The 225,551-nt window shown below is 60.4% G+C and carries 208 protein-coding genes, 4 tRNA genes, 3 rRNA genes, 2 pseudogenes and 1 CRISPR repeat array (2 of these 218 only partly in view); of the genes and pseudogenes, 100 read left to right on the top strand and 117 right to left on the bottom strand.

The genetic code is table 11. From position 1 onward, the window contains the following. The 3 genes in view from purU to cphA are tightly spaced (at most 12 nt apart) and all read right to left on the bottom strand, a layout consistent with a single transcriptional unit that may run on beyond the window. On the bottom strand, nucleotides 1–636 hold the 5' portion of the coding sequence (purU, locus tag GKIL_RS11775) for a formyltetrahydrofolate deformylase (RefSeq protein WP_023173842.1). It extends 228 nt beyond the left edge of the window; 636 of the gene's 864 nt are visible here — the first part of the coding sequence; its start codon is at nucleotides 634–636; its stop codon lies beyond the left edge, outside the window. A 6-nt stretch (nucleotides 637–642) separates the two neighbouring features. Then, entirely contained in the window at nucleotides 643–1,062 is a 420-nt protein-coding gene (locus tag GKIL_RS11780; protein WP_023173843.1) for a hypothetical protein, read from the bottom strand. A gap of 12 nt (nucleotides 1,063–1,074) precedes the next feature. Beyond that, on the bottom strand, nucleotides 1,075–3,714 hold the full coding sequence (gene cphA / locus GKIL_RS11785) for a cyanophycin synthetase (RefSeq protein ID WP_023173844.1): 2,640 nt from the start codon (nucleotides 3,712–3,714) through the stop codon (nucleotides 1,075–1,077). Nucleotides 3,715–3,881: 167 nt separating this feature from the next. On the opposite strand from cphA, the gene GKIL_RS11790 reads away from it, so the two are divergent. Both GKIL_RS11790 and GKIL_RS11795 read left to right on the top strand, forming a co-directional pair. Further along, nucleotides 3,882–4,490 carry a superoxide dismutase gene (locus GKIL_RS11790; protein ID WP_023173845.1) on the top strand — a complete coding sequence of 203 codons (609 nt, stop codon included), beginning with the start codon at nucleotides 3,882–3,884 and terminating at the stop codon, nucleotides 4,488–4,490. Nucleotides 4,491–4,583: 93 nt separating this feature from the next. Continuing rightward, nucleotides 4,584–5,237, top strand: coding sequence for a phosphoribosyltransferase (locus GKIL_RS11795; RefSeq protein ID WP_023173846.1), 654 nt, complete (start codon nucleotides 4,584–4,586; stop codon nucleotides 5,235–5,237). A 398-nt stretch (nucleotides 5,238–5,635) separates the two neighbouring features. On the opposite strand, the gene GKIL_RS11800 is transcribed toward GKIL_RS11795, so the two are convergent. From GKIL_RS11800 to GKIL_RS11835, 9 genes are all read right to left on the bottom strand, one after another. Beyond that, nucleotides 5,636–6,688, bottom strand: a complete 1,053-nt coding sequence (locus GKIL_RS11800; protein ID WP_023173847.1) for a branched-chain amino acid ABC transporter permease — start codon at nucleotides 6,686–6,688, stop codon at nucleotides 5,636–5,638. A 92-nt stretch (nucleotides 6,689–6,780) separates the two neighbouring features. Continuing rightward, nucleotides 6,781–8,088 carry a radical SAM/SPASM domain-containing protein gene (locus GKIL_RS11805; RefSeq protein ID WP_023173848.1) on the bottom strand — a complete coding sequence of 436 codons (1,308 nt, stop codon included), beginning with the start codon at nucleotides 8,086–8,088 and terminating at the stop codon, nucleotides 6,781–6,783. Nucleotides 8,089–8,274: 186 nt separating this feature from the next. Next, complete coding sequence (locus GKIL_RS24775) at nucleotides 8,275–8,607, bottom strand: hypothetical protein (RefSeq protein ID WP_144080379.1); 333 nt, start codon at nucleotides 8,605–8,607, stop codon at nucleotides 8,275–8,277. 266 nt (nucleotides 8,608–8,873) lie between these two features. Then, the gene (locus tag GKIL_RS24780; protein WP_144080380.1) at nucleotides 8,874–9,080 is read right to left on the bottom strand and encodes a hypothetical protein; all 207 of its coding nucleotides are present in this window, start codon (nucleotides 9,078–9,080) and stop codon (nucleotides 8,874–8,876) included. Nucleotides 9,081–9,092: 12 nt separating this feature from the next. After that, the gene (locus tag GKIL_RS11810; RefSeq protein ID WP_023173850.1) at nucleotides 9,093–14,216 is read right to left on the bottom strand and encodes an nSTAND1 domain-containing NTPase; all 5,124 of its coding nucleotides are present in this window, start codon (nucleotides 14,214–14,216) and stop codon (nucleotides 9,093–9,095) included. A 153-nt stretch (nucleotides 14,217–14,369) separates the two neighbouring features. Further along, on the bottom strand, nucleotides 14,370–15,827 hold the full coding sequence (cls, locus tag GKIL_RS11815; RefSeq protein ID WP_023173851.1) for a cardiolipin synthase: 1,458 nt from the start codon (nucleotides 15,825–15,827) through the stop codon (nucleotides 14,370–14,372). A 27-nt stretch (nucleotides 15,828–15,854) separates the two neighbouring features. Then, nucleotides 15,855–16,685: an endonuclease/exonuclease/phosphatase family protein gene (locus GKIL_RS11820; protein ID WP_023173852.1), complete on the bottom strand. Its 831-nt coding sequence runs from the start codon at nucleotides 16,683–16,685 to the stop codon at nucleotides 15,855–15,857. 15 nt (nucleotides 16,686–16,700) lie between these two features. Further along, nucleotides 16,701–17,240, bottom strand: a complete 540-nt coding sequence (locus GKIL_RS22680) for an ankyrin repeat domain-containing protein (RefSeq protein ID WP_023173853.1) — start codon at nucleotides 17,238–17,240, stop codon at nucleotides 16,701–16,703. 67 nt (nucleotides 17,241–17,307) lie between these two features. Beyond that, nucleotides 17,308–18,471, bottom strand: coding sequence for a Coenzyme F420 hydrogenase/dehydrogenase, beta subunit C-terminal domain (locus GKIL_RS11835; protein WP_023173854.1), 1,164 nt, complete (start codon nucleotides 18,469–18,471; stop codon nucleotides 17,308–17,310). A gap of 140 nt (nucleotides 18,472–18,611) precedes the next feature. On the opposite strand from GKIL_RS11835, the gene GKIL_RS23615 reads away from it, so the two are divergent. Then, nucleotides 18,612–19,985 carry an AAA family ATPase gene (locus tag GKIL_RS23615; RefSeq protein ID WP_023173855.1) on the top strand — a complete coding sequence of 458 codons (1,374 nt, stop codon included), beginning with the start codon at nucleotides 18,612–18,614 and terminating at the stop codon, nucleotides 19,983–19,985. Continuing rightward, the gene (locus tag GKIL_RS23620) at nucleotides 19,986–20,666 is read left to right on the top strand and encodes a DUF4276 family protein (protein WP_023173857.1); all 681 of its coding nucleotides are present in this window, start codon (nucleotides 19,986–19,988) and stop codon (nucleotides 20,664–20,666) included. A 12-nt stretch (nucleotides 20,667–20,678) separates the two neighbouring features. Here GKIL_RS23620 and GKIL_RS11845 read toward each other — a convergent pair whose 3' ends face one another. The 3 genes from GKIL_RS11845 to mnmG all read right to left on the bottom strand — a co-directional run bounded on the left by GKIL_RS11845 (nucleotide 20,679) and on the right by mnmG (nucleotide 24,784). Continuing rightward, nucleotides 20,679–22,208, bottom strand: coding sequence for a pyruvate carboxylase subunit B (locus GKIL_RS11845; RefSeq protein ID WP_023173858.1), 1,530 nt, complete (start codon nucleotides 22,206–22,208; stop codon nucleotides 20,679–20,681). Nucleotides 22,209–22,237: 29 nt separating this feature from the next. Continuing rightward, nucleotides 22,238–22,570: a thioredoxin gene (gene trxA, locus GKIL_RS11850; protein ID WP_023173859.1), complete on the bottom strand. Its 333-nt coding sequence runs from the start codon at nucleotides 22,568–22,570 to the stop codon at nucleotides 22,238–22,240. Between the two features lie 330 nt (nucleotides 22,571–22,900). Further along, a complete protein-coding gene (mnmG, locus tag GKIL_RS11855) occupies nucleotides 22,901–24,784 on the bottom strand; it encodes a tRNA uridine-5-carboxymethylaminomethyl(34) synthesis enzyme MnmG (RefSeq protein ID WP_023173860.1) in 1,884 nt (627 codons plus the stop codon). Nucleotides 24,785–24,842: 58 nt separating this feature from the next. On the opposite strand from mnmG, the gene GKIL_RS11860 reads away from it, so the two are divergent. Continuing rightward, the gene (locus tag GKIL_RS11860; protein WP_023173862.1) at nucleotides 24,843–25,160 is read left to right on the top strand and encodes an MgPME-cyclase complex family protein; all 318 of its coding nucleotides are present in this window, start codon (nucleotides 24,843–24,845) and stop codon (nucleotides 25,158–25,160) included. A 23-nt stretch (nucleotides 25,161–25,183) separates the two neighbouring features. Continuing rightward, nucleotides 25,184–25,723 carry a hypothetical protein gene (locus tag GKIL_RS11865; RefSeq protein ID WP_041243918.1) on the top strand — a complete coding sequence of 180 codons (540 nt, stop codon included), beginning with the start codon at nucleotides 25,184–25,186 and terminating at the stop codon, nucleotides 25,721–25,723. Here GKIL_RS11865 and GKIL_RS11870 read toward each other — a convergent pair. From GKIL_RS11870 to GKIL_RS11895, 6 genes are all read right to left on the bottom strand, one after another. Next, on the bottom strand, nucleotides 25,720–26,772 hold the full coding sequence (locus GKIL_RS11870) for an aldo/keto reductase (protein WP_023173864.1): 1,053 nt from the start codon (nucleotides 26,770–26,772) through the stop codon (nucleotides 25,720–25,722). The genes GKIL_RS11865 and GKIL_RS11870 overlap by 4 nt on opposite strands. 113 nt (nucleotides 26,773–26,885) lie before the next feature. Further along, the gene (mutY, locus tag GKIL_RS11875) at nucleotides 26,886–27,986 is read right to left on the bottom strand and encodes an A/G-specific adenine glycosylase (RefSeq protein WP_023173865.1); all 1,101 of its coding nucleotides are present in this window, start codon (nucleotides 27,984–27,986) and stop codon (nucleotides 26,886–26,888) included. 23 nt (nucleotides 27,987–28,009) lie between these two features. Continuing rightward, the gene (locus GKIL_RS11880; RefSeq protein WP_023173866.1) at nucleotides 28,010–28,342 is read right to left on the bottom strand and encodes a hypothetical protein; all 333 of its coding nucleotides are present in this window, start codon (nucleotides 28,340–28,342) and stop codon (nucleotides 28,010–28,012) included. A 29-nt stretch (nucleotides 28,343–28,371) separates the two neighbouring features. Then, on the bottom strand, nucleotides 28,372–29,469 hold the full coding sequence (locus GKIL_RS11885) for a glycosyltransferase family 4 protein (RefSeq protein WP_023173867.1): 1,098 nt from the start codon (nucleotides 29,467–29,469) through the stop codon (nucleotides 28,372–28,374). 13 nt (nucleotides 29,470–29,482) lie between these two features. Then, nucleotides 29,483–30,352 (bottom strand): aldose epimerase family protein, encoded by an 870-nt coding sequence (locus GKIL_RS11890; RefSeq protein WP_023173868.1) that lies wholly within the window; start codon nucleotides 30,350–30,352, stop codon nucleotides 29,483–29,485. A gap of 3 nt (nucleotides 30,353–30,355) precedes the next feature. Beyond that, a complete protein-coding gene (locus tag GKIL_RS11895) occupies nucleotides 30,356–30,940 on the bottom strand; it encodes a (2Fe-2S) ferredoxin domain-containing protein (protein ID WP_023173869.1) in 585 nt (194 codons plus the stop codon). A 113-nt stretch (nucleotides 30,941–31,053) separates the two neighbouring features. Here GKIL_RS11895 and dpsA point away from each other — a divergent pair, with 113 nt between their 5' ends. Then, on the top strand, nucleotides 31,054–31,617 hold the full coding sequence (dpsA, locus tag GKIL_RS11900; RefSeq protein ID WP_023173870.1) for a DNA starvation/stationary phase protection protein DpsA: 564 nt from the start codon (nucleotides 31,054–31,056) through the stop codon (nucleotides 31,615–31,617). Nucleotides 31,618–32,343: 726 nt separating this feature from the next. Here dpsA and GKIL_RS11905 read toward each other — a convergent pair. The 4 genes from GKIL_RS11905 to atpD form a co-directional block, all read right to left on the bottom strand. Continuing rightward, nucleotides 32,344–33,087, bottom strand: coding sequence for a DVUA0089 family protein (locus GKIL_RS11905; protein WP_023173871.1), 744 nt, complete (start codon nucleotides 33,085–33,087; stop codon nucleotides 32,344–32,346). Between the two features lie 256 nt (nucleotides 33,088–33,343). Beyond that, nucleotides 33,344–33,742, bottom strand: a complete 399-nt coding sequence (locus tag GKIL_RS11910) for a F0F1 ATP synthase subunit epsilon (RefSeq protein ID WP_023173872.1) — start codon at nucleotides 33,740–33,742, stop codon at nucleotides 33,344–33,346. Between the two features lie 19 nt (nucleotides 33,743–33,761). Further along, nucleotides 33,762–35,024 carry a dihydrolipoamide acetyltransferase family protein gene (locus tag GKIL_RS11915; protein WP_041243919.1) on the bottom strand — a complete coding sequence of 421 codons (1,263 nt, stop codon included), beginning with the start codon at nucleotides 35,022–35,024 and terminating at the stop codon, nucleotides 33,762–33,764. Nucleotides 35,025–35,126: 102 nt separating this feature from the next. Beyond that, on the bottom strand, nucleotides 35,127–36,563 hold the full coding sequence (gene atpD, locus GKIL_RS11920) for a F0F1 ATP synthase subunit beta (RefSeq protein ID WP_023173875.1): 1,437 nt from the start codon (nucleotides 36,561–36,563) through the stop codon (nucleotides 35,127–35,129). A gap of 116 nt (nucleotides 36,564–36,679) precedes the next feature. On the opposite strand from atpD, the gene GKIL_RS11925 reads away from it, so the two are divergent. The 9 genes from GKIL_RS11925 (at nucleotide 36,680) to GKIL_RS11970 (ending at nucleotide 45,772) form a co-directional block, all read left to right on the top strand. Next, nucleotides 36,680–37,597 (top strand): cation diffusion facilitator family transporter, encoded by a 918-nt coding sequence (locus GKIL_RS11925; RefSeq protein WP_023173876.1) that lies wholly within the window; start codon nucleotides 36,680–36,682, stop codon nucleotides 37,595–37,597. Between the two features lie 5 nt (nucleotides 37,598–37,602). Beyond that, on the top strand, nucleotides 37,603–38,157 hold the full coding sequence (locus GKIL_RS22685; RefSeq protein ID WP_023173877.1) for a DUF2808 domain-containing protein: 555 nt from the start codon (nucleotides 37,603–37,605) through the stop codon (nucleotides 38,155–38,157). 305 nt (nucleotides 38,158–38,462) lie between these two features. Continuing rightward, a complete protein-coding gene (rpoD, locus tag GKIL_RS11935) occupies nucleotides 38,463–39,674 on the top strand; it encodes an RNA polymerase sigma factor RpoD (protein WP_023173878.1) in 1,212 nt (403 codons plus the stop codon). Nucleotides 39,675–39,677: 3 nt separating this feature from the next. Next, nucleotides 39,678–42,008, top strand: a complete 2,331-nt coding sequence (locus tag GKIL_RS11940; RefSeq protein WP_023173879.1) for an O-antigen ligase family protein — start codon at nucleotides 39,678–39,680, stop codon at nucleotides 42,006–42,008. Continuing rightward, complete coding sequence (locus GKIL_RS11945; RefSeq protein ID WP_023173880.1) at nucleotides 42,005–42,994, top strand: helix-turn-helix transcriptional regulator; 990 nt, start codon at nucleotides 42,005–42,007, stop codon at nucleotides 42,992–42,994. The genes GKIL_RS11940 and GKIL_RS11945 overlap by 4 nt, the downstream gene beginning before the upstream one ends. Then, nucleotides 42,991–43,596, top strand: a complete 606-nt coding sequence (locus tag GKIL_RS11950) for a Uma2 family endonuclease (protein ID WP_023173881.1) — start codon at nucleotides 42,991–42,993, stop codon at nucleotides 43,594–43,596. The genes GKIL_RS11945 and GKIL_RS11950 overlap by 4 nt, the downstream gene beginning before the upstream one ends. A gap of 10 nt (nucleotides 43,597–43,606) precedes the next feature. Further along, nucleotides 43,607–44,176 carry a Uma2 family endonuclease gene (locus GKIL_RS11955; protein WP_023173882.1) on the top strand — a complete coding sequence of 190 codons (570 nt, stop codon included), beginning with the start codon at nucleotides 43,607–43,609 and terminating at the stop codon, nucleotides 44,174–44,176. A gap of 211 nt (nucleotides 44,177–44,387) precedes the next feature. Next, on the top strand, nucleotides 44,388–45,026 hold the full coding sequence (gene cas6, locus GKIL_RS11965) for a type I-MYXAN CRISPR-associated protein Cas6/Cmx6 (RefSeq protein WP_023173883.1): 639 nt from the start codon (nucleotides 44,388–44,390) through the stop codon (nucleotides 45,024–45,026). Then, nucleotides 45,023–45,772, top strand: a complete 750-nt coding sequence (locus GKIL_RS11970) for an HD domain-containing protein (protein WP_023173884.1) — start codon at nucleotides 45,023–45,025, stop codon at nucleotides 45,770–45,772. Before cas6 ends, GKIL_RS11970 begins: the two co-directional genes overlap by 4 nt. A 19-nt stretch (nucleotides 45,773–45,791) precedes the next feature. Here the strand turns inward: GKIL_RS11970 and GKIL_RS11975 are convergent. After that, nucleotides 45,792–46,921 (bottom strand): IS3 family transposase gene (locus GKIL_RS11975; protein WP_144080304.1). Its coding sequence is split into 2 segments (ribosomal slippage): nucleotides 45,792–46,669 and nucleotides 46,669–46,921, totalling 1,131 coding nucleotides; the frame shifts between segments, so codons are not numbered across the junction. A 528-nt stretch (nucleotides 46,922–47,449) separates the two neighbouring features. After that, a pseudogene (locus GKIL_RS22690) lies at nucleotides 47,450–48,302 on the bottom strand (IS5 family transposase). A 62-nt stretch (nucleotides 48,303–48,364) separates the two neighbouring features. Continuing rightward, a CRISPR array of direct repeats spans nucleotides 48,365–50,050; the repeat unit is 36 nt; unit sequence GCGATTCAATCAGTGACTCCTTTCGGAGTTGAGCAC. Between the two features lie 395 nt (nucleotides 50,051–50,445). Between GKIL_RS22690 and GKIL_RS11995 the strand changes: the two are divergent. Next, nucleotides 50,446–50,679, top strand: a complete 234-nt coding sequence (locus GKIL_RS11995) for a hypothetical protein (RefSeq protein ID WP_023173886.1) — start codon at nucleotides 50,446–50,448, stop codon at nucleotides 50,677–50,679. Nucleotides 50,680–50,819: 140 nt separating this feature from the next. Here GKIL_RS11995 and carB read toward each other — a convergent pair whose 3' ends face one another. Continuing rightward, nucleotides 50,820–54,089, bottom strand: coding sequence for a carbamoyl-phosphate synthase large subunit (gene carB, locus GKIL_RS12000; protein WP_023173887.1), 3,270 nt, complete (start codon nucleotides 54,087–54,089; stop codon nucleotides 50,820–50,822). 175 nt (nucleotides 54,090–54,264) lie between these two features. Between carB and GKIL_RS12005 the strand changes: the two genes are divergently transcribed. Together GKIL_RS12005 and nadA are read left to right on the top strand one after the other, a co-directional pair. Next, nucleotides 54,265–55,335, top strand: coding sequence for a 3-deoxy-7-phosphoheptulonate synthase (locus GKIL_RS12005; protein WP_023173888.1), 1,071 nt, complete (start codon nucleotides 54,265–54,267; stop codon nucleotides 55,333–55,335). 28 nt (nucleotides 55,336–55,363) lie between these two features. Beyond that, entirely contained in the window at nucleotides 55,364–56,344 is a 981-nt protein-coding gene (gene nadA, locus GKIL_RS12010; protein ID WP_023173889.1) for a quinolinate synthase NadA, read from the top strand. 8 nt (nucleotides 56,345–56,352) lie between these two features. On the opposite strand, the gene GKIL_RS12015 is transcribed toward nadA, so the two are convergent. After that, nucleotides 56,353–58,104 carry a DUF1565 domain-containing protein gene (locus GKIL_RS12015; RefSeq protein ID WP_023173890.1) on the bottom strand — a complete coding sequence of 584 codons (1,752 nt, stop codon included), beginning with the start codon at nucleotides 58,102–58,104 and terminating at the stop codon, nucleotides 56,353–56,355. A 253-nt stretch (nucleotides 58,105–58,357) separates the two neighbouring features. Here GKIL_RS12015 and GKIL_RS12020 point away from each other — a divergent pair, with 253 nt between their 5' ends. Genes GKIL_RS12020 through tilS form a run of 3 tightly spaced genes read left to right on the top strand, consistent with a single transcriptional unit; the run spans nucleotide 58,358 to nucleotide 60,522 of the window. Next, nucleotides 58,358–59,359: a thiamine phosphate synthase gene (locus GKIL_RS12020; RefSeq protein ID WP_245595842.1), complete on the top strand. Its 1,002-nt coding sequence runs from the start codon at nucleotides 58,358–58,360 to the stop codon at nucleotides 59,357–59,359. After that, nucleotides 59,349–59,561 carry a sulfur carrier protein ThiS gene (gene thiS / locus GKIL_RS25490; protein WP_023173892.1) on the top strand — a complete coding sequence of 71 codons (213 nt, stop codon included), beginning with the start codon at nucleotides 59,349–59,351 and terminating at the stop codon, nucleotides 59,559–59,561. The genes GKIL_RS12020 and thiS overlap by 11 nt, the downstream gene beginning before the upstream one ends. Before the next feature lie 4 nt (nucleotides 59,562–59,565). Continuing rightward, the gene (gene tilS, locus GKIL_RS12030; RefSeq protein WP_023173893.1) at nucleotides 59,566–60,522 is read left to right on the top strand and encodes a tRNA lysidine(34) synthetase TilS; all 957 of its coding nucleotides are present in this window, start codon (nucleotides 59,566–59,568) and stop codon (nucleotides 60,520–60,522) included. Between the two features lie 6 nt (nucleotides 60,523–60,528). Here the strand turns inward: tilS and GKIL_RS12035 are convergent, their stop codons facing one another. From GKIL_RS12035 to GKIL_RS12050, 4 genes are all read right to left on the bottom strand, one after another. Continuing rightward, a complete protein-coding gene (locus tag GKIL_RS12035; protein WP_023173894.1) occupies nucleotides 60,529–62,643 on the bottom strand; it encodes an IPT/TIG domain-containing protein in 2,115 nt (704 codons plus the stop codon). Nucleotides 62,644–62,700: 57 nt separating this feature from the next. Next, nucleotides 62,701–63,300: a hypothetical protein gene (locus GKIL_RS12040; protein WP_023173895.1), complete on the bottom strand. Its 600-nt coding sequence runs from the start codon at nucleotides 63,298–63,300 to the stop codon at nucleotides 62,701–62,703. 16 nt (nucleotides 63,301–63,316) lie between these two features. Continuing rightward, nucleotides 63,317–64,468 (bottom strand): N-acetylmuramoyl-L-alanine amidase, encoded by a 1,152-nt coding sequence (locus tag GKIL_RS12045; protein WP_023173896.1) that lies wholly within the window; start codon nucleotides 64,466–64,468, stop codon nucleotides 63,317–63,319. Nucleotides 64,469–64,574: 106 nt separating this feature from the next. Continuing rightward, complete coding sequence (locus GKIL_RS12050) at nucleotides 64,575–65,243, bottom strand: mechanosensitive ion channel family protein (protein WP_023173897.1); 669 nt, start codon at nucleotides 65,241–65,243, stop codon at nucleotides 64,575–64,577. 83 nt (nucleotides 65,244–65,326) lie between these two features. On the opposite strand from GKIL_RS12050, the gene gatB reads away from it, so the two are divergent. From gatB to psbV2, 6 genes are all read left to right on the top strand, one after another. Continuing rightward, on the top strand, nucleotides 65,327–66,928 hold the full coding sequence (gatB, locus tag GKIL_RS12055; protein ID WP_023173899.1) for an Asp-tRNA(Asn)/Glu-tRNA(Gln) amidotransferase subunit GatB: 1,602 nt from the start codon (nucleotides 65,327–65,329) through the stop codon (nucleotides 66,926–66,928). A 41-nt stretch (nucleotides 66,929–66,969) separates the two neighbouring features. Next, nucleotides 66,970–67,359 carry a plastocyanin gene (petE, locus tag GKIL_RS12060; RefSeq protein ID WP_023173900.1) on the top strand — a complete coding sequence of 130 codons (390 nt, stop codon included), beginning with the start codon at nucleotides 66,970–66,972 and terminating at the stop codon, nucleotides 67,357–67,359. 122 nt (nucleotides 67,360–67,481) lie between these two features. Continuing rightward, the gene (pyrH, locus tag GKIL_RS12065; protein ID WP_023173901.1) at nucleotides 67,482–68,195 is read left to right on the top strand and encodes a UMP kinase; all 714 of its coding nucleotides are present in this window, start codon (nucleotides 67,482–67,484) and stop codon (nucleotides 68,193–68,195) included. A 77-nt stretch (nucleotides 68,196–68,272) separates the two neighbouring features. Next, complete coding sequence (locus GKIL_RS12070) at nucleotides 68,273–68,473, top strand: hypothetical protein (protein ID WP_023173902.1); 201 nt, start codon at nucleotides 68,273–68,275, stop codon at nucleotides 68,471–68,473. A 51-nt stretch (nucleotides 68,474–68,524) separates the two neighbouring features. Beyond that, nucleotides 68,525–68,959, top strand: coding sequence for a c-type cytochrome (locus tag GKIL_RS12075; RefSeq protein WP_187293806.1), 435 nt, complete (start codon nucleotides 68,525–68,527; stop codon nucleotides 68,957–68,959). Nucleotides 68,960–68,975: 16 nt separating this feature from the next. Next, on the top strand, nucleotides 68,976–69,485 hold the full coding sequence (gene psbV2 / locus GKIL_RS12080) for a photosystem II cytochrome PsbV2 (protein WP_023173904.1): 510 nt from the start codon (nucleotides 68,976–68,978) through the stop codon (nucleotides 69,483–69,485). Here the strand turns inward: psbV2 and GKIL_RS12085 are convergent, their stop codons facing one another. Then, on the bottom strand, nucleotides 69,486–70,196 hold the full coding sequence (locus GKIL_RS12085) for an LmeA family phospholipid-binding protein (protein ID WP_187293807.1): 711 nt from the start codon (nucleotides 70,194–70,196) through the stop codon (nucleotides 69,486–69,488). Between the two features lie 287 nt (nucleotides 70,197–70,483). Here GKIL_RS12085 and GKIL_RS12090 point away from each other — a divergent pair, with 287 nt between their 5' ends. Continuing rightward, entirely contained in the window at nucleotides 70,484–71,683 is a 1,200-nt protein-coding gene (locus tag GKIL_RS12090; RefSeq protein WP_023173906.1) for a hypothetical protein, read from the top strand. A gap of 48 nt (nucleotides 71,684–71,731) precedes the next feature. Further along, nucleotides 71,732–72,598, top strand: a complete 867-nt coding sequence (locus GKIL_RS12095) for an alpha/beta fold hydrolase (protein WP_023173907.1) — start codon at nucleotides 71,732–71,734, stop codon at nucleotides 72,596–72,598. Nucleotides 72,599–72,603: 5 nt separating this feature from the next. Here the strand turns inward: GKIL_RS12095 and GKIL_RS12100 are convergent, their stop codons facing one another. The 3 genes from GKIL_RS12100 to GKIL_RS12110 form a co-directional block, all read right to left on the bottom strand. Continuing rightward, entirely contained in the window at nucleotides 72,604–73,383 is a 780-nt protein-coding gene (locus GKIL_RS12100) for an MBL fold metallo-hydrolase (RefSeq protein ID WP_023173908.1), read from the bottom strand. Between the two features lie 39 nt (nucleotides 73,384–73,422). Next, nucleotides 73,423–73,737, bottom strand: coding sequence for an FUN14 domain-containing protein (locus tag GKIL_RS12105; RefSeq protein WP_023173909.1), 315 nt, complete (start codon nucleotides 73,735–73,737; stop codon nucleotides 73,423–73,425). Between the two features lie 15 nt (nucleotides 73,738–73,752). Beyond that, nucleotides 73,753–73,824: transfer RNA gene (locus tag GKIL_RS12110), tRNA-Ile, on the bottom strand. Between the two features lie 140 nt (nucleotides 73,825–73,964). On the opposite strand from GKIL_RS12110, the gene GKIL_RS12115 reads away from it, so the two are divergent. The 3 genes from GKIL_RS12115 to GKIL_RS12125 all read left to right on the top strand — a co-directional run bounded on the left by GKIL_RS12115 (nucleotide 73,965) and on the right by GKIL_RS12125 (nucleotide 76,826). After that, nucleotides 73,965–74,195 carry a DUF6679 family protein gene (locus GKIL_RS12115; protein ID WP_245595843.1) on the top strand — a complete coding sequence of 77 codons (231 nt, stop codon included), beginning with the start codon at nucleotides 73,965–73,967 and terminating at the stop codon, nucleotides 74,193–74,195. A gap of 162 nt (nucleotides 74,196–74,357) precedes the next feature. After that, nucleotides 74,358–75,020, top strand: coding sequence for a M23 family metallopeptidase (locus GKIL_RS22695; RefSeq protein WP_187293808.1), 663 nt, complete (start codon nucleotides 74,358–74,360; stop codon nucleotides 75,018–75,020). A 51-nt stretch (nucleotides 75,021–75,071) separates the two neighbouring features. After that, nucleotides 75,072–76,826: an ABC transporter ATP-binding protein gene (locus tag GKIL_RS12125; protein WP_023173912.1), complete on the top strand. Its 1,755-nt coding sequence runs from the start codon at nucleotides 75,072–75,074 to the stop codon at nucleotides 76,824–76,826. Between the two features lie 111 nt (nucleotides 76,827–76,937). Here GKIL_RS12125 and GKIL_RS25745 read toward each other — a convergent pair whose 3' ends face one another. Then, nucleotides 76,938–77,066: a hypothetical protein gene (locus GKIL_RS25745; RefSeq protein ID WP_275450537.1), complete on the bottom strand. Its 129-nt coding sequence runs from the start codon at nucleotides 77,064–77,066 to the stop codon at nucleotides 76,938–76,940. Between the two features lie 146 nt (nucleotides 77,067–77,212). Between GKIL_RS25745 and GKIL_RS12135 the strand changes: the two genes are divergently transcribed. Continuing rightward, a tRNA-Lys gene (locus tag GKIL_RS12135) sits at nucleotides 77,213–77,284 on the top strand. A 661-nt stretch (nucleotides 77,285–77,945) separates the two neighbouring features. Here GKIL_RS12135 and psbC read toward each other — a convergent pair. The 4 genes from psbC to thyX form a co-directional block, all read right to left on the bottom strand. Further along, entirely contained in the window at nucleotides 77,946–79,370 is a 1,425-nt protein-coding gene (psbC, locus tag GKIL_RS12145) for a photosystem II reaction center protein CP43 (protein WP_023173914.1), read from the bottom strand. Next, on the bottom strand, nucleotides 79,354–80,415 hold the full coding sequence (gene psbD / locus GKIL_RS12150) for a photosystem II D2 protein (photosystem q(a) protein) (RefSeq protein ID WP_023173916.1): 1,062 nt from the start codon (nucleotides 80,413–80,415) through the stop codon (nucleotides 79,354–79,356). Before psbD ends, psbC begins: the two co-directional genes overlap by 17 nt. Before the next feature lie 119 nt (nucleotides 80,416–80,534). Next, a complete protein-coding gene (gene psbA / locus GKIL_RS12155; RefSeq protein ID WP_023172020.1) occupies nucleotides 80,535–81,617 on the bottom strand; it encodes a photosystem II q(b) protein in 1,083 nt (360 codons plus the stop codon). A gap of 227 nt (nucleotides 81,618–81,844) precedes the next feature. Continuing rightward, nucleotides 81,845–82,621, bottom strand: a complete 777-nt coding sequence (thyX, locus tag GKIL_RS12160; RefSeq protein WP_023173917.1) for an FAD-dependent thymidylate synthase — start codon at nucleotides 82,619–82,621, stop codon at nucleotides 81,845–81,847. A 164-nt stretch (nucleotides 82,622–82,785) separates the two neighbouring features. Between thyX and GKIL_RS12165 the strand changes: the two genes are divergently transcribed. Continuing rightward, nucleotides 82,786–83,943 (top strand): pyridoxal-phosphate-dependent aminotransferase family protein, encoded by a 1,158-nt coding sequence (locus tag GKIL_RS12165; protein ID WP_023173919.1) that lies wholly within the window; start codon nucleotides 82,786–82,788, stop codon nucleotides 83,941–83,943. An 8-nt stretch (nucleotides 83,944–83,951) separates the two neighbouring features. Here the strand turns inward: GKIL_RS12165 and GKIL_RS22700 are convergent, their stop codons facing one another. Genes GKIL_RS22700 through murC form a run of 3 tightly spaced genes read right to left on the bottom strand, consistent with a single transcriptional unit; the run spans nucleotide 83,952 to nucleotide 86,868 of the window. Beyond that, a complete protein-coding gene (locus tag GKIL_RS22700; RefSeq protein WP_187293809.1) occupies nucleotides 83,952–84,536 on the bottom strand; it encodes a GvpL/GvpF family gas vesicle protein in 585 nt (194 codons plus the stop codon). Nucleotides 84,537–84,574: 38 nt separating this feature from the next. Continuing rightward, complete coding sequence (gene murB, locus GKIL_RS12175) at nucleotides 84,575–85,492, bottom strand: UDP-N-acetylmuramate dehydrogenase (protein WP_023173922.1); 918 nt, start codon at nucleotides 85,490–85,492, stop codon at nucleotides 84,575–84,577. Further along, entirely contained in the window at nucleotides 85,489–86,868 is a 1,380-nt protein-coding gene (murC, locus tag GKIL_RS12180; protein WP_023173923.1) for a UDP-N-acetylmuramate--L-alanine ligase, read from the bottom strand. Before murC ends, murB begins: the two co-directional genes overlap by 4 nt. A gap of 266 nt (nucleotides 86,869–87,134) precedes the next feature. On the opposite strand from murC, the gene GKIL_RS12185 reads away from it, so the two are divergent. Continuing rightward, nucleotides 87,135–88,055: a ribokinase gene (locus GKIL_RS12185; RefSeq protein ID WP_023173924.1), complete on the top strand. Its 921-nt coding sequence runs from the start codon at nucleotides 87,135–87,137 to the stop codon at nucleotides 88,053–88,055. Here the strand turns inward: GKIL_RS12185 and purM are convergent. Then, complete coding sequence (gene purM, locus GKIL_RS12190) at nucleotides 88,043–89,062, bottom strand: phosphoribosylformylglycinamidine cyclo-ligase (RefSeq protein WP_023173925.1); 1,020 nt, start codon at nucleotides 89,060–89,062, stop codon at nucleotides 88,043–88,045. The genes GKIL_RS12185 and purM overlap by 13 nt on opposite strands. A 67-nt stretch (nucleotides 89,063–89,129) precedes the next feature. On the opposite strand from purM, the gene bioF reads away from it, so the two are divergent. Continuing rightward, nucleotides 89,130–90,296 (top strand): 8-amino-7-oxononanoate synthase, encoded by a 1,167-nt coding sequence (gene bioF, locus GKIL_RS12195; protein ID WP_023173926.1) that lies wholly within the window; start codon nucleotides 89,130–89,132, stop codon nucleotides 90,294–90,296. Between the two features lie 13 nt (nucleotides 90,297–90,309). Here bioF and GKIL_RS12200 read toward each other — a convergent pair whose 3' ends face one another. Continuing rightward, nucleotides 90,310–91,266, bottom strand: coding sequence for an NAD(P)/FAD-dependent oxidoreductase (locus GKIL_RS12200; RefSeq protein WP_023173927.1), 957 nt, complete (start codon nucleotides 91,264–91,266; stop codon nucleotides 90,310–90,312). A 225-nt stretch (nucleotides 91,267–91,491) separates the two neighbouring features. Here GKIL_RS12200 and efp point away from each other — a divergent pair, with 225 nt between their 5' ends. The 3 genes from efp (at nucleotide 91,492) to GKIL_RS12215 (ending at nucleotide 94,952) form a co-directional block, all read left to right on the top strand. Then, entirely contained in the window at nucleotides 91,492–92,055 is a 564-nt protein-coding gene (efp, locus tag GKIL_RS12205; protein WP_023173928.1) for an elongation factor P, read from the top strand. 5 nt (nucleotides 92,056–92,060) lie between these two features. Further along, nucleotides 92,061–92,537, top strand: coding sequence for an acetyl-CoA carboxylase biotin carboxyl carrier protein (accB, locus tag GKIL_RS12210; protein WP_023173929.1), 477 nt, complete (start codon nucleotides 92,061–92,063; stop codon nucleotides 92,535–92,537). 78 nt (nucleotides 92,538–92,615) lie between these two features. Beyond that, complete coding sequence (locus GKIL_RS12215; RefSeq protein WP_023173930.1) at nucleotides 92,616–94,952, top strand: glycoside hydrolase family 31 protein; 2,337 nt, start codon at nucleotides 92,616–92,618, stop codon at nucleotides 94,950–94,952. A gap of 96 nt (nucleotides 94,953–95,048) precedes the next feature. Here GKIL_RS12215 and GKIL_RS12220 read toward each other — a convergent pair whose 3' ends face one another. After that, nucleotides 95,049–95,438: an AbrB family transcriptional regulator gene (locus GKIL_RS12220; RefSeq protein WP_023173931.1), complete on the bottom strand. Its 390-nt coding sequence runs from the start codon at nucleotides 95,436–95,438 to the stop codon at nucleotides 95,049–95,051. A gap of 267 nt (nucleotides 95,439–95,705) precedes the next feature. On the opposite strand from GKIL_RS12220, the gene mtnA reads away from it, so the two are divergent. The 4 genes from mtnA (at nucleotide 95,706) to GKIL_RS12240 (ending at nucleotide 100,121) form a co-directional block, all read left to right on the top strand. Continuing rightward, nucleotides 95,706–96,740 (top strand): S-methyl-5-thioribose-1-phosphate isomerase, encoded by a 1,035-nt coding sequence (gene mtnA, locus GKIL_RS12225; protein WP_041244721.1) that lies wholly within the window; start codon nucleotides 95,706–95,708, stop codon nucleotides 96,738–96,740. A gap of 68 nt (nucleotides 96,741–96,808) precedes the next feature. Next, nucleotides 96,809–98,725 carry a 1-deoxy-D-xylulose-5-phosphate synthase gene (dxs, locus tag GKIL_RS12230; protein ID WP_023173935.1) on the top strand — a complete coding sequence of 639 codons (1,917 nt, stop codon included), beginning with the start codon at nucleotides 96,809–96,811 and terminating at the stop codon, nucleotides 98,723–98,725. A gap of 7 nt (nucleotides 98,726–98,732) precedes the next feature. Further along, nucleotides 98,733–99,164, top strand: a complete 432-nt coding sequence (locus tag GKIL_RS12235) for a hypothetical protein (RefSeq protein WP_023173936.1) — start codon at nucleotides 98,733–98,735, stop codon at nucleotides 99,162–99,164. Between the two features lie 90 nt (nucleotides 99,165–99,254). Further along, nucleotides 99,255–100,121, top strand: a complete 867-nt coding sequence (locus tag GKIL_RS12240; protein WP_023173938.1) for an ion transporter — start codon at nucleotides 99,255–99,257, stop codon at nucleotides 100,119–100,121. Nucleotides 100,122–100,127: 6 nt separating this feature from the next. Here GKIL_RS12240 and fabG read toward each other — a convergent pair whose 3' ends face one another. Both fabG and GKIL_RS24795 read right to left on the bottom strand, forming a co-directional pair. Then, on the bottom strand, nucleotides 100,128–100,874 hold the full coding sequence (gene fabG / locus GKIL_RS12245) for a 3-oxoacyl-[acyl-carrier-protein] reductase (protein ID WP_023173939.1): 747 nt from the start codon (nucleotides 100,872–100,874) through the stop codon (nucleotides 100,128–100,130). 44 nt (nucleotides 100,875–100,918) lie between these two features. Then, on the bottom strand, nucleotides 100,919–101,524 hold the full coding sequence (locus tag GKIL_RS24795; RefSeq protein WP_023173940.1) for a Crp/Fnr family transcriptional regulator: 606 nt from the start codon (nucleotides 101,522–101,524) through the stop codon (nucleotides 100,919–100,921). 33 nt (nucleotides 101,525–101,557) lie between these two features. Here GKIL_RS24795 and GKIL_RS12255 point away from each other — a divergent pair, with 33 nt between their 5' ends. Together GKIL_RS12255 and GKIL_RS12260 are read left to right on the top strand one after the other, a co-directional pair. After that, a complete protein-coding gene (locus GKIL_RS12255; RefSeq protein WP_245595844.1) occupies nucleotides 101,558–102,334 on the top strand; it encodes a sigma-70 family RNA polymerase sigma factor in 777 nt (258 codons plus the stop codon). Nucleotides 102,335–102,338: 4 nt separating this feature from the next. Next, nucleotides 102,339–103,046: an anti-sigma factor gene (locus tag GKIL_RS12260; RefSeq protein ID WP_023173942.1), complete on the top strand. Its 708-nt coding sequence runs from the start codon at nucleotides 102,339–102,341 to the stop codon at nucleotides 103,044–103,046. Here GKIL_RS12260 and hutH read toward each other — a convergent pair whose 3' ends face one another. After that, the gene (gene hutH / locus GKIL_RS12265) at nucleotides 103,047–104,579 is read right to left on the bottom strand and encodes a histidine ammonia-lyase (RefSeq protein ID WP_023173943.1); all 1,533 of its coding nucleotides are present in this window, start codon (nucleotides 104,577–104,579) and stop codon (nucleotides 103,047–103,049) included. A 280-nt stretch (nucleotides 104,580–104,859) separates the two neighbouring features. Between hutH and GKIL_RS12270 the strand changes: the two genes are divergently transcribed. After that, nucleotides 104,860–106,479, top strand: coding sequence for a S53 family peptidase (locus GKIL_RS12270; protein ID WP_023173944.1), 1,620 nt, complete (start codon nucleotides 104,860–104,862; stop codon nucleotides 106,477–106,479). A gap of 68 nt (nucleotides 106,480–106,547) precedes the next feature. Here the strand turns inward: GKIL_RS12270 and GKIL_RS12275 are convergent, their stop codons facing one another. The 3 genes from GKIL_RS12275 to rpmB all read right to left on the bottom strand — a co-directional run bounded on the left by GKIL_RS12275 (nucleotide 106,548) and on the right by rpmB (nucleotide 109,289). After that, on the bottom strand, nucleotides 106,548–107,621 hold the full coding sequence (locus GKIL_RS12275) for a histidinol-phosphate transaminase (RefSeq protein WP_023173945.1): 1,074 nt from the start codon (nucleotides 107,619–107,621) through the stop codon (nucleotides 106,548–106,550). Between the two features lie 3 nt (nucleotides 107,622–107,624). Then, the gene (gene hisD / locus GKIL_RS12280) at nucleotides 107,625–108,968 is read right to left on the bottom strand and encodes a histidinol dehydrogenase (RefSeq protein ID WP_023173946.1); all 1,344 of its coding nucleotides are present in this window, start codon (nucleotides 108,966–108,968) and stop codon (nucleotides 107,625–107,627) included. Nucleotides 108,969–109,043: 75 nt separating this feature from the next. Further along, nucleotides 109,044–109,289, bottom strand: a complete 246-nt coding sequence (gene rpmB, locus GKIL_RS12285) for a 50S ribosomal protein L28 (protein WP_023173947.1) — start codon at nucleotides 109,287–109,289, stop codon at nucleotides 109,044–109,046. 124 nt (nucleotides 109,290–109,413) lie between these two features. Here rpmB and mfd point away from each other — a divergent pair, with 124 nt between their 5' ends. The 3 genes from mfd to GKIL_RS12300 all read left to right on the top strand — a co-directional run bounded on the left by mfd (nucleotide 109,414) and on the right by GKIL_RS12300 (nucleotide 115,257). After that, nucleotides 109,414–112,878: a transcription-repair coupling factor gene (gene mfd, locus GKIL_RS12290; RefSeq protein ID WP_023173948.1), complete on the top strand. Its 3,465-nt coding sequence runs from the start codon at nucleotides 109,414–109,416 to the stop codon at nucleotides 112,876–112,878. 382 nt (nucleotides 112,879–113,260) lie between these two features. After that, nucleotides 113,261–114,517 (top strand): efflux RND transporter periplasmic adaptor subunit, encoded by a 1,257-nt coding sequence (locus tag GKIL_RS12295; protein WP_023173949.1) that lies wholly within the window; start codon nucleotides 113,261–113,263, stop codon nucleotides 114,515–114,517. Between the two features lie 14 nt (nucleotides 114,518–114,531). Further along, nucleotides 114,532–115,257, top strand: a complete 726-nt coding sequence (locus GKIL_RS12300) for an ABC transporter ATP-binding protein (protein WP_023173950.1) — start codon at nucleotides 114,532–114,534, stop codon at nucleotides 115,255–115,257. A 2-nt stretch (nucleotides 115,258–115,259) separates the two neighbouring features. Here GKIL_RS12300 and GKIL_RS12305 read toward each other — a convergent pair whose 3' ends face one another. Continuing rightward, the gene (locus tag GKIL_RS12305) at nucleotides 115,260–116,333 is read right to left on the bottom strand and encodes a hybrid sensor histidine kinase/response regulator (protein ID WP_023173951.1); all 1,074 of its coding nucleotides are present in this window, start codon (nucleotides 116,331–116,333) and stop codon (nucleotides 115,260–115,262) included. Between the two features lie 174 nt (nucleotides 116,334–116,507). Then, nucleotides 116,508–117,140 carry a ribonuclease D gene (locus tag GKIL_RS12310; protein WP_023173952.1) on the bottom strand — a complete coding sequence of 211 codons (633 nt, stop codon included), beginning with the start codon at nucleotides 117,138–117,140 and terminating at the stop codon, nucleotides 116,508–116,510. 42 nt (nucleotides 117,141–117,182) lie between these two features. On the opposite strand from GKIL_RS12310, the gene GKIL_RS12315 reads away from it, so the two are divergent. The 5 genes from GKIL_RS12315 (at nucleotide 117,183) to GKIL_RS12335 (ending at nucleotide 122,742) form a co-directional block, all read left to right on the top strand. Beyond that, complete coding sequence (locus GKIL_RS12315; RefSeq protein ID WP_023173953.1) at nucleotides 117,183–119,021, top strand: ABC1 kinase family protein; 1,839 nt, start codon at nucleotides 117,183–117,185, stop codon at nucleotides 119,019–119,021. Between the two features lie 86 nt (nucleotides 119,022–119,107). After that, nucleotides 119,108–120,499 carry a UDP-N-acetylglucosamine 1-carboxyvinyltransferase gene (gene murA, locus GKIL_RS12320; RefSeq protein ID WP_023173954.1) on the top strand — a complete coding sequence of 464 codons (1,392 nt, stop codon included), beginning with the start codon at nucleotides 119,108–119,110 and terminating at the stop codon, nucleotides 120,497–120,499. Further along, entirely contained in the window at nucleotides 120,444–121,106 is a 663-nt protein-coding gene (locus tag GKIL_RS12325) for a hypothetical protein (protein ID WP_023173955.1), read from the top strand. Before murA ends, GKIL_RS12325 begins: the two co-directional genes overlap by 56 nt. Before the next feature lie 69 nt (nucleotides 121,107–121,175). Continuing rightward, nucleotides 121,176–122,156: an aldo/keto reductase gene (locus GKIL_RS12330; RefSeq protein ID WP_023173956.1), complete on the top strand. Its 981-nt coding sequence runs from the start codon at nucleotides 121,176–121,178 to the stop codon at nucleotides 122,154–122,156. A 4-nt stretch (nucleotides 122,157–122,160) separates the two neighbouring features. Next, nucleotides 122,161–122,742 (top strand): TetR family transcriptional regulator, encoded by a 582-nt coding sequence (locus tag GKIL_RS12335; protein ID WP_023173957.1) that lies wholly within the window; start codon nucleotides 122,161–122,163, stop codon nucleotides 122,740–122,742. A gap of 4 nt (nucleotides 122,743–122,746) precedes the next feature. Here GKIL_RS12335 and GKIL_RS22705 read toward each other — a convergent pair whose 3' ends face one another. Further along, the gene (locus GKIL_RS22705) at nucleotides 122,747–123,799 is read right to left on the bottom strand and encodes a M23 family metallopeptidase (RefSeq protein ID WP_023173958.1); all 1,053 of its coding nucleotides are present in this window, start codon (nucleotides 123,797–123,799) and stop codon (nucleotides 122,747–122,749) included. 146 nt (nucleotides 123,800–123,945) lie between these two features. After that, nucleotides 123,946–124,770: a class I SAM-dependent methyltransferase gene (locus GKIL_RS12345; RefSeq protein ID WP_023173959.1), complete on the bottom strand. Its 825-nt coding sequence runs from the start codon at nucleotides 124,768–124,770 to the stop codon at nucleotides 123,946–123,948. Between GKIL_RS12345 and GKIL_RS12350 the strand changes: the two genes are divergently transcribed. Beyond that, nucleotides 124,769–125,755 carry a carbohydrate kinase family protein gene (locus GKIL_RS12350; protein ID WP_041243924.1) on the top strand — a complete coding sequence of 329 codons (987 nt, stop codon included), beginning with the start codon at nucleotides 124,769–124,771 and terminating at the stop codon, nucleotides 125,753–125,755. The genes GKIL_RS12345 and GKIL_RS12350 overlap by 2 nt on opposite strands. Here GKIL_RS12350 and GKIL_RS12355 read toward each other — a convergent pair. Continuing rightward, nucleotides 125,727–126,254, bottom strand: coding sequence for a GNAT family N-acetyltransferase (locus GKIL_RS12355; RefSeq protein ID WP_041244728.1), 528 nt, complete (start codon nucleotides 126,252–126,254; stop codon nucleotides 125,727–125,729). The genes GKIL_RS12350 and GKIL_RS12355 overlap by 29 nt on opposite strands. A 101-nt stretch (nucleotides 126,255–126,355) precedes the next feature. Between GKIL_RS12355 and GKIL_RS12360 the strand changes: the two genes are divergently transcribed. The 8 genes from GKIL_RS12360 (at nucleotide 126,356) to GKIL_RS12395 (ending at nucleotide 134,807) form a co-directional block, all read left to right on the top strand. Beyond that, the gene (locus GKIL_RS12360) at nucleotides 126,356–127,318 is read left to right on the top strand and encodes a glutathione S-transferase family protein (RefSeq protein WP_023173962.1); all 963 of its coding nucleotides are present in this window, start codon (nucleotides 126,356–126,358) and stop codon (nucleotides 127,316–127,318) included. Between the two features lie 239 nt (nucleotides 127,319–127,557). Next, nucleotides 127,558–128,265, top strand: coding sequence for a hypothetical protein (locus tag GKIL_RS12365; RefSeq protein ID WP_023173963.1), 708 nt, complete (start codon nucleotides 127,558–127,560; stop codon nucleotides 128,263–128,265). A gap of 27 nt (nucleotides 128,266–128,292) precedes the next feature. Next, the gene (locus tag GKIL_RS12370) at nucleotides 128,293–129,429 is read left to right on the top strand and encodes a TetR family transcriptional regulator (protein ID WP_023173964.1); all 1,137 of its coding nucleotides are present in this window, start codon (nucleotides 128,293–128,295) and stop codon (nucleotides 129,427–129,429) included. A 98-nt stretch (nucleotides 129,430–129,527) separates the two neighbouring features. Next, a complete protein-coding gene (locus GKIL_RS12375; RefSeq protein ID WP_023173965.1) occupies nucleotides 129,528–130,382 on the top strand; it encodes an acyl-CoA desaturase in 855 nt (284 codons plus the stop codon). A gap of 24 nt (nucleotides 130,383–130,406) precedes the next feature. Next, nucleotides 130,407–131,102 (top strand): Uma2 family endonuclease, encoded by a 696-nt coding sequence (locus GKIL_RS12380; protein WP_023173966.1) that lies wholly within the window; start codon nucleotides 130,407–130,409, stop codon nucleotides 131,100–131,102. Between the two features lie 100 nt (nucleotides 131,103–131,202). After that, the gene (locus GKIL_RS12385; RefSeq protein ID WP_023173967.1) at nucleotides 131,203–132,564 is read left to right on the top strand and encodes a selenium-binding family protein; all 1,362 of its coding nucleotides are present in this window, start codon (nucleotides 131,203–131,205) and stop codon (nucleotides 132,562–132,564) included. A 3-nt stretch (nucleotides 132,565–132,567) separates the two neighbouring features. Beyond that, nucleotides 132,568–132,879 carry a 2Fe-2S iron-sulfur cluster-binding protein gene (locus GKIL_RS12390; protein WP_023173968.1) on the top strand — a complete coding sequence of 104 codons (312 nt, stop codon included), beginning with the start codon at nucleotides 132,568–132,570 and terminating at the stop codon, nucleotides 132,877–132,879. A gap of 50 nt (nucleotides 132,880–132,929) precedes the next feature. Continuing rightward, nucleotides 132,930–134,807 carry a tetratricopeptide repeat-containing sulfotransferase family protein gene (locus GKIL_RS12395; protein WP_023173969.1) on the top strand — a complete coding sequence of 626 codons (1,878 nt, stop codon included), beginning with the start codon at nucleotides 132,930–132,932 and terminating at the stop codon, nucleotides 134,805–134,807. Nucleotides 134,808–135,032: 225 nt separating this feature from the next. Here the strand turns inward: GKIL_RS12395 and GKIL_RS12400 are convergent, their stop codons facing one another. Continuing rightward, on the bottom strand, nucleotides 135,033–136,331 hold the full coding sequence (locus tag GKIL_RS12400) for an amidohydrolase family protein (protein WP_023173970.1): 1,299 nt from the start codon (nucleotides 136,329–136,331) through the stop codon (nucleotides 135,033–135,035). Nucleotides 136,332–136,625: 294 nt separating this feature from the next. Beyond that, nucleotides 136,626–137,321: a manganese catalase family protein gene (locus GKIL_RS12405; RefSeq protein WP_023173971.1), complete on the bottom strand. Its 696-nt coding sequence runs from the start codon at nucleotides 137,319–137,321 to the stop codon at nucleotides 136,626–136,628. A 338-nt stretch (nucleotides 137,322–137,659) separates the two neighbouring features. Here GKIL_RS12405 and GKIL_RS12410 point away from each other — a divergent pair, with 338 nt between their 5' ends. Continuing rightward, complete coding sequence (locus tag GKIL_RS12410; protein ID WP_420841401.1) at nucleotides 137,660–139,087, top strand: phytase; 1,428 nt, start codon at nucleotides 137,660–137,662, stop codon at nucleotides 139,085–139,087. Here GKIL_RS12410 and GKIL_RS12415 read toward each other — a convergent pair. After that, the gene (locus GKIL_RS12415; RefSeq protein WP_023173974.1) at nucleotides 139,046–139,837 is read right to left on the bottom strand and encodes an ABC transporter permease; all 792 of its coding nucleotides are present in this window, start codon (nucleotides 139,835–139,837) and stop codon (nucleotides 139,046–139,048) included. The two genes, GKIL_RS12410 and GKIL_RS12415, sit on opposite strands and share 42 nt — an antisense overlap. Next, a complete protein-coding gene (locus GKIL_RS12420) occupies nucleotides 139,834–140,571 on the bottom strand; it encodes an ABC transporter ATP-binding protein (protein WP_023173976.1) in 738 nt (245 codons plus the stop codon). Before GKIL_RS12420 ends, GKIL_RS12415 begins: the two co-directional genes overlap by 4 nt. An 85-nt stretch (nucleotides 140,572–140,656) precedes the next feature. Between GKIL_RS12420 and GKIL_RS25290 the strand changes: the two genes are divergently transcribed. Then, complete coding sequence (locus tag GKIL_RS25290) at nucleotides 140,657–140,959, top strand: hypothetical protein (protein WP_023173977.1); 303 nt, start codon at nucleotides 140,657–140,659, stop codon at nucleotides 140,957–140,959. A 430-nt stretch (nucleotides 140,960–141,389) separates the two neighbouring features. On the opposite strand, the gene GKIL_RS12430 is transcribed toward GKIL_RS25290, so the two are convergent. The 7 genes from GKIL_RS12430 to GKIL_RS12460 all read right to left on the bottom strand — a co-directional run bounded on the left by GKIL_RS12430 (nucleotide 141,390) and on the right by GKIL_RS12460 (nucleotide 148,262). Continuing rightward, nucleotides 141,390–142,556 (bottom strand): zinc-dependent alcohol dehydrogenase, encoded by a 1,167-nt coding sequence (locus GKIL_RS12430; protein ID WP_023173978.1) that lies wholly within the window; start codon nucleotides 142,554–142,556, stop codon nucleotides 141,390–141,392. Between the two features lie 31 nt (nucleotides 142,557–142,587). Next, nucleotides 142,588–143,289, bottom strand: a complete 702-nt coding sequence (locus GKIL_RS12435; protein ID WP_023173979.1) for an SRPBCC family protein — start codon at nucleotides 143,287–143,289, stop codon at nucleotides 142,588–142,590. Nucleotides 143,290–143,883: 594 nt separating this feature from the next. Further along, nucleotides 143,884–144,747 (bottom strand): N-carbamoylputrescine amidase, encoded by an 864-nt coding sequence (gene aguB / locus GKIL_RS12440; protein WP_023173980.1) that lies wholly within the window; start codon nucleotides 144,745–144,747, stop codon nucleotides 143,884–143,886. A gap of 70 nt (nucleotides 144,748–144,817) precedes the next feature. Then, the gene (locus GKIL_RS12445) at nucleotides 144,818–145,324 is read right to left on the bottom strand and encodes a hypothetical protein (RefSeq protein ID WP_023173981.1); all 507 of its coding nucleotides are present in this window, start codon (nucleotides 145,322–145,324) and stop codon (nucleotides 144,818–144,820) included. A 1-nt stretch (nucleotide 145,325) separates the two neighbouring features. Beyond that, nucleotides 145,326–146,570 (bottom strand): AAA family ATPase, encoded by a 1,245-nt coding sequence (locus GKIL_RS12450; RefSeq protein WP_023173982.1) that lies wholly within the window; start codon nucleotides 146,568–146,570, stop codon nucleotides 145,326–145,328. Nucleotides 146,571–146,594: 24 nt separating this feature from the next. Then, nucleotides 146,595–147,635 carry an agmatine deiminase family protein gene (locus GKIL_RS12455; protein ID WP_023173983.1) on the bottom strand — a complete coding sequence of 347 codons (1,041 nt, stop codon included), beginning with the start codon at nucleotides 147,633–147,635 and terminating at the stop codon, nucleotides 146,595–146,597. Between the two features lie 42 nt (nucleotides 147,636–147,677). Further along, nucleotides 147,678–148,262, bottom strand: coding sequence for a DUF2239 family protein (locus GKIL_RS12460; RefSeq protein ID WP_023173984.1), 585 nt, complete (start codon nucleotides 148,260–148,262; stop codon nucleotides 147,678–147,680). Nucleotides 148,263–148,383: 121 nt separating this feature from the next. Between GKIL_RS12460 and GKIL_RS12465 the strand changes: the two genes are divergently transcribed. The 3 genes from GKIL_RS12465 to GKIL_RS23625 are packed head-to-tail and all read left to right on the top strand — an operon-like array spanning nucleotide 148,384 to nucleotide 151,021. Then, nucleotides 148,384–149,976, top strand: a complete 1,593-nt coding sequence (locus GKIL_RS12465; protein WP_245595846.1) for an Hsp70 family protein — start codon at nucleotides 148,384–148,386, stop codon at nucleotides 149,974–149,976. Nucleotides 149,977–149,997: 21 nt separating this feature from the next. After that, nucleotides 149,998–150,522 carry a GNAT family N-acetyltransferase gene (locus tag GKIL_RS12470; protein WP_023173986.1) on the top strand — a complete coding sequence of 175 codons (525 nt, stop codon included), beginning with the start codon at nucleotides 149,998–150,000 and terminating at the stop codon, nucleotides 150,520–150,522. A 16-nt stretch (nucleotides 150,523–150,538) separates the two neighbouring features. After that, complete coding sequence (locus GKIL_RS23625) at nucleotides 150,539–151,021, top strand: GNAT family N-acetyltransferase (RefSeq protein WP_187293810.1); 483 nt, start codon at nucleotides 150,539–150,541, stop codon at nucleotides 151,019–151,021. 206 nt (nucleotides 151,022–151,227) lie between these two features. On the opposite strand, the gene GKIL_RS12475 is transcribed toward GKIL_RS23625, so the two are convergent. Further along, nucleotides 151,228–152,250 (bottom strand): ferrochelatase, encoded by a 1,023-nt coding sequence (locus GKIL_RS12475; RefSeq protein WP_023173988.1) that lies wholly within the window; start codon nucleotides 152,248–152,250, stop codon nucleotides 151,228–151,230. Between the two features lie 70 nt (nucleotides 152,251–152,320). Between GKIL_RS12475 and GKIL_RS12480 the strand changes: the two genes are divergently transcribed. Together GKIL_RS12480 and GKIL_RS12485 are read left to right on the top strand one after the other, a co-directional pair. Next, nucleotides 152,321–152,860 carry a hypothetical protein gene (locus GKIL_RS12480; RefSeq protein WP_023173990.1) on the top strand — a complete coding sequence of 180 codons (540 nt, stop codon included), beginning with the start codon at nucleotides 152,321–152,323 and terminating at the stop codon, nucleotides 152,858–152,860. Between the two features lie 126 nt (nucleotides 152,861–152,986). Then, the gene (locus tag GKIL_RS12485) at nucleotides 152,987–153,391 is read left to right on the top strand and encodes a PRC-barrel domain-containing protein (protein ID WP_023173991.1); all 405 of its coding nucleotides are present in this window, start codon (nucleotides 152,987–152,989) and stop codon (nucleotides 153,389–153,391) included. 62 nt (nucleotides 153,392–153,453) lie between these two features. Here GKIL_RS12485 and GKIL_RS12490 read toward each other — a convergent pair whose 3' ends face one another. The 5 genes from GKIL_RS12490 to GKIL_RS12510 form a co-directional block, all read right to left on the bottom strand. Further along, nucleotides 153,454–154,500, bottom strand: a complete 1,047-nt coding sequence (locus GKIL_RS12490) for a class I SAM-dependent methyltransferase (protein WP_023173992.1) — start codon at nucleotides 154,498–154,500, stop codon at nucleotides 153,454–153,456. Between the two features lie 159 nt (nucleotides 154,501–154,659). Then, nucleotides 154,660–156,123, bottom strand: a complete 1,464-nt coding sequence (locus tag GKIL_RS12495; protein ID WP_023173993.1) for an FAD-dependent monooxygenase — start codon at nucleotides 156,121–156,123, stop codon at nucleotides 154,660–154,662. Nucleotides 156,124–156,170: 47 nt separating this feature from the next. After that, complete coding sequence (locus tag GKIL_RS12500; protein WP_023173995.1) at nucleotides 156,171–156,554, bottom strand: (2Fe-2S) ferredoxin domain-containing protein; 384 nt, start codon at nucleotides 156,552–156,554, stop codon at nucleotides 156,171–156,173. A 24-nt stretch (nucleotides 156,555–156,578) separates the two neighbouring features. After that, complete coding sequence (locus GKIL_RS12505) at nucleotides 156,579–157,013, bottom strand: hypothetical protein (protein ID WP_023173996.1); 435 nt, start codon at nucleotides 157,011–157,013, stop codon at nucleotides 156,579–156,581. Between the two features lie 107 nt (nucleotides 157,014–157,120). Beyond that, complete coding sequence (locus GKIL_RS12510) at nucleotides 157,121–158,293, bottom strand: hypothetical protein (protein ID WP_187293811.1); 1,173 nt, start codon at nucleotides 158,291–158,293, stop codon at nucleotides 157,121–157,123. On the opposite strand from GKIL_RS12510, the gene GKIL_RS12515 reads away from it, so the two are divergent. Continuing rightward, a complete protein-coding gene (locus tag GKIL_RS12515; RefSeq protein ID WP_023173998.1) occupies nucleotides 158,292–159,317 on the top strand; it encodes a CobW family GTP-binding protein in 1,026 nt (341 codons plus the stop codon). The genes GKIL_RS12510 and GKIL_RS12515 overlap by 2 nt on opposite strands. A gap of 43 nt (nucleotides 159,318–159,360) precedes the next feature. On the opposite strand, the gene GKIL_RS12520 is transcribed toward GKIL_RS12515, so the two are convergent. Then, nucleotides 159,361–159,573, bottom strand: coding sequence for a hypothetical protein (locus tag GKIL_RS12520; RefSeq protein WP_023173999.1), 213 nt, complete (start codon nucleotides 159,571–159,573; stop codon nucleotides 159,361–159,363). A gap of 259 nt (nucleotides 159,574–159,832) precedes the next feature. On the opposite strand from GKIL_RS12520, the gene GKIL_RS12525 reads away from it, so the two are divergent. Together GKIL_RS12525 and argF are read left to right on the top strand one after the other, a co-directional pair. Continuing rightward, on the top strand, nucleotides 159,833–161,179 hold the full coding sequence (locus GKIL_RS12525) for a S41 family peptidase (protein WP_023174000.1): 1,347 nt from the start codon (nucleotides 159,833–159,835) through the stop codon (nucleotides 161,177–161,179). Next, nucleotides 161,176–162,108 carry an ornithine carbamoyltransferase gene (gene argF, locus GKIL_RS12530; protein ID WP_023174001.1) on the top strand — a complete coding sequence of 311 codons (933 nt, stop codon included), beginning with the start codon at nucleotides 161,176–161,178 and terminating at the stop codon, nucleotides 162,106–162,108. The genes GKIL_RS12525 and argF overlap by 4 nt, the downstream gene beginning before the upstream one ends. Nucleotides 162,109–162,110: 2 nt before the next feature. Here argF and GKIL_RS12535 read toward each other — a convergent pair whose 3' ends face one another. Continuing rightward, on the bottom strand, nucleotides 162,111–165,212 hold the full coding sequence (locus GKIL_RS12535; protein WP_023174002.1) for an efflux RND transporter permease subunit: 3,102 nt from the start codon (nucleotides 165,210–165,212) through the stop codon (nucleotides 162,111–162,113). Nucleotides 165,213–165,699: 487 nt separating this feature from the next. Between GKIL_RS12535 and GKIL_RS12540 the strand changes: the two genes are divergently transcribed. Together GKIL_RS12540 and GKIL_RS12545 are read left to right on the top strand one after the other, a co-directional pair. Further along, nucleotides 165,700–166,500 carry a hypothetical protein gene (locus GKIL_RS12540; protein ID WP_023174003.1) on the top strand — a complete coding sequence of 267 codons (801 nt, stop codon included), beginning with the start codon at nucleotides 165,700–165,702 and terminating at the stop codon, nucleotides 166,498–166,500. After that, a complete protein-coding gene (locus GKIL_RS12545) occupies nucleotides 166,497–167,609 on the top strand; it encodes a hypothetical protein (protein WP_023174004.1) in 1,113 nt (370 codons plus the stop codon). Before GKIL_RS12540 ends, GKIL_RS12545 begins: the two co-directional genes overlap by 4 nt. A gap of 231 nt (nucleotides 167,610–167,840) precedes the next feature. Here GKIL_RS12545 and GKIL_RS12550 read toward each other — a convergent pair whose 3' ends face one another. From GKIL_RS12550 to GKIL_RS22710, 6 genes are all read right to left on the bottom strand, one after another. Further along, complete coding sequence (locus GKIL_RS12550) at nucleotides 167,841–168,563, bottom strand: hypothetical protein (RefSeq protein WP_023174005.1); 723 nt, start codon at nucleotides 168,561–168,563, stop codon at nucleotides 167,841–167,843. Nucleotides 168,564–168,726: 163 nt separating this feature from the next. Then, nucleotides 168,727–169,374 carry a hypothetical protein gene (locus tag GKIL_RS12555; protein ID WP_041243926.1) on the bottom strand — a complete coding sequence of 216 codons (648 nt, stop codon included), beginning with the start codon at nucleotides 169,372–169,374 and terminating at the stop codon, nucleotides 168,727–168,729. Between the two features lie 91 nt (nucleotides 169,375–169,465). Beyond that, nucleotides 169,466–171,112, bottom strand: a complete 1,647-nt coding sequence (locus GKIL_RS12560) for a CBS domain-containing protein (protein ID WP_051382801.1) — start codon at nucleotides 171,110–171,112, stop codon at nucleotides 169,466–169,468. A gap of 3 nt (nucleotides 171,113–171,115) precedes the next feature. Then, nucleotides 171,116–171,526, bottom strand: coding sequence for a universal stress protein (locus GKIL_RS12565; RefSeq protein ID WP_023174008.1), 411 nt, complete (start codon nucleotides 171,524–171,526; stop codon nucleotides 171,116–171,118). 31 nt (nucleotides 171,527–171,557) lie between these two features. Then, nucleotides 171,558–172,676, bottom strand: a complete 1,119-nt coding sequence (locus GKIL_RS12570) for an iron-containing alcohol dehydrogenase family protein (protein ID WP_023174009.1) — start codon at nucleotides 172,674–172,676, stop codon at nucleotides 171,558–171,560. Nucleotides 172,677–172,746: 70 nt separating this feature from the next. Continuing rightward, on the bottom strand, nucleotides 172,747–173,166 hold the full coding sequence (locus tag GKIL_RS22710; RefSeq protein ID WP_023174011.1) for an acyl-CoA thioesterase: 420 nt from the start codon (nucleotides 173,164–173,166) through the stop codon (nucleotides 172,747–172,749). Between the two features lie 73 nt (nucleotides 173,167–173,239). On the opposite strand from GKIL_RS22710, the gene GKIL_RS12580 reads away from it, so the two are divergent. The 3 genes from GKIL_RS12580 to GKIL_RS12590 are packed head-to-tail and all read left to right on the top strand — an operon-like array spanning nucleotide 173,240 to nucleotide 175,218. Beyond that, entirely contained in the window at nucleotides 173,240–173,962 is a 723-nt protein-coding gene (locus GKIL_RS12580; RefSeq protein WP_023174012.1) for a hypothetical protein, read from the top strand. A 29-nt stretch (nucleotides 173,963–173,991) separates the two neighbouring features. Further along, a complete protein-coding gene (locus GKIL_RS12585) occupies nucleotides 173,992–174,870 on the top strand; it encodes an SDR family oxidoreductase (protein WP_023174013.1) in 879 nt (292 codons plus the stop codon). Then, complete coding sequence (locus tag GKIL_RS12590) at nucleotides 174,871–175,218, top strand: MGMT family protein (protein WP_023174014.1); 348 nt, start codon at nucleotides 174,871–174,873, stop codon at nucleotides 175,216–175,218. It abuts the gene before it with no gap. On the opposite strand, the gene larB is transcribed toward GKIL_RS12590, so the two are convergent. The 8 genes from larB to queG form a co-directional block, all read right to left on the bottom strand. After that, nucleotides 175,139–175,942, bottom strand: a complete 804-nt coding sequence (gene larB / locus GKIL_RS12595) for a nickel pincer cofactor biosynthesis protein LarB (protein ID WP_023174016.1) — start codon at nucleotides 175,940–175,942, stop codon at nucleotides 175,139–175,141. The genes GKIL_RS12590 and larB overlap by 80 nt on opposite strands. Nucleotides 175,943–175,999: 57 nt before the next feature. Continuing rightward, nucleotides 176,000–176,115 (bottom strand): 5S ribosomal RNA (gene rrf, locus GKIL_RS12600). Between the two features lie 78 nt (nucleotides 176,116–176,193). Further along, nucleotides 176,194–178,972, bottom strand: a 23S ribosomal RNA gene (locus GKIL_RS12605). Between the two features lie 158 nt (nucleotides 178,973–179,130). Then, nucleotides 179,131–179,206: transfer RNA gene (locus GKIL_RS12610), tRNA-Ala, on the bottom strand. A 10-nt stretch (nucleotides 179,207–179,216) separates the two neighbouring features. Next, nucleotides 179,217–179,290, bottom strand: a tRNA-Ile gene (locus GKIL_RS12615). A gap of 139 nt (nucleotides 179,291–179,429) precedes the next feature. Beyond that, nucleotides 179,430–180,914: ribosomal RNA gene (locus tag GKIL_RS12620) — 16S ribosomal RNA — on the bottom strand. Together the 16S, 23S and 5S rRNA genes with 2 tRNA genes alongside form the textbook arrangement of a ribosomal RNA operon. Before the next feature lie 212 nt (nucleotides 180,915–181,126). Then, nucleotides 181,127–182,212 (bottom strand): threonine synthase, encoded by a 1,086-nt coding sequence (gene thrC, locus GKIL_RS12625; RefSeq protein ID WP_023174017.1) that lies wholly within the window; start codon nucleotides 182,210–182,212, stop codon nucleotides 181,127–181,129. Between the two features lie 73 nt (nucleotides 182,213–182,285). Continuing rightward, complete coding sequence (queG, locus tag GKIL_RS12630) at nucleotides 182,286–183,215, bottom strand: tRNA epoxyqueuosine(34) reductase QueG (protein ID WP_023174018.1); 930 nt, start codon at nucleotides 183,213–183,215, stop codon at nucleotides 182,286–182,288. Here queG and dut point away from each other — a divergent pair. From dut to GKIL_RS12640, 3 genes are all read left to right on the top strand, one after another. Continuing rightward, a complete protein-coding gene (gene dut / locus GKIL_RS12635; protein ID WP_245595847.1) occupies nucleotides 183,209–183,691 on the top strand; it encodes a dUTP diphosphatase in 483 nt (160 codons plus the stop codon). The genes queG and dut overlap by 7 nt on opposite strands. Nucleotides 183,692–183,777: 86 nt before the next feature. After that, a complete protein-coding gene (locus GKIL_RS24800) occupies nucleotides 183,778–183,999 on the top strand; it encodes a hypothetical protein (protein ID WP_023174021.1) in 222 nt (73 codons plus the stop codon). Nucleotides 184,000–184,124: 125 nt separating this feature from the next. Next, nucleotides 184,125–185,153: a rod shape-determining protein gene (locus GKIL_RS12640; protein WP_023174022.1), complete on the top strand. Its 1,029-nt coding sequence runs from the start codon at nucleotides 184,125–184,127 to the stop codon at nucleotides 185,151–185,153. Here the strand turns inward: GKIL_RS12640 and GKIL_RS22715 are convergent. After that, nucleotides 185,150–186,028, bottom strand: a complete 879-nt coding sequence (locus GKIL_RS22715) for an ion channel (RefSeq protein WP_023174023.1) — start codon at nucleotides 186,026–186,028, stop codon at nucleotides 185,150–185,152. The two genes, GKIL_RS12640 and GKIL_RS22715, sit on opposite strands and share 4 nt — an antisense overlap. Nucleotides 186,029–186,168: 140 nt before the next feature. On the opposite strand from GKIL_RS22715, the gene GKIL_RS12650 reads away from it, so the two are divergent. From GKIL_RS12650 to GKIL_RS12670, 5 genes are all read left to right on the top strand, one after another. After that, entirely contained in the window at nucleotides 186,169–187,215 is a 1,047-nt protein-coding gene (locus GKIL_RS12650) for an N-acetylmuramoyl-L-alanine amidase family protein (protein ID WP_023174024.1), read from the top strand. Nucleotides 187,216–187,344: 129 nt separating this feature from the next. After that, nucleotides 187,345–187,554, top strand: a complete 210-nt coding sequence (locus GKIL_RS12655; RefSeq protein WP_144080387.1) for a hypothetical protein — start codon at nucleotides 187,345–187,347, stop codon at nucleotides 187,552–187,554. Beyond that, nucleotides 187,551–187,736, top strand: coding sequence for a hypothetical protein (locus tag GKIL_RS12660; RefSeq protein ID WP_023174026.1), 186 nt, complete (start codon nucleotides 187,551–187,553; stop codon nucleotides 187,734–187,736). The genes GKIL_RS12655 and GKIL_RS12660 overlap by 4 nt, the downstream gene beginning before the upstream one ends. A 188-nt stretch (nucleotides 187,737–187,924) precedes the next feature. Next, nucleotides 187,925–189,289, top strand: coding sequence for an L-serine ammonia-lyase (locus tag GKIL_RS12665; RefSeq protein ID WP_023174027.1), 1,365 nt, complete (start codon nucleotides 187,925–187,927; stop codon nucleotides 189,287–189,289). 32 nt (nucleotides 189,290–189,321) lie between these two features. Beyond that, nucleotides 189,322–190,170: an aldo/keto reductase gene (locus GKIL_RS12670; RefSeq protein WP_023174028.1), complete on the top strand. Its 849-nt coding sequence runs from the start codon at nucleotides 189,322–189,324 to the stop codon at nucleotides 190,168–190,170. Nucleotides 190,171–190,187: 17 nt separating this feature from the next. Here the strand turns inward: GKIL_RS12670 and GKIL_RS12675 are convergent, their stop codons facing one another. Then, entirely contained in the window at nucleotides 190,188–192,020 is a 1,833-nt protein-coding gene (locus tag GKIL_RS12675) for a M61 family metallopeptidase (protein WP_023174029.1), read from the bottom strand. 210 nt (nucleotides 192,021–192,230) lie between these two features. Here GKIL_RS12675 and GKIL_RS12680 point away from each other — a divergent pair, with 210 nt between their 5' ends. Together GKIL_RS12680 and GKIL_RS12685 are read left to right on the top strand one after the other, a co-directional pair. Further along, nucleotides 192,231–193,718 carry a gamma-glutamyltransferase family protein gene (locus GKIL_RS12680; protein ID WP_041243929.1) on the top strand — a complete coding sequence of 496 codons (1,488 nt, stop codon included), beginning with the start codon at nucleotides 192,231–192,233 and terminating at the stop codon, nucleotides 193,716–193,718. A gap of 18 nt (nucleotides 193,719–193,736) precedes the next feature. Continuing rightward, on the top strand, nucleotides 193,737–194,333 hold the full coding sequence (locus tag GKIL_RS12685) for an L-threonylcarbamoyladenylate synthase (protein ID WP_023174031.1): 597 nt from the start codon (nucleotides 193,737–193,739) through the stop codon (nucleotides 194,331–194,333). Here the strand turns inward: GKIL_RS12685 and GKIL_RS25295 are convergent. Then, nucleotides 194,311–194,511, bottom strand: a complete 201-nt coding sequence (locus GKIL_RS25295; protein ID WP_023174032.1) for a hypothetical protein — start codon at nucleotides 194,509–194,511, stop codon at nucleotides 194,311–194,313. The two genes, GKIL_RS12685 and GKIL_RS25295, sit on opposite strands and share 23 nt — an antisense overlap. A 134-nt stretch (nucleotides 194,512–194,645) precedes the next feature. Here GKIL_RS25295 and GKIL_RS12690 point away from each other — a divergent pair, with 134 nt between their 5' ends. Both GKIL_RS12690 and GKIL_RS12695 read left to right on the top strand, forming a co-directional pair. Further along, on the top strand, nucleotides 194,646–196,700 hold the full coding sequence (locus GKIL_RS12690) for a single-stranded-DNA-specific exonuclease RecJ family protein (RefSeq protein WP_023174033.1): 2,055 nt from the start codon (nucleotides 194,646–194,648) through the stop codon (nucleotides 196,698–196,700). Continuing rightward, entirely contained in the window at nucleotides 196,693–198,657 is a 1,965-nt protein-coding gene (locus GKIL_RS12695; RefSeq protein ID WP_023174034.1) for a hypothetical protein, read from the top strand. The genes GKIL_RS12690 and GKIL_RS12695 overlap by 8 nt, the downstream gene beginning before the upstream one ends. A 3-nt stretch (nucleotides 198,658–198,660) precedes the next feature. Here GKIL_RS12695 and GKIL_RS12700 read toward each other — a convergent pair whose 3' ends face one another. After that, nucleotides 198,661–199,062: a DUF732 domain-containing protein gene (locus tag GKIL_RS12700; protein ID WP_023174035.1), complete on the bottom strand. Its 402-nt coding sequence runs from the start codon at nucleotides 199,060–199,062 to the stop codon at nucleotides 198,661–198,663. Between the two features lie 290 nt (nucleotides 199,063–199,352). Between GKIL_RS12700 and GKIL_RS12705 the strand changes: the two genes are divergently transcribed. After that, nucleotides 199,353–200,654 (top strand): IS701 family transposase, encoded by a 1,302-nt coding sequence (locus GKIL_RS12705; RefSeq protein ID WP_041244267.1) that lies wholly within the window; start codon nucleotides 199,353–199,355, stop codon nucleotides 200,652–200,654. Between the two features lie 529 nt (nucleotides 200,655–201,183). Here the strand turns inward: GKIL_RS12705 and GKIL_RS12710 are convergent. Together GKIL_RS12710 and GKIL_RS12715 are read right to left on the bottom strand one after the other, a co-directional pair. Next, complete coding sequence (locus GKIL_RS12710; RefSeq protein WP_041244738.1) at nucleotides 201,184–201,645, bottom strand: type I restriction enzyme HsdR N-terminal domain-containing protein; 462 nt, start codon at nucleotides 201,643–201,645, stop codon at nucleotides 201,184–201,186. Nucleotides 201,646–201,782: 137 nt separating this feature from the next. Beyond that, complete coding sequence (locus GKIL_RS12715) at nucleotides 201,783–202,769, bottom strand: quinone oxidoreductase family protein (RefSeq protein WP_023174039.1); 987 nt, start codon at nucleotides 202,767–202,769, stop codon at nucleotides 201,783–201,785. 87 nt (nucleotides 202,770–202,856) lie between these two features. On the opposite strand from GKIL_RS12715, the gene lipB reads away from it, so the two are divergent. Further along, entirely contained in the window at nucleotides 202,857–203,561 is a 705-nt protein-coding gene (gene lipB, locus GKIL_RS12720) for a lipoyl(octanoyl) transferase LipB (protein ID WP_023174040.1), read from the top strand. Here the strand turns inward: lipB and GKIL_RS12725 are convergent. Next, nucleotides 203,554–204,132 (bottom strand): hypothetical protein, encoded by a 579-nt coding sequence (locus GKIL_RS12725; RefSeq protein ID WP_041243930.1) that lies wholly within the window; start codon nucleotides 204,130–204,132, stop codon nucleotides 203,554–203,556. The two genes, lipB and GKIL_RS12725, sit on opposite strands and share 8 nt — an antisense overlap. 216 nt (nucleotides 204,133–204,348) lie before the next feature. Between GKIL_RS12725 and GKIL_RS12730 the strand changes: the two genes are divergently transcribed. Next, nucleotides 204,349–206,037 (top strand): ABC1 kinase family protein, encoded by a 1,689-nt coding sequence (locus GKIL_RS12730; protein ID WP_023174042.1) that lies wholly within the window; start codon nucleotides 204,349–204,351, stop codon nucleotides 206,035–206,037. Between the two features lie 206 nt (nucleotides 206,038–206,243). Then, a complete protein-coding gene (locus GKIL_RS12735) occupies nucleotides 206,244–206,882 on the top strand; it encodes a MarC family protein (RefSeq protein WP_051382805.1) in 639 nt (212 codons plus the stop codon). A gap of 26 nt (nucleotides 206,883–206,908) precedes the next feature. Here GKIL_RS12735 and GKIL_RS12740 read toward each other — a convergent pair whose 3' ends face one another. The 10 genes from GKIL_RS12740 to GKIL_RS12785 are packed head-to-tail and all read right to left on the bottom strand — an operon-like array spanning nucleotide 206,909 to nucleotide 216,435. Continuing rightward, complete coding sequence (locus tag GKIL_RS12740; protein WP_023174045.1) at nucleotides 206,909–207,418, bottom strand: pilus assembly FimT family protein; 510 nt, start codon at nucleotides 207,416–207,418, stop codon at nucleotides 206,909–206,911. Further along, complete coding sequence (locus GKIL_RS12745) at nucleotides 207,415–207,975, bottom strand: hypothetical protein (protein WP_187293812.1); 561 nt, start codon at nucleotides 207,973–207,975, stop codon at nucleotides 207,415–207,417. The genes GKIL_RS12740 and GKIL_RS12745 overlap by 4 nt, the downstream gene beginning before the upstream one ends. Beyond that, nucleotides 207,941–208,978: a hypothetical protein gene (locus GKIL_RS12750; protein WP_023174047.1), complete on the bottom strand. Its 1,038-nt coding sequence runs from the start codon at nucleotides 208,976–208,978 to the stop codon at nucleotides 207,941–207,943. Before GKIL_RS12750 ends, GKIL_RS12745 begins: the two co-directional genes overlap by 35 nt. Nucleotides 208,979–208,983: 5 nt before the next feature. Then, complete coding sequence (locus tag GKIL_RS12755; RefSeq protein WP_023174048.1) at nucleotides 208,984–209,487, bottom strand: type IV pilus modification PilV family protein; 504 nt, start codon at nucleotides 209,485–209,487, stop codon at nucleotides 208,984–208,986. Between the two features lie 21 nt (nucleotides 209,488–209,508). Continuing rightward, nucleotides 209,509–210,603 (bottom strand): type II secretion system F family protein, encoded by a 1,095-nt coding sequence (locus GKIL_RS12760; RefSeq protein ID WP_023174050.1) that lies wholly within the window; start codon nucleotides 210,601–210,603, stop codon nucleotides 209,509–209,511. Then, nucleotides 210,600–212,456, bottom strand: coding sequence for an ATPase, T2SS/T4P/T4SS family (locus tag GKIL_RS12765; protein ID WP_023174051.1), 1,857 nt, complete (start codon nucleotides 212,454–212,456; stop codon nucleotides 210,600–210,602). Before GKIL_RS12765 ends, GKIL_RS12760 begins: the two co-directional genes overlap by 4 nt. A gap of 7 nt (nucleotides 212,457–212,463) precedes the next feature. Next, nucleotides 212,464–213,966, bottom strand: coding sequence for a type II and III secretion system protein (locus GKIL_RS12770; RefSeq protein ID WP_023174052.1), 1,503 nt, complete (start codon nucleotides 213,964–213,966; stop codon nucleotides 212,464–212,466). 10 nt (nucleotides 213,967–213,976) lie between these two features. Continuing rightward, the gene (locus GKIL_RS12775; protein WP_023174053.1) at nucleotides 213,977–214,840 is read right to left on the bottom strand and encodes a hypothetical protein; all 864 of its coding nucleotides are present in this window, start codon (nucleotides 214,838–214,840) and stop codon (nucleotides 213,977–213,979) included. Nucleotides 214,841–214,847: 7 nt separating this feature from the next. Next, nucleotides 214,848–215,465, bottom strand: coding sequence for a hypothetical protein (locus tag GKIL_RS12780; protein WP_023174055.1), 618 nt, complete (start codon nucleotides 215,463–215,465; stop codon nucleotides 214,848–214,850). A 10-nt stretch (nucleotides 215,466–215,475) separates the two neighbouring features. Continuing rightward, a complete protein-coding gene (locus tag GKIL_RS12785; RefSeq protein ID WP_023174056.1) occupies nucleotides 215,476–216,435 on the bottom strand; it encodes a hypothetical protein in 960 nt (319 codons plus the stop codon). Between the two features lie 180 nt (nucleotides 216,436–216,615). Here GKIL_RS12785 and GKIL_RS24815 point away from each other — a divergent pair, with 180 nt between their 5' ends. The 3 genes from GKIL_RS24815 to GKIL_RS12800 all read left to right on the top strand — a co-directional run bounded on the left by GKIL_RS24815 (nucleotide 216,616) and on the right by GKIL_RS12800 (nucleotide 218,779). After that, nucleotides 216,616–217,398, top strand: coding sequence for a hypothetical protein (locus tag GKIL_RS24815; protein WP_023174057.1), 783 nt, complete (start codon nucleotides 216,616–216,618; stop codon nucleotides 217,396–217,398). After that, nucleotides 217,395–218,012: a hypothetical protein gene (locus GKIL_RS12795; protein WP_023174058.1), complete on the top strand. Its 618-nt coding sequence runs from the start codon at nucleotides 217,395–217,397 to the stop codon at nucleotides 218,010–218,012. Before GKIL_RS24815 ends, GKIL_RS12795 begins: the two co-directional genes overlap by 4 nt. 65 nt (nucleotides 218,013–218,077) lie before the next feature. After that, nucleotides 218,078–218,779 (top strand): Uma2 family endonuclease, encoded by a 702-nt coding sequence (locus GKIL_RS12800; RefSeq protein ID WP_041243932.1) that lies wholly within the window; start codon nucleotides 218,078–218,080, stop codon nucleotides 218,777–218,779. A gap of 257 nt (nucleotides 218,780–219,036) precedes the next feature. Here GKIL_RS12800 and GKIL_RS12805 read toward each other — a convergent pair whose 3' ends face one another. From GKIL_RS12805 to GKIL_RS25750, 3 genes and pseudogenes are all read right to left on the bottom strand, one after another. Beyond that, nucleotides 219,037–219,348: a type II toxin-antitoxin system RelE/ParE family toxin gene (locus tag GKIL_RS12805; RefSeq protein ID WP_023174060.1), complete on the bottom strand. Its 312-nt coding sequence runs from the start codon at nucleotides 219,346–219,348 to the stop codon at nucleotides 219,037–219,039. Beyond that, a complete protein-coding gene (locus GKIL_RS12810) occupies nucleotides 219,345–219,620 on the bottom strand; it encodes a ribbon-helix-helix domain-containing protein (RefSeq protein WP_023174061.1) in 276 nt (91 codons plus the stop codon). The genes GKIL_RS12805 and GKIL_RS12810 overlap by 4 nt, the downstream gene beginning before the upstream one ends. Nucleotides 219,621–219,869: 249 nt before the next feature. After that, nucleotides 219,870–220,333 (bottom strand): annotated as a pseudogene (locus GKIL_RS25750) (recombinase family protein). Nucleotides 220,334–220,507: 174 nt separating this feature from the next. On the opposite strand from GKIL_RS25750, the gene GKIL_RS23635 reads away from it, so the two are divergent. Then, the gene (locus GKIL_RS23635) at nucleotides 220,508–221,971 is read left to right on the top strand and encodes a hypothetical protein (protein ID WP_023174064.1); all 1,464 of its coding nucleotides are present in this window, start codon (nucleotides 220,508–220,510) and stop codon (nucleotides 221,969–221,971) included. Nucleotides 221,972–222,165: 194 nt separating this feature from the next. Here GKIL_RS23635 and GKIL_RS12820 read toward each other — a convergent pair whose 3' ends face one another. Continuing rightward, nucleotides 222,166–222,738 carry a hypothetical protein gene (locus GKIL_RS12820; RefSeq protein ID WP_023174065.1) on the bottom strand — a complete coding sequence of 191 codons (573 nt, stop codon included), beginning with the start codon at nucleotides 222,736–222,738 and terminating at the stop codon, nucleotides 222,166–222,168. Nucleotides 222,739–223,070: 332 nt separating this feature from the next. Between GKIL_RS12820 and GKIL_RS12825 the strand changes: the two genes are divergently transcribed. Next, nucleotides 223,071–223,784: an SDR family NAD(P)-dependent oxidoreductase gene (locus GKIL_RS12825; RefSeq protein WP_023174066.1), complete on the top strand. Its 714-nt coding sequence runs from the start codon at nucleotides 223,071–223,073 to the stop codon at nucleotides 223,782–223,784. A gap of 8 nt (nucleotides 223,785–223,792) precedes the next feature. Here the strand turns inward: GKIL_RS12825 and rplO are convergent, their stop codons facing one another. The 4 genes in view from rplO to rplF are tightly spaced (at most 17 nt apart) and all read right to left on the bottom strand, a layout consistent with a single transcriptional unit that may run on beyond the window. Continuing rightward, complete coding sequence (rplO, locus tag GKIL_RS12830; protein WP_023174067.1) at nucleotides 223,793–224,248, bottom strand: 50S ribosomal protein L15; 456 nt, start codon at nucleotides 224,246–224,248, stop codon at nucleotides 223,793–223,795. A gap of 2 nt (nucleotides 224,249–224,250) precedes the next feature. Next, entirely contained in the window at nucleotides 224,251–224,904 is a 654-nt protein-coding gene (gene rpsE, locus GKIL_RS12835; RefSeq protein ID WP_023174069.1) for a 30S ribosomal protein S5, read from the bottom strand. Nucleotides 224,905–224,921: 17 nt separating this feature from the next. Beyond that, nucleotides 224,922–225,284 (bottom strand): 50S ribosomal protein L18, encoded by a 363-nt coding sequence (gene rplR, locus GKIL_RS12840; RefSeq protein ID WP_023174070.1) that lies wholly within the window; start codon nucleotides 225,282–225,284, stop codon nucleotides 224,922–224,924. 5 nt (nucleotides 225,285–225,289) lie between these two features. Further along, nucleotides 225,290–225,551, bottom strand: the 3' end of a protein-coding gene (gene rplF / locus GKIL_RS12845; protein WP_023174072.1) for a 50S ribosomal protein L6. Its footprint extends 314 nt past the window's final position; the window shows 262 of its 576 coding nt (coding positions 315–576); its start codon lies beyond the right edge, outside the window; it ends in the stop codon at nucleotides 225,290–225,292.

Here is a 225,551-nt window from a genome sequence, read left to right on the forward strand (position 1 = left end):
GTAGGCCCGCTCGTAGGGCGAAGCGCCGATAAAAGCAGGCAAAAAGCTGTGGTGGATGTTGATGATCTGCCCGCAGTAGCGCTCGACGAAGCGGGGGCCGAGGATGCGCATGTAGCGGGCAAGAACCAGAAAATCGGCCTGGCCCTCCAGCAGCGCCAGCATCCGCTCCTCCTGGCCAGCCTGATTGTCCCGGTCGATGGCAAACAGATAAAAGGGCAGGCCGTACCCGGCGGCCACCGCCTCAAGGTCGGGGTGGTTGCTGATTATCAGGGGAATTTTGACCGCCAGTTCCCCGGAGCGCCAGCGCCACAGCAGGTCGATAAGACAGTGATCGAGGCGCGAGACAAAGAGCGCCATGCGCTTGGGTTGGTCCGAGCGGACCAGCCGCCAGTCCATCTCGTAGTGGGCCGCGACCGGGGCGAAGCGGCTGGTGAAGTCTGCGTCGCCCTGCTCCGGCTCCAGGTAGAGAAATTCCAGCCGCATAAAGAAGACGCCCCCCAGCAAGTCGGTGCTGTGCTGGTCGGAGCGGACGATGTTGCCCCCCGCCTCCAGCACGCAGAGCGAGACAGCCGCGACGATCCCCTGGCGATCCGGGCAGGAGATGAGCAGGACGCGGGTGGGGGGAGCAGGGGGCATGGACGGCTACGCGGAGGAGAGCGTCTTTGAAATCTGGCTATGGGCCATCGCTACGTTCGGATCGCGCTGAACGGCGGCGTCGTAGAGATCTTCTGAGTTGGCTCCGATCTCGGGCTTAAGGAGGTGGGCGACCCGCTCGATAAAGGCGGCGGTATCTTCTACCGTCACCGGTTCTTTGGCGTCCAGCCGCTCGTCGATCTCGACGATCAGCTCCGAGAAGGGCCGGAGCCAGGCAAACCAGCGGTGCTCGGTCAGCAGTTGGAGCATCTCGCCGCTACTGTTGACCCGACCGTAGGTGCGCTCGTAGGCGATGCGTTCTGAATCGATCAAGGTCTTGTGCAGCCGGAGCAGGCCCTGGCGCAACTCGCTCAGGCGGCGGCGCGGCAGGTCCGAGGCCGGGCCGCTCGATGTTGAGGTGTGTGTCATAATTTATCCTTTTTAACGCAAGCGCACCGGCTCGGAAGCTTCTTTGAAGCGGCTGATGATCTCGATGGTGCGCTGGACATCGGCTGGAAAGATAACGATCAGCTCTCCGGGGGCGGCTTTGCCCAGGGTCGTCTCGATCGCCTCGGTCTCAGCCAGGATGCGCTGGTAGGGCAGGTCGGGGTTGGCCTGCTCGATGCCCTCGATGATCAGGTCCGCCGTCTCGCCGCTGGCGCGGCCCCGCCGGTCGTCGTCTTCTTTGACGACCACCGCATCGAACATCCCCGCCGCCAAAAAGCCGAGCTTGCGCAGGTCGTTGTCGCGCCGGTCCCCGGCACCGCCGATCACCCCGATCTTGCGCGGGTGGTCCATGCGCTCGAGCACCCGCTGGATCGCCTCGTAGCCTGCGGGGTTGTGGGCATAATCGACCATCACCTCGTAGTTGCCCACCGTAAAGAGGTTCAACCGGCCCGGCGTCTGGGCGGCGGAGGGCACAAAGCTGCCGAGTCCAGCCCGGATGTCGTCGATTTTGACCCCGTGCAAGAAGGTGGCGAGGGTCGCCGCCAGGGCGTTCTGGATCATAAAGACCGCCCGCCCGGAGAGAGTGACAGGAATATTGACCACCCGCTCGATTCTGAGCTTCCAGGCTCCCTTGAGAATCGAGATATAGCCGTCCTCGAAGACGGCGGCGGTGCCGCCCCGCTCGGCGTGCTCGATTAAAATCGGGTTTTTAGGATCGAGGCTGAAGTAGGCCACGGTGGCCTTGGCGTCGTGGGCCATATCCGCCACCAGCGCGTCGTCGGCGTTGAGGATGGCGTAGCCGCCGCTATGGACCGACTCGGGCACCACCGACTTGACGCGGGCCAGATCTTCGAGGGTCTCGATGTCTTTGAGCCCCAGGTGATCCTCGGTGACGTTGAGCACGACGGCGATGTCGCACTCCGGAAAACCCAGACCTTCGCGCAGGATGCCGCCGCGAGCCGTCTCCAGCACGGCGCACTCGACGGTCGGGTCTTTGAGCACCAGTTGGGCGCTAAAAGGACCGGTCATATCGCCCGTCATCACCTTCTGGTTCTGGATGTAGACGCCGTCGGTGGTCGTGTAGCCCACCCGCACCCCCACTCCCCTGAGGATGTGGGCGATGAGGCGGGTGGTCGTCGTCTTGCCGTTGGTGCCGGTGATGGCGATGATCGGGATGCGGGTGCGGGAGCCGGGGGGAAAGAGCATATCGACCACCGGCTCCGCGACGTTGCGCGGCAGACCCTCGCTCGGGGCGACGTGCATCCGAAAGCCGGGGGCGGCGTTGACCTCGATCACCGCTCCGCCCACCTCGGAGATCGGTTGTGAAATATCCGGACAGATAAGGTCGATGCCGCAGATATCGAGGCCGATGTTGCGCGAGACGCGCTCGGCCAAAAAGGCGTTATCGGGATGGAGGACGTCGGTGCGGTCGATGGCGGTGCCGCCGGTGCTCAAGTTGGCGGTGGATTTGAGATAGCAGATTTCGCCTGCGGGCAGCACCGTCTCAAGGCTCAGGCCGCGCAGCTCCAGCAGGCGCTGGGTCATCTCGTCGGTGGCGATGAGGGTGAGCACGTTCTCGTGGCCGTAGCCCCGGCGCGGATCGCGGTTCACCCGCTCGATCAGCTCCTGGATCGTCGATTGGCCGTCGCCGGTGACGTGGGCTGGAACCCGCTCGGCCACCGCCACGACCCGATGGTTGATTACCAGAATGCGGTAGTCGCGGCCAGTGATGTACTGTTCGACGATCACTTCTTTGGCTTCGCGGGAGAATTCCTGTGCCGCCTCGTAGGCGGACTGGGCCGTTGCCAGATCGCGGATGTTGACGGTGATCCCCTTGCCGTGGTTGGCATCGAGGGGCTTGATCACGACCGGATAGCCGCCGATATCGGCGATTGCCTCTTCGAGTTCGCTGAGGCGGCGGACGGTGGTGCCCTTCGGTACCGGAATCCCCATCCCGCCTAGGAGTTTTTTGGTCGCTGTCTTGTCGGAGGCCAGTTCGGTGGCGATGATGCTGGTGTTGGTGGTCGTCGTCGCCTGGATGCGCTTTTGATGAATGCCGTAGCCCAACTGCACCAGCGACTTTTCGGAGAGGCGGATGTAGGGGATGCCGCGCGCGAGCGCCTCCTCGACGATCGAGGCGGTGCTCGGGCCAAAGCGCACCTCCTCGCGGATCTCGCGCAGTTCCTGGATGTCTTGATCGAGTTCGTCGTACACCTCCCCCGCCGCCAGCGCCCGGCAGATGCGCACCGCCGCCCGTCCGGCGTAGCGGCCCGCCGCCTCCTCGACGTAGGAAAAGACGACGTTGTAGACGCCGTAGTGGGCCGTCTGGCGGGTGCGGCCAAAGGCGACATCCATCCCGGCCAGCGTCTGCAACTCAAGGGCGACGTGCTCGATGACGTGGCCCATCCAGGTGCCTTCTGCGACGCGCTCCATAAAAGCGCCGTCGCGCCCTTCTGAGCAGCCGTGCTTCATCAGGCTGGGCAGCAGGGCGAGCAGGCGGTCATAAAATCCGGGGATGAGATTGGTCGGTTTTTCTTCGAGTTCTTCGAGATCCAGTTGCATCACAATCAGCTTGTGGCGTCGGATGCTCCAGTAGTTCGGCCCCTTCAAAGCCCGCGTCTGCAATATTCTCATAGCTGAAAGTCAGTCCCGGCAAATCTGCCCGTCATTTAACCGCCAGGAACCAGCATAACGTTCTATCAGCTTTGGGCGGTAGGCGCGGGCGGCTGTATCCCCGCTTGCTCACCAGAAGCCGGCGCGCGTGCTACTAGTGAAGAGAAGCTTACGGAAGAGAGGACCCAATGGCTTTTACCCTACCGCCTCTGCCCTACGACGAGAGTGCTCTGGCTCCCTATATCTCGGCTCAGACGCTCAGTTTTCACTACGGCAAGCACCACAAGGGATACGTAGACACCCTCAACAAGCTGGTGGCAGGCAGCGAGGCTGAAAACACGCCGCTGGAAGAACTGATCAAAAGTGTCCACGGCCAGCCCGACAAGGCGGCCATCTTCAACAACGCCGCCCAGATCTGGAACCACACTTTTTACTGGAACAGTCTGAAGCCGGGCGGTGGTGGCGAACCTACCGGCACGATCGCCGAACTCATCAAGGACGCCTTCGGCAGCTACGACGAGTTCAAAAAGCAGTTCATCACCGCCGGGACCACCCAGTTCGGCAGTGGCTACGCCTGGCTGGTCAAAGACAAAAATAGCGGCAAACTCTCGGTAATCAAGACGCCCAACGCCGAAACCCCCCTCACCGATCCGACCAAGGTGCCGGTACTCACCTTCGATGTCTGGGAGCACGCCTACTACCTCGACTACCAGAACCTCCGGCCCAAGTACGAGGAGGCGGTGGTCGATCACCTGCTCAACTGGGAATTCGCCGAAAAGAATCTGGCGAGCGCCTGAACTTTCCTGATCCACATTGTCCAGCGGGTAGTGGTTACCCGCTGGATGTTTTTTTGGCGAGGACTACCCTGGAGAAAACCGTCATGCCCCGATGTGACCAATCGGCCCTTTCCCGACCGCGCTGAAGCGGGCAAATTGCTGGCGGAGCGCCTGATGCACTGTGCGGGCAGGCAGGATGTGCTGGTGCTCGGTCTGGCTCGCGGCGGCCTGCCGGTTGCCTTCGAGATTGCCCGCGCCCTCGCTGCCCGGCTCGATGTCTTGGTCGTGCGCAAGATTGGCCTGCCGGGCCAGCCGGAACTGGCGATGGGGGCGATCGCCCCGGCGGGTGTGCGCGTTCTCAATACCGCCATCATCCGCTCCTACCAGATCAGCGATGCGACCGTGGACGCCGTAGCCCAGGCGGAATTGCAAGAACTGGAGCGGCGCGAGCAACTCTACCGCACCGGCAGGCCCGCCGCACCGATCCGCGATCAGCAGGTGATCGTCGTCGATGACGGTCTGGCCACCGGAGCGACCATGCGCGCTGCCCTGATGTACCTGCGCGAGCAGCAGCCTGCCCGATTGATTGTCGCGATTCCCGTCGCCGCCCCTGCCGTCTTCGCCGTATTGCGGATGATATGTGACGAGCGCGTCAGCCTGCTCACGCCTGACCCATTTCACTCCGTCGGGTTCTGGTACGAGGATTTTTCGCAGACCACCGACGCCCAGGTGCAACAGTTGTTGGAGCGCGCCGCCCCATGGCAGTGACTGCGTAATGCCAGTGATAAGTAATGGCAGTGAAAGTGAAAGTGAAAGTGAATAAGTAGACGAAGCAAAATAAGCGTCAGGTTTTGGGCTGGAGTGGGGAGCTGGTCGTTCTTTTGCTTTTTGGGTATTTGCTAAAACCGTCCCCCACCTCCCCATACCCCCCTGCCCCCCTCTCCCCTCCTTCCCCCGCCGGGGAAGGAGAGAAGAAGGGGGTTCACTGTAACTGGGCTGCCGACGGGCCGGGTGCAGTCAGTCTTAGATTTGTCTCACTCCCCTCTCCCCTTGTGGGAGAGGGGCTGGGGGTGAGGGGTGAAATGGGTTTCAGATTTGTCTTATTTTTCTTCTGCTGCAAGGGACGCAGTGCTGCTTTGATTCAACGTTTAATTATCTGCGGGTATCTAGACCCGCAGATTGCGCTGCTCTGCCTCGGTGGGCGTCTCGTCTTCTAAACCCGCCCCGGTGGGCCGGGGAGCGACCCCCTGCTTTTCGCCTAGAAGCCCCTCGGGCCGGATGAGCATTACCAGGATCATCGCCGCGCCAAAAAGAACGAGCCGGTACTCGGTAAAGCCCCTGAGCGCTTCGGGCAGAACGATCAAGATCAACGCCCCCAGCGCCACCCCCGGCACCGAGCCCATGCCGCCCAGGACCACCATCGAGAGCACCATCACCGACTCGATAAGAGTGAAACTGTCGGGGGAGACGTAGGTGAGCTGGCTGGCAAAGAGCACCCCGACCATACCGGCCAGCGCCGCCCCGGTGGCAAAGGCCAATAACTTCAGCCGCACCGTATCGATGCCCATCGCTGAGGCAGCGATCTCGTCCTCGCGGATCGCCACCCAGGCGCGACCGATGCGCGAACGCTTCAGGCGGCTGGTCATCCAGTAGATGCAACCTACAAAGGCGAGCGCAATAAAATACAGCTGCAGCGGCTGATAGAGCGTGATCCAGCCAAAGCCCCCTGCGCTGAACCAGGGAATGGTCGGCCCCGGCACGTTGCTGATCCCGGCTGGCCCCTTGGTGAGCCAGTCGAGGTTGTTGAGCGAGATGCGGATGATTTCACCGAACCCGAGGGTGACGATTGCCAGATAATCGCCTCGCAGGCGCAGCGTCGGAGCCCCCAGCACCACCCCGAAAGCAGCTGCCAATAGAGCTGCCGCTGGTAGGGCCAGCCAGAAATTGAGGCCGTGGGAAAAGCCGATGGCGTAGGTGTAAGCGCCGACCGCAAAAAAGGCGATGTAGCCCAGATCCAATAGCCCCGCCATGCCGACGACGATGTTGAGCCCCATCGCGAGCACCATGTAGACCCCAACCGTCACCGCCACATTCGCCAGGTAACTCGGCTGCGAGGTAAGTTGCATCAATACCGGAATAATCAACCCCACTCCCAGAAGACCGTAGCGCCTGAGCGGTTGGGGTAGAGCTTCAATCCATCTTTGAATCCGTTGCTGCACAAGTGGGCTCAACGCACAGGTCGGCAGGATTCTAGCATCGCTGGGGCTTCCCCCCTGCCAACAGCGCAAGAAATTGCAAAGCAGATCAGCCCCTACGCACCCTGGCTTGCTTCCTGTGCCTCTATGTAAGCGAGAATCCGCTCTTTGTAGTTGTGCCGGAAACTGTCACAGCGATTGTCATGCAATACCGGATCCATCGCATGATGGGCACAACCACCCATACACACCGGCAGGGCGATACAGTTCGTGCATTCAGGATCGGTGAATGGATCGTAGTTGAGCCACTTGTGTAATCGAGTGTTGCAGTTTTTGTAGTCGCTGATATGGCCAATCACCTCTTGTGGATTGCCGACGGAATACGGGCACTTGTACAGTTCACCCTTGCTACCTACAATGAGTTCTTGAGAACGAACTGCCGTACAGGGCGTACCAACAGGTTTGGGCAACGAGGGCTTATCAAAACCGTAGCATTGAGCCAATTTCATAAACTCAAGCTTTATCTTCGCAAGCTCGATGTTGCTCAAGCAGCAGGAAGAGTAGCTAGCCGACGGTGCGGACGCTCCATCGTTGACGGCAACGATCTGTCCAGGATAGATGTGCAGCTTATCGCTCAGCCCCTCAGCCTGCAGAATCTGGAGAAGTTTCTCGACGTGACTCGTATTCTCCTGGCTGAGGTTGACTCGAATAGAAACGGACAGGTAATTGACTGCATGATGAATGTTTGCAAGGATTTTCTTGAACGTGCCTTTGCCATTGACAAGAGGACGCATCAAATCATGGACTTCAGGCGGTCCATCAAGCGTGATTTGAGCTGTGGCTACCCGACGCTTACGTAAAAGGTCACAGGTTTGTTCATCCAGCAAATAGCCATTGGTAATTATGTCGGCAACATAGGTGACGCCTGCTCGATCACAGCGTTCAATAAATTGATCGGATAGAGCGAGCAGTTGCTCCTTGCCAAGTAAAGGCTCGCCGCCAAACCAGCAGACCTCAAATCGCTGAAGCTTTTCTATTTTTTCATCAAGGAACTGTAAAAGTGCCATCTGTACTTCGGATTGAAGTATCGAACCATGCTTGTCTTCAAAGCAGTAGGGACAGCTAAAGTTGCAACCTAGACTTGTAACGATAGTAAGACCAAGCCTTGGAGTATGGTGGCGAGTAGAGTGATATCTACTCGCCACCCACTTCACCTCATCAGCATTTTCAGGAATTATGACACGATTCTCGACAAGCTTTAGAAGCAGCTGCGGTGAAATACAGGCATCTTGAGAACTAGCGATAAAGCTCTGAAGTGCCTCGAACTCTGGGTGAGAAAGCCGGAAAAAACCTGAGGTGGATGTGTTGAATACATAGCTGAAATGTACACGATGGATCCATATGTTGTACTTTGATTCCTGCATCTCTCGCCTTTTATTGCTATCGAGCTGGTCAGTAGAGCTGAGAAAACGTCAGATTTCATGCTAGGCTAAGCAATCCCTGAGCTATGACTCGAAGATCGGAGCTTTGATATTTACTCAGCTCCTATTATAGTAAGCAGTAACACGGGTATTACTGTTTCAAAGTTGCAATAGTTTCGTTGGTATGGCTTACTTTGGTGGCCTTATACCCCCATTACAAACTTGGGGCTGTATACCCCCACCACACATACTCAGAAAATGATCGAATGATGAGCCGCCCGCTTCCTGAATTTTTTTCGCAAGGGTTTCAATATCGACCGGTACTGATTTTTGGAGTGCTTGTAGCTCTGCACTACTCGGATCAGTGAGATTGATTTTGCCCAGGCTGAGTTGGCTGGCGCTTTCGTCAGTAGGAGCAGTAGTGGTAGCTTCCGATGGTATAGCAGTAGCCGCGATCATGGCCGCGATCATACTGGCAGCCGCCAATAATGTAAGCAGATCTAACTTGGGATTCTTACGCATGTTGAGTGCTCCCTTGTGAGTACTTGACTTGAGGTTTAAACTTTAATGATTTGCAGACTCGAAGTACAGCTCTGTAAGCTGTACTAGCAAGACAATACTCTACTGCTCTGGAGAATTCAATAGGCATATGTAAAGAGCATTGTAAAGTTTTGTTTTTCTTGAGCCTTGTTTGTAAATCACAACATTACTCAGCCCCGACTGAAAAGCATATTTGGTAAATATGCTGTAAAAGTTGGCAATTTCGCCTAGACGACAATGCATATCTCTTATCGGCTCCTTAGGGCAGGATCACACCTTTCGTTATATTGCATTTTATTATCAGGTTTAGCACCTTGTTGCTGAAGCCTATCAGCAATTTCGATGATTGCCCTGCGCACAGCATCAGGAAGATTATCCGCGTCATCAACACTGAGAGTGACTATTGCCTGATTGGCATTTGACAGTTCGCTGGACTTTGCAGTTGGATCAGTCATTGATTCTTCCTCCTAAGTATGGGGTTGTTGAGTAGAAAACTTTGAATCACAAAGACTTCGTTCTTTGCTCCTCAGATTTGCATTTAGTTGAAGATAGTCATATATCCATCTACAGGCTTTACTCGATAAGTCCTTCGTTGCAGATTGCCAGTTCCATAGTATTACTTTGCCATCGCCATCAGCAGAAACAATTTGTGAGCTATTGAGATTGAAGTCAGCAGTTCTTACTGCACTGTTTGAGTTCTGCAGTGTGGCGATCAAGAAACCTTCTGCATTCCAGATTTTAATGCTACCATCTCTGGAGCTTGAAACGATAGTGTGTCCATCTTTGCTAAAGTTAATATCGGTAACTTCTCTGTTGTGACCCTGAAGGTTTGCAATAAGCTTGCTGTCGTGGATTCTCCAGAGCTTAGCTGTTTGATCTTCGCTACTGGAAGCAAGAATAGCTCCATCAGGGCTAAAAGCGAGGCTTGTAACTACACCCGTGTGTCCTTTTAAGGTTTTTTTCGTTGAACCGTTCATATCTAATAAGATTACTGAGTTATTTTGGTTTGTTACTGCAATTAGTTTGCCATCAGGACTAAGAGCAATGGCAGGACCGGCTGCACAATCTCGAAAAGTTCTGATAAGAGTTCCGTCTTTGCGCCACAGCTTCACAGTTCCATCGGTACTGGCAGTAACGATTAAGCTTCCACTTGCTCCGTAGGCAACTGTGGAGACGGCACGTGTAAAGCCATTCAAGGTATGCAAAAGTTTTCCATCGGTTAAGCGCCAGATCCTAACTTTCAAGTTCTCGTAGGCTGCAGCAATCGTTAAGTTATCTGGGCTAAAACTGAGGGATGTTACTGTACCATCGGCCAGACTGCCGGTAGTTTTAAGCATTTTGATCAGTTTGCCATCCAGGTTCGTCAAGCGAATGATCTGATCAGTTCCTCCAGAGGCAACCAGTTTACCATCGGGACTAAAACTAGCGACAGCATGGCCGCTATCATGGGTTTGGAGTCGGCGAACAAGTCCGTTGTCCATACTCCAAAGACGCATCGTACCATCTTCGCCAATGGAAACCAGTGATTTTCCACTGCGGTTAAACTTCAACTGGTGGATGCCACCTTGATGACCACGAATCGTTTCAACCAGATTGCCGCCCTCGGTATTCCAGATTTTGATTGAGCTATCGTCACTTCCCGAGGCGAGCGAGCGGTTATCAGGGCTGAAAGCGATCGACCAGACGGCGTCCGTGTGCTCCTGCAAGGTTTTTAGAAGCAGGGTGTCACTGCTCTTCCATAGTTTTACAGTCTTATCCCAACTTGCTGATGCGATGAGCTTTCCATCGGGTGAGTAGCGAACTTTAAAGACAGTGTCTGTGTGACCTTTGAGCGTGTGCATCAAGCTGCCGTTCGCTAGATTCCAGAGCTTGATCTGCTTATCCGCACCTGAAGAAGCGAGAACGTGTCCATCTGGCCTGAAGCTGACGCTTGTCGCTCCGCCTTTGTGGGCGTTGAAAGTTTTAAGTAAGGTTCCGTTGTGAACGTTCCACAGTCTGACAGTGCCATCCCAACTCGCAGAAGCAAGGGTCTTGCTATCGGGGCTGAAGGCAATTTCCATCACACCGTCGGTGTGCCCGCGTAAAATCCGCAGCGGCTCCCCGCTAGCACTCCAGAGTCTGATCGTGCCGTCCCGGCTGGAGGAGGCGAAGATGTTGCCCTGGGGGCTGTATTCGACGCAGTACACCCAATTCTCGTGGCCAGGCAGGGTCTTGAGTAGCTTGCCTTCAGGGCTCCAGAGTTTGAGCTGCCTTCCGGCGGTAGCGATGGTCTTTTCATCGTGACTGAAGCTGACGCCGCTGAGCCAGGCACCGTCCACCTGGATGCGATTCATCTCCTGGGCGAGGTAGAGGATCTTGTTCAGCGTGTCCCTGGTGCTGGTCTTCAGGTCGTCCGGCACGCCAGCCGTGCGCTGCAAAAGCTGATTGGCCTTGATGCTCGCGATCAATGCTTCCAGTTGTTGGGAGGAAGCGAAGTAGCCGCCTGCCGAGGCGTTGAGCGCTTCGATCTCGCTGCGACGCGCACTCTGGGTCTGCCCGTAGAAAAGAATGCCAAAGCCTAGAGCGGCTACGGCCAGAAGGACCATCAATCCGGCAATTCCCTGGGTGTAGCGCAGTTGTCTATTGGCGCGGCGCTGTTGGGCGCGCTTTTCGGCGAGGCAGGCTTCGATGAACTGGCAAACTTCGGCGGAGAGTTCGTCGCTGTGGCGGGTATAGATTTCTTCGGCCTCAGCGAGGCGCACGCCGCGCAACAGAAAGTCCGGCTGAAAGGCACGCTGTCGCCAGAGCTGGGCCGCCTGCTCGATCTGCCGCTGGGCGCGCAGGCGGGTGCGGTTTTCATCGAGCCACCAGCGCAGGGTAGACCAGTAGCGAATCAGGATTTCGTGGGCGACTTCGACTGTGATTTCTTGCTTGAAGGCATCAAAGCTGTCGGCCTCGGCTATACCCCGGCTACGCCCGGCACTCTCGCTTGCTTCCGCCCCGACGACGACGAGCTTGGCCGCCGTCAGTGCCTGCAGCGTCTCCTCCACCAGGGGTGCAGGATAGCGCTCGACGCTTAATTCCGAGCGCGGGATGCGCCGTCGGGTGTCCTCGGTGCCCTCGCCCAACTGGGTGAGCGACAAAAAGATCCACCGGGCACACGCCTGGGACTCGGGGCTCAGGGCACTGTAGACCGCCTGGGCTTTGTTTTCGAGCGCTCCCCTCAAGCCCCCGATCTGCTGCTGGTAGCTCTGGAGGGTGAGGCCGCCGTCGGTGCGCTTCTCCCAGAGCTGTTCGAGGACGAATTCTAATAGAGGCAACTCGCCTGGTGACTGGGTCAACTCCTGCAGCAACACCTCTACCAGTTCCGGCTCGACGCCCAGGTTGACTTTTTGGGCGGGGCCGAGGATGACCTGGCGGTACTCCTGCTCGTTCAAGCAGGAGGGCACTAGTTCGTGGGAGCTGTTGAGGTAGGCGGCGAGGGCCGGAATTTCGAGGCAAGGAGCGATAAAGTCGGTTCTAAGTGTGACGACAAGCTTGAAGCGGTCGGCGGCGCAGAAGAGGGCACCGAGCAGCAAGTCGAGGAAGAGTTGGCGATCGGTAGGGGAGGCGAGGGTAAAGATCTCCTCGAACTGGTCGATGACCAGAACGACCATCGGCTCGGGGCGCGTGCGCAGCCACTGCACAAAGCCTTCCGTTCCCAGGTGGAGCAGTCCCTCGATCCGCTCTTGATCGAGCGCACGTTCTCTGGGGGTGCCGCTGTCGGCCAGCCGTTGACTGAGGGCAGACAGGGGCTGCGCGCCCGGTTTGAAACTTTGAATCCACCAGTCCTGGGAGCCGGGCAGGTGCCGCCCCTGGCGCAGCTGGGCAATCAATCCCGCCTGGACGACGGAGGACTTGCCGCTGCCGGAAGCGCCGACCACTGCCAGAAAGGGAGCCTGGGCGATGTGCTGCAACAGCTGGCGGGTGAGCGCCTCGCGCCCAAAAAAATACGGGGCGTTCTGCTCGCCGAAGGCCCGCAGGCCCATGTAGGGGCAGATATTGAGGGCGGTGGTCCGAGCCTGCTGGGCAGTAGCAGCAAAATGGACCGGCAACACCTCGATCACGCTGGGCGGGCCGGACAGCTCGATGTGCAGGGCAAGATCGCCCAGCGCCTGCAGCTGAAAGGCCCAGTTGGCTGCTGAAAGTCCCGCAGACGGTTCAGCCGCCTTGAGGGTGGCAAGCAGTGCCTGGGCAAAATGGTCGCCCGGACTGCTGGAGGCGATCAGGCACTGGCTGCGCCGGGCTCCGTTTCGCAACTGCTCGACCCATTCTTCGAGGGCAGAAGCTCCCGGACAGTCGAGAATAACCAGTTGCTGACCATTGCTGCAGCTGCGCAGTTCGCGATTCAACCACAGCAGGTGAATGCGCACGCCGTCTCCCAGTCTGAGCCAGCTATTTCCCTCCTCGTCGGTTTCAAGCTGCCCGCGCAGGTAGAGCACAACCGTTTCGCCCGTTGCGGCGGACGGGGAAAGATTGCCCGGACGCAAGATGGCCTGGATTGCCTCGCGCACCTGCCGCCAGTCGCTACTGGGTCGCGGCCAAAAATCCAGCTCGTCGAAGTTGCCCTTCTGGCGAAGCATGCGTCCCAGGGCCAGGGTGGTCTCCGCCTCATCTGCTAAAGCATCGATCACCAGGGCCCGGCGCGGTCGGGCCGCCTGCAGGCTGCTCGGGCGGGTGCCGATTACCAGTTCGCCGACAAATTCGACGATCTTTTTCGGAGTCTGGAGCGAGTAAAGGGCGTGCTGCTCGCCGACGCCCCGCCGGGCGCGCTGGCTATTTTCGAGGCGCAGTTGCTGGTTGACGTTGTCGATGTAGCGCAGGGTGCCGTGATAGACGTACTTGTAGAGGCCGTCCATCTCGATGAGCCCCTCGGCATTGGCCGCCTCGCCGCGCAGTCCGCGCATCAAAAAGTAGGTGAACACACCGTGGCCAAGGCCCGGAAACTCCCAGGACTGCTGATCCCGGTCGCAGGAGAGCATCGCGTAAAAGCCCCGGCTCTGGGCAGCGTACTCCCGCAGAGGTTCGACGAGGCCGGCGGTCGGATCGCTGCTGCTTGTTTCTGCGGAGGCGCTGCCTTGCAAGCGCAGGCTGCCGCTGTGGCAGGCGTCGAGCCAGACCAGTTGCTGCCGGGCCCGGCAATTGCCGAAGCGCAAAAGCAACTGCCGCAGACCCAGGCCGGTGTCGGTGAGGGCGTCGAAGCGGGTGTCCGCCAGGCAGAGTATTGTCTGAGCGCTCGCCGGATCGAGAACGCCGTGGCCACAAAAATAAACGAGCAGCGTGTCCTGGGGCATAGCCTCGGCGACGATCCGATCGAGGCTGGCGGCGATAGCCCTGTGGGTGGGCGGACTCTTGGCAAAGTCGTGGTGGATCAGCAGTTCTTTATTAGGAAATGGTGCCGTCGCCTCCAGCAGCGCCTCGGCAATTCCCTCACAATCGGCAGCACAATAGCCGAGGGGGGCCAGCGGCGATTCTTGATACTGGTTGACGCCGATGAGCAACAGCCACAACTTCGCCTCACCACTGGTGAGGACGCGGGCGCTGCGGCTGCTACCGACGACACGAGGAGGCATAATTTCGGACCAGCAGTACTACCCGATAGTGGAGCGTCCTTCTTTTTATGCAGGCAATTTTTCTATTTATGAACAGTTAATGAGAGAATTTTTCTCCATTCAGGAGTTTTTGTAGTTCTTGCTACACCGTCGTAAGCTGCCGGGAAAGTCTGGTCACAACACTGGCGTGAGCAGGCGCGTGACTCGAACGGCGAGCTTGAACCAGAAGGGCTTCTTGCCGTAGTCGCTTAAATCGACGGCGCGGGCGCGCTCAAAGTCTGCCTCCAGCATCTGCTCGACAGCGGCGATGAAATCCGGGTGGGCGACAAAGTTCATCACCTCGAAGTTGAGCAAAAAGGAGCGGTTGTCGAGGTTGACCGTGCCGACACCGGCCAGTTGCTCGTCGATCAAGACCACTTTTTGGTGCATAAAGCCGGGTTCGTAGCGGAAGACGTCGATGCCTGCCAGGGCCAGCTCGTCGTAGTACGAAAAAGAACACAGGTACGGGCTGATGTGATCGGGGTGGCCCGGCAGCAGCAGCCGCACATCGACGCCGCGCAGCGCCGCGAGCTTCAAAGCAGCCAGAATCGAATCGTCCGGCACGAAGTACGGGGTAGCGATCCAGAGCCGTTTTTGGGCGCGGCTAATCACATCGAGATAAAAGAGGGTACAGGCGGGCTGCCGGTCCGCCGGTCCGGTAGGTAGAACGAACACGGCGGCGTCGGTCTTGAGGTCGGCTTTGACCGCAAAACTGACATCGGGCAACTCGCGGGTGGCCCAGTACCAGTCCTGCAAAAAGCAGTACTGCAGACACTGCACCGACGGTCCACTGAGCTGGATATGGGTGTCGCGCCAGGGGCAGAGGCGCGGATTCTTGCTCCGGCCCAGGTACTCGTCGCCAATATTGAGGCCACCGACGTAAGCCTGCTCGCCATCGACCACCAGGATCTTGCGGTGGTTGCGAAAGTTGATCTGAAAGCGGTTGCGCCAGCCGCCGCGCGTGGTGCCAAAAGCTTTGACCTGGACGTTCTCCTTGCCCAGGGCATCGATGTAGTGGCGGGGCAACTTCTGGGAGCCAATCTCGTCGTAGAGAAAACAGACGCAGACGCCCTCCCTTGCGCGGGCAATCAGCGCGTCGCGAAAAAATCGACCAGTGTCGTCGTCCTCGACGATATAAGACTGGAGCAGGATATAGCGCTTTGCTGAGGCAATTGCTGCCAGCATCGCATCGAAGGTTTGCTTGCCATCGATTAACAATTTGACCGCGTTGCCCGAAGTAAACGGGATCAAAGAAAGGGCAGAAGCCAGCGATTGAAACTCGGTGAGCCTCTCTGCAGGGACAATTTTGAACTCCTGGATTTCTTCGAGTCCTTCGCGAATCAATTCCTGGTGCTCACGGTAGGCTTCGCGCACCACCGCGTTGTAGCCCAAAAATTTGTTTCTGCCCAGGATCCAGTACAGCGGAATGGCAAGCCACGGGAAGGTGATCAAAGAAATGCTCCAGGCCACCGCTCCTTTGGAGGAGCGCACGTTCAATACAGCGTGGGCCGCGTTGAGAATGCCGGTGCTGTGGACGATGAAGACGATGGCACCGACAATATGGGGGAGGTAGCGACTCTCGATTCCAAACATGCCGGCAGCCTCGTCGTCGGGTGGCTTCTAGAGAGCTTCCGCCAGCCGGAAGCTTGCGAGCAGGGGCTTGTGGTCGGAGGAAGTGACCGCATCGAGCACCGTTGCGGCACTATTCTCCCGCAGGCCGCTGGCGAAAATATAATCGAGCGGCGGTGAATTCAAAAATCGCTTGATCTTCTGCCTTTCAACGGACGAGAACGCGGCAGAGTGCAGGTTGAACTGCCGGCAAAACCGCTCAAGACAGGCAGCCCTGGAACGGCTCCAGGTATTAAAATCTCCCGATAAGATGACGGGTCCCCGGTGGCTCTGGATAATCGTCTGCAGGCTCGCCAGCTGGGCTTTGAACTTGCTTAAGTTGCTGAAATTGATCAGGTGGCAGTTGATGGTGAGCAGAGCCTGCTGGGTATCGTTGATCGCGTGGGTCGTCGCGAGCGAAATCTTCGGTGTCCTGGCAATCGGCTCAAAGTGTTCGGTCACGATCGACTCGGTAGCGAGGGTCTGGGCTCTGGCAGCGGTGAGAATACCGGAGTAGGCCCGGTGGTGGGCGTCGATAAAATTGGGTGCAAAGTGCCAGTGCATTCCAGCCAGTTCAAGCGCCTGCTCCGCCTGGATCTCGAAGCGCACTTCCTGCAGCAAAATCAGATCGGGATTGTACTGCGCAACGATGGCGGCAAAATCCTCTGCCCAGCTTTGTTTGTAATTGTTCTTGGCGACATTCCAGCTCAGCACGCGAATGCGCGTGCGTTCAAGGCCCGTTGCCCGCACCGGCTTTCCGGCAATCGTCTTTTGCTGCGCCCGCACAAAGCGCCGCGCCGGTAAAAACCGTCTCAGCCACGGTTCGATCGGATGTTCTGCCATCCTTCCCTGTCAGTTTCAAGGCAGCGCTGCACCATCGCGCAGCAACTTCAGGATATCGTCTGGAGCCCTGCCTCCGGCATCGATCAACATCTGTAAGATGGGGCCGCGAATGCGGATGAGGGAGGAAACGTCGTTTTGCAGGACCGTGTCGGGCCGCGCCCCGTGGGCCAATAGCAGGCGGACCAGATTCTCCTGGCCGTCGTAGGCGGCGCGCTGGAGGGGGCTTGCCATTTGAGCGTTAGTTTTGAAGTTGACATCGGCTCCCCACTCCAGCAAAAGCCGGACCGCCTCATCGTCGTCTAGCTGCACGGCGGCGGCGAGGGGCGTCGTGCCAGTGCGCGTAAAAGCGTTCGGGTCTGCCCCCAATTCCAGCAACAGGGCGGCGATCGGCAGGTGGTGCGAACGGATCGCCTCGATGAGCGGTGTACTCTGGGGCAGCAACCACGGGGTAAGCCGATCGCGCTCGCCTTCGAGGCTGGCTCCCGCAGCCAGAAGACGCTGCACCAGCGGAAGGTTGCCTGCCTGGATCGCTCGATAGAAAGGGCTGGTGCTCATCGCTCCATCTCTGCTGCTGGAAGATGGTCGAACTCGTAGTAGGCTTTCATTTCAGGTGCCCTAGAGACTATTCCGGCGGCAGCGCGTACTGGGCGACGATCTTTTTAGCGTATCTGGGGACGTGCCGCTCCAGCTTGCCGGGGTGGCGGCGGCGGACATAAAGGTAGTTGCGGGCAAAGTGCGAGTCGATCGAAAAGCGGGCGTACTCCAGTCCACGGGGGCCGATCTTCTCGATCACCAGCCCCATCAGCTTCGCTATCCACATCGGCAGCGTCACCGCCTGATCGTAGGCGGCGATGCCCTGCTGCACGGCAGCGAAGCGGTTGCCCGATTCGACGATCCGGCCAAATTCCAGCTCGTCGCGCACGAGATCCAGAAGCACCCGGCCCTGGGCGTTGCGCTCGACGATCCACTGCCAGCCAAATTCTGCGCCCATATAGCCCACCACCAGATCCGCGAGGCCGTTGACGTAATCGAAACAGCTGAGGCAGGAAGGAGCGAATACCTCCTTGAGCGCCTTCGTGTTCAGACCAAAGAAAGGCACTTTTTCAACCGAGCCGTCGGCGTGTTTGAAGTGGACTCGAAAATCCTGCATGAATTCGTAGTGGACGACCGTTGCGGGCGAGCGGCTGGTCGTGTCGAGAAATTGCTGCAGGCCCTGGCGGGAGACGTTATCGACGCAGGGGGTGCCCAGAACGTAGAGCGCTTCGAGGCCCAGCCTGTCTTGAACGGTGCGCAGCGCCTGGATCTGACAGCCCACACCGATCGCAAGAAGCCGCCTTGTGCCGATTTTGGGAATCTCGTCTAAGACCGAGAGGTTGGGGCTGAGGGTGGGCTTGTTGACGCGGGCGGCGAGCACCTCGGCGGGCGTGCGGGCGAGCACGGGCCGGGGAGTGAAGCGGTCCTCGCTATCGGCGGCGACACAGAGCACCGTGTCCACCAGTCCGGTTTCGAGGGCGCGCATCCCGATCGTGCTTACGATGCCACTCCACTGCGCCCCGCTAACGGGCTGCCGCTTGCGGGCGGCGTACATCTGGCGATGCACCCCAAAGTACAGCTCGCGCTCGTCTTCGAGATCGCGCTCGCGCCCGTGGCTTTTGACCTCCAGTTCATCGACGTGCTGGGTGATAAAGGCGCAGGCCCACTTGGCATAGCGCAGGTAGCTGGTATCGCACAGACCGCATTCGCTGCACAGCTCAAGGGCGGGACGATTTTTAGGCTTTGGATGCACGCGCCTACCTGGAACGAAACGTCTGCAGTCTAGCGCAATCTGACTTTACTTGAGTTGGAGAACAGTCGGACAAACAGAGCAACCACCAAACTGCCCGATAAGTTATGCTATCCAGTGGTTGATTGGGGACAGATATCTCGATGCTTACCCGGATCGAAATCGATGGATTCAAAACCTTCGAGGATTTTGGGATCGATATCGGTCCTCTGCTGGTAGTTCTAGGCCCAAACGCGACTGGCAAATCAAACCTCTTCGATGCCATCCGCTTTCTATCAAACCTTGCTTCCAAAGATTTGCGTTCGGCAGTCAAAGGTTTGCGGGGAGAACCTCACGAACTTTTCCGTATTCAACCCGATGGCCAACCCGGTACAAAAATGTCCTTTGCTGTGGAGTTGCTGCTTGAATCTAAAGCCACTGATCCGTGGGGGACACAAGTCCAAATTACTCATAATCGAGTCCGCTACGAAGTTGATATTGAACGGCGAATGGATGAAAAAGGTACGGAGCGACTGGTAGTTGTTAAGGAGGAAGCTATTCCTATCAATGCAAAAGATGATAGGCTCTTCGGCTCCTCTTTTCATGCGCCATCTAAACAATTTAGGGACACATTCATGCGATACAGCAGGAAAACCCCGTGGTTGACTACCGAACTTGAGGGTGTAAATGGTAAGCCGAGTTTCAAGATCTTTCAGGATGGAAGAGCAGGCAGGTTCCTGCTGGCTGAGGCAGCAGAAGCAACTGTTCTTTCCAGCATAACAACCACTGAATACAGGCATCTCTACGCCATCCGCGAAGAAATGAATTCATGGAAATTCTTGCAACTTGACCCTGCTGTCATGAGATTACCCAGTTCAAAATTAGATGATGAGACCCTTAAATCTGATGGTTCAAATTTAGCCACTGTCCTGGCTCGAATTCAGATGGAGACTGCCAGTTCAACGCAACCGCAGGGTGTGTTAAAAGACATCGCAGCCGATCTTTCATCGTTAATTTCTGGCATCATTAGCTTACAAGTGCGAGACGATAGAGTGAATAAAAGATACGAAGTAAACCTGTCTGTTCGAGAAGGCTATGCTTTAAGCTCCCGAATTGTATCCGATGGAACTTTACGGATACTTGCCTTGCTTACACTACTGCATGATCCGCGCCAGCGAGGGCTCATATGTTTTGAAGAACCTGAAAATGGAATTCACCCTTACCGACTTAAGACACTGATAAATCGCCTACGAGAGTTAGTTACTAAGCCCTGGAACACTGATATTTCGTTCGAGGAGCCGTTTTCTCAAATTCTTATGAATAGTCATTCACCCGTCGTGCTTTCAAGCTTAGAAGAAGGTGAGAAGATGTTCTCTGATATGGTCAGCACTGTATCGCCCACAGAGCAGGAAGTAGCTCGCAAAACACGCCTCAGACCTGTCAGGGACCAGGGTGAGCTTTTACCAGGTGAGAAACAAAATTACGTCAGTGCTTTTGAAGTTAAAAATTACCTGGACAGTGTAGATAGAGCCGGATAGATGCGTTATCTAGGTTTAGCATTGTACGCCGAAGGCAAAACAGACTATAGCTTCCTTCCGCCGCTTCTACGTAGACTATCAGAGTCAATCTGCCTGGCGTCCGCCAACACTATAATTGATATTGGTGATGTACACCCACTTACCTTCAATCAGAGTCAAGTTATTCATCCAGAACGAGATCACACCACTCGCGTAATCGAGCTTATTTGTAAAGCTCAAGGAGTTTTCAATATCCTCTTTTACCATACAGATGGAGCCGGCGATTACGATGCTGCTTTTGAACAGCGATTTAGGCCAATCACTCTAGCTTACTGCGAACGTACTGACTCCCTGGACGAGAGGCTGGTTGCTGTCATTCCAATTCGAGAAATGGAGGCGTGGACGCTCGTCGATGGCGATGCGATTCGTTCAGTGTTCGGTACTACCATGAGCAATAAAGAGCTGCAAGTTCCAGAGCCCTGTCACCTCGTAGAAAGCATTCCTGACCCCAAGCGTCATCTAGAGCAAATGTACACTCTCATCGTCGGAAGTGCAGTTCGAGCAAGGCGAGCGAAAGTTAGCTCATTTCTCAGTTCGCTGGGAGAATCCGTATCGCTGGAGGTACTACGATTGCTTCCAGCATTCAAAAAAATGGAAGAAGACCTGACTCAGGCTCTCTGCCAGCTTGGATATTTAAGTTAATCGGTCACAGCATTAGCGGGTCAGATAGATGCGCGTGCCGCCCAGCTCACAGGCGAAACTATCGAGGGTGGAAGCCTGAGCAAAGGCCCGCACCAAGTCGTTGATCGACTTGAGGTCGATCGGAAATTTTTTGACAGCTGGAGCCGGAGGCTGCCCGTCTCGGGCCTGAAAGTACTTTTTGGCCACCTGGGGAAACAGGGCGTAGGTGAGGGCGTCTTCTTCGCAGCGCGCCCATTGGGCACTCTCCTCGACGGCGCGCTCCCAGCCAGGTTCGAGGTCGTCGGCGGGGCGATGGGCGATAGGCTCGTGGCCGTCGGCGGTGACGCGGGCGTAGAGAGAATCGGCGATCGGGTAGGGCGGGCGGCCATAGCGGCCCAGCAGATAGTCGCGCACCTCAGCCGGGATGATCTTGTAGCGTTCGCCGGTAAGGACGTTGAGCACGGCCTGGGTACCGACGATCTGGCTGGTGGGTGTGACCAGGGGCGGATAGCCCAGATCGGCCCGCACCTTCGGCAGTTCCTTGAGCACTTCTTGAAGGCGGTGGGAGGCGCGCTGCTCGTCGAGCTGGGCAATGAGGTTGGTGATCATCCCACCGGGCACCTGATGGGAGAGCACGCGGGTGTCGATGATCGTCTGACGAATCGGAGCGTTACCGGCGTCGCGGAAGATGCGCTCGAAGTATTCGGCCACGTCGATGAGGGCATCGATGTCGAGTCCGGTGTCAAAGGGCGTATCGCGCAGAACGACCACCATCGTCTCGGTGGCCGGTTGGCTGGAGCCCAGCGCCAGGGGCGAGATCGCCGTATCGACGATGTTGGCTCCCTTTTGAATCGCCTCCCAGTAGGCCATCGAGGCCATCCCCGAGAGGGAGTGGGCGTGCATCTGAATCGGCAGGGTGCCCACCACCGGGCGCAGAGCTTCGATGAGCCGACCCGCCGTGTCGGGCTTGAGCAGACCGGCCATGTCTTTGATGCACAGCGAATCGACGCCCAGACCAACCAGTTCGCGGGCGACGCCGGTGTAGTGCTCAAGGTCGTGTACGGGACTTACGGTATAGACCAGCGTTCCCTGGACATGGGCTCCGCACTCCTTGCCGGTCTCGATTGTCCGCTGCAGGTTGCGCACGTCGTTGAGGGCGTCGAAGGTGCGGATGATGTTGATGCCGTTGGCCACCGAGCGCCGGATAAAGCGCTCGACGATGTCGTCGGGATAGTGGCGGTAGCCCAGGAGGTTCTGGCCGCGCACCAGCATCTGCAGCTGGGTGTCGGGCATCTCGCGGCGCAACACCTTGAGCCGCTCCCAGGGATCTTCGCCCAAAAAGCGGATGCAGGCGTCGAAGGTTGCCCCGCCCCAGACTTCCATCGAATGGAAACCGATGCGGTTCATGCGGGCTGCTACCGGCAGCATCTGGGCTGTCGTCATCCGGGTCGCCAGAAGCGACTGGTGCGCATCGCGGAAGGTCGTGTCGGTAACGCCGACTCGGGAGGGAACAGCGGAGCGCAGATCCCTCGCGCTATCGGAATCGACGGCGAGCGAACTCATAGGACAACCCTCCAGGGCAGATGGACGGTTTATTTGGAGTCGATGTGCTTTTCGAGGGTGGTGGCGAGCGTAGTCTTGGGCACTGCGCCGACGACCATGTCAACTTTGGAGCCACCCTTGAAGACCATCAGCGTCGGAATGCTGCGAATCCCGTACTGGGTTGCAATCTGAGGATTTTCGTCAGTATTGACTTTTACGACCTTGAGCTTGCCGCTATACTGCTGGGCGATCTCATCGACCACCGGTGCCACCATCCGGCAGGGGCCGCACCAGGGAGCCCAGAAATCTACCAGCACAGGCAAATCACTCTCAAGAACCTCAGTCTTAAAGGTCGAATCATGAACCGGCACTGCAGCTGACATACTTATGGTGCTCCTGATACACGATGCTTTCTCTCAGTTTATCACAGAGGGATCCAGGCCATAGCCGGGCCTGAGCAGCACAAAGAAGTTGAAAAGAAACCGCCCGGAGCGACCGGGCGGATCATGGTGTGAGGAGTGAACGGAAACATGCGTCTCCGCTACCTTCATTCTATGCGATGCCGCAGCGTACTCAAAATCTTCCAATAAAGAAGGGCGCTTGGACTGTCCGCGTTTCGTCCCAGCGCCCTTCTTCCATTCACCCCTCACTAATCTTGAAGTATAGGACCACCGGGCTGGCCTGTAAACCCTAAGATAGATTTTTTCATCATTTTAGGGGGAGGTTGGAGCCAGGGAGCGGCTCTGGTGAAGCTGCAGGTAGACGAGCAGGGCGTTGATGTCGGCGGGATTGACGCCACCGATGCGGCTTGCCTGGCCGATCGTGAGCGGACGGATGCGGGTGAGTTTTTCGCGGCTTTCTTGGGAGAGGCTGGTGAGCTTTTGATAGTCGAGGTTGTCCGGGATAGGCCGGTTCAACTCGCGGCTGGTCCGCTCGATTTGCTCGTTCTGGCGGTCGATGTAGCCGCTGTATTTGATCTCGATCTCGACATTATCGCGCACGGCAGAATCTAGATCCGGGCTGCCCTGGCCCAGAGCCTCAAGGTCGCAGGTGTGGACCCCCGGTCGCCGCAACAGTTCGGCGAGGGTGAGGGAACTGCCTTTGCCCACTGCCAGGTGGGCGGGCAGGTCGCGGGTGAGAATGCGCGTCCCCTCCAGGCGGCGCTGCTCGGTTTCGATCGCCTGGACTTTGCTTTGAAAAAGCGTCCAGCGCTCGTCGTCGATGAGGCCCAGCTGTCGGCCCAGGGGAGTCAGCCGCCGGTCGGCGTTGTCGGACCTGAGCACCAGGCGGTATTCGGAGCGGCTGGTGAGCATCCGGTACGGTTCGCGGATTTCTTTGGTGACCAGATCGTCGATCAACGTGCCGATGTAGGAGCCCTCGCGGGACAGCACGACCGGTTCTTCGCCTCTGACAAAACGGGCGGCGTTGATCCCGGCGACGATGCCCTGGGCGGCGGCTTCCTCGTAGCCGGTCGTACCGTTGATCTGCCCGGCACAAAAAAGCCCCGGCACCCGCTTGCTCATCAGCGTCGCAAAGCACTGCACGGCGGGCAGGTAGTCGTACTCAACGGCGTAGGCGGGCCGTAGCAGCGTGCAATTTTCTAATCCCGGCAGTGTGCGCAGCATCTGGATCTGCACCGGCTCCGGCAGCGAAGTCGAAAAGCCCTGGACGTACAGTTCGGGAGTGTCGCGGCCCTCGGGCTCGATGAAGATCTGATGGCTCTGTTTGTCGGCGAAGCGGACGATTTTATCCTCGATGCTCGGGCAGTAGCGCGGCCCTTTGGCATCGATGTCGCCGCTGTACATGGGCGAAAGGTGCAGGTGCTCGCGGATGATCCGGTGGGTGTGCTCGGTGGTCCGCGTCAGGTAACAGTTTTCTTGAGGGCGCTCGATCCAGGCGCGGGGGTCAAAAGAAAACCAGCGCTGCTCAGGGTCCGGCGGCTGGATTTCCATCCTGCCAAAATCGACCGTGCGCCGATCGACCCGAGCCGGGGTGCCTGTCTTGAGCCGCCCGGTCTCGAAGCCCAGCGACCGGAGCGTCTGGGTCAAGCCTTCGGCGGCAAATTCACCCGCCCGCCCGGCACTCGTTGACTTGCGGCCAATCCAGATGCGCCCGCCCAAAAAAGTACCGGTAGCGAGGATCACCGCCCGGCAGGCAAAATGCACCTCAAAGAAGGTGCTCACGCCGCAGATGTCGTCGTTGCTGTCCAGGTGAATGTCGGTGATCTGGCCCTGGCGCAGGGTCAGGTTGGCGGTGTTTTCGAGCACCTGCTTTAGCTGGCGGGCGTACTCGCGCTTGTCAGTCTGAGCCCGCAGCGCCCAGACCGCCGGTCCTCGGGAATTGTTGAGCAGGCGCTTCTGGAGGTAGGTGCGGTCTGTAATCTTGCCAATCTCGCCTCCGAGGGCATCGACCTCGTGGACGAGCTGGGATTTGGCCGGACCCCCCACCGCCGGGTTGCAGGGCTGCCAGCCGATCGTATCGAGGTTCATCGTCACAAGCAGCGTCCGGCAACCGAGCCGGGCCGCCGCCAGGGCCGCTTCGGCCCCGGCATGGCCTGCGCCGACGACGACGACATCGAAGCGATCGAGATATTGCACAGCCCGAGCCTAAAAAACGCTACCCTATTTTATCGTCGGGCATCGTACGGGGTAGCCTGTGGCACAGACGTATCATTATCTGGCGGCGAGCGAGCGCTTTTTGCACGAGCACATCGTCGAAGAAGTGCTCGAAGAGCGCCGCCGCGACTACCTGGCGCGGAATAAGCCCATCGACTTCTGGCTGGTGCGCGCCCCCGCTTTTCTAGAAGCACTGGGCGAGCACCGCTGCCCGCTCCCGGCGGCGGCAATCGTCTCGACGGACGGAGCCTTTATTCTCTGGTTGAAGCACCGGCTGCAGTACGTGCTGATGGGCAGCTTCGAGGCACCGAGTCCCGCCATCCCCGACCCGCTCGCCACCAGCGCCACCGTAAGATGAGACGCCGCCGGTATCTGGATCGTATGGTCCTGGCGCTTTTGGCTCTGGCAGTTTCCTCTGGCACCTGCCAGGCCGCCCAACCTTACCGGGACTTGATCTTGGGCTTTCAGTTCGTACCGCCGCCGGGCTGGGAGTTGGGCGAAGTGCGGGGCAAATTGGGCGAGGTGGCGCTCGTCTATCCGGCGGTGCGCGGCGCGGTGATTTTGCTGACCGTCAGGGCGAACGCCCGCCAGAAAGACGACGGCAAACCGGCCACCCCAGCCCAGCTCGTCGAGATTGGCCGCCTCTATCAGCAGCGCCTTGAGCGGGGCCAGTTGGGCAATACCTATAGAACGTTTCGTCTGCTTGACAGCGCCCCCGGCTACATGGGCAACTTCAACACCGCCGAGCTATTGTTTCGGGCCCAGCCGGCCCGCCGTTCCCTTACGGAGGGCCGCATCTTCGTCACCGTCGGAGGCGACATGGGCCGGTTGGTGACGATTTTGCTGGTCACTCCCGAACCCCTGTTCGCCCGGCTCAAGCCCGCCGTGGACGCAATTGCCCGCTCGTTCGCGCTGCTTTAACGCCGGTACTCGTCGCCGCAGTCGCCGATGATCCGAAACAGATCCTGCGAGCGCTGGAGGACGACGGCGATGCGCGTGCGATCGCCGCTGTCGAGGCTGAAACCGGCGGTGCGGGCATTGTCCTGCCAGTGATCGGCGAGGCCCAGGCGTGCTCCGACGATCACCCCGGCCACCGCCGGGCGGTCAAGGATATAGCGCGTCGCCACGTTCGCGATCTGAACTTTGTGTTTGTCGGCGATAAATTTGAGCACCCGCAACAGTTCTTGAAACAATCGCCAGCCGCCCCACAGATCGACCATCTGCTTGTACTTGCGCAAACTCGCGGTCGTGAGCTGGTCAGCCCTGGGTTCCGGCTGCTCAAGGTACTTTTCGCTGAGCAACCCTCCGAGCAAGGTGCCGTAGGCGAGCAACCTGACGCCGTTCGCCTCGCACAGCCGCACCATCTCGACTTCGGGCCGCCGGTCGATAAGCGAGTACTGCACCTGATTGGAGACGATCCGCACACCGGTCTTGAGGATAATTTCCAGCCGCCGGGTGTCGAAGTTGGTGAGGGCGAGGTGGCGGATCCGGCCTTCTCGCTGCAACTCGGCCAGGTGAGCGAGGGCTTCGAGATAGCTCAAATCGGCGTAGTCCCACCAGTGAAACTGCAACAGATCGAGAACCGGTGTGTCCATGCGCCTGAGGGAGACACCGATGGCCTGCTCCACGAGAGAGCGCGGCATCGGCCCTGGCCTTGGCACCCACTTGGTGAGGGCTTGAAGATTGGCGAGGGCTTCCGGGCCGCGCTCGGCTTTCAGGCGGCGGCGAAATTCGCCGATAAAATCTTCAGCCGGGCCGTAGTGATCCGCCAGATCGAAGGTTGTAAAGCCCGCGTCAAAGTACCGGCCCATCGACTCAAGCGCTGCCTGGGGCCGAATCGGGCCGTGGGCACCGCTCACCTGCCACAGGCCGGTCAAAATCCGGCAGATATTCAATCCGGGGGCAAGCTCCAGCCGCTCCGGTCCAGGTGGGTTCTCGGAAGCTGGAGGCGGCGCTTTTGCCTGGCTCACGGGCACTCTTCTCGCAACGAATACAGGCATTTTATCGCGCCCCCCTGCCCCGGCAAAGTAAGCCAGATCCGGCTGGGCTTCTCGCCAAAACCAGCTAAAAACAGGGTTCTGAGCTACTGGAGCAACCTACAAATTTTGCGGACGTATCCGGGCATCGGGTAGGAGGGCCACTGCTCCGGCAAGGCCCAGATCTGGGGACGATGGGCGAACATCTCCGGCAATGTTGGAGGGTCAATCCAGCGCGCCCGCAGGACAAGGGCGTTCAAGATCCGGTGGGTAAATTCGTGTTCTACCCGTCCGGGAGAATCGAGCAGTTGCAGTCGCTCACCAAAGATGGACCGGATCAAGGCTTCGGGTTCTGCGCCTGCGGGCCAGTCTAGAAGCGGAAATTCCCAGAGCCCGGCAAGCAGCCCCCCCTCGGGCCGCTGCAGAAGCCAGTACTGGCCCTGATGCTCGATCGGAACGCTTATTGTGCGCAGGATTCGTCGCTCGGTGCGGGTAGCCCTCACAGGAAGGCGGGCCGGATCGCCCGTGTGCCGTCCGGCACAATCGGCCTGCCAGGGACAGAGCAGGCATCGGGGCGTGCGCGGCAGGCAGACGGTAGCCCCCAGATCCATCAGCGCCTGGTTGAAGTCGCGGGGAAAATCGGGGTCGATGAGGGTGGCAGAAAAGTGCCAGAGTTTTGCCTCCGCCTGCCGATGAGGGTCGGCGACAGCAAAAAGCCGGCTCAGGACGCGGCGGACGTTGGCATCGAGGATGGCCTCGCACTGATCGAAGGCGCTGCTTAAGATCGCGGCGGCAGTGGAGCGACCGATGCCGGGCAATGCCTGCACCTGGGCAAGGGTGCGCGGAAAGGAACCGCCGTGCTGGGCTTGAATCTGCTGCGCCGCTTTTTGCAGGTTGTGCGCCCGCGCATAGTAACCCAGGCCCTCCCAGAGCTTGAGCACTGCGCCCGGCTCGGCTCGGGCAAGGCTTGCGATCGTGGGTAGGGTAGTGAGCCAGCGTTCGTAGTAGGGCAGAACGGTTTTTACCTGGGTCTGCTGGAGCATGATCTCAGACACCCAGATTGCATAGGGATCGCGGGTTTTGCGCCAGGGCAAATCGCGCCCGGACTGCCCGTACCAGGCTAGAAGTTGACGGCGCAACCGGCGCATCTGCTCGTCGAGGAGGACCACCGAAAAATCGTTTCTCCAGACTTTTGACTGCTCCATCATCGAACGAACGCCGCCGAATGTTTTCAGGCGGTCGTGCGGCGGGCGGTCGTGAGCGGCAGGGCGTACAGTTCGGCGGCGCGCACCCGCCACAGTTCGTCTGAGATCAACCGCTCGCGGCCCGTGGCCACCAGCACCATCAACTGGGCCACCTCGTTGTCGAGGGCGTAGCCGCGCCGGACGGTCGCAGCAAAGTCGGCGACCGGTGGCCACTGCCTCGCCCCAGGCAGGTTGTAGCCTTCGGCGCGCAACAGCGAGAGCTTGAGCCGACAGGCCAGCAGCGTCGCCTGCTCCTCCAGACGCAGCGCCTGACGAACAGCGACGGGAGAGCGACCGGAAAGCTTGCGAGAAGGAGCCATGACAGATAAATTATGGTCGTTTGTCCATATTATAGGGTCAAATGGGACGTTTGTCCAGTGCGCGAGCGGGCACAGGCAAAAAACCATTCTTCAAAGCGACCGCCGAGGGCGGAAAGGGAGTAGTGGGCTTCGACGTGGGCGCGGCAGCGGGCGCGGTCGATCGCGGGCAGGCGGGCAATCGCGGCGACGAGAGCTTGCACGTCGTCGGGGGGGACGAGGTAGCCGGTGAGGCCATCTATGACCGTTTCCGCCGGGCCGCCGCGCTCGTAGGCGATTACCGGCACACCGCAGGCCATCGCCTCGATGGCGACGTTGCCAAAAGCTTCGATCCACTTGGGAGTAAAGAGCATCCCGCTCGCCGTGCGCAGGATGCGCTGCATGGCGTCGGTATCAAAAAAGCCCCGGTAGTGGACCTCAGCTTGCGGGTAGCGGGAGCGGACCTGCTCGAAGTAGGCGCTATCCTGCATTCGGCCCAGAAGGTGCAGCGGCAGACCACTTACCGCCGCTGCCGCCACTGCGTCTTCCAATCCTTTTTCGGGGGCGATCCGGCCCACCCAGGCAAGCCAGGGCTCGGGCTCGGCGCAAAATTCGTACTCCGCCGGGTCGAGACCAAAGGGCAGGATGGTGAGCTTAGAAGCGAGCGGTCCGAAAGTTTGGGCCTGGCTTTTTGTGTAGACGGCGATCGTGCCGGGAAAGGCGGCGAGCACCCGAGCCATCTCCTCGTCGATGCTGTCGAGCAGCGAGCCCATCGTGATCATGTGGGCCAAGGGAGTCCGAAAAAAAGGAGTCAGATAAAGGGGCAGCCAGTCGTAGCACCAGTTGAAGATCAAGTCATAGTCGTCCTGGCGGGCGCGGGCGGCCTCGAAGAGGTTGGCCAGCGTCGAAGGCTGGGGTAAGACGACCGGGCTGGTGCGACCCGTGTGCTGGGCGGAGCCAGGGGGCAGACCGGCAGGAGCGGCTACCAGGGGGATCTCGCCGGTGCGGCTCCCTTCGGGGGCGATAAGATGCACCAGATGGCCGCGACGGGTGAGTTCGCGGGCGAGGGTGAGGACGTTGAACTCGACACCCCCGGCGGTGCCTGTGCCGAGGGGGCCGAGGGCGGAGGAGACGAACAACAGGCGCAGCATGGGCAGGGGATCTCTAAAGAAGTTCTCCCAGAATTGAAATCTGGGCGCTCAGCCGCTCGCCAGGTGGAACGTGCTGGAGATGATCGCCGGTATTGAGGGCGTTGCGGGGAGCCATCCAGGGTTCCAGGCAGAAAAAGGGCTTGCCCTGGAGCGTCCAGAAGACCAAGTAGGCGAACAGCGGATCGTACTCCAGAGTGAGCCGGTAGCCGTCGGCGGGACTGGTGACGGTCGCCCGCTGGCCGTTCACGTCCGTAAAGATCCAATCGACGGCGGGCGCGTCCAATGGAAAAACGCCCTGCCAGCGATCGGCATTGCCGCTCACCTGATCGACGTAGTGCCGGGCGGGTAGGGCAAACTGCAACTTTGATTTGTCACTGCAGGCAAAGTACGGATGGAACCCGGCGTACATCGGCATCGGGTAGTCCGAGAGGTTGGCGTACTCCTGGCGGATAGTAAGTTCGTTGCCGCGCAACAGATAGTGAAAGCGCAGCTCGAAGGGGAAGGGATAGTGCTCAAGCGTCGCTTCGGAACTGGTGAGCACCAGGGTGAGCCCGGCAGCGCCCACGGTCGATTCTTCGATCACCTGCCACTCCAGCAATCGGGCCAGACCGTGCTGTTTGAGGGTGTAAGTTCGGCCCAGCGCCGTGTAGCTGTCGCCCGCCAGGTTGGCACAGATTGGAAAAAGTACCGGGATACCGCCGCGCACCGAGCGGGCCGGATCGCTAAACGTCTCGTAATCGAGGTAGAGCAGATCGTGCCCCGCCAGCCGAAAGCCCGTCACCATCCCGCCCCGGCCAGGGGCAATCTCGACAGCTGCGTGCGTTTCGGTATCGACGAGGCGGCAGCTCGCAAAAGGACCGATCTCGCGCTCGATATGAAACATTGTCTACTCCAGCTTTGGTAGCAGCTCGCGCAGCAAAATCTCCGACGCTTCGGCGGGATCGACGCAGGTGTGCCGGGCCTTGGAAGGCATAATCACCAGATTCGGCCCCTGCTTGCAGCGCTTCATGCAGCCGGTGGTCTCGACGGTGACTTTATCTTGCAACTCGTAGCGCTCGACGGTTTCTTTGAGCTGAGCAATTAACTGGCGGGCTCCCCGCTTGCAACAATCAGAACTCTTGCAGACCAGGACGCGGGTGGTGGGTGAAGCGGGGCCGCTCTGCGGCTGTACGGGTTCCAGTTCCGGTAGAGTCGGCGGAAGCGATTGTGCTCCTGCCAGAGCCGCTGCCTTCAGATGCAGAATCACCGTCGCCTTGAGGTAATAGTCGCCGTCGTCGTCTATCTTGAGCTTGCCGCGCACCTGGACGCGATCGCCGGGGGCGATGGTGCGGGTGAGCCGGTAGGACCACTCTTTGGGAAATTTGACAGTGAGCGCCCCCTCGGGTGTCGCCAGTCGGCAGCGGTTGATGAGCCCGTGTTTGCCCGCCACAAAAGCGAGCACCTCCCCCTCCAGTGTCCGGACTTCGCCCATGCGCTTCTTCCTCTGGTTCCTCTTCAAAGTAACATTGCGATCCAATCGCTGGTCGGGGGGCAGCCTGCCGGTACAATAGGAGGCTAGTGAACCCACTATCGAGATTCGCTCCTATGGTCGCGCTTCGCCATCAACTGCGTCAGGCTTTCGGTCAGCTCCAGGACAACCCCGTCGGCCTTGAGCGCAGCATCACAGAACCCGTCACCGAGGGACTCAATCACCTGCTGGCGAGCTTCTACACGCTCTATCACCAGTATCAAAAGCACCACTGGGTCGTCGAGGGCACCGAGTTTGGCGAGCTGCACCAGACTTTCGACGACTACGCCGGTGACACTCGCGGTTACGCCGAGGAGTTGGGCGAGCGCATCGACGGCCTGGGAGCGGTGCCGGTGAGCCGTCCGGCCCGCCTGCAGGAGATGTCCTGCTTCCAGCCCGAAGATGACGGCGTCTTCGACTGCCGGACGATGCTCGTCAACGACCTCGCAGCGGAGCAGTCGATCATCCGGCTGTTGCGCCAGCAGATCGCGACCGCCGGAAGCCTGGGCGACTATGCCACCGAGCACTACCTCAAGCAGGTGCTCCTGGGCACCGAGGAGCGGGCCTTTCACCTCTCCCACTACCTGGCCGACGACAGCCTGGTGCTCGATCTCGACTTACCAACCAACGGCAACCGCTGAGCTTCGCAGCCGCTTCATCTTCTCTTCAAGGGGCCTTCATAATCGCCCTTCTGCCCAGCGTTAGGCTGCGATCGGGAAAGAATGTGCTTTCCTGCCAGCGGCTTCCCCCCTCGTGCGCGTACTCCCGCACTGCTGGCACATTCGCTGTGTTTGCTTGCAGAGGCGGCGTTTCCCTCCGGTTGCCGCCTCTTTCGTTTCGGCACCACTGGACAGGAAGAGAACCTCCGTCGGGCTTTTTTGGGGTGTCGGGATGGGAGCTGCAACCGAAAATCAAAGGGTATTACTGCTATTCGCCCGGCAGCCATTTCAGGCGCTATCCAGTGATTAAAGTTCAGCAGCCGAGTACTCCGATTGTTGAGATTGGCCTAAAAAATTATCAAACATAGCCATCGTCAAAAGCAGGCAAGAATTGCCCCTGGCAGTACCCCAGACCTGCCCCAGATTCTGGATCGCCAAAAGGCGACGTGATACCCGGTTGCAGTTTATCTGCGCGAAAATAACCCTTCCTGCTCGCCCTCATCCCCTCCTCGCCCTTACCTATCCCGCCTGCAGCCCAGTTACAGTGAACCCCCCTCTTTTCTCCTCGCCCCGGCGGGGGCAGGAGAGAGGAGGGGGGCAGGGGGGTGGAGAGAGGTGGGGGAAAAGCCCCCTTAAACTCCCAGCTGTTTGCAGATCAACCGCGAACTCAAAACCACGAAAGTATTGATTGCATTGGTATGAGCCCATTTATTGGCGGACGCGAGACCTGGTAGCCATCTCTCGACGCCTCTGCCCGCCAAACCTTGCAACAAGCATCAAAATCGCCATGCTCACTGCACCACCACCGGCTATCGGCTCCGGGGTGGCTTGCACGCCACTCAGCGCAATCGTGTAGGGCAGTTCCACCAGCGGTTGTTGAGCCACAAGCTGTGGAGCATATCCTGCCAGTGGACCGGCATCCGGGTTCGCCTCGATGATGCCCGGATGGAACTCCGCAGGGGCTGGCGGCTGCGGGAAGATCAATGTACGGCTCGCATCAACTGGCAACACAGGAGGAGCCGAGACCGAGACACCCAGATAGTAAAGCCCCGCCGCCAGGTTGCTCGCACTGAGGGTGGACTGCTTCACGGTGCTATCTGCATCGTCGTTGAAGATGATGCCATTGCCCTGGGCATCGTAAAGATAGAGTTGGGTATCGAAGTTCGCTCCGCCAACGGTGGAAGCGCTGAACGCCCCGCCTGTCAGCTCTATCTCGAACAGATCTATCGAGTCTGTAAACTCATACGGCACGAACCCGCTCTCGACATTGCCACTGATGAACTGCAGCGGCGTACCGTCCATGGCCGTGTCACTGACCGCCTGGGCGCTGGTGGGTAGGCTCCCGGCATCGCCTGATTCGGCATAGGTAAAAGCATGTGCCTGACTGCCCACACCGAGCAAGGCAGTAACGAGCACCAAGGACCAGGATATACGCAGTATCGAACGGTTCATTGCCCACTGTAAAGTCTGTACGTTACTCTACCACATCCGTTGCCAACTTCAGGGCGGGTAAAAGCGAACAGTATATTGACGGCTGAGCCGGTCCGATTGCCAGAAGCGCAACCACTTGCAAAGCGTAGAAGTAAAGTTGATGGTGCAGAGGCACGAACTACCAGCAGCTATTGCCGGTTCTTACAGTTATCAAAGCCGCCTGATGAGGAGGTTTCAGGCTCTTCCAGCTAAGCGCGTTGCGCATCTGGTGGGCTTCTTAGAGCACACCGGCGGCGCGCAGGCGGGCGTTGGCCCGCTCCTGGGCGGTTTTTGCCTGCAACAGTTCGCTCTTGTCCTGGCTGGTGGCAAGGGTCTGCTCGGCGCGGGCGAGGGCGGTGCGGGCGCGCTCGACATCGATGTTGCTGCCCAGTTCGGCGGCGTTGACCAGGACGCTCACCTCGTTGTTATCGACTTCGGCGAAGCCCCCGAGTACGGCGATCGGGATGAACGTGCCCTGCTTGCGCACCCGCATCACCCCGTTGCCGAGGCCAGTCAAAAGCGGCGCGTGGTTGGTGAGGATGCCCAATTGCCCGGTCAGACTGGGCAGGATCACCTCGTCTACCTGCTCGTCGTAGACCACCTTGTCGGGGGCGACCACCTTGATACTGAGAACCATGACACTCCCTCTTCAATCGTTATAAAGTCAACTGCTGCGGCGACTGCTCGACAAGTCGGGCCAGATCTTGCAGGAACTTTGCCCCGTCCGCCCCGTAGAAGACGCGGTGATCGCCTGAGAGGTTGACCTGCATCTGCTTTTTAATCGCGATGTGCCCTTCGCCCGTGACGACCACCGTCGGCTTAGAAGCGCCGATGGCGAGAATCGCACTGGTGCCGGGGGGCACCACCGCATCGAAGCGATCGACGCCGAACATGCCCAGGTTGGAGAGGGTAAAGTTGCCTGTGGTGTATTCTTCGGGCTGCAACTTTTTGGTGCGGGCGCGCTCGACCAGCTCCTTCCACTCGCGCGAGAGGGTGTAGAGGTCCTTGCTCTCGGCGCTGCGCAGGACGGGGGTGATAAGCCCGCCTTCTTCCATCGCCACCGCCACTGCGACGTTGATCGCTGCATTTTTGCGCAGGCCCGCCTCCGTGTAGGTGGCGTTGACGAGCGGGTGCTTGAGGAGCGTCAGGGCAATCGCCTTGACCAGCAGCGTCGTCATCGTCACGCCCTTTGTCTTGACGCTCTTGTAGAGATCGTCGAGGGCGTCGGTGGCAATCGTGTAGCCGACTCTAAAAGTCGGGATGGCAAGGGACGCCTCCATGTTGCGGATCACCGCGCTCTGCAGGGCGCTGAAGGCGACCGGCCCGGCGGCAGTCGCCGGCGCTACTGGTGGAGTGACCGGAGGAGGGGGAGCCGCTCCGGCAACGGGCGGGGAGGCTGTCCGTCCGGCGGCAGCCCGCGTCACATCCTCGCCCACGATCCGGCCATTGGGACCACTGCCCGCAATGCCCGCCAGGTCGATGCCCAACTCCCCCGCCAGCCGGCGGGCGTTGGGAGAAGCGACGATCCGATTGCCGCCGTTGGGGGAGCTGCTCGTTACCTGCACTGCAATCGGGAGAGGGAGGGGAGGGGGAGCCGGTTCGCTTTTTGGCGCACTTACCGCCGGGGCCACCGCCGCCGCACTGCCGCCCGGAGAACGCTTTTTGGCTTCTGCCACCTCTGCTTCGGTCTCAGCAATCAGGGCGATCACCGTATGAACCGGGGCGCTCTCGCCGTCACCAACCAGGATGTTCGCCAGGATACCCGCGTCGAAGGACTCGACTTCCATCTCCGCTTTGTCCGACTCGACGATGAGCAAAATGTCGTCGCGCTCGATCGTCTCGCCTTCCCGCTTGCGCCAGGTAACGATCTTGCCCTCGGTCATCGTCGAGGAGAGCGCCGGCATGGTGACTTCTTTCATTGCTTATCTGCGTAACAAATCAGAACAAATACTATCACCCTCCGCAGATCCAGGCCGCCACTCCCGGCGGAGCAGCGGCCCAGGTGTACGGGAGCCCGTCGATCAAGACTGGCTTTCGGCCTTGATCTTCTTGGCCTTCTCGACCACTTCGTCGAGGTCGCCCACCAGGTAGAACGCCTGCTCGGGCAGATCGTCGAATTCGCCTTCGAGCACGCGCTTGAAGCCGCTGATCGTCTTGTCGAGGGTGACGTACTTGCCGGGGGAGCCGGTGAAGATTTCGGCGACGAAGAACGGCTGGGAGAGGAACTTTTGCAGTTTGCGGGCGCGGTTGACGACGGTCTTGTCCTCGGGGGAGAGTTCGTCGAGGCCAAGGATGGCGATGATGTCCTGCAGATCTTTATAGCGCTGCAGGGTGGCCTGCACGCCGCGCGCGACGTTGTAGTGCTCTTCTCCTACGATGTCGGGCTGCAGCATCGTCGAAGTCGATCCCAGGGGGTCCACCGCCGGGTAGATACCCAGGGAGGCGAGCTGGCGCGAGAGCACCGTCGTCGCGTCGAGGTGGGCGAAGGTGGTGGCCGGAGCCGGGTCGGTGAGGTCGTCCGCCGGGACGTAGACCGCCTGCACCGAGGTGATCGAGCCTTCGGTGGTCGAGGTGATCCGCTCCTGCAGATCGCCCATCTCGGTGGAGAGCGTCGGCTGGTAGCCTACCGCCGAGGGCATCCGGCCCAACAGCGCCGACACTTCGGAACCCGCCTGCACGAAGCGGAAGATGTTGTCGATAAACAGGAGCACGTCCTGCTTGCTCACGTCGCGGAAGTACTCCGCCATCGTGAGGGCAGTCAGGCCCACCCGCATCCGCGCTCCTGGCGGCTCGTTCATCTGGCCGTAGACCAGGGCGACCTGGCTGAGCACCTTCGATTCTTTAAATTCGTTGTACAGGTCGTTGCCCTCGCGGGTGCGCTCGCCCACCCCGCCAAAGACCGACACCCCGGAGTGCTGCTTGGCAATGTTGTTGATCAGCTCTTGAATGAGCACGGTCTTGCCCACCCCGGCTCCGCCAAATAGACCGATCTTGCCGCCCTTGCGGTAGGGAGCGAGCAGGTCGATGACCTTGATGCCCGTCTCGAAAATCTCGGGCTTGGTGGTGAGGTCGATGAACTTGGGCGAGGGGCGGTGGATCGGGAACTTTTCGGTGGTCTCGACTGCCGCTCCCTCATCGACCGGCTCACCCAGGACGTTGAAGATCCGGCCCAGGGTCGGCTTGCCCACCGGCACCGAAATTGGCGCTCCGGTGTCGATTACCTTCATGCCCCGCACCAGACCATCGGTCGTGCTCATCGACACCGCCCGTACTTTTTTGTCGCCCAGCAGTTGCTGCACCTCGCAGGTGAGGCGGATTTGCTGACCGGAGTCGGTTTTGCCGTCGATGAGAAGAGCGTTGTAGATGGCGGGCAGTTCGCCCTGCGGAAATTCTGCGTCAACTACCGGGCCGATGACCTGGGTGACGTAACCTTCGTTTACAGCCGTCGTTGTTACCATGGCGCGCCGTCAAGATACCTGGCAGTCAATTTAGCATAATTTGTAACAATCACCGCGCCAGACTCCCGGTAAGCCAAGCTAGATGTGTAGACGGCTCGATTTGCCTGAGTGCCGCCATGCCCTTTACTGCCACCGACACGACTGCCAAAAAAGTTCAGGCTGTGCTCTGGCTCACCCTGGTGGGCAACCTGCTGGTCCTGGTGATCAAAGCCGTACTGGGTTTTATGTCCGGTTCGCTGAGTCTGCTGTCTGACGCGCTCCATTCGCTTACCGACTCCGGCAGCAATCTGGTTGGCCTCTGGGCAATGGCCAACGCCTCGCCCACCCCCGATCGCGAGCATCCCTACGGCCACCAAAAATTCGAGACGATCGGTGCCCTCGCCATCGTCGCCTTTCTGGTCTTTGCCTGCATCGAGATTCTCAAAAATGCCGTCGAGCGCATCGGTTCCGGCACCTCCCCGGTGGCGGTGACCGGCTGGACGCTCGTCGGAATGATCGCCGTGCTGGCGGTCAATCTGGCGACGACGCTTTACGAGCGCCGCCAGGGCGAAATTTTAAATAGCGAGGTGCTGCGCGCCGACGCCGAGCACACCCTGAGCGATGTCTGGGTGAGTGTGCTGGTGCTGGTGGGGCTGGTGGGCACCTGGCTGGGCTGGCGCTGGCTCGACATGGTGCTGGCCTTTCCCGTCGCCGCTGTGGTGTTATTCAGCGCCTGGCGGGTACTGCGGCGCAACCTGCCCCTGCTCGTAGACGAGCGTGCCCTCGATGTCCAGGCGATCGTAGATGTTGCTTGTCGGGTGGCGGGGGTGGTGAGTTGCCACGACGTCGCCTCGCGGGGCGCACCGGGTCGGGGGCTTTTTATCGAGATGCACATGATCGTCGAACCGGAGACGATTGTCGAAGCCCACCGGATCACCGATGCGGTCGAGGCAGCCCTTGCCGAAGCTTTTGGCCCGGTGCGGGTGACGATTCACCTCGAACCGGCGGTGGTCTTGAACGATCCCGAGCACCACCGCCACCTACCGGAGAACTGAACGCGATGAAAGCTTTCTGGATCTGCTTGAGCCTGCTGCTGTCCGTTGCTCCGGCCACCGCCATCCAGCTCAGCGACGGCGAGAGCGCCTTCAATGGCCCCTTGCGCCTGCTGCGCGCCGCCGTCACCCAGAACACGGTCGAAAATTTTCCGGTCTACTACCAGTTTGCGATCGAGGCACCGGCAAAACTCGACGAACCCCTCGCCCGCATCGACATTGCCCTGCCCACCGAAGCCGGTCCTTACTTTGGTCTGTACCTGCCCAACCCGAATCAGGTGCGCGCCTTTATCCCAACGGACCCCTACGCCCAGAAGCCCCAGGAGGCCGCCCGGACACTGCCCATCGAGGCGACGGTCAACCAGAGCCTCATCAGCGTTCGCTTTCTTGAACCAGTCGCCCCCGGCAGCGTCGTCACCGTCGAGTGGGGGCCGGTGCGCAATCCCAGCCTCGACGGCAACTATCTGTTTTCGCTCACCGCCTTCCCGCCCGGCCCCGCGCCACGCGGCATGTATATCGGTATTGGGCGCATTGTCATCCGTTCCGGCGGCAAAGACGGTTAGTGTGTCATAAATCCCCCAAATCCGTTGCCCACAACCTCCCGGATCGAGAATCAGGCGCTACAATCGGGGAGGTTTAAAAGGGTTATCAATTCCTGGTCAGAATCGCGCACAAACTGACTGTTGGTGGAAGCCGTGGGCGTGTCAGGCTGGGCCTTGCTCTCCATGCGCTGGAAATAGGTACCCCCCTTGAGGTCGCATTTGACAGGTTCACTTCACCAAATGACCACCACACCGCTCTTCTTCAAAGGAGAGTATAACGAGTACTGTTTGTCCGTCCTGGAGCCCTTATCTATGAGGAGTGCAGCATGACGCAGGCCAATAACGTTCTGGACGCTCTCCAGCAACCGACAATCGAGCTGGAGGCTCTGGCTTTGATGGCCGAGGAGGATGATCCTTACGCAGGTCAGGCTCCTGACGCCGCCGATCTGGCCGACGCTGCCGCTGCCAGTCGGCCCTCGCGCAAGCGCAGCCGCGCCCAGCGCACCCATTACACCGAAGATTCCATCCGCGTCTATCTGCAAGAAATTGGCCGCATTCGTCTTTTGCGCGCCGACGAAGAAATCGAACTGGCTCGCCAGATCGCCGACTTATTGGGCCTTGAGCGGTTGCGCGCCCGGATGAGTGCGCCGGAGATGGCCGGCAGCGTCGAGGTGGTCGAACTGCTCACCGACGAGGAGTTGCTCGAAGAGAACCTGCTCGCTTCCAGTGACGTGACCGAGAGCGAACAGGAATTGCGCCGCTGGGCCGAAGTCGCCGATGTGCCTTACGAGCAGTTTCGCGAACGGGTAGCGATCGGACGGCGCGCCAAGGACAAGATGGTGCAGTCCAACCTGCGCCTGGTCGTCTCGATCGCCAAAAAATACATGAATCGCGGCCTGTCCTTTCAAGATCTGATTCAAGAAGGATCGCTGGGCCTGATTCGCGCCGCCGAAAAATTCGATCACGAAAAAGGCTACAAGTTCTCCACCTACGCGACCTGGTGGATCCGCCAGGCGATCACCCGCGCCATCGCCGATCAGTCGCGGACGATCCGCCTACCGGTGCATCTTTACGAGACGATTTCGCGCATCAAAAAGACGACCAAGCTCCTTTCGCAGGAGTTGGGCCGCAAGCCCTCCGAGGAGGAGATCGCCACCCGCATGGAGATGACGATCGAAAAGTTGCGCTTCATCGCCAAATCGGCCCAGCTGCCCATCTCCCTCGAAACGCCCATCGGCAAAGAAGAAGATTCGCGCCTGGGCGATTTTATCGAGGCCGACGGCGAGACCCCCGAGGACAAGGTGGCCAAGAACCTGTTGCGCGAGGATCTAGAGGCGGTGCTCAATACCCTCTCACCCCGCGAGCGCGACGTGTTGCGCCTGCGCTACGGCCTCGACGACGGTCGGATGAAGACCCTCGAAGAGATTGGCCAGCTTTTTAACGTCACCCGCGAGCGCATCCGCCAGATCGAAGCCAAGGCGCTGCGCAAGCTGCGCCATCCCAACCGCAACAGCGTCCTCAAGGAGTACATCCGCTAGGGCATGAGCGGCAAATGGCTCTGGGCCCATCTGGATCTGGGGCTACTGGCCGTCGCCTACGCGCTCTTGCTCGTTCTGCGCAACTCCTACACCGAGATTGCCGGTTGGCCCTGGTGCCTCGCTCTCCAGGGCTGCCTGCTCGTTGGGGCAATTATGGCCCTGCGCAGTGGCCGTCCCCTGGGCCAGCCCTTCGACGCCCTGGCAGGGGTGAGCATTGCCGCCGTCGCAGTGAGTGCCGCCCTCTCACCGGATCCGGAGCGCAGCTGGGGCTACGCGGCGATGGTGACGGGCTACTTTGCGGTCCTCTACGGTCTGGTAGGCCGCTGGCCCCGCGATCGAAGTCTTCTGCCCTGGCTCGGGGCAGCCGGGGCGCTCTTCAGCCTGGCCGGGCTCTACCAGTTCTGGCAGTGGATCTTTTTGCCCCAGTGGCAGGCGGGCAAGCCCCTCAACCGCCTCATCAACAACATCTATCCGCTCGGCCACCACAACTTCAATAGCGGCCTGCTGTCGCTGCTGTTGCCGGTGATTCTCGCCCTCGTCTTTGAGCGCCGGGGTCCGGAGCGCGGGTTCTGGTTCGTCTGCCTGCTCATCGGCCTTGCCATGCTCTTTTCGACCCAATCGCGGGGCGGCTGGCTCGGGGTGCTGGTGGGCTGTGTGCTCGTCTGCCTGTTGAGCGTCCGCCTCAGCCGCCGCAACGGGCTTTTGCTCGCCGTCGCCCTGCCCGTCGTTCTGCTGGTGGCGGTGTTCTCGACCACCTTCGCAAGCTTCAAGCCCAAATTCTTTTTTGAAGGGCGCGACATCAGCACCGAGCAGCGCCTGATCTTCTGGCAGACGGGCGTCCGCCTCTGGCAGGACCATCCGCTCTTTGGCGTCGGGCCGGGGGTGACAGGTTTTGTCTTTCCGGGCTACCGCACCGACACCGACCCCTGGATGGCGCGGACTGCCCAGCAGTTGCACAACACGCCGGTGCATCTATTGGCAGAGACGGGGCTGGCAGGACTCCTCGCCTACATGGGCTGGCTCGCAGGGTGCAGCTGGATGCTCTGGCGGTGCCTGGGCCAGGCACGCCCGATCGTCGCTGCCCTAGCCGGTGCCCTCGCCGGTTACGCCGTCTCCAGCCTCACCGACTTTCAACTTGAAAACCCGGCTATCAGCCTGACGCTCATCGCCCTGGTGGCTGAACTGGTCCGGCTCGCTCCCCCTCCCGCCTGGCAGCCTCCGTCCTGGTTGCGTCTTATCGGGGGAGGAGTGTTTCTTGTGTGGACAGCCTTCTGGCTTCGCAGCGACTGGGGCAGCTACCAGGCGGCCATCGCCTTTGCCCACCAGAACGATCCGGCAGCCTTCGAGGGGGCGATCACCCAGGCCCGGCGCATCGACCCGGATCAGCCCTACTATCCCCTCGTGCAGGCCCAGGTCTTACTCGACGCGGCGCGCAAGTTAAGTCCTCGCGATCCGCGCCGGGCAGGCTGGATACTTCAGGCATCCGAAGCTGCCGACCGGGCCGCCGCACTGCTTCCTACCGACCCTTACGCCCTCACCGTCGCCGGATGGTTGCACTACTACCGGGGCCAGTGGGCGTGGGCAAGCCGCCTTTTTGATCAGGCTCTCGCCCAGGATCCGACCACTACCGCCACGCTGCAACTGGGGGCCGGACTGGCCCTCCTTGCCCAGCACCGGACGGAAGCCGCCCTGCCCCATCTGGTGGCGGAGATCGTGCTCTTTCCTGACCAGTGGATCGACGAGCGCTGGCAGACCGGCCCCCTGGGCCGCCTCGCTCCCCGCGTTGCCCGTAACGCCCTCGCTCTTTATAACCAGTTACTCAGCCGCTATCCAGGCGAGCACGACGCGCTCTATCAGCAGGCGATGCTGCTGCTCTGGCTGAACCAGCCCCTCCAGGCACTGCGCAAACTTGATGCGATGCCTGTCCGTCAGGGCGTGGAACCGGGGAACGTGCCCGTCGCCCTGCGGCTCGCCTGGCGCGTTGCTCCCTACCAGGCGCTCGGCGTGCGCATTCAGGCGCTCTGGAAATTGAGCCGCTTTGAAGAGGCCAGGGAAGCGCTCAGCTCCCTCGATCGGCTCTCCCCCGCTTCTGCTGCCTGTTTGCGGGACGCTCTCATCGAAAACCAGTCCGTCGCCAAAGAGCGCTTTTATCTGGTGAACGGCCAGGATTATTTTTTGTTGCGCCGCATCGGCGGTCCTGTGCTCCAGTTTCCAGAACCTGTCCACTCTGAGACCTGGGCTTCGATGGATTGCGTCACCTTCGGCTACGACGGGCGCAACTGGCGGTTGCCCCAGGCCCAGAAGCTAATTTCTACACCTGTCTTGCAGCGATGAAGAAAAACCCTTCGCCCCGCCACTTTGAGCGCTTGTTAAAACTCGATGGCCTGATCCGCGAAGGACGGCCCTACACCGCTGCTCAACTGGCCGAAAAACTGGATGTAAGTGTCAGAACCGTTCAGAGTGACCTGGATTTTCTGCGTGACCGCTACGAAGCGCCCCTTGAAAATAGCCGCACCCAGGGCTTCTTCTACCGCGATCCCAAGTGGCGTCTGCCCCTGGTGCCCCTCAGCCAGGGCGAACTTTTTGCCCTGGTTCTCGGTAGCCGGATGCTCGAAGCGGCAGCAGGAGCTGCCTACTCCCAGGAATTGCAGTCGGCTATCGATCAGCTCACAAAACGCATGTCCGATCAAACCTGGGCGGACCTGCAGACGATCGTCGATGAGCGCTTCCAGTTCGGTGCGGGCGGCCTGCTCGACTTGAACCCGGAATTCTGGAAGCTCCTTGTGGAGGCGAGCAGCAAACAACAGCAAGTCGAGATGATGTATTACACCGCCAGTACAAACCAGCTCACCACCCGCAAGTTCGACCCGTACCTGATGTATGTCTACCGGGGCACCAACCCCTACACGATCGGTTTCTGCCACAACCGGCAGGGCATCCGCGTCTTTCGGGTGGACCGCATCCGCCAACTGCGCCTCTGCCCGGAACACTTCGAGCGCGAGACGGACTTTCAACCCCAGCGCTACCTCGATACGGTCTTTCAGATCGAGGCGGGTGGCCAGCCGCAGCCGATCGCCATTCACTTTTCTGCCAAAGTCGCTCCTTTTATCCGCGAGCGGCGCTGGCACCACACCCAGCAGATCGAAGCGCACTCCGACGGTTCACTCACCCTGCGCATGAGCGTGCCGGGGCTTTCTGAAGTAAAGCGCTGGGTGCTCGGTTACGGCGAAGATGCCGTAGTCGAGGGACCGCTGGAACTGGTGGAGATGATCCGCACTGCAGTCGCTAGGATGGCGGCAAGCTATCCGCCATCGCCATGAGCCCGCTCCTCGAAAGCCCTGCCCAGACACCCATTCGCTTCAAACTGCAACCGGTGCTCCGCCTGAACGACGATCAACTCTTCGACCTGTGCCAGCTCAACCGGGATTTGCGCATCGAACGTTCAGCCGAGGGAGAATTGCTGATCATGTCTCCGACAGGGAGTGAGGCAGGAGCCCGCAATTCCAGCCTTACTGGCCAGCTCTGGTTCTGGAACCGCACTCTGGGCCTGGGCCGCACCTTCGATTCCTCAGCAGGCTTTGTTCTTCCTGACGGAGCGATGCGCTCGCCTGACGCCGCCTGGATTCGCCGCGAGCGATGGGACGCTCTCAGTGCTGAGCAACGCCAGAAGTTCGCTCCCCTGCCGCCGGACTTTGTGGCCGAACTGCGCTCCCCCAGCGACCTGATTGCCGATCTCAAAGCCAAGATGCAGGCGTACATCGACAACGGTGTAACTCTCGGATGGCTCATCGACCCCCAGACCCGGCAAGTCTGGATCTATCGGCCTAACCTGCCGCCGGAATTGCTGCAATCGCCTCTTTCACTTTCGGACCCGTTACTTCCGGGTTTCGTGCTGGACTTGGGGGATATCTTTACCGAATAAGGAGGTACCGATGTCCACGGGCGAGATCCCGCAAGACCTCACCCCCCAGCAATTTCTGGAATGGGAAGAGCAGCAAAGCGAGCGCTACGAATACTTTGACGGCAAAATCTACCACAGGACCGGCATCACTGTGGCCCACAACACGGTCTGTCTCAACCTGGGCTGTGAGATCAACAGCTACCTGCGCGGTAAACCCGGCTGGGTTTTCATGTCGGCCATGAAACTGCAGGTGACAGAAGACGGTCCCTTCTTCTACCCGGATGTCGTCGTCACCTGTGACGAGCGCGACGAGGGGCGCGACATCCTTCAGTACCCCTGCCTGGTCGCCGAGGCACTCTGGCCGAACACCGAAGCCTTCGATCGCGGTGACAAGTTCGCACAGTACCGCCGCATCCCAACCCTGCAAGAATACGTTCTGATCGACTGCGGACAGCAGAGCGTCGAGAGCTTCCGGCGCGACAACAGTTCCCCGAACACCTGGATCTGCCATTTCTATAGGCCGGGCTCAGTCGTCACCTTCGACAGTATCGGCCTGCGGCTACCCATCGACACGATTTACGAGAAGGTCCGCTTTCAATAGGCAATCTCAGACAAGAGCCGCGAAGAATCTATACCGAACTTTATCGAATCTTGACCTGAGTCTGAAGACATTCAGGTTAATCTTTCTGAAATCTCCCGTGTAGAGGAAAAAGTCCTGCTTTCCGATCGACTCTGCAAAAAAGTTGCAGAGTTCGCTGATCCGAATTTGCAGATCCCGCCCGTCAGGATAGAGACATCTCAGGAAACCACCCATGACCGTTGTAGAACTGGACTTTGGCATTTCGGGCAGTAGTTTACCGGCAGACCACGGTTATCCACTTTTCAGTGCCCTCTCCGAGAGTGTGCCCGAGATCCACGAGGCGGACTGGCTCGGCATTCACACTCTTCCCGGCGTCAGAGATGGCCACGGCAGCATTACACTTCCTTCTTCATCGAAGCTGCGCCTGCGTCTGCCGATGGAGAAGATCCCGATTGTCTATCCTCTGGCCGGTAAGAAGATCTGCGTCGGCGATTACACGCTGCGCCTGGGCATTCCCCAGATTCGGCTGCTTGCACCGGCGCAAACGCTCTGGTCGCGGCTCGTCGTTCTCAAACTGGCCGATTCAAAAGGCCAGACCGCAGAGCCGGAATCGTTTCTCGCTGGAGTGCAGCGCCAGCTCGAAGCGCTGTCGATCGCGGGCAAACCCAGCCTGGAGAAGGCAACCCAGAAGCCGGGACTGGACGCTTTCGCCCGCCGCGTGCTGCGGATCAAGGGCGTCACGATCACGGGCTACGGCATCTACGTTTCCGGCCTGAGCGACGAGGATTCGCTCAAGTTGCAGATTGCGGGCATCGGCGGGCGGCGGCGGATGGGTTGTGGGTTGTTCGTGCCTGTTGGAGGACAGTCGTGAAGCGCCTGCTCGCCAAGTCGTTCCAGAAAGACAAGTTCCCATCTCCTCCGGACTATGCCTTGTTGCTCCAGCACAGCAGAGATGTTGCTCAAGCCGGCCGTACCCTTGCAAGAACTGTTGGCGCTCCGCTACTGGCTGCTTGTGGCTTGCCGCAGGAATTGCTTCCTGCACTCGAAACGACCTTGATCCTGTGTGGCTGGTTACAAGACCTCGGTAAGGCAAACAGTCATTTCCAGACGATGGTTAGCAGTGCCCCAGAGGTGATACAGCTGCTACGCCACGAAACGGTGTCTGGAATCCTTGCAAAACTGGTTCCTGAATTTCAAGACTGGTTGGCTCCCCTTGGCAATGAGACAGTGCATGTTGCCGTCTGGGGAGCAGTAGGTCATCACCGCAAATTTGACGAGGAAACGAGTCCCAAGCAAGCGCCGCAAGCCATGACGGTTCTGCTCAGCCATCCAGATTTCAATAGCATTCTTCAGGAGATGGCTCAGGATCTCGGTTTGGGACAGCCGCCTAGTTTTCAAAAGGACTTGGTCATCTCTCGCAGTCTCAAGGAAAAGGGCGATCTGGGAGCCCTAGAAGTCTGCCAGGAACTAACTACGCTCTTTGAAGATGAGGAAGAGGCGTTTGCCTCTGCAGCCCGGCGTCAGTTTGTTGCACTCGTAAAAGCCCTGGGTACAGCTGCTGATGTTGCAGCAAGTGCAATTGACTTGGCCCCGAATAATGATCCGCTGAGAATGTGAGTTTCCAGCTTGGTTTTCCTTATCGTACAGGTGGATGCCGTTGCGGCGACAGCGGAGCCGCGATGGCATTCACCTGTTGCAAAAACTCCATCGGCGTTGCTCCTGCCAGGGCACTGTGCGGACGGTAGTGATTGTAATCCAGCCGCCAAGCCTCGACGATTCGTCTGGCATCCGGCACGCTCAAGAAGTAGTGGGCATTAAGACATTCATCCCGAAATTTCCCATTAAAGCTCTCGATGTGCGGCTTGTCCGTTGGCTTGCCCGGACGAGTGAAGGCGATGAGCACCCCACGCCGCGTTGCCCACTCCGCCAGTGCTCGACAGACGAACTCCGGCCCATTATCAACCAGCAATCGTTCCGGCAACTGCCGCTGGGCCGCCAGGGTTTCCAGCACCCGCACCACCCGCGCTGAGGGCAGGGAGGTATCGACTTCAATTTGTGGGCACTCCCGGCTGTAGACATCGATGATCGTCAAGGTCCGCAGTTTGCGTCCGTCGGCCAGGGCATCCTCGACAAAGTCCAGGCTCCATAGCTGGTTAGGGCGTTCTAAAGCCGGTGCTTCCGGCCTCCCAGACGGTCGGAAGCGGGGTTTACGCTTTTTTGGGCGCACCAGCAATCCCTCCTTGGTGCACAGTCGGTAGATTTTCTTGGCGTTGACCAGCCTGCCTTCCCTTCTCAGCAGCAGTGTCAGCCGTCGATAGCCATAACGCGGACGTTCGGCAGCCAACTGCTTCAGCCGTGCTAGCAACACGGGATCTTCAGTGCGATGACCGACTAACCGGGCGGTGGAGCGGTGCAACCCCAGCAACCGACAGGCTCGCCTCTGGGAAACCTGCAGGTCGGCTTGCAGGTAGGCGGCAGCCTGGCGTTTGGCTGCTGGGGTTAGAATTTTTTTGACAGCACCGCCTTGAGGGCATGAAGGTCGAGAGCTTGGTCGGCGACGATCTGCTTGAGTTTGCGGTTTTCTGCTTCGAGATCCTTCAGGCGCTGAGCTTCAGAGATTTCCATTCCACCGTACTTGGCCTTCCAGCGATAGTAGGTCTGCTCGCTGATACCGTGTCTGCGGCATAGCTCTGCCACGTTAGCACCGGCCTGCCCCTCACCCAGGATGGCAATGATCTGTTCAGTCGTGAAACGGCTTTTCTTCATGGTCTTCCTCGTCAGTGGTGTCGGCTGGAAGACTCACATTCTACGCGGTTCACTTTAGCGGTTGCACGTCACAATCGCCCGCCAGGGTATGTCAGTAGAGAAGTACTCGCTGTTGCGTTTCATCGAGGGCGAGATTGCAGTCGGTGTTACAACTGCCGATTTAACTGGCCTGATTCACCGCTGGGCCTGGAGTAAAACCAAAGCGCCCAGAGAATCCTGGAACCTTGAACGGCTGCCAGAAGGCTTCGAGATTCGGCCATTCCAGGAGCAAGTGAGAGATTCTAACTCCTCACTCACACTTGCCAGAGCCGGATGTGGGTCTGGTAAGAGCCTGGCTGCATATCTGTGGGCACGGCGGTATTGCGAGAGTTACACAAAACAGGAGCGGCCCTTCCGACTGTTCTTCTGCCTTCCCACCACCGGCACGACCACTGAGCATTATCGCGACTACGCCCTTGAGTGCGGCTTCCCGGCAGCCCTGGCCCATTCACGCTCAAGCGTTGATCTACAAAAGACCTCTTGCATGAATCAGGCCAAGGCTGACAGGGACAGCTCGTAGTTGTAGATCCCTGCCAGCAAACTCAACCGCAGACCGAACCGGCGGCGACGATTGCGATACGGACCAGCCAAAATCCGAAACACCTTCAGACGCCGATTGACATGCTCCACCACTATCCGTTGACGCGCTACAGCCCGGTTCCCTCGCTTCTGCTCCACACTCAACTGCCCTCGTAGAGGCTTTTTGCTCGGGGTTTGGCTGTTGGCATGGACTTTCCTTAAACCCTGATAGCCCTTGTCTGCCAGACACTTCACCCAAGGAGCAAAACGGGTGCGACTGTTTTTGAACACCCGCAAATCGTGGAGGCGACCACGGCTGCAGACGGTGCTGAGGATGCGGCGGCTTTTGGGCTCTACGACCAGTTGCGCTTTGAGGGTGTGGCATTTTTGTTTGCCGCTGTAGTAGTGCCTCTGCTTTTTTTGGGCCGTTCTATTGGCACTTCTGTCACATCGACAACGACCACTTCCAGTTGTACGTTCGTTTGAGCGCTTTGACGCGAAGGCAGCCGAAAGCGTCCGGATTGCACCAGCAGTCGCTCGACTTTGTGGACGATACGACAGACGGTCGATTCGTGTAGAGCCCAGCTTTGAGCGATGTGAAAGTAGGTGCGGCCTGCCCCCCGGATGGGGGGTACTCCCGCGAGTACTGCAGGGCAAGCAGCAACTGGTCTTCGGTGGAGAGTTTGGCCTGTCCGCCACGCTTGCCGGTGCGCTCCAGAGCGGGTCGAAGGACATCGACCATTGCCTGGAAGGTTTCAACTCGCACACCGCAGAGGCGTTTGAAGTCGGTGGGCTTGAGATGTTGGATATCCTGATAGCTCATCATCAGGGCAGAAAAGCAGTAGTGACCCTACTACTTGTGACCCATCCCAGGCATTCATGCAAGAGGTCTAATCAGTGACTCCTTTCGGAGTTGAGCACGAGAGTCCGACGGATGATTTTGCTGCACCTTCTTCGCGATTCAATCAGTGACTCCTTTCGGAGTTGAGCACATTCACGCTCCTGCAAAGTATTGCCTGGGCCAACTGGCGATTCAATCAGTGACTCCTTTCGGAGTTGAGCACCGGCCACCATCGACGCCATCGGATCTGCGACGGTGAGCGATTCAATCAGTGACTCCTTTCGGAGTTGAGCACCAAACCAAGTACATGCTCAGACTCGGAAAACATGCTGCGATTCAATCAGTGACTCCTTTCGGAGTTGAGCACCTCAGTGAATTGCTCATGATCTATCGAGGTCATGACGCGATTCAATCAGTGACTCCTTTCGGAGTTGAGCACGCTTTTGCTGGAGTTTCGCACCTCGCTAACAATCCGAGCGATTCAATCAGTGACTCCTTTCGGAGTTGAGCACGTTTTATTCCCGACGATTTATTATCAGCAATTAATGGCGATTCAATCAGTGACTCCTTTCGGAGTTGAGCACAATTTGATCAAATCGCGGAATATCTGCAATACTTGATGCGATTCAATCAGTGACTCCTTTCGGAGTTGAGCACTAGTAGTCCCGTCCGAACTCGACCGGCCCAGAGTAGCGATTCAATCAGTGACTCCTTTCGGAGTTGAGCACACATTGGCCGCGCCGCTGTCCGCCGGCTCAGCGCTGCGATTCAATCAGTGACTCCTTTCGGAGTTGAGCACATCCGCTTGTCCTGCGCCTCGACGAGCGTAGTCAGCTGCGATTCAATCAGTGACTCCTTTCGGAGTTGAGCACTTTATTACAATCCGTATTCAAGTGCTACCGCTTAGGAGCGATTCAATCAGTGACTCCTTTCGGAGTTGAGCACAGAACCAATCCGGCGGGTCTGAGATTTCCGATCGCACGATTCAATCAGTGGCTCCTTTCGGAGTTGAGCACTTTGGAGAGTAGAGATGCGCATTCCGAACGACTCGCGATTCAATCAGTGACTCCTTTCGGAGTTGAGCACCAGATTGTTCTGCTCGAAACCGAGGAGCACCTTCGGGGCGATTCAATCAGTGACTCCTTTCGGAGTTGAGCACAGCCACTGCCCGATTTCCCAATCCGACCACTCGCGGCGATTCAATCAGTGACTCCTTTCGGAGTTGAGCACCCCAGACCGTGAGCATCTGGCGGGAGTACACGTTGGCGATTCAATCAGTGACTCCTTTCGGAGTTGAGCACGGGTGGAAGCGGGCGCAGTGGACAACCTGGGCAAAGCGATTCAATCAGTGACTCCTTTCGGAGTTGAGCACTTGCCAGTGTTGGTTTTTTCGGGCGTAAAGAGCACGTGCGATTCAATCAGTGACTCCTTTCGGAGTTGAGCACGTGATAATACGGCGCAGGTTACGCGGCTTCTACTCGCGATTCAATCAGTGACTCCTTTCGGAGTTGAGCACAGAACCAATCCGGCGGGTCTGAGATTTCCGATCGCACGATTCAATCAGTGGCTCCTTTCGGAGTTGAGCACTAGTGCTCTGGCGCGGAGTAGTCGAAAAGCGTGCGGCGATTCAATCAGTGACTCCTTTCGGAGTTGAGCACTGCTTCTTGCAGACATTCCGGGGTTAGGAGAAAATCGCGATTCAATCAGTGACTCCTTTCGGAGTTGAGCACCAGGAGACTGCAATCGCCGATCTTGATCGGGGGTGCGATTCAATCAGTGACTCTGATCAGGCAGGATGCCGTAGCGATTGAGTACCAGTAGCGCACAGGTGGCCATGCGCACGGGCAACTCCTCCCACGGCTCGCCTTTTTGGGTAAGCGTCTGAAACTCGCGCTACATCGAGAGTAGTTTGTAATTCAATCAGTAATTTTTCGGAGATTGAATACTTTGTGATGAGGGGAGCAGATTGATTCGATTTTCGCTCAGGATGCTGGTTTCACACAGGCGATGCTGATATTTTTCCCAGCTTGAAATATTTCTTTCAAGAGTATTCAGTCAAAAGATGGATGCTCTGGAGGTCAGCCTCAAGCAAGCTGTGGAGAATAGTTCTATTGGAGGCGCACAAATGGAAGGGACTGCAACGAAAAAGACGGTCAGCGATCTCGAATATGATTTGCTCACCGTGCTCAAAGAAAAAGCCTGTGCTGTGACGGCATACGACACATACATTCGCGACGCCCAGAAGGTAGGATCGCAGCCCTGTGTCGAGCTGTTTCAGAAACTGCAGCAGCAAGATAATCAGTGTGCTGAGGAGTTGCGCCAGCACCTCACCCAGGTTATGCAAAAAGGCCGGATGTAGATTCCGGACTCCCAAAGTCGTGTAAACCGCATCCGAGTAGCGAGGGTAGGCAGGGTGGTCGCTGTAGCCTTAGAATCAGCCCTCTTGTAACCGTCACTGCTTGCGGTTCTGTGGGGCGCTGACGATGCTTCTCGCCTCCCCTATCCCACCGGATCTCTTGCTGCGGTAGGGGAGGCGTCGGCGGCATGGTACTCCTGGAGGGATTTGACGGTGAGAGTGCCCTGCTGGAGCGAGGCGATGGCGGCGGCACAGGCCCGTGCTCCAGCAAGGGTGGTGATGACGGGGATTTTTTGGGCGAGGGCGGTGCGCCGGATCACCTGAGCGTCAGTCTGCGCTTCGCTGCCGGAGGGGGTGTTAAAGACCAGCTGGACCTGCTGGTTTTTGAGCAGGTCGCCGATGTGGGGCCGGCCCTCGTGGATCTTGAGCACCTGTTCGACGGCCAGACCCTGGGAGCAGAGGTAGCGCTGGGTGCCCTCGGTGGCAATGACCCGAAAGCCAAGCTCGATCATCTCGCGGACGATCGGCACGACGGCGGCCTTGTCGCGGTCGGTGACCGAGACGAAGAGGGTGCCACGCACAGGCAGGCGCTGACCGGCTCCGAGTTGGGCTTTGGCAAAGGCGCGGCCAAAGTCGGTGTCGATGCCCATCACCTCGCCGGTGGAGCGCATCTCGGGGCCGAGGATCGTGTCGGTGCCACCAAATTTTTCAAAGGGCAGCACCGCTTCTTTGACGGCGATGTGCCTGGGGATGACTTCGGCGGTGAAGCCCAGTTCGCTCAGGGTGCGGCCTGCCATGACGCGGGCGGCGATCTTTGCGAGAGGAACGCCCGTGGCCTTGGCGACAAAGGGCACGGTGCGAGAAGCGCGGGGATTGGCCTCCAGAACGTAGACCTCTTCTTCGCCGGTCACTGTGCGCTTGACGGCGTACTGAACGTTCATCAGACCGACGACTTTGAGGGCGCGGGCCAGGCGGGCAGTCCAGTCGCGGATCACGGCGAGCACTTCGAGGCTCAAGGTGCGCGTCGGCAGCACGCAGGCCGAATCGCCGGAGTGGATACCCGCCTGCTCGATGTGCTCCATGATGCCGCCGATGACCACCTGGCCCTCGCGGTCGCAGATGGCGTCCACATCGACTTCGATCGCATCTTCGAGAAATTTGTCGATGAGAATCGGGTGATCGGGCTCGACCTGGACGGCGTGGGTCATGTAGTGGGCCAGTTCGTCGTCCGTGTAGACGATCTCCATCGCCCGCCCCCCGAGCACGTAGCTGGGCCGGACCACCACCGGATAACCGATCCGCCCGGCGACGGCGGTGGCATCGCTGCCCGAGCGGGCCATGCCGTTCGCCGGCTGGCGGACGCCGAGGGCCTGACAGAGCTGCTCAAAGCGCTCACGGTCCTCGGCCATATCGATCGAATCGGGGCTGGTGCCCCAGATCGGCACCCCCGCTTTTTCGAGGGGCACGGCGAGGTTGAGGGGAGTCTGCCCCCCGAACTGGACGATAACGCCCACCGGCTGCTCGGTCTCGAAGATGTTGAGCACGTCCTCGCGGGTGAGCGGCTCGAAGTACAGCCGGTCACTGGTGTCGTAGTCGGTGGAGACAGTCTCGGGGTTGGAGTTGACCATGATCGTCTCAAAACCGTCCTCGGAGAGGGCAAAGCAGGCGTGGCAGCAACAGTAATCGAACTCGATACCCTGGCCGATGCGGTTGGGGCCGCCGCCTAAGATCATCACCTTCGGGCGGTCACTGGGGCCAATCTCATTTTCCTGGGCGTAGCTTGAGTAGTGGTAGGGCGTGAATGCCTCAAATTCTGCCGCGCAGGTATCGACCGTCTTGAAGACCGGCAGGATACCCAGCTCCTGGCGGATGGCCCGGACAGCTTGTTCGCTGGTGCCCGTCAAAAAAGCGAGCTGGGCATCGCTGTAGCCCAGGTGCTTGGCCTCGCGCAACTCGGCGGCGCTCACCTGCAAAAGATCCCGGTGCTGCCAGTTTTGCTCGAAGGCCACCAGTTCGGCGAGTTTGTCGAGAAACCAGGGATCGATGGCGGTGAGGTCGTGGATCTGCTCGACGCTGAAGCCGGCCACCAGCGCCTGCCGAATCTGGAAGATGCGATCGGGGGTGGCGGTGCGCAACTGGCTTTTCAGGGTCTCAGCGTCGGGATTCTCCTCGATGCGGTCCGCTCCAAAACCAGAGCGCTTGATCTCAAGCGAGCGCAGCGCCTTTTGCAGCGATTCATTAAAAGTACGGCCAATCGCCATCACCTCGCCCACCGAGCGCATCGCCGTGGTGAGCACCGGCTCGGTGCCGGGAAATTTTTCAAAGGCCCAGCGCGGAATCTTGGTCACCACGTAATCGATGGTGGGTTCAAAGCTGGCGGGCGTCTGGCGGGTGATCTCGTTGGTGATCTCATCGAGGGTATAGCCCACCGCCAGCTTGGCGGCGATCTTGGCGATCGGAAAACCGGTGGCCTTGGAGGCAAGAGCCGAAGAGCGCGAGACGCGGGGGTTCATCTCGATGACGATCACCCGCCCGTCTTCTGGGTGGACGGCAAACTGAATATTCGAGCCGCCGGTCTCGACGCCGATCTCGCGGATCACCTTGATCGAGGCGTCCCGCAGGCGCTGATACTCCTTGTCGGTGAGCGTCTGGGCTGGGGCAACCGTGATCGAATCACCGGTGTGTACGCCCATCGGGTCAAAATTTTCGATCGAACAGATGATCACGACGTTGTCGGCCAGATCGCGCATCACCTCAAGTTCGTATTCTTTCCAGCCCAGGGCCGACTCCTCGACGAGCACCTGCGAGATGGGTGAAGCGTCGAGGCCGACTTTGATCATCCGCTCGAATTCTTCGCGGTTGTAGGCGATGCCGCCGCCGGTGCCCCCGAGGGTAAAACTGGGCCGCAGAATCAGCGGAAAAGAACCGATCTCCTCGGCCACCGCCTGCGCCTCCTCGATCGAGTGGGCAAAGCCTGAGCGCGGGACCGCAAGGCCAAGCCTGCCCATCGCCTGCTTAAAAAGTTCGCGGTCCTCCGCCTTTTTAATCGCCTCCAGCTTGGCTCCGATCAGTTCTACACCGTAGCGCTCGAGCACCCCCGACTCCGCCAGCTCAACGGTGACATTGAGCGCGGTCTGCCCGCCCATCGTGGGCAAAAGCGCATCGGGCCGCTCGCGCTCGATGATGCGGGCGACAATTTCAGCGGTCACCGGCTCGATATAGGTGCGGTCCGCCGTCGCCGGGTCGGTCATGATCGTGGCTGGGTTGGAATTGACGAGAACAATCTCGTAGCCTTCCTCGCGCAGCGCCTTGCACGCCTGCGTGCCGGAGTAATCGAACTCACAGGCTTGACCGATGACGATCGGCCCGGCACCGATCAGAAGAATCTTGTGAATATCAGTACGGCGCGGCACGACGAACGACCTGCAACTGGACAAACAGTCCTATCTTAGCCGCCTATCGCTCAGCCCTATGCTGCCCATTCCCTGCCTGGTTGCGGCGCGCCAGGCTCCCCTGCACCGAAGAGCGGTCCTGTGTACGATATGGAACCGATTTGATAGGATTTGAGACGCCGCGCTGGCTTGAGGGATGAATTTTCATACAGATGATCTGCGCATTCGCTGGACCGAGGTGGTGGTCTCTCCCGCCCGGCTGCACGAGGAGTTGCCCCTCAGCGAGACAGCAGCCTGGACAGTCTACAGCAGCCGCAAAGATCTCAAGGAGATCCTCGACGGCAACGATGACCGGCTCCTGGTCGTCGTCGGTCCCTGCTCGATCCACGATCCTCAAGCCGCCCGCGAGTACGCCCACCGCCTCAAGGGCCTGCGGGAAACACTGGCCGAAGATCTGCTCATCGTCATGCGGGTGTACTTTGAAAAGCCGCGCACGACCGTAGGCTGGAAAGGACTGCTCAACGACCCCCACATCGACAGCAGCTTTCGGATCAACGAGGGCCTGCGCCTCGGACGGCACCTGCTGTTGGATCTGGCGGAGTTGGGGGTACCGGCGGGCACAGAATTTCTCGACTTGATGACGCCGCAGTATCTGAGCGATCTGGTGAGCTGGGGAGCGATCGGAGCGCGCACCACCGAGAGCCAGGCCCACCGCGAACTGGCCTCCGGTCTGTCCTGTCCGATTGGCTTTAAGAACGGTACCTCCGGCAATCTGCAGATCGCGGTCGATGCGGTCGTCTCCGCTACCCATCCCCACGTCTTTCTGGGCCACAGCAAGGAGGGCCAGTCCGCCATCTTCGCGACCGTCGGCAATCCTGACTGTCACATCATCCTCAGAGGCGGTCGAGGCACGACCAACTACAGCGCCGAACACGTCGAGCAGGCGAGTGGCCAACTGCTCAAGGTCGGTCTGCCGGCGCGGGTGATGATCGACTGCAGCCACGCCAACTCAGGCAAAGATTACACCCGCCAGCCCCTCGTCTGCCGCGACATTGCTTCACAGATCGCAGGCGGCGAGAAGCGGATCTTTGGCATCATGATCGAGAGCCATCTGCTTGCCGGACGCCAGGACATCTGCCCCGGTGAGCCGCTCACCCACGGCCAGAGCATCACTGACGCCTGCATCGGCTGGGAGGAGACCGAGCTGTTGCTTAAAGAACTGGCCCAGGCAGTGCGCGCCCGGCGGGCCCGCTGCTTAAAAAGTTAAACTGGAGGAACAGACTGCCGCCAGGACGATGATTGCCACCCTCCCTCCCCGCGCTCTGATCGACCCCAGCCTCGATCTGTTCGAGGAAATCGAGCGGCTCAAGCACAAGCTGAACGCGGTGATCCTGGCCCACTACTACCAGGAGCCCGACATTCAAGATGTCGCCGATTATATCGGTGATTCTCTCGGCCTCTCCCGTCAGGCGGCCCAGACCAATGCCGATGTGATCGTCTTTGCAGGCGTTCACTTTATGGCCGAGACCGCCAAGATCCTCAGTCCCCAAAAGCAGGTGCTCCTGCCGGATCTGGCGGCGGGCTGCTCCCTTGCCGACAACTGCCCGCCCGATCGCTTCGCAGAGTTTATCCAGGCCCATCCCGGCCATCTGGTCATCTCCTACGTCAACTGCTCAGCGGCGGTCAAAGCCCTGAGCGATATTATCTGCACTTCTGCCAACGCCGCCTCGATCGTCGAGCAGATCCCCGCCGATCAGCCGATCATCTTTGCGCCCGACCGCAACCTTGGCCGCTACGTCAGCCAGCAGACAGGCCGCGACATGGTGCTCTGGCAGGGCACCTGCATCGTGCATGAGACTTTTTCTGAGCGCAAGCTGATCGGCCTCAAAACCCGCCATCCGGGTGCCGAAGTCATCGCCCATCCCGAGTGCGAGCCCCAGGTTCTCCGCCACGCCGACTTTATCGGTTCGACAACGGCACTTCTCAACTATGCGGGCAAAAGTACCGGCGAGGCGTTTATCGTCGTCACCGAGGCGGGCATCCTGCACCAGATGCAGAAAGCCCATCCGCACAAGACCTTTATCCCCGCCCCGCCCCAAAATAACTGCGCGTGCAACGAGTGCCCGTTCATGCGGCTCAACACCCTCGAAAAACTCTACCTGTGTATGCGGGATCGGACCCCCGAGATTACCCTCGACGAGACTATTCGCCAGCGCGCCCTGCGGCCCATCGAGCGGATGCTTGAGATGAGTCCTCCTGTCCCAGGGGGCGGGTAATCCTGCTGTCAGGTCGCTCCTCCGGGCAGGCTGGAGGGCACCAGGATCGCTCGAAATCCCTTGTCTGAAAGCAACTGCACCAGGTGGTTGGCGTTGTCTTCGGAGGCAAAGACACCGACCTGGTAGGCAGGTTTGCCGTCGTGGGTCTGGGGCAGCACCTTTGAGACCAGTTCTTTGAGGCGCGGCAGATCGGCGTCGCTGCTGCCGGTAACCAGTACCCGGTAGGCGGTCGCCGATTTGGCCGTCGTAGCCGCCAGGGGTTCAGAGGTGGCCGATTGGAGCACAGATTTTGCCGGCTCCGCTGCTTTTGGTGCTTTAGCTGGAACCGGTGCCTCTGGTTTGGGCGCTGCTTTTGCCACCGGTTCTGAAGCTCTGGTCGTTGTCGGAGGGGCTACTACTTTTGTATCTGGTCCGGCTGTTTTGGCGACGGGCTTCGCCGCTCCGGTTGCAGCGATTGCAGCCACAGGTTCTGCTTTGGGTGCAACCGGCTTGTTGGCAGCGCTGGTCGTCACGTTCTTAGAAGCAGGTCTGGCCGCCGGCACGATAATCGCCTTGAAGCCCTTTTCGTTGAGTTGCTGAACCAGGCGGTCGGCGTTGTCCTGGGTCGTAAAGGTGCCCACCTGCAGGTAGGACTTGCCCTGGTAACTCTGGGATTTGGGTTTGAGGGCCAGCCCCTTGATGCTGCTGAGGCGGGAGGGCTTGCTCTCGTTGACCAGCACCCAGAAACTATCGGTCTGGGTCGGGAGGTTTTGGGCGGCGAGGGCGACGATCTCAGCCTCCGCTGTCACCTGGCCTGCCAGAAGCGGCTTGAGCCACTTGTTGCCGAGGGCCACGATCGGAATCGCCGGTTTGGTGACGTTGTTGACGTCGGCCTTGCCATTGTCGGCGAAGGTGTTGTTTCCCGCTTCGCTCTCGTTGCCCAGATCCGCGTTTGCGAGCAAGATCACGACCACGCCGCTGCGCTTGTTGTTGGCGATCGTGTTGTTGCGCAAGACAGGTTCGGCCCGGCCCTCGATCACGACGCCGTCCATATTGTTGCGCACGATGTTGCCGAGAATGCGCGGTCTGGACTTGCCGGTGACGTTGATTGCAAAGCCCGTATTCTCAAACACATTGTTCTCGATGGTCGGCGTCGAAAGATCGGCAGCCGTCAGTCCGTCGGCGATGTTTTGAGAGAACGTATTGTGGTTGATCTTGGCGCTGCTGGTGCCGCTGATAAAGATGCCGTCGTGGGCGCTGCCGATAAAGGAATTGTCAGAAATCACCGGGCTGACCGATTCGATCCAGAGGCCGTAGCCGCGATTGTTGGGATTGCTGATCGTTACACCCCGGATCGTCACGCCCTTGCCGATCACAATCGTCACATCCTGACTGGCAAAAGTCGGGCTGGTGTGTTTGCCGCCGCCGACAATCTTGATCCCCTCGCCCTTGGTCGATTCGTTGCCCACCAGTTCGAGCCCGTCGAGGCGCAGGGGAAATTGCTCGCCGCTCGCCTCTGAATATTCGCCCTCGGCTAACTGAAGAACGCCCCTGGCTGGAACTGCCTTTGCGGCGCGCGAAATTGTCTTGAAGGGATTTTGTTTGGTACCGTCGCCGGCGCTGTCATTGCCGTTGATCGGATCGACATGAACCGCCGATAACTCCTGACTCGATTCGGGTTCAGCCTGAACCATCCTGGTGATCGATGCGCCCGGACCGAGAAGCGATAGAGCAAGGGTCCAGCCGGTCAGGCTGCGGACCATTTTCGCTGAAAACTTCATTCCCACTCCTCAACGCCTTTGGTAAAAGCATAGGTCGGCGACACTACATTAGCATGTAAAAACCCAGTATTCGGGGGATGCTCCACAACATTTAGCGTCGATTTGTTCTGCCCATAATCACCAGGAACGATCCCAATTTATGTGCCAGCCGCTGAGTAAGAACTCCGACGAAGCAACCTGCCTGCGGGCAGCGGTGCGACAATAGGGCAGCAACCGATTCTTTCGATCCCCCGCCGTGGAGCAGCGCACCTTCTTGAAGATTCTTGACGCCAACCTCGATCGGGCTCGCGAGGGTCTGCGGGTGGTAGAGGAGTGGTTCCGTTTTGGTACAGGACAGGCTGCCCAGGTAGCCGAGTGCAAGGCCCTGCGCCAGCAATTGGCCCACTTTCACACAGAGGCGATGCGCAGCGCCCGCGACACGCCCCACGATCCGGGAACCGCCCTCGATCACCCCGACGAGCAGCGGCGAACCCACCCGCTCGATCTGCTGCGGGTCAACCTGGCCCGCATCCAGGAAGCGCTGCGGGTCATCGAAGAGTACGCGAAGCTGGTCGAGCCGGCGCTGGCCGAGGCCGCCAAGCAGTGGCGCTACCGGGTCTACGCCCTCGAAAGTGCCGCCACCGGCAGCGACCTGCGCCAGAAGCTGCAGAAGGCGCGGCTGTATCTGGTGACCTCGCCCCACCCGGACCTGTTGGGTATCGTGGGCGCTGCCCTGAAGGCGGGCCTGCCCCTGGTGCAGTTGCGCGACAAGGACGCCCCGACCCGTCCACTGCTCGATCTCGCCCTGCGCCTGCGGGATCTGACCAGTCGCTACGGCGCACTCTTTATTATCAACGACCGCGTCGATCTGGCCCTCGCCGCTGGTGCGGACGGCGTCCACCTCGGGCAGAGCGATCTGCCCCTCGCTGCCGCACGGGCATTGGTGGGACCGCGCCTGCTTATCGGCCAATCGACCCACGCCCCTGAGGAAGCCGAGCGGGCCGTCGTCGAAGGAGCAGACTACATCGGCGTCGGGCCGGTCTGGGCCACCCCCACCAAGCAGGGCCGCTCTGCGGTCGGCTTCGAGTACGTCCGCTACTGCCGGGGGCACATCCCCCTGCCGGGCTACGCGATCGGTGGCGTCGATGAGACCAACCTGCTCTCGCTCCTCGCCGCCGGGGCCGATCGCGTCGCCGTCGTGCGTGCGATCATGGCGGCAGAAGATCCGGCCAGAACGACGGCGTATTTTCTGGAGAAACTGGACAGTGGAAGCTGACAAGACGATTCGCCTCAACGGCGACGAGCGGGCGGTAGCAGCGGGAACGACGGTGCTCGCCATGCTCGAACAGTTCAAGCTCGAACCGCGACTGCTGGTCATCGAGCGCAACGGCGACATTTTGCACCGCCAGGACTGGCAGAAGACGATCGTTCAAAGCGGCGATCGCTTCGAGATCGTGACGGTGGTAGGCGGCGGCTAGAACTGTGCCAGCCGACGACGAGGCCGCCTATCGCTTTCGCGCCGCCCTGCCCCTGCTGCCACCGGGAGCGCGGCTGCTGGTGGCGGTTTCCGGCGGTCAAGATTCGCTGTGCCTGCTCAAGCTCCTGTTCGACGCCGCCCCCATTCAAAAATGGTCCCTGCACGTCGGCCACCTCGATCACCGCTGGCGTCCTGATTCTGAGCGCACCGCCCAGCAGGTGGGCCGGCTGTGCTGGAGTTGGGGCATCCCCTTTCACCTGGCCATCGCCAAAGAAGTGCCCCATAGCGAAGCGGCAGCCCGCGCCTGGCGCTACAGCTGGCTTGAACAGGTTGCTCTCGGTCTGGGTCTGGAGCGGGTACTCACCGCCCACACCTTGAGCGACCGGGCCGAGACTCTGCTTTTTAACCTGCTGCGGGGCAGCGGCGGCACGGGTCTTGCCAGCCTCGACTGGCAGCGTCCCCTGGGCCGATTGCAACTTATCCGTCCACTGCTGGATATCAGCCGCGCCCAGACCGCCGCCTTCTGTGAAAAGCACGATCTGCCCGTCTGCATCGATGCGAGCAACTTCGATCTTACCTACCGCCGCAACCGCATTCGCCTGGAACTGCTGCCCTACCTGCGCGAGCACTTCAACCCCCAGATCGAAGCGGCCCTGGTCCAGACCGCCGAGGTGCTGCGCGCCGAATCGGACTGTCTTGAGGCGCTCGCTGCACCCCTCTACGCCAGCTTGATCGACAACCAGCAACTCAACCGCCGCCAACTGGCCCTCCTGCCCCTCGCCCTCCAGCGCCGTGTGGCCCGCCACTGGCTTGCCACCGTCCTCCAGCGAGCGCCCAACTTCGATCAGACCCGCGCCGTCCTCGCCTGCCTTTCTGCCGTCAACCACACCCGCACCGCCCCCCTCGCCCAGGGACTTTTAATCGAAGTGCGCGGTGAGTGGTTGGCGCTCGTACCTTCTTAGAGCAACTTATCTTTCGACCGTAAAGTTCACCGTCGAGCGAAGCTTTCTCCCCGAGGGCAAGATAATTTCGATGGGCCCTGATCGCGCGTCCGGTGGAACATCGGCGGTCAGCTCGGTTCTGCGGACGATATTCACGCCCGTAGCCGCTTTGCCGTTAAAGAAAACCTGGGTACCGCGCCTCAGGTTCTCACCGGCAACGGTAATCGTGACGGAGGTCTCCCCAGCGACGCCGTGGGTGGGAACGATGCTCACGATCTGCGGCCCTTCTACGGGCACCGGTGGCGGGGGAACGATCGGCGGTCTGGTAGCCAGTACCTCGAAGCGGGTACTGGAAAATGTACTCGCTCCCGAAGGCAGGCGGACCTCGATCGGGCCGCTGCGCGCCCCGATTGGAATATCGGCGGTCAGTTGCGTCCGACGCACGATCGTCACTCTGGGGGCTGGAACACCGCCGAAGAAGACCTGCGTGCCCCGCACCAGCGCCGGGCCTGCCGTCGCGACCGTCACAAAACCCGCTCCCGGCGTCCCCTGGGCTGGAGTGAAGCTGACGATGCTCAAGGTGGGCGCACTGGGCCGGGGCGGATTGGTGGGAACGACGGGGATCGTTCCCCCGCCCGTTTGGGCAGCCGGTAGCAGCGTCAGCACCTGATCGCGGTTCTCGTCAGTCAGCTCGACGGGCTTTGCCGGAAGGCAATTTCTCGGGTTCGCCGGTTCGCAGAAGCGCACGCTGTAGGTGCCGGTGGGCTGCTCGGAGCGAAAGAAGATGTAACCGGCGCTATCGATGCTGGTCGAGACGGAAGCAGCACTCGATAGGGCGTTGATCTTGACCTCGCGCGCCGCCGGGTTCGGTTGCAACTGGGCAAGGAGGGCCGGGCCCGCCTTGAGAACGACCAATCGGGTGCCAGCAAGGAGCCTGGCGCTGGTGTAGAGCCCGGCAATCTGCTGGGGAGCGACGTCGATCTGCCTGGCGCTCTGGGCCGGATCGGGTTTGCCAAATAACAGCCGCGAAAGATCGACGCTGGCCGTTCCGGCGAAGCGCGTCCCCTCGCCCTGGGTTCCCGAAAAGAGGGCTCCCACCGAGAGCACGAGGATGTTGTTGCCCAGCGAGACGCTTGGACCGGCGTAAAGACTGGCATCGGACGGAGCGATCCCGGCGGCGATGCCGGGGTTGGCCACCGGATCGCTGCCGTCGCCCAGATAGACGTTGATGCCTGTGAGGTTGCGGCTGCCGGCACTGGAGACCAATAGGCCCGTGATCAGGCTGAGGCGCTCGCTGTTGAGTGGCCCCGTCGCGACCCGTTCGCTCAGTTGGGGAGCCAGCAGGTTGACCAGCACCAGCAGCGGATTGGCCTGACCGGCCCCGGCTGCTTCGGCGATCGCCTCGCTTCTGAGCTTTTGTCTGGAGGTGACGGTGCTGTCCTTGAGCCGAACCGGCGGCAAATTGGGATCAGCGAGCAGCGTCTCCGTCAACTTGAGGGTCTGCTCGGCACCGTTTTTGGGATCGAGGACGATGCCGATATTCTCAGCGACGATCCGCACCCCAAAGCGATAGTAGGTTTTGCCACCGGGCAGGCTGCCCTGGTAGGGCGTAAACTCCCAGACCAGGTTGGTGAGCACCGTCGGCTGCAGGCTGCCCACCTGAATCGTCAGTCTGGCTCCGCCGTAATCTTTGAGGATCTCCAGCACCCGCTGCCGGTCGAGGGCAACCGCCGCCGCCTCGCCCAGATCCGTCCCCATGCCGTTTTCGATCAAGAACTTTAAGTACCCGTCCTGCGAATCTGGATCCAGCTCCTCCGTCCCGTTCAACCAGCGATAGATCTGGGCCGCTCCGGTGTCGGACTTGATCAAGTCCGTGCTGAAGTCGCGGTTGGACTGAATAAACGCCTGGTTGGGAATGCGGATCGCATCGAGTTTGCGCAGGCGCAGCGAAAGATCCTCCTCCACCGGCAGGATGGGCCAGGTGACGGTGGCGACAGTGTTGAGGACGCGGGTGCGGGCGTCGCGGACAATCTGGCTGAAGAGTGCCTGAAGCGAAGTGTTCTGCAGGGCCAGTGCCTCGGCCTGGAAGCTGGCGATCGGTGCCTGGGCGGGCAATCTCACCGCCCCGAGCAGTAGCCCCACCAGAACGATTGCACTGCACCTGAACCATCTGCTCCCCAACTCATCACCCCCCTGGGATTAGAAAAAAAGCGAACTCGCTGTGACGCAGTGCGCCACCGGCCCGCTCCCGTAGACCAGCATCCCGACCAGGGCGTTGTTCTCATCCACCACCGGCGCTCCGGAATCTTGCTCCTCAAAGTCCGCGCCGTCGGTGGTCTCGATATCGAAACCCAGGACATCTGAGCCACCCAGAGCGGCGGAGACGGGCCGAAAAAGACTGCTCGCCCTGGCTACGATCGCCGTTCGGCCTGCACCAGCGCTCAGCAGCCGCACCGGCAACGCCTCCCGCACAGGGGCGAGATCCCCCAATTTCAAGATCGCACCGGTAGCGCTCCCCTCGACGAGCTTGATGAGCACCGCCGCTCCGGCAACCACCGTGGGACCGAGCAGCGTCTGAATCCGGTCGATCGTACCCAGTTGCCCGCCCGGATCGCCCGCCAAGACGACCTTTGCTCCTCGAAGGCGCTCAAAACCAGCCTGCACCTCCCGAAAGACCAGGCCCAGGGCAGAAGCGACCAGTACCGTCGAACCGTCCGGCGCAAAGCCACCAAGGGCACAGGCACTGGAAAGCCCACTCTCAGGGATCCCATCGAAGGCCAGCCGCCGGATCAAGACCATATCTGCCTCCCCCACCTCAGAGTGCATCGATGAGGGCTGTGGCAATGGCGAGGGCGAGATCCCTGCGCACCGCCGGTGCAGCCGGATTGCGGTTGAGCAGGTCGTCCACCTCCTTGACATCGATAAATTCGGTCTCGACCAGGCAGGCCCGGCACCGGGCGTCGCCCTCCGTGTTCCCCAGGTCCGGATCGTTTAAGACCCCCAGCCCGCCCGGCCCGGAGGTTGTATCCACCTTTACCCCCCGGTCCCTGGTGGCGGGGCGGTGGGTGCGCAGACTCCTCAAGACGGCACTTTGAACGCGGGTCGCAAACTGGAGATCCGCGTCGTAGTTGACGTTTCTGGGCCGGGAGCGAATAAAGGCTTCGGTGCCGCTACTTTGCCCATTAAAAGCGTTGAAGTGCAGGCTCAAAAACAGATCGGCATTTTTTGCCTTCGCCGTTCTGGCCCGCGCCTGGATGCCGATATTGACATCGGAGCTGCGGGTGAGAAACACCTTCAGATCGTGACCGCCGGCAGCGGCCAGATCGCCCAGCGCCTGTTGAACCCGGCGGGCCAGATCGAGGGTCATCTGCTTTTCGAGGATGCCGCTGAAGCTGGTGGCATTGTTGGCCGAGCTGCCGCCCACGTTTGCAGTGCCGCCGTGGCCCGGATCGAGAACGATCACACCGCTTTTGGCCGTTCCGGCAGGTGGAGATACGACGACCGGCCCATCGGACGCATCGTCGCCCAGAGGCGCATCGTCGAGCAATCCCGCCGCCTCAGAGAGCAGATTGAGCACCTTCTGGGCATAGCTGGGCGTCGAAGGAGCAGGCGCATAGATAGGACCGATAAATTCGATGAATTCTTGTCCGGTCGCGGTGTGGGAGCGCCAGCCCGCGTAAGGGGGCCGATCGATAAAAAACCAGTAGCCCCGGATAAAATCTTCGAGATTGCCAAAGTCGCAGTAGTCGCCCCTGCCGTCGGAGGCATCGTAGCTCACCTTGGTGGCATAGGGTTGCATCTCCTCGCGCCACTTGATGCCGCCAAAGTTGTAGTGATCTTGGGCAAGGGCAGAGGTCGCCCTGCCACTTTCCAGGAGCCATTGGGCCAGGGTCACCGCTTTTAGTTGCGGAAATTCAATCGTCAGGGCAGCGTAAAGATTGACCAGATCCCTCAGCAAGCTGTTCATCGGGTGGCACTCCAGCGAAACTCACCCCAGTTGAAGGGGAGTATTGCACAGGTTTGTGATCGAGATAGTAGTAATTAGTTGCTCAAGAGAGATTTTATGCGTTTATCTAGGGTTCGCGGGGCTTGCGCAGTTGCTCGATAATCTCGCGGGCGGCCTCCTTGCCCCCGAGGCCAAAGGCGATGCCGCCGCTAATCATTACCAGGCCGACGATGCCGCCAATCAAGATATAGATCACCACCCGCGAGATGCCCAGCTCCGCCAGCGCTGCCAGCAGCGCCAGACCGTAGATGAGCGCCTGCAGCGCCGTGGCAACGTAGCCGTAGGCAGCGGGCAGACTCGCAGCGATGATCCGGCGCAAAAGGGTGCCGAAGACAACTGCCAGCAGCACGATCGCAAGGGCAGAAAAAACCTGGGGAATATAAGTAAAAAGCCCGGCGATAAACTGCTCGACCTGCGGCAGATTGGCCGCATCGGCGGCGAGCAAGATCGAGGTGACAAACAAGAACCAGTAGGTGACCTGACCACTGAGGCGGGCCGCATCGATGCGCAGGTTGGTGTTCTCGAATAGCTGAAAACCAAAATTCTCACCGAGCAACTTCTGAAAATTGACCCGCTGCAGGATGCTGCGCACAATTCGACTGAGCAGCGCAGCGATGAACCAGCCCACCAAAAAGATGAGCAGCGCAGCAATCAAATTGGGCAGATAGCGAAACAGCAGATCGACAATGCTCTGCTGAAAGCGCTGCAAGACAACGGGCCAGCCACCTGTCTCCATAACTTCTCTTGTACCCGCCCAACCGGCAGGATGGCGCAACTGTGCCAAAATTGAGGACGAGAAGCCGTTCAAGACACTATTTTATGACCAGCGCTGCCCCAGCAAAAGTGCAATACGAAGCAGTGATCGGCCTGGAAGTCCACGTGCAGCTTTCCACGGCCACCAAGTTGTTCTGCCACTGCTCGACCCAGTTCGGCAATGTGCCCAACACCAACATCTGTCCCATCTGCACCGGTCAACCGGGCACCCTGCCGGTGCTGAACGCGCAGGCCCTCGACGACGCGGTGCTCGCCGCCACAGCCCTCAACTGCCAGATCCATCCCCAGGGGATCAGCAAGTTCGATCGCAAGCAATACTTCTATCCGGATCTGCCCAAGAACTATCAAATCTCCCAGTACGATCTGCCCCTTGCCGAGCACGGCTGGCTTGAAATTCAACTGGAAGGCCAGCCTGCCAGGCGCATCGGGATTACCCGCCTGCACATGGAAGAGGACGCCGGCAAGCTCGTCCACGCCGGAGCGGAGCGGCTGTCGGGTTCTACCCACTCACTGGTCGATTTCAACCGCTCCGGGGTACCGCTGTGCGAGATCGTCTCCGAGCCGGACATCCGCAGCGCCGCCGAAGCGGCTGCCTACGCCGAAGAGTTGCGCCGGATCGTGCGCTACCTGGGTGTGAGCGACGGCAACATGCAAGAAGGCTCGATGCGCTTCGATCTCAATATCTCGGTGCGGCCTGTGGGCCAGGACAAATTTGGCACCAAAGTCGAGGTCAAAAACCTCAACAGCTTCAACTCCCTGCAGCGGGCCGTCGAGTTCGAATTTGTCCGCCAGGTGGATTGCCTCGCATCGGGCGAGCGAATCGCCCAGGAGACGCGCCTCTGGGACGAAGCGTCGCAGCGCACGATCTCGATGCGCTCCAAAGAAGAAGCCAACGACTACCGCTATTTTCCCGAACCGGACCTGGTGCCGATCGCCTTCAGTGCCGAGCAACTCGAAAATTATCGCGCCCGGCTGCCGGAGTTGCCCGCTCAAAAGCGGCAGCGCTACCAGCAGGAACTGGGCCTGTCGGCCTACGACGCGCGCGTCCTCACCGACGAGCGGGAGAGCGCCGAGTACTTCGAGAAGGTGGTCGCCCTCGGTGCCCCAGCCAAGCAGGCGACCAACTTCGTCACCGGGGCCATCGCCGCTTACCTCAACGAGTCGCGCGAATCGATCGCCCAGCTTAAAGTGACGCCTGAGGGCCTGGCAGAATTGCTTGCGCTCATCAACCAGGGTAAAATTAGCAACCGGATAGCTAACGAGCTTCTACCCGACTTGTTCAAGGCAGGGGGCTCCCCCCGCGCCCTCGTCGAGGAGCGCGGCCTGGTGCAAATCAGCGACCGGGGACAGCTTGAGCAGATCGTGGACGAGGTGCTGGCAGGGGAACCCGACTCGGTGGCTGCCTACCACGGTGGCCGCACAAAAGTTTTCGGTTCCTTTGTCGGCAAGGTGATGAAAAAAACGGCTGGTCGCGCCAATCCCCAGGTGGTCAACGAGCTGTTGCTGAGCAAACTGGCCCAGCAACCGCCTGCCCCCTCCGAGGAACAGCAAACCCCTGCCGATGCCCAGACGGAGCCCCCCACACCCGGCGAGCCGCCTCAAGCACCCACCGGATCCGGGGAAGAGCCGCCAACGCCTGTTAGTTAGTCGCCAAGACACCCACGCATATGCATGGAGAACCTCCAAAAATGATGTCACTGTCAAAGCTTGCCGCTTCCTCGCTGGTTGCCCTGATCGCGGTGTCGGCCCTCGGTCTGGCCGCCCAGGCCAAGCAGATCGACGTCAAGATGGGCGCTGACACCGGTCAGCTCGTCTTCGTCCCCAACAAGATCGATGCGGCTCCCGGCGACACGATCAAGTGGACGCTCAACAAGGCCGGCCCCCACAACGTCGTCTTCGACGGTGCCAAGTCAGCCGATCCGACAGCGGCCAAGGCGATCAGCCAGACCAAGCTGCTCAGCAAGCCCGGCGATTCCTACACCTCGACGATCCCGGCATCCGCCAAGAAGGGTACCTATTCCTTCCACTGCGTACCGCACCTGAGCGCCGGGATGATCGGCACGCTGACCGTTAAATAAGTCCAGCGCCGTTCGTTCAATGTCCAATAAGCCAAAAACCGGCCCGCGGGCCGGTTTTTTTTGATGCTGTCCCTATCGGTAGCGGTGCTATTCTTTGACAGGACCATCCGCAGTCACCAGCGATGAGCATCAAGTATCGCCGCGTTCTACTGAAGTTGAGTGGAGAAGCCCTGATGGGCGATCGCGAATTTGGCATCGATCCGGAGGTGGTCAAGATGCTGGCCGACGAGATCGCGAGGGTGGTCGAGGCCGGGGTCGAACTGGCGGTGGTCGTGGGAGGCGGCAATATCTTCCGGGGCGTCAAGGCGAGTGCTTCCGGGATGGACCGGGCCACCGCCGACTACGTCGGGATGCTCGCCACGGTGATGAACGCCCTCACCCTCCAGGACGCCCTGGAGCAGCAACACCAGATCCAGACGCGGCTGCTGTCGGCGATCGAGATGAAGGAGGTGGCCGAACCTTTTATCCGCCGCCGCGCCATGCGCCACCTCGAAAAGGGACGGGTGGTGATCTTTGGTGCCGGTTCCGGCAATCCGTTTTTTACGACCGACACCACCGCTGCCCTGCGCGCCGCTGAGATCGACGCAGAGGTCATCTTCAAAGCCACCCGCGTCGATGGCATCTACGACGCGGACCCCAAGTTCAACCCGGACGCCCAACGTTACCAGACCATCAGTTTTCAACAGGTGCTCGTGCAGGATCTGCGCGTCATGGACTCGACGGCAATTGCTCTCTGCCGCGAAAACAATATCCCGATCATTGTTTTCAATGTCTTTGAGAAGGACAATATCTACCGGGCTGTTAGCGGCGAGGCGGTGGGCACCTATGTTTCGTAGGTTGCCGGCAGCAAATCTATGCGAGCGTGTCCGGATGATGCAAAATGGGGTGGAATTGAGCCTGATCGAGAACAGCCATGGGTTTTGCCGACGTTACGATTGCTGAGCTGGCCGAAGATTATGGTCTGAGCCAGGACCAGATCTTTGCCCTGTGCAGACAATTTGGCATTCCCTTCCGCGATGCGCAGAGCTTCCTCGCCCTCGAGGACGCCAAGCAGATCATCCTGGAAGTGCGCAACCATCCTGTGGCCTTCCCCGTCGAGCCGCCCCGCAGTTGAAAGAGGAGAACCGAGCACTCTATGTTCAGCAAGCAGTTTGGATGGTTATCGTTGATTGCACTCGTCCTGGCGGGCTGTTCCGGTGGTCAACCGGCAGCACAGGCTCCCGCAGATACAGCGGCGGCTGCCATTCCTGAGCTGGCGAGCTTCAGCCCCGCCGACCTCAAACAGGGCAAAAAGCTCTTTGCTGCCAACTGTGGGCGCTGCCACGTCGGCGGCCAGACCTACGGCACCTACGGCAGCACCGACGTCAACCTCTCCTTTGCCCGGTTGAGTGAATCGACACCGCCGCGCAATACGGTCGATGCCCTCATCGATTACATGAAAAAACCGACGAGCTTCGACGGCAAGACAGACCTCATTAAGACCGGTGAGCACGCCTCCTACGAAGGGCTGGGCGATGACAAATTGCGCTTGATCGCCGCCCACATCATCAAAGAAGGCAAGTCCAACCCAGGTTGGGGCAAAGGCAAAAATATTCGTTAGCGGGTGAGAAAAAAGCATGACGAAGCGGAGCTGGTATGCCCTGGGGCTGAGCAGCCTGCTGCTGGCTGCCTGCAGCACCAATGCGGGGGGCGTGCGCGACAAGTACGTCAACATCAACCTCGCAGTCCGGGGACCGGTCGATCTACCCGCCGACACCAAAGGCAACCTCCAGACTTTTACCCCCGAGGATATCTTCGCGGGCAAAAAACTCTTCGAGTCCAATTGCCAGAACTGCCACGTCGGCGGCGTAACCACCCCGAATCCCAAAGTTTCGCTGGCGCTCGCCAAACTGCAGGGGGCAACGCCGCCGCGCGACAACATTCAGGCCCTGGTGCAGTACATGCGCAATCCGATGAGCTACGACGGCAAAGAAGAAGTCCCCAACTGCCGCAAGGCGACCTATCTCAAAGACGACCAGCTGCAGAATCTGGCAGCTTTTGTTCTGCGGGCCGCTCAAAAGGCAAAAGGCTGGGGAACGGCGCGCCTGGAGAGCAACCAGGACTTGATGAGCACGCCGCCCAAATAATCAGCGGCGGGCCGCCACTGGCGTCGCCTGAATTAAATAGGTGCCCTCCAGATTCAACAGGCCGGGCTGGAGACTGATGCGGCGCAACTCCACCTCGGGACCGAGCTGGATCGGCAGATTTACCAGCGCCTCGATCGGGGCACTCTCACCGTTCTGACCCACCAGGCGCGGATCGACCAGGCGCAACTGGTGGGCGGAGGCGACGGCGATACCGCTGGCGAGCCTGAGGGCAGCCGGTTCACCGCTCGCCAGACGCACGGTCGCCGCCGCTTCCAGCCGATCGGCGAGCAGGCGCACGTGGGGATCGCGAATTTCCATCGGTATTTCTGTCTGTCCGTCGCCACCAAACTGGGCCGGCAACTTGATCGTCAGGCCCCGAATTTGATCTTGAAAAGTCTGGGATGCCAGGTAGGTATTCACATCCTGCTCAGAAAGGCTGAGGGCCAGATCTGCCCGCACGGGCCGCTCAAGCCTCAGACCACTGATCAATCCCGAGCGCACATTCAGCCGGATGTCAGAACCGCGCATCTGCAACGAGCGCGCCGGGATGCCCTGATAGACAATATCGCGTCCCGAAATCTCGATGCTGCGAATCTGGCCATTGACCATCTCAGCATCCGGACCATTGACAGCGACGCGCAGATCCTGCACCTGCTGGACCTGGGTACGAATCCATGCCTGCAATAGGGGGCTGAGCAGATTGCTGAACACCTGAGATTGAACGGGTAGAGAAAACACACTCAACAGCAACGCAGAGGCCGTTGCCAACACTACGGTGCGCAGGCGCATCTTGCAAGCCCTCGGACATTCTCTCCAGCATGGCATATGGCCAGGAAGCGGCTTATGTCCAAAGGGATGCATTGCACATCAAGAAAACCTGACCTTTGGGCCAGTCGGAGGCCGCTGGCCTCCGGGGGGAGCGCGCTATAGTGAGATCGCTTTGCAAGTGAATGTAAAGCTTGATACAACATCTCGCTTCACAAGAGAGTCAACAATCCATGCTTCCCAAAAAGTGGTTCGGCGGCTTTGCTGCAAGCAGCTCCTGGGGGCGCTACGTACTGCCCCTGGCGCTCGCTGCCCTTGTTCCCCCAGCCGTCTTTCATCTCACCCGGCCAGCCGCCGGCCAGACAACCCAGAGCGATGTTCAAGTATCGGATCCCGGATTGTGGGATATGGAATTTACCCACCTGCCCGGCGATAACCGCTTTGTCTGGGCGACCAACGGGGGCCAAGTCTGGATCGGCACCGTCGATCTCAATACTGGCAACTTCGTTCCGTCCTCGGGCAAAGTCACCAAAGTGACCAGCGGTGCCTATGCGCCGATTCCGGTGGGCAACGGCCCGGAGTGGGTCTTCTCCGCCGAGCACGGTCCAGAAGTGGCCTACACCGTCAAGGGTCCCAACGGTGTGCGCCAGCTCGGGCTCGCTTACCTCGACGGCAGCCAGTGGATCGCAAGCACCCTGGCCAACTCCGACAACGAAGCCGCCCCGATCGGTAGCCTCGATGTAGACGATGCCAATCCGCGCCTCGCCTACACCAAACAGATCCTCAATGGCTCAGCCATCAAGGAGTACTGGCGTTTTACCGACTCTTCTGCCGACGAGCAGATGCCCGGCGACGGCACCCAGGGCCTGCGCTGGGTACCAGGAATGCAGGCGATCGGGGTCAACAGCAAAGTCAACGGCCAGCGCCAGGCATTTTTGTACGACATCAACAGCAAACAGTTCAAGCAGCTCACAGCCGACTCCGGCTCAAAGACGAGTGTCTTTTTCTGGCAGGCTCCCGAATACAACAACGAGCTGCTGTTCATGACGCTCATCAACAACGCCAACGTCGGCATCTACCGCCAGATTGGCGGTCAGTGGCAGCGGATCTACACCATCCAGCCCCAGTCGTACCACTACATCGAATCGCCGGAGCCTTTTGTCTATAACGGCAAGTCCTACGTCTTCATGGTGACCAAGGACAATCCAGACACAACCAACCGTACCGACCCTTCCGACGTCTGGATCGCCGGCATCGACGCGAACACGCGCTTCTACAAGCAGTGCAGCGATTCGACCAAAAAGGTCCGCAAAGATCCGGAGTACTTTGTCACCAACAAGGGACTCTACATCTACTTTTCCGCCCCGACCAGCGACCCCAGTCAGCCCGCCGCTCAGTTCCGCTGCGATCCGGGCCTCGGAGCGCCCCAATAATACCGGGCCGGGTGCTGCTGGGCCAGGAACCGGATAAAATGTTAAGCAATGGAAACAATTTCGAGCCTTGCTGGACATTACCGAACCTGGCGCGGCTACCGGGTTTACTCTGTGCAGGCCGGTAGCGAGGCTGTCGGCCCGCCGATTTTGCTGGTACATGGATTTGGAGCCTCGACGGACCACTGGCGCAAGAACATCGGCCCGCTGAGTCATCGTCATCCTGTCTGGGCGATTGACCTGCTCGGTTTTGGCCGCTCCCAAAAACCGAATATCACCTACAGCGGCGAGCTGTGGCGCGATCAGCTGTGCGACTTTATCTGCGAGGTGATTGGTCGTCCGGTCGTGGTGGCGGGCAATTCCCTGGGCGGGTACGCAGCGCTGGTTCTTGCTGTCGATTGCCCCGAGTGGGTAAGGGGACTGGTCTTGATCAACGGGGCTGGACCCTTTTCTGACGCTGCCCAGCCCAACCTCCTTCAAAAGTTCAGCGCCGATCTGATCAAGGGCATCTTTTCTCAGAGCTGGGCCAGCTGGCTATTGTTTCAGTATTTTCGCCAGCGCTCGACCATCCGTCGGGTATTGTTGCAGGTCTACCGCGATTCGAGCGCTGTCACCGAGCAGCTGATCGATGACATTTATCGCCCCTCCTGCGACCCTGGCGCGGCAGAAGTCTTTGCTTCGGTCTTTCAGACGCCCCAGGGCCGCTACGTGGATACGCTACTGACCCAACTGCAGAAGCCGTTGCTGCTGCTCTGGGGCGAGGCCGACCCGTGGATGACAGTTGGGCGCGCCGAACGCTTCCGCCAGTTTTATCCGACTGCCCAGCTGCAGCTCATTCCTGCCGGTCACTGCCCCCACGACGAGCGGCCAGAACTGGTAAACGCTGCCCTCAGCGAATGGGCCTGCGTCCTCGACTGAAGCATTTATTGCCGGTGGGTAAAGGTCAGCTCAATCGTCTCGCCGGGCTTTGGGCAGAGCAGGCGGCTGGTAAGACCACTGGCTCGCAATCCCGCCTCAAATTCAGCGACGGTACCGATCGGTTGGAAAAGCGCACCTAAAAGGCCGCTGGAGCGCACCTCGCCCAGCGTCGTCGGCACGATCGCAGCTGGCTGCAGAACCTTTGCCATCGCAAGGGCGCTCTCAGGTCCATTGACCACCTCCCCCAGGAGGGGCAGACGCAGACCAACCACCGGCATCAACAGCACATCGATCGCTCCGCGCTCCGCCAGCTGTTTGAGGGTGAGCACCCTCGCCTGGTGGGGTTCGTAGTATATTTTCTCCCCACTGTCGCTATCTTCCAGCAGATAGCCGTTCTCCCGTTGAAATTGCACCTCTGCTCCCGGTACCGCCGTCACCACCAACTCCCCCAGCCTGAATTCGGCAAAATTATCCAGTACCTGCACCGAAAGAAAGCCCAGCTCCCTGAGAACTGGGGCAGCCGCCGCAGAAACGACTGCGGGTATCTGGCGATCGAGCCGTTCGAGGGTAGGGCGATGGCAGTGATCAGGTTGCCCCTGAGAAATCAGTAGTAGATCGATTGGCGGCAGCGTCTCAGGTGTATAGGCGAGGGGGGTAGCGTGGCGCAGTTCGATGAACCAGGCGTTGCCAAAGACCAGGGGATCGACCAGCCAGGGATCGACGAGCAACCGTTTTTCTGCAATCTCGATTATCCAGCTATTGAGGTCAACGCGGGTGAGTTTCATGCCCTGCTCACTGCCTACTTGATTCTTCGATTGTACGAATTAGCGCAACCGCCAACCGAGCAGCACACCACCGGCAAAACCAGCACCAGTGAGGCTAATCTGGTGTACGAGCCGACTGGTTGGTTCCTGCAGCGAATGGGCTGCCTGTTGCAACAGACCATCGAGGGCCGACCAGTTCACGGTTGCAATGCGCAGCTGCGTGAGGCCAAACACGAACAATAGACCAAAACCAACGATAAAAAGCACAAACAGTGCTATCTTGCGAAGGGTAAAGCCTACGGCGAGACCACTCAGGACACCGGCACCCAACTGCATCGCCCAGGGCAGCCAGAAGGCACTGCTCAGCTGTTCCATTAACAGAAGCTTATCTCGGCGGTACTGGACTCGAACCAGTATGTCACGAATTATGAGTTCGCCGCTTTACCAATCAGCCAACCGCCGTGGTTTCGTTTAACCAGTATACTGGGATAAATCCGGGTCTTGCCCCGCGATGCTCCTGTCGCCAGGCCAGTGGCCTGCTATGCCAGAGAATGCTACACCGAAAACTTTATCAAATTTGCCAGGACAAACTTGAAATCTGCTTGTTTTTGCGCGATCAGGGACGCTGGCTTGAGCAGGTACGCATTCTTGATATCGAAGGCGATGTAGTGACAGTGCGTTACACGACCGACGACGAAGACGAAATTGCCTCCTGGGAAGAAATCATTCGCATCGACAATATTGGCTCTGTAACCCGCAAACTCTCAACGCTCTCCAAGCGCCACGACAGTGCGATGCTGATTGCTGAAGATTGCCCGGAGTCCGAGCGCTAGCGCAGTTGGCACAGATTGCTCTTTGCGATAGACTTTTGCTCATTGTTGCTTCTCAAACCGCCTCCTATGCAGCAGCAGTCTTTTTGCGTCCTGCTAAGCGCGGCTTTGGTTCTCGCAGGCTTCCAGACGCCCCTTCTGGCTTCCCAGGAGGATGTAGCCGCCATGACAAGCCTTATCGATCCGGTCAGTGCCCTGGTTGCACCCGAAGTCGCGCTCACCTCCAGGGGACCACGACAACTGCTCGTGCCGGAGCGCCGCAGTCGGTTGCGCCGACCGCCCCGCCTGCCGCAGCTGAAACCATCGGTAGTTGGCTTTCAGCCGCCCGCACCGGACATTAGCTCTGCTGCTTTGCTCGACTCGCTCGTACCGATCGAGACAACGGCCTTCGAGGCAAACAAACCTTCTGCCCAGACTTTGGGCGAACTGCAATTTCCCCTGGCCACGGCTGCAGCGGCAATGATTCCTTTTGGTGCTCACAGCTCGCTACTGAGCGATCGGGCAAACTTTCATCGGGGCATCGACCTGCTGGCACCTGAAGGCACACCCGTGCTGGCAGCGGATTCTGGTCTGGTTTTGATGGCCGGCCCTCTGGGAAGTTTGGGCAATGCGGTTGTGCTTGGTCATGGAACAACTGGTCGTAGCCGTTACGGACATTTGCAACAGGTGCTCGTCCAGCCTGGGCAGTGGGTACAGCGGGGTACACCAATTGGCCGCGTCGGCACCAGTGGTCGAACCACCGTTGCCCAGCTCCATTTTGAATACTGGCGCAAATTGGCAACTGCCACCTGGCAGGTCCAGGATCCAGCACCCCTGCTGCTGCTGTAGTCTTGCTGTGCCGCAATCGTGTCACAATTTGAAATAGTGACTGATCGCCCTATGGCCTGGTTTTTGAAAAGCTATCACCGTCTGCTTCCTTTTCTGGCACCACACCGCCTCATCATCCTGGCAGCCCTCGGCTGTACAGCCGGTTTCGTAGCAACGACGCCGCTGCTCGCCTACATGGTAGGGCGATTGACAAAGTTTTTTGGCGATGGCGACCTGCGATCGATCACAGAACTTGCCTGGGAGACATTGGGCGTATTCATCGTGCGCGGTCTTTTCCAGTTCGGCCAGGACACGCTGATGGCCAAAGCGGCCCTGGATACCATCACCGACTTGCGTGCTCAAGTCTACGCTCATCTGCAAAAACTGGATCTCGCCTGCTTTGCCTCCCAGCGGACAGGCGATCTGACAATGCGGCTGACGGGCGACATCGATCGATTAGGAGAGATCGTCCGGCGCTTTTTTTACCAGTTCGTTCCCTGCGTGCTCACGATCGTAGCGGTCGTGAGCTACCTGATCTTCCTCAACTGGCAACTCACGCTCGTGACAATGATCATCGCGCCGGGAATCGGCTGGCTTTTTGGCTGGTTTGGTACGCGCCTTTCTGACCTTTCACGCACCAGTCAGGACCAGATTGCCGATCTCTCCTCGATGCTCTTTGAGATCTTCAGTGCCATCCGAATCATCCGCGCCTTCGCAGCGGAAGATTATGAAAAGGAGCGCTTTGTCAAACTGTCCGACGAAAACCGTCTCGCCCGCTTTCGCACCGAGCAGATCAAGGCCGTTCAGTACCCAATTATTGGCCTGTTACAGGCTTTGAGTGTGCTCCTGGTCTTTTGGGTCGGCACATGGCAGATTAGTCTGCACAACTTGAGCGCTGAGCAGTTTGCCTCCTTTGCCGCCGGCATCGGTCTGTTGCTTGATCCTGTGCGGATGATTACAGAAAACCTCAACGAATTGCGTCAGGCGGATGGCTCCGCTGACCGCGTCTTTGAACTCTTTGAACTCATGCCAACCGTGCTCGAATCCCCCAAGGCGCGCGTGCTCGCTCCGGTACAGGGACGCATCGAATTGCAGAACATCAACTTTGCCTACACCGATGGCCGCCAGGTCTTAAACGGAGTCAATCTGCAGATCGAGCCAGGCGAAGTCGTTGCCCTGGTCGGTCCTTCTGGCTCTGGTAAATCTTCGCTCGTCAACCTGCTGCCACGCTTCTACGACCCCTTGAGCGGCACTGTAAGCATCGATGGCATCGATGTCCGCAATGTCACCTTTGCCAGCTTGCGCCGACAAATCGGCATCGTTCCCCAAGAAACATTGCTTTTTTCTGGCACCGTCGCTCAGAACATCGCCTACGGCTGCAACCTCGGTCCTGAAGAACTGCCAGACGAAGTGATCGAGGCGGCCAAAATCGCCAACGCCCATGAGTTCATCATGGACCTGCCAAACGGCTACCGCACCCAGATGAGCGAGGGAGGCCGTGGCCTCTCCGGTGGTCAACGCCAGCGCATCGCCATTGCTCGTGCAGTCCTGCTCGATCCAAAGATCTTGATTCTCGACGAAGCCACCTCCGCCCTCGACAACGAATCGGAGGCTCTCGTGCAGGCGGCCCTTGACCGGCTGATGAAGATGAAGGGACGAACCGTCATCATTGTTGCCCACCGCCTCTCCACCATCCGCGACGCTGACCGCATTCTGGTACTCGATCGCGGTCAGATCATCGAAGAGGGAAACCACCTCAGCTTGCTTGCCGGTGGCAAGGTCTACGCTTCACTCTACAATCGCCAGTTCGAGCGCACTCCCGCTTGACCAATTGGCCTAGCAATCTTTGCGAGCAACGCACGCTCCTTAGACAAGAATGCTTGCTGCTAACTCATTTCGGCCCGCGCCACTGCAACAACAGGCTGCAAACCACTCTCGTTATGGCTTGAGCGCCCGATTGAAGTTGCGCCGAAACTGCGACGAGGTCAGTAGCAACACCGGCCACAAGGCTGCCAGCGTCCAAACTTGATCGTCGGAGTAGAAGCGTCGGGCACCACGCGTAAACATCCAGGCTCCCGCAGCATAAATAACCAGTGCAATGAAGAGGATCAAGCCCACAGCGAACTCTCGAACCACATCTGTTTCCAGATTAGCCCAGCACTCCTGAGCCTGCGAATGCGCCTGTTATACTGGGAAAGCGTGAAAACCTCCGTGGGTCGGTAGCTCAGCGGTAGAGCATCCGGCTTTTAACCGGTGTTGCGTGGGTTCGATCCCCACCCGACCCATTTTTCCCACGAGTATCAATTTAGTGAAATAAACGGGTACTGTAGAGAGTAGGGCAGTACTTTCCTGATGTTGCTGTAGTAGAGCTAGAGCAGCAGGCGAGGAAATTGCTGCTGATTCTCCCCTGTTTACTGAAACATGCATGAAAAAATCTGTTCAAAGTGCAATCTGAGCAAACCCCTTGGTGAGTTCAACAAGAACAAAACCAAGCCAGATGGCTATCAGTCATACTGTCGTCTGTGCAGCAAGGCATCAAACAATTATCATTACTATTTAAACAAAAAGACGCGCCAGCGAATCTATGATCGAAACCGTCGCTGGCGTCAGGAGGCAGCTCAGCGGGTTTTTCATTATCTACTTGATCATCCGTGCGTTGATTGTGGCGAGGCCAACCCGGTTCTACTCCAGTTCGATCACCAGGGTCACAAAGTAGCGGACCTATCTAGAATGGTGGGCCAAGCATGGAGCTGGGAAAAGATCGCTGAAGAGATCGTCAAGTGTGAAGTTCGTTGTGCAAACTGTCATACATTGAGAACAGCCAAGCAATTCAACTGGCTGTCCTACAGGTTGGCTCGCAACGCTGGCTTTGATATGTAGAGAGGACACAAAAAGACCCTGCCAACAGACAGGGTCTTTTCGCTTGTGAGAGTGATGTACTCGAACCTAGACGCCTTCGAGGCTGCGGGAGATGCCTTTCTCGAAGCCGGCGTTTGCGGCCCGAGCGCGGCCAGCATGCCAGAGGTGGCCCACCAGCAGGAAGAACGCCAGGATGAAGTGGCTACCGGCCAGCCAGATGCGGGGCGAGGTGTAGTTGATCGTGTTGATCTCGGTTGCCACACCACCCACCGAGTTGAGCGAACCGATGGCCGCATGGGTCATGTACTCGGTTGCGCGCCGGACCTGCCAGGGCTGGATGCCGGTCATCAGCTTCTCGACGGAGTAGCCGGTGGTACCGCCCTGGGGATAGACCAGCTTGTGATCGCGAATTTCGACGCCGTCTTTGAGCATCTCGTCAAGAGGCGTCTTGATTGACCAGAAGCGCATGGTCTCACCACCGTAGATGACCTGTCCCGAGGGAGAGCGCATCAGGTACTTGCCAAGGCCAGTAGGACCCTGGGCAGCACCGATGTCGGTACCCAGCTTGATGTCGCGGGCCATGAAGACAAAGTTCTGCGCGTGAGACGCTTCCATCTCCGTGGGACCGTAGAACTCGGAGGGATAGACGGTGTTGTTGAACCAGACGTAGGAGGCGGCGATGAAGCCCATTAGCGAAAGGGCACCGAGGGAGTAGGACAGGTACGCCTCACCCGACCAGATGAGCGAGCGCTGTGCCCAGCCCCAGGGCTTGGTGACGATGTGCCAGATGCCACCCGAGATGCAGATGATACCGATCCAGATGTGGCCGCCAACGACATCTTCGAGGTTGTCTACTGAGATGATCCAGCCGCCACCACCGAAGGGGCTCTTCAGCACGTAGCCAAAGATGATCGACGGATCGAGGGTCGGGTTGGTCACCACGCGAACCTGCCCTGCCCACTGGTTGGCGTTCTCGTAGTACCAGGGGTCGTAGAGGCCGCCGAACCAGCAAGCCTTGGCTACCAGCAAGAAGGCACCGATTCCTAGAAGAATCAGGTGGATCCCCAGGATGGTGGTCATCTTGTTCTTGTCCTTCCAGTCATAGCCAAAGAAGCCCGACAGGATGTCCGGTCCCCAGATCGAGTGGTAGATGCCACCGAAGCCGAGAACAGCGGAAGAGATCAAGTGCAGTACACCGACGACAAAGTACGGCCAGGTATCGACGACCTGATAACCGTTCGCCCCCGTACCCAGACCCCAGCCCAGGGCTGCCAGGTGAGGAAGCAGGATAAGACCCTGCTCGTACATCGGCTTGGCCGGCTCGAAGTGCGACAGCTCGAACAGGGTCATCGCTCCGGTCCAGAAGACGATCAGGCCCGCGTGAGCAACGTGCGCTCCGAGGAGCTTGCCGGACAGGTTGATGAGTCGGGCATTGCCCGCCCACCAGGCGAAATCCTCCTGCTTGACGCGAATGTTCGTCGCGTCAAACGACTGATCAAAGCGCGTTTCCACGGGGCAGCACCTCTTCAGGGAACTTCAGGGTTTCGTCGTAGTTCTGGTCGTAGGGACCCATCCAGGCGCGGATGCCTTCGTTGATCAGAATGTTCGCAGTGTAGAGAGTTTCAAACTCCGGATCTTGAGCAGCGCGGCTCTCCTGAGAGATGAACTCGTAGGCGCGCAGGTTCAAGGCCAGACCGACGAAGCCGATCGAGGCCATCCACAGGCCCGTCACCGGCACGAACAGCATAAAGAAGTGCAGCCAGCGCTTGTTGGAGAAGGCAATGCCGAAGATCTGGCTCCAGAAGCGGTTGGCGAGCACCATCGAGTAGGTTTCTTCTTCTTGAGCCGGGTCGAAAGCCTTGAAGGTGTTCGGCGCTTCGCCGTCTTCAAAGAGGGTATTCTCGACCGTGGCACCGTGAATGGCGCACAACAATGCACCGCCCAGCACACCTGCCACACCCATCATGTGGAAGGGGTTGAGCGTCCAGTTGTGGAAGCCCTGTACAAAGAGCAGAAAGCGGAAGATGCCATTGACACCAAAGCTCGGACCGAAGAACCAGGAGTGCTGGCCCAACGGATACATCAAGAACACCGAGACGAATACGGCGATGGGAGCTGAGAAGGCAATGGCGTTATAAGGGCGAATGCCAATCAAACGGGCAATCTCGAACTGGCGGAGCATAAAGCCCATGAGCGCCAGCGCACCATGGAAGGCAATGAACGCCCACAGGCCGCCAATCTGGCACCAGCGCGTGAAGTCCCCTTGAGCCTCAGGACCCCACAGCAAAAGTAGCGAGTGACCCATCGCGTCGGCAGGCGAGCTGACGGCGGAGGTCAGAAAGTTAGCACCCTCCAGGTAAGAGCTGGCCAGACCATGGGTATACCAGGAGGAAACGAAAGTGGTTCCGGTCAGCCAGCCACCCACGGCGAAATATGCGGTGGGGAAGAAAAGCAGCCCGGACCAACCGATAAATACAAAGCGGTCCTTCTTGAGCCAGTCGTCGAGGGCGTCAAACCAGCCCTGACTCTGCTCACTTCTTCCTACAGCAATGGTCATCGATCTTGTCTCCGGTTAAGAATCGTCCTATCGCGGTCTTGCCATGCCTGGCTACCGGCTTTTTGAGGGGGAAGAGAAGGAGACCGAAGCCCCCTTCTCTTCAGGCAATTCGGCTGGAATTAGCCGTTGAGGTCAGCGGTGCTCACCGCCACAGGCACACTCTCGCTCGACGCCAGGTCCAGCGGGAAATTGTGTGCATTGCGCTCGTGCATCACTTCCATTCCCAGGTTCGCCCGGTTCACCACGTCCGCCCACGTGTAAATCGCACGGCCCTGCGAATCCACGATGCTCGAATTGAAGTTGAACCCGTTCAGGTTGAACGCCATCACGCTGATGCCCAGCGCCGTGAACCAGATCCCTACAACCGGCCACGCCGCCAGGAAAAAGTGCAACGAACGGCTGTTGTTGAAGCTCGCGTACTGGAAAATCAGACGACCAAAGTAGCCGTGGGCCGCAATGATGTTGTACGTCTCCTCTTCCTGACCAAACTTGTAACCGTAGTTCTGCGACTCCTCGTAAGAAGTCTCACGAATCAGGCTGCTGGTCACCAACGAACCGTGCATCGCACTGAAAAGCGAACCACCGAACACTCCCGCCACTCCCAGCATGTGGAAGGGGTGGTTGAGAATGTTGTGCTCCGCCTGAAAGACAAACATGAAGTTGAACGTGCCGGAGATACCCAACGGCATCCCATCGCTGAAACTGCCCTGACCAATCGGGTAAATCAAAAACACCGCCGTCGCTGCCGCCACAGGCGCACTGTAGGCAATGCAGATCCAGGGACGCAAGCCCAGACGATACGATAACTCCCACTCCCGACCCAGGTAGCAAAACACCCCAATCAAAAAGTGGAAGACGACAAGCTGGTAAGGCCCGCCGTTGTAGAGCCACTCATCCATGCTGGCTGCTTCCCAAATCGGATAAAAGTGAAGACCGATAGCGTTGGAGCTGGGAATGACAGCGCCGGTGATGATGTTGTTGCCGTAAAGCAAGGAGCCGGAAATCGGCTCGCGGATGCCGTCCATGTCCACCGGCGGGGCGGCGATGAAGGCGACGATGTAGCAGATGGTAGCCGAAAGCAGGGTGGGGATCATCAAGACGCCGAACCAACCGACGTAGAAGCGGTTGTTGGTGGAGGTGACCCAGTCGGCGAAGCGCTCCCACAATCCCTGAGTCGAACGACGCTCAAGTGTTGCAGTCATCTCTCTCCTCAGAGCGAAGATTACGTCTCCAATAAACCAGCTACTTTACGAAATATCAAGGGGATCGAAAATTTCTCTAAGAAAGTGGCGGCAAAACTTTGTTCACTTTCCGCACCTGACGGCAGCGCTCAGGGCAGCCAAAAAGCTAAAACCCTCTCGCAGCAAGCAAAAGAGGGTTTTGTAAAATATTAAGAGATTTTAAGCACGTCTTAGAGAAGTCCCTCGCATCAGGCAGGCGAGCCGTCGCGCTTGTTTTGCCAGGCGGCGTAGACCCACGGCAGCTTCTCGGCAAAGATGCGCTCCATTGCCTGAGCGTAGACGCGGATCTCGTACTGGGCTGCTGTTTCGGTACGCTTACTGAGATAGTTCAGCAGGGCATGGGCGTTCATCTTGACGTAGGCGGTGTGGTAGAGCGCCCAGCCCGGCAGGGCCAGCCGCGCCATTTCTTTGGCTACGCCTTTGTCGAGCATCTTCTTATATAAGGAAAAGCCCGCCTCGTAATGGGCCTGCAGTTCTTCGAGCAGGGCGCGTTCCTCAGCGTCGCTCAAAAAATCTGCGAGCACCGAAGCTTGCTTGTTGAGCTTGTCCTGGGCCCGCAACTTTTCGGGCAGATAGTACTCGTCTTCTGCGTAGGGCGTGTAACGGCCCGACTGGAAGTTGAGTTCTTGATGGCGGTGGCGGACGTGCTGCCACCACATGACCACCGGCGCTTTGATCAAGAACTTGAACTCGACCATCTCGAGGGGGCTGGTGTGACCGTCGGCGATCAGGCGCTGCAGCAGCCTGTGGTCCTGCTCGACGCCCTTGCTGACGGTGCCGTAGGAGACGCGGGCAGCGGCGACGATCGCCAGATCGCCGGGCGTGGCTCCTTCAACGATGTGGCCAAAAGGGTAGTCGTGGGGCATAAAGTCGATCAGGCGGATGAAACCTTGATCGAGGACGTGAATAACCGCCGGATCGTTGTCGGCGATGTCTTTCAGCTTGAGTGTGTAAGCGTTCGGCATAATCCCCTCATCTTATACGTGCCCTCCTGTCACTATACAGGGAGGAAAATTGCGGCTGCCGAAGGTAAAGAACACTAGATAGGCTATGGGCTGGAAAGTATTTCCAGAGGCTTTCTAAGCTTGCCCTGCTAGAATACCGGGGTTCAAGGGGAGAGCAGCGATTCATGGACGACAAGTTGTTTTTGATGATTCCTGGGCCGACGCCGATTCCGGAGCGGGCTCTGCTTGCGATGGCAAAGGCACCGGTCGGCCACCGCAGCAGCGAATTTGCCCGGATCATGGCGGAGGTGAGCGACAATCTCCGCTGGCTGCACCAGACTCGATCCGATGTGCTGATCCTTGCCTCTAGCGGCACAGGCGCGCTTGAAGCAGCGATCGTCAATGCCTGCTCTCCCGGCGACCGGGTGCTGGTCGGTGCCAACGGCAAATTTGGCGAGCGCTGGGTCGAGGTGGCCCGCGCCTTTGGCCTCAAGCCGGAGGTGATCTCCGCTCCCTATGGCCAGCCGCTGCCCACCGATGCGTTTCAAGCGGCCCTCGCAGCGGACACAGACAAGGCGATCAAGGCCGTCATCGTCACCCACAGCGAGACCTCGACCGGCGTGCTCAACGACCTCGGCACGATCGCGGGATACATTCGTGCCCACGGTGAAGCAGTCTCGATCGTCGATGCGGTCACCAGCCTCGGGGCAGCCAACGTGCCAGTTGATGAGTGGGGGCTCGATTTTGTCGGCTCCGGTTCTCAAAAAGCGTACATGATCCCGCCGGGGCTGGCTTTTCTGGCGGTAAGCGAGCGGGGCTGGCAGGCGGTCGAGCGCTCCAGAAGCCCCCGCTACTACTTTGATCTGCGCGGCTATCGCAAGGCCCTCAAAAAGAACAACACCCCCTTCACCACGCCGGTCAACCTCGTCTACGCCCTGCAGGTCACCCTGCAGATGCTCAAAGCCGAGGGGCTGGAGGGGTTGTTCGCCCGCCACACCCGATTGCGCGACGGCACCCGCGCCGCTATCCGGGCTCTGGGCCTCGGGCTTTTTGCACCCGACGACACCTTTGCCAGTACAGCGATTACTGCCGTTATCCCGCCTCCGGACATCCCCTGCGACAAGCTGCGCGCCACCCTCAAAAAAAATTACGACATCGTGATCGCCGGTGGTCAGGGTGAGATGGAAGGCCAGATCGTCCGGCTCGGCCATTTGGGCTTTGTGAGTGAGCGCGACGTGCTCACAGCGATTGCTGCCCTCGAAGGGGCTCTGCATACTCTGGGTTATGACGGCTTTACCCCCGGCAGTGGCGTCGCCGCCGCGAGCGCGGTGCTCTTTGGTTAAACGGCAATTCAGGCAAAGTGGTAAGGCGGCAGGGGGCCTTGAACGTCCAGTTGCCAGCAGTGGTACTCGCTCTGCCAGTCGGTCACCCGCTGGCGCAGGAGATTTTCTTCGCACACCGGAATGAGCAGGTGAACTCGCTCGACCCCGCGCCGCGCCGCGCCATCGACCAGGCTCCCGTAGCGGGCTTTGAGCTGAGATTGGAGTTGTTCGCGCTCCCAGTCGGTCTGCTCAAAGTCGTCGCTCTCGGGGTGCAGTAGCTGGGGAGCGAGTTTGAGGGTATATTCGCCCATGCCCGTCAGCGCCCGGATGCGCTCGCGGTAGCGCTCGCCGTGGCGCAGCAGGTGCTGCACCAGCCCGTCGGGTGAAACAAAGACCGTGCCGAACTGCAGGGGCAGGACCGGCTGCTGACGGAACAGATCGCAGATCACCCGGTCGTGGAGCAGAGCCGCCTGCAACAGCTGCTCGTCGTCGGCTTGAAGCGCCTGCCAGGGAAGCCCAGGATCGATGGCGGCGGCGAGGGCACCAGCTTCAATGAACTCGATGGGCACCCCCCGCCAACTCAGCGGCAGATGGAGCGGGGCAGGCAGTTCCAAGAAGGCAAAAGCGTACAACAGAGAGCAAAACGCCACGCCTAGATGCTAGCAAATCGATGGTGCTCGAAGGACCAGAGCAGGCCGCTGCCTAAAAAGCGGACCTCCGGTTCAAGGGCGATACCCCAGTCTGAGAGGACGCGCTCGCGCATGTGGGCCATGAGCGTCAGGATGTCGCGGGCGGTCGCCCCGCCCCGGTTGAGAATAAAGTTGGCGTGCTGTTCGGCGACCTGGGCCGCGCCGATCTGATGGCCCTTGAGCCCCGAACGATCGAGCATCCAGCCCGCTTTTTTGTCGCCCTGCGGATTGCGGAAGACGCTGCCGCAGTTGGGGTAGCCCGAGGGCTGGGTACGGTGGCGAAAAGCATTGTATTCGTCGAGGCGGGCAAGGAGCTTCTCAGGCCCACAGCCCGGTTCGAGGCGCAACCGGGCGCTCAGCACCACCCAGTCGCGCTCTTGCAAGTTGGACGTGCGATAGCCCAGATCCAGTTCAGCAGCCGATACCCGGCGGCGCTCGCCGCTCTCGGTGAGCACCTCGATGCTTTCGAGGCTATCGGAGAGCTGGGCACCGTGGGCACCGGCGTTCATCACCACCGCCCCACCGACGCTGCCGGGTACGCCCACGGCCCATTCGAGCCCCGACCAGCCCCGGCGGGCCATCTGGTAGGCGAGGGCGGCAATCGATTCGCCCGCCTTCGCTTCGAGCACCCCGTCTTCGGGCGTCTTAAATCCCCGCCAGCTGCGCAGATGAACGACCAGCCCGCTGATGCCGCTGTCGCTGATAAGCAGGTTGGTGCCCGCGCCGATGATCGTCACCGGCAGACCTTCGCGGCGCGCCCAGGCGAGGGTCTCGTCGAGCACTCTTTCGCGCGTTGGTTGCAGATACCACTGCGCCGGGCCGCCCACCTGGTAAGCCGTCAGGAGGGCGAGGGGAGCAGACGCCTGCAGCTGATCTTTCATAGGGCGAGGGCGGACGGTTCGGCCCGCTGTTCGAGAAGTTCAGGGATGATCCGGTTGAGGTTGCCCGCCCCTAAAAACAGAGCCAGATCGCCGGGACGCAGGGTCTGTTCGAGGTAGCGCTTGAGCCCTTCGAGGGTGGCCTCGAAGTGGACGTCCGGGTGGTAGCGGCCAATCGTGCTTGCGATGAGGGTGCCGCTGATGCCGTTGGCGTTGGTCTCACCCGCCGCGTAGATCTCGGTGAGGACGACCAGATCGGCGTCGCCGAAGGCCGGACCAAATTCGTCGAGCAGCAGGTGCGAGCGGCTGTAGCGGTGGGGCTGAAAGACGGCGACCACCCGGCGGCCCTGCAGGCGGGCGGCAGCCAGGGTGGCCCGCACCTCGCTCGGGTGGTGGGCGTAATCATCGACAAAGAGAATATCGTTGCGCTCGCCGATGCGCTGAAAGCGCCGGTGCGCCCCCTTGCAATCGCGGATACTGGCGGCGATCTGCTCGAAGCTCAGCCCCAGGTGCCGGCCCACCGCCACCGCCGCCAGGGCGTTGCTCAGGTTGTGGCGGCCCAATAATTTCAGGTGCAGCTCGCCCAGCACCGCGCCGCGCTCGAGGATAAGGGCGCTGGTGCCCTGGGGACCAAAACTGACTTGATCGACAGTGTAATCGGCCCCAGGTCTGCCTTCGAGGCTGTAGCTGCAGCTCAAGTCGATGTTGTCGCGCAGGGTCTGGCAATCGAGGCAGCCCACCACGAAGCGCGACTGGCGGGCAAATTGCTGGAAAGCTTCGACGATCTGGTTGAGGTTGCGGTAGTGATCGAGGTGATCGCCCTCGATGTTGGTGATCACCGCCACCTCCGGCGAGAAGAGCACCAGCGAGCCGTCGGACTCATCGACCTCGGCCACCAGATGCGGGCCTTTGCCCAGGCGGGCATTGCCTGCAAATTCGTCTACCTCGCCCCCTACCAGCACCGTCGGGTCGAGGCCGTTGTTGTAGAGCATGACCGCGATCAAGCTGCTGGTGGTCGTCTTGCCGTGGGTACCCGAGACGCCGATCATCCGGTAGCCCTCGGCCAACTGCGCCAGCACCTGGGCGCGGTGGGCAATCGTGATGCCCCCCGTGCGCGCTGCCAGCAACTCCGGGTTGTCCGGCTGAATGGCGCTGGAGAAGACCAGCCGGGTCACCCCTTTGAGGTTGTCGGCGCGATGGCCGTAAAACACAGAGATCCCCGACGCTTCGAGCCGCTGCGTCTGCTGGTTGGGGCCCAGATCGGAGCCGCTTACCTGCTGGCCCTGGGAGCGCAGCACCAGAGCCAGACCAGACATACCAATTCCACCGATACCGACAAAATGCGTCACTTCGCCTGCAACCAGCGGGCCTGTAGACATGTTCACTCCCGTTTCACACCCGTTTTTCTGAGCCTCAATCGACATGAATCGCTAGATCATGACGGCCATAATCTACCATGTAAAACAGTAGATATAGCGTTTTTTCCCCTGAAAGGCAGGATCACAGACTGTCCAATCAATTTTTTTCTCCGCTTGTATCCAGTTGCAAACGTCCTCTATATAGCAGAAATAGCAAAGAAGATTAAGCACCCAGGACCACCGGAGGAGGTAACCTGCTGAGGGTAGGTTCACCGCCGGTGATCGAGATGAGCACAGCAGGCCCACGGGTGGTTGTCGCCGGTAGCATCAACATGGATATCGTCCTCTCGGCCCATCGTCATCCGCTGCCCGGCGAGACGATAAGCGGCCAGAGAGTCCAGTTTTTTGCCGGCGGCAAGGGAGCCAACCAGGCGATTGCTGCCCACCGCCTGGGAGCAGCAGCGCAGCTGGTAGGCCGGATAGGCGACGATCTATTTGGCCGGGATCTGCGCAATTTTCTGGTGGGCGAGGGGCTGGCGTTCGATCAGATTTATCCGAGCAAAGGGGCGAGCGGCACGGCGCTCATCGTCGTCGTCCCGACGGGCGAGAATACGATCGTCGTCGTCCCTGGTGCCAACGGGCAGCTCAGCGCTGCCGATGTCGAGGTCGAAATCCACCCCGACGACGTGCTGATAAGCCAGCTGGAAATTCCGATTGCAACCGTCACCCACTTTTTTGGGCGGGGCCGCTCCGTGGGAGCCCGCACCCTGCTCAACGCCGCCCCGGCTCAGCTGCTACCCGCTGAACTGTTGCTGCTCATCGATATATTGATCGTCAACGAGACGGAACTCGCGATCTTGAGCGGTAGGACCGTTCAACCCGATAGTCCCCAGAGCGTCGCTGCCGCCGCCCAACTGTTGCAACGGGCGATCGAGACCGTCGTCGTCACCCTGGGAGCCCATGGGGCGGTGGCCTGCAGGGGTACGGATCTGCTGGTCGTGCCGGGCCGGCGTGTCCAGGCCATCGATGCGACCGGGGCGGGCGATTGCTTTGTCGGTGCTCTGGCTGCCAGGCTGGCAGCGGGCGAAGCGCTGGAGCAGGCGCTGGGCTTTGCCAATGTTGCCGCCTCACTCTGCGTCGAGCGTCCGGGGGCGGCTGGGGCGATGCCGACTCTGGGGCAGGTGCAGGCCGTACTTCAGATAAAGTAGACCGCCGGTGCCGGTGCGTCGATGACGGTGCCCACCCGGTAGACCTTCTCGCCCCGCTCGCCCAAAAAATCGGCGATCCGCTCAGCTTCGTCTGCCCCACAGGCGAGCACCAGACCCAGGCCCAGGTTAAAAGTCGTCTCCATGTCCTGCTGGAGAACCTCGCCGTGGGTGGCAAGCCAGTGGAAGATGGGCGGCACCGGCCACGAACCGCGCACCAATCGGGCCGCCAGCCCCCCCAGGGCACGCGGCACATTTTCGATGAGGCCGCCACCGGTGATGTGGGCGATGCCGCGAATATCCAGACCCGCTTTGAGGGCAGCCAGCACCGGTTTGACGTAGATGCGGGTGGGGGTGAGCAGCGTCTCACCCAGCGGAGTGTCAAAGCCGGGCGGTATCTCCTGCCAGTCGTGGCCCGTCACCTCGACGATCCGGCGCACCAGGCTGAAGCCGTTGCTGTGAACGCCGCTGCTGGCCAGTCCCAAAAGCACATCGTCTGGCCGGACCCGGCTCCCGTCGATGAGCCGGTCGCGCTCGACGATCCCGACGCAAAAGCCCGCCACGTCGTATTCGCCCCGCTCGTAAAAGCCGGGCATCTCCGCCGTCTCGCCCCCCAGCAGGGTGCAGCCCGCCTCCAGACAGCCGGCGGCAATTCCTTCGACCACCTGGGCAAGTTGGGCAGGGGCGAGGCTGCCGGTCGCCAGATAATCCAAAAAAAACAGCGGCTCCGCCCCCTGGGCCAGGACATCGTTGGCGCACATCGCCACGCAGTCGATGCCGATAGTGTCGTGGCGATCGAGGGCAAAGGCGAGCTTGAGCTTGGTGCCGACGCCGTCGGTACCGGCCACCAGCACCGGCTCACTGTAGCCTGCGGGCAGGGCAAACAGGCCGCCGAAGCCACCCACCGATCCCAGTTGTTCGGGGCGGCGGGTGCGCTCGACGGCACTCCGGATGCGGCTCACAAACTCGTGGCCCGCCTCGATATTCACCCCGGCTGACTTGTAATCCATCGACTGTTCTCGGGTTTTCTTCTCAGGGTATCAGCAAGCTTCCCGCTGCCGCGCTTATCGTAAGGGGATGAATGGCGATCCTTACGCCTGGATTCGATCGGATCTGGCGAGTCTGCACCGCGCCGGCTGGTACCGTTCTACCCTGCCGGGCACGGGCCGCGCCGGGGCGTATACCCAGATCGGGGGCAGGCCGGTGCTGCAGTTTGCGAGCAACGACTACCTGGGTCTGGCAGGCGATGGGCGGCTTATTGAGGCGGCCTGCAGGGCAACGCAGCACTACGGCACCGGGGCTACCGGTTCGCGCCTTTTAAGTGGGGAGCGGCCCATCCACCGCGAACTGGAGCGGGCGCTGGCGGACTGGAAAGGCTGCGAGGATTGCCTCGTATTTTCTTCGGGCTACCTGGCCAATCTGGGAGCGATCCCGGCGCTGGTGGGCCGCCGGGATCTCATCGTGGCCGACGAGCGCAACCACGCCTCGCTGCGCAGCGGGGCAGAATTGAGCGGAGCCAGGCAGTTATTTTATGCCCACGCCGATCTGGCCGCCCTCGAAGCGCTGCTGGTCGCCGAGCGGCACCGGCACCGGCGCTGTCTTATCTGCACCGACACGGTCTTCAGCATGGACGGCGACCTGGTGGACCTGGCGGGGATCGCCCGGCTGGCGGAAGACTATCGCTGCATGTTGCTGGTGGACGAGGCCCACGCCACCGGGGTTATCGGCCCGAGGGGAGCAGGGGCGGTAGAACACTTTGGGCTGCCGGGGCCGCTGGTGCAGATGGGAACGCTCTCTAAGGCCCTCGGCAGCCTGGGCGGCTATATCTGCGGCAGCGCCGAACTGGTCGATTACCTGCGCAACCGGGCCCGAAGCTGGATCTATACGACGGGGCTCTCACCGGCGGATGCGGCGGCGGCTACCGCCGCTGTCGCCATTGCCAGAAACGACGCTGATCGCCGGGAGCAGCTCTGGGAGAATATCCGCCACCTGCGCTCTGAACTGGACGGGCTGGGAATCGAGCAACTGCCCAGCGATTCGGCGATCCTCTGCGTGCAGGTGGGCGACATCGAGGCAACCCGCCGCTTCGCTGCAAAGCTCCTGGAGGACGGCATCTTTGCCCCGGCTATCCGGCCACCGACGGTCAGCACCAGCCGCATCCGCTTCTCGCTCAGCGCCATTCATACCGACGAGATGATCGACCGGTTGTTGGGGGCTATTGGGCGTTGGCGACAGGTGGGATAGTTGCTGCCGACCCTCAGGTGTGATCCCAGTCGGGCTTGATCGACTTGCGGCTTTTAAGATAGCGATCGATCGCCATCGCTGCTATGCAGCCGTCGCCCGCCGCCACCACCGCCTGCTTGAAAGGCGTGTTGCGAATATCACCGATTGCCCAGACTCCCGGAACGGAAGTCTGCATCATCTCGTCTACCTGCACACCGCCGTCGGGCTTGAACTGAACCTGGCCGCCGATAAAATCGGTGATGGGCTTAGAACCCTGCATGTAGACGAAGACGCCCTCGACCGGCAATTCCTTGAGTTCCTTCTCGCCTGGATGGCAGACCTCGATGCCGGTGACACCCGCCTCCTCACCTTTGATTTTCATCAGTTTGGTCTTGTTCCAGAGCTTTACACTCGGATGACCCAACAGCTCCTCAGCATGGCCGTCCAGCGTGTGCGGGTCCTTGGGGGTGATCCAGTGGACGGCGGAGGCGAACTTGGTCAGCACCTGCGCCTCCTCGATCGCTTCGGGGTTGAGGCCGACGACGGCCACCTCGCGGTTGCGGTAGAAGGCTCCATCGCAGGTGGCGCAGTAGCTTACGCCCCGGCCCAAAAATTCAGCCTCCCCCGGAATCGAAGCGATCCGGCCCATCGCTCCGGTGGCGAGCACCAGGGCACGGCCATTGTATACACCATCGGGAGTATAGACTTTTTTGATTGGTTCGCTGATGTCGATGCCGTAGACCTGGGAGCGCTGGTAGGTCGTGCCAAACTCCACCGCCTGTTCGCGCATCAGATCGAGCAATCTCTCACCGCTCATCTCGCCCAGAATGCCGGGATAGTTGGCGATCTTGTGGGTAATGGCGAGGGCCCCGGCCTGGGCATTTTTGTCGAGGATGACGGTCTTAAGCTCGGCGCGGGCGGTATAGAGCGCACAGGTACAACCTGCCGGACCACCGCCGACAATCACCACGTCGTAGTCGAATTGTTCCATTCCCGCTGCCTCCCACTCGCCTACCAGGCCACCTCTTCAGATTAGTTCTCAAATGGAACACAGTCAAAGTGAGCACTTGCTCAAGGTTCCACAGGAGATCATTCAACTTAACTTTGGGGCCGCAGGTAGCGCACCCGACGCAAACTGGCAGGAGGCGGCAGGCCAGTTGACGGCGGCTGGAGCGCTCAAGTTTAATGGGTGACGGCCCTTTTCCCGACAGGCTTCATGATCTCAAGCAACGATTTTCGTACCGGCACCACTATCGAACTCGATGGGCAGGTCTGGCGGGTGGTCGAATTTTTGCACGTCAAGCCGGGCAAGGGGTCGGCCTTTGTGCGCACCAAGCTCAAAAACGTGATCAACGGCAACGTCAACGAGCGCACCTTCCGCGCAGGCGAGACAGTACCCCAGGCGGTGGTCGAAAAGCGCGAGATGCAGTTTGTCTACCCCCAGGGCGACAACGAGTTCGTCTTCATGGACATGGAATCTTACGAGCAGGAGGCGCTCAGCCGTGAGACGATCGGCGACGGAGCCAAATATCTCAAAGAAAACATGAGCGTCTCGATTCTCAAGTGGCGCGACCGGGTAATTGGCGTCGATCTGCCGAACACGGTCGTGCTCACCGTCACCGAAACCGATCCGGGCGTCAAGGGCGATACTGCCCAGGGCGGCACCAAACCTGCCAAGGTCGAAACCGGCGCGGTCGTGATGGTGCCACTGTTTATCACCGTTGGCGAGAAGATCAAAATCGATACGCGCGACGATTCTTACCTTGGGCGCGAGAACTGACGCCAGTGAACATCGATCTTTCAGAAATCCGCGAACTGATTGCCATCCTTAACCAGACGGACGTTACCGAACTGACGATCGAGGCGGAAGGTTTTCGCCTCTCGATCCGCAAAGAGGGCGGCAAGGTGGTTGTCCAGTCGCCCGCAGCGCTCCCCCTGCCAGAGGTCGCCAATGCGGTACCCCCCGCAGCACCTGCCGAAAAATCAGTCGCGCCGCCTGCAGTGAGCGAACCGGCAAAGCCCACGATCGAGATCGTCGCTCCAATGGTCGGCACCTTCTATCGGGCTCCTTCTCCAGATACCCCTAACTTTGTCGAGCCTGGCACTGCCGTTCAGATCGGCCAGACCGTCTGCATCATCGAGGCGATGAAGCTGATGAATACGATCGACAGCGAAGTGGCCGGTCGGGTCGTCGAGATTCTCGTCGAAAACGGTGAGCCGGTCGAGTACGGTCAAAAACTGATGCGCCTCGAAGCGCTCTAAGCCGAGATCTCTCCTCAGGCGGTAGCCTGCGGCAAGCGTGCCGTTATAAGCCTGAGAGGCAGAATCTTTGCTGACTCTATGCCCCAGTACTTTGGCCAGTTGCCCACCAGTGACCTGCCCTGGTCCACTCCCCAGGCGATCACTTCCTGGACAAGACACTTGCGGGGCGTGCGCTTCGAGTGCGGCGGGCCCACTCTGGATCTGACGGTTCTGGCCCACGACCTCGTGCGCGTGCGCTTTGCGCCGGGCGGGACTTTTTTGCCGCGCCGCTCCTGGGCTGTGAGTCGCCACGACAGCGAGTGGCCGGCGGTTGATTTTGGATTTGCTGAAAGGAGCGAAGGGTTCGAGCTGACGACAGAGCAACTGCGCATCGTCGTCGAGCGCGCCACTTGCCGCCTCGGCTGTTTTGATCCGGCGGGCCGAGCCTTTGCTTGCGATTCGGCTGCGGGCCTCGGCTGGCGCACCGGACAGATAGCCGCCTGGAAGCGCATCGAGGCGGACGAGCATTTTTATGGTTTCGGCGAGCGCACGGGACTGTTGGACAAGCGCTCCGAGCGGCTCACCAACTGGGCAACCGACGCCCTCGACTACGGCTCGCTCACCGACAACATGTACCAGGCGATTCCTTTTTTTATCGCCCTCAGGCCAGGGCTCGCCTACGGCGTGTTTCTCAACAGTACGTTTTTTAGCCACTTTGACCTGGGGGCCGAAAAATCTGGTTGCTGGCAGATGCAGACTTGCGCCCCTGAACTCGACTACTACCTTATCTATGGCCCCACGCCCGAGCGGATCCTCTTTCGCTACACAGAGCTGACGGGCCGAGCACCGTTGCCGCCAATCTGGGCCCTGGGCTACCACCAGTGCCGCTGGAGCTACGACAGTGAAGACGAAGTCTACGAACTGGCCCGCACCTTTCGATCGCGGCGCATCCCCTGCGATGTGATTCACCTCGACATCGATTACATGCGCGGCTACCGGGTTTTTACCTGGAGCCCGAGCCGCTTCAGCGATCCGAAAAAACTAATCAGCGATCTGGGTTCCCAGGGCTTTCGGACCGTGGCGATCGTCGATCCAGGAGTCAAGTACGAGCCGGAGGCAAATTACGCCGTCTTCGATCAGGGCCTGGCAAAAAATTACTTCGTGCGCACCGCTTCGGGGCAGCTCTTCCACGGCTACGTCTGGCCCGACAAGGCTGTGTTTCCCGATTTTCTCAACAGCGCCGTGCGCCGCTGGTGGGGCGACTGGCACGCCAGATTGACCGAGATGGGTGTCGCCGGGATCTGGAACGATATGAACGAACCGACCATCGACGATCGGCCCTTCGGCGACGGCGGCACGAAAATAAGCTTCCCGAGCGACGCCGCCGCAGGCGATCCCGCCGAGCAGGCCACCTGGGCGGAGGGCCACAACCTCTATGGCCAGCAGATGGTGCGCGCCTGCCGGGAAGGGCTGGATCGCCTGCGGCCCACCGAGCGCTCCTTTGTCCTTACTCGCTCCGGCTTTGCCGGCATCCAGCGCTATGGGGCGGTGTGGATGGGCGACAACCAGTCGCAGTGGGAACATCTGGAGCTGTCGCTGCCGATGCTGTGCAACATGGGCCTCTCGGGGGTCGCTTTTGTCGGTGCCGATATCGGCGGCTTTGCCCGCAACGCGACAGCGGAGCTGTTTGCCCGCTGGATGCAGGTGGGGACGCTCTATCCGCTGATGCGCGGCCACTCGGCTCTGCACACCGCCCGGCACGAGCCCTGGGTCTTTGGCGAGCGGGTCGAGGCGATCTGCCGGAAGTATATCGAGCTCAGGTATCAGCTTCTGCCCTACCTCTACACCCTCTTCTGGCGGGCAATGACGCACGGGGAACCCATCTTGCGGCCTCTGGTCTACCAGTACCCCGACGATGAGCGCACCTATCAACTGCACGATCAGGTGCTGCTCGGGCCGCTGCTCATGGCCGCTCCGATTCTGCGCCCCGGCAGCGATTGCCGGGCCGTCTACCTGCCTGCGGGCCTCTGGCACGACTGGTGGACGGGCGAGCGCTTCGAGGGACCCGCCCACATCCTGGCCCACGCCCCCCTCGATCGCCTGCCCCTTTATGTACCCGCCGGAGCGGCTTTGCCCATGAACCCGGTGCGCCAGCACACTGGGGAACCAACCGATGCACTGATCTGGCGGGTCTGGCCGGGCGAGGGCAGCTGGACACTTTATGAGGACGATGGCAACAGCTTCGCCTACCGCGAGGGGCAATGGGCCACCACCACCTGCCGCGTTCAGCAGACAGCCGTCGAACTCACTGAGCGGCAGGGCAACTGGCAGCCCCCCGAGCGTCAGATCCGCATCGAGCTGCTCGGTTGCGGCAGCCGGCAATTTTGCGACGACGGTGCCGCCCGGCAATTGCTGTTTCGCGAGTCTTGCAATTAAAAAGTGTTCTGTGAACAGTTTTAGTCGATAGATCCGGCCTGCTGGATGGATAGGACTGCTGATTTAGACGGTGAGGAGCAAAAGGCAGGAGGGGTATCAGGTTTCAGTATTTTCGGGGGTGGAGGAGCCATCGAGTTGGACGAGTTTGATGTGCTTGCGACCGATCTGAATTTCAAATTCGGTTCCTGGCTCCAGGCCCATCTGGCGCGTATAAGCGGTACCGATGAGCAGGTTGCCGTTTTGTTGGACTTTGATACGATAGCTGGCTTTACGGCCACCACGCACACCTTCGCCTTCCTCTTGCTGCGGCGTGAGAGAGATATTGTTGGCTTGCAAGATTGCACTTTGAAAGGCCAGCATTTTTACCCGCTTTTGCCCCGACTTGGTGACGGTTGTGTAACCGGCAAGTTCAGCGAGTTGCTTGGCACTTTTGCTCTGGTTCTCTTTGATCAGCTTTAACAGTTCCTTGCCTTGAAATGCTGCCATCTTCGCTCCACTCATCTGAGATCGAGTTAACTTGAAACATATTACATCAGTTCATCTAAATGAAAACTGGCTGCCGGATCATAAAGCTTGATCAATCGTATTTTTAGATGAGATTTGCCGGGCGAGCGGTCCCTCGATGTGCGATCGCCTCCTGCGATCGCGTCTTGGCCAGCCCAGAGATCGGCGAGTTGTTGAGTCCAATCCGGGCGCGATCCGGGGCACTAGCGGTGCAAAATAGAAGGCACTGCGCTGATGGATCTGCTCTCTATGACTTCTGCTCGCACCCGCTCTGAGATTCGGCCTGTGCTCTGGGATGGCCAGTCCTGTCTGCTCATCGACCAGACGGCGTTGCCTGGCTCTTTGCGCACCGTCGCGATCGAGACGAGCGAGCAGATGGCCACTGCCATCCGCACGATGATCGTGCGCGGTGCCCCGGCGATCGGGGTGGCCGCCGCCTTCGGGATGGTCCTGGGACGGCGCGAGGCCGATCCGGCCCAGCCGCTGCCCCACCTCCAGAAAGTTGCCAGTCTGCTCAGATCGACCCGGCCCACCGCCGTCAACCTCTTCTGGGCAATCGACCGGATGCTCGCTGCCGCCCACCTCGATTCGAGCGTTGCCCACCTCGAGGGCGAGGCGATTGCGATCCTCGAAGCGGACATCGCCACCTGCCGGGCAATCGGCGATCACGGCCTCGCTGCTTTGCCTGCCACCCCGCACCGCTTGCGCCTGCTCACCCACTGCAACGCCGGGGCGCTCGCGACCGCCGGTTACGGCACTGCCCTCGGGGTGGTGCGCTCGGCCCATCGCGCCCACAGACTTGAGCGCGTCTGGGCCGATGAGACCCGCCCGCGCCTGCAAGGAGCACGGCTGACGGCCTGGGAACTGGTGCAGGAGGGTATTCCAGTCACGGTCATCGCCGACACCGTAGCCGCCCACCTGCTGGGCAAAGGTCAGATCGATGCGGTGGTGGTCGGTGCGGACCGGATCGCCGCCAACGGCGATGTCGCCAACAAGATCGGCACGCGCGGCGTGGCGATCCTGGCCCACTACCACGGTGTGCCCTTCTTCGTCGTCGCTCCCTGGTCTACGATCGACCTCGATCTGGCCGATGGTTCGGGGATCGCTATCGAGGAGCGCAGCCCCGAGGAGGTGCGCACGATCGACGGGGTGGTCCTTGCCCCGGAGGGCACCGATTTTTATAACCCGGCCTTCGACGTTACCCCCGCCGCCTTAATTAGCGGCATCGTCACCGAGACCGGCGTCTTTGCCCCGGCCCAACTGGGGGCGGCCCTCAGGCGGTAGGCGGCTGCTTCTATCCAGGCGCACACTTTTCGTTATATTAAGTGGGAGAGATAAGACCGGAGTAGGGCATGAACTTGAGCGATCTGTGCCACCCGAACCAGTTGCGCGAGCTGAGCGTCCCCCAACTGGCCCGCCTTGCCCAGCAGATCCGCCAAAAACACCTTGAGACGGTGGCGGCGACGGGTGGTCATCTCGGTCCCGGCCTGGGGGTGGTCGAGTTGACTCTCGGCCTGTATAAAACCCTCGATCTCGACCGCGACCGGGTTGTCTGGGATGTCGGCCACCAGGCTTATCCCCACAAGATGCTCACAGGCCGCTACGCCAACTTTCATACCCTGCGCCAAAAAGACGGCATCGCCGGTTATCTCAAGCGCGCCGAGAACCCCTTCGACTGCTGGGGGGCAGGCCACGCCTCCACCAGCATCTCCGCTGCCCTCGGCATGGCTCTCGCCCGCGACTTTCAAGGACTGAACCGCAAGGTGGTGGCGGTGATCGGCGATGGGGCGCTCACCGGCGGCATGGCCCTCGAAGCGCTCAACCACGCCGGCCACCTGGCAAAGACGAACCTGATGGTCATCCTCAACGACAACGAGATGTCGATCTCAGAAAACGTCGGTGGCCTGTCGCTCTACCTCAACCGCCTGCGCACCGATCCGGCCCTGCGCCAGCTGCGCAGCAACCTCGAATCGCAGTTATTCAACTTTCCGCTGCTTGGCTCGACTTTCAGCCCCGAATTCGAGCGCTTCAAAGATTCGCTCAAGTACATGACCATGACCCGCTCCAAGGCGGGCGTGATCTTTGAGGAACTGGGATTTACCTACCTGGGGCCGATCGACGGCCACAACCTGAGCGATCTCATCGAGACGTTCGAATTTGCCCACAATCTGACTGGACCGGTCTTTGTCCATGTGATCACCGTCAAGGGCAAGGGCTACGAGGTCGCCGAGCGCAACCAGGTCACCTACCACGCCCAGAACGCCTTTGATCTGACCACCGGCAAGGCCAAGCCATCCAGCAAGCCGACCCCACCCGCCTACACTTCGGTATTTGCCAGCACCCTGCTCAAACTGGCCGAACAAAACGAGAAGATCGTCGGGATCACAGCGGCGATGCCCACCGGCACTGGCCTCGATAAATTCAAGGAGCGCTTTGCCGATCGCTACTTCGATGTCGGCATCGCCGAGCAGCACGCCGTCACGATGGCAGCGGGCCTGGCTGCCGAGGGGATGCGACCGGTAGCGGCCATCTATTCGACCTTCTTGCAGCGGGCCTTCGACCAGATCGTCCACGATGTCGCCATTCAAGATCTGCCGGTCTTCTTCTGCCTCGACCGGGCCGGCGTGGTGGGCGAGGACGGCCCCACCCACCACGGCGTCTTCGATTTAGCCTACCTGCGCCAGATCCCCGGCATGGTGGTGATGGCTCCCAAGGACGAAGCCGAGTTGCAGCGGATGCTGGTGACCGGTGTGCAGTACACCAAGGGTCCCATCGCCGTGCGCTATCCGAGGGGGGCAGGCGTCGGTGCGCCGCTGATGGCCGAAGGCTGGGAGGCTGTACCGGTGGGCAAAGCCGAGGTGCTGCGCACCGGCGACGATCTGCTCATCGTCGCGATCGGTTCGATGGTCCATCCTTCACTGCAGGCCGCCGCCCTTTTAAGCGAGCACGGCATCGCTGCCACCGTCGTCAACGCCCGCTTCGCCAAGCCCCTCGACACCGAGTTGATTCTGCCCCTTGCCCGCCGCATCGCACGGGTGGTAACCGTCGAGGAAGGCTGCCGCACCGGTGGCTTCGGCTCAGCGGTACTCGAAGCGCTCATGGACGCCGGGCTCGCCGTACCGACCCTGCGCATCGGCATCGACGACAGGTTCGTTACCCACGCTAGCCGTTCCCAGCTTCTGGAGATGCTTGGCCTCACCCCGACAGGCATCGCCCAAACGATCCAGCAGAGCCTGAATACCCAACCGGCAGCCCAGCCGCAGCCTTGATCCGCCGATGCAGTTTGCGGAGATTGCCGAGCGGTTGGCTGTCTACTCCGGCTGGACGGTGCAGGCGAACGAAAAAATGGTCGAGGTGAGCGTCGTCCTGCCAAACGATCGTCGGCAAAAAGTCTACATCCGTCCAATTGGCACCCTCGCAGTCCAGGGCGTCGCCAGCGAGATGATCGAGTACTACTCGGCGGCGGTCGAGATTCCCAAAGACCAGGCGCTCTCCTCGCTCCTCGCCTATAGCCTTCTTAAGACCAACGCCCAGATGCTCATCGGAGCCTGGGGGATTGACCAGCGCGGCGAGAGTGAATTTATTGCCGTCTTCGACACGGCCCTGCTGGTCACCCTCGACATCGAGGAGTTGGCGGCGGCAATCTCGGTGATTGCCGCTGAGGCGGATCGGCTCGAAGAACTCTGGGCCGGCGAGGATATCTGGTGAGCCGCTGCGCTTAAACAGTTGCATAGGAAGCTGCTTTTCTCCCTAAGGTATGGTTGAATCTGAGTAGTTTGTCTCCATCCCCAGGCTCCGATGGCTCTTGAAGTCGCACCGCTGCAGGCAGGTAAAGGCAGGACCGCTCTTCAGAGGCGCGTCTATGAGATTCTTGAGCCAGCCCAGGCCGATGACTGGCAAAGTCGTGCCTATGACCGCTTTATCGTCGTCTGCGATGTACTGATCATCGCCGATGTCGTTCTCGGTACAGTCGATGCGATTACCAGCCGCTACCAGATTTATCTGAGCATCCTGCGGGCGATCGTCCAGACGGCCTTCGTGGTCGATTATCTGCTCAGAGTCTGGACGAGCACCTGCAACCCGCTGTACAAGCACCCGCTCTGGGGCCGGTTGCGCTACACGGTGAGCTTCTTTGGCCTGGTCGATCTGTTTGCGGTGGGACCGGCGGTGGTGGCGGCGCTGTTCTTTCCGCCCGCCACCGACATCGGCAAAGTCCTGCGCCTCTCACCGCTATTGCGCACCCTGCAGATGCTGCGCTACTCCGAGCCCCTGCGCACCTTTGGCCGGGTGCTGCGCGCCAAGCGCGACGAGCTATTCGTGATGCTCTCGATCGTCTGCGTATTGCTTCTGGTCGCTTCGAGCCTGGTCTACTTGGTCGAGCACAACGCCCAGCCCAACAACTTCGGCAGCATCCTCGACGCGATGTGGTGGGCAATCATCACCCTCACCAGCGTCGGCTACGGCGACATGTACCCGGTCACACCGGTAGGCAAACTGCTGGGTGGCCTGATTGCCCTGATGGGCATCGGCATCTTCGCCCTGCCCGCCGGTATTCTTGCTGCCGGATTTTCTGAGGAGTTGCGCAAGCGCAAGACCAAGACCACCTGCCCCCACTGCGGCAAGGACACCGGTGTGATCACGACGGTCTTCAGCAAAAAGCATTGAAGTGCCTCAGGCGATCACAAGCCCCCCGTCGATCTGGATCACCTGGCCGGTGATGTAGGCGGCGGCTGGATCGGCGGCCAGAAAGCGCACCAACCCGGCCACCTCCTCGGCCTGCCCGACTCGCCGGAGGGGCACCTGGGCGATCACAGGCTCCAGATCGAGGGCGCTGGTCATGTCGGTGGCGATAAAGCCGGGGGCGACGGCGTTGACGGTGATGCCCCGCGAGCCGAGTTCGCGGGCGGCGGCGCGGGTGAGGCCCAGCACACCGGCCTTGGCGGCGCTGTAGTTGGCCTGCCCGGCGTTGCCGGCCACACCGGAGGTCGAAGAGATGTTGATCACCCGACCGGAGCGCTGCTTGAGCATCACCTTCGAGGCAGCTTTGATGCAGAGAAACACGCCGGTGAGGTTGAGATCGACCACCTGCTGCCAGTCGTCGAGGGACATGCGCAGCATCAGGCCGTCGCGGGTGATCCCGGCGTTGTTGACGAGCACGTCGAGCCGCCCGTACCGGGCAGCCAGGGCCGCAAAAAGCCCATCGACTTCGGCGGCTTTGCCCACATCTGCCTGCAGGGCAACCGCTTCACCGCCGGTAGATTTAATCGCCTCGACGACCTGCTGGGCCGCCTCGGCGGAGCGGCTGTAGTTGACGGCGACTGCCGCTCCTTCGGCGGCAAGGGCCAGGGCGCAGGCCCGTCCGATCCCACGCCCGGCTCCGGTGATAAGGGCAACTTTTGCTGTGAGCAATCCACTCATAAGGCCGACTCAAAACGTGCGTCGCCCATTGTCGCACGAGTTGCTCAGGCGCTGCGGCGCAGGGTGATCGAGCGCCGGGTGCGGCTTATCACCCCTTCGCGCTCCAGCTGGCCCAAAATCCGGTAGAGCGTCTCCTGGGTGAGGCTCAACTCGTCGGCAATCTCTTTGAAGGGCCGGTCGAAGTGGGCGGTGCGCTCGCCGGGCGGCACCGCTCCGCTCAGGTACTCGATCACCCGCTCGCGGGCCGGAGCGATATTTTGCATCTGGACCCGCTCTTTGAGGGCGTTGATCCGGTAACTGAGCAGAGCCATAAACGCCTGGGTCAGCTCCGGGCGCAGGCGCATCGCCTCCCATAGCTGGGCTTTGGGATAGACCAGCAGCCGCGAGGGCAGATCGGCGATCGCCTCGCAGCCGTGGGAGGACGAGAACAGTGCGCCCTCCGAAAACAATTGCCCCGCCGTCGCTCGATACAGCAGCACCGTCTGACCGACGCGGGTATGGCCAACCACGCGAATCCGTCCCTGCTCGACGGCGTAGACGGACAGGGAAGGATCGCCCTGGCGGTAGACAGATTCACCGGCGAGCAGCGACCGGCGCAGGGTCGCTGGACCCAACAACTCAAAAGCGGGAAACGGCGGCGGAGTAGGCATCTTGTGTAGGGTGAAACTATCTGGCATACGGATGTGGCCGCCCGGCGGATGGCAGATGGCGCACCAGGACACGATCCGAACGAAAATCGATCCGAGGGCGGCCATGCTTCGTATACCGGATGCAGCGAACCCGCCGATTGCCCGCCGATGGACGCCAGTTTTGCCCTCACATCCGGGCCGCAAGTCCTCTATCCTGTTGGACATGCCCAACAAAGCCCCGTCTGGCTGTCTGCTGGTGAGCAGGATCGAAGCGCGATGGACGCGCTGAACGATATCGAGGCGTACCGCGCTCTCAAACAGGGCAACGCCAGCGCCCTGTCACTTCTTTATGATCGCCACGGCGGGGTCGTCTACCGGCTGGCCCTGCGCCTGCTAGGTAGCAGCGAAGAGGCCGAAGATCTGAGCCAGGAAGTTTTCTTGCAACTGTGGCAAAAGCAGACCTACGACCCGGCGCGGGGCAGCCTGAGTAACTTTTTGCTCACCCTCACCCGCTCGCGGGCGATCGATCGATTGCGCTCGCGGGGGGCGCGGGGACGGTTTTTGCAGCGCTGGATGCGCGAGGGCGACGTGGGGATAGCAGCCGGATCGCCCTTTGAACGCCTCGCCGCAGACGAACGCTCCGAGCGGGTTCAGACGGCCCTCAAGACCCTCCCCGAAGCGCAGCGGCAGGCGCTCGAACTCGCCTACTACGAGGGATTGAGCCAGTCGGAGATCGCCCAACGGCTGGATACACCGATCGGCACCGTCAAATCCCGCAGTCGGCAGGGCCTGCTCAAACTGCGCAATCTCCTTTTTGATCTGCTGGGGTAGCGCGATGAATCAGCTACCGGACGAGCGGCAGGCACAGATGGCGGGCTATCTTCTGGACGATCTAGGCGAGGCGGAGCGCCGCGACTTCGAGCAGTGGCTGGGCGAACATCCGGAGGCCCAGGCCGAACTTGCCCGCCTCCAGCAGACTTTGAACCTGCTGCCCTACGGTCTCGAAGGTTCTGCTCCCCCCGCCTCCCTGCGCGATCGGATCGTCCGCTCCGCCACCGTTCAGCAAAAACGTCCGCGCCTTCTCAGTTGGGCACCGCTCGCTATTGCTGCAGCCCTGATCGCTATCCTGGGCTTCGATAGCTGGCAGTTGCGCGGGCAACTGGCCGCCAGCAACCAGCAGGTAGAGCGCTACCGCGATCTCGTTTCGATGCTCAGAGAAAACGACACCCGCCTGGTGGCCCTCAAGGGCATGTCCACCGCCCGAGATGCCACAGGCAACATCTTGATCACCCCCGGCACCCCGGAGGTGGTCGTCACCCTGCGCAACCTGCCCCCGCCTGCCAGGGGCGAAGTCTACAAGCTCTGGGCAGTGGTCGAGGGCCGCAAGGTCGCCTGCGGTGAATTTATGCCTGGCCCCGAGGGGTCCGTCTACGCAAAGCTGCCCCTCACCGCCCAACTGCTCTCCGCCCCCCTCGTGGTTACCCGCGAGGTGGCCGGTTCTGCCATCCAGACCGGACCGATGGTGATGACGAGCAGCATCTAGCTACTCCAGCGGGCCGCAGACCTGCTCGACCGCTGACAGCAACTCGCCTGTCGCAACCAGTTGCCGCACCCGCTCGATGTCGGCGCTCACGAGGCGATCCACCTCCAGGCGAGGAACGACCTTCCGCAGGGCAGCATGGGCGGCGCGGCTGCCGGTACCGGGGGGCAGATCCCGGCGAAAATCGAGCCCCTGGGCGGCGCACAGCAGTTCGATTGCCAGCACCCGCTCACAGTTGTCGCAGACAGTCACGGCCTTGCGGGCGGCGATCGTGCCCATACTCACGTGATCTTCTTGACCGGCGGAAGTCGGAATCGAATCGACACTGGCGGGATGGGCGAGGACTTTGTTTTCGGAGACGAGGGCCGCCGCCGTGTACTGGGCAACCATGTAGCCCGAATGCAGCCCGCCCGCCTCGGCCAGAAACATCGGCAGACCGTTGGAGTAGGTGCTGTTGACCAGCCGCTCGGTGCGCCGCTCGGAAATATTCGCCAATTCAGACAGCGCAATCGCCAGAAAATCCATCGCAAGGGCAACCGGCTGGCCGTGGAAGTGACCGCCGGTGAGTACCTGCTGTTCGTCTGCAAAAATCAGTGGATTGTCGGTGGCCGAGTTGAGTTCGATCGTGACCACCTCCCCGGCATAGGCTACCGCGTCGCGGCTCGCCCCGTGGACCTGGGGCGCACAGCGCAGGGAGTAGGCGTCCTGGATGCGGTCACAACCGGCGTGGGAGGCGATAAGTCGGCTGTCCTCGGTGAGCTTGAGCAGGTTGCGGGCACTGGCAAGCTGGCCGGGATGGGGGCGGAGGCGCTGGAAGTGGGGCAGGTAGGGCTGGCGCGATCCCAGGGTCGCTTCGAGAGTCATCGCACAGGCAATATCGGCAATGCGCAGCAGATGGGTAGACCGCTCCAGGCAGAGGGCAGCGATGGCACTCATCACCTGGGTGCCGTTGATGAGAGCCAGTCCCTCTTTGGCTTTCAGCCGAATCGGCGCAAGTCCCCGTCGCTCCAGGGCCACCCGGCCCGGCAGGATCTCCCCTTCGACCTCCGCCTCCCCTTCGCCCACCAGCACCAGGGCCAGGTGAGCGAGCGGTGCCAGATCGCCGCTTGCTCCCACCGATCCTTGAGAGGGGATGACCGGATGCACGCCCCGGTTGAGCATCGCTACCAGTAGCTGCAGCGTCTCGGGCCGCACCCCCGAATAGCCGCAGGCGAGGGCGTTGGCCCGCAGCAGTAGCATCGCCCGCACCACCTCGCGCTCCAAGGGCACCCCGACCCCGGCTGCGTGGCTGAGTAGCAGGTTGTACTGCAGCTGTTCGGTCGCCTCCTGGCCAATCGCCCGGTTTTTGAAGTAACCAAAGCCGGTGGTCACCCCATAAACGGTTTGACCAGAGCGGACCAGTTGCTCGACGTAGGCCCGGGAGCGCATCACCCTCTGGAACGCCCGCTCATCGATTTCGACCGGCTCGCGGCCACGGGCGACCCGCACCACGTCTGCGATCGTTAGCTGCACCCCATCGAGCTGTACCGGAACCATTCTCTTTCCTGCCGCAAAAACTGTACGCAGCGATACAGAGCACTATCGTAGCCGCTGGTCCCGGTCGGTGGGTTTAGCGGCGGCAGGAACTGGTTTATGAAGATTTCGTGTGCCAGGGGTGAGACTGTGGGTATCGGTCCGGCTTTGCGGTATGGTATTCCTGCTTGAGCAAAGGGCCGGTTTGGCATCTGGTAATCTTCGATCGGCCTGGCGGTTATTGTCCTGCGTGTGGGTGTGTTTTTTGCCTTGTTTTCTACCACTTGCATAAGGTATACCCACGATGAAGTTATCTGCGAAGCTTTTGCCCGCCTGCACCCTGGCGGCCATCGGTGTTTCCCAGCCTGTCCTGGCAGCCGGCAGCCAGATTGCCCTCAGCGGTAGTGTTCGTCCTTTTAGTGCCAGTGTGCGCGTCCTTGGTGACGCGGACAGCCGATCGACGGTCGAATTTCAAGTCGCGCTGAAGATGCGCGATCTGTCACAGTTGCGCTCCCGGATCGCCCTGGGGCAGAGGGTGACTCCAGAGGAACTGGAAGCCAACCATTTTCCGCTCCTCAAAGACCAGCGGGCGGTTGTCGAGTGGCTCACCGCTCAGGGGCTGAAAGTCGAGCGGACCTACCCCAACCGCCTGACCATCGAAGTGAGCGGCACCGTCGCCCAGGTACGCGCCGCCCTTGGAGTCGATTTCAAGCGGGTAGTCGTAGATAGTGAAGAATTTGTCGCTGCCCGCACCGCTCCTCTGTTACCGGCAGAATTTTCGGCCTCCATCCTGGGAATCAATGGCCTGCAGCCTTATCAAAAAGCCGTGCCCCTGCACACCAGGTTGCAGCCCCAAAGCCCGACCAAGCCCTTCGTACCCGCCTACTCGGTCAACGACATCCTCACCGCCTACAGCGGCACTGGCCTGGGCCTGAACGGCTCCGGCCAGACGATCGCCATCTTGATCGATGTCGCTCCCCAAAACAGCGATCTGACCACCTTCTGGACCAACAGCGGCATTCCCGGCTCGCTCACCAACATCACCGCCGTCCAGGGAGCCAACCCCCGCCGCAAGGACAAGCCGAGCGGCGAGGAGACCCTCGACACCGAGATGACGAGCGGCGTCGCCCCGGCAGCCAAAATCCGGCTCTATCTTTCTGGTACTCTCAGCTTCAGCAACCTCGACAAGGCGCTCCAGAAGCTGATCGCTGAGTTGCCTTCCCAGCCGACGCTGCACCAGCTCACGATTAGCCTCGGCAGCTGCGAGGCCAGCAACTCCAGTAGCCAGTTGCAGACCGATAGCCAGCTCCTCTCGACGATCGCTGCTTCCGGAGTCAGTATCTTCGTCTCAAGCGGCGACGACGGCTCAAAGAACCTCTGCAACTCCGGCCTCGGCGTGTCGTACTATGCCTCCGATCCGAGCGTTACCGCCGTGGGCGGCACCACCCTCACCCTCGACAGCAGCTCCGGAGCGGTCACCAGCGAAGGGGTCTGGAACAACCAGTACGGCGCGAGCGGCGGTGGCATCAGCTCCTATTTCAGCCGACCGAGCTGGCAGGTCGGTGCCGGGGTGCCCGCCGGGACGACTCGCCTCGTACCGGATGTCGCCCTCGATGCCGATCCGAATACCGGCGTCTACGTCGTCTATAACGGCAGAACCTACTCCTTCGGCGGTACCAGCGCCTCTTCTCCCCTCTGGGCCGGTTTTACAGCTCTATTCAACCAGGCGCGCGCCGCTGCCGGTAAGCCTTCCCTTGGCCTGCTCGGCCCCCGGCTCTATCCGCTTCTGGGCACGAGCAACTTCCGCGACATCACCAGCGGCAACAACGGAGCCTACAGTGCCGGGTCCGGTTACGATCTGGCCACGGGCATCGGCGTGCCGGTCTTGAGCCTGCTGCAGAGCACCCTCTTCAACCAGCCGTAGCTCCTCTCTGGGGGGCGAGGCGCTTTGCCTCCCCTCCGGTTTTGCAGTCTGCCTCCGACTTTGAGAGATCAGGGCCAATGCCTGCCGTTGCGGCCCGACAGCAGCGCCGCCAGATTGGCGATGAGTCGGTCGTTCTCGCTGGGCGTACCGATCGTAATCCGCAGACCGCCGCCGACGGCTCGCACCAGCGAGCCGCGCTCGGCCAGTTGCCGGTGCAGAGTCCGGGCATCGGTACCCAGAAGCCGGACAAACAGGAAATTGGCGTCGCTCGGATAGAGTCGCAATTGCTCAAAGTCTGATAAAAAGCGCTCCAACCGCTGCCGCTCACAGAGAATTTCGGGGATTACCGATAAAAGCAAGTCGCGGTGTTCGAGGGCGGTGAGGGCAGCCAGCTGCGAATGTCCTGGCAGGTTGTAGGGCAGGCGCACTTTCTCCAGGGCGCTCACGTACTCGGGGGCAGCGAGGGCGTAGCCGACCCGGAAACTGGCGAGGCGAAAGGCTTTGGAGAAGGTGCGCAGGACGATCAAGTTGGGCCATTCGCTCAGCAGGGGTACGCTGGTGTACTGGCTGAACTCGTAGTAGGCTTCGTCGAGGACCACGAGCACAGGCAACTGGCGCAGGCGCTCGATGGCACCGGGCTGCAGGAGGTTGGCGGTGGGACTGTTGGGGTTGGCAAGAAAAAGAACCTGGATGCCGTCGAAGTGCGCAATTGCTGCTTCCAGCCCGTCTAGATCGACGGCAAAATCGGCGGTGCGCGGCAGGGGATGGTAGGGGATGCCGAGGGTGCGGGCGATGATGCTGTACATCGAAAAGGTCGGCTCAGCCGTGAGCACCCGGCCCCGGCTCCCCAGGCAGGTAGCAATCAGAATTGAGCGGATCAGTTCGTCGGAGCCGTTGCCAAGACTGACGAGATCCGGGACGACCCCGCAGTACTCGCCGATGGCGGCCTTGAGAGCTTCCGGGTTGGCCTGGGGATAGCGGTTGGCGGCCTGAACCTGCTCGAACTGGTAGGCCAGTTTGTTCTTGAGCCACTCCGGCAGGTCGTGGGGGTTTTCGTTGGCGTCGAGCCGGTCCGCCTCGGGCCAGACCGGCGCGTGATAAGCTTCAAACCCAGCCAGTTCAGGCCGCAAAAATGGCTGCATCGCTCATTCCTCCTGCTGCTGCTGTTGCTGCTGGGGAATGTGGGGATTTTCGTAGCGCTGCAGCCGCAGGCGCACCGAATCGCCGTGGGAGGGCAGCCCCTCGGCGGCGGTGAGCTGGTCGATGGCGTCGCCCACCTCGGCCAGCGCCTGGGGCGTGTACTGGACCAGGCTGGAACTTTTAAGAAAAGTCTCAACGCTCACAGCTGAAGCGAAGCGGGCGGTGCCGGAGGTGGGCAGGATATGGCTGGGACCAGCCAGGTAGTCGCCCACCGCCTCGGGAGTGGCGTGGCCTAAAAAGATCGCTCCGGCATGGCGAATCTTTTCGAGCAGATCCCAGGGCTCCTCGACTTCGAGTTCGAGGTGCTCGGGGGCAAAGAGATTAGAAAGCGCTGCCGCTTCAGCGAGATCGGCGGTGACGACGACAAGACCATAGTGGGCGAGGGATTTTTCGGTGAGGGTGCGGCGCGGATGGTTCTCCAGTTGGTGCCTCACCGCTTCGAGGGTGCGCTCGGCGACGCGCTGATCCGGGGTGATCAAGATCGCTGAGGCGAATGAGTCGTGCTCGGCCTGAGCGAGCAGGTCCGCCGCCAGAAAGACCGGGTTGGCGGTGCTGTCGGCGATGATCAAGACCTCGGAAGGACCGGCCAGAGCGTCGATACCGACCTCGCCGTAGACGAGCTTTTTGGCGAGGGTGACGTAGATATTGCCGGGACCGGCAATCACGCTTACCGGCGCAATCGTGCGCGTGCCGTAGGTGAGGGCGGCAATCGCCTGGGCACCGCCGACGCGGTAGATTTCTTGGACACCGGCTTCTTGAGCGGCCACCAGCACCGCCGGGTTGATCTTGCCTTCGGCGTTGGGAGGACTCACCAGCACGATGCGCGGCACGCCTGCCACCATCGCCGGGATCGCACTCATCAGCACCGAACTGGGGTAGCTTGCCTGACCACCGGGAATATAAAGTCCCGCCGCATCGACCGGGGTGTAGCGGCGACCGAGGACGATGCCCTTGTCTTGAAACTGCACCCAGGATTTGGGGATGCGCTCGCGGTGAAACTGTTCGATGCGCTGCTTGGCCAGCCGCAGTGCCTTGAGCAAACCTGTCGAGACGCGCTGGTAGGCGGCGTCGAGTTCACTTGGGCTCACCACCAGCTCAGCAGCCGTGAGATCGATATGATCAAATTCGCGGGTATAGCGCAGCAGCGCTTCATCACCGTGGCTGCGCACGTTCTGGAGGATCTCGCGGACAGTTGCCTCCTTGTGGACAACCTGTTCGGAGTGCGTCCGGGCGGCGATCCGCTTGAGTTCGGTTTCCGCTTCGACGAGCTGGGTGATCAGTCGCAACATACGCCAGGCTTCAGGGATGCGCTCCCCCCAGTCTCGCTGATGGTAGCTAGATCAGCAAGTTCGCACCGATCAGTTCTACTGGGCAACGTACTTGCTAAGATCCAGGCCCGCTTCTTTGGCGAACGCCTGCAGCCCCTTGTGTTCGAGGGTCTTGATCGCCTTGGTCGAAAGCTTGAGGCGCACAAAACATCCCTGCTCGCTGTCCCAGATCCGCTTCCACTGCAAATTGGCCATCTGCAGCCGCTTGTTGCGACGATGGGAGAAGGAGACGCTGTAGGCGTTATTCGCTTTTTTGCCCGTCAACATGCACTTGCGCGACATCGAGCGCACTCCAGAAAATTTTCAACACAATCGCTCATTATTACACGAGAGCGCCGCTATCTGCACAACCTGCTGGCGATAAAGGCCAACTGTTACAATAGGTTGCCGACGCTGCTCCGTTTTCATGCCGCTCACCGCACTCGTTCAGAGCCTGAAGGGCTCGCCCTTCGTTGAAGAAATTGCCCAGCGCCTTCTAAAATCTGCAACCGTTCGCCTGCAGGGGGGCAACCGGGTCGCCCGTGGCATCGCCGCCTCCGCCCTCGCCCGCCGCCAGGGCACGCCGCTACTGGTCGTCACCGCCAACCTCGAGGAGGCAGCGCGCTGGAGCGCTCAGCTGGAGACGATGGGCTGGGAATCGGTCTATCTTTATCCGTCCTCGGAGGCGACGCCCTACGAACCTTTTGATCCGGAGGAGGAGGTGAGCTGGGGAGAGTTGCAGGTGTTAGCCGAACTCACCCAGCACAGCGAGGGCAATTGGGCAATTGTCTGCACCAGCCGCGCCCTGCAGCCCCACCTGCCGCCCCCCGAAGATCTCAGCGACTATTGCCTGACGATCGAGGCCGGGCAGACCCTCACGATCGAGCGGGTGAGTGCTGAGCTGGCCCGGTTGGGCTACAGCCGCGTCCCCCAGGTCGAAGGGGAGGGCCAGTTCTCCCGGCGCGGCGACATCCTCGATTGCTTCCCGGTCTCAGCCGAGATGCCGGTGCGCATCGAGTGGTTCGGCGACGAACTTGAGAAGATCCGCGAGTTCGACCCAGCGAGCCAGCGCTCGCTCGATCCGGTAGATGGCGTATCGATTACTCCGGTGGGCTTTGGAGCGGTGGTCCTGCCTGAGTTGCAGCGGCAGCTCACCCCGGCGCGGGTGGCGGAGTTACCCGAAAGCTGGCAGCAGGTGGTGCGCACAGACATTCAAGAAAACCGCGTTCCAGAAGGGCTGCGCCGCTGGCTGGGCCTCGCCTTCGATCCGCCCGCCTCGCTGGTGGACTATCTGCCCACTCGCCTGACTGTCTGTCTCGACGAGCCCGAGCAGATCCGTTCTATCGATCAGCGCTGGTTCGAGGCCGCCGACGAGCAGTGGCTCAAGCAGCCGGTCGGCCCGCCTCTGCACATCGCCTTCGAGGCGATCGAAGCGCTGCTTAAAGACCGCTATTCGCTCCTCGAACTGCGGGAACTGGCGAGCGAGGGCGGTGGTTTTCAACTGGGAGGCCGGCCCCTGCCCAGCGTCCCCCACCAGTTCGGCACCCTCGCAGAACATCTCCGGCAGTACCGCGCCCAGGGACTGCAGATCTGGATGCTCTCCGCCCAGCCCAGCCGGGCGGTGGCACTTTTGGCCGAGCACGATTGCCCGGCCCAGTTCATCCCCAATCCCCAGGATCAGCCCGCCCTCGAAAAAGCGCAGACCAGCCGCACGCCGATCGCCCTCAAGTACTCGGGCCTCGCGGAGATGGAAGGCAGCGTACTATCGACGCTGCGAACCGTACTGGTCACCGATCGCGAGTTCTTTGGCCAGCGGGTGCTCGCCACCCCCAACTTCGTGCGCAAGCGCCGCCGGGCCGGCTCACGGCAGATCGACCTCGACAAGCTCAACCCCGGCGATTTTGTCGTCCATCGCAACCACGGCATCGGTCGCTTTCTCAAGCTCGAAAAATTGGCAGTCAGCGGCTCCGCCCGCGAGTACCTGGTGATCGAGTATGCCGACGGCATCTTGAGGGTGGCCGCCGACCAGATGAATTCGCTCTCGCGCTACCGCTCCACCGGCGGCAGCGTGCAGCTCTCGCGCATGGGCTCCAAGTCCTGGGAGAAGACCAAGCAAAAAGTCCGCAAGTCGATTCAAAAGATCGCCTTCGACCTGCTCGAACTCTACGCCCGCCGCTCCCAGCAAAAGCGCCTCGCCTTCCCGCCCGACCAGCCCTGGCAGCGGGAGATGGAAGATTCTTTTCCCTATCCGCTCACCCCCGATCAGGCCAGGGCGATTCAGGAAGTCAAAGCCGACATGGAGTCGGAGCGACCGATGGACCGCCTGGTGTGCGGCGACGTGGGTTTTGGCAAGACCGAGGTAGCGATCCGGGCCGCCTTCAAGGCCGTCACCTCCGGCCTGCAGTGCGCCGTGCTCGTGCCCACGACCGTCCTTGCCCAGCAGCACTACCACACCTTCAAGGAGCGCTTCGCCCCCTACCCGATCTCCGTCGGTCTGCTCAACCGCTTTCGTACCCCCGCCGAAAAAAAAGACCTGCTCGCCCGCCTCGCCACGGGTGAACTGGATCTGGTGATCGGCACCCACCAGCTACTGGGAAGCGGTGTTCACTTTCGCAATCTGGGGCTGCTCATCATCGACGAGGAGCAGCGCTTTGGCGTCGCCCAAAAAGAAAAGATCAAGACCCTCAAGACCCAGGTGGACGTGCTCACCCTGACGGCGACACCGATCCCGCGCACGCTCTATATGTCGCTGTCGGGCGTGCGGGAGATGAGCCTCATCACCACCCCGCCCCCCAGCCGCCGCCCGATCAAGACCCACCTTGCCCCCTACGATCCCGAGCACGTGCGCACGGCGATCCTCCAGGAGTTGGGCCGGGGCGGCCAGGTCTTCTACGTCTACAACCGGGTAGAAGACATCCAGCAGGTGGCGGCCCGATTGCAGGCGATGCTGCCGATGGCCAAAATCGGCGTCGCCCACGGCCAGATGGACGAGGGCGAACTCGAATCGACGATGCTCGCCTTCTCAGGCGGCGAGTACGACATCCTGGTTTGCACGACGATCATCGAGTCGGGCCTCGACATTCCCCGCGTCAACACGATCCTCGTCGAGAACGCCCACCAGTTCGGCCTCGCCCAGCTCTACCAGTTGCGCGGGCGGGTGGGCCGATCGGGGGTGCAGGCCCACGCCTGGATGTTCTACAAGCAGGAGGACAGCCTCACCGACGAGGCGCGCAAGCGCCTGCGGGCGATTCAAGAATTTACCCAACTCGGCTCCGGCTATCAGCTTGCCATGCGCGACATGGAAATTCGCGGCGTCGGCAACCTGCTCGGAGCCGAGCAGTCCGGCCAGGTAAACCAGATTGGCTTTGATCTATATATGGAACTTTTAGAAGAAGCGATCCAGGAGATCCGGGGCCGCAAACTGCCCAAAGTCGAGGATACCCAGATCGACCTGCGCGTCACCGCCTTTATCCCCGCCGATTACATCGTCGATCTCGAGCAAAAGATGCGCGCCTACCGTCAGGTGGCTCTGGCCACCGACCGCCATCAATTGCAGCAGGTGGCCCTCGAATGGACCGAGCGCTACGGCCCCCTGCCCGTCGCTGCCCAGCAACTGTTGCGCGTCATGGAACTCAAGCAGGTCGCTCGCGCCCTGGGCTTCTCGCGCATCCGACCGGAGGCGACCAACGTCGTCCTTGAAACCCCAATGGAGGCACCGGCCTGGGAGCAGATTGCCCAGTCGCTACCCGCCGAGGTGCGCGGTCGCTTCTTTTATCAGCCGGGCAAAGTCACCGTGCGCAACCTTGGCATTCTCACCAGCGCCCAACAGCTCGAAAACCTCGTGCAGTGGCTCGACAAGGTACAACTGCCCTCGCTGGAGATAGCCGTCTAGGGCTTTTCTCTTCTCCGACGGCCTCTCACTATCGCCTGTTGCCGATTCCTGAGCGGTCTGTTGTTCGCCATCCAGCCAGTGGACCTCCCAACCTTTACGATGGTCGCCCTGCGCTGCGAATAGCTATCTTTGCTACCAAACTGCATCGATTGCGACAGGAAACCGTCGCCCAATCTGCTAAATTTGCCAATGGTTCACTTCGATAGCTGTTCGCCCGTCCCCACTCTGCTTGCCCCCGTCCAGGGATTGACGAACTGAGGCCGAACCGCTACATTGTCCACATCGGATATATCCAGTCTGGATGCTTTGCTGAAAGGCGATGGCGAGCGGTGCTTTTGCCTACTCCAGATGGCTCCGTCCTGTTTCTTCGTGATCTTGCCTGATGGACATTCCTCGCAGTAAGCCCAATCAGACCACAAGGCGCGTGCGGCTCGCACTTTTCACCCTTGCCGCTTCTGCCGCCGTCGTGCTGCTCGTTCTGGGTCTGAGCAACCTCAAGCCCGCCGCTCCTACAGTCGATAGGTCTACCGTCTGGATCGACACGGTCCGGCGCGGGACGCTCATCCGCCAGGTGCGCGGCCTCGGCACCCTGGTGCCCGAGCAAATCAGCTGGATTCCTGCCACCACCGAGGGCCGGGTCGAAAAGATCTACGTCAGGCCAGGGGCGCGGGTACAGCCTGACACGGTGCTGCTGGTGCTCTCCAACCCCGAGGTGCAGCAGACCGCCGTCGATGCCCAGTTGCAGCTCAAGGCCGCCGAAGCCGAGTACGCCAACCTGCAGGTGCAACTGGCCAGTTCCGTGATGGGCCAGCGGGCGACGCTCGCCACCGTTCAGTCCGACTACCGCCAGGCGGTGCTGCAGGGGGCGGCCAACGAGGAATTGGCGAGCAAAGGACTGATTCCCCGCCTGCAGGCACAGCTCTCCAAGGTCAAGACCGAAGAGTTGGCAAGCCGCCAGGGTCTAGAACAGCAGCGCCTGGCGATTGCCGCCGATGCGGCGCGTGCCCAACTGGCCGTACAGACTTCTAAAATCGAGCAGCTGCGCACGCTGGTCCAGCTGCGCAACAGCCGCGTCGATTCGCTGAAGGTGCGCGCGGGTCTTGCCGGCGTACTCCAGCAGTTGCCCCTCGACATTGGCCAGCGGGTCACCCCCGGTACCAACCTGGCCCGCGTCGCCGACCCGCGCACGCTCAAAGCCGAACTGAAGATAGCCGAGACCCAGGCAAAGGACATCCAGCTGGGGCAACCTGCCAGCGTCGATACACACAACGGCACGGTGACCGGCACGGTAGCGCGCATCGACCCGGCGGTGCAAAACGGGACGGTGACGGTGGACGTGCGCCTGATGGGCAGCCTCCCTGCTGGAGCGCGTCCGGATTTGAGCGTCGATGGCACGATCGAGCTGGAGCGGCTGAGGAACGTGCTGTTTGTCGGTCGCCCGGCCTTTGGCCAGGAGAACCAGACGGTGGGCCTCTTTAAGCTCGACGCTGAGGGGACGGAGGCGAGCCGGGTACCGGTGCGGCTGGGCAAAAGCTCCGTCAACACGATCGAAGTGCTCTCTGGCCTCAGGGAGGGGGAGCGGGTGATTCTCTCAGACATGTCTGCCCAGGAAAGTTACAACCGCATTCGCTTACAGTAAGGAGCCTTCCGCTTATGAGTACATCCGATGCGCCCTTGATTCGCCTGAGCGGTGTGAGCAAAGTGTTTCTCACCGACGAAGTCGAGACCCGCGCCCTCGCAGGCGTCGATCTCGAAATTCACCCTGGCGAGTACGTCTCGATCGCCGGTCCTTCCGGCTGCGGCAAATCCACCCTCCTCGCTATCCTCGGGCTGCTCGACTCCCCCAGCGAGGGCACCTACCAGCTGCACGGCAAACCGGTGGAGAGCCTCGATCTCATCGAGCGCTCCCGCATCCGCAACCGCGAGATCGGCTTTATCTTCCAGAGCTTCAACTTGATTGGCGATCTAAACGTCGCCGAGAACGTCGAGTTGCCTTTGACCTACCGGGGGTTGAGCGAGGCGGAGCGCAAGAAGCGGGTCAAGCAAGCCCTTGAGCGCGTCGAGATGAGCCACCGCACCAGACACTACCCGGCCCAACTGTCGGGCGGTCAGCAGCAGCGGGTCGCCGTCGCCCGTGCGCTGGCGGGTTCACCGGCGATTTTGCTGGCGGACGAGCCGACGGGGAACCTCGATTCGGTCAACGGTCAGGCGGTGATGGACCTGTTGGCGGAGTTGCACGCCGGGGGAGCGACGATCTGCATGGTCACCCACGATCCGCGCTTTGCCGGTTTTGCCGGGCGCAGTATCCACCTGCTCGATGGCAAGGTTGTCTCCGCCGAGCAGGCCCAGGTGAGCAGCTTGAAAGAGGCGGCGCGCTAAATTCAGGAGTGGACTGGCAGCCGGACCGTGAAGTTGCTGCCTCTGCCCGGTTCGCTCTCAAGGCTGAGGGTGCCGCCGTGGGCTTCGACGATCTGGCGGCTCAGGTGCAGGCCCATGCCACTGCCTTCTTTGTTGTGGCTGCCCTGGGAAAAGCGCCGAAAAAGCGCCGCCTGTTCCTCGGGCCGGATACCGGGGCCGGTATCGCTCACAGCAAAGCAGACGAGGGAATCGACGGCGTTCGTGCAGACACGGATGCTGCCCTGGTCGGTAAATTTGATCGCATTGCCAATCAGGTTGGTGAGCACCCGGCGCAGTTCGAGATGATCGGCCTGCACTCTGGGCACCGGCTTGAGGTTGGTGTCGAGTTCGAGGCGCTTTTCGGTGGCGAGCGGTGCCAGCTCGGCGCACACCTGCTCGGCAAGTTCGACGAGGTCCGTAGGCTGAAAGTGCAGGCGTTTGGCTCCTGCCTCGTAGCGGTAGACATCGAGCAGGGTCCGCACCAGGGCCAGCAGGTTGCTGTTGGAGCGGTTCATGATCGAGATCGCCTCGGCCATCTGGGGGGGCATCTCGCCTAAGGCTCCCTGATTTAACAGGCCGAACATGCGATCGGCGGCCACCAGGGGGGTACGCAGATCGTGGGCGAGGCGGGTCACAAAATCTTCGCGCTGGCGGGCAATCGTGTCGCGCTCGGTGATCGAGCGCTTGAGGCGCAGGAGGGAGCGCACCCGTGCCAGCAACTCGTCCGGCTCGATCGGCTTGCGGATAAATTCGTCCGCGCCGGCATCGAGGCCGAGGGCAGCGCTGGGCCGATCGGAGGCGGTGACGAGCAAGATGGGCAGGAAGGGCAACCGCAGATCCGACTTGATCCGGCGGGTGACCTCGTAGCCGTCCATTCCCGGCATCATGACGTCGAGCAGCACCAGATCGGGAGGGTTCTTGTAGACCTTTTCAAGACACTCCGGGCCGGAGCTGGCGGTCTCGATTTGATAGCCTTCGCTCGAGAGTAAGAACTGAACCAGGACAATATTGTCAGGCAGATCGTCTACGACCAGAATGCGTTCGGGAGCAGGTGACATAAAGGGCACGAAGTGGGGAACAAAGGTCTTTTTGTTGCTGCCGGAGGAGCAGGAACCGAACTGTATTCCAGTGAACAGATCGTCTCCTACGGTATAACACCCACGGGCAAGCGCATCCCACCGGAGGTAGAGTTTTAGAAAACATTATGAATAATTCTCAGATACTATACTGCTTCAATGCTCGAATATCGACAGATAACCGAGCAGATCCAGTTCTACCTGGGTCGGCAAAAACGCGAAGCAGCGCAAGGCCAGATCGAGCCGGCCCTCGCGCCGGAGCATCGACTCCAGCTTGTGCCAGGCAGGAATCAAGTAGCGCACGTCGTTGGCGGCGTAGCGCAACTGCTCGTCGGTGAGTTCGAGAACCGCCCCCCAATCGGAACTCTGAGCCGATTTATCCAGCTCGACCCCTACCGTCTCCGCAATCAGGTCCTTCAGACCGTGCCGGGGACTGTAGGTGCGCGCCAGTTTGCTCGCCACCTTGGTACAGACAATCGGCTGCACGTAGATGCCCAGGTGGTAGCGGAGCATGGCGACATCGAAGCGGGCGTAGTGAAACAGTTTCACAGGCCCGGACGCCTCCAGGACCCGTTTGAGTTGGGGAGCCTGCTTGAGCCCCTGGGGGATGCGCACGACGCTCACCAGGCCCGTCGAATCGCACAGCTGCACCAGGCAGAGGCGGTCGCGCTGCGGCAGGAGGCCCATCGCCTCGGTATCCACTGCTAAGTGTTCGCTCGTCAAATAGACCTCAGCGACCGATTCAGAGAGGTCGTCGCTAAAAATGTGGACCGCAGCCAGCTCGCCCATGGATACTCGAAGAAATCTTGAGAAAATGTTAACCTTTATTACATGCGCGCTACCACTGAGCTGTCCGTGCCGCCTCGCCCGGCGAGTGCCGCCGCTAACCAGTCTGCCACTGCGGTTCCTCTCAAGTCCTACGATCCGAACTTGATTGCCCGCTACGCCGAGCGGAGGCCGGGCCGGGTGCTTGGCCGCCTTCTGCGCACTATCTGGCCTTTTTTGCTGTTTTTTTTGCAACTGCAGTGGGACCGCGCCTCCGGGGCAGGTGCGCGCAACCAGATCAAGCGCGCCGTGCGGTTGCGGGAGATCCTCACCGACCTTGGTCCTACCTACATCAAGATTGGCCAGGCGCTCTCGACCCGCCCGGATCTGGTACCGCCCGCTTATCTAGATGAGTTGACCCTGCTGCAGGACCGCCTGCCGCCGGTACCCAACAGCGAGGCGTTCGCCCTGATTCGAGCCGGTCTGGGCCGCGACCCGGCGGAAATTTACGCCGAATTTGATCCGGAGCCTATCGCCGCTGCCTCCCTCGGCCAGGTCTACCGCGCCCGGCTGAAGACCGGCGAGCGGGTGGCAGTCAAGGTGCAGCGCCCCAACTTGATCCCGACTGTCATGCTCGATCTCTACCTGCAGCGGCGGTTGCTGGGCTGGATCGAGCGCAACGTCCGCCAGGTCAAAAGCGACCTGCAGGCGATCCTCGACGAATTTGGCCGCAAGCTCTTCGAGGAGATGGACTACGTTCAGGAGGGCAAAAACGCCGAGCGCTTCGCGAGCTTTTTTGTCACCTCGATGCCCGAAATTTATGTGCCGCGCATCTACTGGGACTACACCTGCCGTCAGGTGTTGACGATGGAGTGGATCGACGGCCTCAAGCTCACCCGCCTCGAAGAGATCGAAAGAGCCGGTCTCAACGCGCGCGCGGTGATCGAAGCGGGGGTGCAGTGCTCGCTCCGGCAACTGTTGGAACACGGTTTTTTTCACGCCGACCCCCATCCGGGCAATCTGCTGGTGATGGCGGATGGCCGCCTCGCGTACCTCGATTTTGGAATGATGAGCGAGGTCGAACCCGCCCAGCGCTACGGCCTGATCCAGGCGATTGTCCATATGGTCAACCGCGACTTTGAAGGTCTGGCGCGGGACTACGTTCAGCTGGGTTTTCTAAAGAGCGATCAAGACCTCACCCCGATCGTGCCGGTGCTCGAGGCGGTCTTTGGTCAGGCTCTCGGCTCCAGCATCGGCAGCCTCAACATCAAGAGCATCACCGACAACATGTCGGCGATGATGTACGACCTGCCCTTTCGGGTGCCCGCCTTCTTTGCGCTCATCATCCGCTCGCTGGTCACCCTCGAAGGGATCGCCATCTCCGTCGATCCCGAATTCAAGGTGCTCGAAGTCGCTTACCCTTACGTCGCCCGTCGCCTCTTAAGCGACAACGCTCCCCAATTGCGCGCCTCGCTGAGCGAGCTGCTCTTCAAAGACGGTGCCTTTCGCTGGAACCGGCTTGAAAATCTGGTGCGCAACGCCCGCAGCGCCAGGGAGTACAACATCAACCGCGCCCTCGATCAGGCGGCAGAATTTTTGCTCTCCGAGCGCGGGGCGGCGATTCGCGAAAAACTCATCGATGAGCTGACCGCTACGAAGACCGTTAACCCGAACGTGCCGGGCGGCAGTGCCAGCGGACTGCAAAATCTCGAGCGGCTCTGGTCGCTGCTGCGCGAAGATCCAAAGCTCGATGTCCGGCATCTTTTTGCAGTGCTGAGCAAGCTCGTCCTCAAGCCCGAGGGCCGCGATCTCAGCCGCCGGGTGGCAGGCCGCCTGCTGGAGCGCGAGTTGGCCCGCCTGTTGCGTCGGGCTCTGCTGCCGGGGATTCCCAGCGCTGCCCTCTGAGGCGGGCTTCTCCTTAGCAAAAGGGAAGAATCTGCCCTACTTTGCCCTTACAATCTGGGGTATCCACACACTCAGGTGCCGAAGCGATGGCAATCGACCCCCCGCTCACTCCGTCTAACTCCGGGCAAACGAAACTGGTCGATCCATACTTACAAATTGAGGGAGGGTACCGGCTCAGCGGCGAGGTGACGATAAGCGGTGCCAAAAATTCTTCTTTGGCCCTGATGGCGGCGGCCCTGTTGACGATGGACGGCTGTCGGCTGCACAACGTTCCGGGGCTGGCGGACATCCGGATGATGAGTGCGATTCTCGAATCGCTCGGGGTGCGGGTGCGCTCCCACGCTCCCAACACCCTCGACATCGACGCCCGCTTTTTGAGCGTCCACCGCGCCCCCTACGAACTGGTCAACAGTCTGCGCGCCAGCTTCTTCATCCTGGGGCCGATCCTGGCCCGGCTGGGGATGGCCCGCATTCCGCTGCCGGGCGGCTGCGCGATCGGGGCGCGGCCCGTCGATCTGCACGTGCGCGGTCTGCAGGCGCTCGGAGCCGAGGTGCGCATCGAGCACGGCATCGTCGAGGCCCGCGCCCGCAAACTGAGGGGCGGTCGCATCCACCTCGACTACCCGAGTGTCGGGGCAACCGAGACGATCATGATGGCGGCCACCCTCGCCGAAGGGGAGACCGTAATCGAAAATGCCGCCCAGGAGCCGGAGGTCTGCGATCTGGCCAACTTCTGCCGCTCCCTGGGAGCGCGCATCCGGGGTGCCGGGACCAAGACGATTGTGGTAAGTGGCGTCCCCCGCCTGCACGGCAGCGAGTACCACGTCATCCCCGACCGCATCGAGATCGGCACCTTTATGGCCGCCGCCGCGATCACCCGCTCGACGCTGCGCATCGGGCCGGTCGTGCCCGAACATATCGGGGCGGTGGTGGCCAAGCTGCGCGAGATGGGTTCGCAGGTGAGCCTGATAGGGAGCGACACCCTCGAAGTGAGCCCTGGCCGGGTGATGGCGGCGAGCGACATCGAGACATTGCCCTTTCCGGGCTTTCCCACCGACATGCAGGCCCAGTTTATGAGCGTGCTCGCGGTGAGCGAGGGCACGAGCATCATCTCCGAGACCGTCTTTGAAAATCGCCTGATGCACGTCCCCGAACTCAACCGCCTCGGAGCCGATATCCGGGTGCGCTCCGGCCATGCAATCGTGCGCGGCGTGCTCAAGCTCTCGGGGGCACCGGTGGTGGCCACCGACCTGCGCGCCTCCGCCGCCCTCGTGATCGCGGGTCTGGCTGCCCACGGCACGACGACGATCACCGGCCTGCACCACCTCGATCGCGGCTACGAAAATATTGAGTTAAAGTTGCAGCGCCTGGGTGCCCGCATCGAGCGGCATCTTCCCGTTGCCCAGGTGAACGAGGTAAGCGATGCAGTGGCTGCTGTTGCTGCCGTTGCTGGCGCAGACGCCGGAGCCGCCGGTTGAAACCCAACCAGCTTCGGTTCCAAGCCTGACCCCAGCTCCCAATCCCATCCCCCAGCCTGAGGCTCCCACCGAGGCCACCCTCAAAATCGGCGGCTATACGATCTTGAGCCTGCGCGGCGCTGACAGTACGGCCAGAGTCGAGCAGGCCCTCCAGCGCTTCAACGACATCGTCCACGACGCCCCCCAGCCGCAGCTCACTGTCGCGGTGCGCGGCAACGACGGCGGCGCAGTCCTGCTCGTCAATGGCCGGGGGCTCATCGACTTTACCCCCCGCGACACGATCCCCAACGGCACCTCGCGGGTGCTGCCCATCGCCCGCGTCTGGGCGGGCCGCCTCAAGGCGGTGCTCTCCAACCCGACTGTGATCAAAAGCCTCTTTGTCTTCACTGGCCTGCCGGAGCGCTTTTCGTACAACGGCGCTGATTTTGCCCGTGGGGCCGCTCCAGCCACCGACGTCGGTCGCTTTACCACCGACGGCAGCCGCACTGCCCCCGACAGCACCGGCAAAAGCTACGTGCTTTTTTGGGACTCCCAACTGCCCCTGCCCCAGAACACCCTCTTTCTGCTCAACCGCTACCGCGAGTTCGTCCCCTACACCCATCTTTAACGACTGACAGCTATTGAAATCTGTCATTTGTTATGAGAAGATGGTGTCGTAGCGACAACGAGGCAGGCAATGGAGATGCGGCAGCTGGGTAAAGATGGGCCGACGGTTTCGCTGTTGGGCCTGGGGTGCATGGGGATGTCCGACTTTTATGGACCGGCGGACGAAAAGGAGAGTATCGCAACGATCCGGGCGGCCCTCGAAGCGGGGGTGACGTTCTTCAATACCGGCGATTTTTATGGCATGGGCCACAACGAACTCCTGTTGCGCGAGGCGCTCAAGGGCCGGCGCGAGCGGGCCTTTATCTCGGTCAAATTTGGTGCCCTGCGCAGTCCGGATAATCGCTTTCTCGGCTTCGATGGCCGACCGGCGGCGGTGAAGACCTTTTTGAGCTACAGCCTCAAGCGCCTCGGGACCGACTACATCGACCTCTACGAACCGGCCCGCGTCGATCCGGCGGTGCCGATCGAGGAGACAGTCGGTGCGATCGCAGATCTGGTCCAGGCGGGCTACGTGCGCCACATCGGTCTTTCCGAGGCGTCCGCCGCCACGATTCGTCGCGCCCACGCCGTTCATCCGATTGCAGCCCTGGAGCGCGAGTACTCGCTTATCGATCGCGAGATCGAGGCTGAGATTCTACCGGTGTTGCGGGAGCTGGGCATTGGCCTGGTCGCCTACGGCGTGCTGTCGCGGGGCCTTCTGAGCAACAAGGCCACAGGCGAACTGGCCCCCGGCGATTTTCGTTCCACTCTGCCGCGCTTTATGGGCGAAAATTTGCAGCGCAACCTGAGTCTGGTGGAAACCCTTGCCCAACTGGCCTCAGAGGTGGGGGCGAGCACAGCCCAACTGGCAATTGCCTGGGTGCTGGCCCAGGGCGCGGACATCGTGCCCCTGGTGGGAGCCCGCCGCCCCGAACGCCTCGAAGAAGCGCTCGGAGCCACCCGCCTTCACCTCAGCCTTGAGCAACTGGCCCGCATCGAGGCGGCTCTGCCACCGGGTTCGGTGAGTGGAACGCGCTACGATGCTCAACAGATGACGATGGTAGACGGCTGAAGCGTTGAGTGAGATTACCCGCGAAAAGATTCTGGAGACAGCCGTGGCCCTGTTGCGTCGCCACGGCCTCTCCAAAGTCGCCGTCACAGACGTGGCCCGCGCCCTGGGCATGAGCCACGGCAACATCTACCGGCACTTTGCCAGCAAAGCCGACCTGCTCGATGCGATCGCCGAGCGCTGGCTGCATACGGTGACAGAACCGCTGCAGGCCATCGTCGAGGGAGCAGATCCAGCTGCGGTCCGCCTCGAAGCCTGGGTGCTCGAGTTGATGCGGCTCAAGCAACACAAGCTCACCGACGATCCAGAACTTTTTGCGGTCTATCATTCGATCGCCGAGGCGGCGCGGGGGGTGATCGAGCACCACGTCGCCGAATTGTTGGCCCAATTGACCCGGATCGTCTCAGAGGGCAACGCCGGCGGTGAATTTACCGTCCGCGAGCCGGCCCAAGCTGCCCGCGCGATCTTACAGGCCACCTTCGCCTTTCACCATCCGGCGCTCCTGTCCCAACACCGGACCCCAAGCGAAGCGGAGGCCCGCGCCGTCGTCGCCCTGCTGATTGCCGGACTGCGCAGCGGCGCACTCTAAATTTTTATCTTCCAGCCAGAATCGCCGAGACCGCCGAGCCCATGCGGTTCGGATCGCTGTAGATAAGCTGGGTAATCGCTTCTCCCGGCCTGCCCTGCCGGACCTGCACGTTCATGCCAAAGTAGCCCTGCAGGTTGCTGTAGGTCTCATCGGAGGCGAGCAATTCGCCGTCGGTAGTGCGCACCTGATAATAAACCGGGGCGAGGGGCCGGTCGCTCTGTCCTTCAAGCCGGTAGGACTGCCCAACCATGAGCACATGGGCCGGGGTGGCAGTACTCAGCCGGATGCCCTGGCGGGCGAACGTATTGGCCCTGAGGGCCGTAACGGGGTTGGTTCGCCTTTGCTTTATACCTGTAGCGCAGTAGGTCTGCCGCTGGCGCGGCACCTCGTCTTTGTCCTGCCTGTCGTCGCCGAAGCGCGAAGGGAGCGAGGTGAGCACCGGATAGAGCGTAAAAGCACCGTAGTGCAGGTGCGGCAATAGACCCGCATCCTGACCGCTCAGGGCGATCACCTCCCCGGCGCTCACGCGCTGGCCGGGCTTTACTTTGATCTGGCTCAAATGGGCGTAGAGCGTGTAGATTCCGCCGCCGTGATCGAGCAGGAGGCTCCGGGCGCTCCCCTCCGCCGCACCGGGTCCGGCACTCTCGATCACCTGGCCTGCCGCCGCTGCCGTCACAGGCGTCCCCACCGGCATCGAAAAGTCCCAGGCGTAGCGGTTGGATAGTTCGTGGTGGCTGTACTGGCCGTTGTTGCCCTGGCTCACCCGGTAGCAGCGCCCCGAGACAAAGGGCAGCTCGAAGCGCACGCCGGTTGCGGTGCCCGGCGCTGTGGCAAGAGCCGGCAGCGAAACCGTAGGCCGATTCATCACCGAAGGCGATGGATCGGCTTGCTGCCGCTTGCTTTCAGCCTTGCGCTCCACCGGCGCAGAACGCCGCTCCGAGGGCATCAGAAACCGCAAGACGGGCTGCAGCGTACCAGAAAAGTAAGCGCCTGCAACCAGCACGAACAGCACGAACAGATTGGATAGACAGCCGGAACCCTGGTCCCTGGAAGGCATAGAGGGTGGAAATCGGATACCTCCAGGCTAGTGTCTGGCCAAGGGTACCTTCAACCCTGGTCTGCATAAACGACTTGGGCTGTCTTCCAGCGACTGTCGGCGCAGGGGCATCTAAAGAATCAGGCTCCTATCGCGACGATCTTCGCTTAGCGCCGCTGCAGCACGTAGAGGATGTGATCGCCCAGAAAGGCGAAGGGCCAGAGATGGCCAATGGTTCTATCCAGCCGGTCCAGCACCCCCAATAGACCGGGCAGCGAGCGCACCCACTTATCGAAGTACGTGGGTGGCACGAATAGCCCGATCGCCCGCTGTCCTTCGAGATGAAACCAGGGAGCAAAGGCTTGCCGTACCTGACGCGCACTGTGATAGCGCACGCTTATACTCTGCCCATCGCCGATTGAAGCCGCTACCAATCCGGGGCGTAGGCGGCGAAAAGCTTGCGCCCACCGCCCACAAACCGCATAAGCGGCCATCTCCCAGAGACAGAGACGACCAAAAAGACAAAAGGCCACGGGCGCTCCCGGCGGCAACTTGCTTGCCAGATGAGCGGCAAAGGCGGCCAGATCGTCCACGCAGTTGAGAGCGGCGAAATTGGAGAAGGCACCGTCGAAATGCTCCTCCAGTTCACCTACCCGCTCGGCAAAGAGTTGACATGTCCGTACCTGAGGGAGACCAGCGCAGCGCTGGGCGGTCAGCGCGAGCATTGAGTTAGAAGGGTCGGTAGCCAGTACCCACAGGCCGCCCCCGGCCAGATACTCGGCATCGATGCCAGTGCCGCAGCCAAATTCGACAAGCGATCCGCCCCGCGCAAAAAGACCGCTAACGTGCTGCCAGACCTGCCCGCGCTGCAGACGACCAACAACGCTGAGGGCGTAGCGGCGGTCATAGTCGGCGGCAAGACTGTCGAAAAAGGCTTCTGCCGGGTAATTCTGTTGTGGTAGCCTCAATCTGCCCGAAAGGTGCTCATCCATGTCATCGCCTCCGATTCTTTGCCTTGGCGAAATGCTCTTAGACTGTCTGGCCGACCAGCCGGACCGGCTCGAAGCTGAGGTTTCCTCCTGGACATCTTATCCGGGAGGGGCACCGGCCAACGCCGCCTGCGCCCTCGCCCGCCTCGGTACACCCGTTCACTTTATCGGGGCGCTGGGAGACGACTTCGAGGGCGACAAACTGCTCACTGTCCTGCAAAGTAGTGGCGTGCAGACGGCGGGCGTGCAGCGCGCTGCTTTGCCGACACGCAAAGTCTACGTCACCCGCACCAGTGCGGGCGAGCGCACCTTTTCGAGCTTCGGCGGCGATCCGCCAGATGCCTTTGCCGACACGCACCTGGAGGCTGAGGCGATTCCCGACGCTCTCTTTGAAGGGGCCGGGTTTATCAGCCTGGGCACCCTGATGGCCGCCTACCCCATCTCCGGTGCTGCGATCTTTCACGCCCTCGATCTGGCCGATGAGCATTTTGTGAAAGTCTGCCTCGATATCAACTGGCGACCGGTCTTCTGGGACGCCCCCGACCGGGCCGCTCCGATCGTTCTCGATCTGATCGCCCGCGCCGACGTGCTCAAGGTGAGCGAGGAAGACGCCGAATGGCTGGGACTTACTTCCCTCGACGCCATCGCTGAGCGCTTCGACCAGTTGGAGGCGATCTTTCTCACCCGTGGCGAGCGCGGCTGCCTCTGGCAGGTCGGTTCCGCCCACGGCGAACATCCTGGCTACCGGGTCTCTACGGTCGATACGACCGGGGCAGGCGACACTTTTACGGCTGCGCTGTTGCACCAGTTCAACCAGCTCTCGCCGATGAAATGGCCAGGGGCAGCCCCGGCAATCGTCGATTACGCCTCCGCTGCTGCTGCCTTGAGCACGACGAGCCCCGGCGGTATCGGCAGTACTCCCGACGATGCGACAATTCGCGCCTTCTTACACGGTCAGGTTAGAGCAGGCGGCCCTGCTGCTTTTTAGCCGCCCGCCCAATGGCGTAGAAGCGATCGAGGGTGCCTCTGTAATCCTGCAGTCCCTCGAAGCGCATCCCGCACTTTTCCATTACCCGCCAGGAGGCAATATTTTCGGGCATAGCGGCAGCGACGATCCGCTCCAGGCCACGGTCGAGTCCCCAGGCGAGTACAGCCTGCACCGCCTCGCTCATGTAGCCCCGGCCCCAGAACGCCTGAGCAAGGCCATAGCCCAGTTCCGTGTCGGACGTATCAAAGAGAAAGCGCAAAAAGCAGTAGCCCGCGAACACCCGAGGGTCACGAACGACGATTGCCCAGGCTCCGTGACCGGGGTGATCGCCGTAGTGTATCCAGCGTTCGATAAAGTCATGCACCTGCTCGCGAGTCAGAGATACCAGCGAGGTGTAGCGCACGACGTTCGGATCGCTCCAGAGCCGGTAGAGATCTTCCTCATCCGCAGGCGTCAGAGGACGCAGGATCAGCCGTTCGGTCTCGATGGTCGCGAGCATGGTTTTTTTCTGTTGAGCCATTGCTGCTCATGTTCGCATGGGAGGGTCGCAGGCCGCCGCGCAAAATCCGACAATGAACACAGCCCAACCCAGGAGGAATCATGGCACTTGGTATGCTCGTCGAAGGCCAGTGGGTCAATCAAGAAAAAGACCGCGACGCCCAGGGACGCTTTAACCGCACGCCGACCAGTTTTCGCCGCTGGATCCGCGCTGACGGCAGCAGTGAGTTTGCTCCGGAGCCAGGCCGCTACCACCTCTACGTCTCTCTGGCCTGTCCCTGGGCCCACCGCACCATCTTGATGCGCAGGCTCAAGGGCCTGGAGGAGGTGATCGGCCTGTCGGTGGTCGCCGCTGAGATCCACGACAACGGCTGGGAATTTCGAGACGAGCCCGGTGCCATCCCCGATAGCGTCAACGGCGCAAGCGCCCTCTGGCAAATCTACGTCAAGGCAAAGTCCGACTACACCGGCAAAGTGACCGTGCCGGTGCTCTGGGACAAGTGGACGAACACTATCGTCAACAACGAGTCTCGCGAAATCATCCGCATGTTCGATACCGAATTTGCCTCCCTTGCTCGCAAATCTCTCGACCTCTGGCCCCTCGAACTGCGCGAGCAGGTCGATCAGACGATCGATGCCATCTATCAGCCCATCAACAACGGCGTCTATCGGGCCGGTTTTGCCACTCGCCAGACCGCCTACGAAGAAGCAGTGGGTGAACTGTTTGCCGCTCTCGACCACTGGGAAGGGGTACTGGCGAGCCGACGCTACCTGTGCGGAGAAAAGCTTACAGAGGCTGACCTGTGTCTTTTTACCACCCTGCTGCGCTTTGACCCGGTCTATTTTGGGCACTTCAAGTGCAACCTCAGGCGGATCGTCGATTGTCCCAACCTCTGGAACTATCTCAAAGACCTCTACCAGCAGCCGGGGGTGCGCGAGACCTGCAACCTCGACCACATCAAGCGCCATTACTACCGCAGCCACACCAACATCAACCCCACCGGCATCGTACCAGTTGGGCCAATTCTCGATCTAGACAGCCCCCACGACCGCAACCGCTTCTAGTGCGCACTGGTTCTATCTGGAAGTTTTGAGTAGTAAACCCATCTTCGCGGCAGGGAAGTTGTCGATAGCTTGATCGATGAGGAGGCTTTCATTTTCTGTCTTTTAGCTTGGGGGAGTGATGGGCGTTTGAACCGGGTGATCCGCGCTGCGTCTAAATCGGTCAGTGGACGGAGCAACGCTACTGTCACTATCATGAAGGAATCTGCAGAAGGTGGTGGGTCACTCTCCTGGAGGTGGCGATGAGATTTTACAGGCTTGCACTTCTGGCTTTGCTACTGGCAGCGTTTGTTCCTGGCCGGGCTGTTGCTTCGGGCGAGAGCAACCTGGTGCTCAACGGCGGCAATAGCGAAAACGACGACACATACAGCAAGTTGTACCTCTCCTCGTCGGCCTACGTGATCAAAGACAAGGACTATTCTCCCGAACAGCCGCGCTTTGGTCTATTTACTACCTGGTTTTTTGACCCGCTGCAGGACGATCGCTTCGCCGTCCGGGCGCGCTACTGCGTGCCCACCGGCAACATCGATGGTGAGCAGGCAAGCCTGGAGCGATTGGAGCTGCTCGACGACGGCAAGGTGCTCGTCGCCCTGCAAGAAAGCAACAGCAGCCTCCCTGCCCGGCGCGAGATCGTGCAGGCTGCCTACTACAGCGAAGGCTACCGGCAACCCGTCTACCGCTACGCGCTCACCAAGTTTGGTCTGGTGCCGGTTCTGGCGGGCTACAGCTCCGGGCCGCCAATCTTCCACCAGGCAGTGAGCTGCGCCTCCGGTACGAGCGGATTTGATCTGGGCGGGGTGGCCGACGCCCTCGCAGCCCTGCCCGACAAGACGCTCAAGGTGCAGTTGCACTTCAGCAACGGCGATGTGAGCGGCTGGCAACTGGGCTCCGGCACCGTGCGCGAGTTAAAGCGCCTGGTTGCCCTGCGCCGGGAGCTGGCAGGTGGTTGAGCAGATTCATCTGATAGGGAGCAGTCTATGGCCCAGCTTCAGCCGCGCACTCCCGCCCGAGAGCGGCTGATCCGATCGGCGAGCGCGCTTTTTGCTCTTCAGGGCGTGCGCGAGACGACGACGCGGCAAATTGCCGAGCGGGCGGGCGTCAACGAGGTGACCCTGTTTCGCCAGTTCGGCAACAAGCAGGGGCTGCTGCTGGCTTTGATCGAAGAATCGAATCTTTTTGACGTCCTCAGGGTAGCTCCCGCCCTGCTACCGGTGAGCCGTCCGCAGTTGCGCGATTATATCGAGGCCCGGCTTAGCGCCTTTGAGCAGTTGCCGGAATTTGTCCTGTCGCTTGTGGCCGAAACAGCCGATCCGACAGCGATCGAGCGACAGACCCCGAGCCGCCAGATCCCAGACGACCCAGCCAACCAGAGCGATCCATCGCCCTCGGCCCGCCGCGCCGATTTGCTCGATACCCTGCTTCTGGGCTGGACGTTCAAAAAATGGCTGGGCATCGCCACCGGCCCGCAGCAGGGGCGAGCGGACTTTCTGGAGAGCGTGGCAGGACTATTCGAGCAAAGCACTTCTGCCCTGCTGCCGGATGATGGGCAGCCCCCAGTCCACGAACTTTCTGCCGCCTTCGTCCACCGCCTGCTGGATAGTGCCCGCAAATCCAGCCCCCAGGATTACGCGCTCCTCTACGTACTCTTCGCTGCCGGGCTGAGTGCGGCTGAAGTGAGCGCTCTGCAGCGCACCGACTGGATCGGTGAGAGCGATCGGCAGTTGCTGCAGGTGGGTAACCGCCAGGTACCGCTCAACCGCCAGATCCTGGGCAAACGCTACGGCTCTTCTACCCACAACCCCCTCAGCCGCTGGCTGAAGTCGCGCCGCGATCAGCAGAATGCTCTATTTCTCAACGAAGTTGCCAGACCCCTGTCCGTCCAGGAAGTGCAATTTCGCTGGGAGGTCTGCATCCAGAAGATCGTAGCGGCCACGGAGAGCGCACCGACCGTCGAGCAGGCCCAACAGACCTGGCGGGTCGAGATGCTCCTGCGCGGCATCGACCTCGACACCCTGGCCATTCTCAGCGGTCAAACACCCGAGCAACTGCAGCCTTTCGCCCGCCGCGCCCGAGAAAAATTGGCCCTCGAAAAAGCCCTCCAGCTCGACGGCTGACCCGCCGGAAACCCGCCAGTTGCAAGTGGCACTTGCATATTTGGCAGCGGGCTGATAGGCTACAGACATGCAAGTAAGACTTGCATTTGAGGCATTTTATGAAAACCCATTCTTCTGCTTTGAGCGGCCTGGCGTCGCTCAAGTGGCCGCTCGTCGGTTTTATTGGCACCGTTCATCTTCTGGCCTTGCTGGCTCCCTGGTGTTTTAGCTGGTCCGCCCTCGGGGTTGCGCTGCTGCTGCACTGGTTGTTGGGCGGTATCGGCATCTGCCTGGGCTACCACCGGCTGCTGGCTCACCGCAGCTTCCGGCTGCCGCAGCTTCTGGAGCGGGCGGTTGCCCTCCTCGGCGCGCTGGCTCTGCAGGGCGGCCCGATCTTCTGGGTAGCGGGGCACCGGCGGCACCACGCCTGGACGGAAGATCCGACTCGCGATCCACACGCTTCCACGCGCGGCTTCTGGTGGAGCCATCTGCTCTGGCTGGTCCAGCCCCAGGCCCAGCCACCGGCAGAAAAGTTCGCTGCGGATCTGGCCTGTCAACCGTTCTACAGGTGGCTGGAGCGCTATCATCTGTTGCTGCAATTGCCCTTCGGGTTGCTGTTGTTTCTATTGGGCGGCGTTCCCTTCGTCGTCTACGGCATCTTTGTGCGCACGGTTTTGCTCTGGCACACCACCTGGCTCGTCAACTCCGCCGCCCATCTGAGCGGTTATCGCTCCTACCAGACCGCCGACTGCTCGCGCAACCTCTGGTGGGTGGCCCTGCTCACCTACGGCGAGGGCTGGCACAACAACCACCATGCCCATCCGCGCGCCGCTCGGGCCGGTCTGCTGTGGTGGGAGGTCGATCTCACCTGGGGAACGATCCGGCTCCTGGAGATGGTGGGGCTGGCCCGCAAGGTGGTTCGACCATCCTGCCTTGTCAACTGTGAGTCCGTTACCAGCAAAGTTCGAGGATAGGATAGTGGCGTCGATCTTCCCGGAATGGTTGCCGTGTCCACTGCCCCAGACAGCAGCCCGAGGCGTCAGACTATCGAAATTCAAAACGATGCCTCCGCCACCTTCGATCCCCAACGCTGGATCGCAACGACGACGAGTGGCCTGGAAGCAGTCTTCAGCGCCGATCCGAACGTGCTGGTGGCAAGCAGCCTCACCTGGTTTGCAATCGAGGACAACCCGGCTATCCGCATCGTTCCGGATGTAATGGTCGTCTTTGGCCGTCCCAAAGGACCGCGCGGTGCCTATTATCAGTGGAGCGAGTACGACATCGTGCCCCAGGTGGTCTTCGAGCTGGTCTCACCGGTCGAATCGCTCACCCAACTGGCCAAAGAATTTGCCTTCTACGAGCGCTACGGCGTCGAAGAATATTACCTCTACGATCCGCTCAAAGAAGATATCTGCGGCTGGCTGCGCTATCAAAACCGGCTGGAGGTGATCGATCCGATCCAGGGCTGGCTCAGCCCCCGGCTGGGGGTGCGCTTCGAGCTGACCCACGAAGGACTCGAACTGTACCGCCCCGACGGTCAAAAACTCGGCACCTACGAGGAACTGGAGCGCCAGCGCGCCCTCGCCCTCCAACAACTCGAAGAGGAGCGCCAGCGCGCCGACCTCGAACGGCTGCGGGCCGAACGCCTCGCCGAACAACTGCGTTCTCTGGGGATCGACCCTGAAAAGCTCTAGCCCCGCCCAATTGCGCCTATCTCCCCTAAGTCGCTAGAGATAGAGTTGTTTGGGTTTAGAGAACTTGCTACGATCCGAGGCACTCCAGCTCTACACTTCCATGACAGAAACTGCCCACGCCTGCTGCGGTCCCGGCTACGCTTCACCGGAGGAGGCGCGCCGTGCGCCCCGCGAAAAGCTGCTCTATACGATCGCCCTTTACACCGGTTCAGGCGTCGAGGCCGCCGATTATCTGGCGACGATCGACGTCGATCCGGCCTCGCCCACCTACTCGCAGGTCGTCCATCGCCTGCCGATGCCCTACCTTGGCGACGAGCTGCACCATTTTGGCTGGAATACGTGCAGCTCCTGCCACGGCGACGCCGAAAAAACCCGCCGGTTTTTGATCATCCCCGGCATCCGCAGCAGCCGCATCTACATCGTCGATACCGCCGATGCCCGCGCTCCAAAATTACACAAGATCATCGAACCCGAGGCGATCAAGGCGGCGACGAACCTGAGCGCTCCCCACACCGTCCACTGCCTCGCAAGCGGCCAGGTGATGATCTCGATGCTGGGCGACGGCGAGGGCAACGGGCCGGGCGGATTTTTGTTGCTCGACGAGCGCTTCGAGATCGCCGGGCGCTGGGAAAACAAAGCCGACGCCATGCGCTTTAACTACGACTTCTGGTACCAGCCGCGCCTCAACGCGATGGTAAGTAGCGAGTGGGGGGCTCCGCGCACGTTCTACGGCGGCTTTGCCCTCGAAGACGTGACAGCCGGAAAGTACGGCCAGCAGATTCACTTCTGGGACTGGGCAAAGCACGAGATTATCAAGAGCGTCGATCTGGGTTCCGACGGTCTTATCCCGCTGGAGGTCCGCTTTCAGCACAACCCCGACAGCAGCCACGGCTTTGTCGCCGCCGCCTTGAGCAGCAACATCTGGCACTGGTACCGCCCAGACGGCGAGTGGCAGGTGCAAAAAGTAATCGACATCGAACCGGTGGAGCTGGCGGGCTGGGCCTTTCCGGTTCCCTCGCTCATCACCGATCTGTTAATCTCCCTCGACGATCGCTGGCTGTACCTGTCCAACTGGCTGCACGGCGACATCCGCCAGTACGACATCAGCGACCCCCTCCATCCAAAACTCGCAGGCCAGGTCTGGGTGGGCGGCTTACTTGGTAAAAGCGGCAACGTGCAGGGCCACAAGCTGGGCGGTGGCCCGCAGATGCTGCAACTGAGCCTCGATGGCAAACGGCTGTACGTGACCAACTCGCTTTTTAGCACCTGGGACAACCAGTTCTATCCTGAGCTGGCCAAAGCCGGTTCCTACCTGCTGCAGATCGACGCCGACACCGAGAACGGCGGCCTGGCGGTCAACGAAAATTTTTACATCGACTTTGGTAAAGAACCCGCCGGTCCCGCCCGCGCCCACGAGATGCGCTATCCAGGAGGCGATGTCACCTCCGATATCTGGGTTTGAGCCGTGCCGACCTACCCGATCGAACTGGTCAACCGCGAGGGGTACCGCATCGCCGTCGAGGCGGACCAGTTCATCCTCGCCGCCGTCGAAGCTGCTGGAGTGCGCCTGCCGGTCGGCTGCCGCTACGGTGCCTGCATCACCTGCGCCGCCCGCTTGATCGAGGGCGAAGTGGATCAACCTGGGGCGGTCGGGCTGCGGCCAGAACACATCGCCCAGGGCTACGTGCTGTTGTGCGTCGCCCAGGCGCGCTCCCACTGCCGCTTCGAGGTGGGCCTCGAAAGCCAGGCGGCTCTTTACACCAATCCCTTTCAATAAGCCCGGCCCGGCCCGTAACCTGAGGAGAACATCCAACCAGCAGATCGACAGTGGCAGCAAAAGAGCGAGCAGGTGCATCGGGCAGGGACAGTTCAGCGCTTTTGCACCAGGGACGGCTTCATCGCCAGCAAGACCGCCTCAGCGAGGCGATCCACTGTTTCCGGCAGGCGATCAAGCAGGATGGCAGCCTGGTGGAAGCCCACCTGCAGCTGGCTGGAACTCTCGCTCAGCAGGGCCAGCTCCAGGCTGCCGCTGCCAGCTTCGAGCAGGTCATCCGTCTGGAACCTGACTGTGGGGAAGCTTTTAACGAACTGGCGGCCCTTTATGTCCAACTTGGCGCACCAGATCGAGCGATCGCTGTCTTGCGCCGGTTACTCGCAGTTCGCCACGATCACCTTGAGGCCCACCTTGCCCTCGCTGCCCTGCTGGAGGGCACAGGCGATCTGCAGGGGGCCAGCGCCTGCTATCGCCAGGCCCTGCTCTACCAGCCCGGTTCAGCTCCCGCCCAGTTTGGTCTGGCTCTGCTGTTGCACAAGCTGGGCCACCTGAGCGAAGCCCGGACGCACTATCTCAAAGTTGCAGAACTGGATAGCCATTCTGCCCTGGCAAGGGCGCGCCTGGGTCAGATCGAACAGCAACTGGACCAGCCGGAGGCAGCGCTCGGCTGGTTTGACGCAGCGCTCGCTGTCGCCCCCGAGGAGCCGGTTTTTTTGGGCAATCTGGCCCTCGCCTTCGAGAATCTGGGCGAGCTGGATAAGGCCCAAAAGTTGTACGAGCGCGTCCTGGATCTCAAGCCCACCGATCCGACAGCGACGGCTGGCCTCGCCTCGGTGCGCGAGAAGCGGCGCGACTATCGGGGAGCTTACGAGCTGCTTGCTCCCCTGGCCCGACCGGAAAGCGCCGATCTGCGCGTCGCCCTCAGTTGGGCGGTTGTCTGTTCCCGGCTGGCACAACCGGCGGAGGCGCTGCCGGTGCTGGGTGCCGTCTTAGATCGCGTACACGGTGCTCAGGAGCGCGCCCTCGTCCTTTTTCGCCTCGCGGATCTCTACGACGCGCTGGGCAAGTACGACGAAGCATTCGGCTGTCTAGAAGAGGCCCACGCCCTGCAGCCTTTTTTCTTTGACCCGGCAGCCTGGACAGGCCAGATCGACCGATTGATCGCGACTTTTAGCGCTGAAAATCTTGCCAACCTCCCCCGCGCCAGCAACCGCTCGCCGCTGCCGGTCTTTATCGTCGGGATGCCCCGCTCCGGCAGCAGCCTCATCGAGCAGATCCTCTCGCGCCACAGCTCTCTCTTTGCCGCCGGGGAGCGCACCGCTTTTTTCAATCTGGCAGGCACCATCAAAAATTATCCAGCCAGCACTGCAACGCTTACCCAGGGCGCGCTCGACGCCCTGGCCGAGCCTTACCTCGCTCAGTTACAACAACTGGCTCCCGCAGCTTCCCGCATCACCGACAAACTGCCTCAGAACTACCTCCACCTCGGGCTTATCTCGCGTCTGTTTCCCGCCGCCCGCATCATCCACTGCCGCCGCGACCCCCTCGATACCTGTCTGTCGTGCTACTTCCAGAACTTCGCTGCCCGCCATCCTTATACCAGCCGCCTCGAACAGCTGGGACAGTACTACCGCCAGTACGAGCGGCTGATGGCTCACTGGCAGCAGGGATTGCCGGTGCCGATGCTGGAGGTCTGGTACGAAGAGCTGGTTGCCCAGCAGGAGCGGGTGAGCCGCCGGTTAGTGGAGTTTCTGGAGCTGCAATGGGAGGAGGAGTGCTTGAGTTTCTGGCGCTCGGAGCGGCTGGTGAACACGGCGAGTTACGACCAGGTGCGGCGGCCCCTCTACGACCGCTCAGTGGGACGCGCCCGCCACTACGCCCGGCATCTTGAACTGCTGCAGGCAATTCTCGAACGTAACCCGAGCCGCTGAACCGCTCTGCCTCGGGAGTTGCGTCGCCCAAACCCAGTTCAGGCTTATTCTGCAAAACAGTGCCCACCCGCACAGCAACTGTGAGCAATCCCTCGCACGATTGCTTGCCTGTAAGAGATAGATTGTGTCACACTGCTCTCGGAAGGGAACAGCCGAGGGCGTATGACTACTCTCGGCTTTTTTTATGGTCTTCCATCTCTATCCCCAGCTTGTGCTGGCGTTGAATCACAGGCTGGGACAGCTCCTGCGATCGGCGTTGAGAAAGTCGATGGTGAAGGTGGATTCACCGAGTTCTACCTGGGAGTGGACCGCCGGGGTGCGGGCGATCACCTGGCCCCGGCGGATGACGAACAGCCGGGCGGGCCGCAGGCGAATCGCCTCGATAGGGTCGCGGGCCTGCAGGATGACCATGTCTGCCCAACAGCCGGGCGTGAGACCGTAATGTTCGAGACCCAACACGCGGGCAGCGGCAGTGGTGATCGCCTCGAACATCGCCCCCATCTGGGCAATACCCGTCATCTGGGCGACGTGAACGGCCATGTGCGCCACTTCGAGCAGGTCGTGGCTGCCGAGGGGATACCAGGGATCCTGCACGCAGTCGTGGCCCAAGGCGACGGTCAATCCCGCTTCCTGTAGCTCCCGGATGCGCGTCACCCCCCGCCGCTTCGGATAGGTGTCATGCCGCCCCTGCAGGGTGATGTTGATAAGCGGATTGGCGACAACGTGCAGGCGCGCCTCCACCATCAGGTCGATCAGTTTGCTGGCGTAGTAATTGTCCATCGAGTGCATCGAGGTGAGGTGGGAACCGGTCACCCGCCCCTCCAGCCCCAGCCGCGTCGTCTGGTAAGCCAGGTATTCGACGAAGCGCGAGTGGGGATCGTCGCTCTCGTCGCAGTGCATATCGACCGGTAACCCCCGTTCAGCCGCCAGTTCGCACAGCAACCGCACCGATTCCGCTCCCTCGGCGGCGGTGCGCTCGAAGTGGGGAATGCCGCCCACCACATCGACCCCCAGATCCAGGGCGCGTTGCATTAGCGGCAGCGAGTCTGGGTAGCGCAGGTAGCCCTGCTGGGGAAAGGCCACCAGTTGCAGATCCAGGTAGGGCTTTATCTGGTCGCGCACCTCCAGCAGGGCCAGCAGGGCTGTGAGTTTCGGATCGCAGATATCGACGTGGCTGCGAATCGCAAGATTGCCGCGCGCGATCGCCCAGCGGCAGAGTTCGAGAGCCCGTGCCTTCACCGACTCGACGGTGAGTTGCGGCTGCAATTCGCCCCAAAGGGCGATCCCTTCCAGCAGTGTGCCGCTCAGGTTGACGCGCGGCTGACCAAAAGTAAGGGTGGAATCCATGTGGAAGTGGCTGTCGATAAAAGGCGGGCTCACCAAAAATCCAGCCGCCTCGATCGTCCGGTGCGCCTGTGCTTCGATGCGGGGAGACACCTCGACGATGCGCCCTCCCAAAATGGCAATGTCTACAAGGTCGCCACCTCCGGGTAGGGCTGCCTGGCGGATGAGCAGATCGATCATCTTGACGGTATTCCGAACGGCAATTCAAGACGATCGTCGCACAGCAAACATCTGTAGCAGGTGAACTTCTTCTAGCTGATTTGACTGAACAGCCACAAAAAGATGACCAGGCCCCAGATGCTCGCCCGCAGCCAGTAAGGATACAGCAGCATACGACGCTGCAGATAGCTTTCTAATCGAAGCGCCGTGGCAGCGGCGTGGGCGGATGAATGTCGTCGTGATGGCATAAAGTCCTGCTCCCCGGCAAGCGGGCGTTCCGGCTGGCAGGGGGCCGCAGCCCCCCACGCAGCGCCGCTATGGCTGCGACTGGTGCTGCCCGACCGGATCGGCGATGTACTCAAAGGTAGGCTCCATGTTCCAGGGCCCGCGCTCGTCCTTGCCGTCGGTAGACAGGTTGTAGTAGATGCGCACCGTCTCATCGGGCTGGACGTTACCGAAGAGCGGGTCGGTGAGTTTGCCCAGCGAATCGAGGGCGGTCATGAACATCCGCGTGTGGGAGATCTCGCGGGTGAGCAGGTGGACCAGGGTCTGTCTGGTGCCCTCGTCCGTTGCCAGTTTGATGAGCGCTTCGTAGGTCTGGCGGGCACCCGCCTCCGCGCCGATATTGGCGCGCAGGTCGCGCACGACATCGCCGCCCTCGTTGACGTAGGCCGCCGTCCAGGCGCTGCCTTGAGAGTCGAGCAGGTGCGGTCCCGGCCCGCGCACGGCAAACAGCGTGCTCTTATAAGCCTCGGTCTGATCGACTTTGCTGGTGTGGATTTCGACCAGCTTGCCGACCATCTCCAGGTGGCCAAATTCTTCGATGGCGATGTCCTGGAGCATGTCCTTGATCCCTGGATCCTCGACGTGGAACGATTGGGTCCAGTACTGCAAAGCAGCGGTCAACTCACCGGTCGCTCCGCCGAACTGCTCCAAGAGCAACTGGGCAAAGCGCGGATTGGGCTCATCCACTCTGACCGAGTGGATGGGCTCTTTTTTGTGAAAAAACATTGCAATACTCCTGAAGAATGCGATTGAAAAAAAGGCGAGAATGACGGGATGTCAATCAGCCTCACTCCTGTCCAGACGAACTGCTCATCCACCACACCGGCAAAAGACCAGCGGAGGAAGAAACTGGAAAATTTGCAACAAAAACTTGAACAGTAACAGCGATGCGTTAATAGTTATTCTGCAAAAAGCATAGAGATAGAACCTCTATAAAAAGAGGGAAACCCTCCAGGCCATTTAATCTTCTCTTATCTTTAGGCCGCTATGATCTTTCCTGCTCGCACTGGCAGGCGAACAGGATGAGTTTGCACGAACACTCGGTAGTTCAGTTCTTGAAGGCTATCTTGTCGGATAAGTTACGTCAGCCCCGCGCATTTTCTCTGCTGGTAGCCGGTTGTGCGATAGCAGGCGGAGCGGGGCTGGCCTTTGCCCAGAGTTCACTGGTGACCGTCCAGCCGCACATCGAGACACCGGCGGTCTTCGACGACGACGAGGGCGGCAACGCCGACTCCGACGATCCGGCGATCTGGTTGCACCCGACCCGCTCCGGCAAGAGCCTGGTGATCGGTACCCAAAAAGATGCCGGGCTGGCCGTATTTGATCTCGCAGGCCGCGTCCTGCAGTCGATTGCCGCCCCCCCGCCCCCCGGACCCGACGACAAGCCGGGCCGCTTTAACAATGTCGATGTCGCCTACGGCTTTGCGCTCAATGGCCGCAGCGTCGATATCGCCGTCACCTCCGACCGGGGCCAGGACAAACTGCGCATCTACAGCATCGCTCCCCGGCAGGCAGCCCAGGCCGGGCCGCCCCTCATCGACGTCACCGATCCGGCGGCTGGATTTGTCTTCTCTAAAGATCAAGCCGAAGTCAACGAACAGGCCACTGCCTACGGCCTTGCCCTCTACCGCGACCGGAGCACTGGCCGCACCTACGCCTTCGTCACCCAGCGCTCGCGCACGGCAATCGCCAAACTGGAACTGCTGGATGTGGGCGGTGGGCGGATCGGCTATCAAAAGGTCGGTCAGATCGAGCTGCCCAGCAGCTTTGTACTCCCCGACGGCTCCAGCTGGAGCCCGTGCGAAGATCCAGGCGATCTGCCCCAGTCCGAAGGGCTCGTCGTCGATCAGGAGCTGGGCATCCTCTACGCCGCCCAGGAGGACGTGGGTATCTGGCGGATCCCGCCCAGCTTTAACAGGACCCAGGCGGTGCTCATCGACCGGGTGCGCGAGTACGGCGTGCCCTACACCTACGACAGCGAAGCAGAAGAGTGCAACTACAACTTTGCCGCCGATCCCGGCTACAGCGGCAAGCACCTGAGCGCCGACGCCGAGGGACTGACCCTCTACTACACCGCCGGTAACCAGGGCTATCTTTTGGCCTCCAGCCAGGGAGACAGCACCTTCGTCCTCTACGACCGCCGGGGCCGCAACCGCTTTTTAAAGAGCTTTGCCCTCACCGATAACCCAGCCGGTATCGACGGCGTTCAAGACTGCGACGGAGCCGCTGTGCTCAACGTACCCCTGGGGCAGGCTTTTCCGCTCGGATTGCTTGTCACCCAGGACGGCGACAATACGCCCGATGTGCTCGACAGCGACGGCGAGGTGCGGGCCAATACCAACTTCAAGTTCACCCCCTGGCAGGCGCTGGCCCGCGCCTTTCCCCGCCCACTCGCTATCGATCCAAAAAGCTGGAACCCGCGCACGGGCTATTCCGCCGCACCAGCCGGGTCAAAGCTTGCCCTGGGCCGTCTGCAGCCGCTCCGGCAATAAAAGCTGGTGCTGGTCGCTAAAAAATGCCCGCGAGCAGAGCCAGGCCGCTGCTAGACCGGTGATGGCAGCGGCACCGACCAGCATATACATCACCACCATCTGCAGTTGCACCGCCGCCAGGGGGCTGGCACCGGCTAAGATCATGCCGGTCATCGCCCCCGGTAGCTGGATGAGGCCGACGGTCCGGGTCGAATCGATGATCGGGATCATGCCTGCTTTGAGGGCGCGCTTGAGATAGGGCCGCACCGCTACCGGCCAGGGCGCTCCGAGCGAGAGGGCCGCCTCGATCTGGGGCCGCCAGCCCTGCAGTTCGTCGCGCACCCGGGCAGCTACCAGCGAGTTGACGTTCATGGCGTTGCCGATCACCATGCCCGCAATCGGAATCAGGGTATGGGCAGAAAAAGGAAAGATGCGCAGTGCCACCAGGCTACCCAGGGTGGCCAGGGTACCGCCGCCGATGGCAGCGAGGGCGAGGCCAATTGCCCCCGGTACGCCAGTAGCGCGCTTGCCGGAGGTAAAACCGGCAACCGTCACCATCAGCGAGATCAGCGAGACGACAAAAAAAGCGTTGTTCGTCGCAAAAATAAATTCGAGGGCGTAACCGATCGCCACCAGCTGCACGAAGGCCCGCAGCGAGGCGATCCCCATTTCCTTCTCGAGATCGAGGCTCTGCCAGCGGGAGACGAGGGCTGCCGCTGCCACCAGCACCAGGGCTGCCCCTACCTGCTGCCAACTCACCGCCCCGTTCACCGAGAACCCTCCTCCGGAACAGCGCCCAGTACTGCCCCTGGGTCGCCCTGGGCCACCAGCCGCCCCCGTTCGAGTTGAAACAGCGCATGGGCCACCCGCAGCACCTGGGCCGGGTCGTGGGAGACCCAGAGCACGGTGATCCGCTCTTCGCGGTTCAGCTGCAGGAGCACGTCTTCGACGTGGCGGGTGCTGAGCGGATCGAGGGCGGCGGTAGGTTCATCGAGCAACAACACCCAGGGGCGATTGGCGAGCGAACGGGCCAGGTTGACGCGCTGGGCCTCACCGCCGCTCAAGCTCTGCACGTCCCGGTCCAGATAAAAAGCAGGCTCCAGTTGCACCTGCAGGAGCAGTTCCTTTGCGTCGGTAACGCTGAAGGGTTCTCCGTGCAGGCGGGGACCGTAGGCGAGGTTTTCGTGGACCGTACCGGCAAACAGGGCGGGTTGCTGGGCCACCAGGCTCACCCGACGGCGCAGGGAGAGGACCGGCAGGGCTGTAATATCCTGCTCGCCTAAAAAAACACTGCCCGGTGCCGTCTCGTACAGCCGGTTCAGACAGCGCAGCAGACTCGACTTGCCGCTGCCATTCGCCCCGATAAGACAGCCAATCGTCCCGGCAGCGAGGGTGAGCGAAACGTTAGCCAGCACGATCTGAGACTGCAGGGTGAGACTGAGATTTTGCAGGCGCAGACCGTTGGGCAACACCGACAGGACCACTTTATAAAGCTCCACGCCCATCGTAGTCTGCCCGTCAGGCTCCCGGAGCGAGCAAAAAGATGGGTCTACGCCCACAATAGAAATGGGGAGAGCAAGAGGCGGCACGATGGAAGGAGCACAAGGCATACCCGAGCAGGGACTGTGCGGCCTGAAGCTGGAAGGCTTCGTCGCCGTCGCCCTGCGCCTTGTCGAGCGCGGGGTGTTCCAGGCGGACGCAACCGGGTGGCAGGTCTGGACTGCCCCACCCTTTCGCATCGAAAAACAGGGCGAACACCTGAAAGTCTGGAGTGGGCAGAAACTGGTCCTCGAAAAGGATGGGGACCAACTGCCGGTGAATCAGCTTTTACCCAGAGATCTATTTGAAATCACCCGCCTCGAAGCCCGGCTCAACCGGCAAAAACAACCCTAAAAAGTGTGGCAGACACGGAGCCTGCCACGATCTACTAAAAAGATATTGAAATGGTCGCAAGGCCACCGGCGCAGGGAACTTGATCGTGTCAACCCTTCGGCGGTTCTGCTGGAAGGTTTCACTTCCCGTCAGGCGTTGCAAAGCAGGGGAAACGACAAAAACCCTGCCCCACTCCCTGCGCGGTGTCCTTACTATTGAATGGCCATCTGCCCTTCTGCCGTCGTTCCCCTTCGGAGGGCAGCTCGCAGTGTAAACCGCAAAACGACTGCTCTGACCGGTAAGAAACCGTATGGATTACTGTTCCCTACCTACCTTCGTTTTTACCACGATCCAAAGTGGGCGCTCACAGTTGAGATAGAAAGTAACACTCATCTGTGACAGAGGTTTATCTTCGCACAGCAAGCGAAATGATTCGTTGCATTGTGCTGGCTCAGGGTTTGAGGACGACCTTGGTGCAGTTCTCCCGCTTGTGTTTGAAGATCTCGTAGGCGTGGGGCGCTTCGCTGAGGGGCAGCCGGTGGCTGATCACAAACGAAGGGTCGATCCGGCCCTGCTCGATATGTTCGAGCAGGCTGGGCAGGTAGCGCTGCACGTGGGTCTGGCCCATCTTGAAGGTGAGCCCCTTGTTGAAGGCGGCTCCCATGGGCAGCTTGTCGAGCACACCGCCGTAGGCTCCAGCGATCGAGACGGTGCCCCCCTTGCGGCAGGCAACGATCGCCTGGCGCAGAGCGGCGGGCCGGTCGGTCTCCAGGCGCACCGCCTGCATCACCTGGTCGTAGAGGGCGTCGAGGCCAAGGCCGTGGGCTTCGAGGCCCACCGCATCGATGCAGCTATCGGGGCCGCGCCCGGCAGTAAGTTCGTTGAGCACTTCCCCGGCGTCCGCCTGCTCGTAGTGGATCACCTCCGCTCCGCCGGCGCGGGCAAGGTCCAGCCGCTCCGGGATGCGGTCGATGGCAATTACCCGCTCCGCCCCCAACAAAAAGGCGCTGCGGATTGCAAACTGGCCCACCGGACCGCAGCCCCAGACCGCCACCGTATCGCCGGGCTGGATGTTGCAGTTTTCGGCGGCCATGTAGCCGGTAGGAAAGATGTCGGTGAGAAAGACCACCTTGTCGTCTTCGAGGTGCTCCGGCACCTTGAAGGGGCCGACATCGGCGAAAGGCACGCGGGCGTACTCCGCCTGGCCCCCCGCGTAGCCGCCGAACAGGTGGCTGTAGCCAAACAGCCCGGAGGGGGAGTGGCCATAGATCTTCTCGATCATCCAGGCGTTGGGGTTGGAGTTGTCGCACAGCGACCAGAGCTGACTTTCGCAAAAAAAGCAGTGGCCGCAGGCGATCGTAAAGGGCACGATCACCCGGTCGCCCACGGTGAGGTTCTTGACCTCCGAGCCGACCTCGACCACCTCGCCCATAAATTCGTGGCCGAGGATGTCGCCTTTTTGCATCGTCGGGATGAAGCCGTTGTAGAGGTGCAGGTCCGAGCCACAGATACAGGTAGAGGTAATCTTGACAATCGCGTCACGGGGATTGAGAATTGCCGGATCCGGCACGCTCTCGACGCGCACCTCGTTCGCTCCATTCCAACAAACTGCTTTCATTGCCTGTTGCTCCTAAAAAAATGTCGAGACTCTAGCGCCGTCCGTCCGGCTGGCCGACGGTGGTGGCGATTTCACCCGCTTCCATCACCTGCTTAAAGAGCCGCAGATCCTCTTTGACCTGATTGTCTGGCTCCTCGCCGGTGAGCTTGAGCAGGGCCGCGCCGACTTTACCGGCGGGCGGTGCGTAGGTGAGTTCGACGCTCACCGTCGTTCCCCGGCCCTCGGGAGCAGGGGCAAAGCGCACGACACCACTGTTGTCGATGTCTGCCGGGGCAATCGAGCGCCAGGCGATCCGCTCGTTTTCTTGCTCGTCGATGATCTCAGCGTCCCACTCGACCTTGCCGCCAGCCGGTGCTTTTGCAATCCAGTGCGAGCGCTCCTGGTCGTAGACTTTCACCGACTCCAGGTGCTGCATGAACCGGGGCAGATTCTCAAAGTCGCGCCAGAAGCGATAGACCTTCTCGACGGGTTTGTTAATTGTGACGGCATGTTGGACGGTCACCGGCTGGCTGCTCGCCCCGCTCGCGGTGCTGACGCCCAGGGCACGATAAAGCTGGCAGTTGCCACTCGCCCCCCGATAAATCAGGCCGCCGCCGAGCAGAGCCAGCAAAAAGCCGCCAAAGTTGCCCCGCGACAGCCCGTAGAGTGTGAGCACCGCCCCGCTGCCGAGCGAGACCCAGCGCTCCCCCTCCCCGACATTGCGTCCGTTACCTGCGCTGCGTGTAATTGTCATTCTATTACTCCCACAAATTCTGCGGATGGCCAGCCGAACCGCCCTGGACATCCGTGCTTTTCTGCAAAGGTAGTGGTTCTGTGTCGGCTCCGGCATGGACCGCCGGAGGGAGTTAAACAAAATACTTGCTATTCCTGAATGGAGAGGTTAGCTGACAAAAGAGCGGCCCCCAACCGGGAGCCGCACCATTTACTAAAGACCGTATTGAAGCGTGGGTAGGAGTTCAGCCTGCGGACAGCTTTCGTGTCAGCACCTCAGACTGTTCTGATGGAAGGTTTCGCTCCCCCTCGGTGACTGCTAAGCGGGGGAAACGACAAAAACCCCGCACCACAGTCCCCAGACTGAACCCCACACATCTTTGACCACTCGCCTTGCTGCCGGTCGTTCTCCTTCGCTCGGCGATTCGCAGGCACAAACAGCAAAAGCACCTGCTATGGCTTGCAAGGTAGAAAGGTTTGATTTCCTTTGCCTTGCTTGTTTTCAGTATCATTGACCCGAGCAGAAGAGTACTCACACACAGGGCAGAAAGCGGCCTTGACCGAGAGATAGAATGCGAGCTACCCGCCTGCCCGCCTGAGGAGGCAGAATAGCTCCCTACTGCCCCCCGCCATCGGCGGACGACAGGATGCCGTACAGCTCTGGTCTCCGGTCGCGAAAGAAACCGAAGGAGGCGCGGTAGCGGCGCAGGGCGTCCCGATCGAAGCTGGCGACGATCACCCCTTCACCGGTGCGATCGAGTTCTGCCACCCTGTCGCCCCGGACATCGGCGATAAACGAGCTGCCGTAGAAGATCTGGCCCCCCTCGGTGCCGACCCGATTGGCCGCCACCACCGGCACGGCGTTGGCGACGGCGTGGCCGATCATCGCCCGCTGCCAGGGATCTTTTGTATCGAGATCGGGCGCTTCTGGCTCGCTACCGATCGCCGTCGGATAAAAGAGCACCTCCGCCCCCATCAGGACCATCGCCCGCGCCGCCTCCGGAAACCACTGATCCCAGCAGATGCCGACGCCAATCGTGCCATAGCGGGTTGGCCAGACTTTGAAGCCGGTGTTGCCGGGGCGAAAGTAAAACTTTTCTTCGTAGCCGGGGCCGTCGGGGATATGGCTCTTGCGATAAACGCCGAGGTTGGTGCCGTCGGCGTCGATGATTGCAATGCTGTTGTAGTGGGCCTGACCGGCCCGCTCAAAAAACGACACCGGGATAACGACGCCCAACTCGGCGGCGAGCGCCTGAAAGTAGCCGATCGTCGGATGCTCGCTCACCGGATGAGCCAGATCGAAGAAGGCGTCGCGCTCGACAGTACAAAAATAATGGTTCTCAAAAAGCTCCGAGGGCAGCACGACCTGTGCCCCCCGCGCCGCCGCCTCGCGCACGAAACCGGCGATGTGCTTGACGTTGCTTGCGGTATCGGTGGTGAGAGCCGCCTGGATAGCAGCGACAGCAATTGTAGAAGACATAAACTCACGCAAATTTTTGTCTTTGGAAATCGATTATACCAATTTGAACTCGAATAACTATCTGCACATTCTACAAGCGCCATCTTCGTAGTGGTGGCGCAGGCTGGTATGCTTTTAACCCCTTACCGCCGGTCATGATCTCTACTTCAAAACCTGCTTTTGCATAGTACTGGGCAACCTCTTTGATTGTCGCATCTCCAATTGAAAGCTTTTGTTTCGCTAACTCAGGCCAGCCCGTTGCCAGCTTTTTGAGTGCTTCGGCTTCCCACAAAGATGATTGATCTGTAAAGGCTGCCCAGGGGCTCTTTTCATCTGCTGCTGAGTGAATGATTTCAGCGAGTTTCTGTGCCAGCTCGAATCTGCTCGAAGGCAACTGCGATATAAAATTGCCCGTTTCCAGGATCGAAGCTAGAGGGAAGACCAGGGTCGTTCTCCTGTCTTTTATGGCCTCTTCAATGTGTTGCCTGACACGAGGATAGTCCCAAATATCATCGCTCTCTCCACAGGTATCTTTGCCGGGAATCGCTAACCAAACGCACAGCATTGAAGTATCGATTACTATTACTTGACCCGGCATTTCAAGATGCTTTCTCGGACAGGTTGCGCTCGATCAGTCCTTTAGAGCTAAGCTTCCCAATTGGACCTGTAGCAAGCAGCTTTGGCAAGTTCCGTACATCTTCCAAGAGTGTCAACTTGCTCTCGCCTGTGTTTGGGTCACGGTGAGAAACGACGACGAAGGGAATCATCTCAGTGCCCAGTTCATCCAAGAGTGCAGGGTTATGCGTCGTAACCAGAACATCGATCTTTCTACTCTCTCCCAGCTCTCTCAGTACCTTTAGCAGCAGATTTGAGCGCGAGGGATGCAAACCATTATCAACTTCTTCAACAACTATCTGACTGCCCTCAGGCCGCGTCAATAGTGCTGTTAAAATGGCCAGAAATCTCAATGTTCCATCTGACATTGCTCTTGCATCGATTTCAGTCGGTGGCTCCTCCGGCACCCAGGATTCACGGCAATAAAGCATCGCATCTGTTTCAAAGCGACCGACCTTCTCAGCCCAAACCTTCACAATATCCTTCTCAGGTAGTTCAGAGATATACCTGGAAAGTTCTTGCTCTACTCTTTTGCTTGTTTCCTCTGGTAGTGCAGCAAGCACTCCAGCAATGTTTGAAGCGTCACTTTGCAGTCTGTCAGACAATAACGAGTAATTGCGCATTCTAGCAGGGATAGGATCGAGGATAAAAATTTCTTGCAATGTTTGGACTACTGTTTCGATTCCAAGCGATAAATCCTTTTGCAAGGTTAATCCAGATAACTGACTTAAAATGGAAGCGGATCGTCTAAATTCTTTCTTAGAACCTCCCTTGCCGTTATACAATCTTGCCACGACACTTGGACTCGCGTGAGCGAGTTCATCTGTCCAGAACAAACGAATTTCTGATGAATGGGCTGAATGGCTCCTTTTCTTAAGCCGCGAGAGAGATTCTGCAAGCAATTGTATGTGAGGAATCGTCTCAACTGTAATCGAATACAGGTAATCTGTTCGTTCGTCCTCCCCACCAATAAGAGACTTGAGCGTAAAGCGGTCCTTTGGCTTCAATGATGCCCATTCAGCTCCTCCCCTAAGTGAAGGCATGTCAAGCTCTCCGGCAAGACAAACTTGCAGATCTTTGCTGCTGGCACTTCTATTGAGAAACTCTAGAGCATCGAGTGCGTTCGATTTGCCGCTGGCATTCGTTCCAATCAGAACCGTTAAAGGATCGATCGGCAGCTCGCCGCTGTGGAAACTTTTCCAATTCTCGAAGTAAAGTCGCTTAAGCATGGCAAAGAGGCACTACTTTACACTCTACAGCCCCGGTTGTTGTTGGGTAATGCAGTGAAAGGCACCGCCGCCACTCAAGATCGCCCGCGCCGAGAGCCCAACGGTGCGGCGGCCAGGAAAAAGGGTTCCAATTTTCTGGACGGCTTCCTCGTCGTAGGGCGAGCCGTAGGTGGGCACGACGACGGTGCGGTTGGCAATGTAGAAGTTGACATAGCTCGCGGGCATCACGGTCCCATCTTCGTCTAGAATGCGTCCTGGAGAAGGAATGCGGGCGATTTCAAGGGGCCGCTCCTGGGCGTCTCGAAAACGACTGAGTTCTTCAGCAATCGCTTCGAGCACCTCCCGGTTCGGATCGTCCGGCTCGCACGCCTCCATGCAAACGACTTTTGCTGGAGCGACGAAGCGCACCAGCGTGTCGATGTGACCGTCGGTGTGATCGTTGAGGAGTCCGCGCTCCAGCCAGAGCACCCGGCGCACGCCGAGCGCCTCCTGCAGTCCCTTTTCGATCGCAGCGGTATCCAGGCCCGGATTGCGATTGGGGTTGAGCAGACACTCGCGGGTGGTGAGGCAGGTGCCTTCGCCATCTACTTCTACCGAACCGCCCTCAAGAATCCAGGCAAATCGCCGACCCATGAGCCCGACGCGGCTGGCAATCGCTTCGGATACTTCGCTGTCGCCTGGGAGGATGTACTTGTTGCCCCAGCCATTGAAGGCGAAGCGGACAGTAGAAAGCCTGTCCTGACTATCTACGACAAAGATGGGAGCCGTGTCGCGAAGCCAGATATCACCAAAGGGGATGCGGTGAAAGCGGGCGGACAGGTCTTCGAGGGCGAGCCGGGCCTCCTGCTCCCGCTCGGCGTCGGGTACGAGGATCTCAAGCTGCTCACCCCGTCGCTCACCGGTGCGCGGGTCCGGATCGGCGATCGCCCGACAGAGGGCGGCGAACTCCTGCTGGGCCTTGGGCAACTTTTGCTCCCACAGGCTCGCGTCGCTTGGCCAGGCAAGCCAGCAGGCGGCGTGGGGCTGCCATTCGGCAGGCTGATGATAGGCGCAGGCAGCGGCCATATTCTCTCTGGAATCTCCTTTCTCAGGATGGCACGGGCCAGTCTACCCTTCGTCGCCGAAAGCGTCCGCTGCCAGCCGCTCCGCCTGATTGCGGACGTCCGGAGGCCAGGACTGGATGCACTGAACGAAGCGGCCCCGATCGCCTGCGAAGAGGGCGCGCGTCGCTTCCTCGAAGCCGGGCTGATCGCCTGCGATGGCAAGGATGAAGCGGTAGGTTGCCTCCTGGGAGCGGCGGGAGCGATCGCGCCCCGCACCAGTGCGGCGCGCTTCATCGACGAGCCTGCGCAGTGCGACCGATGCGCCGCCCGGTTGAGTGTTGAGCCATTCCCAGTGGCGCGGCAAAAGCGTTACCTCGCGCGCAATCACCCCCAGCCTCGGTCGCCCCGGACCACGGGAAACGGGCAGTTGCGCTTTTGTTTGTCCGTAGCGGGCGCGCACGTCGTCGAGGCTGCCGCGCAGGTCGAGATCGACCAGCTCGCCAGTTTCTTCGTCAAAGAGCAAGATCGAGGCGGGCACACCTTGATCGACCGCCGTCTTGACCGCCACGGCCATCTGCGGCAGTGTGCCCGCCGCAAAGCGCTCGGAGTTGGCAAACGCAACGTAGCGGGTCTGCTCGGTGTCGTTCATGGTTATGGTCCTGGGCTGAAGTCGGTCTTCTTCTATTTTATCCGGATAAAATCCGGCGTCAATCGCGGGCCGCTTGCCGGAACGGGCAGGGGGGTGCCACGATGCGATTCAGCAGAGCACTTTGAATCGATGGACCGTGTACAGTTTTGATTTTGGGACGAGCAACACCGTGGTCGCTCGCTGGAACCGGGCGCTGGGCGAGGCGGAGACGCTGGCTGTGCGCGCTTTGAGCCAGCTGGAAGCGCCCTACCTCATCCCCAGCCTGCTCTACGTCGAAGATGCTGCCCGTGGCCAGGTGCTGGTCGGCCAGGAGGTGCTTGCCCGTGGCCTCGATAACCCGGCAGATCCCCGGTTTTTCAGCAACTTCAAGCGCGGCATCGGTTCAACCGTGCAGGGCTTCATGCCCGAGATCGACGGTGTGGCGCTTGGCTTCGAGAAAGTTGGGCTCTGGTTTTTACAGCGGGTGATAAAGGCGCTGAGCGAGCAGGACGCGCCGGTGGAGGACGTGGTCTTCACTGTGCCGGTCAACAGCTTCGAGGTCTATCGGCAGTGGCTCCTCGAAAGCTCCAGCGACCTTGCGGCGGCACGTATTCAGCTTATCGACGAATCGACCGCCGCCGCCCTCGGTTACGGCCTGGAGCAGGGGGAGACGGTCCTGGTCATCGACTTTGGGGGCGGGACGCTGGATCTGTCGCTGGTGCAACCGGCGGCGATCGAGGAGGCCGCCGACGGCTTTCTCATCAAGTGGGGCCGCAAGATCTTTAGCGGCAAAGAAAAGGCCCGCACCCCGACCGCCCGCGTCCTTGCCAAGGTAGGCCGCAACCTGGGCGGGATGGACATCGACACCTGGCTTGCCGATAGCCTCGCCCGCCAGCAGAAATTGCCCAGCGGCGCTTTGCTGCAGCGGGTGGCCGAGAGGCTTAAAATCCGGCTTTCGAGTGCCGAGACGGCAACGGAAGTGTACTTCGACGAGGACAGCCTGCGCACCGCCAGGATCACCCTCGATCGCGAGCAACTGGAGGCGCTACTTACCGCGCGCGGTTTTTTTGGCCAGCTCGACGAGAGCCTGGATCAACTCCTGCAGCAGGCCCGTCGCCGCGATCTCGATATAGCGAATATCGACGCGGCAATTCTAGTAGGTGGTAGCTGCCGCATCCCGGCGGTCCAGCAGTGGGCCATCCGGCAACTGGGGGCTGAGCGGGTGCGCAGCGAACGGGTCTTCGAGGCCGTCGCCCACGGGGCGCTGAGAGTCGGGCGCGGCCTGCAGGTCGAAGATTTTCTTTACCACGGCTACGGCGTGCGCTACTGGGATCACCGCCGCTCGCGCCACGGCTGGCACCCGCTATTTAAGGCAGGCCAGGCGTATCCGACCGGCAATCCGCTGGAGCTGGTACTGGGCGCTTCGGTCTCCAACCAGCCAAATATCGAACTGGTAATCGGTGAATTGGGCGACGGCAGCGACAGCGCCGAAGTTTTCTTTGAGAACGGGCGGCTCACCCTGCGCGCCAGTACTGCCGAGCAGGCGGTCCGGCCCCTCAACGACTCCGACGAGGGCCGGGTGATTGCCCAACTGGAGCCGCCCGGCTTTCCGGGGCGCGACCGGGTAAAGGTGCAGTTGCGCATCGACGCCCAGCGCCAGCTGCGGATCACCGTCGAAGACCTCGAGACCCGGCGGACGCTGATGAGCGATCAGCCGGTCATCGAATTGCGCTAGTAGTTTGCAGGGGCGAACGCGATGAACCTGGAAGTCCACCCGCTATTGCCCGACGAGGCCGAGGCCGAACTGGACGCCCTCGCTGCGATCTTGATCGATGTCGTGGCCGGGGGCTCCTCGGTGAGCTTCGTGGCCCCCCTCTCACCCGCAAGCGCCCGCGCCTTCTGGCAAAAATTACTTCCTCCGATCCGACAGGAGCAGATCCTGCTTCTCGGTGCCCGCCGGGACGATCAACTGGTGGGCACCGTCCAGTTGCGCCTGGACACACCGCCCAACCAGCCCCACCGGGCCGAGGTGGCCAAGTTGCTCGTCCATCGTCAGGCCCGGCGGCTGGGCCTGGGCCGCCGCTTGATGGAGACGCTGGAAGTATTGGCCCGCAAGCACGGACGGCACCTGCTCACCCTCGATACCGAGTCCGGTAGTCCCGCCGAATTTCTCTACCGCTCCCTGGGCTATCAGGTATCCGGGATCATCCCGCGCTACGCCCTCTGCGCTGACGGCACCAGGCTGTGCGACACGACAATTTACTACAAGTGGCTGGAGTAAGACTGAAAACCTGCTTGTGGATGAGGCTCTTGTGGTGGTGTTCCTTTACGAAGTTCGAGAATGCCTTCCTGAAGGTTTTGAAGCTTTGCTGACTGACAGCCTTAACGATGGCTATCAGTTTCTCCAACGGCTCAAAGATGAATGGTTCTCTGGAGCGAACTGCTTTGCGCGACCTGGCGAATGTTTAAGAGCTGCTTGCGAAGAAGATCGATTGATCGGTATCGGCGGGATCAATATCGATCCTTATTTGAATGACCCGACCAGAGGCCGTATTCGACACCTTTATGTGCATTCAAACTTCCGGCGCAAAAGTGTTGCATCGCTAATTCTTAGAACCTTAGAAAAGGATGCCGTGTGCCATTTCCATACGCTGACTTTGCGCACGAACAATCCAGAAGCCGACCTGTTTTATCTGAAACTGGGTTTTCTCAGGGTTCAAGGCCATTCTTTTGTTACGCACCAAAAGGTTCTGGGGTCACTCGATCCCCGTGTTTCCTAAAGGGCAGAGATACAAAAGGGCCGCGAGGCCAATCTGGGCGGCGGCCTCACCAAGAAAGCCGGCTGTGTCTGCCGCCGGTCGAGCCGCTACGCCAGAGCGGATCCCATCATCACTGACATTCAACCGTGGAGTGAACCAATGATGAGGTGCATTGGGCCGATTGCTCAGGGCGGCAGTCTGACTATGTCGCTTCTTAACTGGACCCTTCACCCCCGGCTCGCGACGGCGGGGATGCTTCGCTCTGTGAGCAGTTCTTCGACCAGTGGCGCTACCCAACCGGCGGCGGCCTCTAAAAAAGCCGGGTCGTCGTTGAGGCAGTCCAGGCGCGTGCAGGGGATAGCTTTTTGCTCGAAGCGCTGCATGATCGCCTCGACATCGAGGATCGTCTCGTGATTCTCTGTGACAAAGCCGATCGGGCAGAAGACCAGAGTGCCGGCTCCGATCGCAAGCAGGTTGCGCGCCGCCTGGGCCACGTCGGGGATCGTCCAGCGGCCCGGTGTCTCGTGGTTGAGCCAGCCGATCGACACGAGCGGATAGCGGCAGATCAGTCGTTCGCGCACCCGCTCGTAGAGAAACTGACTCTCCTCGATACCGGTGGTAAAACCGTTGGCTTCGCACGGGCAGCCGTGGTTGATGAGCACCACGCCGATGCGCGAGGGCTGGTGCCGGGCGCTGAGCCGGGCGAGATGGCTCTCGATGTGGCCTGCGAGGCGAGTGTGGTAATCCGCCTTGTCATAAAACGAGGGCAAATAGCGCAGGTGATCCACCCAGCGCTCCTCGGCGGCGAGGGCTTCGTTTATTTGTTGCAGCGCCAGGCCGCTCGTAAAGATTGAATCGACGACCAGAAGCGGATAGACGAGTAGACGCCGAAAACCCTGGGCGCGGATGCGGGCAAGCACCTGATCGGGCAGATCGCCCTCGCAGAAGTTGAACGTCTTGAAGACCCTCACCCGTTCACCGAAGCGGCTGTGCAACTGCGCTTCGATTCCGGCGCGCTGGGCTTCAAAGAAGGCGTTGTGGGGCGAACGAAAGTTATCGCGTCCAGCCCACTCCTTTGTGTCCTTGCGCGCCAGGGTTCTGGCGAGCAGGCGAAAACCGAATTCGGGAATTTTGAGAAACTTGGCCGCCAACAGCCGGAGCGCCAGCTCGTTGTAGGAGGCAAAATCGCGGTACTGCTCGACCTCACCGTAGCCGACCAGCAAAACAGCCACCCGCTCGTGATTGTCCAATGAATCCCTCTTGAATCGCTGTCAGTCGTCCTCCAGGTTACTATCCCCAGAGGAGGGATTGGTCCGCCAGATGCCAGAAAAACTGCTCCTCGTCGTTCCTGGAGACCAGAGTTCTGCTCTAAAGCGCTGGGCGACAGAGCAATTTTGCGCAGCGCTGGCGGTGCCGTACCGTTGCCTGCCTGCCTGCAAAGCGCCCTACTTACCGGGGGCGATTCGTTCACTGATTGCCGAAGCCGGGTGTCCGGTTTTGATCGTTGCCTTCAGCGCCGGGGTGGTCGGTGTGGCGGCGGCCCTGGGTGCGGACTGGCCGCGCCGCAAACGTATCCAGATCGAGGCGGTAATCGCGATCGACGGCTGGCTGGTGCCCCTGTTTCACCAGCTACCTGTCTACCGGATGAGCCACGACGACTTTACCCACCGAACCTGCCGGCCCTTCGGCGGCATGAACCGAAGCAACTTCTGGGCCGATCCTGCTGTGCCGCACCTGGAACTGTGGGCCGCCCCCAACCGTACCCAGGGCTGGCAGGAGGATCACCGCAGCGGTGAGCGCACGCGCACCACTGCCCTCGGCTTTCTTGCCGCCCGCCTGGCAGAGCATGGTTTCTTGTAAAAAAATTGCAAAGCAAACACCAGTTCCACTGCGGGGTTCGTTCCTGTTGCCGCTCCTGACCCGGCAAAAGGCGATCCGACTTTTAGAGTTCGGGTATACCTTTGTACCAGAGCGGAGGAATATCGAATGAAAGCGCCAATAACTGCAAGCTTGATTGCTGCGCTGATGCTGAGCGGCCCTGTTCTGGCTCAAAGCAACACTGCACCGGTGGCGGGCGGAGAGTTGATCGGTGTCCAGACGAGCGCTGAAGTGCTGCTGGCGACAGGCTACCGGGCCTCGAAGCTGCTCGGTGCCACCGTCGTCAACACCAAGGGCGATAAAGTCGGCAAGGTAGAGGACTTTCTTGTCAGCCCCAAAGAAAAGGTGACCGTGGCCATTCTCGATGTCGGCGGTTTTTTGGGTATCGGCGCTCACCGGGTCGCGATCGCTGCCGATCGATTAGAAGTGGCACCTAAGGGCGAGAAGGTGGTTCTGCCTGGAGCGACCAAGGATGCCCTCAAGGCGCTGCCTGAATTCAAATGGGCCAGATAGGCTAAAGCCGTGCGCTACCGAAGCTCTGGGCAAGGGCTTCGGAAGAGTCTGACCCGCTCGTTTTATTTGCGCGCCTCAAAGACGAGGTTGAAGGGCGTGGAGGCTGCCCGACGAAAATGGCTGAAACCGGCCTGCGCAAAAATGTCCCGCAGCCGGGCCTCTCCGGCCTGGGCACCCAGGGCGAGGCCGACTTCCTGAGATAGCGAGTTGGGGGTGCAGACGAACGTTGAAACCGCGTAGTACATCCGACCAACCGGGTTGGTGTTCTCCTCAAGCTGGTCGCCCGCGAAAGGTTCCACCAGCAGAACCGTTCCATCCGGCTTCAAAGTCCGGTGCGCGTGCTGAGCTGCCCCCAGAGGATCGCCCAGATCGTGCAGACAGTCAAAAAAGCAGATCAGATCGTAGCTTTGATCGGCGTAGTCCTTGGCTGTCGCCTGCTCGAAGGATACCCGCTCGGCCACCCCACCGTCGGCGGCCCGTTGCTTCGCTGTGGCAATAGAAGGGCCGTGGTAGTCGAAGCCAAAAAAGTGGGTTGCCGGGTAGGACTGCGCCATCAGCACCGTCGATGCCCCGTGTCCGCAGCCTATATCCGCCACTACAGCGCCAGCTTCCAGCTTGGGAACCACACCTTCGAGGCTGGGCAGCCATTCGGCCACCAGATGGGAGCGGTAGCCGGGCCGGAAGAAGCGCTCGGTGCCCTTGAACATACAGGGGTGGTGCTCTCCCCAGGCAAGGCCGCCGTCGCCGCGCATCGCAGCGACGATCTTGTCCTTGTCGAGATACAGGGCCGCGAGCACCACCGCTCCGCCCGCCACGTAGACCGGCGAATCCTCGATCGCGAGCGCCAGTGCCTGCTCCGGCGGCAAACGAAAACGTCCCTCCTCGTGCTCCAGATAACCCGCCGCCGCGTTGGCGCTCAGCCACTCCCGCACCAACCGGGCGTTGCAGCCGGTCGCACCCGCAAGTTGCTCAGGGGTCAGCGCAAGGCCGTCGGCCATAGCGCGGTACAATCCCAGTTCTTCGCCGAGAATAACGTTTGCCATCATCGCTGCACCGCCCATATCGGCAACCAGCCGGCCCATAAATGCGTGCAGTTTGGCCTCATCCATGACCTGCGCCCCTCCAAGATCGGGTTTATCGATCTCGTAGGTCGCTGGAGCTTCTGTTATGCGTCTCTTGCAAAGTTCTGGAGTGTACAGGCCGTCGTAGCCCGCCGGATTACAACGCTCAAAGACACTCCCGGCAGGGTGATCCTCCAAGCCGGTGTGCTAAGCCGCAGCGGGCGGTCCGAACCAGGTGGCCAGTGCGTCAGCGAGGCCCAGGCCAGTTGCGTCTCCCACCCAGGCCACATACCCGTCGGGTCGAATCAGCACGGCGGCGGGAGCAGTGACCGCCTCGACGACCGGCAGCTCCCACGTACCGGCGTACCTGGCGTCGATTGAGCGAACCCGACCTGACCAGGGAGCAAGGTCGAGGCTGCCGGGCTCACCGAGGTTGAGAAACACTGGCCGGGCATCGTGCAGCAGAGTGAAGACCCGCAGCGGGCCGTCGGCACTCACCAGATCGAGATCCGGCATCCGGCGTCCGAGCAGCGGATGCCCTGCGCCGAGGTCGTAATGAATGCCCAGGCCGGACATCTCTGCAGCCAACCGTCTGCGGGGCTCCTCCATGCTGAGGAACTCGCAAACGTAGTCGCTCAGAGCTTTGGTGCGGTCGTCTGGGCGGCGAAGCGCGATCTGCGCCATCGTGTTGCGCAGCAACCGAGCAGCGACCGGGTGGCGCTCGGCGTGATAGGTATCGAGGAGGCTCGCCGGTGCTGTCCGCTTTACTACCTGGGCGAGCTTCCATCCCAGATTCACCGCATCCTGCACGCCGATGTTGAGGCCCTGTCCACCCAGCGGAGGGTGGACGTGGGCAGCGTCGCCCGCCAGCAGAATCCGTCTGTCGCGGTAGGCTGCAGCCTGCCGGGTTCTGTCGGTGAACCTGGAGATCCAGGTGGGGCTGTGGATTCCGTAATCGGTTCCGTATATGGCGATGAGCGCCTCGCGAAGATCGATCAAGGTGGGCTCGGTCACAGCTCCTATCTGCTCCTCCAGCACGATCCGCACCCGGTCTCCGTCCTCCGCCCTGCCGATTGCATGGGTACCACGGGCGTCGTGGCGAAAACCCCAGGCCGGCTCCTCGACCACCTCGACCTCGGCGATGAGCCAGCTCGTCGTCGGGTCCCATCCCAAAAACTCGATGCCGGCTGCCTTGCGGATCAGGCTGCGTCCTCCGTCGCACCCGACGAGATAATCCGCCCGCAACGACCGGCCACAGGACAGTTCAACCTCGACAACGGCGGCGTCCTGCCCGAAACCTGTCACTTCCCGTCCCCGATAGATTGGTACCGCCAGCTCGCCCACCCAGCCCGCCAGGATGCGCTCGATGTGTTTTTGCCCGAGCCCGAGCAGATAGTTATGCCGGGTGGGAAAGTCGCTGATGTCCAGAGAATGTCCGGCGAACCGCACGACCGGATAGACCGTTCCCTGGGAGAGGAACCGATCCGCGATCCCGCGTTGATCGAAAACCTCGATGGTGCGGGTGTGCAGGCCGCCTGCGCGTGCGCCGACGAGATCCTGATCGGTGCGCCGCTCGACAATGGCGACATCGACGCCCGCCAGCGCCAGTTCGCCCGCCAGCATCAGCCCTGTCGGACCTCCTCCGGCGATCACCACTGCATGTTCAGCCATAGCCGCCCTCCAGGCCAGAACCTTGTGCTTATTTGGCTCGGTCAACTCTAGTTGGACGCGGAACCCTGTTCGATGAGGGGGTTGGTGGCAAACAAAAATTCTGCCACCGGTTTGCCGCCCAGCAGGTGCTCCTGCAATACCCGCTCCAGCACCTCAGCCGTAGCGTTGCGGTACCAGTAACCGCCGGGATAGACCAGCAGAATCGGACCGTCCTGGCAGACGCGCAGGCAGTTGGCCTTGGTGCGGAAGATCGCCACCCCGCCCCGGTCCAGCCCCAGTTCTTTGAGGCGGCTTTTAAGATAATTCCAGGCTTCCAGACCGACAGCCTTCTCGCAGCAGAGGGGTTTGCTCTGATCGGCGCACAAAAGAAGATGCCACTTGTACTGGCCGATAGCGAGTTCTGCAGCGACGGCGGCAAGATCCTGACTCATGCTCCGGGGATGGAACGACTGGATCTAGCGTATCCGCACCGGCGAGCGGGAGGGGGTGAGCGGCTGGGGAGCGCAGAAGGTAGGCAGGCCCCCGTTGCCGCCCGCCCGCGAGAGCAGCACGAACAGCACCAACAGCAACCCGGCATAGAGCAACTGGATGAGGCCCACCGGAACGGAGGGCAGCGCCAGGGCCGTACAGCGCGAGACCAGCCAGCCGGCCTCACCGATAGCGACCCCCAGCCAGAGCAACCGGGCCACGAAGCTGCCCATCTGGATCATCGCTGAGCTGACGGCGATGACCAGGATCATCCGGTCGAGGTACTGCCAGACGCTCGCCCCATTCAAAGTCAGGCTCAGCACCACGCACAGCAGAGCGTAGACAGCGACGTGCAGCAGGATCGCGAGCCAGGAGAGGCTCAAACAGCGCCACTGGGCAGCCAGAAGACTACGAAAACCCATCAACCACTCCGGGAGGCAACCTGCAATCCAGCGTCTCGCCCGCTGGGCGAGTTCAGCATCTTAAGGGCAATGGTACCTCCTGGATCGGCCTCTGACACACAATCGCTCTAACGCACCCCGGACAGTATGGCCTCGGCGATAATTCCGGCTCCCGGTGCGGCTAAGGGCGGCCTGCGGCCCAGGGAACCGTCTAGAAAGTCCCAGGGCTGCTCGAAAAAGTCGGTGTTGCTCAGGATGCGGCAATCGAGGTGACGGCACAGGGCGGCAATCAGCAACTCCGCTTCGGCAAAACCGGGCCGATCCAGCGAGACAACCGGCAGGCCGAGGGCGCAGCATTCGGCGACGGTGCTGTAACCCGGCTTGATGAGGGCCAGATCGGCGGCTGTCAATAGTTCGATGAGCCGCCAGGCTCCAGGTTCGACCGTCGTCACGTTGGGCAGGTTCTCCGGCGCGGTGGCGGTGACGACGAACTGCCAGTCGGGATGCTCCACTACCCGTGCAGCCGGAAACCCCCCCAGCCCCAGCCCACCAAAGGTCATCAGCGCCATCGGTTGCCGGGCTGACAAACCCAGAGCCCTGCGCACTGCATCTCGATCGAAGCGCGCCTCGTTCACCACCAGCGGCACCGGTACGATCGGGTCGAAGGCGGTCATCGGCTCGGCGAAGGGCAGTTCAAAGAGCCCCGAGTAGTGGCGGTAGAGCGCTGCTGATCGCTCCGCCAGCGGCCTGAAGGCTTCTTCCAGATTTCGGTAGATAAAATCCCAGCCGAAGTTGCTCATCCCCCACACAGGCCGGAAAGTGTCGGCGAGCCTTCCAGCCAGCGGCGGAATGTCGGCGAGCACTGCGTCGAACTTCTCGTGAGCCAGCCAGTCGCGCTCCGAGGCCACCAGGCGATCAGCGCACTGTTCGAGCAGGTGGTAGCGCTCGATCGTGGCGGCAGTATCGGTCGTAAAGCTGTCGGATTGGACCAGCCCGACATCGAGGCGGACGCTGCGCCGCTCGATAGCGCTTCCCAGATGCACGTCGATGAGCCAGTCTGGAACGTGGGAGTTCAGCACCAGCCGCGCCTGCGGCTCGCGCGAACGAATCTGAGCGGCAACCGCCAGCAGGCGGGTGGTGTGGCCGAAGGCGTGGGCGGAGCTATACAGGCAGAGCTTGAGCGGCACGACAGTACGGAGGCAGCTGTCCTTAGCGTAGTGGCTGCCGGAGGCTGGATCGCGCTGCGGTGCATACTGGAAGGAGAGCGAAGCGAACGGTATTCGTTTAAGGAAGCTATTCATGCAGACAAAGGAACGCGGCCTGCCGGTCACGGTGATCACGGGCTTTCTCGGCAGTGGCAAGACGACGCTGGTCAACCACATTCTGCGCAACAACCAGGGCCTCAAGACAGCGGTGATCGTCAACGAATTTGGCGACATCGGCATCGACGGCGAACTGATCGTCTCCACCGACGAGGACATGGTAGAGCTGGACAACGGCTGCATCTGCTGCACCGTGCGCGACGACCTGGTGCAGGCGACGCTGCGCATTCTCGAACGCGATCAGAAGGTTGACTATCTCATCGTCGAGACAACCGGCCTCGCGGACCCGCTGCCGGTGGCGACGACGTTTTTAAGCCCGGAGTTGCGCAACTTCACCCGCCTCGACGGGATCATCAGCGTCGTCGATGCCGAGAATTTTGCTCCGACCCTGTTCAACTCCGAGACCGCCGCCAATCAGATCGCTTACTCCGACATCGTCTTGCTGAACAAGACCGACTGCGTGCAGCCGGAGGTGCTCGAACGCCTCGAAAGCCAGATCCGCGAACTCAAAGAAGATGGTCCCATCCTGCGCACCGCGTACGGCAACGTCGATCTGCGCCTCATCCTCGATGTGGGCGCTTTCAGGCTCGACGAGCAGTTCGATGCAGAGCCCGAGCACGTCCACGGCCCCGACTGCGGCCACGATCATCACGATCATGCGCACCACGACCATCACGACCACCACGACCACGACCACGACCACGCGCACCACAACCACATCGAGGCAGAAGGCTTTATCTCCATTTCTGTACAGGCAGAGCGGCCCCTGGTTGCCAAAAAATTCGAGCAGTTTCTCAAAAATCTGCCGGAAGGCGTCTTCCGGGGCAAGGGCATCCTCTGGCTCGCCGAGTCGCCCGAGAAGATTATCTTTCACCTCGTCGGCAGCCGCATCCGCATCGACCGCGAACCCTGGGAAGGCAGCCATAAAAATCAGGCCGTCTTCATCGGCAAGGACTTCGACCGCGAAGCGCTCAAAACCCTCTGGCAGGAGTGCCTGACTTAAGCGACCCTTCACAACAGCCGGTCAGCTTTTTTGGTCGCCGGGCTTATTCCTGGCTCGGCACCTGGAGAATACAGCCCTCGTATTGCCAGTGATCGCCCCGGTACTCCAGTTCGTACTGCACCGGCACGCAGGCGACGTATTCGGGATAGGCATAGGATGCGCCGCGATAGCGCAGGCCCATCGGTCGCAGCGGTGGCCGGGGATGGGCATATATTTGCGGATCCACCGCAACGCCACGGTAGAACATCTGGGACATCTCGGATCTTCCTGGTGAGGGTGAATAGCACTTTCTCCTGATCGAATGTACCACCCCATACACAGGAAGGGAAACGTTTTCGTATCAAGAGTTACTAAACTCCTAAATTTTTCCGAAATCCTGCAAAAAGCCTGACGCAGGGTGGTTGACAGACAGAAAAAATTTGTTCTACCGCCGCCTGTTGGGATACAGAACTGACGAAAGTGCGTGCTAAAGTGTCCCTACCGATTGAGTAGACCACCCGAAACTGCACGCCTCTATGAAAAAGTCAAATCTGCTGTTTTCTGCCGGTACCGCCACAGTCGTTGTTCTTGGCCTGCTGGTGGCCTCGGACGTGCCAAGTTGGGCAAATTTTAGTGACACGGCCAACAAGGAGATCATCGACGAAGTCTGGCAGGTGATCGCTCGCGAATATGTCGATACAACTTACAATAAACAGGACTGGCAGCAGATGCGCCAGAAGTACCTGGGCAAAGATTATAAAACCCGCGAGGACGCCTACAAGGGCGCGAAGGAGATGCTCAAGAGCCTGGGGGATCCGTACACCCGGTTTATGGAACCCAAGCAGTACGAGAGCATGAAAGTCGAGACCAGCGGTGAGTTTCAGGGCGTGGGTATTCAGCTTGGCCTCGATGCCAAGTCCCACGAATTGACGGTGGTTGCCCCGATTGCCGAGACGCCCGCTTACCTGGCCGGGGTCAAGCCAAAGGACGTGCTCGTGTCGATCGATGGCCGGGCTGCTAAGGGCATGGACATCGACCAGGCCGTCAACCTGATTCGCGGCAGGGCCGGCACGACTGTGAACCTCACCTTTCGCCGCGACGACAAGCTCTTGCCCTTGGCTCTGGTGCGCCAGCGCATCGAACTCAAGCCGGTAACGGCAGCCCTGCACACCGAAGGGGGCCAGCGCATCGGCTACATTCGCCTTTCGCAGTTCAACGCCTACGCAGCCAAAGACATGAGCCAGGCGGTGGCAAAATTTGTCAAAGACGGCGTAGATGGCTTCATCCTCGATCTGCGCAGCAACCCCGGCGGGCTCCTGTACGCCAGCGCCGACATTGCCCGGATCTGGCTTTCTGACGGCACGATCGTCTCGACGGTCGATCGCGACGGCCAGCGCGAGCGGCTGGCAGTCACCCGCCCGGCCATCACCAACAAGCCCCTGGTGGTGCTGGTCGATGGCGGCTCCGCCTCAGCCAGTGAGATCTTGAGCGGGGCGCTGCAGGATCACCACCGCGCCCTGCTGGTGGGCACCAAGACCTTCGGCAAGGGCCTGGTGCAGTCGGTGCATTCGCTCTCCGACGGTTCGGGGATGGCGGTGACGATCGCCCACTACCAGACGCCTGCGGGCCGGGACATCAACAAAAAAGGCATCGAACCCGACATCAAAGTCGAGATGAGCAAGGAGGTGGCCAAAAACCTCAAGCTCGAACAGATCGGCACCACCGCCGATCCGCAGTACGCGAGGGCCGTCGATGTGCTCAACCGCCAGATCGCCGGAATGCCCGTCACCCCAGATCAGCCCCTTGCCACGACGCCGGTGACGGGCGAGCAGACTCCGGTTGCCAGCGACAGCCAGCCGCAGACGCCCGTCGCTTCCCCATGAACGTTCTGGGCGGGGCCGTTCGTTTTGGGCCGGACCTGTTGAGCCTCGACGACCTCGACGAGAGCCAGATCCTGGCGCTGCTCGATTTTGCCGGTCGGCTCAAAGCCGGTCGTCAGGTGGCGAGCCTGCAGGGCAAGGTGCTCGGGCTGGTCTTTCTCAAAGCCTCGACCCGCACGCGGGTGTCTTTTTCGGTTGCCATGTACCAGTTGGGCGGCCAGGTCATCGATCTGAGTCCCAACACCACCCAGGTCGGACGGGGCGAACCCGTGCGCGACACCGCCCGCGTCCTCAGCCGCTACGTCGATGGACTCGCCATCCGCACCTTCGCCCAGGCAGAACTGGAAGAGTACGCCCGCTACGCCGACATTCCGGTGATCAACGCCCTCACCGACTACGAGCACCCCTGCCAGGTGCTCGCCGACTTGCTCACGATCGAAGAACACCTGGGCACATTTGCCGCTCTCAAACTTGCCTACATCGGCGACGGCAACAACGTCGCCCACTCGCTGCTGTTGGGCTGCGTCAAGGTGGGCCTCTCGGTGGCGATCGCCGCTCCCGATGGCTATACTCCCGAGAGGGCGGTGGTCGAGCGCGCTCGCGCCATCGCAGCCCGCACCGGGGCAACGGTCGAAATCCTCGCCGATCCCGCCCAGGCCGTGCGGGGGGCACACGTGCTCTACACCGATGTCTGGACGAGCATGGGCCAGGAGGAGGAAGCGCGCCGCCGCCGCGCCCTCTTTGCGCCCTACCAGATCGATGATCGCCTGCTGCGCCTCGCCCACCCCAAGGCGATCGTCCTGCACTGCCTGCCTGCCCATCGGGGAGAAGAAATCACCGAACAGGTCATCGAAGGGCCCCACGCCCGCATCTGGGATCAGGCCGAGAACCGCCTGCACGCTCAGAAGGCGGTGCTGGCGGCTCTGCTATAGAGCTACAGCTCCGCCTGCTGCTGTTCGCGCGCGAACAGTTGGTAGAGCGTCGGCAGCACTAGCAGCGTGAGGACCGTCGCCGAGATGAGGCCGCCGATAATCACGATCGCAAATGGCTTCTGGCTCTGGGAACCGATGCCATTGGAGAGGGCCGCCGGAACCAGGCCCAGGATAGCGACGGTCGCCGTCATCAGCACTGGCCGCATCCGCGTCAGCGCTCCTTCGTAGACGGCCTTGGCCGCCGGCAGCCCTTCGCGGCGCAGCTGGTTGATGTAGCTGACGAGGATGACACCATTCTGGACGGCTACCCCCGAAAGGGCGATGAACCCGACGCCGGCGGAGATGCTGAAGTAGGTGTGGGTCACGAACAGTCCCAGCACGCCCCCCAGGGCAGCCAGCGGCACCGCCACCAGGATGAGCAGCGCATTTGCTGCGGAGCCCAGGGCAAACAGCAAAATCACAAAGATCAAAGCGAGGGTCAAAGGCAGAATGACCAGCAACCGCTGGTTGGATTCTTGCTGGTACTGGTACTGGCCGCCCCAGACGATCTGATAGCCCGCCGGAAGCTGGACCTGCCGGCTCACCTTCTGCTGCGCCTCGCTGACCGAAGAACCGAGGTCGCGGCCCCGGACGTTTGCCTTGACGATCATCCGGCGCGAGTTGTCCTCGCGGTTGATGATCGCCGCACCGGTGACTGCCTCGACGTGGGCCACCTGGGCCAGGGGAATGGGGCCAACCGGGCCGGGCGGATCGACCAGCAGATTGTCCAGGGCGATCTGGCTATTGCGGAAGGGGCGGGCAAAGCGCACAAAGACGTTAAAGCGCCGCTCTCCCTCCGCCAGTTGGGTGGCGGTCCTGCCGCCCACCGCCGTCTGCACCAGATTGTCGATGTCTGAGACGTTGATGCCGTAGCGGGCCGCCGCGTCGCGATCGACGACGATCTGGTACTGGGGCTGGCCGAGCATCTTGTCGTCGGCGACATCGACCATCCCCGGCACACCGGCGACGATCGTCGCCACCGCGTCGCCCAGCCGCTGCAGTACCCGGATGTCCGGGCCAAAGATCTTGATGCCCACCTCGCCTTTTGCGCCGGAGATCGCCTCATCGACGTTGTCCTGGATGTACTGGGAAAAGTTATAGAGCACGTTGGGAATGACCGAAAGATCCCGGTTCATCGCCTCGATCAACTCTTCTTTGTTGCCGTGGAAGCGCGGACGCCACTGGGAGGTGGGCTTGAGGTCCACCAGAAACTCGATGTTGCTGAAGAGATTCGGGTCGGTGCCGTCGTCGGGCGAGCCTGTCTGGCTGGTGACGTTTTTGATCTCCGGATAGCGCATGACGATGAGGCGAATGCGTTGGGCAGTGGCCACTGCATTTTCGAGCGAGACCGAAGTCGGCAACATCGTCGCCCGCAGCCAGATATTGCCCTCGTCGAGGGCGGGCAGAAATTCTGAGCCGGTGTTGAAGAACAGAACGACCGCCATCGCTATCGCCGCCACCACCGCCAGGATCACAGGCCAGGGATGGGCCAGCACCCAACCCAGGGTTGGTTTATATAGCCGTCTTGCCCAGCTCACCACCGGGCTTTCGCGCTCGATGAGCGGCCTGCGGGTCATAAAAAATAGCACCAGCACCGGAATGATCGTCAGGGCGACCAGCACTGCGCCCAACAGGGCAAAGTTCATCGTAAAGGCGAGGGGCCGAAACAGCTTGCCCGCCACCCCACTAAAAGTAAAGATTGGCACAAAGCAGGAGATGATGATGCCGGTGGCAAAGAGAATGGGTCTGCCCACCTGCTTTGCCCCTTCGAGCACCAGATGGCTGCGGTCGAGCCAGTCGAGGTCGCGGCCCTCCTCGCTGAGGCGGCGGAAGGCGTTTTCGACCATGACCACCGCTCCATCGACGATGATGCCAAAGTCGATCGCACCCAGGGAGAGGAGGTTGGCGGGGATGCGGCAGAGATTAAGACAGATAAAGGCAAATAACAGCGCCAGGGGAATGACGGCGGCGGTGACCAGTCCGCTCGTGATGTCGAACAAAAAGACGATGAGCACCACCACCACCAGCACCACCCCCTCGGCGACGTTGTGGCCGATCGTATCGAGGGTCTCGCGCACGAGCTGGTTGCGGTCGTAGAGGGGCACCAGCCGGACACCGCTCGGCAGCGCCTGCTGGATCTGGGGAAATTTTTCGTACAGCCTTTCGATCACCCGCGAAGGATTTTCGCCGCGCCGCATCAGTACGATGCCCATCACCGCGTCATCTTCGAGATTCTTGCCAAACTGGCCCAGGCGCACACCGGCTCCGATCTCGACTGCGGCGACGTCCTTGATGCGGATGGGCGTGCCGTCGGGGGCAGCGGTCACTACCACCCGGTCGATGTCGTCGATATTGCGCAAAAGCCCCAACCCCCGGACAACATAAGCCTGGCCGTTGTTCTCGATGTAGTTGCCCCCCACCGTTTCGTTGGAGTTGGCGAGGGCCTGAAAAACCTGATCGAGGGTGAGACTAAAGGCGCGCAGGCGGCCAGGATCGATGTTGACCTGATAGGTCTTGACCGGTCCACCGAAACTGGTGACATCGATCACCCCCGGTATCTGACGAAATGCCTTCTCCAGCTGCCAGTCCTCGATCGCTTTTAGTTCGGTGGGCGAATAATATTTTGATTCGACCGTGTAGCGATAGATTTCGCCGATCGCCCCGGCATCCGGGTCGAGTTCGGGTTTGGCGTCGTCGGGAATGTCCGCTTGGTTGACCCGTTCGAGCACCTGCTGGCGGGCGAGGGTGGTGGGGGTTCCATCCTCGAAGGTGACACTAACCACTGACAGGCCCAAAAAAGAAATCGAGCGCAGGCTGGTCTCGTTTGGAATACCGCCCAGTTCTTTTTCGAGGGGAATTGTCACCAGCCGCTCGACTTCTTCGGCACCCTTGCCGGGCAAAATCGTGATCACGCGCACTTTCGGATCGGTGAACTCCGGATAGGCTTCGGTTTCGAGGGTTCTAAACGCCCAGTAACCGGCGACCAGCAACACCAGCGCAACTGCGACAGTGACGTAGCGGTGGCGCAGGGCAAGGGTGATCAGATTGTCGATCAATTTGTTCATCGGCTATTCCACCAGGACAGACAGTGTGGATCCCAGGCAAATCCAAAAAATGGCCAGCCCAAAAATCGCCGGAGTCACTGTTGACTCGACGATGAGTAAAAATCGAGCGCTACTTTAAACCAGCAACCATCGTTTCCGCAGCTATTTGCTACAGAAAATTGACGAAGAGCATTCTTCCTGGAGAAAGTAGAATTGTTGTGTTCGACGCCCTTCAGCAGCTTGTAAAAAGCGGGAAGGATGAAGCAACTTGCTCACGAATGGGTGCCGCCCCAGCGATTGGGGACAGACGTGTTCTTCTGCGAGGGTGTGTTTAGAGTAATTGGCCGGCTTTACTCGCGTATGACGATTCTGTGTATCCAGACTTCACATGATGAGAACAGGGTTGGTCTCTGTGCGGCCCCTGTCCGGCAGCGGTGCTTTGCTTGTCAGGTGCAAGCCTCCGTCACTACAAAAAGAATGCATAACCATTCAGTCGGCGGTAGCAGCGATGGGCAGGCGTCTGGGCACAGGAGCAATCATCAGTGGCCTCCTCAGCGTAGGTTTGCTGGTCGGTACGGCCTGGGCCGATCAAAAGCCCGCCGACGGCTCGCTGCAATCGTTTGTCACCAACTTGCTCGATTTTATTAAGACCGTTCAGGATACAACGTACAAGAGCATCGGTACCAGTTATCAAGAGCAGATCGAATCGCTCTACGGCGAGCAGGAAGGCTTCGACTACAGCCAGTTTATGGGAGCGCTGGGTCTACCCGACACCTTTTCCCTCGGCCTCAGCCTCACCGACGACAGCAACAGCGACCCGTTCAACCTTGGCCCCTACGCTCCGCGCACCCTCATCCAGCACCTGGTGGCCCGCGAGAGCAACCGGGCACTCACCAGAGCCACCCAGACCGACCGGCTCTCCGGCACCAACCAGGAACAGATCAAATCCGACAACGACGAGCTGCACAGTCGGCTTCAAGATTCTGCCGATCGGGCCGTCACCGCCGCCAACACCGCCAGCAGCGCCACATCGACCCAGGACACCCTCAAGCAGGTCAACCAGCAACTCGCCCTGGTCAATAGCTCAATCGTCTCGACTTCCCTCGAATCGCTGAAGTTGCAGACCGACTTTGCCGGAGGATTGGGCAACCTGCAGATGTTGATTTCCGACGTGGGCGAGGCGTTCGACGAGCAGGTGCGCGAGCGCTACTACCTGCGCTCCCAGCAGGCGCTGGGGACTGCCGCCTCAGCCTTTGAGGCCGGTGAGACCCTCGCCCGGCAACCGCTCAACAGTGAGCCTGCCCGATGATTGTGCTTGCCCAGGCGCTGCCCTCCTCGACCCCGGAGGCTGCCGCCGAGAGTCTGGCCCAGATTGCCCAGCAGGCGGCTGGCCAGAATCGCCTCTACTGGGACGGATTGTGGGAGAACCTGTTTAACAGCGGCCTCTGGCTGGGCCTCGAAAAGGCAACCGCCGTCGTCGCCGGGCTGGCGCTCCTGTTTTGGGGAGCCAATTTTTTACGGGGGCTCATCGAGGAGGACAGCACCCCGGCTCTCTCGGAGCTGCTCTGGCCCCTATTGGTCATCTTTGGGCTATTGCACAACAGCAGCGGCACCAGCAACCTGGCAGGCTGGATCAACTTTGCCCGCACCGTGCCCTACACGCTGGTGGACATCATCTCCGACTACGCCGAGCAGGGCCTCAACGACAGCGCTCAACCGCTCGATCTGCAAGATTCGATCTTGCTCGCCGAATACCGGGTGGGCATGGAGCAACTGGTGCGCAACCTCTACAACCAGTGCGCCGCCCTACCGGTGGGGCAGTTCCAGAGCTGCCTCAAAGAGCGCCAGCCGGATGTGGAGGCGATCGTCCAGATGGTGCGCGCTCGCAGCACCACCAGTTCCCCAGCTTTGGAGACCGCCACCCAGGAAATCGAGCAGGTCTTCAGCGGTCAGCTCGATCCCTACACCGGCACCAGCGCCACCCGCAACCTCTTCGCCCACGACGCGGCCCTCGACACGTTTTTGGTGATCTTGCTTTCTGCCCAGAAGAACACACTTCCCGCCATCGAGTACGCCCTCATCGTCTGCGCCACCCTTGCCCCCTTCTGCCTGGGAGCGAGCCTGCTGCCTCTGGGCAACCGGGCGATCCTCGGCTGGGGGGTGAGCTTTGCTGGTATCTGCACGACCTACGTGAGCTATTACATCCTGCTCGGGCTGGGGGCGAACAACTTTATCTACAACCAGGGCTTCGGCCTCGACAGTCCCGCTTTTTTGATGAAAAGCTGTCTGCTCGACCCACTGATTGCGATGGGGCTGGGCTTTGGCGGTGCCAGGGGACTGTTAAGCGGCGGCAGCAATTATCTAACTTCGCCCCACGGCTTTGGCTTTGGCCTCCTGCGCAAGCCGGGCAGCCCCTGAGCGACCGCAAGACCTCATACCAATGCACTCAATACTTGCGCGGTTTTGAGTGCGAAGTTGATCGGTAAATTGCTGGGAATTTAAGGAGCTTTTCCCCCACCCCTCCACACCCCCACCTGGCCCCAAAAGGGGCATGGGGGGTGTGGAGGGGTGGGGGAAAGTTTTTGTTGTCAAGCTGTGGAGAATCGAATCCCTGCTATCTAAGCAGGCTCACAGCTTATGGCAAGAGCGCTAGAAACCGCCCGCCGGTTTAGTAGTGGGCGCAGGCGCAGGACCACCTAGATCGGGCAGTTGTTTGAGCGCCTGCACTGTCCCACCCCCGAGTTGCCAGTTCTGGACGGTGCCGTTGTTGTAGAGAAGCTGGACATTGAGGGTGCGGTTGGGCAGGGCAGCGAGCGCCTGCTTGACCGGCACCAGATCGAAGCGGGTGCTGCCGGTGCTGCAATCTTCCGACGGGAAGTACGTACCAGGATCTGCGATCCAGCCACCCCAGAAGCCAAAGCCATAGGTCGGTGGAATATAGCGTGCTGCCTGGATCTGCCTGTCTTGAGCCGGGGTGGTGGAGACGATTTTCTTGATGCGCACCAGCAACTGACTACCGTCCAGCAAATTCACCTGCGCCAGATACGCTCCTTGAGAAGCGATGTCGGTGTCGCCCACGCAGTAGCGCACACCTACCTCCAAAATGTCCTGACCGGGCACATCGATCCACAACGAGGAGAAGCGCAATTTGGGCTGACTCGCGTTGAAGTCCTTGTCCTTGACAAAAGAAACCGATCCCACCGTGAACAGCTTGCTATAAGGTGCGGCCTTGACAGCGACAGCTACCTCGGTAGGACTGAGTTGACTATCGAAAGCTGAGATAGAGGCAGGCAGCGGTTGAGCAGAAGCAGACGAACTGGCTGCCACAATCAGGCTCGACAAGAGCAGCAGCAAAAAGCGATTGTCTGGCATCGTGGATACTCCTTGATCCTGCAGGAACAGTTGGTTAGGGCCGAACAGATTGAAGTACAGCCCCAAACGGCTCCGTCGAGCCTGGCCCAATTGTAGAACAGTACCTGTAGTTCTCTCGTTTACCGAAATGGAAGTTCATTTCGATTATTTGAGGACAAAGGTTCTAGAGCGAGGCCGTGATAAAAAGAAGCCACCGCTGTAGGCCATTGTTTCCAGCAGGAGTGAAAAAATTCTGCAGCCGGTAGAGCTGGCCGTTGTTGAGTAGAAGTGTTGTACGTATCTTTTGCCGGGAGAGATTTGGGTAACGGCCACCACCAGATTCGGGCACAGATCCCTCGAAACTGAGACGGGAAACGATCTTGCCATCTGGCCGAACCACCGGCTCCAGTTCAACTGTTGCATCGGCGTTTACCGATGTATAACCCGAATTGCTCAATTCTGTACGTAGATCATTGGCGACAAACGAGAAGCCCTTCTCACCGCTGAGAATGACGAGTCTGGAGTCTACGAGTTGTGCTGCTCTGCCCTCGCCAGCAAGGGCATTGGCCAGCTTCAGCCAGGACACCGCATCGTCCGTGGTAGGGACAGCGGTTGCCGGTAGCTCAAAGATTTTCACGGAGAAGGTGATTTGCTGGTTGGACTTGTTGACTCCCTGAATCGCCCGTTCGTCTCTAGAAACGGGAGGAGTGGACGGTTGGGGTGTAGATGGGGCCGGTGCGGGAGTTGTCTGGGCCAGTGCCGGCAGGGCGTACAAGCCAGCGATGAACGAGAAGGCAATCAGGCTTTTGATAAACACAAAAAGTACCCCCAAAAATCGCTCGTAGTTTACCCCACAACCGGGTTTCCCAAAAGAGGACTTCGCGCAAATTCGCAAGATTGCACAAGGGGTTGCGGCTCAGGCTTCAAAGATATCGCTCGCGCACCCAGTCGATCGCCTCCTCTCGCGTTTGCAGTGTGCCTGCCAGCTGTGCCGCAAAGGCTGCTTCAAGGATGGCCCGAAAGGTAGGGCCAGCCTTGAAGCCCAGTTCTTTCAAATCCTTGCCGTTTAATAGCCGGGGTTGCTCGCGCAAGCCGAGATACAAAAGCAAGTGCTCCCGCTGCGGTTCTTCTTCCAGGCTGGCAAGCAACAGCACCGCCTCCGGGCTCCAGTCGGCTAGTTGCCGATGAAGCGCAGGGGCGCTCCGGTCAGCCCACCGGGGCAACTCGGGACATAGAGAACGGACTTTTTCGATGCGCTGGCGTGCTGCGCCGTCGAGGGGCAGTTTCCAGGCTGCCTCTGGACCTACCGCAAGGAGCAACCGCTCCAACCGCAGTTGGGCAGCAGGCACTTTCAGCGGCAGGGAAATTCCTGAGAGCCACTCCAGCCCCGAACGCAGGCGATTGTCCAGATGGAGCTGCGGATGGATGCAGCGCAGCGCCTGCAGGCGATCGAGACACAGGAGCGCTTCCAACCAGAAGGGGGCGGCGAGCAGATAAAGAAGTTCAGTTCTCAAACGCTCGCCGCCGTACAGATCGTGCAGGCCACCGCTGACGCTACGGACGATGAAGGTCTCCGTCTGGGGGGCGATCGTAAAGCCGAGCTTGAGGGCAAAGCGCACGGCCCGAAAAATGCGCGTCGGATCTTCGATGAAGCTGTTCGGGTGCAGCACCCGCACCAGCCGGTTGCTCAGATCGATTGCTCCGCCAAAAAAGTCGATGAGCTGCCAGGCGCGGGGACCATTCAAGCAGATGGCGAGGGCGTTGATCGTAAAGTCGCGCCGATAGAGATCGAGCCGGATCGAGGCGCTTTCGACCTCCGGGTTCGCCCCCGGTCGCGGATAAAATTCGGTCCGGGCCGTTGCCAGATCGAGTACGAAGCCATCGGGCCAACTTAAAGAAGCGGTCTGGTACTTCTCGAATGCCTCAAAGCGCACGGTGATATCCTCTTCGGCAATGCGGCGGGCCAGTTGCACTGCCACCCCTGCTTCGCCGGTGCGCCCCTCGACTACGACATCGAGATCCTCAGAAGTGCGATCCAGCAGCAGGTCGCGCACGGCCCCCCCCACCAGGTAGGCGACTAGGCCCAGGGCATCGGCGCTCTTCGATACCTGCAGCAGTGCCTCACGGGCGCGGGGAGAAAGCTGGCGCTCAAGCCTTTCATCCACCGAACGAAAAAGGGGCAGAGAGCTGGTGCGTTCCTGGTAGTGCTGGCGAATCAGGTCGGTGCGGGTGATGATCCCGATTGGCTTACCCTCGACGACCACCGGCACCCGACCGATGTCGTAGATGACCATCAACTGCTCAATTTCAGCGAGCGGTGCGGCGGGGCCGACGCTGAGCACCGTCGCCGTCATAAAGTTTCTGACCGGAGCGGCGGCAAAGCCGTGGTGCAGGGCCACATCGAGGTCGCGGCGCGAAATGATGCCGACGAGCTGGCCGGAAGAACTTTCAACGACCGGCATCGCCCCGTGGCCGTGGCGGGTCAGTTGATCGCGCGCCTCCGCAAGGGACTGCTCGGGGCGGAGGGTGCGCACCGGGGCAGACATAATATCGCGGGCAATGACGGGCACAAATCAGGGCACCACCAGCACCGGACAGGGGGCGAGGTTGATCACCCGGTCACTGGTGCTGTGCTGCTTGCCTTCTTCGGTCAGACCCAGACCACGGCTGCCCATGACGATGAGCCCGGTGCCCGTCTCGTCGGCTACATCGCAGATGACAAAGGCGGTCTTGCCTTCTTCGATGCGCGCCTGGCTCACGAATCCTTCAGTCTGCAGGCGCTCGCGCACCTTCTGGGCCAGAGTCTGTGCCCGCTCGCGCACCTGGGCGAGATGGCTCTCCCGCTCGGGCAGATCGTCCGGCAGATCTACGACCGAAAGCAGCAACAGCTTGCTGTTGTACTTGCCTGCCAGGTTGAGCGCCATCTGCAGGGCGCGCTCGCTCTCCGGCGAACTGTTGAGCGGCAACAAGATCAGATCAAACATTGCCCTTCTCCGCCACCACCCATAGCTTAGACTAGCGACGCCAGCCAGGATACACCGGTTGCTCGCTGCTGTCGCGCAGGACAGCAAACACCTGCTGAGCATTCACCTCAAAGGGCAGATGGTGAATGTCGGAGTCAGGCCGGCAGCACAACTCGGCCACCTGATAGAGCTGCTCGTCGCCGATGGACCCCAGCTGTAAATCGGCCAGGGCAAGCGGCAGGCCCACCTCGCGGTAAAACTGCTCAAGCTGCTCGCGGGCAATCCCGGCCAGCCGCTGGCGACCGACGTTTTCTTCGAGGCGCAACTGCAGCAAAATGCCCAGGGCGACCTTCTCGCCGTGGAGCGAGCGGCGCGTCGCAGGCAGGCTCGTGAGGGCATTGTGGATGGCGTGGGCGGCGACCGTGCGGCAGCGCGCCCCCCCCAGTCCACCGACCACTCCAGCCAGGCAGATGCTCGCATCGACCATCTGCTCCCAGGCGCGGCCACCCACCTCGCGCACCGCCTGCCCGCCCAGCAGCAAGATCAAATCCCGCAGCACCCGCGCCTGCTGGACGGCGCTGATGACGAGCGGATCGTCGGATTCGCCGGAACTCACGGACGCCTCGTACCACTTAGCCAGAGCGTCGCCCATGCCGCTAATCAGGGTGCGGACCGGAGCGGTGGCGATGAGGTCGTAGTCGATGAGCAGCCCTTCTGGGGCGTGGTCCAGCTCGACCCCATAAAGCCACATTCCTGCTTCTGAGTAGATATTCGAGAGGGGAGCCCAGCCGGCACAGGTGGCGGCGGAAGTGGGCACCGCGATCACCGGCAGTTGGGCCCGCGAAGCGACAAGCTTGGCCATATCGAGCGCCTTGCCGCCTCCCAGACCGACGATCACATCGTGGCGGGCAGCGACATCGACCAGGCGCTCGGCACTCTGTTCGGTGCAATCGATGCCGTAGTGATCGAAGCCTGCCTGCAACCCGGCGCTGTCGAAAAGCGCTGTGACAGTTTCCTGCCAGCGCTCCAGTGTCTGCGGGCCACCAATAACGAGCGGACGGCTGCCCCACCGGCGTACCCATTCCCCCAGCAGGCCCACCGTCCCACGTCCGCGCCGGATCTGTCCGGGGGCAACCACGCTCTGCGGAGCCAAAGCGAACGACCTGTCCAACGGTTCACTCCCATCAAGAAGTTGCTCTTTCTAATTAGTAACTTTTTTCGGTGCCATCCGTGTGCCCCTGTCAGCCGGGCAGCCTCAGCCGCTCCAGCGCGTCCGGGGCAGCGACAGCTTTGTTGATTTCAAGGTTGAGCATGACGACCTGGACGAGGGCGCGGGCACAGAGATTTCCCTCGCCGGTGTGGATGAACTGGTTGAAGATCAGCCGGGCCAGCTTCAGCTCGGTGAGTGCAGTGCGGACGACCACCTGATCCGGGTCGCGGCCCCGGATGATGCCGCGCAGATAGTCGAGTTCGAGGCGCACCACTGCCGGGGCCAGCGTCGGCTGCAGCAAGTTGAGGCGGTTGCGCCCGGCCCAGTCTACCCGTCCGGCTTCGAGAAATTCGACGTAGACGGCGTTGTTGAGGTAGGCCGCGTAGTCGTAGTCGTTCGGTCGAATCGCAAGGACAATCTCACTTTCTGCGAAGGCACTCGCTTCGAGCACGGGTCACCCCTCACTGGCGCTAGATTCTGAAGGGCAATTTTATCCTGCCCGGTAGAATGCTAGGTTTTTGGGCATGACGATCATCGTTGCGCTCAAAGTTGCCGCCGGCCTCGTCGTGGCCGCTGACTCCCGACTCACCGTCCTCGACGACCATCGGGCGGTTTTTCTCTCGGATACCAACTTCAAGCTCTTTGGTGTGCGGGGCTACCCTCTGAGCGTTCTTACCTGCGGCAGCAGCTTTCTGGAGGAGCGGGCGATCGCCAGCTGGCTTGAACATCTGGTGCAGGACGCTGCCGGACGACAGGCAGAATGGTCCACTGTCGCCGATGAACTTGCCCAATTGCTGCCGCCCCCCGACCAGGGCTCGATCACCTACTTGTTGGTCGGCTTTGAGCGCAATGCAATCCGGGGTGCCGACGCGCAGATGCTCAAGATCAACCGCTTTGCCTCCGGCGAAGTTCACCGCTTTGACCTGAGCAACTCGGCCATCTTCTGGGACGGCGAATTTGAGGCGCTGACCCGGCTACTTTTAGGCTTTGCCCCCGCCTACGCCGATCTCGTTGCCGCTGGCCCAGCGAAGGGCCAGGGCGAGGCGTTCATTCCCTACTACGCCTTCAGCCTCCAGGAGGGCGTCGAGTACGTCGAATTTTTGGTGCGCACCCAGATCCAGTTCCAGCGATTCGCTGCCCAGCCTCAGACCTGCGGCGGAGCGATCGACGTGGCGACGATCACACCGGAGGACGGTTTTCAGTGGGTTCGCCGCAAGGCTATCCCCCCTTACAACTATCTGGGCTAGCATTTGGTTGTGCGACCCAAAAATGTAGTATGTTCCTGGTCACCGGTGCCACGGGTAGCCTGGGCCGACGCATCGTGCGGTCCCTGTGCAGGCGCGGCGAGTCTGTACGGGCTTTCGTGCGTCTTGAAGCCCGCTACGCCGATCTCGAACAGTTGGGTGCTGAAATCTTTATCGGTGATCTGTGCCACCGCGAGCTTATCGAGCGCGCCCTGCAGGGCGTCCGCTATGTGATTAGCGCCCACGGCAGCGGCCCCGGCGGCAACGTCTCTCAGGTCGATTACCAGGCCAACATCGACCTCATCGAAGCGGCCCAAAAACAGGCCGTGGACCACTTCGTCTTCGTCTCAGTGCTGGGAGCCGACCGCTACTACGACGACGCCCCTGTCTTCAAGGCCAAGCGCGAAGTCGAAAAGTATCTCTCCCGCCACAGCCTGCCCTACACCATTCTCCGGCCCTCCGGCTTCGCCTCCGATCTACTGGCCCGTGCCCGCAACTTCGAGCGCACCGGCTTTTACTTGCTTATCGGGCGAAAAGAAAACCGCACCTCGATCGTCAGTACCGACGATCTCAGCGAGATTGCGATTCATTGTGTAAGCCTCCCGGAGGCGCGCAACCGCACCTTTGCCGTCGGCGGCCCCGAATCGCTGCGCCGCGACGAGATTCCGTGCATCTTCGAGAAGGTCTTCAATCGGGCAGGCCAGATCCTGCATCTGCCCATCGAGGTGTTCGATGCCGCTCGTTCGCTGATCGGTCTGGTCAACCCGGCTATTGGCCGCGATCTAGGTACCCTGCGGGTGCTTCTGGCCAACGAGTACACCTGCGACCCGCACGAAGTCCAGCAGGTCTTCAGCATCGAACTCGAATCGCTCCATCACTTTTTGCGCCGCAACCTCCAGTTCTCGACATAAATGCCTGACGAGCGGCTCTACGAACGCATCTATGCAACAGTCCGCCAGATCCCGGCGGGCAAAGTTGCCACCTACGGTCAGGTGGCACACCTGGCCGGACTACCGGGCCGGGCCCGCCAGATCGGTTACGCCCTTTTTCGCGTCGCTCCCGGCTCCGAGATTCCCTGGCAGCGGGTAGTTAACGCTCGCGGAGAAATTTCTGAATCGCCCCACCGCCTCGGCAACGACGACTACCAGCGCACGTTGCTCGTGGCAGAAGGTGTGATCTTTAACCAGCAGGGTCAGATTGACTTGGCGGTGTACCGGTGGCAGCCTGCAAGCGCCCCGCCGAGCGCAGAATCTGAATAGCGAGCATCGCCGCCCCAAAGCCATTGTCGATGTTGACGACGCCAATCCCTGCAGCACAGCTATTGAGCATGGCAAGCAGTGGGGCGAGTCCGCCAAAGTGTGCCCCATAACCGACGCTGGTTGGTACAGCGATCACGGGCACCTCCACAAGGCCACCGACGACGCTGGCGAGTGCTCCTTCCATGCCCGCAACGACGATGAGCACGTCCGCCTGCCCCAATAGTTCAAGGTTATCCAGCAGGCGATGGATACCGGCTACTCCTACATCCCAGAGGCGCACTACCCGCGCACTACCCAATAGTTCGACGATGAGGGCGGCCTCCTCCGCTACCGGGCCATCGGCGGTGCCGGCGCTGACGACCCCAACGCAGCCGGGCAGGTGCCGCTCGCCCAAAGCCGGGTTAAACAGCGCACAGAGTCTGGCCTGAGGATAATAGCGGATCCCCGGTAGACGCGCTGCCACCTGATCGAAGAGCGGCGCTTCGACGCGGGTAGCAACCGAGACGGGATTGTGCGGTTGCAGGCGCTCAAGAATAAGGGCGATCTGTTCCGCCGTCTTGCCCGGCCCCCAGACGACCTCCGGCAAACCCGTGCGCCGGGTACGAGCGTGATCGAGCCTGGCAAAAGCCAGCGTCTCATAGCGCAGCTTCGCCGTTGCCTCAGCGACGGAGAGCCGCCCGGCAGCGACATCTTGCAACAACTCCTGGAGTGGATCGCTCTTCATCTCGCCTAAAGCAAAAAGCCCCAGCTGCTGAGCTAGAGCTTTTGGTTAAAAATATTTCCCTGGCACCGGGCTATTTTCCCAGGAAGCTGCCCTCCAAGTATCTTCGCTGCTGCAGCGTTTAACGTCCGAGTTCGGGATGGATCGGCGTGGGTCCACTGCGCCTGAGCACCAGGAAAACCTGTGATGTTGCATCAAAAGGCAACACCTTGAAGACTGCATAGTGACAAAATCAACAACAACCAACCAATGAGTAAGTCAAGCCTTCGGCCTATTAGTACTCCTCGGCTGAACGCATTGCTGCGCTTACACCTGGAGCCTATCAACGGGTGGTCTTCCCGTGGCCTTATCAAAGGAGAGTGCTCATCTTGAGGTGGGCTTCCCACTTAGATGCTTTCAGCGGTTATCCACTCCCGACATGGCTACCCTGCGTTTACCGTTGGTACGATAACAGGTACACCAGCGGTCAGTCCCTCCCGGTCCTCTCGTACTAGGGAGAGCTCCTCTCAACACTCTTGCGCTTGTACCGGATATGGACCGAACTGTCTCACGACGTTCTGAACCCAGCTCACGTGCCGCTTTAATGGGCGAACAGCCCAACCCTTGGGACGTACTACCGCCCCAGGTTGCGACGAGCCGACATCGAGGTGCCAAACCTCCCCGTCGATGTGGACTCTTGGGGGAGATCAGCCTGTTATCCCTAGAGTAACTTTTATCCGTTGAGCGACGGCCCTTCCATGCAGAACCGTCGGATCACTAAGGCCGACTTTCGTCCCTGCTCGACTTGTAGGTCTCGCAGTCAAGCTCCCTTATGCCTTTACACTCTGCGGCTGATTTCCGACCAGCCTGAGGGAACCTTTGCGCGCCTCCGTTACCGTTTAGGAGGCGACCGCCCCAGTCAAACTCCCCGCCTGAAACTGTCCCCGTAGGTTAGAATCCAGACCTTGTCAGAGCGGTATCTCACCGTTGCCTCCACTCCCCCCGCAAGGAAAGTCTCATCGGCTCCCGCCTATCCTGCGCAGACAAAGCCCGAACCCAATTTCAAGTTAGAGTAAAGCTTCATAGGGTCTTTCTGTCCGGGTACAAGTAGTCCGTATCTTCACAGACAATCCTATTTCGCCGAGTCCCTCTTCGAGACAGCGCTCTGATCGTTACTCCTTTCGTGCAGGTCGGAACTTACCCGACAAGGAATTTCGCTACCTTAGGACCGTTATAGTTACGGCCGCCGTTCACCGGGGCTTAGGTCGCCAGCTTCGCTTGCGCTAACCAGCTTCCGTAACCTTCCGGCACTGGGCAGGAGTCAGCCCCTATACGTCGCCTTACGGCTTTGCAGAGACCTGTGTTTTTGGTAAACAGTCGCCAGAGCCCTTTCACTGCGACCCCCTCGCGGGGGCACCCCTTCTTCCGAAGTTACGGGGCTATTTTGCCGAGTTCCTTAAAGAGGGTTATCTCGCGCTCCTTGGTATTCTCTACCAGCACACCTGTGTCGGTTTCGGGTACGGGTGCGCGCTTTCAACGTTTGTTGGCTTTTCTCGGCACTACTTTAGCCAAACCGTCCCCGTAGGGACTCCCCAAACCAGTAAGGGTTATGGCATATCCTCATGCGTCCCCAACAAACTCCAGCGACGCAGCACAGGAATATACACCTGTTGTCCATCGACTACGCCGTTCGGCTTCGCCTTAGGTCCCGGCTAACCCTCCGCGGACGAACCTTCCGGAGGAAACCTTGTGCTTTCGGAGCATTGGATTCTCACCAATGTTTGCGCTACTCAAGCCGACATTCTCACTTCCGCCTCGTCCACGCCTGCTTACGCTAACGCTTCAGCCTACTGCGGAACGCTCCCCTACCATAAATCCACAACTTCGGTACGTGGCTTAGCCCCGTTCATTTTCGGCGCAGGATCGCTTGACCAGTGAGCTATTACGCACTCTTTCAAGGGTGGCTGCTTCTAGGCCAACCTCCTGGTTGTCTGTGCAATCCCACCTCCTTAATCACTTAGCCACAATTTGGGGACCTTAGTTGGTGGTCTGGGCTGTTTCCCTCTCGACAATGGAGCTTATCCCCCACTGTCTCACTGCCGGGTTCTGTTGAATGGTATTCGGAGTTTGGCTCGATTTGGTACCGCTCTCGCAGCCCGCACCGAATCAGTGCTCTACCCCCACTCATAAACACCCAACGCTGTGCCTAAACACATTTCGGGGAGAACCAGCTATCGCCTAGTTCGATTGGCATTTCACCCCTAACCACAGCTCATCCGCCGATTTTTCAACATCGGTCGGTTCGGACCTCCACTTGGTGTTACCCAAGCTTCATCCTGGCCATGGTTAGATCACCAGGCTTCGGGTCTACGACCAGTGACAAACGCCCTATTCAGACTCGCTTTCGCTTTGGCTCCGCCATTTTCGGCTTAACCCGCCACTGACCGTAACTCGCCGGCTCATTCTTCAACAGGCACGCGGTCACACGTTAAATCGTGCTCCCACTGCTTGTAGGCATACGGTTTCATGTTCTATTTCACTCCCCTTCCGGGGTTCTTTTCACCTTTCCCTCGCGGTACTAATCGCTATCGGTCACAGACAGTGTTTAGCCTTACGAGATGGTCCTCGCAGATTCACACGGGATTTCACGTGCCCCGTGCTACTCAGGATACAGCCAGGGTTTGTCAACTTTCGGCTACGGGACTATCACCCGCTCTGGTCGGCTTTTCCAAGCCGTTCGCCTAGCTGACGCACTCCAGATAGCTGTCCTACAACCCCGGCAGGTCGTAACCCACCGGTTTGGGCTCTTCCCCGTTCGCTCGCCACTACTAAGGGAATCGTTTTTACTTTCTTTTCCTCAGGCTACTAAGATGTTTCAATTCGCCTGGTTCCCGTCCTTGCGGACGACATCCGGTTAAGGATGCCGGGTTCCCCCATTCGGAGACCGACGGATCAAAGCTTGCTTCCAGCTCCCCGTCGCGTTTCGTCGGTAGCCACGTCCTTCATCGGCTGACTGTGCCTAGGTATCCACCGTACGCCCTGTGTAGCTTGACTTACACGCTGCCGGTTACATCAAATTCGTAACCGGCCCATTGGTGGTCTACTTGTTGACTTGTTACGTCACTATGCAGTTTTCAAGGTGCTGATTTTTTGCAGATCCCCAAGGTAGCATATTGCTCTCGGGAACGCAATTGGAAGCTTTCGCTCCAGAGTGGTGGAGACAAGCGGACTCGAACCGCTGACCTCCTGCGTGCAAAGCAGGCGCTCTACCAGCTGAGCTATGCCCCCAAACCGGATGTGGGCCATCCTGGACTCGAACCAGGGACCTCACCCTTATCAGGGGTGCGCTCTAACCACCTGAGCTAATAGCCCAAAATCTGTAGCCTCGCAGCTACGAAGCCGAACCGCGAATAGTTTGAAAGCCACAAACTCGTCGACCTAGGATACCGGACATCCTCGACCGCATACACATTCCGAAGTGCGGTTCAGGAGGAGCCGGGGGTCTCCCTAGAAAGGAGGTGATCCAGCCGCACCTTCCGGTACGGCTACCTTGTTACGACTTCACCCCAGTCACCGGCCCCGCCTTCGGCGGCTCCCTCCTTGCGGTTAGGATACCGACTTCGGGCATGACCAGCTCCCATGGTGTGACGGGCGGTGTGTACAAGGCCCGGGAACGTATTCACCGCAGTATGCTGACCTGCGATTACTAGCGATTCCGACTTCATGTAGGCGAGTTGCAGCCTACAATCCGAACTGAGATTCGGTTTATGGGATTGGCTCCCCCTCGCGGGATTGCAGCCCTTTATCCGAACCATTGTAGCACGTGTGTAGCCCAGGACGTAAGAGCCATGCTGACTTGACGTCATCCCCACCTTCCTCCGGTTTGTCACCGGCAGTCTCGCCAGAGTGCCCAACTGAATGATGGCAACTGACGACGAGGGTTGCGCTCGTTGCGGGACTTAACCCAACATCTCACGACACGAGCTGACGACAGCCATGCAGCACCTGTGTTCGCGTTCCCGAAGGCACCCCCACGTTTCCGCGAGGTTCGCGACATGTCAAGCCCTGGTAAGGTTCTTCGCGTTGCATCGAATTAAACCACATGCTCCACCGCTTGTGCGGGCCCCCGTCAATTCCTTTGAGTTTCACACTTGCGTGCGTACTCCCCAGGCGGGACACTTAACGCGTTAGCTACGGCACTGCACGGGTCGATACGCGCAACACCTAGTGTCCAACGTTTACGGCCAGGACTACTGGGGTATCTAATCCCATTTGCTCCCCTGGCTTTCGTACCTCAGCGTCAGTTGCGGTCCAGCAAGGCGCTTTCGCCGCTGGTGTTCTTCCCGATATCTCCACATTTCACCGCTACACCGGGAATTCCCCTTGCCCCTACCGCACTCTAGCCAACCAGTTTCCAGGGCCTTTCCGCAGTTAGGCTGCGGGCTTTGACCCCAGACTTGGCTGGCCACCTACGTACGCTTTACGCCCAATAATTCCGGATAACGCTTGCATCCTCCGTATTACCGCGGCTGCTGGCACGGAGTTAGCCGATGCTTATTCGTCAGGTACCGTCAGGTTTCGTCCCTGACAAAAGGGTTTTACGACCCACGGGCCTTCATCACCCACGCGGCGTTGCTCCGTCAGGCTTTCGCCCATTGCGGAAAATTCCCCACTGCTGCCTCCCGTAGGAGTCTGGGCCGTGTCTCAGTCCCAGTGTGGCTGATCATCCTCTCAGACCAGCTACTGATCGTCGCCTTGGTAGGCCATTACCCCACCAACTAGCTAATCAGACGCGGGCTCATCCTCAGGCGAAATTCATTTCACCTTGCGGCATATGGGGTATTAGCACTCGTTTCCGAATGTTATCCCCCTCCTGAGGGCAGATTCCCACGTGTTACTCACCCGTCCGCCACTAGATCCGAAGATCTCGTTCGACTTGCATGTGTTAAGCACGCCGCCAGCGTTCATCCTGAGCCAGGATCAAACTCTCCATTTTGGTTTGTTTGAAGTTGGCTCCAGAGCATTGCTCCGGAACAGTTTGGTCTTTTCCGAAGAATTGACCGAGTTGTTTTACGAGCTTGTTTGCTTGGCTTCCAAACTATTCAGCTTTTCAAGGTTCGGTGCCGTCCGGCTCCTTGGGAGCGCGATTCGACAATCACGACTATATCGAGATTTGGCTGGGGTCGTCAACCCCCCTGGCCACTTTTTTTAAAAGCCCATTGCCCTTGCCACCGCCGAAACCTCAGGATCTAATCCTGGAGAGACTTCTAGCGTTGAAACCCTTAGCGCACAGTCGGGATCTTTGAGGCCATTGCCGGTGAGGACACAGACGACCTGGCTACCGGAGGCCGCCTCGTGGCCGAACTTGAGCAGCCCCGCCACTGCCGCCGCACTCGCCGGTTCACAGAAGATGCCCTCTTCGCGGGCAAGCAGCTGGTAGGCTGCCAGAATTTCAGGGTCGCTCACCGCCCGGATCGCCCCGCCACTTTGCTGGGCAGCGGCGATAGCGAGGCTGCCGCTTGCCGGGTTGCCGATGCGGATGGCGGTGGCCACCGTCTCAGGGCGGGCCACCGGCTGGACACTGCCGCCCACCAGAGCCGCTGCACCACTGGCCTCGAAGCCCTGCAGCCGGGGCCGCTCGCGGATGCGCCCGCGCTCGGCGTACTCGCTGAAGCCCATCCAGTAGGCGGCGATATTGCCCGCGTTGCCGACGGGAATGCACAGCCAGTGGGGGGCGGTACCGAGTTGATCACAGATCTCGAAGGCAGCGGTTTTTTGCCCCTGCAGCCGGTAAGGGTTGACCGAATTGACCAGGTTGATCGGGTAGCGCTCAGCCACCGCCCGCACGATCGCAAGGGCCTGATCGAAGTTGCCGCGAATGGCGATCACCTCAGCTCCGTAGATCACTGCCTGGGCGAGCTTGCCCAGGGCCACGTAGCCTTCGGGGATGAGCACAAAGGCGCGCAGACCGGCGCGGGCGGCGTAGGCGGCGGCGGCAGCGGATGTATTGCCTGTACTGGCGCAGAGGACTGCCTCGGCGCGCGCTTCTTTGGCCTTAGACACCGCCATCGTCATCCCGCGATCTTTGAAGCTGCCGGTCGGGTTGAGCCCGTCGAATTTTGCCCATACCCGGATACCGCGTCCGAGCCGCTCGCCCACCGCCGCAAGTTCAATGAGGGGAGTGTTGCCCTCCCGCAGGGTGACAATCGGTGTCCTGTCACTGACCGGTAAAAACTCGCGATAATGCTCGATCAAACCGGGCCAGTGCGCTCCGCTCAAAAGGGATGCATTCATAGTGGGGTCGGGCAAAAAAGAACGCCCTCATTCTCACCAATTCGTCTGCTAAAGGCCAGTAGGCCAGTGGTTTTCATTCGCCCAGGGCACTTTGAGCGTTGCGGCGCAGCCCGCTTGCCCTGACGCGCCGGATCGCACTGCCGGTACTCAGGCGATCAAACTCGTCGTCGCTCATCTGCTGCGCCCTTTGAAGATCGAGGCGCTGCCACGGCTCGCGGGGCGCAAAATCTGCCACATCGCTGTAGTGTCCCCAGCGCTCGGCCCGCTGGTTGTAGGGGCAGCAGCTCTGGCAGAGATCGCAGCCGACCACCCAGTTGTGCTGCTGACTGGAAATCGTCGCCGGTAGCCGTTCGGCGCGGTTCTCGATCGTGTGGTAGGCAAGGCAGGCGCGCGCATCGACTTGAGCGGGGCGCACGATGGCGGCAGTCGGGCAGGCAGCAAGACAGCGGGTGCAACTGCCGCAGTAGTTGGCGTGGGCTCCGTCCGGTTCTAACTCGACTGTGGTGAGTACTTCGCCCAGAAAAACCCACGAGCCGTATTCGAGGGTAATAAGACAGGCGTTCTTGCCAATCCAGCCCAATCCGGCAGCCTGGGCCCAGGCTTTTTCTTGAATTGGACCGGTATCGACGTAGGCAATCGCCCGGTGGCCAGGGGCGCTCGCCTCGATCCAGCGGGCCAGGGCTTTGAGGGGGCGGCCCAGAACCTTGTGATAGTCTCGCCCGAGGGCGTAGCGGGCAATGCGGGCTTGATCGGGGCAGGGGTCCTCCTGCGGGACGCTGTAGTTGAGAGCGACACAGATCACCGACTGCACACCGGGCAGCACCTGCTGGATGTCCTGGCGGCGCGGATCGTGCATCCACTGCATGTCGGCGGCGTAGCCTTGAGCGAGCCATTCGCGCAGCCAATCGGGATCGGCTGTGAGGGCGTCGGCGTGAGCGATCCCGACTTTGTGAAATCCGAGTTGCTGTGCCTGCGCTTTGATTTGTCCGGCTGTCGGTGCCATCTTTTAGATCGATCGCCGTCGATTCTTCTTTTATGAATGCTGTCCGCGTCGCCGTCCAGCGGCTGCCCCACTGCTATCAACTGCCCACCTATGCCCATACGGGCGACGCCGGCCTGGATCTGTATGCGGCCAATACCAGGACACTCACGATCGCCGCTGCGACGTTTGAGCGGATTCCGACAGGAATTGCTCTGGGTTTACCCGCCGGATACATGGCCTTTGTGCAGCCCCGTTCCGGCCTCGCGATGCGGCACGGTATCAGCGTTCTCAACACTCCCGGCTTGATCGACAGTGGCTACAGGGGTGAGATCGTCGTCCTGCTCATCAACCACAGCCAGCAGGCTTTTACCGTCGAGCGCGGCCATCGCATCGCCCAACTCGTCGTCCTGCCGGTACCGACGGTTCACCTGCTGGAAGTCGAAGCGCTCGATGGAACCGAGCGCCAGGATGGTGGCTTTGGCAGCAGCGGCGTGTGAGCTTTTGTAAAAGAGCTAAACCCGAATCTCTGGTCGGGACTACACCTGAGGCAAGGGTTTTAATCCCGTGACCAAGGGAGGCTGTCATGGGCACACTGCTGGTTAAGCGATCGAATATTGGACTGGGCAGGTACATCGAATGCCCGCGCTGCGGGACATTGAGCTGGTGGCTGCGGATGGACGGCACTCTGCACGGTGAGTGCCCGCACTGTGCGCGGCGGGTCCTGGGCAGCCACCATCTGCAGCGGGGACTGTGGGAAACCTATCTGATTGTAGACAATAGCTTTCTGTGCCCGCGCGGCTGCTGAGTTTACCGATGCGCCGTCGCCTGCTATCCTCTATGTGCCCTTGCCCACAACCGGTGGATTTGATTTGAGCAAAATCGACCAGTTGATGCAGGATATAGAGGCGATCAGCAGAGGTGCAGGAGTCTATGGGATTGTTCAACCGCATTCGGCGCGACATCGGCATCGATCTGGGCACAGCCAATACGTGCGTCTACATTGCCGGGCAGGGAGTCGTACTCTCAGAACCCTCGGTCGTCGCCTTTGACCGCGACAGCAAGAAACTGCTGGCGGTGGGCGAAGAGGCGCGGCAGATGCTTGGCCGCACCCCCGGCAACATCACCGCCTCAAGACCGTTGCGCGACGGGGTGATCGCCGATTTTGACGCTACCGAGTTGATGCTGCAGCACTTTATCCGGCGGGTGATGGGCCGTTCGCTGCTCGCACCGCGCATGGTCATCGGCATCCCGAGCGGTGTCACCGGTGTCGAGCGCCGGGCCGTTATGGAAGCAGCCGTCCAGGCGGGAGCCAAGGAAGTCTTTCTGGTCGAAGAGCCGATCGCCGCTGCCATCGGAGCGGGCTTACCGATCTCAGAGCCGGTGGGCAGCATGATCGTCGATATCGGCGGCGGCACGACCGAGGTCGCGATCATCTCACTGCAGGGCAGCGTCGTCTCCGAATCGGTGCGGGTGGCGGGTGACGAGATGAACGAGTCGATCGGCCAGTATCTTAAGAAACTGCACAATCTGGTCATCGGTGAGCGGACTTCCGAGCAGATCAAGATGCAGATAGGTTCTGCCTTTCCCCATAAAGACGACGAAGAAAAGATGGAGGTGCGGGGGCTGCACATGCTCTCCGGCCTGCCGCGCACGATCACCATCCATGCGGCGGAGGTGCGCGAGAGCATGAGCGAACCCCTCTCGGCGATCGTCGAGGCGGTCAAGCGCACCCTTGAGCAGGCTCCTCCGGAACTGGCCGCCGACATCTACGATCGCGGCATCGTGCTGGCGGGCGGTGGGGCTTTACTTAAGGGCCTGGATGGCCTTATCAGCCACGAGACGGGCATCGCCGTCCACGTCGCCGAAGAACCCCTCAACTGCGTCGTGCTCGGTACCGGCAAGATCCTTGAGACCGAGACCCTTAACCGCGTCTTCAGCGGCACGTTCTCTGGCAGTTAGCGGGTCATCCGCCGACAGAAGACAAAGACGAACAGGGCGATGGTAAAAGAACCGACGAGCGCTTCGCTTGCAGCGAAGACCTGGGCCCATCCCTGCGGGTGAATATCGCCGTAGCCGGTCGTACTGAAGGTGATCACGCTAAAGTAGAGAGCCTGGGCCAGGTCGCGGTGAATGTCACCCGCCGAGCCGACGAGGGTCAAATTGGTGTAGGCGAGGGCAAAGCCCAGAATGATCAAAAGTGCGCTCACCACCGTGCGCTCGGGCCGCTCGCCGTAGCCGCAACTGAGCCACAGCACCGTCAGTGCCAGCCATTCCCAGCCGCGTGCCTGGCGGCGCTGCATCTCCATCTCGCGCTCGTAGCAGAAGCCACTATATTTGTTCATTCCGTGGGTTCTGTAACTTTCTTTGAGGATGCGGTAGACGTACTCGGCTTTTGGCCATTGCTGCTTCTGCTCGTAGGCGCAGGGCAGCTCCAGTTCATCTAGATCCGGTAGGCGAATTGGTAAAGCAATCGCATTGTAAAAAAGCAGGCCGCGCAGACCCTTTGCTCCTCGAAAATCGACGTCCTGGAGCACGGCGTTCTCGAAGTCGGCGTCATTGAGCAGACAATCGTGCAAAGTGACCCTGTTGAACACTGCCCCTCTCAGGTCGGCCCCGCTCAGGTCCGCTCCTTCGATGCGCTTGTTAGATACGACGAGCCCGCGCAGATCCACCCGGCGTAGAAAAAGCCCGCTCAGAGGGGACACGTTGGGCTGCTGCAGACTGGCAAGACAGTCTGCGAGGCGCACGTTCGTCTTGCCCTCCTCCGGCACGAGTAGATAGCAAGAAGTGCTCCCTCCAGCACCGCGCAAAGGACAATCGTCGCAACTGCCCATCTTCCTGTCCCGCCACTCCCATTACCCTACCACCGCACCGCGACTGGCCCAGCCGGAAGCCAGAATGCTCAACAGCAACAATTGAGAATCGTTATCGCGATACAATCAGCCCCAGGGCAAACGGCGACGTGAGGGGTGCGATGAAAAACTGGTTCGGTTCTCAAGGCAATTACTGGTCTCTGGGCGCTGCGATATTCGCTCTCTGGCTCTGGGCACTGCCGGTGGGGGCAGAGGAGCCGATGCCGATGCCGACGCCGATTCCAACTGTAGAAGCGCCCCAGCCGGCACCTGAACCCCAGGCAGAGCCGCAGCCTGTGAGTGCCGTGCTTTCTGTCGAGGCGGTAAGTAGCGGCTTCATCTTTACCTTCGATCGACCGCCCCAACTGGCGACCGGCTGGGACAATCCGAATCTTTTTCGCCTGGCCTTTGTCGCTACCAGGCTTGCCCCGGATCTAGCAGCGCCCGTCCTGGATGACGGAGCACCGGCCAGGCTGCAACTGCAGCAGAGCGACGAGCGCACGGTGGTTGCCCTGGTGCAGGTTGCGCCGCAGATGCGCATCGGCGATCCCCAGCCCCTCGCCGATCCCCGGCACATCCTGCTGCCTGTCTATCCCAAAGCCCAGCCCGATCCAGCCGCCAACCAGCAGACCGGCACCGTGCGCATCGTGCTCGATGCCGGACACGGCGGCTACGATCCAGGAGCCCAACGCGGCGGCGTGGACGAAAAAGATCTGACCCTCAGCCTGATACAGCGCCTCGACACCCATCTGCGCCGCCTCAACTATCAAACCACCCTCACCCGCTCAGACGACACGTTCATTCCGCTGGCCGGTCGGGTCAGCATCACCAACGACAGTCAGGCCCAGCTTTTTGTGAGCATCCACATCAACTGCTCCGACGGCAGCAGTGCCCCCTACGGCATCGAAACCTACTACACTACCCCCCAGAGCGCCCGCCTCGCCTACACCCTGCACCGCCACCTGATCGCCCGCACCGGCAAGCCCGATCGGCGCGTACACGTGCGCAGCCTCTACGTCACCCACCGCAACAGCGTCCCGGCGGTGCTGCTCGAAGTCGGCTTTATCTCCAACCCCGCCGAGCGCGCCCAGCTACGCGATCCGGCTTATCAGGAACGGCTTGTCGAGGCGATTACTAGCGGGCTGCAGGAGTACCTGGGCCAACCCTGATCGAAGAACAATTTCCGACGATAGACGTCCAGGATCTTGTTCTGGCGAGCGTTTTTCATCAACAATTTACACACCGGATATTTCCTGTCCAAAAAGCACTGCTATAGTTAGGAAACTGATGTTCCCTTCTTGCCCATGAATACGGACGTGCTCCTTTTTGATGCCGAGGTGCAGGTACGCTTCGGCCCGGTGTGCCATCGCTTTCCGCGCACGGCACTGGGAGTGATGCGCGCTGTCGAGTACGTCATGACTTTTGGGAAACCGATCACATTCTGGTCCGATGCCCGGCAACTGGCGGGCATCTCGGCGTTTCTGGCCGAGGCGGAGGTCTTTTCTTGAAACATCAGCGGTCGTTCAACCAGCAGGAGCGCGTAGAAGTCCTCTTCGGCCACTGGCGAGGACAGACCGGCACCGTGCAAAAGGCGCTGGGCAGCCAGGAATGGTTGGTGCAACTCGCCCGCCAGGACGAACATGGCCGCGTCCTGCTCGCCTTGAACGCGGATCAATTTCGCAGGCTCTAGGGCAAGGTTCGTACTTGGGCGGACACGCCCCTGATAGCAAAGCTACCCGACAACAGCACCTGGGCGAACAGCCGGGCTTGCCGGGGGCGGATCAAGGTGACGCTATATGACGCGCTGCAGAGGTGATCGCCCTAGCCTCCGATAATGGAGCAAGGGCGGCACGTTTGCCCGCGCTGAAAAAGTCGGTTATGGGTGCCATCACTACCTCCATCTTCGATCTGTTCAAAGTCGGGCCAGGACCGTCCAGTTCGCACACGATCGGCCCGATGAAGGCGGCGTTTGATTTTCTCAGTCGCACCAGTGCCCTGGATCGCTCGGTGCTGGATCAAGCGGCGGCAATCGATATTTTTTTGTACGGCTCGCTGAGCGCCACCGGCAAAGGCCACGGCACCGACCGGGCGCTGGTGGCGGGGCTGTTGGGCTGGACGCCGGAAGGGTGCGATCCTGCAGCATTCTCGCAGTTGCTGACACGCCCCGACGACTGCTACACCGTTCGGATTCATGACCGGACTTTCGTGATCAGCGCCCAGCACATTCATTTTGTGCGCGGCCAGCACGACTTTCCTTTCAGCAACACGCTCATCGTTCGCCTCACAGGTGTGGAAGGGACGCTCTACGAAGAGGAGTATTACTCGGTAGGCGGCGGATTCATCCAGCGCAAGGGCGAAGATGCCGTTATAAGTAGCCGGGAGCCGCCCTACCCCTACGGAACGATGGGCGAATTGAAGGAGCATCTAGCCCGCCACCAACTGGGCCTCGCCGAACTCATCGTCCGCAACGAGATCGCCCTTACCGGCCAATCCCGCGCCCAGATCGATCGCCGCATCGACGCCATCTTTGGCTTTATGCACCGGGCCGTCGAGCGCGGCCTTACAACCGAGGGCACGCTGCCCGGTTTCATTCACCTGCAGCGCAAGGCTCCCGGCCTGTTGCGGGCCGCCCGTACCCTCCCGGAGGGCTCCGACAGCTTCCTGGTCTTGCTAAACGCTTACTGCCTGGCAGCCTCCGAAGAAAATGCCGCCGGTCACATCGTCGTCACCGCTCCCACCTCGGGAGCCTCCGGTGTCATTCCCGGCGTCAGCTATCTGCTCAAAAAACACTGCCGCTACAGCGACGAAAAACTGCGCGTGGGGCTCCTCGCCGCCGCTGCCGTCGGCTTTCTGGTCAAGCACAACGCCAGCATCTCCGGCGCAGAGATGGGTTGCATGGGCGAGATCGGCACCGCCTCGGCGATGGCGGCAGCGATGCTCACCCACGCCGCCGGACTCCCCGTCGAGGCGGTGGAGGCCGCCGCTGAGATCGCCATCGAGCACCACCTGGGCATGACCTGCGACCCGATCGGCGGCTACGTGCAGATTCCGTGCATCGAGCGCAACGCCATGGGGGCGGTCAAAGCCTACAACGCCTATCTGCTCGCCGCCGGTAACACCCAGCAGCAAAAGATCTCGCTGGACCGGGTGATCGCGGTGATGCGCGCCACCGGCTACGACATGTCCAAAAAATATAAAGAAACTTCTGAAGCTGGACTGGCCCTCAACAGCACCGAGTGTTAGGCTGCACAGAGCCTGTTTACCGCGATAAATTCATGAGTGCAGTTCCCGATATCGCCCTCAACGACGGTAGAACGATTCCGCAGCTGGGCTTTGGCGTCTTTCAGATTGCCCCGGCGGACACCGCCCAGGCGGTGGGTAGAGCGCTGGAAATCGGCTACCGGCACATCGATACAGCCCAGATGTATCGCAACGAGCAGGGCGTGGGCGAAGCGGTCAAAGCCTCCGGCCTCGATCGGGACGACATCTTTATCACCAGCAAGCTCAGCAACAAGTTTCATCGTCCGGACGATGCCCGGCGGGCCTTCGACGCGACCCTTGCTGCTCTGGGCTTCGACTATGTGGACCTGTTTCTCATTCACTGGCCCCTGCCCACGCTCTACGACGGCGATTACGTCTCGACCTGGAAAGCGCTCGAAGAATTTCACCGCGACGGTCGTGCCCGCTCGATCGGCGTGTCGAACTTTCAGATCGATCACCTGGAGCGGCTGATCGCTGAGACCGAGATCGTACCGGCAGTGAACCAGATCGAGGTCCACCCCTACTTCACCAACGACGCGCTGCGCCACTACGGTCAGGCCCATCACATTGTCACCGAGGCGTGGTCGCCCATCGCCCAGGGCAAAGTGCTGGGCGACCCGACCATCGGCCAGATCGCCCAAAAAGTAGGCAAAACTCCAGCCCAGGTCGTTTTGCGCTGGCACATCCAGCGCGGCGACATTGTCTTTCCCAAGTCGGCCACACCGGCGCGGATGCAGGAGAACTTCGATCTGTTTGACTTTGAACTCGTACCGGCAGACATCGCTGCTATCACTGCCCTCGACCAGGGCGAGCCGGGGCGCACCGGCCCGAACCCTGACAAATTTGCCTGGGTTCCCGCCTGAGCACGAGGCTTTGGAGCTTACTTGGGCGGAGGCACAAGGGGCTTGAGAATGGCGCTTACCAGATCGGCGCTGCCTTTCTGGCGTTCAAGGTGAGGATATTTTTCGCCTTCTTTATAGTCGAGGCGGTAGGTGCGGTAGTACTCCTTGTTGGTCACGAGCAGTTCCAGGGGGGCACTGGCGGTCCTGGTCTGGGCCACCGCCTCGCGCAGCCGCTCCGGCGACCAGGCCCGACCGTTTACAGCGAGGAGCTTCATATCGGGCGCAATTCCGGCATTTGCTGCCGCCTTGCCCGGCACGACATCGATGATCGTGCCCTCCTTGTTATCGACCAGCAGACCGATCGAGTAGGCGAGGTTGGTGAATTTGCCCTCCGTCTCACTTGCCTTAAATAGTTCGGAGCGCTCGGGGGTGTAGACCAGTTTCCAGCCGCCGTTCTCGATGCCGCCCAGCGGAGCGCCCTCGGCGGTCGATTGCAGCCGGGTGCGCAGAAACTGTGCCCAGTCGTAGGGAACGACGGCGTTGAGGGTGGCGACCACCTCCTCGAAGGTGTAGGTCTTGAGTGCCGGTGCGCCGCCCGGCCCGCCGTGGAAGCGGCGGCAAAAGTCGTTGAGCGAGAGCTTGCCGCCACTTTTGGTGCGAATCAGCGTGTCCGCCTCCAGCCAGATCAAAAGCCCCTCCGGGTAGTAGTCCTGGCTGCGGCGCAGGGTAGTCCAGGCGCGGGAGGTGTTGTCGCGCAGGGGCGCGGCGTCGGCGGTGTCCTGCAGGGGCCGCCAGCTCCGGCCAGGGCGGTTGTCCATCGCGGCGGCGGTGAGTGCCAGCCCGTCGCGGGATTCGTCGGGACCGAGCAGGCCGCTGCGACCGGTGAGCACCCAGCCCAGGTACTGGGTCAGCCCCTCGTAGACCCAGAGCAGATCGTCCTTCATCGGCACCAGATAGTCCGGCGTCGCCAGATCCGCCGGGCGGCGGTACTTGCCGTTCCAGGAGTGGGTGTACTCGTGGGGCAGTAGGCCGGCGTTTGCCTTAAAAATGGTGTCGTCTGAGAAGGTCTGCTCGTCGGTGCCGTTTTCGCTCGACTCGTGGTGCTCAAGCCCCCGGCCATCGATCGCATCGCTCAGCGTCCAGAGAAAGTGATAGTCGCGGTAGTGGCGCGCCCCGTAGAGGGCGTAGGCTTCGCTCACCAGCTGCTTATACTGCTCGATGCGCCTGGGTTTGATCGCAAGCGCCTCGGCGCTGTCGGCCACCAGGTCGATCTGGTGGGTGGGATTGACTCCGGCGGGACTCAGTTCGACTTTGCGGTAGTACTGGCCGCTCACCAGCGGCGAATCGATGAGGGTGGTGAGGGTGGCGGGTAAAAAATCGATCGTTCCGTTGGCCTCCTTCGCCACCGGTAGAGCCGTGCCGTAGCGCCAGCCGGACGGCAGCTTCAGACTCGCCGTATAAGTGAGGCTGTCGCTCGGGTTGCCGTCCGGATAGAGGACCAGGGTATTCCAGTCGATCACCGCCAGTTTGTCGGTGGTGGCGGTGCCGTTGCGACCGGCAAGAAAGTCGAAGTTGACCTCCAGTTGCTCGACACCCGCAGGCACGGTGAGATGAAAAGCGTGCATCTCGACGAGATCCCGCCGCCAGGGAATCGTCTGGCCTCCGGCCTTCAGTTTGAGATTGACGAGATTGCGAATCGGCCCCGTGGCAGCGTGGTTGCCCGGAATCCACTTTGGATAGACCAGGGTGGTCTCCCCCGGCGTAACCGGTATCGTCAGGTGGGCGTGGAAGACCTGACGGGCCGCCTCCGTGGCATCGACTTCGAGGATAATCGGGCGACTGGAGGGCTGAGCAAAGCCGGCAGGGGCCATTGCCAGGCCGGCCAGAATCGAAGATAGGATCGATAGTGCAATTTGCCTTGACATAAATTGGGTAGTAGATACAGTAGGTGCGCCGTTTCGAGCCCGACGGTGGGGTTATCGTACCATCCAGGCGGGCGCGCTCACTATCGGGAACGACCGATGCTATACTGCGCCAACGTCCGAAGGAGAGAGCCTACGCAGCACGTTACCCACGGAGCCGTGGCCGCCGGTCATCCGCAGACAGCTGCCGCCGGGATCGAGATTCTGCGCCAGGGGGGCAACGCCTTCGACGCTGCGATCGCAGCGCTGCTTGCTGCCTGTGTGGCCGAGGCAACCCTCACTTCCCTGGGAGGTGCCGGCTTTTTGCTCGCCCACACTGCAACTGGTGAGAGCGTTCTGTTCGATTTTTTCTCCCAGACGCCGGGTGAACGGCGCTCGGAGCGGGAAGTCCACTTTTATCCGGTCGCCGTCGATTTTGGCGACGCCGTGCAGGAATTTCACATCGGTCCTGGCTCGATGGCTGTCCCTGGCACCGTGGCGGGCGTGTTCCATATCCATGGCCGCCTGGGCCGTCTGCCGATGGCAAAAGTTGCGGCCCCGGCGATCGAACTGGCCCGGCGCGGGCTGGAGATCGATCCGTTTCAAAGCTTCTGCCGGGGCATTCTGGAGCCAATCTTGCTCGCCACACCGGGCGCACGCGCCCTGTTTGTCCCGCAGGGCCACTTGCAAAAACCGGGGGAACCCTGGGCTGCTCCTGAGCTGGCCGATACGCTCGATTGGCTGGTGGCTGAGGGACCGGATGTCTTTTATCGCGGCGAGATCGCCCATCGCCTCGTCGCCGATAGCGAGCGGCTGGGGGGCCATCTGACGGCAAAGGACTTACGGACCTACCGCGTCATCGAGCGCGAACCGCTGCGCTGGCCCTATCGGGACCGCTCGCTGTTGACCAATCCGGCTCCGAGTGCGGGCGGCACGCTTATCTGCTTTGCGCTGCAACTGTTGTCCCACTTCGATATCGGCACCCTGCGCTTCGGCACAGCGGCCCATCTTGAGCTACTCACCGAAGTGATGCGCCTCACCGACGAAGCTCGCCGCGCCGACTTCAAACGCCAGGACAACACCTTTCTCTCGCCTGTGGTTCTCGACAGGTACGGCTCTCGCCTGCGCCGGCATTGGGGAAGCACGACCCATATCAGCGTCCTCGACGCCGAGGGCAACGCAGCGAGCGTCACCAGCACCAACGGCGAGGGTTCCGCCTACGTCATACCCGGCACGGGGATCATGATCAACAACATGCTGGGCGAAGAAGATCTCCATCCCGAAGGCTTCGATCAGTGGCCCGTGGGCAGGCGCATCGCCTCAATGATGGCCCCCTCGATTGTCCTGCGCGACGGAGAGCCTGAGATCGTGCTTGGCTCCGGCGGTTCCAAACGCATCCGCACCGCCCTTTTGCAGGTGCTCGCCAACTTGATCGATTTCCAGATGCCCCTTGCCCAGGCGATTGCCAGCCCCCGCATCCACTGGGAAAACCACATCCTGCACCTGGAGCCAGACCTCCAGCCCCCGCTCCATCTCGAAGACAGCTCAGCCGTCCTCTGGCGGGAGCAAAATTTTTATTTTGGCGGCGTTCACACCGTCCGCCGCACGGGGCAGGGATTGGAAGCGGAGGGTGACCATCGGCGCAGCGGCACAGCTCTACTTCTGTAGCAGGAAAAATTCTAAAAGATGTCTGTTCTATTCATCTCCGAAACAGCATTTCTGGCCCATCTCAGAGCGGGCGGGGTGGGTGTTCTTCCCACCGACACCGTGCCCGGCCTGGTCTGTCTGCCGCAGTACGCCGATGGGATCTACGCGCTTAAGGGCCGCGACGAGAACAAACCTCTGATCCTGCTCGGCGCGGAGACCGCCGATCTCAAACCCTTTACCAACGGCTGGCTGCCGGAGTGGGCGGCGCTGACAGCGCGGGGCTGGCCCGGCCCCCTCACCCTGGCGCTGCCCGCCAGCGACCGAGTGCTGCCCCAACTGCACCGCAATCAACAGACGATCGGCCTGCGCGTACCGGCCCACGCCGCAACCCGTGCCCTGCTTGCCCTGAGCGGTCCTCTCGCTTCGACGAGCGCCAATCGCTCCGGTGAACCGGCCCTGCTGGAGCCAGAGGCGATCCGGGCCACCTTTGCCCACATCCCCTTGCTTGTCGGAGATTACTCCAGCAGTGGCATCGCATCTACGGTCGTGCGCTGGCAAATAGATGGCTGGCAGGTGCTGCGCCAGGGAAATTTCTGGCTTGAAGCCGACGGCGCTAGGGGTGCTGACGAGAGATGAACTTTTCGTACTCCGCCTGGCTCTGGTAAAGCAGGTTGTGACAGAGATTGTTTGTGTCGAGAGCGTTGGGGAGTAGCTTGCGAGCCTGCAGAGCCATGTGTAGCTGCAGATGGGCTACATAACCGCCAATTTCGCCGGTGGGCTCGCTCAACGCATCTGGATGCAAGGGTGTACTCAAAGGATTCTCCTAACTCCGACGGCCAACTGCATGTGTGCCCAAGTTACCATGCACTGTTAAAGAGGATAAGGGAGCGTAACACTCCTTAACGACTCGATCTTAGCCTCACACTTGAACTGGCATTTCGCACCGCTATGGCCCCTGCCTGGAACTTCAGAAGCGCTTTTATCAGCCTTGAACCCGAGGTCCGCGCCCGGCTGGGCGAATACGCAGCCGGGGTGCTGGCCGCTCGCGGTATCCGTGATCCCCATGCTATCACCGCCTTTTTGAAACCCCAACCCTGCCCACCGCTGGATACGATCAACTGGCCGCAGCTTGACGCGGCCACCGAAAGAATCGTCACTGCAATCGCCGAGAACAAAAAACTACTTTTGACCTGTGACCGGCGCTTTGAGAGCCTGGTTGCAGCAGCACTGCTGCTCGATGCTCTGACTGCCGCCGGCGCGGACAGTCACTTTGTCCGCGACCCTCAACAGTTCGTAAACCAGGAACACATTGCTTCTCAAAGTGGGCCGACAGCCCTGGAGATCCGTATCGGGGGCGTTGCAGACACGATCTCTGGCGCGATCGTCCTGGAGGCGTGCCTCGGCCCGCTGGCGGATGCGGACGCCAATCTATTGCTCAATCCGCTGCAACTGGAAGCATCTGTGCTCTGGCGGCACCTGCCGGAGGTGGGTCTGGCCTGGCTGCTCGCCGCCTCCGTGCTCACCCGCCTCGGTCGCTCCCAGGCGATAGCGAGCCAGTGGGTGGATCTGGTGCTGGCCGGTTGTGTCGCTGGGCTGGCCTCGCTTGAACACTGCCGGAATTTCGTGCTGGCCGGGCTGGCCCAGCCGGGCAGCGTGCGCCGTTCACCGCTGGATAATCTAATCGAGCGCTATCGGGGACAGCTTTTTAAGATCGCTTTTCCACTGGACGCTTTGAGCTATCTGGACGATCCGGCTGAGGCGGTGCAGTGGCTTTTAGGAGAGCCGTCGGTGGCCTGCTGCGAAGCCTTTGAGCGCCACCGGCTGGAGCACCAGCGGCAGATCGAAGCGGTTCTTCAGCAGGCGACGGCCCTCATCGAGCAGTTGGATCCGGCAGGGCGGCGCGAGCTGGTGCTCAGCCATCCCCGCTGGCCTTACCCGGTACTGCGGCTGGCGGCGGCGCGCCTCGCCGGCCGTTACCGCTGCCCGGTGGTGCTCATCACCTGTCCGGAGGAGTCGTCCCTTGCCTGCGGTTACGGCTACGCCCAGGACGTCGATCTGATCGCTGTCTTTGAAACCCTTGCTCCCTTGCTGGTGAGGGCGGGGGGCCAACCGGGGAGTGTGCGCTTCAGCTGCAAGAAAGAACACCTGGCGAGCCTGTGCCGGGCGCTGACACAGCAGTTGCAGCGCTGCACCGCTCCTGATCGCGATCACAACAGCGCTGCGATCGTGCTCGATGCGGAGACGATTCTTGATCTGCCGGCAGAACTCGATCGCCTCTTTCGCGAGGTCGAGCGACTAGCGCCCTTTGGTCCAGGCCAGCCCCGGCCCCTGGTCGCGCTGCGCAACTTTCGGCCCCAGTGGAGCCTGTCGCGCGACGGTCGCCACCTCGACTGCAAACTGGGAGCGCGCACGCTGAGGTGGCCTGACGGCGGCGATCAGCGCCATCGCTGGCAGCAGGAGCACCTGGTCGATCTCGTCTTTGAGCTGGAACCGTGGGAGGCGACGCTCTGGTGGGGCTGGATTCATCACCTGCAACCAGCTGAGCAGCGCACCACAATCGAGGAGGAGACAAGCAGCCGCCGGTCGGTGCAGATCGAGGACTTTCGCCGCCTGGAGGCCAGCTTCTCGGAGTCGCTGCCTGCTCTGGTGCTGCGCCGCTGGCCCTGCTCAGCTGCGGAACTGGCGTCCCAACTGCAGCAAAGCCCCTGGCCAACGGTCGTTCTAGCCGGTCGCAGCGACGACTGGTCTCGATCGCGCGGCTGGATTGTCGAGCTGTCCCGCCGCTGGCAGGCGGGGATGCGCGATCGCGAGGCACTCGAACTGGCAGGATTGCCGGGGCCGCTGTTGGAGCGGATTCTCGATTGGGCCGCCGCCGGTGGCGATCTCGTTCAGGGGGCGACCGCCATCTTGCAGGAGGCACGCGCCTTTCAGCACTGGCTGGACACTGCCCCAGCCGCTGAGATTGGCAGCCTGTGCGACCGACTTTTAAGCGGCGATGATTGAATCGGTGATTGGCTGGCCCCGAGGGGGACTTACCGCCGCCTGTCTGGCACACTACCGGCAGCTTCTGGCAGCAGGCGTTCTTGCGGATCGGATCGTCTGGATCGCTCCTAACCAGACCCAGGCCGCCCAGACCATCGTCCAACTCGAAGCGCAGCTGGAAGGACTCGCCGGGCCATTGCGCGTCGAGACGTTTTATAGCTTTGCCAACCGGATGCTGGCTGAGTTCTGGGGCGAAGTTCTGGAGCAGGAGCCAGAATTGCCGGCGAGCTTCGAGCCGCCCATCCTCGATCAGGCCCAGATGCGCTACTGTGTCGAGCGCGCCTGCAGCCTCTGCCCGGATCACGGAGCCCTCTTCGAGGCGTGCGGCCTCAGCGACGAACGCCTCTGGGATCAAATAGCGAGCGCCGCCTGGGTGGCGAGCACTGCCGGGATTGCCATCGAGGCGATCGGTAACCGCCTGCGCAGTGCCTGGCCCGATGGGGAGGACGAGCAGCGTCTGGCGCGACTTGCTGCCATCAGCTGCTGCGGGCGGCGCACCCGGCAGGTTGTCCTGGGAGCGGGTGCCCTCGACGCTGGTCTGGTCGTCGAACTGTTTGGCCGGGTGATCAACGATCTGGAGGCGTTCTGGCAGGATTTTGATCACCTGATTATCGATCGCATCGAGGACAGCAGCGCCGTCGCCCTGGAATTTTATCGGCGCTCCGACGAGCGCCAGAAAGCACTGTTTGTCGCCTATACCGTCGGTAGCGGCGTCGGACTCTATACGGCCCTCCCCCGCAGTGCCGCCCAGTTTGTGGCCCGGCGGAGCCATTTTCGCTATCTACCGGCACCAGCGGACGCCAAGCAGCAGGCGATGCGCCGGCTGGCAGACCGCATCGCCCGCCAGATCGACCCGCAGTTTAAAAACCCGCTACCGGTGCAGGAACTGGCCTCTGCGGCCCTGCCGGTGCTTATCGAGGCACAGACTACTGTCGAAGCAGCGGAGGCGATGGCCGGGACCATCCAGCAACTGCTCAAACAGAACGTGCCCCCCGACCGCCTGGCGATCGTTGCACCGCTTACGGACATGGGGCTGGTGAGCGTTCTTGAAGCGGCCCTGGATGTGCCTGTACAGGTGCCGCGCAGCCACACTGCTCTGGTCCGCCACCCGCTGGTGCGGGCTCTGCTCAGTGCCCTCGAACTGGCTCACCCGGAGTGGGGGCTTTTTCCGAGCTTTGGTGAAGCCCGCCTGATGCTCGGTCTGCTCCTCGGCCTCGATCCGGTGCGCGCCGAGTTGCTGGCTGCCGACGGCCTCGACCCGGTGGGCCGCTGTTTGCGGGGGCGCGATGCGGTGCGCTATCCCGAGCGCATCGGCTTTGCTGCGCTCGATCGCTATCAAAACCTTGTAGACTGGCTCGACCTCTACCAGCAGGGCTCAGCTCTGCCGCCGGACCATCTCTGGAGCACATTCGCTTCCGATTTACTGTCTGAGGTGCTCACAGAACCCGCCGACTGGCAGCTCCTTCAAGAACTGATCGCCATCGTCCGCCGCTTCCGCCGGACATTCTGCCAGATTCAGCCGCGTGTCCTCCTCCACCTGCTGCGCTCAGGCCAGGTGACCCGGCCCAGCCAGCGCCTTGCCCCCGGCAGGCTCGTGCTCTCCACCCCGCTCACCTTCATCAACCAGGGTCTGGCCGCCGATTACCAGTTCTGGTTCGACATCACCTCCGAGCGCTGGTCGCGCTCAAGCTGGCGCGGGCTCTACAACCACCGCGTCCTCACCCCAGAGTGGGACGGCACACCCTACGGAGCTGCACACGACCGCGAGGACCGGGCCTTTCGCCTCTCGCGCACCCTGTTCAGCCTCTGCTGCCGCACCAGCGCAGGGCTGTATCTGGTGCGCTCCAGCCTCGGGGCGCGCGGCGAAGCGAATACCGGCCTGCTCGATCAGCAGATCCTTACAGCAGCCCGCCCGTAGCGATCAAGGCGTACTGTTGGCCGCCGGAGGGCTCGGGGCGGTTGTACTGGCGCAGTAGTCGGTCTGGGCCACCGCCAATAGTGCTGCCTTTGTCGCCGCCGCCGCGTTGCGGTCAGCAAACCCCGCCTGCACAGCCCCGGCAGAAACCTTCTCGACGATCTGCTGGTCGCTGTTGCCCCGGCTTTTGAGCCGACAGACGATCCGCCCCAGACTCAAAAGCTGCCTGTCGCGATCCGCCGCCGGTCCTGTCGGAACCTTTTGTTTTTTGAGCAACTGTTCGATGGTCTTAAGATAGCGAACCTGGGCGGCTGCTGTATCCGCATCGGCTGTTCCTTCCTGGGCACAGACCGGCAGCGAAGCGAATAGAGCAGCAGCAACGAGCAGAGGGAGCAGCAAATTTTTCATGGGGCCATTGGTCGGTTTCTTACCCTTATATGGCATACTTCCTGTTCTGCGCTACCTGGCATACTCCCAGCGAGCCTTTAAGCCGAAGTTGTCCACCCATCAGGAAGCTGGCCTACTTCTTCCAGTAAAAAGTCGCCATATACCCATATATGAGCGCTATCGTAGAGAGCGGAAATGCCAGATTTTCGAGCACCAACTTTATTCCAGGGTTGAAGATCGGAGTCTAACCCTGATCTGTCAAACTGGGTACAATGATCGCTGCAAGCCTCTTGCTGGAGGGATTTGCGGTCATGACCACTCCAAGGAAACCTAATAGCACTGTCCCTTTCGTAGATCAATACTGTTCCACTTACCAACACCTGTTTGCAGACGTCCGAACTTTTGAATGCTTCAAAAGCTTGCAACTCGGGTTAGTTTCCGAGGTCAAACGCAAAACTCTGCCCGCGATAGCCAGAGCAGTGGGCGCAGACGCTCAGGCTTTTCATCACTTTTTGGTCCACTCTCCCTGGTCGGTTGAATGCTTTAGAGAACAACGAATTGCACTGACCAAGCAAGCACTGAACGGACGCTCTATCACCGTTTGCATTGACGAAACTGGCGACAAGAAAAAGGGAAAGAAGACCGACTATGTCTCCCGACAATACATCGGCAATGTCGGCAAAATAGATAACGGCATTGTTTCCGTTCATGCCTTCGGTTTGCTGGGGAATATCACCTTTCCATTGCTATTCAGGGTTTTCAAACCCGAGTGCCGTCTTGCTAAAAACGAACAGCACAAGAGTAAACCCAAAATCGCTGCTGATTTGATTGATGAGTTATGTGAGCAGGGGTTCAATATTGGTCTGGTAGTAGCGGACAGCCACTATGGAGAAAGTAGCGATTTTATCAACACTTTGTGGAAACACCGACTGCACTATGTCGTTGCTATCCGCTCCAATCACGGGGTGTGGATGCTCAAGGGTTGGGTTGTTCGTCGCAATCGCTGGAAAAGCTTCGAGCGTCAATTCAGTAATGGCAAGACAGAAACACGCTACATCCGCGAGATTATTTTTGGCAAACGCAAGGCAACGCGATACTACGAGATCACGACGGATATCGAGAAACAGCCCGAGGAAAGTACCTGGTATATCATGACCAATCTGCCTGGAAAAATTGAAAAGACGGTAGGCAATTTGTTTGGAGATAGAACCTGGGTCGAGTACGGTTTTCGTCAGGTGAAAGCGGAACTAGGCTGGACGGACTACAAGTTGACAGCTTACCGAGGCATCGAGAAGTGGTGGGAGATGGTGTGCAGTGCCTACTTAATGGTGAGTATGCAAACAACGACGATGGGAGAAGAATCAGAGGAAGAGGTTCCTGACAAAGCAAGCGAGAGTCAGCGTTATCCTGCAATGTACACCACCCATAAGTGGTGGGATGAAAAACAAGGATGGAAGGCGATTTTGAACAACATGCGACTGATGATTCAGCCATTCGTTTGCTTGAGTTTATTATTGCCGTGGCTAGAGGTGACCCAGTTGAATGACCTTGGAAAAGTACTCCAGAATCTAATAGACAAAGTCAATGGTTTTGCAGTCTTCCTCCGACTTTGACAGATTAGGGCTAATTCACAAAACCCAAACCAGGAGTGCCCCTCTCGCCTTAACTCCTCGGATTTCACGAGCACAGCTGCTAGAATAGCCAGATCATAAGGTTTGAGAGAAAGATCCATTGCGCCAATTGTTATCTGACGCTCCAGCATTGGTTCTGAGAGCGGAAAGATATTGAGAGCAGAGTTCCGTGTTAAGTAAGCTAGCCGCTCTGAAACTTTCTTCAATTCGTTCTCAACGAGCATATCAAATTGCTCGAATATCCGAAACGCCGCATCCGAATCCGCCCTACTAATTCGGCGCTCATCCCTTGCCCATTTGACAAATTTGCGGAAGTCCTCCGAACGGGAGCGTGGAGCGAAGCGTCGTGGTATCGTTTCACGTGCCTCCGCCAGGCATATTGCAGGAATACATAATATAAACTCACCGGTAGTAGCACGGGAGAGGAGCTGAACAGCTTCTGGGCTCTGCAGATGGGCAGGGGCAACAACATCGACCACCCAATTGGTTTCAACAAAGACTGCCCGAGGTTTCACCTCCCGGATCTACTCCATCTAGGACCAGCAGATCTGATGTCGCCTAGCCGAAGCAAATTAATAATTGATTCACTGAAAAGCTTTCTCAGATCATGGGGCAGATTTTCTACATTGGAGGAAAGTTTTAATTCTTCGAGCCAGCGCTGAACACGCACTTCAAACTCGTATTCCCCTTTCCATCGTTCATCCACAGGCGGCAGCAAAGAATCTGGCAGTTTTGCCTCACCAACAATATCAACAGACTCACCATTTGACTTTTCTAAAGAGTCGCGAAGAAGAATAATCCGTTGGCCAAACACAATGAGTCCAATTGAGCAACCGATAGAAGCCATAAGGTGTTTGAATTGATCGATAGCATTCTGATTGTGCAGGTCACTGTCGCTGAGCTTTACCTCAACAACTATTAGATACTCCCCGTCTGGGCTGACTACGATAATATCTGGCCGGGCTGTTTTCATGATCGTGTTGTAGTTTTGTCTGATAACGTTGAGGACAATCTGGTACCGGAGCATCTGGAACAGAGGTGTCCAACTTTCTTCAAGAATAGCAAAAATCAGAAGTCATCCTACAGACTGTTTTTTGGATGAAAATATGCTCAATCGCACAGCAAAATGAGTTTTCCGTAGCGCTCGCCCGACTCGGCGTAGCGGTGGGCATCGGCGGCCTCAGCCAAAGGAAAGGTCCGATCGACAGTTACCGTCAGTTTGCCGGCGGCGATCCAGTCGGCCAGTTGTTCAAAAATGGCGTAGCGCTTTGCCGGAGCGAGCTGGCCCGCGTTGACGCCAAGAAGAAACTGCTCGCGGGAAAGAAAAGCCACAGCATCGACGCTGAAACTGTTACCGCGCACGATGCCGATCGACAACAGGCGGCCCCGACTGGCCAGGCAGTTGAGGCCCTGCTGAATCGAATCGCCCCCAACGGCGTCGAGGACGAGTTCGACCCCCTGCCCACCGCTCCAGGCCAGAATTTCTTTGGTCACATCCTGGGTGTGGTAATCGACGCACACCTGTGCTCCCTGGGAAACAGCGCGGGCGCACTTGGCCGCACCGCCGCTGGTGGCGGCCACCCGCGCTCCTGAACTGACGGCGATCTCCAGGACCGCTCCGGCGACCCCGCCGCCTGCTCCCGGAATCAAAAGCGTCTGCTCCGGCTGCAGTTGGGCGCGTTCGATGAGGGCGTACCAGGCAGTCAGGTAGGTCATTCCCAGGCAGGCGGCGATCGTGAGATCAAGACCGGCGGGCACAGCAAAGACTTCCGTCTCCGAGAGGCAGACGTGGGTAGAATAGCCCCCAGGACCGCCGTTACCCAGAGTTGTCCCGAGTACCACCACCGGTGTGCCGATTGCCAGATCGGTGCGGGAACCGCCGCCGTAGGCTTCGACGTGGCCGCTGCATTCCATGCCGGGGATGCGTGGCAGGGGCACATCCGCAAAGTCGCCCCGGCGCGAGAGAATATCGTAGTGGTTGATCGAGGCGGCGTGAACGCGCACCAGCACCTCCCCAGAGGCGGGCACCGGGGTCGGCAGATCTTCGAGCACGAGTACTTCCGGTCCACCGAAGCGTGCCTGTCGAATCGCCTGCATCTTTCTTCCTTCCGCCCTACTGCCGATGGACTTTTTCACTGTGCGCCGCTGCCAGTCAAGGGTCCAGTCTAGATAGAACAGATAACCATGGAACTTTGCCCCAACAATTCGATCAAGAAGATCTCTGCGCAGCGAGACAAAAGCGAATGCGTTCTATTGCAGCTGGGCAGAGTCGATTATCAGACAGCTCTCACCTGGCAAAAGCAGCTACTGGCGGGCCGTAGCGCGGAGCGCGAGCAGCTCGATGTACTGATGTTGCTGGAGCATCCACCGGTCTATACCTACCACCGGCCCGCCGACTGCGATCAGATCCTGCAGGATCTGGGGGGGGTGCCGCTCTATCAAGTCGAGCGCGGCGGCCAGATCACCTACCACGGCCCTGGCCAGCTGGTGGGCTATCCGATATTGGATCTGAGGCAGCACCGCCAGGATCTGCACTGGTACCTGCGCCAGCTCGAACAGGTGCTCATCGATGCGCTCGTCCACTTTGGGGTGCCGGCCAAAAGACAGGCAGGCTATACCGGCGTCTGGGCGGGCGAATATAAACTGGCAGCCATCGGTGTCAAAGTCTCGCGCTGGGTGACGATGCAGGGCTTTGCCCTCAACGTCGATCCGGACTTGAGTGCATTCGAGCGGATTGTGCCCTGCGGGCTCACCCGGCCCGTCGGCTCGCTGGCGCAGTTTTGTCCAGGAATCGGCGTCGAGGAGGTACTGCCGGTGGTGGCAGCCTGCTTCGGGCGCGTCTTCGATCGCGAGATGATTGCCGGTGGCAGGCAACTGCTACTCAGTTGACCTGGGCAGCGCGACCGTTGAAGAGGGCATCGACTTCGAGCACCCGCGCCGTCCGCGCATCGATGACGACTGTCTTGCAGTCGAGGGCAACGGCGTAGGCAAGAACTGGCTGTTCGCTGCGGGCATAGACGATGAGCTTGGTCTGGGCCTCCCCTTCCTCGGCGCGGAGGGTGGAGCGGGCGACGCGCTCAGCTTCCTCGCGGGCAATGGCAGGATGGGTATCCACCCGTACATTTGGCTTGAGTTCGCTGGTGAGCGCCTGGAGCCGACCGTTGCTCACGCTCACCGTCAAAGAAGAACCGAACACCTCCAGCCCTTCGTAGGTCTGCTGGAACTGGTAGAAGGCGATCCCATCGCCGAAGGTCAACTTGGTGAAGCGCAGTCCGGCGAGCACCCTGGGATCGGAGAACAGGGCGCGGTATTTTTCGATCGTGGTCTTGATCATCTCTGGCCCCTGGGCTGGGCCGAGATCGCCCGAGATGCGCCGCAACTCGCCGCTGATATCGTCGAAGCGGACCTGGATCATCGCAAGGGCCGGTCGGGGAACGGCACAAAATCCGATAAGCGTCAACAATGCCCCTGCTGCAAAGCTCCGCCAAGATCTGCCTGTCCGCATTGCTCCGCCACTCCTGCCGATGTTTTGCCTGAGATTTCTTTATACTAAAATACCCTGCCTGGCCCGCAAATAGCGCAATCCGTATGCTCTCCTTCTTATACATTGATCCAGGATCAAGAATCGGCGAAAATGGTAACAAGAAGTTAACGATTGCAGCGAGTTTGAAACGGCGTGGCTAGTTCCGGTTTTCTAGATCTTCGAAATTTGCGCCGCTACGACCCCCAGGCTATCGATGCCTACTACCGTCGGCATCTGTTCATTGCCATCGGGCGCGCCATCTCCGTACTGCTGGCCTTTGCCGGTTTTGGCCTGCAACTGTGGTGGGATGGAGTGCGGGGGTGTGTCGAACGCAACCGCCTCAGGCGGGCGGCCCAACTGCGCCAGCTCCTGACCGACCTTGGCCCCGGCAGCATCAAGATTGGCCAGGCCCTCTCGACGCGGCCCGACCTGCTGCCCAAGGACTACATGGAGGAGTTGACGCGGCTGCAGGACCAGTTGCCGCCCTTCGACAACACCGTTGCCTTCGAGTGCATCCGCCGTGAACTGGGCCGACCGGCGCAGGAAGTTTTTGAGCGCATCGACCCGACGCCGGTTGCAGCCGCTTCTTTGGGCCAGGTCTACCGTGCCCAACTGCGCACCGGCGAACGGGTAGCCGTCAAGGTCCAGCGGCCCCACCTCGTCGAGAAGCTATCGCTCGATCTGGCGCTGCTGCGCTGGTTCTGTGCCCACTTTGCGGGTCTTTTGCCGCTCAACCTCGGCCACGACCTGGCAAGTATCGTCGATGAATTCGGCTCCAAGCTCTTCGAGGAGATCGACTACGAGAACGAGGCGACCAACGCCGAGCGCTTCGCCCGCTACTTCGAGAACGATCCGAACGTCTACATTCCGTGCATCTACCGCGAGTACAGCAGCCGCAAGGTGCTCACCATCGAGTGGATCGATGGCATCAAGCTCACCGACACCACCGCAATCAAAGCGGCGGGCCTCGACATCGATTCACTCATCCGTATCGGGGTCGAGTCGGGCCTCAGGCAACTGCTCGAGTACGGCTTCTTCCACGCTGACCCCCACCCTGGCAATCTCTTTGCTCTGCGCGACGGGCGGATGGCCTACATCGACTTTGGCATGATGGACCAGTTGTCGGAGGAGACGAAGGAGACCCTCGTCGATGCGCTGGTGCATCTGATCAACCGCGAGTACGTCGCCCTGTCCGGGGACTTCGTGCGCCTCGGGTTTCTCGCCCCCGGCACCGACCTTGAGCCGATCGTGCCTGCGATCGAGGAGGTGACAGGCGACATCATGGGCCAGAAGGTGGTCGATTTTAACTTCAAGACGATCACCGACCGCTTTTCAGATCTGGTCTACGAGTTTCCGTTTCGGGTGCCCGCCCAGTTTGCCCTGATTATCCGCTCGCTGATTACGCAAGAAGGCATCGCCCTCTCCCTCTCGCCCAACTTCAAAATCGTCGAGGTGGCCTACCCCTACGTCGCCCGCCGCCTTTTAACGGGTGAATCGCCCCGATTGCGCCAGCGCCTCTTAGAAGTGCTCTTCAAAGGGGGCCGCTTTCAGTGGCACCGGCTTGAAAATCTCCTGCAAATCGCCGGTACCGGCGGCAACTTCGATCTGTTGCCCGCTGCCCGCCTTGGCCTCGAATCGCTCCTTTCAGCCGACGGCGCTTACCTGCGCGAACGGCTGATCCTGGCTGTCACCGAAGACGATCGCCTCCATACCAGAGAGATCGGTCGGCTCTGGAATCTGGTCCGTCCCGCCATCCAACCGCGCAAGATAGTTGATACGGCTCTATCCAGCCTGCGCGAACGACTGGCCGCCGGTTCCACCCGCCCGGCCCTGCAGGATTGAACGCAGGATTCACCTGAGCCGTTTTGCCGGTTCTGTGCGCTATTTCGACAGGAAGCCAACAGCTTTCTACTTGACCCCCCGATTGGCCAGAGGGCGGCAGAGCGCTGCCCTCTTATTTATGCTCGAAAGCGGGCGGGCGGGACTTCTATAATTGTTTTGACGCTTGGTTTTCGCTGCCTGAGACTGAGCTTCTGTGAGGAGGCAAGATAATGCAGGGTTTGCTGGCGTATGCGGTCGGAACCTTTCTGGCTCTGTTGCCGATTGCCAATCCGATCGGAGCGGTGCCTGTTTTTTATAGTCTGACCGGCGGCGACCCTCCGGATTATCGGCTGCAGCAGGCGCGGATGACAGCGATCAACGTGCTCTGGGTGCTGGCGCTCTTTTTGATCGCAGGCAAGGTGATCTTGTCGTTCTTTGGCATCTCCCTGGCCGTCCTTCGGGTAGCGGGCGGCCTTTTGGTGGGCCACACCGCCTGGGAGATGGTGACGGCTCGACCGCGACTGACGGTCCCCGAAAACGAAGAAGCGGCAGATAAAGACGACATTTCTTTTACACCGATGGCGGTACCGATGCTGAGCGGGCCGGGGGCAATCGGAGTTGTGATTGGCCTGGCAGCAAAGGCGACGGGCGTCTTTGACTACATTGGCTGCCTGGTGGGCATCGTGCTCCTCAGCGCCGTCACCTATCTCAGCCTCGTCGTGGGCGAACCGCTCATCAAGGCCCTGGGCAAAACCGGCGTCGGTGCCCTCAACCGCGTGCTCGGCTTTTTAATTCTGGCTATCGCTGTCCAATTTGTCGCCGATGGCACCCTGCAATTCGTCCACGAATCAGGGCTTATCAAGTAGAGCGAGCGTCCACTGGGGGCAGATTTTCAAAGCCGCATCTTGGCCAGGTTGGCGACAAACCTGTCCATCGTGGAGTTGAGCGGATAGGCGCTGTCCCAGCCGGGACTGCACTCACCTAGAATCGTCGTCACCCGCCGGTAGTGGTCGGGGTAGCGGGCCTGGTCGCACACGGCGGACCAGGGCGCTTTGACCACTGGCCAGAACATCGGTTTTCCCTCATTCAAAAGACTCGGTACCGAGATGATCGTCGGATCGCCGGGGCTGTCGTAACCGGCGCACAGCGGATCGAGGTTGGCGTTGTTCCAGCAGTTGGTCGTGCCCGGCTGGTTGGCTGTCGCGATCTGCGAGCGCCACTGGCTCATGGTCTCGACGCCCTGGGTGGTCGCTTCGACGTTGGCATCGCGGGTGACGCCGACGGTGGTGGTGGCGACCACCCCTCCCAGAACGGCGAGGGCGGCGAGCACGATCACCATCTCAAAGAGGGTAAAGCCGCGAGTGTTGCGGCGCTGGAGCTGAAAATATCGGGTACGCATCATCTTGAAAGTTCCCTGGAAGTGCGAGTCAAAAAAGTCAGCTCGACCCGCAGTTGCACGGCACTGTCGTTGCCCTGGGGACTGGTCAGCTCGTAGGAGCGCAGGGCCACACTGCCCCGGCTGCGCTCGTGCAGGTTGTCCAGGCCAGTAAGAAAGCTCCAGATTGCCGTTTCACTGCCACTGGTGCTCAAGGTGCAGAGCAGATCGGCGGCGCTGCGGCGCTCGCGGCGGAACTGGGCCTGTACGGTGAGGCCGTAGCGGCCAGCAAGGCGGGTGAGTAGCTGCAGCGCCTGCACCTGGCTGGTCAGCCGCAGTCCTTCTAGCTGGACAAGTTGCCCCTGCACCTGCACCAGTCGCGAGCGGAGCGCCTCAGCACTCAGACCCGCGTCCTCGGCAAGGGTGGTTTCTTGCTCGGTGGCTGTCTGGACCTGCTGGCGGAAGTAGCTGCTGAGCAAAACGGCGAACAGACCGCTTACCAGCAGCAACCAGCCCACCCAGCGGTACAGGGCCGGTCGCCTGCCGGTGCTAGCCCTTGCGCTCGCTTTGAAGTCGGCTGCCAAGGTCGATTTCGATGGGGATAGAGACCTGATCACGGGTGCTCACTCCAAAATTGAGGTCGCCCAATTTGCCCAGCCGCTCAAAGCGGGCGAGCGACTGCAGCACGGCGAGGGGGCTGCCGGAGAGGGTCAGGCTGAGCTTGCTGCGGTCGGCAAGTTTGAGCTGCTGGATACGGGTACCTTCGCCCAGATTGCGGCGCAATAGACCGGCAAGAAGCCCACTCGGGATGTGCTTTGCGCCCGCTCTCGCAAATTCCTGGCTCTGCTGGGCATAGCGGGCCTTGACCGAGCGCAGTTCGTCCTTGATGGGCAGCAACTCTGCCTGCAGTAGCCCTGGCCCGTAGCGATCGAGGGCGATCTGGATCTGCCACCACTGGGTGGCACTCCAGCCCCACAGCCCGACGCCGACGAGCGAGAGCAAGACAGTGAGCTGCCGGGCGGTGAGGGCCACCAGGGGCAGGGCGAGCTTGCGGTGGGTGCCCAGCTCTAAGAGCGAGGCGAGGGCACCGGGATTGGCTGCCAGAGGAATCGCCAGCGAGGCGAGTTTGGCGTCGCCGCTCGCCGGAAGGGGCCGGTTGCCCAGGTAGTAGACCGGTTCGCTGTCGTCGGTCGTCAGCAACTCCACCGCCCGCGCCAGGCTGCCGGCACTGCGAGAGGCGAGGGCGTTCTGGCGCTCGAGGCCGTCGTCGCCGATGCGGGCAACCTCGATATAGGTCTGTGCAGTCGTGGACAGATCGACGATCGTGACGAAGGGCGGCAATCTGCGGGTCTTGCGCACCACCGCCCGCATGGCGGCGAGCATCAGCGGGTAGGCAAACTCCGCTCCCCGTGCGCGGGGCCTGGCCGCCTGCCACTGGACGTTGACAGGGCCGACTGCATCCTTGCGCCAGGAACCGCCCTGATCGAGCGCTTCGGTTTCGGGCATCTCCCACTGGGAGGTGGCCAGGTAACAGGCACCTCCCAGCTGGAAGCCAGTCACTTCATCTTCTAAGACAAGCAGTGCCATCGGTCTTACGGAGCGATATAGAAGGGCGAGGCTGTCCCACCAGTGTTGGCCGGGGTCGGATACTGCCCTTCACCAAAACCAGCCGTCGGTAGATTGGCGGGGCACTGTCCATCCGGCGATGACAGACCGAGGGCAGCGGAGACACGGTTTTTGAGATTGCCGGGAACGTTGGCGTTGGCGCACAGAGCAGCCAGGGACACCTGGAGGTTTTGAGGTCGGAAGTTATCGCCGAGAATCTTCTTGAGATCCTGTACCTGCTGGTCTTCTGGCTTCTGGATGGTATTGAAGTTGTCAAAGTCGGTCTGCACACCCTTGGCAAGCACAGTGTCTCCCCAGAGGCGCATCTTCTCAAGCACCGAGACGCTCGCCTCCGCCTTTGAGTCACTGCTGAGATTCGAGAGAGTAAAAAACGAGGCGAGGGCCAGAAAGATCAACACGATCATGGCGATGGTCAGCTCGATTACTGTTACACCGCGTCGATTGCGCCTGCGAACTTTTAGCTGCAGCATGGCGATTTCCTCACAAAGAATTTATTGCAGTTTGGGCAGCACGACGGAGAACTGGACGATGAACGCTTCGAGGAAGATGACCGTCGCCGCGATCGGCAGGTAACCGAGTGCCTCAAAGAACAGGGCCGTGCTGCCTGCTCCTTTGAGGGTCTGGTCGGCCAGGGCTTCTCGACGGGCTTCGATGGCTCCCAGGCGCGCCTGGGGGTCCATCGTTTCGAGAGTGGTCAAAAAGGCGCGCATCTCGGGACGAATGCGCTGGTGGGACAGGCCGCGCCGGAGAAAGGAACGGACGCTGTTACCTTCGATCTGCATGTGACGGCCAATGCCGGCGAGGGCGGTGCCCAGAAAGGGACCGGCGACGTTGGCGGCCCGCTCCAGGCTTTCACCGAAGAGGGTGCCCGAGCGCAACAGCACCTGCAGTGCGCCCAAAAAGCTCAACCAGCGCAGGTCGATCAGCACCTGCAAGGCAGAAATCCGGGCGGAGGCGTTCTCAAAAAATGCGAGGACGCGGGGCTGCTTGAACCCCCAGAGGCTGCCCACCAGCAGACCGGCGATGAGCAGTACCCATAGCCAGGGCCAGTCGTGGATAAAGCGGATGACGTTCGCCTGCAGGGCGAAGACCGGGTAGTGGGAGGCGTCCTTGCCTTCGATTTCTTTGAGCAGGGCACCCAGTTGGGTGGCACTCACCCCGACCAGCACGCCCTGAGAAAATAAAAAGATATACAGAATGCGCTTGAGGGGTCCGAAGACTTTGCTCTTGAGATCGACCTCGACCCGCAGAGATTTTTCGAGCACCGGCACGATGCCGTCGAGCTGACCGCGCAACTCCGCCTCGCGCACGCAACTGGTGAGCACTGCCGGGAAGCGCTTTGGAAAGCTCTGCATCGCCCGTGAGACAAAGACCTCCGAGCCCTCGCGGGCGTAGCGGAACATCAGCTGTGAGACCTCCAGCCAGGCGGGGTCGTTGCGGGCCTGGCCAATCTCGACCAGCACCCGGCAGCGGTCGATCGGTTTACCGAGGGAGGCGTTCCAGAGGTACTGCTGCAGGAGATCGAGGGTTTTGCGCTGGTTCCAGAACTTCAGCTCGAAGCGGCGCAGGGCGGGTTGGAGGGTCATGGTTCGACCTCCATCGTGTTTGAAGCGAGTAGACGCATCGCCTGGCGGTCCTCCTGCAGGTGGGGAGCGACTTTTTCCCAGCTCACCAGGCCACCGTGGCGGCGATCGGCGTCGAGCATCCAGGCGGCGGTGCGCCGATAGGTCTGCTGGTGCAGTTGCTCGGCGATGGCCAGTAGCTCGAAGACGGTGACGTTGGGCCGCAAAAAGTGCTCCGCCATCGCCGGGACGTAGAGCGCTTCGGTGAGGGGCACGCGGTCGGCGGTGTAGCCCTGCAGTGGTCCTTCGTTGCGGCAGGTGCCGCGCCCACAACCGGGGCCGGGACGCCGCCAGCAGCGAAACTGCCACTGCAGTGCCTCGCGGATGTTGGCGGGGACCGCTTCGACAATGGAGCAGTGGGGACAGAGCCGGGGCAGAAGCCGCTGGCAGAAGACGTAGCCCATCGTCGAGACGAACGAGGCGATCTCAGTCTGGTTGTTGCCGGAAGCTTCGCCCCGCAGCAGGTTGCGCAGCCGCTCGGTAAAGCGCACCGCCCGGTTGGTGTGCAGGGTGGTGAGCACCAGTTTGCCGTTGGCAAAACTCAAGATCCGCTGGGCGGTAGCCCGGTCGTTGATTTCGCCAAAGATGATGTCGCCGGGGTCGTTGCGGGTGGCAAAGCGCGACCAGCCGGACCAGTCGTTTTGCTCGGTGACTTCGTACTGAAAAAGTCCTTCCACCAGCCGCTCGATCGGACACTCAAAGCTGTGGACGTGGTGGCCGCGCCGGGCGCGCAGCAGGCCGACGTTCTGGAGAAGCATCGACTTGCCGGAATTCATCGAGCCTGTCACCATGCTGATCGCCGTCTCCAGATCGAGCAGACACAGTTGTTCGGTATCGACGATCTGTTCCATCTCAGCGAGGAGCGCCTCGGGCGCTTCTTCGCCTGTGGGCCACTGGCCCGTGATGGAGCGGTAGATGCGCGGATGCAAGTTCATCCGCTCGAGGGGGATAAAGCCGACCTGGCTGATGATCCGCAGGCCAATCTCCCAATCGCCGCCGTCGCCGGGACCGAGGGGAGCCATCGCCAGCCGCATCGTCTGCATCTGGCCGTTGCGGTCGATCAAGGTGACGTTGCCGTACTGGATGCAGCGCTGAGAAATTTCGCAGTCCGCCGCCGAGGCGAGGCGGGCAAACATCTGGCGGCCCCGGCCCTCGTTCTCGACGCTGCCCCAGTTCAATTCGCCGATCTCATCGCTAATCAAGACGCGCTCTTCGCCGATGTGGGCGGCGACGTAGGCGCACTGGCCGCCCCTGGTAAAAAGCCGCACGTCGGAGGCTTCGTAGGCCAGAAGCACTTCGTAGAGCTGGATGATCGCACTGTCAGCCGGAGACTCGCCCCAGCGCACGATCTTGTCGTGGGACTTGACGGAGGTGGCAGAGAGCGACGACTGGCTGCCGGCAGCGATCTGGCGGCGCAGGAGGTTAAAGAGTTCGAGTTTTTCGGGCACGAGGACCGGCAGCGCCTGCAGTTCTTCCTGCTCGGCCACCGTCAGCGGACTGACGGTCAATACCGAGCGTCGGGCACGGTGGCAGATGACCAGATGGCCGAGGCTGGCCCAGTTCTTTTCGACCTGCTGCACCTCGACCTCTGCTAGATCTGCGCTATGGAGCACCCCATCGACGGAGAAGAACACCCCGGCGCAGTGCTCCCAGAAGGTTTGCTCGTCGCTCACCTTCTGGCAGGCCATCGCAAAGAAGCGGATGCCGCTGGTGCGGTAGAGTCCTTCGAGGACGCTTTGCTCGGCGGCGTTGGCGCTCACCTGGCGAATAAAGCGATTCACCCGGTCCTGGCTTTTAGAAAGCAGAGGGCTCTTCATGATGGCGTCAGTTTAAGGGTGTGACCCCGGTCTGGGGCCGGGGGGTCAAAACGGGCTGGGGCACTGACTGGGAAAGATTTTCCGGCGCTTGCTGCGGGAAATTGTTGGGGGCGGAGCGCGGTGTCGGGTACTCCGGCGGCAGGTTGCGCGGACTTTCGGCGGCTGGGGCTTCCGCTTCGAGCAGTTCTGCCCCGGCAAGGGGCTGCTCCTGGATCACCGGCTCGATCATGATGAGCAGGCGCTGGTTTTTGACGATGTGGTTGGTGCCCCGAAAGAGGGCTCCGAGCAGGGGAATATCGCTCAACAGCGGCACGCGATATTCGATATCCGCCTCGTCGTGGCGGGTGGCACCGCCCAACAGCGCGACGCCGCCGCTGTCGAGCCGCAGGTTGGGAATATCTATCGAGTTAGTGTTGATCACCAGGTCCTGCCCCGAGCCCTGGGGATCGGAAAAATCGCCGCGCACGGTCACGGCCACCTGCTTTTTGGAGGGCAGCACGACCGGGGTGAGGTTGAGGGTGGTGCGGGCGTTGATCGCCTGGGTGGAATTGATGAGCGCTCCGTTGGAGATGATCGCCTGGGGCACCCGGAACTGGACATTCTGGCTGATCGTGGCGGTCTCGCCGTCGGTGACGACGAGCTGTTGATCGATGAGCGTCTGCAGGGCGTTGATCTGCTGCAACAGCTGCAGCTGCAGGACGATGTTGGCAAAGCTAAAAGTAAAAGCCGAGCGGTTCGGGAGCACGCCGTAGTTGCCGAGAGGACCACTGATTGCGCCGGTAGTGGGCGTGGTGCCCGACTCGCTCGTCGCACCCCCGAGGCCCGAGTAGACCGGGTAGGGGCTGCCCCGCAGGGCACCGCCGGTGCCGAGGTCGAGGCCGAAACGGCCCAGGGCAATCGGCCTGCCGTAGGCGTCGTAGGAACCGGAGGTGAGGCCGGTGCCGAGACTTAGCCCCCGCTCCTGGGCGAGACTGTCGTTGACCAGAAGCACCCGCAGGCGGAGCACGACCTGGGCCGGGGCACTCAACTTGTCTGAGACGTAGATGACGTTGCGGTTAGCGCGGGAGCGAAAGGCGCGAAAACCGATGATCTCCATGATTTCTTTGAGCTGGGCAAAGGGGTCCGCGCCCTGGAAGTTGTTGTAGCTGAGGCTGAACTGGCTCGGTAACGGCACGTCGAGGCGGCGGTTGCCGGCACTGGTGCTGGCGAGGCCAGGAGTGGTCGAGCTGGTGTTGAGCACCGTGTTGTTGCCCGAGACGTAGGTGCCGTCCTGCCCAGACTGGCTGCCGTCGAGGGAGGTAGCTCCAGGAGCACCGGCTGTACGACCAGCCCCGCGCTCGATGAAGATGACGGTCAGCCCCGATTGGGCGGCCAGATCCTGGATAAAATCCTTGGCGGAGACGCCCCGCTGGGCGGAGAGGTTAAAGGTATTGGGCTGGGCTGTAGCCGGTAAGCAGGCAGGCAGAGCCAGCATCGCCCCGACAAGCAACGCGCAGGTGGTCTTCTTCATTTGTCTGGACTCAATAAAGGGGCGTGACGGGTTCGGACGGTGGACGGGAAGCGGGGGCGCTCTGGGCAACATCGGCGCGCGTATCGGCGGCAGGCGGCGTACCGGCGACCATAGTCAGCTCCAGCGGGGAGCCGTCCGAGCGCCGCAGCCGGACACTGTAGCGGCCCGGCAGGGCCATCGCCGAGAGCACCGTGATTCCCTGGGGACTGGTCTGGCCCGGCATCAACTGCAGCCGCTCACCGCCGACATCGAGCAGCACCACCTGCTCGTTGCCGCCGACTAGAGCAATTTTGGCGGGGGCAGTCCCGATCTGGCCTGCCGGTACGGCAGCAGCAGGAATGGGAGGGGGCGGCAGGGCGCGCGGTGGGGGGGCGAGCGGCGGCAAGGGCGGCAGGCGCTTGAGAACAGGCGGGAGATTCTGGGTAAATTTGGCCGCCGCCGGTACGGGTGGGGGTGGCAGAGTCAGGATCGCTTTGGGCTTATCGTCTTGAGCGAGGAGCTGATCGAAGCTGCTCTGCATCTCGCCGCCCTTGCGGACCGCTTCGCTCTGGACAGTGGCGGCTGTGCGGCGCAACTGCTGATCGAGCGACTGGCGCTGGCGGGCCACCCACCAGTCGTTGGCGAGGGTATAGCCGCCAGCTGTCAAAAACAGCAACCCGGCAACGACGAAGATCGCCGGACGCTGCCAGCGGGGGGTGCGCACCTGCTCGGTGTCCTCCCACTCCGGATCGGGCACCAGAGCCTCTTCGCCTGACCCGCTCGGGTCAGATTCGCCTAAAAGCGCCTCGATACTTTCGGCTGCCGCCGCTGGCTCAGGTACCGCCGGACGCTCGCGCTCAAAATGTTTTTTCCATTGCTCAAGTAAAAAGACCATCGAATGCCTACCCCGCTATCTGAGGTGTTTTGCGAAACAAAGTTTGCTGTGGCCGCCCGTGTAGCTCCAGGCACAGAAGCGCCTCCGGATAATCGAGCGTCACCTCCCCCCAGAGCGAATCGGGCTCGCGGGGACGGTAGCGCGCCGATAGCGGCAATGGCTCGATACCCAACTGCTGCAGATAGCTGGAGCGGTACGGACCATAACCCAGACCGAAGGTGCGCCGCTGCTGCTGCAGTCGGGCCAGGCAGCGCTGAACCCGGAGGATAATCTCTGGATCGAAGCCGGGATGCACCAGCGTCAACAGCCGAATGTCCGGCTCTCCGGGAATGGCACTCTGGTTGCTGATGAGCGCCAGTTCTTCGGAGCGGACGATGAGCAGGTCGCCCCGCTCCAGCCAGCCGGTGCGCCAGCGCTGAAAGACCTGCATCAGCAAAGTCTCGCCGCTGTAGCTGCGTACACCCACTACCCGTGCTCCGACCACTACATCCTGCAGATGAATGGCGGGTCGTTCCGGGTAAAAGCGGACCTCCGGCGCGGACCAGTCGTCCGTCCGCGCCGCCTCGACGAGGTACCAGCCCTTGTCTGCGCAGATGACCAACCGTCCGATGCGCTCTGCGAACATGGATCCAATCTCACATCGAAAGTTGAGCGTCGAACCAGGACGCCTGCCGCGCCGCCTCTGCCAGCAAAGCAGGCGTCACCCCGGCATCGGCCAGGGAGCTGAGGAGTACCTCCTCAAAATCGGGTGCTGTCGGATCGAGGCTGCCATTGTGGCTCAAAAAGTGCTGCAGTTTAGGAAATTGTCCGAGCCGCTGCCGGTGGCGCAAAACAGCTATAAACTGCTGACCCATGCCAGTCGAGGCTTGCCGGGCTGAGAGTGTGCTTCCGACCGGCTGCAGAGCTGGCCGCAATGGCAGCATCGCTGGTTCCTCGATCGCTATCTCTGGCGGCTGTGGGGGATTGATCGCTGTCGCATCGCGCCAGCCGCCACTGGCCCGTGGTTGGGCAATCGGTTCACTGAGCGGCTTTTGGGCTGCGCGCAGCTGAAGCCCTGGGGCAGGCTCTACTGCTGACTGGGAAGCCCGCTGCAGGCGCGCCACCTGTACCGGTTTGTCGGTGCGCACTGCCACCGGCACCAGCTCGACCGCTTTTTCTGTGAGCTTTGGCGGCAGTTGCTGCTGCTTAGCGCTATCGGCGAGCATCGTCGGCTCCGGAGCCTTAGGAAGTGTCTGTGGGGTGGACGGCGCGGGGATGTTGCGAGTAGCGGCAGCGACGGACTGGTATTCGCTGCGCAACTGGGCCAGCTCGCTTCTGAGCCGCTCGATAATTGCCTGCTGCTCTTGGTCGCGGCGGCTAAACAGCTCGATGAGCCGCGCCTCACTCATCAAAAGTTCATCGCGCCGCACCGCCTGCTCCGGCCCAAAAAAGCTGCTGGCCGGGTTGGTCTTGAGAATGCCGTGCTTTTCGAGCACTTCGAGCCAACGCGCCTGGGACGGATTGAGATCTTTGAAGCGCGAGGGGGTAGCAGGAGGTGGCGTCTGAATACTGGCCACCTGGGGCGGCGGCGGTGGCAGCGGAAAAATCGGGGCCATAAAACCTCCTGTAAAATCACCCTACATGGTTGCAATGCAGGGATTGTGACAAAATTCCCAGCTGTGGTCAAGTGCCTGGTCAAAATTTTTACCACAAAATAGCGCCAGTCGCTCTGGGAGCCCATTCTCCGGCGGCGATCAAAATTTTGGTATGGTAGTGTCGAACCTCCCGTCTCGATCATGTATCCCTGGGAAAAGCCAGCCGACGCCGCCCCCCAGACAGCGGGGCCAGAGAACCTCGGCGATATAGGACAAACGTACCCCTGGGCGGCGGCTCCTGCCGAGCGGCCAGGGGCGCTTGCGGCTCCCGAGGAGGGAGGGATGCCGCTGCTCAGTCCGGACGAAGAGCGACTGGTTGCCCAGATCACCGCCGATGTACCACTGACCCTCGGTCAACCGGCTCTCATCCGCTACAGTGCCTCCGAAAAGCCTGTGCGCTGGTTGCCGCTCGCGGGTGTGCTGGCAGCGACGGTGCTGTTCGGCGCGCTCATCATTCTCTGGTTGCGCCCAGCCGAGCCGCCTGTCGTCGTCGATCCAACAGCCCGACCGTCCGCCCGTCCCGCTAGTGTTGCCCCGGCCAAACCAGCCAGGCCGGCAAAACCGGTGGCTTCCCTCATCCAGCCGTCGCCGGCCAGGCCCTTCGTCGAAAAGACCCTCAAAGACGGTGGCCGGACCAATCCGTTCTACACGGCAATCCCCGCTCCCAAACCGCCACCGCCCCTCAAGCCGGTCAAACAGCCGCCCCCGCCGCCCCCGCCCCCGCCGGTGCTCAGCCTCGACAGTCTGGCTGTGTCCGGCAGTAGCCGTGCCGCCCTGATTCGCGTCACCAGCAGCCAGAGCGAACCGAGTGTTTTTGAGGTGAGCGTGGGGGATGGGGTCGCAGGCTGGACGGTCCGTTCGATTACGACCAATCAGGTGGTTCTGGTCAAAGGCAAGCTGACCAGGGTTCTGCTCGCCCAATGAAGCGGCTGCTGCCGGCGCTGATCTTTTTGGTCTGTGGAGCCACTCGCGCCTGGGGTGCGCCGCTGACGCAAATTGAATCGCTGGACGGCAACAAAGAAAAAGAAAAAATCATCCGCATCTCCGCCCAGGGACCACTGCCCTTTGAGGTGCTCGAAAAATCCAGCTCGACGCTGGTGCTATTTTTGCCACGCGCCGAGTTGGGCTACGTCTCGACGCAGCTCTCGCTCTCGCCCTTTGCGGATATCTTTCTTGAACAGAACCCGGCAGGTGTGCGGGTCCAGTTTCAGAACCTGAAGCTGCGCTTTCGAGTCGCTGCAGGCCAGAAACCCGGCACGATCGATCTCACCCTGGTTCTACCGCCCGACCCGCCTCCCAACCCGGCAGCCGCTTCTTCGCTAAATAGCAGACAACAACCCACCAGTATCCAGCAGCGGGGGTTGGGTGGGACACCGTCAAATACCAATCCGACCGTTGGTTCACCGGACAATGCCTCGGTGGTGACCCCCGACATTGCCTCAAAACCGGGCAGCGTCTCAGACGACGCAGAAGAAGACCCCGACCCCCCCGGACCGGGCGTCAAGCCGGTGCCGCCTCGGCCCACTCCACCACCTTGAGCCGTTGATATTTTTTGGTTCTAGAAAGGCGGACAATAGTACCGTAACTGCTATCCGTACCGGCAATGACCACGCTGCTTTCAACTGTTAGCTACCCCAGTGGAGACGGACAACCTTTGGCCGAAACCTTCCTGCACCTCTACGCCATTCTCACGACTCTGGAAGTTCTCAGGCAGTACCTCGAAGGCACCCAGGCCACCGTGCTCGCCAACCAGTTTCTCTACTATGCTCCCGGTGTACCTACTTCCCGCGTCGCTCCCGATGTGATGGTCATCTTCGGGGTTGAGCCTGGCGGACGGGACAACTACAAGAGCTGGGAAGAAGGACAGGTACCAGCCGTCATCTTCGAGATTACCTCTGCCGGCACCCGCAATAGGGACCAGGGCGACAAGCTGCGGCTGTACGAATTTTTGGGTGTGCAGGAGTACTGGCTGTTCGATCCAAAGGGTGAGTGGATTGCTGAAAAGCTCAGAGGCTACCGGCTGCAAGTGATCGAAGAAGAAGACGGTCCGGTAAGTCGTTACCAGCCCGTCGAGGAGAACCTCAGCGAGCGGTTGCAGTTGCGGTTGCAGGTAGAAGGCGATTTGATCGGCTTCTATCGGCTGGACAACGGTCAGAAGCTGCTGATTCCTGCGGAACTGGCGTCCGCACTGCGGGTGACAGCAATCCAGTTAGAACAAGAACGAGAAGCGAGACGAAAAGCAGAACAACGGGCAGCTGAATTGGCCGAACGCCTCCGGGCTCTTGGGATCGACCCAGACCAGTGAAATTTAGAATGATTCCCGAGTGAGTGACCCTAAAAAACTGAACTTGATTTCCTAGGATTCGCTTCCCAAGCGGATCTCTCTGTCACGTACTTATTAGGGCGAAGAAGCTACGATGCCAGGATCGACGAAGATTACCGCGCTATTCTGCTGACTAACGTTCAGCAAGGAGGCCACATCCTGCACCGCCGCACCCTGGTCAATCTGTTGACGGGCATGGGCGACCTGAGCAGCGGATGGCTTTTGCTTCGGCCCAATCTTCACTGACGGCCTTCTAAAAGGCGTCGCATATTTCGCCTGCCGTGCAGAACGGCGATGATTTGCAAGGGCTCGGTCTCCGAGCGGTAAACGATTGCATAGGAGGGATAGCGCGTCAGCGTCCAAAAGCGCAGCGGCAGCACCGTCAAATCGGGCCGCGTATGGCCGCGCCCTGGGCCTGCCGCAAGAAACGCGCAGGCATCGAAAATCGCCTGCTCTACGCGGTCGGCGGCCTGGTCGTCATCCTCGGTGATGGCGGACCAGATATCGAAAATATCGGCTTGCGCTAAGGGCGTGAGAACGTAATCGCTCATCGCCTGGGCAACCGCCCCTCGCGCCAGTTCGCTTTCATCGTTTGCAGTTCGCGGCGGACTTGGGCGCTGTCGGTCAACTCTCCGTTCTCGGCCTGCCGGTAGCCTTCCTCGACGTGCGCGGCTAGGGCGCGGCGCTCTGCGTCGGTCCAGCTTTCTTCCGCATCCTGCGCTTCGAGGGCGCGGCGCACCACGTCTTCGGCATCGGCGTAGCCGCCGCCGGACAGGCGCTTGTTGATAAGTGTCTCAAGGTCGGGCGGAAGGTTCAATTGCATCGCCAATTCTCCATTCTCGCTCTCATTGCTGTTTTTAGCACGGTGCTCGATTCCTGTTACAGCCTAAAGCATGGCCGGGCCGTTGCCCTGGCAGCTTCTGGCTGTCGATGCTGAAACCGCGTCCTCTTCAGGAAAACAGCACTCGTTAAGGTAGTAAGGGAGAGTCTTGAGCGTAGCAGTGACCGCGCTGTTCTGCTGACTGGCGTTCAGCAAGGCGGCCACATCCTGCACCGCTGCACCCTGGTCAATCTATTGACGGGCATAGGCGACCTGAGCAGCGGATAGCTTATGCTTCGGCCCAAACTTCACCCCCCGCTTCTTCGCCGCCTTCACTCCGGCCTGCGTGCGCTCGGAGATTACGCTGCGCTCCAGCTCCGCCAGCACAGCGAGCATGTGCCATGTGGCCCACCCGGTCGGCGTGGTCGTCTCGATGTGCTCAGTCAGGCTTTGGAACTGCACGCGGCGCTGCTGCAGCTCGTCCAGCATGGTGATCAAGTCGCGCACACTCCGCCCCAGCCGGTTGAGCTTCCAAACAATCAGCGTATCGCCATGCTCGAGCACTTTAAGGCACCGTTGCAGGGCCGGCGCTTGCTCGTGGCTCCTGATAGTCCATCGTCCTTGTAAACCTTCTGACAGTCGGCCCGCTCGAGCGCTGTCAGTTGTAGGGCTGGGGTCTGGTCGTCGGTCGAGACGCGGGCATGGCCGTAAATCATGCCTGCAGTGTGAGACAGACTTATGCAACAGGCTACGCCATGATTTCATAGGCTTCTAGCCACGTTGCATAACTTACCCTTCGTGAGACTACCATGGTATCTACCTAGCCGCGTCTCAGATTAACAAGTGAAATACAACTATCCTCCGTAAAACTCAGTAGGAGTTTCTAGCCCGTGAACGAACAGCAAATTCAACCCATCGTTCTTACAGATGAAAAGCAAATTCAGCTTATTACTCCAAATGATCTTGCTGTTGAGACCTCTGTTTTTGTTTCATATCTGGAACACTTAAATCTACCAACTGATAACATTATTGCTCCCAATAATGAGCGCAAAATCGTAGCTTCTAATCTGCCTGACTTCTTGTTTTCGCTCCCCCAAGAATCAAAGAGAGACGCTCGTTATTTATCGAAGTTTGTTGGGGCTACGGCAATTGGATTGTTTGATGCTGCCCTAAACTATGTTTGGAATGAAGTTGTCGTAAATTTGAGAAAGAAAGCCTCAATCTATGGAATAGATTTATTTTTCGATGCGGCAATTGGCGGCAAAAATAGAGATGAATACAAAGACGAGAATGATCTAGGAGGACTGAAAGACATTGTTCTTCTAAACACATGCCTTAAGCTAGAACTTGTCTCTGGTACAGTCCATCGAAAGCTAGACTATATACTTACAATGCGAAATGAGGTTGCTGCTTCTCATCCAAACGTTGAGAGTATTGGAGGATTCGAATTACTTGGGTGGTTACAAACTTGTATAACGGAAGTCCTACAAGATCCTCTTTCAGAATCAGCTATTAAAATTAAATTGCTTGTAGACAATCTTAAATCTATGAGCGATGTCATAGATGATGTGACGCTCGCTCGTGTCGCCGAGCAGCTAAGACATCTTTCTCTACCTCACATTCACAACCTTCTAGTAACCATTTTCGGTATGTTTGTTTCCCCTAGTTCAGAGCAAGTTTTACGCAGAAATATTTCCAAAATTGCTCCATTTGTCTGGAACCATGCCACCCCTCAGGTTAAATACAATATCGGTTCAAAAATCGATGGTTATAGGACCAACCTCAACAATGAAAAGCTTGAAAGGGGTGTTGAGTTCTTAACAATCGTTGGCGGTCACATGTATGAAAGCATACCTGCAAAAACTATTGCATTAGAGCATCTCGCAGATCAGCTCGAAGAAAAACACGAAGGTCGAGATAACTTCTATAACGAGCCAGCTGTTATGAAAGAAATTTTGAAATACTGTAAATCTTCAACGGATATCCCTACAGAAGTTCTTCCGAAGTTAGTCAGGATAGTCCTACGTTGTCGTCTAGGTCGTGGATTGAGTTACCAGAGTGGTGTTAGTCCCGGAGGTCTTCCTTTATATGATCAGTTTCTAAAGCTTCTTGACGACAATGGGGTTGCTTTTTGTATAGCTGCTCTTTTTTCGCCTGAAATAAGTTCGAAGTTGGAAAATTCAATTTGTCAAAAACATTTAAAGGCTGTTTTAGAAAACCTTCGATCAATCGTCATATCGGAGCGATTACGGGATAGCATTGACTTTTTGCTCAAAGATGTCCCAAAAGCATATCTTGCTAAGAATGTCAAGGAATTTCGAGAATTGACAGCAAATTACATCCAATGGCGTTGAATATAATGACCATAAAACAATACATCTTTGGAATCTATGATACCAGTTTGCTAAATAGCTGCGCGGCATAAAGCCTGGAGTAGCCACGGATACCCTGTCAAATTCTCCGTCGTTTCCGCATGCCGATGGTACTAAGCACATAATTTTCTCTGTTTTCTTTTTTCTAGGATTATCTAATGGAAAATTCTGCCGTGCTACTTGGATTCTAGAATAATTTCTCTATAGTAATAGCCCTCTTCTTTTTCATTTCCAAGCGCGATATCTAGCATCACCTGAAGAGCCATCATTGAACCAGGGATGATGCTTTCAGAGTCAGAGCCTTTTAAACCAGGATCGATAGCAATTTCAAAGTTAATTATCCACCATTTCTCTATTTTGGAAAACAGACATACTAGCTTAACAAACTTTGATTCGTCCAAATTGTTTCCAGAATGAATAACATAATTAATGGCTCTATGTACTAACTCATTTCTGTATTTCCTTATGCAACGAAAATCCTCAAAGTCTTGATTGTCTATAGCTTCAAATTTTTTAAACCAAAGCATTGAAGCAGTCAACGCATTTTTTTCCTTGTCCAGCAATAGAACCTCACGTTTGTAGTCTTCCTTCGCTGAAATCGACAACTCTTTTCCGGAGCTAAAAATTTCTTTTGGCATTTCAACAACACGTTCTCTGAAAAATTCAAAAACTGTAATGAAAAGAGAAAGTGAGATTAGATTCCCTCTTAGCGTTTCGGGATGCAAAAACCTTTCCCAAGATGTAGGCATTTCTTGTCATCTATTAAGTGTAACCTTTCCTAAAATATATTCCGTTTCCCCAAAGTGCAAGAGGGAAAAGTGAGAGCGCAGGCACGACCGCATGCGCTTTCTGCTCGTTATAGACTGTACTTTTCGCAATCTCTTGCTCCCGCTTGCCCCGCAGTTGCTTTCAGCTTATTCTTAGACACTGGATACTCTCGTGAGGTAATTGCGGTCTGTATCGCTCCGTATTCGTCTGGCGTTGATGGTTTACGCCAGGCAGCGATGGGTATAGCAGGAGTGGACCGAAAATCGTACCGGTCGATGGACAATAGTACCGGCGATCCGTTGTGGAGGAAGCGATGCCGGGAGCAAAGAAGATTGCTGCCATTGTTGGAGCGGGTCCGGGGCTGGGAGCAGCCCTTGCTGGGCGTTTCGGGCGCGAGGGGTTTGCTCTTGCCTTGATTGCTCGCTCTACCGACACGCTCGCCCGGCTTGAGGAACCACTCGAGCGCTCAGGAGCAACAGTTCTCTCAGTAGCAGCCGATGCCAGCCAGCCAAAGAGCGTACAGAACGCTTTTGAGCAGATTCATGAAGGACTTGGCCCTCCGAGCGTCCTCATCTACAACGCCGGAGCCTACCAGGTAGGCGGAGTACTCGAACTTACAGCCGACCGGTTCGAGCAAGCCTGGAAGGTGAGTTGTTTCGGCGCTTTTCTAGCAGTTCAGCAGGTTTTACCGGCGATGCTCGAGGCCGGAGGGGGCACGATCTTGTTCACTGGGGCGACGGCCTCGCTGCGCGGTTCGGCCCGCTTTGCGGGTCTCGCCGTCGGTAAATTTGGCCTGCGGGCTCTAGCCCAATCGCTCGCCCGCGAGTTCGCCCCGCGTCAGATTCACGTCGCCCATATCGTGATCGATGGCGGCATCGATACGCCACAGGCGCGCGAACGGGCCCAGAACGATGCCCAGAGGCTTGCTCCGGAGGCAATTGCCGAGGTGTACTGGCAACTGCATACCCAGCCATCGAGCGCCTGGACCCATGAGCTGGATCTGCGGCCCGCCTCTGAGAAATTTTGAGAACGACTTTACTCGGAGACGGTGCAGGTACCGCCAGCCGCTTCGATCTTTTCGCGGGCGGAGGCAGTGAAGTAGGCAGCCGTCACGTTAAGGGCAACGCTCAGCTCGCCATCGCCCAGCACGCGCAACGGGCCACTCGTCGCCGTCAGCACCTTTGCTTCTACGAGTGAACCCAGATCGACCGTGCTGCCCGCCTCCAGGTCCGTTAGTTGTTTTAAGTTGATAATCGTGTAGGAACTCGGGTTGACCAGCGGGAAACCCTTGAGCTTGGGCAGCCGCATATAAAGCGGGATCTGGCCGCCCTCGAAGCCGGGGCGCACACCGCCGCCGGAGCGGCACTTCTGGCCGCGCATGCCCCGGCCACTCGTCTTACCCTGACCGCCGGAGTGGCCACGACCGACGCGCAACTTGGGACGACGAGCGCCAGCCTGGGGAACGGCGTCATTGAGGCGTAGAGGTTGCATGGTTATCTACTCCAGAGATTCGAGACGGGCACATCGCGCTCCTGGGCCACCTCGGAGAGGGTGCGCAGGCGGCTGAGGGCGTCGGCGGCGGCGCGGGCGTTGTTGAGGGGCGACTTGGAGCCGAGGGACTTGGCCAGAATATTTTTGATCCCCGCTAGCTCAAGTACCGTGCGCACTGCGCCACCGGCGATTACGCCCGTACCACCGGCGGCAGGCTTGAGGAAGACGTTGGCCGCACCGGAGGTACCGCTCATCGGGTGGGGAATCGAGTTGATCTTGTTGAGCGGAACGCGGATGAGAGCCTTGCGGGCATCGGAGACGCCCTTTTTGACCGCACCGATCACGTCGTTGGCCTTGCCCACACCGACGCCGACCCGGCCATTGCCGTCGCCGACGACGATCACCGCCCGGAAGCTGAGTTTTTTGCCGCCCTTGACGACCTTGGTGACGCGGCGAATCTGGACGACGCGCTCTTGAAATTCGCTTTCGGCCTGTACCCGCTCGGCGCGCTCGGCGTTGCGACCACCCCGGCCCCGGCGGCCCCGGCGTTCGCCGCCGCTACCACCGTCGCGCTCGCTATCTTCGACGGGTTGTTCGGGACTGGGACCGCCCTGGCCGCGCCCCCGTCCTCTGCCTCTTGGTTGCTGTGGTGGCATTGCGCTCTCCTGAATGCTTAAAATTCGAGACCGGCTTCGCGGGCAGCCTCGGCCACCGCTTTGACCCGTCCATGATAAAGTTTGCCGCCGCGATCGAAGATCACAGAGGTGATCCCCTTCTCTTTGGCCCGCTCGGCCACCAGCCGACCGACCGCCGAAGCCGCTTCGATGGTTGCGGTACCGTCTTCGCTCGTGCGCAGGACGCTTTCGAGGGTCGAGGCCGCTACCAGCGTGTGCTGGTTGACATCGTCGATCACCTGGGCATAGATGTGCCGGTTGGAGCGATAGACGGCCAGACGGGGCTGCTCGCTCGTTCCCGCCAACTTGCGGCGAATTCGCTGATGGCGGCGCTGGGTGGCGCTCTTGCGGTCAACTTTCATGGTGGTTACTTCTTGCCGGACTTACCGGCCTTGAGAGAAACTTTTTCGGCAGCGTAGCGGATACCTTTGCCCTTGTACGGTTCCGGGGGCCGGATAGCGCGAATCGAGGCGGCCAGATCGCCCACTGCCTGCTTGTCGATGCCTTTGATCACAAAGTTAAAGCCCTGCTGGTTGCGGGTACCGGCAATTGCTGCCGCCTTTTGATCGACTTCGACATCGATGCCCGGCGGTAGCTCGACCTCGACCGGGTGGCTAAAACCAGCGCTG

It is taken from the genome of Gloeobacter kilaueensis JS1, assembly GCF_000484535.1.
GTDB classification, from domain to species: Bacteria; Cyanobacteriota; Cyanobacteriia; order Gloeobacterales; family Gloeobacteraceae; genus Gloeobacter; species Gloeobacter kilaueensis.

Excerpts from the sequence above, each read along its gene's own strand:
- GKIL_RS12445 (WP_023173981.1), bottom strand. The coding sequence starts at position 145,324 with ATGCCGGGTCAAGTAATAGTAATCGATACTTCAATGCTGTGCGTTTGG.
- GKIL_RS12590 (WP_023174014.1), top strand. The coding sequence starts at position 174,871 with ATGCCTGACGAGCGGCTCTACGAACGCATCTATGCAACAGTCCGCCAG.
- murA (WP_023173954.1), top strand. The coding sequence starts at position 119,108 with ATGGCAATCGACCCCCCGCTCACTCCGTCTAACTCCGGGCAAACGAAA.
- GKIL_RS24800 (WP_023174021.1), top strand. The coding sequence starts at position 183,778 with ATGGGCACACTGCTGGTTAAGCGATCGAATATTGGACTGGGCAGGTAC.
- GKIL_RS12345 (WP_023173959.1), bottom strand. The coding sequence starts at position 124,770 with ATGGATGAGCACCTTTCGGGCAGATTGAGGCTACCACAACAGAATTAC.
- aguB (WP_023173980.1), bottom strand. The coding sequence starts at position 144,747 with ATGTCTTCTACAATTGCTGTCGCTGCTATCCAGGCGGCTCTCACCACC.
- murB (WP_023173922.1), bottom strand. The coding sequence starts at position 85,492 with ATGAAAGATCAGCTGCAGGCGTCTGCTCCCCTCGCCCTCCTGACGGCT.
- GKIL_RS11905 (WP_023173871.1), bottom strand. The coding sequence starts at position 33,087 with ATGAACCGTTCGATACTGCGTATATCCTGGTCCTTGGTGCTCGTTACT.
- GKIL_RS11790 (WP_023173845.1), top strand. The coding sequence starts at position 3,882 with ATGGCTTTTACCCTACCGCCTCTGCCCTACGACGAGAGTGCTCTGGCT.
- lipB (WP_023174040.1), top strand. The coding sequence starts at position 202,857 with ATGGAACTTTGCCCCAACAATTCGATCAAGAAGATCTCTGCGCAGCGA.
- GKIL_RS11845 (WP_023173858.1), bottom strand. The coding sequence starts at position 22,208 with ATGAGTTCGCTCGCCGTCGATTCCGATAGCGCGAGGGATCTGCGCTCC.
- GKIL_RS24775 (WP_144080379.1), bottom strand. The coding sequence starts at position 8,607 with ATGCGTAAGAATCCCAAGTTAGATCTGCTTACATTATTGGCGGCTGCC.
- GKIL_RS12805 (WP_023174060.1), bottom strand. The coding sequence starts at position 219,348 with ATGAGCGATTACGTTCTCACGCCCTTAGCGCAAGCCGATATTTTCGAT.
- GKIL_RS12520 (WP_023173999.1), bottom strand. The coding sequence starts at position 159,573 with ATGTCCCAGATGTTCTACCGTGGCGTTGCGGTGGATCCGCAAATATAT.
- GKIL_RS12370 (WP_023173964.1), top strand. The coding sequence starts at position 128,293 with ATGGCCCAGCTTCAGCCGCGCACTCCCGCCCGAGAGCGGCTGATCCGA.
- mutY (WP_023173865.1), bottom strand. The coding sequence starts at position 27,986 with ATGATGGAGCAGTCAAAAGTCTGGAGAAACGATTTTTCGGTGGTCCTC.
- GKIL_RS12525 (WP_023174000.1), top strand. The coding sequence starts at position 159,833 with ATGAAAAAGTCAAATCTGCTGTTTTCTGCCGGTACCGCCACAGTCGTT.
- GKIL_RS12685 (WP_023174031.1), top strand. The coding sequence starts at position 193,737 with ATGTCTGTTCTATTCATCTCCGAAACAGCATTTCTGGCCCATCTCAGA.
- GKIL_RS12695 (WP_023174034.1), top strand. The coding sequence starts at position 196,693 with ATGATTGAATCGGTGATTGGCTGGCCCCGAGGGGGACTTACCGCCGCC.
- GKIL_RS12050 (WP_023173897.1), bottom strand. The coding sequence starts at position 65,243 with ATGGAGACAGGTGGCTGGCCCGTTGTCTTGCAGCGCTTTCAGCAGAGC.
- GKIL_RS24780 (WP_144080380.1), bottom strand. The coding sequence starts at position 9,080 with ATGACTGATCCAACTGCAAAGTCCAGCGAACTGTCAAATGCCAATCAG.
- GKIL_RS12740 (WP_023174045.1), bottom strand. The coding sequence starts at position 207,418 with ATGATGCGTACCCGATATTTTCAGCTCCAGCGCCGCAACACTCGCGGC.
- psbV2 (WP_023173904.1), top strand. The coding sequence starts at position 68,976 with ATGACGAAGCGGAGCTGGTATGCCCTGGGGCTGAGCAGCCTGCTGCTG.
- rplR (WP_023174070.1), bottom strand. The coding sequence starts at position 225,284 with ATGAAAGTTGACCGCAAGAGCGCCACCCAGCGCCGCCATCAGCGAATT.
- GKIL_RS12325 (WP_023173955.1), top strand. The coding sequence starts at position 120,444 with ATGCAGTGGCTGCTGTTGCTGCCGTTGCTGGCGCAGACGCCGGAGCCG.
- GKIL_RS11915 (WP_041243919.1), bottom strand. The coding sequence starts at position 35,024 with ATGAAAGAAGTCACCATGCCGGCGCTCTCCTCGACGATGACCGAGGGC.
- GKIL_RS12015 (WP_023173890.1), bottom strand. The coding sequence starts at position 58,104 with ATGAAGTTTTCAGCGAAAATGGTCCGCAGCCTGACCGGCTGGACCCTT.
- rplO (WP_023174067.1), bottom strand. The coding sequence starts at position 224,248 with ATGCAACCTCTACGCCTCAATGACGCCGTTCCCCAGGCTGGCGCTCGT.
- GKIL_RS11820 (WP_023173852.1), bottom strand. The coding sequence starts at position 16,685 with ATGGCAGAACATCCGATCGAACCGTGGCTGAGACGGTTTTTACCGGCG.
- GKIL_RS12435 (WP_023173979.1), bottom strand. The coding sequence starts at position 143,289 with ATGACAATTACACGCAGCGCAGGTAACGGACGCAATGTCGGGGAGGGG.
- GKIL_RS12455 (WP_023173983.1), bottom strand. The coding sequence starts at position 147,635 with ATGGCCGCTGCCTGCGCCTATCATCAGCCTGCCGAATGGCAGCCCCAC.
- GKIL_RS12825 (WP_023174066.1), top strand. The coding sequence starts at position 223,071 with ATGCCGGGAGCAAAGAAGATTGCTGCCATTGTTGGAGCGGGTCCGGGG.
- mfd (WP_023173948.1), top strand. The coding sequence starts at position 109,414 with ATGCCGCTCACCGCACTCGTTCAGAGCCTGAAGGGCTCGCCCTTCGTT.
- psbD (WP_023173916.1), bottom strand. The coding sequence starts at position 80,415 with ATGACCATTGCTGTAGGAAGAAGTGAGCAGAGTCAGGGCTGGTTTGAC.
- gatB (WP_023173899.1), top strand. The coding sequence starts at position 65,327 with ATGACCAGCGCTGCCCCAGCAAAAGTGCAATACGAAGCAGTGATCGGC.
- GKIL_RS11955 (WP_023173882.1), top strand. The coding sequence starts at position 43,607 with ATGTCCACGGGCGAGATCCCGCAAGACCTCACCCCCCAGCAATTTCTG.
- GKIL_RS12300 (WP_023173950.1), top strand. The coding sequence starts at position 114,532 with ATGAGTACATCCGATGCGCCCTTGATTCGCCTGAGCGGTGTGAGCAAA.
- GKIL_RS11945 (WP_023173880.1), top strand. The coding sequence starts at position 42,005 with ATGAAGAAAAACCCTTCGCCCCGCCACTTTGAGCGCTTGTTAAAACTC.
- GKIL_RS12710 (WP_041244738.1), bottom strand. The coding sequence starts at position 201,645 with ATGAAAACAGCCCGGCCAGATATTATCGTAGTCAGCCCAGACGGGGAG.
- GKIL_RS12420 (WP_023173976.1), bottom strand. The coding sequence starts at position 140,571 with ATGGGCGTGGAGCTTTATAAAGTGGTCCTGTCGGTGTTGCCCAACGGT.
- GKIL_RS12125 (WP_023173912.1), top strand. The coding sequence starts at position 75,072 with ATGGCCTGGTTTTTGAAAAGCTATCACCGTCTGCTTCCTTTTCTGGCA.
- GKIL_RS12565 (WP_023174008.1), bottom strand. The coding sequence starts at position 171,526 with ATGTTTGATCTGATCTTGTTGCCGCTCAACAGTTCGCCGGAGAGCGAG.
- GKIL_RS22680 (WP_023173853.1), bottom strand. The coding sequence starts at position 17,240 with ATGAGCACCAGCCCTTTCTATCGAGCGATCCAGGCAGGCAACCTTCCG.
- GKIL_RS11885 (WP_023173867.1), bottom strand. The coding sequence starts at position 29,469 with ATGCTGCGCCTGTTGTTCGTCTCCTCCGCCCTCGGCCCCCTCGGCACA.
- GKIL_RS12295 (WP_023173949.1), top strand. The coding sequence starts at position 113,261 with ATGGACATTCCTCGCAGTAAGCCCAATCAGACCACAAGGCGCGTGCGG.
- GKIL_RS23620 (WP_023173857.1), top strand. The coding sequence starts at position 19,986 with ATGCGTTATCTAGGTTTAGCATTGTACGCCGAAGGCAAAACAGACTAT.
- hutH (WP_023173943.1), bottom strand. The coding sequence starts at position 104,579 with ATGGTTCCGGTACAGCTCGATGGGGTGCAGCTAACGATCGCAGACGTG.
- GKIL_RS12330 (WP_023173956.1), top strand. The coding sequence starts at position 121,176 with ATGGAGATGCGGCAGCTGGGTAAAGATGGGCCGACGGTTTCGCTGTTG.
- GKIL_RS12500 (WP_023173995.1), bottom strand. The coding sequence starts at position 156,554 with ATGAGTCAGGATCTTGCCGCCGTCGCTGCAGAACTCGCTATCGGCCAG.
- GKIL_RS11940 (WP_023173879.1), top strand. The coding sequence starts at position 39,678 with ATGAGCGGCAAATGGCTCTGGGCCCATCTGGATCTGGGGCTACTGGCC.
- murC (WP_023173923.1), bottom strand. The coding sequence starts at position 86,868 with ATGTCTACAGGCCCGCTGGTTGCAGGCGAAGTGACGCATTTTGTCGGT.
- GKIL_RS12675 (WP_023174029.1), bottom strand. The coding sequence starts at position 192,020 with ATGGCCCCTGCCGGCTTTGCTCAGCCCTCCAGTCGCCCGATTATCCTC.
- GKIL_RS23615 (WP_023173855.1), top strand. The coding sequence starts at position 18,612 with ATGCTTACCCGGATCGAAATCGATGGATTCAAAACCTTCGAGGATTTT.
- purM (WP_023173925.1), bottom strand. The coding sequence starts at position 89,062 with ATGGATTACAAGTCAGCCGGGGTGAATATCGAGGCGGGCCACGAGTTT.
- GKIL_RS12495 (WP_023173993.1), bottom strand. The coding sequence starts at position 156,123 with ATGGCTGAACATGCAGTGGTGATCGCCGGAGGAGGTCCGACAGGGCTG.
- GKIL_RS12310 (WP_023173952.1), bottom strand. The coding sequence starts at position 117,140 with ATGGGCGAGCTGGCTGCGGTCCACATTTTTAGCGACGACCTCTCTGAA.
- GKIL_RS12810 (WP_023174061.1), bottom strand. The coding sequence starts at position 219,620 with ATGCAATTGAACCTTCCGCCCGACCTTGAGACACTTATCAACAAGCGC.
- GKIL_RS12510 (WP_187293811.1), bottom strand. The coding sequence starts at position 158,293 with ATGAATAGCTTCCTTAAACGAATACCGTTCGCTTCGCTCTCCTTCCAG.
- GKIL_RS12480 (WP_023173990.1), top strand. The coding sequence starts at position 152,321 with ATGCCAGAAAAACTGCTCCTCGTCGTTCCTGGAGACCAGAGTTCTGCT.
- GKIL_RS22695 (WP_187293808.1), top strand. The coding sequence starts at position 74,358 with ATGACAAGCCTTATCGATCCGGTCAGTGCCCTGGTTGCACCCGAAGTC.
- GKIL_RS12650 (WP_023174024.1), top strand. The coding sequence starts at position 186,169 with ATGAAAAACTGGTTCGGTTCTCAAGGCAATTACTGGTCTCTGGGCGCT.
- queG (WP_023174018.1), bottom strand. The coding sequence starts at position 183,215 with ATGGCACCGACAGCCGGACAAATCAAAGCGCAGGCACAGCAACTCGGA.
- cls (WP_023173851.1), bottom strand. The coding sequence starts at position 15,827 with ATGTTTGGAATCGAGAGTCGCTACCTCCCCCATATTGTCGGTGCCATC.
- GKIL_RS12105 (WP_023173909.1), bottom strand. The coding sequence starts at position 73,737 with ATGGAACAGCTGAGCAGTGCCTTCTGGCTGCCCTGGGCGATGCAGTTG.
- GKIL_RS12665 (WP_023174027.1), top strand. The coding sequence starts at position 187,925 with ATGGGTGCCATCACTACCTCCATCTTCGATCTGTTCAAAGTCGGGCCA.
- GKIL_RS12365 (WP_023173963.1), top strand. The coding sequence starts at position 127,558 with ATGAGATTTTACAGGCTTGCACTTCTGGCTTTGCTACTGGCAGCGTTT.
- GKIL_RS11925 (WP_023173876.1), top strand. The coding sequence starts at position 36,680 with ATGCCCTTTACTGCCACCGACACGACTGCCAAAAAAGTTCAGGCTGTG.
- GKIL_RS11810 (WP_023173850.1), bottom strand. The coding sequence starts at position 14,216 with ATGCCTCCTCGTGTCGTCGGTAGCAGCCGCAGCGCCCGCGTCCTCACC.
- GKIL_RS12585 (WP_023174013.1), top strand. The coding sequence starts at position 173,992 with ATGTTCCTGGTCACCGGTGCCACGGGTAGCCTGGGCCGACGCATCGTG.
- GKIL_RS12005 (WP_023173888.1), top strand. The coding sequence starts at position 54,265 with ATGAATTTTCATACAGATGATCTGCGCATTCGCTGGACCGAGGTGGTG.
- GKIL_RS22715 (WP_023174023.1), bottom strand. The coding sequence starts at position 186,028 with ATGGGCAGTTGCGACGATTGTCCTTTGCGCGGTGCTGGAGGGAGCACT.
- GKIL_RS12515 (WP_023173998.1), top strand. The coding sequence starts at position 158,292 with ATGCAGACAAAGGAACGCGGCCTGCCGGTCACGGTGATCACGGGCTTT.
- GKIL_RS12800 (WP_041243932.1), top strand. The coding sequence starts at position 218,078 with ATGACCACGCTGCTTTCAACTGTTAGCTACCCCAGTGGAGACGGACAA.
- GKIL_RS12670 (WP_023174028.1), top strand. The coding sequence starts at position 189,322 with ATGAGTGCAGTTCCCGATATCGCCCTCAACGACGGTAGAACGATTCCG.
- trxA (WP_023173859.1), bottom strand. The coding sequence starts at position 22,570 with ATGTCAGCTGCAGTGCCGGTTCATGATTCGACCTTTAAGACTGAGGTT.
- GKIL_RS12385 (WP_023173967.1), top strand. The coding sequence starts at position 131,203 with ATGACAGAAACTGCCCACGCCTGCTGCGGTCCCGGCTACGCTTCACCG.
- GKIL_RS22685 (WP_023173877.1), top strand. The coding sequence starts at position 37,603 with ATGAAAGCTTTCTGGATCTGCTTGAGCCTGCTGCTGTCCGTTGCTCCG.
- GKIL_RS11995 (WP_023173886.1), top strand. The coding sequence starts at position 50,446 with ATGGAAGGGACTGCAACGAAAAAGACGGTCAGCGATCTCGAATATGAT.
- GKIL_RS11780 (WP_023173843.1), bottom strand. The coding sequence starts at position 1,062 with ATGACACACACCTCAACATCGAGCGGCCCGGCCTCGGACCTGCCGCGC.
- GKIL_RS11805 (WP_023173848.1), bottom strand. The coding sequence starts at position 8,088 with ATGCAGGAATCAAAGTACAACATATGGATCCATCGTGTACATTTCAGC.
- GKIL_RS12215 (WP_023173930.1), top strand. The coding sequence starts at position 92,616 with ATGCCCCAGTACTTTGGCCAGTTGCCCACCAGTGACCTGCCCTGGTCC.
- GKIL_RS12545 (WP_023174004.1), top strand. The coding sequence starts at position 166,497 with ATGATTGTGCTTGCCCAGGCGCTGCCCTCCTCGACCCCGGAGGCTGCC.
- GKIL_RS12700 (WP_023174035.1), bottom strand. The coding sequence starts at position 199,062 with ATGAAAAATTTGCTGCTCCCTCTGCTCGTTGCTGCTGCTCTATTCGCT.
- GKIL_RS12490 (WP_023173992.1), bottom strand. The coding sequence starts at position 154,500 with ATGGATGAGGCCAAACTGCACGCATTTATGGGCCGGCTGGTTGCCGAT.
- GKIL_RS12820 (WP_023174065.1), bottom strand. The coding sequence starts at position 222,738 with ATGCCTACATCTTGGGAAAGGTTTTTGCATCCCGAAACGCTAAGAGGG.
- GKIL_RS12405 (WP_023173971.1), bottom strand. The coding sequence starts at position 137,321 with ATGTTTTTTCACAAAAAAGAGCCCATCCACTCGGTCAGAGTGGATGAG.
- rpoD (WP_023173878.1), top strand. The coding sequence starts at position 38,463 with ATGACGCAGGCCAATAACGTTCTGGACGCTCTCCAGCAACCGACAATC.
- GKIL_RS12460 (WP_023173984.1), bottom strand. The coding sequence starts at position 148,262 with ATGAACGACACCGAGCAGACCCGCTACGTTGCGTTTGCCAACTCCGAG.
- GKIL_RS12165 (WP_023173919.1), top strand. The coding sequence starts at position 82,786 with ATGGACGACAAGTTGTTTTTGATGATTCCTGGGCCGACGCCGATTCCG.
- GKIL_RS12470 (WP_023173986.1), top strand. The coding sequence starts at position 149,998 with ATGAACCTGGAAGTCCACCCGCTATTGCCCGACGAGGCCGAGGCCGAA.
- GKIL_RS12200 (WP_023173927.1), bottom strand. The coding sequence starts at position 91,266 with ATGGAACAATTCGACTACGACGTGGTGATTGTCGGCGGTGGTCCGGCA.
- GKIL_RS12765 (WP_023174051.1), bottom strand. The coding sequence starts at position 212,456 with ATGAAGAGCCCTCTGCTTTCTAAAAGCCAGGACCGGGTGAATCGCTTT.
- nadA (WP_023173889.1), top strand. The coding sequence starts at position 55,364 with ATGATTGCCACCCTCCCTCCCCGCGCTCTGATCGACCCCAGCCTCGAT.
- GKIL_RS12770 (WP_023174052.1), bottom strand. The coding sequence starts at position 213,966 with ATGAAGAAGACCACCTGCGCGTTGCTTGTCGGGGCGATGCTGGCTCTG.
- GKIL_RS12100 (WP_023173908.1), bottom strand. The coding sequence starts at position 73,383 with ATGAAACTCACCCGCGTTGACCTCAATAGCTGGATAATCGAGATTGCA.
- GKIL_RS12235 (WP_023173936.1), top strand. The coding sequence starts at position 98,733 with ATGCAGTTTGCGGAGATTGCCGAGCGGTTGGCTGTCTACTCCGGCTGG.
- GKIL_RS12550 (WP_023174005.1), bottom strand. The coding sequence starts at position 168,563 with ATGCCAGACAATCGCTTTTTGCTGCTGCTCTTGTCGAGCCTGATTGTG.
- pyrH (WP_023173901.1), top strand. The coding sequence starts at position 67,482 with ATGAGCATCAAGTATCGCCGCGTTCTACTGAAGTTGAGTGGAGAAGCC.
- GKIL_RS11880 (WP_023173866.1), bottom strand. The coding sequence starts at position 28,342 with ATGGCTCCTTCTCGCAAGCTTTCCGGTCGCTCTCCCGTCGCTGTTCGT.
- GKIL_RS12750 (WP_023174047.1), bottom strand. The coding sequence starts at position 208,978 with ATGGCACTGCTTGTCTTAGAAGATGAAGTGACTGGCTTCCAGCTGGGA.
- GKIL_RS12430 (WP_023173978.1), bottom strand. The coding sequence starts at position 142,556 with ATGAAAGCAGTTTGTTGGAATGGAGCGAACGAGGTGCGCGTCGAGAGC.
- GKIL_RS12240 (WP_023173938.1), top strand. The coding sequence starts at position 99,255 with ATGGCTCTTGAAGTCGCACCGCTGCAGGCAGGTAAAGGCAGGACCGCT.
- dpsA (WP_023173870.1), top strand. The coding sequence starts at position 31,054 with ATGGTCGCGCTTCGCCATCAACTGCGTCAGGCTTTCGGTCAGCTCCAG.
- GKIL_RS12775 (WP_023174053.1), bottom strand. The coding sequence starts at position 214,840 with ATGGTCTTTTTACTTGAGCAATGGAAAAAACATTTTGAGCGCGAGCGT.
- GKIL_RS11950 (WP_023173881.1), top strand. The coding sequence starts at position 42,991 with ATGAGCCCGCTCCTCGAAAGCCCTGCCCAGACACCCATTCGCTTCAAA.
- GKIL_RS12780 (WP_023174055.1), bottom strand. The coding sequence starts at position 215,465 with ATGTTCGCAGAGCGCATCGGACGGTTGGTCATCTGCGCAGACAAGGGC.
- GKIL_RS12785 (WP_023174056.1), bottom strand. The coding sequence starts at position 216,435 with ATGGCCCCGATTTTTCCGCTGCCACCGCCGCCGCCCCAGGTGGCCAGT.
- petE (WP_023173900.1), top strand. The coding sequence starts at position 66,970 with ATGATGTCACTGTCAAAGCTTGCCGCTTCCTCGCTGGTTGCCCTGATC.
- GKIL_RS12360 (WP_023173962.1), top strand. The coding sequence starts at position 126,356 with ATGGCACTTGGTATGCTCGTCGAAGGCCAGTGGGTCAATCAAGAAAAA.
- GKIL_RS11890 (WP_023173868.1), bottom strand. The coding sequence starts at position 30,352 with ATGTTTCATATCGAGCGCGAGATCGGTCCTTTTGCGAGCTGCCGCCTC.
- larB (WP_023174016.1), bottom strand. The coding sequence starts at position 175,942 with ATGAAGAGCGATCCACTCCAGGAGTTGTTGCAAGATGTCGCTGCCGGG.
- GKIL_RS12355 (WP_041244728.1), bottom strand. The coding sequence starts at position 126,254 with ATGCTCGCGACCATCGAGACCGAACGGCTGATCCTGCGTCCTCTGACG.
- rpsE (WP_023174069.1), bottom strand. The coding sequence starts at position 224,904 with ATGCCACCACAGCAACCAAGAGGCAGAGGACGGGGGCGCGGCCAGGGC.
- GKIL_RS12705 (WP_041244267.1), top strand. The coding sequence starts at position 199,353 with ATGACCACTCCAAGGAAACCTAATAGCACTGTCCCTTTCGTAGATCAA.
- GKIL_RS12305 (WP_023173951.1), bottom strand. The coding sequence starts at position 116,333 with ATGTCACCTGCTCCCGAACGCATTCTGGTCGTAGACGATCTGCCTGAC.
- fabG (WP_023173939.1), bottom strand. The coding sequence starts at position 100,874 with ATGAGTGGATTGCTCACAGCAAAAGTTGCCCTTATCACCGGAGCCGGG.
- GKIL_RS12275 (WP_023173945.1), bottom strand. The coding sequence starts at position 107,621 with ATGCAGCCATTTTTGCGGCCTGAACTGGCTGGGTTTGAAGCTTATCAC.
- GKIL_RS24815 (WP_023174057.1), top strand. The coding sequence starts at position 216,616 with ATGTATCCCTGGGAAAAGCCAGCCGACGCCGCCCCCCAGACAGCGGGG.
- GKIL_RS12690 (WP_023174033.1), top strand. The coding sequence starts at position 194,646 with ATGGCCCCTGCCTGGAACTTCAGAAGCGCTTTTATCAGCCTTGAACCC.
- GKIL_RS12715 (WP_023174039.1), bottom strand. The coding sequence starts at position 202,769 with ATGCAGGCGATTCGACAGGCACGCTTCGGTGGACCGGAAGTACTCGTG.
- GKIL_RS24795 (WP_023173940.1), bottom strand. The coding sequence starts at position 101,524 with ATGCCTACTCCGCCGCCGTTTCCCGCTTTTGAGTTGTTGGGTCCAGCG.
- GKIL_RS12760 (WP_023174050.1), bottom strand. The coding sequence starts at position 210,603 with ATGACCCTCCAACCCGCCCTGCGCCGCTTCGAGCTGAAGTTCTGGAAC.
- GKIL_RS12505 (WP_023173996.1), bottom strand. The coding sequence starts at position 157,013 with ATGGGTTTTCGTAGTCTTCTGGCTGCCCAGTGGCGCTGTTTGAGCCTC.
- bioF (WP_023173926.1), top strand. The coding sequence starts at position 89,130 with ATGAATGGCGATCCTTACGCCTGGATTCGATCGGATCTGGCGAGTCTG.
- GKIL_RS25745 (WP_275450537.1), bottom strand. The coding sequence starts at position 77,066 with ATGTTTACGCGTGGTGCCCGACGCTTCTACTCCGACGATCAAGTTTGG.
- GKIL_RS12640 (WP_023174022.1), top strand. The coding sequence starts at position 184,125 with ATGGGATTGTTCAACCGCATTCGGCGCGACATCGGCATCGATCTGGGC.
- GKIL_RS22705 (WP_023173958.1), bottom strand. The coding sequence starts at position 123,799 with ATGCCTTCCAGGGACCAGGGTTCCGGCTGTCTATCCAATCTGTTCGTG.
- argF (WP_023174001.1), top strand. The coding sequence starts at position 161,176 with ATGAACGTTCTGGGCGGGGCCGTTCGTTTTGGGCCGGACCTGTTGAGC.
- GKIL_RS12450 (WP_023173982.1), bottom strand. The coding sequence starts at position 146,570 with ATGCTTAAGCGACTTTACTTCGAGAATTGGAAAAGTTTCCACAGCGGC.
- GKIL_RS12095 (WP_023173907.1), top strand. The coding sequence starts at position 71,732 with ATGGAAACAATTTCGAGCCTTGCTGGACATTACCGAACCTGGCGCGGC.
- GKIL_RS12795 (WP_023174058.1), top strand. The coding sequence starts at position 217,395 with ATGAAGCGGCTGCTGCCGGCGCTGATCTTTTTGGTCTGTGGAGCCACT.
- GKIL_RS12270 (WP_023173944.1), top strand. The coding sequence starts at position 104,860 with ATGAAGTTATCTGCGAAGCTTTTGCCCGCCTGCACCCTGGCGGCCATC.
- rpmB (WP_023173947.1), bottom strand. The coding sequence starts at position 109,289 with ATGTCGCGCAAGTGCATGTTGACGGGCAAAAAAGCGAATAACGCCTAC.
- GKIL_RS12040 (WP_023173895.1), bottom strand. The coding sequence starts at position 63,300 with ATGGTCTTGATCCGGCGGCTGGCCTTCGATGGGATCCCTGAGAGTGGG.
- GKIL_RS12090 (WP_023173906.1), top strand. The coding sequence starts at position 70,484 with ATGCTTCCCAAAAAGTGGTTCGGCGGCTTTGCTGCAAGCAGCTCCTGG.
- GKIL_RS11865 (WP_041243918.1), top strand. The coding sequence starts at position 25,184 with ATGGTCCTGGCGCTTTTGGCTCTGGCAGTTTCCTCTGGCACCTGCCAG.
- GKIL_RS12220 (WP_023173931.1), bottom strand. The coding sequence starts at position 95,438 with ATGGCAGCATTTCAAGGCAAGGAACTGTTAAAGCTGATCAAAGAGAAC.
- GKIL_RS12315 (WP_023173953.1), top strand. The coding sequence starts at position 117,183 with ATGCGCGCTACCACTGAGCTGTCCGTGCCGCCTCGCCCGGCGAGTGCC.
- GKIL_RS12070 (WP_023173902.1), top strand. The coding sequence starts at position 68,273 with ATGGGTTTTGCCGACGTTACGATTGCTGAGCTGGCCGAAGATTATGGT.
- GKIL_RS25290 (WP_023173977.1), top strand. The coding sequence starts at position 140,657 with ATGGAAGGAGCACAAGGCATACCCGAGCAGGGACTGTGCGGCCTGAAG.
- GKIL_RS12485 (WP_023173991.1), top strand. The coding sequence starts at position 152,987 with ATGAAAGCGCCAATAACTGCAAGCTTGATTGCTGCGCTGATGCTGAGC.
- dxs (WP_023173935.1), top strand. The coding sequence starts at position 96,809 with ATGAACTTGAGCGATCTGTGCCACCCGAACCAGTTGCGCGAGCTGAGC.
- cas6 (WP_023173883.1), top strand. The coding sequence starts at position 44,388 with ATGACCGTTGTAGAACTGGACTTTGGCATTTCGGGCAGTAGTTTACCG.
- GKIL_RS12185 (WP_023173924.1), top strand. The coding sequence starts at position 87,135 with ATGAGCACAGCAGGCCCACGGGTGGTTGTCGCCGGTAGCATCAACATG.
- GKIL_RS12400 (WP_023173970.1), bottom strand. The coding sequence starts at position 136,331 with ATGATCGATCTGCTCATCCGCCAGGCAGCCCTACCCGGAGGTGGCGAC.
- GKIL_RS12260 (WP_023173942.1), top strand. The coding sequence starts at position 102,339 with ATGAATCAGCTACCGGACGAGCGGCAGGCACAGATGGCGGGCTATCTT.
- psbA (WP_023172020.1), bottom strand. The coding sequence starts at position 81,617 with ATGACTGCAACACTTGAGCGTCGTTCGACTCAGGGATTGTGGGAGCGC.
- GKIL_RS12380 (WP_023173966.1), top strand. The coding sequence starts at position 130,407 with ATGGTTGCCGTGTCCACTGCCCCAGACAGCAGCCCGAGGCGTCAGACT.
- thyX (WP_023173917.1), bottom strand. The coding sequence starts at position 82,621 with ATGCCGAACGCTTACACACTCAAGCTGAAAGACATCGCCGACAACGAT.
- efp (WP_023173928.1), top strand. The coding sequence starts at position 91,492 with ATGATCTCAAGCAACGATTTTCGTACCGGCACCACTATCGAACTCGAT.
- mtnA (WP_041244721.1), top strand. The coding sequence starts at position 95,706 with ATGACTTCTGCTCGCACCCGCTCTGAGATTCGGCCTGTGCTCTGGGAT.
- GKIL_RS11910 (WP_023173872.1), bottom strand. The coding sequence starts at position 33,742 with ATGGTTCTCAGTATCAAGGTGGTCGCCCCCGACAAGGTGGTCTACGAC.
- GKIL_RS12350 (WP_041243924.1), top strand. The coding sequence starts at position 124,769 with ATGTCATCGCCTCCGATTCTTTGCCTTGGCGAAATGCTCTTAGACTGT.
- GKIL_RS11895 (WP_023173869.1), bottom strand. The coding sequence starts at position 30,940 with ATGGGCGAAGTCCGGACACTGGAGGGGGAGGTGCTCGCTTTTGTGGCG.
- cphA (WP_023173844.1), bottom strand. The coding sequence starts at position 3,714 with ATGAGAATATTGCAGACGCGGGCTTTGAAGGGGCCGAACTACTGGAGC.
- GKIL_RS12375 (WP_023173965.1), top strand. The coding sequence starts at position 129,528 with ATGAAAACCCATTCTTCTGCTTTGAGCGGCCTGGCGTCGCTCAAGTGG.
- GKIL_RS12535 (WP_023174002.1), bottom strand. The coding sequence starts at position 165,212 with ATGAACAAATTGATCGACAATCTGATCACCCTTGCCCTGCGCCACCGC.
- thrC (WP_023174017.1), bottom strand. The coding sequence starts at position 182,212 with ATGAATGCATCCCTTTTGAGCGGAGCGCACTGGCCCGGTTTGATCGAG.
- hisD (WP_023173946.1), bottom strand. The coding sequence starts at position 108,968 with ATGTTGCGACTGATCACCCAGCTCGTCGAAGCGGAAACCGAACTCAAG.
- GKIL_RS12755 (WP_023174048.1), bottom strand. The coding sequence starts at position 209,487 with ATGCTGCAGCTAAAAGTTCGCAGGCGCAATCGACGCGGTGTAACAGTA.
- GKIL_RS12540 (WP_023174003.1), top strand. The coding sequence starts at position 165,700 with ATGGGCAGGCGTCTGGGCACAGGAGCAATCATCAGTGGCCTCCTCAGC.
- GKIL_RS12045 (WP_023173896.1), bottom strand. The coding sequence starts at position 64,468 with ATGAACAGCTTGCTGAGGGATCTGGTCAATCTTTACGCTGCCCTGACG.
- GKIL_RS12580 (WP_023174012.1), top strand. The coding sequence starts at position 173,240 with ATGACGATCATCGTTGCGCTCAAAGTTGCCGCCGGCCTCGTCGTGGCC.
- atpD (WP_023173875.1), bottom strand. The coding sequence starts at position 36,563 with ATGGTAACAACGACGGCTGTAAACGAAGGTTACGTCACCCAGGTCATC.